The following is a 225,850-nucleotide window of genomic DNA, read 5'->3' as shown; positions in this document are numbered from 1 at the left end:
GGTCTCGGTGCGGCACTTGCCGTCCCGGTCGGTCCAGGTGATCGCGCAGTCGCCGAGGACGAGCCATTCGAGCGCGTCGGGGCCCGAGCGGACGAGGGCGGCGGTGGCGCCGGGGGTGACGGGGTTGGCGAGGTCGCAGGTGGGGGCGTGCCGGGCGTTCACCGCGTCGATGGCGGCGGCGAGGACGTCGGCGAGCGGGCGGGCGGGGCCCGCCATCTGGACGGCGACGGCCTCGGCGAGCGCGGCGGTGTACCAGGGGACGTCGTGGACGCAGCCGTCGTCGGGGTAGCGGGTGATGCCGTCCAGCACGAGCGCCCAGGTGTCGGCGACGAGGAGCAGGTCCTCGTTCGGCGCCGCCGAACCCGGGCGCGACTCGGCTCCGGCCACGATCATGGCCGCCAGCCTATCGGGCCGTCCGCCACACCGAGACGAGAGCCGCGAGCCCGGCGAGGACCGGCAGGAGGCCGAGGAGGCCGTAGCCGAGCGGCACGATCTGGTCGTAGTTCTCGCCGCCCGTGCCGAGGAGCGTCAGCGAGGTCACAAGCCCGAGTGTGAAGAGGACGGTCGCGGTGACCCGCGGGGCGCCGCGGCGGGCCCGCAGGAGCGCGATGAGCCAGCCGACCGCGCCGAGGACGCCCAGGCCCACGAGGGACCAGGTGATGGCGTTCCGGTCGAGCGCGACGTCCCCGGCGCTCCAGTCGGGGTAGGCCGTCCGGACGTGGGCGGTGATCGTGTCGAGGGTGGCGAGGTCGAGCAGGGGCAGGGCGGCGAGGGCGAGCTGGAGCGCGAGGCCGATCCAGAGCGCTTGGCGCACTTGGCCCATGCGCGGGTCGGCAGTGCGGATTGCGGTGGTGTTCGCGGTGGTCATGGTTCCTCCCGGAGGCTCGATTCTTACAATGTAAGTTTTCTGCGGGCAATGCTAGACTTACAACGTAAGAATCGTCAACGCGATGGGGGCCACATGGGCGCGAAGCGGACTCGGGGGCAGCGCGCGGGCCTGAGCCGCGAGCGGGTGCTGGAGGCCGCGCTCGGCCTGGTCGAGCGGGACGGCCTGGGCGCCTTGACGATGCGCAGGCTCGCCGCGGAACTGGGCATCGAGGCGATGTCGGTCTACCACTACGTGCCGAACAAGGACGCCCTGCTCGACGGGCTCGTGGAGCGGGTCGTGGAGCGCGCCGTCGAGGCCCTGCCCGCGGGCGCGACCTGGCAGGAGACGCTGCGGGAGTACGCGATGGCGTTGCGGCGCACGCTGCTCGCGCACCCCGAGGTGGTGCCGCTCCTGGCGGTCCGCCCGGCACTGACGGCGCGGACGATGGCGACGGTCGAGGCGACCTTGGACACGTTGCGGGAGGCGGGCTTCTCCCCCGCCCGGGGCCTGCGGATGATCCACGCGATCACGGGCCTGGCGATCGGCGAGGCCGCCGTCAACGCGGGCGCGGGTTCAGACCCGCTGGGGCCGAACGCGGTCGACGCCGGGTCGTTCCCGCTGCTCGCCGCGGCCGTGCAGGAGGGCGCCGCGGACTTGAACGGGCGCTTCGACTTCGCACTGTCGGCGCTCCTCAGCGGCTTCGCGGGCGCCGCGGAGGGGTGAACAGACAGCGCTCTCCCGTGAATCCGCGATGACGTTCCCGTAACCGGGTCGTGTGCGAATGATCGCCCTCGTTGACTTCAGGGCCCGCCGGTCCCATACTTCCGAAAAGACTGCATAATATTGGCCTGCCAACCTTTCCGGTCCCGCCCGCGCCCGGAGCACGGCGCGACGGGCCCGGACTGAGAGAACGCTCTCCGCCCCGGCCCCGTCCGGGTGGCAATCGATCAGTATGGTGGACAACTGTAATCAAATACTCGGTATTCATGCCCTTTCGGACCTGCACAGATCGGTGGCCCCATGGCTGAGAGAACCCTCGATACTGAAGCGCTCCAGGAGTACAAGGACTTGATCCAGGAGCAGCTCGACCACCTCGACGACATCATCCCGCGGCTCAAGAAGGGCCAGGTCCTCGGCCGGCTCCCCGCCTTCGGCCAGCTCGACGCCTCGGCGACCGCCCGCACCAACTACGAGACCTTCCACTCCACCACTTGGGAGAACCTCCAGAACCTGCGCGTCTCCCTGAGCGGCATGATGGAGACCCTCCAGGACTCCGTGGACCTGTCGGACGAGAGCGACGACGCCGTCGTGGCCGACATGAACAACTACGAGAACGAGCTCTAGCGTGCCGTCGCGACGGACGCGCGGCGCGGCCGCCGCCATCGCCGCCCTCGCCCTCGCCGGGTGCTCAGCCACCGGCACGGGCGACACCACAGAAGCAGAGCAGCCGAGCGGGTCGTACGCCGTCATGGGCGACTGGCTCGGATGCGAGGTCTTCGGCGACTTCGCCGACCTCCAGGCGCAACTGGGCGTCACCGCCGTCGACGGCGAACTCCAGAGCGACGCCATCGGGGAGGGCGTCGACGCCGAGGCCGCCGGGTGCGCCGGCCTGTTCGACCTCGCCACGTTCGAGGACGTCCAGGGCACGTTCGAGTACTCCTCGACCGGCGACGCCGCCATCCGCGGCGGACTCGCCCCCTGGAACGACGAGGCCGAGGCCACGGCGAACTTCGCCGACCGGGTCGCCCAGCGCCGCGAGAACCTCGCCGGGATCACCTACACCGGCGAGACCGAGGGCGAGCTCGCCGGGGAGTGGGACGAGAGCCTCGCCATCACCGCCGAGACCGAGAACCGGACCTACCTGGACGTGTACGGGCGCAAGGGCGACTGGGTCGTCTACCTGTCCGTGGACTACCTGCACGACCCGGGCGCGGGCGCCTACGAGTCGGCGCCCGAGTTCTACCCGGACTCCAGCGCCGAGGCGATGGCCGTGTACCCCTTCACCACCGAATCGCTCGTCGCCTGGGTCACCGGCGAGCACCTCACCCAGATACAGACCGAGATCCTCCAGCGAGCCGAGAGCGAGGCGGGCCGATGACCGGAGCAGCCGACATCGAGAAGGAAGACTACGGGGACATCGAGGAGGGCCAGTCGGGCTCGCAGTTCACCACTGCGCAGAACAGCCTGCTGGTCAAGCCCTCCTGCGAGACCGGCGACTGCACGTGCAAAGTGGAGGAGCCCGCCGAGGCGGCCTGGGTCAAGCTGATGTCGGCGGTGCCGCAGGCGTCCCAGATCAACAACCTCCGCGCGGCCCGCGAGGGGACCATGATGCTCCCCGAGGGCCAGACGATCCAGAGCATGGTGAAGTCCCTCCGGCCCCAGCCCGAGGCCGACTACGCGCTCGACACCATCCGCGACGCCTGGAAGGACTTCTTCGAGGACTTCCGCACCGTCGGCCCCAAGCTGGAGCAGGGCCTCACCACCCTGTCCTCGGGCTGGAAGGGCGAGGACTTCGACGCGTTCGAGGAGCAGGTCGAGACCGTCCTCAAGAACTGCAAGACCATCGGGAACGACATCGGCGGCGAGGACGGCGCCGACGGCGTCGTCAAGGTGCTCGACACCAAGCAGTCGGAAATCTTCGACCAGCAGGGCGGCACCGCGTGCGTCTACCCCGCGCCGAAGTTCTACATGGAGGGCACCAGCTGCGGCTCCCACCGCATCCACATCCGCCCCCCGTTCTTCCGCAACTGCGAGATCCGCGCGAACGACGAGACCAAGGCGGCCCTGGAGCTGGCCGGGTTCGACCCGCAGATCGTGGACGAGGTCAGCGAAGGCCGCCAGCAGACGTACGACATGTGGAACGAGTACGTCACCTCCAACCCCGACTACGAGGAGGGCGGGCTCAAGGGCCAGGCCCTCGCCGAGTCCAAAGCGGACGAGTACTCGTCGCAGCGGCTCGACTCGCTGGGCACCCAGGGCGCCAGCCAGCTCGACGAGGAGGCCGCGCGCGTCAACGAGGAGGTGACCGAGCGGCACAGCAACGTCGAGGCCCAGGTCACCGAGATCGAACCGGACTCCAAGGCCGGTGAGCCGACCACGTTCAACGAGGGCCCGGACACCGACTTCCCCGGCCCCGAGGGCCTGGACGACGGCGGCGGCCCGGGCGGGATGCCCGACGTCGACACCTCCGGCCTCAACGGCCAGACCGGCCCGACCGACCTCACCAAGCTCACCGACACGCCCGGCGGGCCCGGGAGCGGCAACGGGCTCAACGGGAACGGCCTGGACGCGAACGGCAACCCGATCAACGGCTCCGGGAACCCGCCCGGCGGCTACAACGGCAGCACCAGCGACCTCCAGGGCATCAACGACGACAACCCGTTCGACTCCAGCCAGGACCCCGACAACCTCGGGAGCTACGGCGGCACGGGCGCCCCTCCCGGCGGCATCAGCGGCGGCAGCGGCCTCGACGGCACGGGCGGCAACGGGTCCTACAGCCCGCCGCCCGGCATCGACCCCGACGACGTCACCGGCGGTCTCGCCGGGGGCGGCAGCGGCGGCATCGGCTCCCCGCCCGGGGGCATCGGGAGCACCGGCGGCCTCACCGGCGGCAACCCCGGCGGCGGCCTGGGCGGCGGGTACGGCGGCGGCGGGAGCAACCTGGTGCCCACCAGCCTGCGCCCGCCCACGGGCAAGCCCGGCGGCAGCAACCTGAACCGGCCCGGGACGACGGGCACCACCAAGCCGGGCAAGATCCCCGGCTACACCTCGATCCGCAACTCCGGCCCCGGCGCGAACAAGCCCGGCGGCGGGCTCGGCGGCACCAAGCCGGGCTCCCTCGGCGGCGGCTCGGGCCTCAAGGGCGGCGGCGGCCTCGGCGGCTCCTCCGGCGGCTCGGGCCTGCGCGGCGGCGGTGTCGGCGGCACGGGCGCGGGCGGCTCCGGTCTGCGGGGCGGCATGGGCGCCGGCGCCGCGGGCGCGGCCGGTGCGGCCGGCGGCAAGGGCGCCGGTGCGGCGGGCGCCCACGGCGGCATGATGGGCGGCGGCGGCCCCAGCGGCCGCGGGCCCGGCGACGACCAGGACCACGAGATGAAGTACTGGCTCGCCGAGGAAGAGGACACGTGGGGCGGCGGCCCGGAGGACGAGGACGACGACCCCTTCGCGTAGCACCCGCGCATTAGCAGGCCGGGTCCCGGAACCGCCACCGTGCAGGCGGCCCCGGGACCCGGTCTTTATTTCTGCCCATCGCTCCCATGGGGACCGACGGGAGCGACGTATTGACAAGCGTAATTTGCCGGGATTAGAATCACCACTTAGGTATAGCGCTAAACCTATCTCTCCCAGCCACTTCATACCTCCAAACTCCCTAAGAGATCGACGCTTGTCGATCCACTGAGTGGTGCCCGGAAAGCGCCCGAAATGGATCGGGAACGCGCCTCCCCCGAACAAGGAGTCATCATGAAACTCACGCGCCTCGCCATCGCGGCGGCGACTGCGGTCGTCGCCGTGACGGCAGCGCTCGTCCCCGCCGCGGCCGTGCAGGCCGCCGGCGGCGACAACCTGGCGGCGGGAAGGACGATGACCGCCAGCAGCCAGACGCAGGGCTACACGGCCGCCAACGCCGCCGACGGCAACCAGGGCACCTACTGGGAGAGCGCCAACGGCGCCTTCCCGCAGTGGATCCAGGTGGACCTGGGCTCCGCCGCCGACGTGACCGAGGTGGTCCTCGACCTGCCCTCGCTCCCGTCATGGCAGACCCGGACCCAGACGATCGAAGTGCGCGGCAGCGCCGACGGGTCGGGCTTCACCACCCTCGCCGCCGCGCAGGGGTACACGTTCGATCCCGGCAGCGGCAACACGGTGAGCATCGACCTCGACGCCGCCGACGTGCGGTACGTCAGGCTCGTGGTCACCGCCAACACCGGCTGGCCCGCCGCGCAGATCAGCGAGTTCGAGGTGTACGGCCAGTCCGGCGCCCCCTCGCAGACCGGCGAACTGGCGGTCCACAAGCCGATCACCGCCTCCTCCACAGTGCACACCTTCGCGGCGGCCAACGCCAACGACGGGGACGTGACCACGTACTGGGAGGGCGCGAACGGGGTCTACCCGAGCACGCTCACCGTCTCGCTCGGGATCAACGCCGAGCTCGACCGCGTCGTGGTGAAGCTCAACCCCGATCCGGTGTGGGGTGCGAGGACGCAGACGTTCTCGGTGCTCGCACGCGACGCCGCGGGCGGTGACTTCACACAGGTCAAGGCGTCGGCGGCGTACGCGTTCGATCCGGCCTCGGGCAACACGGTCAGCGTCCCCGTCTCGGGCACGTACGGCGAGATCCGGTTGCAGTTCACCGGGAACACGGGCGCCCCGAACGGGCAGGTCGCCGAGTTCCAGGTGTTCGGCGAGGCCGCGCCCGCCGCGGACCTGGCCGTCACCTCCATGTCGTGGAGCCCGGCCGCGCCGAGCGAGACCGACGCGGTGACCCTCTCGGCCCGCGTCGAGAACACCGGCGAGGTGTCCTCCCCCGCGAGCGCCGTGGACCTGACCGTGGACGGCGAGGTCGTCGGCAGTGCGGCGGTCGCGAGCCTCGCGGCGGGTGCGGGCCAGACGGTGAGCATTCCGATCGGCTCGCTGACCGCGGGCGACCACGAGGTGGGCGCCGCGGCGGACCCGAACGGGACCGTGGTGGAGAGCGACGAGGCGAACAACGAGTACACGCACGCGAACCCGTTGGCGGTCAGCGCCATCGCGACGTCGGACCTGGTGGCCTCCGCGGTCACGTGGACGCCGAGCAGTCCGTCCGCGGGCGACACCGTCGACTTCGGCGTGGTGATCCAGAACCAGGGCAGCCTGGCTTCGGCGAGCGGCGCGCACGGCGTCACGCTGAAGCTCATTAACAGCGACACGGGCGCGGTCGTGCGGACCTTCACGGGCTCGCACGGCGGCGTCATCGCGGCGGGCGCGAGCACCGGGTCGATCGACCTGGGCTCGTGGACCGCGGTGGACGGCCAGTACACCGTCGAGGTCGTGGTGGCCGTGGACGGCAACGAGCATGAAGTGAAGCAGGGCAATAACACCACGAGCCGGACTCTGTCCGTCGGGCGCGGCGCGGACATGCCGTACACACTGGACGAGGCCGAGCACGCGACCCCGGGCGGGGGCGCGCAGATCCTCAGCCCCAACCGGAAGATCGGCGACCTCGCGGGCGAGGCGAGCGGCCGCCAGGCCGTGGTCCTCGACGGGACCGGCGAGTACGTCCAGTTCACCACCACCACGGACACGAACACGCTGGTGACGCGGTTCGCGATCCCCGACGCCGCGGGCGGCGGGGGCATCGACTCGACGCTGAACCTGTACGTGAACGGCCAGTTTGTGCAGCCGGTCGAACTGACCTCCAAGTACGCGTGGCTGTACGGGGCCGAGGCGAGCCCGAACAACTCGCCGAGCTCCGGTCCGGCCAGGCACATCTACGACGAGGCCAACGTGCTGCTCGACGACCTCATCCCGGCCGGGTCCACGATCCGGTTGCAGAAGGACGCGGCGAACACCGCGGCCTACTACGCGATCGACTTCATCAGCCTCGAAGAGGTGGCGCCGCAGGGGAACCCGGACCCGGCCCGGTACGTCGAGCCCTCCGGTTTCACGCACCAGGCCGTCCAGAACGCGCTCGACCAGGTGCGCATGGACACCACCGGGAGCCTCGACGGCGTGTACCTGCCCGCGGGCGACTACGCGACCGCGCAGAAGTTCCAGGTGTACGGCAAGGCCGTCGAAGTGATCGGCGCCGGGCCCTGGTACACGCGCTTCTACGCTCCGGAGAACCAGGAGAACACCGATGTGGGCTTCCGCGCCGAGGCCACCGCGAACGGCTCCGTGTTCTCCGGGTTCGCGTACTTCGGGAACTACACCAGCCGCATCGACGGGCCGGGCAAGGTCTTCGACTGGCAGAACGTCTCCGACATGACGATCGACGACACGTGGACCGAGCACCAGGTGTGCATGTTCTGGGGCTCCAACATGGACGGCATCCAGATCACGGACTCCAGGACGCGCAACCTGTTCGCGGACGCGATCAACATGACGAACGGCAGCACCGACAACCTGGTGCAGAACGTCGAGTCCCGGGCCTCGGGCGACGACAGCTTCGCGCTGTTCGCCGCCACGGACTCCGGCGGCGGCCTCCAGTCGGGGAACGTCTACGAGAACCTGACCTCGATCCTGACGTGGCGGGCCGCGGGCCTCGCGGTCTACGGCGGGACCGGGAACACCTTCCGCGACATCCACATCGCCGACACGCTCGTGTACTCGGGGATCACGATCAGCTCGCTGGACTTCGGGTACCCGATGGACGGGTTCGGAGCGAGCCCGACCACGGACTTCGAGAACATCTCGGTGGTCCGCGCGGGCGGCCACTTCTGGGGGCAGCAGACGTTCCCGGGGATCTGGGTGTTCTCGGCGTCCAAGGTGTTCCAGGGCATCCGGGTGAGCGATGTGGACATCGTGGACCCGACGTACTCGGGGATCATGTTCCAGACCAAGTACACCGGCAGCCAGCCGGAGTTCCCGGTCGCGGACACGGTCTTCACCGACGTCTCGGTCACGGGCGCGCAGCTCAGCGGGGACGAGTTCCAGTCCAAGTCCGGCATCGGCATCTGGGTCAACGAGATGCCCGAGCCCGGCCAGGGCCCGGCGGTCGGCGAGGCGGTCTTCAACGGCCTCGAACTGAGCGGGAACCACGAGGACATCAGGAACAACACGACGACGTTCGAGCTGATCATCAACTAGGGGAATGAAAAAGGGCCCCGCCGGGGCGACTCGGCGGGGCCCTTCAGCGTGTCGCTAGGCGCGCGGGCGCTCCACGACCGCGTTGCCGAACGGGGCGAGTTCCAGGGTCTCGCCGCCGGCCTGCACCGTGACCGCCTCCGGGGTGAAGTTGAGCACGAACACGTAGTCCGTGGTCCCGTCGGTGCGGACCTGCGCGGTGACGCCCGCGGGGAGGTCCGCGTCGAGGGCGCGCTCCACACCGGACTCGGCGATGAGGCCGCCGTAGAAGTCCGCAAGGAAGTCGTCCCCGGTGCGGGCGGCGATGAAGTACGCCTTGCCCTCGCCGCGGCGGTTCACCGTCAGGGCCGGGCGGCCCGCGTAGAAGTCGGAGCCGTACGCGCCCAACGTCTCGGCGGTCTCGGCGTGGACCAGCTCGCACAGCTCCACGGCCTCGTAGGACTGGCCGCTCCACTCGATCGCGTTGCGGTCCTCGGGGTACAGGGCGTCGATCTCCTCGGCCCACACGCCGAGCGTCTCGCGGAGCGGGCCGGGGAAGCCGCCGAGGAACGTGCGGTCGTGCTCGTCCACGTAGCCCGTCGCGTACGTGGCGACGAACGTGCCGCCGCGCTGCACGAACGCGTCGATCGCCTCGGGCACGCCCGGGCGCAGCATGTACAGCATCGGGGCGACGAGGACCTTGTAGCGGTCGAGGTATCCGGGCGCGGCGATGAGCGAGGAGTCGATGACGTCGGTGGGGACGCCGCGCTCCCAGAACGCCCGGTAGTGGTCGATCACGGTGCGCTCGTAGGCGGTCCGCTCCTGGAGCATCCCCTTCTGGTCCTCCAGGGCCCAGCGCAGGTGCCAGTCGTAGACCACCGCGACGTCGGCGGGCGTGTCGGTGCCGACCACGCCGTCGAGCGCCGCGAGGCGGGCGCCGACCTCGGCCACGTCCTGGAAGACGCGGGTCTTCTCGGTGCCCTCGTGGTCCACGACGGCGCCGTGGAACTTCTCGGAGCCGCCGCGGCCCTTGCGGAACTGGAAGTACTGCACGGTGTCCGAGCCGTGCGCGACGGCCTGGAGCGACTGGAGCAGGTGGACGCCGGGGCGGTGGAGCTTGGCGACGGGGCGCCAGTTCGTGGCCGACGGCGAGGACTCCATGAGCATGAACGGCTTGCCCTTGAGGCCGCGCGTCAGGTCGTGGAGGAAGGAGGCGCGGGCGCCCTTGGCGGCGTCCTTGTCGGTGCCGGTCCACTCGGGGTAGGAGTCCCAGGAGACGACGTCGAGGACCTGCGCGAGGCGGTAGTAGTCGATGCCCGGGTAGGTGCCCATGAGGTTCGTCGTGCGCGGCACGTCGGGGGTGATGGCCTTCAGCGGGGCGGTCTCGTGGAGGTAGAAGTCCACGAACTGCTCGGTGGTGAACCGCATCCACTCCAGGTTGAGGCCGTGGATGTCCTGCTCGCCGCGCCCGTGCTCGGACGGGGACTCGATGTGCGACCACTGGGTGTAGGTCTTGGCCCAGAAGCCGGTCCACCACGCCTGGTTCAGCTCGTCCAGGGACTCGAAGCGGCCCTGGAGGTAGGTGCGGAAGCGCTCCTGGCACAGGTCGCAGTGGCACTCGCCGCCGTACTCGTTGGAGAGGTGCCACACGCCGAGCGCCGGGTGGTCCTTGTACCGCTCGGCGAGGGCGGTGTTGATCGCGGTGGTCTTCTCGCGGTAGACCGGCGAGGTGAGGCAGTGGTTGTGGCGGCCGCCGTGGAGGTTCTTGCTGCGGTCCCTGTTGACGCGCAGCACCTCGGGGTACTCGTGGCTCATCCAGCCGGGGCGGGCGCCGGTGGGGGTGGCGAGCACGGCGGTGATGTCGTTCTCGGCCATGAGGTCGAGGATCTCGTCGAGCCAGCCGAACTCGTAGCGGCCCTCCTCGGGCTCCAGCGCGGCCCAGGAGAAGATGCCGACGGAGAGGGTGTTGATCCCGGCGAGGCGGGCCAGCCGCATGTCCTCCTTCCAGGTGGTCTCCTTGGTGGGGAGCCACTGATCGGGGTTGTAGTCGCCGCCATGCAGGAGGTGGGGGACGCTCGCGACGATGGGCGCGTGGCGGACGATCGGTCGATTCACGGGTGGGTGCTCCTTGAGCCTGGTCTCTGCTTTACCGGTACAACCTTGCCTGTACAAGCTAGGTCGCGAGCGGCCGGGTGTCAACGCTTTCCCAGGGTCCGGACCGGGCCGGCGTCCCGCGATCGGGACGCCGGCCGGGCGGGTCAGGCGAGGCCGGGGACCGGGGCGTCCGTGAATTCGCCGGGGCGGGCGCCGCGGCGGTTCGGGGGCTCGGTCTCGGCGGCGTCGAGGTGGGCGCGGGCGAGGGTGCGGCCCTCGTCGTCGGCGAGCCAGACGAGGAGGCGGCCGGGGCCCGCGTGGGCCGGGACGGTGAGCCGGACGGCGGTAGAGAGGCGGAACGGCTCGGCCTTGACCGGGTCGGTGGCCGCCTGGGCCTGCGGGACCGCGGTGCCGACGGGGGTCCCGGCGGGGACCCACGCGGCCTGGACCGTGCCGGAGGCGGCGTCGGGGCCGTGGTGCGAGACGTGCACGTCGAGCGCGAACGGCGCGGCGGGCGGCTCGATGTCGGCGCCCGCGGCGAGCGGCAGCAGGTCGAGGACCAGCACGGTGTCGGCGTTGACGTCGGCGGGGACGGCACCGCCCCAGTCCTTGGGCCGCCGGTCGGCGTCGAGGAGGCCCGCGGCCTCGTGCTCGACGTCGGCGAACTCGGTGTACACGTACCCGGCGAACCGGTCGTGGCGGCGCAGCTCCTGGGTCTCCCAGCGCAGGTGCCAGGCCCGTTCAAGGCTGGTGAAGCCCTCGCCGTACTCGCTGTTGACGATCGGCACGCCCGCGCGGGGGAACGAGGAGTCGGCGTACAGGGACTTGTCCACGATGAAGTCGGGGCCGAGGCGGACCGGGAAGTCCTCCTGCTCGCCGGAGGCGAGGCGCGCGACGGCGTCCTTCCACCCGGCGATGCTCGGCTCGTAGTAGTGCCAGTCGAGGAGGTCGGTGCGCACGTGGGACCAGCCGGAGTTCTCCACGATCGGGCGGGTCGCGTCGAGCTCGCGGAGGCGCTCGTAGGCGTGGACGGCGGCCTCGGCACGGGCGGGGCTGCCGGGGATGTCCCAGTCGAGGCCCCACTCCTCGTTGTACAGGCCCCAGATGACGATCGACGGGTGGTTGCCGTCGCGCTCGACCATGGCGGGCAGCTGGGCCTCGAACGCGGCGGCGGCCTCCGGCGAGAAGCGGCTCGGGCAGGCGGGCTCGGCCCACACGAGCATCCCGGTGCGGTCGGCCTCGTGGAGCCACAGGGGCTCCTCGAACTTGAGGTGCTTGCGCACGAGGTTGTAGCCGAGGCCGCGGGCGAGTTCGATGTCGTGCAGGAGCGCGGCGGCGTCGGGGGCGGTGAGGCCGGTGTCGGGCCAGTAGCCCTGGTCGAGGACGCCGCGCATGTAGATCCGCTCGCCGTTGAGGTGCAGTTCCTCGCCGCGGGTCTCGAAGTGGCGCAGGCCGGTGGTGGCGGTGACGTGGTCGGCCGCGTCCCCTTCACCCGTGCGGACCTCGACGCGGTACAGGTGCGGGTCGGCGGGGCTCCAGAGGCGGGGCTCGCGGATCTCGATGCGGCCCTTGGCGACGCCGTCGGCGTCGGCGGTCAGGTGGACCGTCTCGCCGTCGGCGCTGGCGGTAACCGCGGCTCCGGCGGGGGCGTCGCCCGCGAGGACGGCGGTGACGTCGATGCCGGTGAGGCTGTCGCCGCGCAGGACCACGGAGGCGGCGTTGGTGCGGCCGCGGGCTTCGAGCCACACGGTCTGCCAGATGCCGGAGGTGGGCGTGAACGAGACGCCGTCGTAGTCGTCGCGCGGGAGGGACCGCTGCTTACCGTGGGCGATGGCGCGCTTGTCCGCGGGCGCCTCGACGTCCACTTCGAGGAGGGCCGGGACGCCGGGAGCGAGGGCGTCGGTGACGTCGAACTCGAAGGACTCGTAGCCGCCGGTGTGCTCCCCGACCACCGTGCCGTCCAGGCGCACGACCGCGCGGTGGTGGACGGCCCCGAAGCTGAGCACGACCCGCGACCCGGCCCACTCGGCGGGGGCGGTGACGGTGCGGCGGTAGGTCCCGCGTTCGAGCCAGGTCCGCCGCACCCCCGAGGCACGGCTCTCCCACGCGAACGGGACCGTGATCGGGCCTTCGTAGCCGTCGGCGGCGAAGTCCCAGGCGCCGTTGAGGTTCTGCCAGCGCGCGGAGCGGTCCCGGTCGGGGCGGGGGTACTCCGGGCGCGGCGTCTCGGGTGGGAGGGTCATGCGTCAGCCTTTCACGCTGCCGGCGAGGATGCCGTTGATGAAGTGCCGCTGGAGCAGGATGAACAGCACCAGCAGCGGGACGAGTGCGACGGAACTCGCCGCGAGCAGTTCGCCTGTGACCGTGGCGTAGTCGGCGCCGATGCGGTTGCCGGTGATGTTCTGCGCGAGGGTGGAGAGCACGACCTGGAGGGTCGCCATGCGCTCGGAGCTCGCGGCCACCACGGGCCAGACGAAGTCGTTGTAGATGTTCATGACGGTGAGGACCGCGAGTCCGGCGAGGCCGGGGCGGATGACGGGGACGACGACGCGCCAGAAGATGGCGAACTCGCCGCAGCCGTCGACGCGGGCGGCGTCCAGGAGCTCGTCGGGGACGGCGCTGATGACCTGCCGCATCCAGAAGATCGCGAAGGCGTCGACCGCGCCGGGGAGGATGAGCGCCTGGTAGGTGTTCACCCAGCCGAGCTCCTTCATCTCCAGCAGCAGCGGGATGATGAGGACGATCGTGGGGAGCATGAGCGTGATGAGGACGGCGCCGAAGACGAGGTTCTTGCCGATCCACTGGTACTTCGCGAACGCGAAGGCCGCGAGCGGGGCGAGGAGCATCGTGGCCGCGCCCTTGAAGAGCAGCACGACGGCGGTGTTGACGAAGCCCTGCCCGATGGGGACGTCCTGGAACATCGCGGTGTAGTTGTCGAAGTTGAACGTGGAGAAGTCGAAGGTCAGCGGGGACCTGACGATGTCGTCGGCGGGTTTGAACGCGGACAGGAGCGCCCAGCCCACGGGGAACAGGAACGCGATGCCGAGGAGCGTCAGGAGCAGGTGCGAGCCGACGTGGGGCCGGGTGCGTTCTGGGTTGGCGGCCATCGTCAGTCCTTCGCTCGCAGCAGGCGGACGAACAGGAGCGACAGCGCCATGACGAGGACGACCAGGAGGAACGAGTTCGCCGCGCCGGTGCCGAGGTCCGCCCGGGTGATGTGGTTGTAGAGGTAGTAGCCCGCGGTGGTGGTGGAGTTGTACGGCCCGCCCTGGGTGACCACGAACGGCTCGGCGAACATCTGGAACACCGCGAGGGTCTGGAGGACCACGGCGAACCCGATGGTGCGCCGCAGGAGCGGCACGGTGATGCTCCACAGCTGGCGGGCCTTCGAGGCGCCGTCGAGGTCGGCGGCCTCGTAGATCGAGGCGTTGATCGACTGGAGGCCCGAGAGCAGGATGATGACGATGAACCCGGTGGTCTTCCACAGGAACAGGAGCGCGAGGGTCGGCTTGGCCCACGCGCTGGTGGTGAGCCAGCCGGTGTCGGGGAGTCCGAAGAGGCCGAGGAACGCGTTGACGGCGCCGTAGCGCTGGTCGAACAGGACCACCCAGATCTGGGCGACGGCCACGAGCGGGGTCACGAACGGGACGATGAAGGCGACCCGGTAGAGGCCGCGGAGCCGCAGCTTCGCGTTGTTGAGCAGGACGGCCACGAGGACGCCGAGGGCCATCTGGACGGGGACGATGAGCAGCCACAGGACCGCGGAGTTCCCGAGGGAGGACCAGAACGCGGGGTTGGTGAGCAGGTACGTGTAGTTGTCCCAGCCGACCCAGGTGGCGGCGCCGGTGCCGCGCCAGTCGGTGAAGGACAGGCGGGCGGTGAAGAACAGCGGGTAGACGCTGAACGCGGCGAAGACCGCGACGAACGGCAGGACGAAGAGGTACGGCGCGAGGCGGCGCCGCAGGCGCGGGCCGCGCCCGGCGCGAGGGGCGCGCCGGGTCGCGGGTGCGGTGGCCGTGCCACTGGGGATCGCCGTCACTGGCGGTCGACCAGGTTCGTCTGGATGTCCTCGCTGGCCTGCGCGAGGACCTCTTGGGGCGTCATGTCGCCGTCGAGCATCCGCTGCACGTCGTTGCCGAGGTAGTCGACGGCGCCGGTCCACCAGGCGGGCGTGGGCGTGCCGCCGGGGATCTGGGCCCCGGCCTCGGTGGCGACGGTCCACAGGTCCTGGCCGCCGAGGGCGGTGATCCCGCTGTAGAGGGGCTTGGCGGGGTCGGCGGCGGGCGTGTAGCTGGGGATGGAGGTGGCGAGGCCCTCGGGGTAGACGTCGCCGGGGCCCCACACGGCGGTGTAGCCGGCCTCGTCGAACATGAGGAACTCGTAGAACAGCCAGGCGAGGTCGGCGTTCTTCCCGTCCTTGGGGAGGACGAAGGAGGAGCCGCCCATGGCGCCGGAGCGGGCGCCGCCCGCGTCCCAGGCGGGGAGCTGGGTGGCGCGCCAGTCCCCCGCGGTCTCGGTGAGGACCTGCTGCGGCGCGAAGGAGAACCAGATGGCCCAGGGGTAGAACACCTGGTTGCCGTTGTCGAGTTCGGCGATGTCGGTGGGCGTCAGGTACTCGGCGCGGGTGCCGAGGCCCTCCTGCCGCACGGTGTCGAGGAACGTGAGGATGCGCTCGAACTCGGGGGTGTCGAGGCGCAGGTTCCCGTCGGCGTCGGCGATGGAGGTGCCGAGCTGGCTCGCGTACATCTCCAACTGGAGCTGGCCGAGGAACGCGGACTGCTCCAGGTGGATCGGGGCGGAGCCGGGGACGGCGGCCTGGTAGTCGCGGGCGGCCTGGAGCAGGTCGTCGTAGGTCGCGATGGCGTCGACGTCGATCCCGGCGGCTTCGAGGGCGGTCGCGTTGTAGAACAGCAGGCCCGGGTCGAGGTCGAAGGGGACGCCGTAGACGCCGCCTCCGACGGTGTTGACGTCGAGCTTCTGCGGGGCGATATCGGCGGCGTAAGGGGCGAGCACGTCGCCGAGGTCCCACAGGTAGTCGGTGAAGCCGCCGACCTTGGCGTCGTCGAGGAAGACGCCGTCGGGCACGTCGGCGCCGGTGATGAGGGTGTTCTGGAGTTTCGCGTCGATGTCGACGGCGACGTGGTTGACCTTGATGTCGGGGTACTTGGCGTTGAAGTCGGCGATGACGCCCTCGAAGACCTCGAAGAGGTCGCCGGAGCGGTCCCAGATGGTGATCTCGCCTTCGGTGCGGTCGGGGGCCTTGAGGAGGTGTGACGCGCCGGCGTCCTCGTCGGAGGCGATGTCGGGTCCGCAGGCGGCGAGGGCGGGGGCCGCGGCGGCGAGCCCGGCGGACGCGAGCAGGGCGCGTCGCCGGAGGAGATGGCGTTGCATGGAACACTCCCTTGTGTGATTTTCCAACGTGTGCAAAACCTAGCACCCCTTTGCCGACGTTGCAAACGGTAGGATGGGCCGTATGCCGGCAACACTTCGCGACGTCGCCGAACTGGCGCAGGTCTCCGTCCGCACCGTGTCCAATGTCGTGAGCGGATACGCCCACGTCAGCGAGCGCATGCGCCAGCGCGTGCTCGCCGCGATAGAGGAGCTCGACTACCGCGCGAACCCCGTCGCGCGCACCCTCCGCACCGGCCGCACGGGGATGCTCGCGCTCGTGGTGCCCGAGATCGACGTACCGTACTTCAGCGAACTGGCCCGGGACGTGATCGACGCGGCCGCGGAGTTCGGGTACCGCGTGATGATCGACCAGACCGGCCACGACCACGAGCGCGAGCGGCGCCTCCTCATGGGCGACGACCGCACGATGCTGTTCGACGGCATCCTCTTCAGCCCGCTCGTGACGAAGTCGGAGCTGCTCGACATGCACCGCTCCGAGCACATGCCCCTGGTGCTGCTCGGCGAGCACGAGTTCGACGGTCGCTTCGACCACGTGGCGATCGACAACGTGCAGGCCGCGCGCGACGCCGTGGCGCACCTGGTCGCGGCCGGGCGGACCCGGATCGCCGCGATCGGGGCGCAGCCGCTGGAGGAGTACTCGACGCCGCTGCTGCGCACCGCCGGATACGAAGCGGCCCTTGAGGAGGCGGGCCTGGAGGCGCGGCCGGGGTACGCGACCCCGGCGCCGCACTACAGCCGCACCGACGGGTACGAGGCGGCGACGGCGCTCATGGCGCTGGACCCGCGGCCCGACGCGATCTTCTGCTTCTCCGACCTCCTCGCGGTGGGCGCGATGCGCGCGGTCTTCGACGCGGGGCTGAGCGTCCCCGAGGACGTGGCCGTCGTGGGGATCGACGACATCGAGGAAGGCCGGTTCGCACGGCCCTCGCTGAGCACGGTCTCCCTGGACACGCCGTTCATCGCGCGGGAGGCGGTGCGGCGCATCGTGGCCCGCATCGACGACCCGTCCGTTGCGGCCGAGGAGGTCGTGGCGCCGCACCGGCTCGTGGTGCGGGAGTCCACGGGTTCGTAAGCGGCACACAGGTGGCGCGGCAGCGCCCGATTTGCCCTCTTGCAACGTAGGCAAATTGCTGGCATGGTGTTTGCAACGTCTGCAAAGATGCGGGCGCACCCACTCCACAGGAGGCAACCCATGACGGTGACTAGACGGCTGGCCGCTCGGGCGCGCCGCTGGGCCGTGCTGCTGGCGGCCGCGGTCCTCGCGGCCGCCGGCGCGCAGGCCCTCGTCGCGACCCCGGCCCAGGCCGCGTATCCGGGCACGGTGCTCTACTCCCCCAACCTGACCACGTACCCGAGCGGCACCGCGGGCTACCCGCGCGCCATCGGCCTCGAACACGACGGCTCCGCCAACGAGACGATGCTCGCGACGTTCGCCAAGGGCGGCCACAACGCCCCCACGAACCTCCCGATCTACCGCTCCACCAACGGCGGCACGAGCTGGACCCAGATCAGCACCATCAACTCGAACACCCCCGGCTGGGACCTGGAGGCGCCCACCCTGTTCGAGGTCCCGCGGAACATCACCGGGCTCAACGCGGGCGACCTGCTCGCCGCGGGCACCGCGTGGGACGTCGGCGACTACACCTCGCAGAAGGTGGAGGTCTTCAAGAGCACCAACGGCGGCACGAGCTGGACGTTCCTCTCGAACTGCACCACCACCTCGGGCGAGCCGAACACGTGGGGCCACGGCATCTGGGAGCCCACGTTCCTGGTGGCGGACAACAACACCCTCGCGTGCTTCATCTCCGACGAGCGGCCTTCCAGCGGCGCCACCAACAACCAGAAGATCGGCCACTACACGTCCACCAACGGGGGTGCGACCTGGAGCTCCGGCATCCAGGACGACGTCGTGTTCCCGGCCGACAACCTGCTGCGCCCGGGCATGCAGACCTTCGCCGAACTGCCCGACGGGCGCTTCGTCATGAGCTACGAGATGTGCCGCGACGCCACGAACGCCGACCACGCGTGCGAGGTCTACATCAAGTACTCCGACGACGGCCTGAACTGGGGCGCGGCGGGCGACCGCGGCACCCTCGTGCAGACCTCCGACGACCGCGAGCTGCTGCACACCCCGTACGTGTCGTGGACGCCCGCGGGCGGACCGAACGGGACGCTGCTCATCTCCGGCCAGCGCGTCGTCGCGGGCCCCACGGGCAACAAGACCGTGCTCGCCGAGTCCGGGACGGTGCTGTTCGCCAACCGGAACCTCGGCGCGGGCGACTGGTTCGAGGCGACGACCCCGGTGACGGTGGACCCGACCGGCGGGTACGCCTCCGGCGTGCCGTCGTGCCCGGGGTACTCGACCCCGGCGATCCCGCGCGAGGACGGCACGAGCTACCTGTACCTCGCGGCGACCTGGCTGGGCCAGAACAACCAGTGCGAGGTGCGGTTCGGGATCGGCACGGTCCCGGGCGCGACGGGCGCGGTCGTGAACCCGCAGACGGGCAAGTGCCTCGACGTGGACACGAACACGGCGGTGAACGGGAACCGGGCGCAGATCTACGCGTGCGGGATCGCCTCGGGCCAGGACTGGTCGCGGTACTCGGACGGGTCGATCCGCTCGTTCGGCAAGTGCCTCGACGTGGACGCGCAGGGCACGGCCAACGGCACGAAGGTGCAGGTGTGGGAGTGCAACGGCTCGGGCGCGCAGGTGTGGACGCCGCAGGCGAACGGGTCGCTGCTGAACCCGCAGTCGGGCCGGTGCCTGGACATCTCGGCGGGCGGCACCGCCGACGGGACCAAGCTCCAGATCTACGACTGCAACGGGCTCTGGACGCAGGTGTGGACGCTGCCCGCGTAAGGGGCGCATGAGTACAGGGGCCGGGGCCGCGGACGCGCGGTCCCGGCCCCCTTTGTAGGGTCGGCCGCATGGACGTGTTCGAGGAGCGGCGGGGCCTGCTGAAGGCGGTCGCCTACCGCGTCCTCGGCACGGTCACCGACGCCGAGGACATCGTGCAGGAGGCGTGGCTGCGCTGGAACGGCGTGGACGCGGCGGCCGTGGACGACCCGGAGGCGTACCTCGTCACCGTCACGACGCGGCTGGCGATCGACCGGCTCCGCAGCGCCAAGGCCAAGCGCGAGTCCTATGTGGGGCCGTGGCTGCCCGAGCCGGCGCCCGCGGAGGGCGACGCCTCGGACCGGTTGGCGCTCGGCGACACCGTGTCGTCGGCGATGCTGCTGGTCCTGGAGGCGCTCTCGCCGCTGGAGCGGGCCGTGTTCGTGCTGCGGGAGGCGTTCGGGTACTCGCACGCCGAGATCGCGCGCATCGTGGACCGCAGCGAGGCGTCGGTGCGGCAGACCGCGATGCGGGCCCGCGAGCACGTGGAGTCCAAGCGCCGCAGGTACGACACCGACGAGGCGACCCGGCGGCGCGCGACCGCGTCGTTCATGGAGGCGTGCGCGGGCGGGGACCTCGCGGCGCTCCTGGGCGCGCTCGCACCCGACGTGGTGCTCGTGTGCGACGGCGGCGGCCTGGCCCCGGCGCCGCGGCGGGCGCTCACCGGCATGGAGCTGGTGGCGAACGCGCTCATCTCGTTCACGCGGCGGATGCCCGAGGACCCGAGCATCGCGTTCGAGGAGGTCAACGGCGGCCCGGCGGTCGTGGTGCGCTCCGGCGGCGTCGCGGCGGCGGTCGTCATGCTGTACCTGGTGGACGGCGCGATCGAGGAGATCCACCTCGTCAGCAACCCCGAGAAGCTCGGCGCACTGTGAAGTAGGTCACTGCACCTCACGTCCGGGCCGCGGCGCCCGTCCTTGGGGCATGAACGACATCCTCATCATCGGCGCCGGGTACACCGGCATGATGGCGGCCGTCGGCGTCGCCCGCCGCACCAAGGCCGCCCGCGTCACCATCCTCAACCCGGTCGAGCGCTTCAACGAGCGCCTGCGCCAGCACCAGGCCGCCGCGGGCCGCGAGCTCGCCGACTTCCGCATCCCCGTCCTGGTCGAGCCCGCGGGCGTCCGGTTCGTCAAGGGCCGGGCCGCCGCGATCGACACCGACGGCCGCCGGGTCGTCCTGGACGACGGCCGGGAACTCCCCTACGACACGCTCGTCTACGCGCTCGGGTCGAGCACGCCCGCCGTCCCGAACGCCTTCACCATCGACGACCCGAAGCTCGCACTCGCGCTGCGCGACAACTCGACCGGCACGTTCACCGTCGCCGGGGCCGGCCTCACCGGCATCGAGGCGGCCACCGAGGCGGCCGAGGCCCACCCGGACCTGCACGTGCGGCTCCTCAGCCGTGGCGAGCCCGGCGCGATGATGGGCGCCAAGGCCCGCGCGCACCTCGCGGCCGCGCTCGACCGCCTCGGCATCGAGGTCCGCACCGGCGTCACCGTGGCCCGGGTCCACCCGGACGCGGTGGAACTCGAAGGCGGCGAACTGCTCCCCAGCGACGTCACGCTGTGGACCACCGGCGTCCGCACCGCCCCGCTCGCGGCGGAGGCCGGGATCGAGACCGACGCGCACGGCCGCGTCGTGGTCGACGCGACCCTCCGCTCCGTCTCGCACCCGGAGGTCTACGCGATCGGCGACGCCGCCGCGATCCGCCAGGCGTACGGGGTCATCCACGGCACCTGCCAGAGCGGCATCCCCTCGGGCGCCCACACCGCCGAATCCATCGTCCGCCAGCTGAAGGGCAAGGAGCCCAAGCCGTTCCGCTTCGGCTACATCCACCAGCCGGTCTCCCTCGGACGCAAGGACGCCGTCGTCCAGTTCACCCACCCCGACGACACCCCGAGCCGCTGGTACCTCAAGGGCCGCGCGGCCGTGGCCTACAAGGAGGCCGTGAGCAGCAGCCCCGTCAAGTTCTACCGCTCCTCGACGGCGATCCCGGCCGCCATGACGGGCCGCACCGGGGGCCGGAAGAACCGCATTTGACGGCACCAGGTCGGGCCGCGCTATGATTGGTCGAACGTCCAAGACGATCGACCAAGGAGAGACATCATGGCGGGCCCGACCAACGCCGAGCGCGGCACGGCCGCGCGCACGAAGCTCCTCGCCGCGGCCGGGGAGCTCATCGGCGAGATCGGCTGGAACGCCGTGAGCACCCGCGTCCTCGCCGAACGGGCGGACATGCGGCCCGGCCTCGTCCACTACCACTTCGAGTCGCTCCAGGCCCTCTTGCGCCAGGCCGCCCTGGAGGCCATGGAAGGGATGCTCGCGGGCACCGCCGAACTCCTTACGGCGACCGACGACCCGGCCGACGCCGTCGACGCGATGCTCGCCGAGCTCGACCGCTACACCGGGGCCGACCCGGCCTCGCTCCTGTTCATCGAGGCGTACCTCGCCGCCACCCGCGACCCCGTCCTGCACGAGCGGATGCAGGCGCTCGTACACCGGTTCCGCGGCGGCGTCGCCGCCGCGCTCGCCCGCACGGGCCACCCGGCGCCCGAAGCCGCCGCCGTCCTCGTCATGGCCGTCTTCGACGGCTTCCTCCTCCACAAGGGCCTCGACCCGGCGCTCTCGGCCGCGTCCATCGCGCCGCTGCTGCGCCGGGTCACCGACACACCTGGAGCACCCGCATGAAAGCGCTGATCTGCGGCGCCGGCATCGCCGGACTCGCCCTCGCCAACCGCCTCCACCACCACGGCTGGGAGGTCCTCCTCGTCGACAACGCGCCCGGCCCCCGCAGCCAGGGCTACATGATCGACTTCTTCGGCCCCGGCTTCGAGGCCGTCACCGCCATGGGCCTCGAACCGGCACTGCGCCGCGCCGCCAGCCCCGTGGACGAGTTCCAGTACATCGACGGACACGGCCGCACCACCGTCAGCGTCGACTACCGCCTGTTCGCCCGGGCCCTCGGCGGCCGGATCGCCAGCGTCATGCGGCCCGCCCTCGAACGGATGCTCCGCGAATCCCTGCCCGCCGGACTCGACATCCGGTACGGCACCACGGTCGACGCGATCGACGACGACAAGGCGCTCCTCTCCGACGGCACCGCCGTGGACGCCGACCTCGTCGTCGGCGCCGACGGCGTCCACTCCCGCGTCCGCTCCCTCGCCTTCGGAGCCGAAGCGGAGTACCTGCGCGACCTCGGGATGCACACCAGCGCCTACGTGTTCACCGACCCGCGGATGCACGAGGAGGTCCGGGGCAGGTTCGTCCTCACCGAGACCCTCAGCCGCCAGATGGGCTTCTACGGCCTCGGCGACGACCGCGTCGCGGTCTTCACCGTCCACCGCACCGGCGACCCGCTGCCCGCCGACCCGCGGGAGGCCGTCCGCCGCGCGTACGCGGGCATGGGCGACCTCGCCGACCGGGCCCTGGCGCAGTGCCCCGAGCCCCGCGAGGTCTACTACGACCAGGTCGCCCAGATCGACCTGCCGCAATGGACCAGCGGCCGGACCGTCCTCATCGGCGACGCCGCCCACACCGTCTCCCTCATCGCCGGGCAAGGGGCCTCGCTCGGCGTCGCGGGCGCGTACCTCCTCGCCGAACGACTCCAGCGGTCGGCGACGCCCGCGGAGGGCGTCGCCGACTACGAGCGGCGGTGGCGGCCGGTCGCGACCGGCGTGCAGGAGTCGGCGCGCGACCGCATCACCGAGTGGTTCCTCCCCACCTCGCAGGCGCGACTCGTCATGCGCCGCTGGGGGTTCAAGGCCCTGAACGTCCCCGGGCTCGACCGCGCCCTGGCCGGACGGGTCTTCCCGAAGTCGCACCGGACCGTGGTCGAACTGAGCGTCTGACTCAGCGCGCGCCGGTCTGCGTCAGGTGCATCCTCGCGTAGCGGCCCGAGGCGTCGAGGAGTTCCGCGTGGGAGCCCTGCTCGGCGATGCGGCCGCGGTCGAGGACCACGATGACGTCGGCCTGGCGGATCGTCGAGAGGCGGTGGGCCACAACCAGGGTGGTGCGGCCGCGCATGAGGCGGCCCAGGGCCTCCTTGACGAGTTCCTCCGCTTCCGGGTCGAGCGCGGAGGTGGCCTCGTCCAGAAGCAGGATGCGCGGGTCGCGCACGAGGGCGCGGGCGATGGCGAGGCGCTGGCGCTGGCCGCCGGAGAGGCGGGCGCCGCGCTCGCCCACGACCGTGTCGAGGCCCTCGGGGAGGTCGCGCACGAACTCCCAGGCGTTGGCGTCCTTGAGGGCCGCGGTGATCCGGACCTCGTCGGCGTCCATGCCGTACCCGACGTTCTCGCGGATCGTGCCCTCGAACAGGACCGACTCCTGCGGCACCACCGAGGTGAAGCGCCGCGCCGTGCGCAGGTCGAGCTCCTGCATGTCGGTGCCGTCCAGGAGGATGCGGCCCGACGTGGGCCGCACGAACCCGAGGACCAGGTTGAGCAGCGTGGACTTGCCCGAGCCGGAGGAGCCGACGAACGCGACCGTGGTGCCCGCCGCGATGTCGAGCGAGACGTCCTGCACCGCTTCGGAGTCGGCGCCCTCGTAGCGGTGCGAGACGCGGTCGAGGACGAGGCGGCCCTCCACGGCGGGGACGGCGCGCTTGCCCTCGTTCTGCTCGATGTCGGGGTCCTGGAGGACCTCGGCGATCGAGCGCACCGACTCCATGCCGCGCGCGCCGATCGGGATGAGCATGAGCAGGTTCGTGAGGCCCTGCGTCAACAGTGCGAAGTACGTGGACAGGAGCACGACCTCGCCGGGCGTGATCGGCAGGAACCCGGTGATCGCGAAGACCGCGGCGAGGCCGAGGCAGCCGACGCCGAGGATCTGCATGGTCACCCAGGAGATCGAGGCGACGTGGCCGTTGAGCATGTCGAGGTGGAGGCCGGCGCGGCGCACGCCGTCGGCGCCGGAGGCGACGCGCGAGACCGCGGTCTGCTCCAGGCCGTGCGCGCGGGTGACGGGGATGAGCGAGGCCATCTCGCCGACGCGCGCGGCGAAGCCCTCCATCTCGCGGCGGAACCGCTCGTTGCGGGCGCGCGAGCGGCGCTTCAGGGCCGCGCGCAGGCCGATCGCGATGGGGACGGTGAGCGCGTAGATCGGCAGGAACTGCGGCACTGCGATGGCGGTCATGGTGATCGCCCCCGCGAGGACCATTATGGACGACAGCAGCGGGTGGGTCATCTGCTGGAGCATCTGCTCGACGTTCTCGACGTCGCGCACGACCTTGTTCTGGACGATCGAGGCGCTCGTGCGCGTGTAGTAGCCGATCGAGAGGCTCTGGAGGCGCGCGGCGAGCCCGTTGCGCAGGTCGGCGCCGGTGTCGCGCACGACGGTCATGAAGTTGCGGGTGTACACGATGTGGTTGGGGTAGTTCTGGACGAGGAGGGCCACGGCGACGGCGAGCCAGCCGAGGACCGCGCCGACCGAACCGCCGGAGGAGACCAGGTCGATGATCGCGGCGGTCACGACCGGGAGGAACCACAGCGGGACCTCCTTGACCGCGAACGCGGCGAACGCCGCGGTCAGCCGCCAGGGGCGGCGGGCGAGGAGGCGGATGACGGAGCGGGCGGGATGGGAGCAGTCGAGCAATACTGCGCCTTGAGCAAGCGCTTTCTTATGCATGGCTCCGATCGTACGGACCTGCCGGGCGACAGGCAATCCCGTAAGCGGGCCGATGCGGAGCGGGGCGGGGCCCGAGCCCCGCCCCGCCTGCGGGTTCCCGTCAGGCGCCCTCGATGTCGATGACGACCTTCACTTCGCCCGACCCGGCGTGGAAGGCGTCCTGGTAGTCCGCGAACGGCACCCGCTTGGTGATGAGGCGCCGGAGCCAGTCGCGGTCGGACTCGGCGAGGACCTCCGCGGCCCGCGCGCAGTGGCCGAGGTTCGCGTTGACCGAGCCCACGACCACGTCGTTCTCCAGGACGATGTCCCGGTTGAGGCTCCCCGCGTCGACGTTCATGCGCCGCCCCGCGGGCGAGACGCCCGTCAGGCAGGTGACGCCGAAGTTCCCCGTGGCGGCCATCGCGTCGAACACGAGCGCCTCGGCGCCGGTGGCCTCCACGACGATGTCGGGGACGACCGCCTCGATCGCCTTCGGGAAGCCCTCGTAGTGGTAGGTCGCGCCCAGCGCCTCCACGAGCTCCGGCTTCGCGCCGTCGGGGGCGCGGTCGAGCACGTGGACGTCGAGCCCGCGCTGCGCCCCGATCATCGCGGCCAGCAGCCCGATCGGCCCGGCGCCGGTGACGAGCACCGACTGCGGGTCGAACCACGAGCGCCCGCCGACCTTGTCGATCTGCTCCCACGCCTTGACGAGCACGCTCATCGGCTCCAGGAGCACCCCGACGTCGGCGAGCGACGGGTCCAGCTTCACGGCGTAGTCGGCCTCCACGGTCCACACCTCGCTGGCGTAGCCGTGGATCTCCTTGATGCCCCGCTCGGTGTAGTTCCCGTTGCGGCAGTTGTCGAACAGGCCGCGCGCGCACGCGCCGCACGGCTCGGGGTCGGGGCGGCGGACCACGCCGACCACGAGGTCCCCGGGTGCGAAGCCGCTGCCCGCGGGGGCCTCGCGGACCCGCCCGAGGGACTCGTGCCCGATGACGAGCCGGTCGGCCCCCGGCGGGGCCCAGCCGTACTCGCCGTCGGCCAGCTCCCGGTCGGTGCCGCACACGCCGAGCGCGACGGCGTCGACGAGCAGCTCCCCTTCGCCGGGCACCGGCTCGTCCATCTCCCCCAGCTCCAGCGACCCCTTGACGCCGGGCTCCACCGTCAACGCGCGCATGCCGCCCACCTCCCCTTCCACCTGCGAAACCACCTCAGTATGGGGTCTCGCGCAGGATCTATCCGGCTTCTCGGGGAAGTGGGCCGCGGGCCCGCCGGGGATCAGCCCTTGACGGCCCCCGCGAGGGCGCCTTGGACGAAGTACCGCTGGAACAGCAGGTACACGAGGAGCACGGGGACGGCGGACATGAAGATGAAGGCGTTCATCGCGCCGTAGTCGGTGCCGTGCTGGGTCGAGAAGCTCTGGACGGCCAGGGGGATCGTCCAGTTGCCCTGGGTGCGCAGCAGGGTGGTCGCCATGGCGTACTCGTTCCAGGTCGCCACGAAGTCGAGGACGAACAGGGCGGCCAGCGCGGGCTTCGCGAGCGGGAGGATCACCTGCCGGAAGACGCGGAAGGTGGAGGCGCCGTCGATGCGGGCGGCCTCTTCGAGCTCGTCGGGGACGCCGCGGAAGAAGCCGTACATGACGAAGATCTGGTACGGGATGCCGAACGCGAGGTAGGGCAGGATCAGGCCCAGCCGGGAGTCGAGCAGGCCGAGGCCGAGCATGGTGCCGAAGAGGGGCCCGAGTCCGATCTGGACGGGGACCATGGAGCCGACCGCGATGACGGCGAGGAGCACGCGGGCGCCGCGGAAGCGGATGCGGGCCAGGGCGAACGCGGCGGCGGTGGCGACGAGGAGGCCGAGCGGGACCTTGACCGCGGCGATGAGGAGGCTGTTCCCGGCGGTGGTCCAGAAGTCGCCGGTGTCGATCGCGCGCGGGTAGTTGGCCCACTCCCAGGTCTCGGGCAGGGCCCACATCGGGGAGGCGTTCAGGTCCGGGAGGCTCTTCACCGAGGTGGCGAACATGAGGTAGAGCGGGAGGAACCACAGGAGCGCGGTGACCGCGAGGGCGGCCCAGAGGCCGATGCCGACGTAGTCGCGGGGCGGGCGCGCGGCGGGGGCGGTCATCGGTCCTCCTTCATGGACCACGCCATGTAGGGGATGACGAGGGCCAGGGTGACGATCAGGAGCACGGTGGCGACGGCGCCGCCCATGCCGAACTCGTGGTTGGTGAACGACTGGGTGTAGGACCACAGGGCGAGGACCTGCGTGGACTGGGCGGGGCCGCCGCCGGTCATGCCGACGACGAGGTCGAAGACTTTGAGGGCGTTGATGATGGCGAGCACGACGACCACGACGGTGGTGGGGCGCAGGCACGGGAGGGTGACGTTGCGGAACCGCTGCCAGGTGTTGGCCCCGTCGATGCGGGCGGCCTCCATGAGCTCGGCGGGCACGGTCTGGAGTCCGGCGAGGAACAGGACCATGCTGAAGCCGACGCCCTGCCAGACGCTGGCGGCGAAGATCGAGCCGAGCGCGAACTCGGGGTCGCCGAGCCAGGACTGGGCCCAGGAGCCGAGGCCGACGGCGTCGAGGGCCTGGTTGACGAAGCCGAGCGTGGGGTTGTAGATCCACCGCCACATGGCGGCGACGGTGATGGACGCGAAGACCGCGGGGATGTAGAAGACGGCGCGCATGAGGTTGCGTCCGGCGATGCGGCGGTTGAGGCCGAGGGCCAGGAGGAGCCCGATGGCGGTGGGCACGAGGAGGGACAGGCCGACCCAGATGACGGAGTTGCGCAGGGCGGTCCAAAAGACGGCGTCCTGTGTGAACAGCCGGACGTAGTTGTCGAGGCCGACCCAGGCGGGCTGCTCGGTGCGGAACCCGGACCACTCGAAGAAGGAGAGCCTGACGGCGTCGGCCATGGGGTAGGCGAGGAACCAGCCGTAGAGGACGAGCGCGGGGACCAGGTACGGCAGGGCGGTGGCGAGGCGGCGGTGCGCGGGGGCGGTGCGGCGCCGGGCGGGGCGCGCGGGGGCGGTGGCCATTGGCAGCTCCTTCGTGGAGGCCCGGGCCCCGGCCCGCACTCGGCGGGCCGGGGCGGGGGTCTCAGCCTTGGGCGTCGCGGAAGGTCTGGAACTCGGCGCCCGCGTCGGCCGGGTCGATGTCGCCGGTGAGCACGGAGTTCTGGATGCGCCAGTACTCGGTGGTGGCGGCGGTGGAGAAGTTCTGGTCGTTGTTGACGTACATGCCGTCGGTGGCGGCGAAGAGGTCGGACCAGGCGGCGTTCAAGGGGTTCGTGTCGTCGACGGGGACGTTCCGGTTGACGGGCATGACGCCCCAGTTGGCGCCCGCGATGGCGAGTCCCGCTTCGGAGGTGATGAAGTCGAGGAACTCGGCGGCCTTGTCGGCGCGCGGGGACATGGCGTTGATGTAGAAGCCCTCGCCGAAGCCGTACATGCGGCCGGTGCCGGTGGGGAACAGGAAGACGCCGACGTCCTCGGGGTCCATGCCGTTGGCGGTGGCCTGCGCGGCGTACCAGGTGCCTTCGAGGGACATGGCGGCCTCGCCGGTGAAGAACAGCTGGGCGGCGTCGTCGGCGCTGATGCCCATGTAGCCGTCGTTGAAGTAGGCGTCGCCCCAGGTCTTGAACTCGGTGAAGGCGGCGGTGACGCAGGGTTCGGCACCCCAGTCGCCGTCGCCGGTGTTCAGCTCGTCGGCGACGGCCGCGCCGCACTCGGTCTCCACGAGGGAGTCGAGGAGGCGCATAGCGTCCCAGTTGACGGTGCCGCCGAACTCGATCGGGGTGATCCCCTGCGCGGCGAGGGCGGCCGCGGCGGCGGTCAGCTCGTCGTAGGTGGTGGGCAGGGCGGTGATCCCGGCCTGCTCGAAGAGGGCCTTGTTGTAGTAGACCGCCTCGCCCTGGACGGTCCAGGGGACGCCGTGGAAGCCGCCGTACTGGGTGACGTTGGAGAGCGCGGCGGGCAGGAACCGGTCCTCCCAGCCGTACTGGCCGTAGTACTCGGTGAGGTCGAGGCTCATCCCGGCGTCCACGAGTTCGCCGCCGAGGCCGGGTCCCTCCCAGTACCAGTAGAGGTCGGGCCCGGAGTCGGTGCCGGCGACCTGGCGCATGGCCTCCTTGTGCTGGTCGACGGCGCGCTGTTCGAGTTCGACGGTGACGCCGGGGTTGGCGTCCTCGAACGCGTCGATGAGGGCGTTCATGGCGTCCGCCTGGTTGGACTCCTGCGTGGACATCCAGAGGGTGAGCGTGTTCGGGTCGTCCTCGGCGCCGCCGGAGCAGCCGGTGGCGACGAGGGCGGTTGCCGCGGCGAGGGCCGCGAGGGATCGAGTGTGCTGCATCGTTGCATCCGTTCTCGACTGGTGGTCGGGGGTGGAGGGGTTCAGTCGCTCGCGCCGGACCAGCGGCTGAACTCGCGGAGTTTCAGGTGGAAGTCCTCGAACATGAGGCGGGTGTCGACCCAGGTGTAGACGCGCAGCGGGCGCGCGCCCGGGACGGCGAGGTAGGTGCCGTCGTCCTGGAGGGACGGCGTGGGGATCGTGGTGTGGCGGCTGGAGGAGGGCGCGGCCTCGAAGAGGGACCGCAGGGCGGTGAGCAGGACCAGGGGCGAGTCGCCGAGCGCGTAGGACTCGCCGGGGGCGGTGCCGCGGTGCTCGGTGACGCCCCGGACCACGGTGGCGAGCTCGTCGTAGAGGTAGCGGCCGAGGGGCCCCGCGGCGGCGACGCGGAGGCGCAGTTCGGCGTCGGAGACGAGGCACTGGCGGTAGACGTCGCGCGGGACCTGCCAGACGTCCAGGTCGGAGTCGTTGAAGACGACCTGCCCGGCGGTGACGTCGATGAGCAGGTTGTACTCGATCGGCATCGCGTTCGGCGGCGGGTCGGCGAGGCCCTCGTGTTCGAGGCCGCCGATCCAGACCACGGTGAGCCGCTCGGCGATCCGGGGTTCGGTGAGGTACGCGGAGGCGAGGTCGGTGAGGCCGCCTCCGGCGAGGTAGAACAGCGGGGTGTCGGTGTCCTCGCGCATGGCCTCGGCGACGATCGCGTCGACGGCGGCCGAGGGCCGCGGGGTGGCGCGGTCGGCGAGGGCCTCATTGGAGCCCTGGTGGATGACCTCGGTGGAGTCGAGTCCCATGCGGGCGAAGACGTCGCGGGCGACGAGCACGGCGTTGGCGGCGGTGCGGCCGCTCGTGTCGAACACGTCGCCGTCGCGCAGGCGGGAGCCGACGACGGCGCGGATCTCGGTGTTGGGCGAGAGGATCTGGTGGACCAGGTGGTACAGGTCGTCGGGGTCGCCCGCGAAGTCGTTGTCCACGATGACCCGGGCGCGCGGTCCGGGGGCGGGCTGGATCGCCTGCCAGGGAACGGAACCGAGCCTCCAGTGCCGCACGTCGTACTCGCGTCCCGCGGCGTCGGGGATCAGGGTCACGGTCGACCTCCTCGTCGGTGTGCTGAGGTCAAGCCCACAACCGGTTGACCAATTGGGTGAACCATAACCCACGAGATAGGTGAACGTAAACCTATACGATGGGACCAATCCCGAACCGCTCATCACGATTGCGCAACAGAGGCAGGTCGAACACGCCCGATGACGAGGCAACCAGGGGCGGCGCGCCGCCCGAGCATGGCCGACGTGGCACGGAAGGTCGGCGTGTCCACGCAGACCGTCTCCCGCTACTTCACCGGCGTCGGCTACGTCGGCGCCGAGACGCGGGCGCTCATCGCCGCCGCGATCGAGGAGCTGGGCTACCGGCCCAACCAGTCCGCGCGGAACCTGCGCGCGCGGCGGTCGAACGCGGTGGGCGTGCTCACCATGGGGCCCTTGAACTACGGCAGCTCAGGCGTGCTGACAGGGCTCAGCGAGGCGGCCCGGAAGGTCGGGTACACGCTCCTGATCGCGCAGCTGGACCTGGACTTCGAAGCGGACGGCTGGCGCGGCGAGGTGCGGCGGGCCCTGGAGCACTTCCTGTCAATCCCCGCAGACGGCATCCTGGTGTCCACCCCCGTGCAGGGCACCGACCAGATCGTGGCCGAACTCGACGCCGGGATACCGGTCCTGACGGTCTCCGAGCGGCCGCACTCACCGGAGGCGTCGGCCACCACGCACTCGTTCGAGGCGGCCAGGACCGCGACCGAGCACTTGATCGCGCTGGGGCACAAGAAGATCCTGCACGCCGCGGGACCGGCGAACCGGAACGAGGCGTTCGAGCGCGAGCGCGGGTATCGGGCCGCGGTGGACGAGGCGGGCCTGCCCGCGCTCGTGGCCGCGGGCGCGCCCGACTGGACCGCGGTCTCGGGGTTCCTCGCGGCGAGCGCCGCGGACCCGCGCGAGTTCACGGCCGTGTTCGCCGCCAACGACGAGATCGCCCTCGGGTTCATGAACGCCATGACCGCGCGGGGACTCCATGCGCCCGAGGACTACTCGATCGTCGGCGTGGACGACATGCCCTCGGCCGCCTACTTCCCGCCCCCGCTGACGACCATGCGCCTGGACTTCCGCGCCGTCGGCGCTGACGCGTTCCGGATGCTCCACGAGCGGATCACCGGCGCCGGGGCGGTCGCGCAGGACGCCATGGAACCCGAACTGATCGTGCGGGACTCGACCGCCGCGCCCTAGTCGATGACGGCCCAGCCGAGCGGGCCGAGGATCAGCCGGAACTCCTCGTCCCCCGCGGCGACGGTGAAGGAGCGCGGGCGGCGGTCCAGGTTCGCGGCCGCGATCCGGACGCGGCCCCCGGCGCGGGAGCCCAAGGCCCACAGGTGCTCGTCCGGGCGCTCGGCCCACAGCAGCTCCCCCGCCGACATCTCGTCCAGTGTCTCCAGGACGGCCGCCACCGGGTGGTCGTCGCCCGCGGCCGAGCGGATGCCGCGCGGGCCCCACTCCTCGAACCACGAGAGGCCCGCGACGCCGGGCACGGCGAGGGCCGCGGCCGCGGCGATCGTCCACGCCGCCAGCGGGTCGTCGCGCTGGCGCGGGTCGGCGGCGCCGGTGAACTCGGCCCCGTAGCCGTCGGCGAGGTCTACCCGGGTCGACATGAGCGGCGCGTCAGCGGTGACGTTGTTGAACCGGGGCCGCAGCGTGACCGGCCCGACGAGGACCATCCGGCCGCCGCTCTCGGCGACCGCCTGGCGGGCGGCCAAGCGCTGCATGGCGACCGATTCGAGGAGCTGCTCGGTGCTGGTGTCGTGGAACAGGGGCGTGGTGGCGAACGCGATCACCTCGGCGGCGTCGGGGATCGCCGCGAGGTTCCGGTTCAGCTCGGTGAAGTGCGCCCGCGAGCCGCCGACGAGCGGCGGGTGCAGCCCGGCGCGGGCGAGGGCCGCTTGGAGGGTGTCGAGGGCGGGCGCGTCCGTGACGTGGGTGTCGGGGTCGAACGCGCCGATGCGCGCGATCGGCAGGGGCGCGAGGAACTCCGCGAAGGCGGTGAGGTTCGCGCCGGACCTGGGGACGACGGCGCGCACGTCCAGCGGGAGCCCCGCGACCGCGGCGCGGTCGAGGGCGGCGGGCCAGTTCGGGGCGCGGAGGTCGACCTCCACGAGGACGGTGCCGCCGAGCGGGGCCACGTCGGGGGCGGGGTCGGTCTCGGAGGAGGGCGCGGTCGCGGCGCCGAGCGAGATCTCCGGGAACAGGCCGCCGGGGACGAGCTCGACGCGCGGCGCGTCCGGGACCGGCGCGGCCGGGCGGTGGGCCTCGGCGGTGACGGTGATCGACTGGCGCACACGGCTTCCCGCGGCGAGCTCGTACGGGAACGGGAGCGCGAGGGGCCGGGAGTAGGTCTTGTAGGAGGCGTCGGTCCAGTTGCGCTGGTCCTCCATCTCGAACACGTCGCCGCCGAACGCGAGGTCCACGGCGAGGCCGTCGTGCTCCCACGCGAGGGCGGCGATGTCGAGGACGGGCTGATGCGGGCTGATCGCGGCCGGGAACCACGTGTCCTCTTCGGACCCGTCGGAGTGCCTGGCGCGCAGGGCGGTCCCGGCCAGGCGCGGCGGGTGGAGCGCGACGAGCCCGGTGCGGTTGGTCAGGAACGGTGCGGACGCTTGCAGGTCGAGGTCGACGACGAGGGCCCTGTCCTGGACTCGGGCGGTGAGGGTCCCGGCGAGCGGGCCCCAGCGCAGGCCGAGGCGCAGCTCCTCGGCGTCGTCCAGGAGCGAGACGTCCCAGGCGGGGGTGTTCCAGTCGCGGTCGCGGGCAATGGCCCGGACGCTGCGGAGCACCGTGCGGCCCTCGAACGCGATGCCGGCGAGTTCGGCGCCGCGATGCTCGATCGACCAGGGGCCGGCGCCCCAGGTCGCGGACTCGGTCCTCCAGGTCGCCATGTCAGATCCCCGTCATGCCGCCGTCGACGGCGAACAGGCTGCCGGTGGCGAACGCGCCCTCGTCGCTGGCGAGGAACACCATGATCCCCTCCACGTCGGCGGGCGTGCCGGGGCGGCCGAGGGGGATGCGGCCGACGATCGCCGCGCGGGACTCGGGGTCGTCGGCGATGGTCGCGGTCAGGCCGGTCTCGGTGTAGGCGGGGACCACGGTGTTGACGCGGATGCCGTTGGCGGCGTAGGCGGCCGCGGTGGTGCGGGTGAGGCCGTGGATGCCGGCCTTGGAGGTGCTGTACGCGGCGAACTCGTTGCCTTCACCGCTGAGCCCGGTCGGGCTGCCGGTGAGGATGATCGAGCCGCCGCCGTATTTCAGCATCGACCTGACGGCGTGCTTGACAGTGAGGAACGTGCCCGTCAGGTTGACGTCGATCGTGCGGCGCCACACGGCCACGTCGAGCTCGGCGACCTGCGCGTCCTGGCCGAACAGCTGCACCGCGGCGTTGGCGACCACCGTGTCGGGAGCCCAGCCGCTCGCGGCGAGGTCTGCGAACGCGGCCGAGACGGCGGCCTCGTCGGCGATGTCCACGGTGACCGCGCGGGCCCGGTCGCCGATGCGCGTCGCCGCCTTCTCGGCGGCTTCGGCGTCGCGGTCGGCGATCACCACGCGGGCGCCTTCGGCCGCGAACCGGGCCGCGACGGCGTACCCGATCCCGTTGGCCGCTCCGGTGATGAGGGCGGTCTTCCCGTCGAGCCTGCTCATGCGCGTTCCTCTCAGCAGCTTCGGGCCGACAGCGGGGGCGTGTACGGCACCACGCTCCACCATACTGACCAACCGGTTGACCGGTTGCGGGGGATCGTAGGCTACAGACCCAGGACCTCGTCCAGGAGCGCGCCGCGGGCGTCCATGTCGGCGAGCGGCAGCGGCTCGGCGAGGTCGGGCGCCAGGTCGGCGACCGCCTCGCGGGCCGCGTCGGTGAAGTGGACGGTCCCGTCCGGGTCGATGCGCTCGACGCCGTCGGCGCGGGCCATCCGCTCGTTGAACGCCACTGCATCCTCAAGGGACGTGCCCGGCGGCAGGTCGAGTTCGACGGCTCCGCTGCTGATCTTGACGGGGTACCCGCCGGGCAGGCCGCCCGGGGAGGGCACCGACCAGCGCAGCACCTTCGAGTCCGGCAGCAGCGCCTCGATCACCGGGAGCGCGACGGCGGCGGTGAGGAAGTTCCAGCGCAGGCCCGCGTCGATCGCGGGCGCCCGGTACGCGAGGGCGTCCTCGCGGCGGCCGTCCTCCCCGAGGTACACGCGGCACCGGTCGTCGGGGCCGGGGTCCTCGGAGGTCATGACGCCGGTGAGCTGCGAGTGGTGGGCGACCACGCGGACCAGCGGCGGCACGCCCCCGCCCGCCTCGGCGCGGAGCGCGGCGCTCGCCCGGCGCTGCATCATCCCGGCGTTCCCGAGGCCCAGCGCGGGCGCGAAGCCGACGCGCTCCAGGACCGGGCCGGTCACGTCGGGGATCGACAGGTTCGCGACCGGCGCGGTCAGGCCGACCTGCTTGGCCGCGCGCATCACGTTGAGCACCACGGGAACCTGGTACGGCAGGCGCAGGGCGAGCCCGGCGGCCACGACCGCGTTCGCGGCGGGATCGGCGCGCTCGGCGAGGCCCCACGGGCTGCGCAGCGAGGCGCACTGGACGACCACGTCGGGCCTGACCCGGTCCAGGAGCGCGGCCACGTCGTCGAGGCGCGTCGCGTCGAGCGGCGCGGCCTCCACGAGGCAGTCGGCGGCGCTGGCGATCACCGCCGCCGCCTGGTGGACGTTGCGTTCGGAGCGGCTGGCGATGACGAGGCGGCGCACGAGGCCGCTCGCGGCGAGGCCCGCGGCGATCCGCTCCCCCATGTCGCCCAACCCGATGACCAGCGCTGTGCTCATGCGGCCGATCCTATGCGACCGCGGGCGGCCGGGCGCGGACTCGGTCGAGCCCGGCCCGGCGGCGTCCAGGGGGGTCTAGCCCCACTGGCCGGGCGTGTAGTTCCCGGCCGGGGTCTGGGTGATGGCGTTCAGGCGGTTGTAGGCGTTGATCGAGGCGATGAGCGAGACCAGGGCGGCGAGCTCGTCGTCGTCGAAGTGCTTGCGCGCGTCGGCCCAGACGTCCTCGGGGACGCCGGCGCCGTCGGCGAGGCGCGTGCCCGCCTCGGTGAGCGCCAGCGCGGCCTTCTCGGCCTCGGTGTAGACCACGGCGTCGCGCCAGGCGCCGACGAGGGCGACGCGGACGGCGGTCTCCCCGGCGTGGACGGCGTCCTTGGTGTGCATGTCGAGGCACACGCCGCAGCCGTTGATCTGGCTGGCGCGGATGGTCACGAGGCCGCCGATGCCCTCGGGCAGGGCGGCTTCGAGCGACCGCGCCGCGGAGGTGAGGTGCTTCGCGAACTTGGCGCCGACGGGGTTCGCGTAGTAGTCGATGCGGGCTTCCATGGTGTGCTCCTTAGGTGTTCGTTGGATTCACTGCCATGACGGATGCGCGCGCGCTGATGTGACCGCTGGTGCCCGGGGTCACATCGGCCCCTGCTCGCCGGGTTCCGGGCGGGCTTGCGCGACCACGTATACGTATATTATGTTTATACGTGGAAACGCACCGACGCATCACCTGGAGACCCCGTGAACGACACCGTCCCCTACGGCATCCCGCTCGACCGCGAGACCCGATACGACCCGCCCGCCGCGCTCATGGCCCTCCACCGGGAGGCCCCGCTGCGGCGCCTGCGCTACCACCCCGACGGCACCCTCGGGTGGATCGTCACCGACCACCGGCTGGGCCGCAAAGTCCTGGCCGACACCCGGTTCAGGTCGCAGCTGCACGCCCCGATCAAGGTCCCGATCCCGATGCCGCAGATCGAGGCGCTCGGCGACTACGAAGGGCCCCTTCCCGTCACGCCCGGAATGTTCATCGAGATGGACGGCGCGGACCACACCCGCCTGCGCCGCAAGCTCACCGGCGTCTTCACCGTCCGCCGCATGCGGCTGCTCGAACCGCGCGTCGCCGAGATCGTGGAGGAGCGCCTCGACGCGCTGGAGGCGGCGGGCGGCGGCGCGGACCTCGTCGCCGAGTTCGCGCTTCCCGTTCCCGCCCTGGTCATCTCGGAGCTCCTCGGCGTGCCCCGCGCCGACCAGGACCGCTTCACCGGCGACGCGGCCACCGTCATGACCATGACCGTCACGGCCGAGGAGAAGGCCGCCGCGAGCGAGCGGATCATGGTGTTCATCGCCGAACTCGCCGCGTCCAAGCGCGCCGAACCGCAGGACGACCTCCTCTCGGACCTCGCCGCCGACCCGGAGCTGTCCGAAGCTGAGGTCGTCGGCATGGCGATGCTCCTGCTCGTCGCCGGGCACGAGACCACCGCGAAGATGATCGGGCTCGGCACGATGGCGCTCCTGGAGAACCGCGGCCAGTGGGACCTCCTGCGCGAGCGGCCCGAGCTCATGGCGAACGGCGTGGAGGAGCTGCTGCGGTACATCGGCGTCATCCACACCGGGATCATCCGCCAGGCCGCGGAGGACTTCGAGTTCGAGGGCGAGCAGATCACGGCCGGCGAGTACATGACCGTCTCGGTCCAGACCGCCAACCGCGACCCCGAGCACTTCGCCGAGCCCGACGTGTTCGACGTCGCCGGGGACGCCAAGGGCCACATGACGTTCGGCCACGGCGTCCACCAGTGCCTCGGCCAGCAGCTCGCCCGCGTCGAGATGCGCATCGCCTTCGAGCGGTTGATCCGGCGCATGCCCGGCCTGCGCCTCGCCGTCCCGGCCGCGCAGGTCCCCCTGCGCACCGACCAGAACTTCTACGGCGTGGCGGAGCTGCCCGTCACCTGGTGAAAACCGGTTGGCGCCACCGGCTCCACGCTTTAACGTGGAGCCGGTGAGCGACTTGACGTACGAGGAGTTCGTCCGCACCGCGACCGCCGACCCCGCGGTCGTCGGCCTGGTGCTCTTCGGGTCCCGCGCCCACGAGGGCACGGTCACCGAGCACTCCGACCACGACCTGTGGGTGGTCACCGCCGACGGCGCCGACTCGGACCTGCTTGCGCTGCAAGGGTTCCGGTCGCCGGTACTGGACCTCGTGGTCGTCCCGCTGAGCGGGTTCCGCGCGGCGGGAATGCCCGGGTACGAGCGGTACGCGCTGGCCCGCGGCCGCGTGGTCCTCGACCGGCTCGACGGCGGGATCGCCGACCTCGTCGCCGCGAAGCAGGTCCTCGGCGAGGAGGCCGCGCACGCGCTGGCCGCCGACCGGCTCGACGGGTACGTCAACCTCATGTTCCGCTCGGTCAAGAGCGACCGCGACGGGCGTCCGCTGGCGTCGCGCCTCGACGGCGCCGAGAGCCTCGGGTACCTGCTCGACCTGCTGTTCGCGATGGACCGGCGGCCGCGTCCGTACAACAAGTACCTGGAATGGGAGCTGGAGCGGTTCCCGCTGCCGGGCTGGGACGGCCCCGCGCTGCTGGCGACCATGGGCGCCATCCTCGCCACGGGTGAGGTCGCGGTGCAGCGCGCGCTGTTCGCGCAGGTGGCCCCGAAGGCGCGGGCCGCCGGGCACGGGCCGGTGCTCGACGAGTGGGGCGACCAGCTCCTGCTCCTCCTCCCCTAACGGCCGCAGGCGGAACCCCTGCGGGGTGGCGTGGAAGCCCGCCTCTTGGAGCGATGCGGCGAGCGCGGAGCCGGGGGCGTAGGCGTCGTTGACGCGTTCGATGTGGAGGGCCCCGGTGCGGCCTTCCCTGACGGCGTCGGCGAGTGCGGCGACGGCGGCGCCCAGGCGCGGGTCGGTCGCCATGTCCTCCGTCGCGGGCCAGGCGATCATGGTCCGGCCGCCGCGTTCGACGTAGAGGGCGAGTTCGCCGCCGACGAGGACCACGAGCGACCCGGCCTTGCGGCCGGGCTTGTGGCCGTCGGCGTCGGGCCAGGGCAGGGCCGCGCCGTAGGCGTTCGCGGGGTCGGCGGCGGCGAGGACCACGGCGGTGCCGTCGTTGCGGTTCGCCATGGCGCGCAGGCGGTCGACGGCGCCCTCCATCGCGAACTGGGCCGCGCCGAGGCCGTCCACGACGTAGCCGCGGCGGGCCCGCCCGGACTCCTCGAAGGCCGACAGGACCCGGTAGACCTTCGCGAACCCGCCTTCGACGCCTTCGGCCGCGACGGCGCCGCGGGTGACGACGCCGTGCCGGTCGAGCAGGGTGTGGGCGAGCGCGTGTGCGCGCACGGTCGGGTCCGCTTCGGGTGCGGGGAGGAGCGACCAGCGTCCGGCGACGGTGGGTCCGCTGACGGGGGCCTGGCGCATGTCGCGCCAGCCGCCGCCGTATCGGGCGCGCGGGGCCGCGCGGCGGGCCCGGTGGGCGGTGGCACCGGCGGTGCGGCCCGAGCCGAGGAGGGCGCGGAGCGGCGCGAGCGTGTCGTTCGAGATGCGGCCGGACCAGGCCAGGTCCCACAGGGCCGCAGTGAGATCCGGGTCGGAGGCTTCAGTGTGCTCGCGGACGCGGTCGGCGAGCTGGCGGTAGAAGAGCCCGTAGCCGCCGTCGAGGGCGTCGAGGACGGCGCGGTGCAGGCCGGAGGGTTCTACTTCGGGCGGCGGGAGGAGGAGCGGGGCGGTCTCGGCCGGGTAGAGGGCGATCCAGCCGTCGTTGCCGGGGAGCGAACCGGTTCCGGCCCAGAGGACTTCGCCGGAGGAGGTGAGCTCGTCGAGCATCGCGGGGCGGTAGTCGGCCACGCGTGAGGGCAGGACCAGGGACTCCAGTGCGGAGGCGGGGACGGCGGCGCCTTGGAGCTGCTCGACGGCGCGGGCGAGGCCGTCGATCCCTTCGAGGCGGTCGTCCTCGGTGGACTTGCCGCCGACGTGCTGCCAGCGCGGCAGGAACTCGGCGAGCGCGGCGGGCGGGACGGGTTCGAGCTCTTTGCGGAGGGCGGCGAGGGAGCGGCGGCGCAGGCGCCGCAGGACGGCGGCGTCGCACCATTCGCGGTGCTCGCCGCCGGGCCGGAACTCGCCTTCCACAAGGGAGAGGTCGCGGAGGGCGCGTTCGGCGACGGCGGGGCCGATGCCGAAGCGGGCGGCGGCGTCGGCGGTGGGGAAGGGGCCGTGGGTGCGGGCGTAGCGGGCGAGGAGGTCGCCGAGGGGGTCGGGCACGGGTTCGGTGAACGCGGCGGGGAGTCCTTCGGGGATCGCGGTGCCGAGGGCGTCGCGGAGGCGGGCGGCGTCTTCGACTGCGGCCCAGTGGGTCTGCCCGGCGATGTCGACGCTGATGGCGCGGCCCGCGGCGGCGAGGGACTCGGCCCAGGCGGGGGCGGCTCCGCGTCCGGCGAGTTCGGCGGTCGTGAGGGGGCCGAGGAGGCGCAGGAGGTCGGCGACGCTCTCGGCGTCGCGGGCGGGGTAGGTGCGCCGCTGGAGTTCGGCCTCGACGTCGGCGAGGACGGCGGGGTCGAGGAGGTCGCGGAGATCGACTTGGCCGAGGAGGTCGGCGAGGAGGCGGGAGTCGAGGGAGAGGGCGGCGGCGCGGCGCTCGGCGAGCGGCGTGTCCCCTTCGTACATGAACTGGGCGACGTAGCCGAAGAGGAGGGAGCGGGCGAACGGGGAGGGGTCGGCGGTGGTGACCTCCACGAGGCGCACGTCCCGGGCCTGGAGGTCGGCCATGAGGTCGGTGAGGCCGGGGACGTCGTAGACGTCCTGCAGGACTTCGCGGACGGCTTCGAGGATGATCGGGAACGTGGGGAACTGCCCGGCGACTTCGAGGAGCTGGGAGGAGCGGAGGCGCTGCTGCCAGAGGGGCTGGCGCTTGCCGGGCTGGCGGTGCGGGAGCAGGAGCGCGCGGGAGGCGGCCTCGCGGAAGCGGGACGCGAAGAGCGAGGAGCCGGAGACGGCGCGGGTGACAGTGTCGCCGATCGCGGCGGGGTCGAAGGCGAGGTCGTCGGCGTGGAGGTCCGGTTCGGTCTCGCCGGTGTCGGGCAGGCGCAGGACGATGCCGTCGTCGTGGTGCATGAGCTGCGGGTCGATGCCGTGGCGGTCGCGGAGGCGCTCGCCGAGGGCGAGGGCCCAGGGGGCGTGGACCTGGGCGCCGAACGGGGAGTGGATCACCACGCGCCAGTCGCCGGTCTCGTCGCGGAAGCGCTCGATGAGGACGGTGCGGTCGTCGGGGACGAGGCCGGTGGCCTCGCGCTGCTCGGCGAGGTAGGCGATGGCGTTGCGGGCGGCGGAGTCGTCGAGTCCGGCGGCGGCGAGGCGGGCGTGCGCGGCGCCGTCGTCCATCGCGGAGAGTTCGCGGACGAACGCGCCGAGGGCGCGGCCGAGTTCGAGGGGGCGGCCGAGGCCGTCGCCGTGCCAGAACGGGAGGCGGCCGGGGACGCCGGGCGCGGGGGTGACCATGACGCGGTCGCGGGTGATCTCCTCGATGCGCCATGAGGAGGTGCCGAGGGTGAAGACGTCGCCGACGCGGGACTCGTAGACCATCTCCTCGTCGAGTTCGCCGACGCGGCCGCCGCCGCGGCCCGTTGCGGCACCGGTCAGGAAGACCCCGAAGAGGCCGCGGTCGGGGATGGTGCCGCCGGAGGTGACGGCGAGGCGCTGGGCGCCGGGGCGGCCGGTGACCGTGCCCGCGGTGCGGTCCCAGACGAGGCGCGGGCGCAGCTCGGCGAAGGCGTCGGAGGGGTAGCGGCCCGCGAGCATGTCGAGCACGGCGTCGAAGGCGGAGTCGGGGAGGGTCGCGAAGGGGGCGGCGCGGCGGACCAGGCCGAGGAGGTCGGCCACGTCCCACTCGTCCATGGCGGCCATGGCGACGAGCTGCTGGGCGAGCACGTCGAGCGGGTTGGCGGGGACGCGGAGCGCCTCGATGGCGCCCGCCTTCATGCGCTCGGCGACGACGGCGGACTGGATGAGGTCGGAGCGGACCTTCGGGAAGAACACGCCGCGCGAGACGGCGCCGACCTGGTGCCCGGCGCGGCCGACGCGCTGGAGCCCGGAGGCGACCGACGGGGGCGCCTCCACCTGGATCACCAGGTCGACGGCGCCCATGTCGATGCCGAGTTCGAGGCTGGAGGTGGCGACGACGGCGGGCAGCCGCCCGGCCTTGAGGTCCCCTTCGACCTCGGCGCGCTGCTCCTTGGAGATCGAGCCGTGGTGGGTGCGCGAGAGGACCGGCGGGGCGCCGGACGCGGCCCCGGAGCCGCCCATGGCGTCGGCCGGGCCGTGCGCCTCGGGGAGCGGGGCGCCGTTGCGGCGCTCGTACTCGATCTCGTTGAGGCGGTTGGAGAGCCGTTCGGCGACGCGGCGGGCGTTCGCGAAGACGATGGTCGAGCGGTGGGCCTCCACGAGGTCCACGATCCGCTCCTCCACGTGCGGCCAGATCGACCCGGCCGAGCGGGCCGCCGACGCGGTGGGCGCCACGGGCGCGTCGCCCAGCGCGGCCATGTCCTCCACGGGGACCACCACCTGGAGGTCCCAGCGCTTCTCAGAGGGCGGCTGCACGACCGCCACGTCGTGGCGCGGCGACAGGAACCGGGCCACCTCGGCGACGGGCCGCACGGTCGCCGAGAGGCCGATGCGGCGCGCGGGCCGGGGCAGGCGGGCGTCGAGGCGCTCCAGCGACAGCGCGAGGTGCGCGCCGCGCTTGGTGCCCGCGACGGCGTGGACCTCGTCGAGGATCACCGTCTCGACGCCCGCGAGCGCGTCCCGGGCGCCCGAGGTGAGCATCAGGAACAGCGACTCGGGCGTGGTGATGAGGATGTCGGGCGGCCGGTTCGCGATCGAGCGGCGCTCGTGCTGCGGGGTGTCGCCGGAGCGGATCGCGGTGCGCACGTCCGGTTCGGGCAGGCCCAGGCGGCGGGCCTCGGCGCGGATGCCGTCGCGGGGCGCGGCGAGGTTGCGCTCCACGTCGACGCCGAGGGCCTTCAGCGGCGAGATGTAGAGGACGCGGCAGCGCTCCTTCGGCTCGGCGGGCACGGGGGCCGTCGCGAGCGCGTCAAGGGCGGAGAGGAACGCGGCGAGGGTCTTGCCCGAGCCGGTGGGCGCGACGACGAGCACGTCCCGGTCCTCCGCGAGGGCCGCCCACGCGCCCTGCTGCGCGGCGGTCGGGGCCCCGAAGGTCTGCGCGAACCAGGAGGCGGTGGCCGGGGAGAACCGCGCGAGGGACGGGTGCGGCGCGGTGTTCGGTTCTCCACGGGACATGCGCTCAATGGTGCCCCGGGGGACCGACACCGGCCCCGGAATCGCGGAGGGAACCGGTCGGCGCGGGCGTCAAGAACGCGTATGGAACGTCAGGGGCGGCGTCAAGAACACGTATGGATTCCCGTGAATGCCCTTCGGGCCGGGCATTCCGCCCCGGGATCGCGCTAGCGTGCGGCACCGGAGAGGAGCTCACGTGACCGCTCAAACCAGCGAGGGCAGGCTGGACCAGGAACCGGCCGGCCCGCCGCTCAGGCATGCCGCGAAGGGCGGCCCCCTGCGCATGGGGCTGTTCCTCGGCGCGCTCGGCGTCGTCTACGGCGACATCGGGACCAGCCCGATCTACGCCCTCCAGACGATCTTCAACCCCGGCGACCCGCACCCGGTCCCGGTGAACACCGAGAACGTGTTCGGGATCGTCTCCCTCATCTTCTGGTCGGTCACGATCATCGTCACGGTCTTCTACGTGGGCCTGGCGATGCGCGCCGACAACGACGGCGAGGGCGGCATCATGGCGCTCATCACCCTTCTGCGCCGCCATGTCGGCGGCCGCGGCCGCAAGGCCGCGTTCACCCTCGCCGCCCTTGGCATCTTCGGCGCGGCCCTGTTCCTCGGCGACTCGATGATCACCCCCGCGATCTCGGTCCTCTCCGCGGTCGAGGGCATCAAGACCGTCTCCACCGGCCTCGAAGCGGTCATCATCCCCGCGACCGCCGTCATCATCGTGCTGCTCTTCGCGCTCCAGAAGCGCGGCACGCACGTCATCGGCCGCTGGTTCGGCCCCATCATGGCCCTCTGGTTCGGCGCCCTCGCGCTCCTCGGCATCGGCGGCATCGCCGGGAACCCCGAGATCCTCCGGGCCCTCTCCCCCACCTACGCGATCGACTTCGTGTTCGGGAACTTCGGCATCGCGTTCTTCGCGCTCGCCGCCGTCATCCTCACCTTCACCGGCGCCGAGGCGCTCTACGCCGACATGGGCCACTTCGGGCGCAAGCCCATCTCCCGCGCCTGGATCGCCGTCGTCTTCCCGTCCGTGATGCTCAACTACATGGGCCAGGGCGCGCTCATCCTGGAGGACTCCGGGAACGTCGCCGGGTCGTTCTTCCTCCTCGCCCCCGAAGCCCTGCGCATCCCGCTCCTGGTCCTCACCACCGTCGCCACCGTGATCGCCGCGCAGGCGGTCATCTCCGGGGCGTTCTCGGTCGCCTCGCAGGCGTCCGAGCTCGGGTACCTGCCGCGGCTGCGCATCGCGCACACCTCCGAGCACCAGTACGGGCAGATCTACGTGCCGTGGATCAACTGGCTGCTCATGGTGTCCGTGCTGGTCCTGGTGTTCGCGTTCCGCACCTCCGAGGCGCTCGCGTTCGCCTACGGCATGGCCGTGATCGGGACGATCACCATCGTCGCCCTGCTGTTCCTGTACGTCGCGCGCATCCGCTGGGGCGCGCCGCGGTGGGCCCTCGCGACCGGCGGCGGCCTGCTCCTCGCGATCTGCCTCGCGTTCCTCGCCGCCAGCTCGACGAAGATCATCCACGGCGCATGGCTGCCGCTGCTCATCGGCCTCGCCGCGTTCACCGTCATGATCACCTGGCAGCGCGGCCGCGAGGTCGTCACGTTCGAGCGCGAGAGCCGCGAAGGCTCGCTCCTGGAGTTCGTGGACCGGCTCCGCGAAGGCGAGCCGAAGGTCGCCCGCGTCCCCGGGACCGCCGTGTTCCTCGACCGCGGCAAGCGCAGCGCGCCGCTCGCCATGCGCTCCAACCTGGAGCAGAACCACGCCCGGCACTCCCAGATCGTGATCCTCTCCGTCCTCACCGAACCCGTCCCGCGGGTCGCCGAGGCCGACCGGCTCACCGTCGACCAGCTCGGCGACGACCGGGACGCGGTCATCCACGTGACGGCCCGCTTCGGCTACATGGAGACCCCGGACGTGCCGCGGGCCCTGGAGGCCATCGACCCCGAGCAGGCCGAGGGGCGGCGCCTCAACCTCGACCGGGCCACGTACTTCCTGTCCACGATCCAGCTCAAGCCCGGCAAGGCCCGCACGATGGCGACCTGGCGCAAGCACCTGTTCATCGCCACCTCCCACATCACCGCCGACGCCGCCGAGCACTTCCGCCTCCCGCGCGAGCGCACGATGATCATCGGCTCGCACATCGAGGTCTAGGAGGCGTACTCCCCCGCGAACGGGATCACCTTGATGACGTCGACCATGACGCCGTCGGGGGCCGCGACGATGAAGTGGCGCTGGCCGAAGTCCTCGGTGCGCAGCGGCAGCAGCTCGGTGAGCCCGGCGTCCTCGACGAGGCGCCGGTGCTCGGCGTCGGCGTCCTCCACCTCGAAGTTGAGGAGGAGGCCGCCCGACAGGGCCTTCCGACGGCCCTCGGGGACCGTGGGGTGGGTCGCGTCGAGGATGGCGAGCTCGTAGTGCGGGGCGTCGGGGCGGCGCAGGCTCACGTACCAGTCGGCGGTGAACACCGCCTCGAAGCCGAAGTGGCGCTTGTAGAAGTCGGCGGTCGCGGCGACGTCCCCGGTGGCGAGCACGGGGTAGAAGCCGGTCAGGGTCGCGGTCATCGGGGTCTCCTCGGATCTGGTTTCACATACCTCGGGTATGTCAACTGCGATGCTAACATACCCCGGGTATGCGAAATGGGGGTCGAGGCGATGGGCAGGGCCGAGCAGCGGGAGGCGACCAGGCGGGCGCTCCTGGAGGAGGGCCGACGCCGGTTCGCGGCCGAGGGGTACCACGCGGTGGTGCTCAACGAGGTCGCGCATGCCGCGGGCGTCACGAAGGGCGCGGCGTACCACCACTTCGGGAGCAAACTCGGGCTGTTCCGGGCCGTCGTGGAGGAGGTCCAGGAGGAGCTGGGAGCGAAGGTCGCGGCAGAAGCCGAGCGGCACGCGGGGCCGTGGGAGCAGCTGCGGGCGGGCTGCCGGGCGTTCCTGGCGGCCGGGACCGACCCGGCGGTGAGCCGCATCCTCCTGGTCGACGCGCCCACGGTCCTCGGCTGGGACGAGTGGCGGGCCATGGACGAGGCGCATTCGGCGCGCCACCTCACGGAGGCGCTCCGGGCGCTCGTCGACGCGGGGCTCATGGCGGACGTGCCGGTCGAGCCCCTCGCGAGGCTCTTGTCGGGGGGCATGAACGAGGCGGCGCTGTGGCTCGCGCGGTCCGGGGACCCGGACGCAGAGGTGCAGGCCGCCCTCGCTTTGGACCTGGTCCTGGGCGGCCTGCGTTCCGGGGCCGCCTGACGGCGGACCCCGGACGTCGTCGTACCCGCTACGCGGGCATCAGCACCGTGTCGATGATGTAGACGGTGGCGTTGGCGGTCTGGACGTTGCCGCAGACCACGGCGGCCTCGCCGTTCACGGTGAAGTCCTCACCAGAGCCCTCGACCGTCAGGCTCTCCCCCTGCAGCGTCGCGTGCTCCCCGGCCAGGTCCTCGGGCGCGAGCCGCCCGGCCACCACGTGGTAGGTCAGGATCGAGGTGAGGGTCTCGGTGTCGGCCAGCACGGCCTGGAGGTCGGCCTCGGGGATCTTCGCGAACGCGTCATTCGTGGGTGCGAACACCGTGATGTCCTCGGCGGTGTTGAGCGTGTCGCCCAGACCCGCCTCGGTCACCGCGGTCACCAGCGTCGACAACACCGGGTTGTTACTCGCCGCGGTCGCGACCGGGTCGTCGGCCATACCGGTGAACGACCCCTCCCCGTCGGCCGGGACCGCGGAGCACGCGGCGCCGAACTCGCCGGAGACGGGCATCTCCTCGGTGGTCTCCTCCTGCACCGACTCCTCACTGGACGTGGCGTCCTCGTTGGAGGAGTCGTCGCCGGAGCCGCACGCGGTGAAGACGAAGGCGCAGCCGGCGGCGGCCAGCACGGCGCCTGCGCGGGTGAGCAGTCGATTGTTCATGGTCTTGCCTCTCTGTCGGTTCGGGGCGCGTCGCGCCCCTCGGTTCATTCGGCGTTCAGGACGATCGAGTGCCATCCGGTGGCCCCGTCCGGGAACGGGGTGACCCGCTCCTCTGTCTGGACGGCGCCGTCGCCGTCGGTCGCGCGGACCTCCAGGGTGCGGCGGCCGGATGCCGCCTCCCAGGTCCACTTCCATTGGCGCCACGTGTCGTCGCCGATCACGGGCGCGAGCTCTGCCTCGCTCCAGGGGCCGTCGTCGACCCGGACCTCGACGCGGGCGACGCCGCGCTGCTGGGCCCAGGCCACCCCGGCGACCGTCACCTGCCCGGCGGCGACCGTCGCGAGCGGCTTGGGGGTGTCGATGCGGGAGAAGGTCTTGATGGGCGCCTGGGCCTTCCAGTCGCGGCGGACCCAGTAGGCGTCGAAGTCCGCGAAGGACGACAGCTCGATCTCGGTGAGCCACTTGGTGGCCGAGACGTAGCCGTACAGGCCGGGCACGATCATGCGCACCGGGAAGCCGTGCTCCAGCGGGAGCGGGCGGCCGTTCATTCCGACTGCGACGAGCGCATCCCGCCCGTCCGTGCACGCCTCCGTGGGGGTGCCCGCGGTCCAGCCGTCGGCCGAGCGCGAGACCACCTGGTCCGCACCGGGTTCGGGCCCCGCTTCGGCGAGGAGGTCCGCGAGGGGCACGCCCAGCCAGCGCGCGTTCCCGGCGAGGTTCCCGCCGACCTCGTTGGAGACGCAGGAGATCGTGATCTCGCGTTCGACCAGGCCGCGGTCGAGGAGGTCCCGGTAGGACAGTTCGAGGGGGTTGGCGACGCGGCCGGTGATGCGGAGCGTGTAGTCCTCGGGGAGGACGCGCGGCAGGACCAGGGCGGTGTCGACGCGGTAGAAGTCGCCGTTGGGCGTGAGGTACGGAGTGAGGCCGTCGATGTCGGCGGCGTCGTCGAGCCCGGCGCCCGCGGGGCCGACGTCGACGGGGGCGGGCAGGTCGATCGCGTTGCGGGCGTCTTCGAGGTCGGAGGTGCCGGTGAGCCGCCAGCCCGCCGCGCCGGCCAGTCCGGCCCCGCCGAGGGCGATGAGGACGCCCCGGCGGTCCACGGCCCGGCCGGGCGCGGCGGGTCCTTCAAGGCGTTCGCGGAGCAGCAGCGCGAGGACGCCCGCGCCGCAGGCGGCGCCCACGAGGGACGGGACCGCCCACGAGGGGGAGGCGGCGGGGCGGGCGAGGGCGGCTGCCGCGCCCGCCCCGCCGAGGAGGGCCAGGACCGCGTACCCGATCCAGGGGCGCCGACGGGCGGCGACGCCCGTGGCGGCGGCGAGCACGGCGAGCGCCGTGCCGATCCCGGCCAGGAGTGCGAGCTTGTCGTACTCGCCGAAGGTGCGGATCGCGAACTCCTTGACGGGTTCGGGGACCGCGTCGACCACGGCGGCGCCGATGGCGGCGACCGGGGCGCTGCCGGGTGCGACGGCGGCGGCCGCGAGCTGCGCGGTCGCGAGGGCGACGGCGGCGCAGGCGGTGCCGGCGAATGCGGCGGCGATGGTCGGTCTCATGCCACTGATTCGGGGGCGACGGGGCCGCGGATGGGTCGGGGGGCCGGAAAATCGGGGATTTTTTTCGCGGCGGGCGCGAAAACGGGCCCGGCCTTCCGGCCGGGCCCGCGTCTGCGGAGGTCAGCCCTGCAAGGGGACGTCCGCGACCATCGGGAGCGTGGGGGTCTGTGAGCCGCCCGCGGGCTCCTCGGTGACGCCGATGATCTCGGCGTCGCCGAGTCCTTCGACGAGCATCGTCGCGGAGCGGTCGCCGGGGTTCATGACGCCCGCGGAGATCTGCCCTTCGGGGTCGACCATCCAGACCTGGTAGGACCGCTCCTCGCCGATCGCGGCGAGCCCGGCGAGGACCACGACGGCCTTGTCGAGCCGCTCGGAGTAGACGACGGTGACGTCGCCGCCGCCGGAGGCCGCTGTCTTGCCGACCTCGGCGTCCCCGGATTCGAGGACTGCGGCGATCTCGTCGGAGCGGGTGGGCGCGGTGTCGCGCATGACGGACCAGGTGACGATGCCGCCGACGACGGCCATGACCGCAGCGAGGGCCCCGGCGACCAGTGCGAGGCGCAGCCGCGGCATCCCGCGGTGGCGCCGCAGTCGCGGTGCGGCCGTGCGGGGTTCGGGCGCGGGCGTCTCGGGGGCCTCCTGGCGGATGCGGGAGGCTTCGGCGAGGACGCGGGCGCGCAGCCGCGGCGGCGGGTCGGCGATCGTGACGTCGGAGAGGCGCCACACGGCCTCGCGGAGTTCGGCGGCCTCCTGGGCGCAGGACTCGCACTCGGTGAGGTGGTGCTCGACCTCGGTGCGCTCGTCGTCGTCGAGGGCGTCGACGGCCCAGGCGCCGATGAGGGTGTGGACGTCGGCGCTCATCGGGCCACCTCCAGGCAGTCGCGCAGTTTGAGCAGGCCGTCCCGGATGCGGGACTTGACCGTGGGCACGGCGGCGCCGAGCAGGGACGCGACCTGCCGGTAGGTGTGGCCGCCGTAGTAGGCGAGGGTGACCGCCTGCCGCTGGAGCTCGGTGAGGGTGGAGAGGCAGCGGCGGACCTGGCGGTGCTCCAGGCGGACCGCGGCGGCCTCGGCGACGGCGTCGTACTCGGGTTCGGGCCGGGCGGCGCGCCGCTCGCGGTCGCCGGACGCCTGCACGGACCGGACCCGGTCGACGGCGCGGCGGTGCGCGATGGTGGAGAGCCAGGCCCCGGCGGAGCCGCGGGCCGGATCGAAGCGGGTGGCGGTGCGCCAGACCTCCACGAGGACCTCCTGGGCGACCTCCTCGGCCTGCGCGGGGTCGCGCAGGACGCGCAGGCACAGGCCGTAGACGCGCGGCGCGGCCTCGTCGTAGAGGCGCGCGAACGCGTCCTCGTCGCCCAGTGCCGTGCCGTGCAGCAGCTGTTCGAGCGCGGGCATCCTCGCCTCCTCCACCACCGTCCGGCGGTCTCCGCCTGTGCTCCAGGCCGATGGATTCCCCCTTGTGGACATCATCACGCTCCGAGGTGTTTGTCAACTCCGATCGCCCGGTATTCGGAGCCGGGGCGCCCCCGGACGGGTCCGGTGGCGGGATTTTTTCCGCGCGGGCGACAATGGCCCGGACGGACTCCTCACCCATCGCATCCGATAGGCCCCCGAATGACCAAACGACAGTTCCCCCGCCCCCACGACATCCTGCCTTTGATACGTTTCAAAAAGCCGGACTTCAACGCGAAGCGGCGGCGCCTGAACGCCGCCCTGACGATCGCGGACCTGCGCCTTATCGCGAAGCGGCGCACCCCGCGGGCCGCGTTCGACTACACCGAGGGCGCCGCCGAGGGCGAGCTGTCGCTCGCGCGGGCCCGCCAGGCGTTCGCCGACGTCGAGTTCCACCCCGCGATCCTGCGCGACGTCTCGAAGCTCGACACCGGCTGGGACGTCCTCGGCAAGCGCTCGGCGCTCCCGTTCGGCATCGCGCCCACCGGGTTCACGCGCATGATGCACACCGAGGGCGAGATCGCCGGGGCCGGCGCAGCGGCGGCCGCGGGCATCCCGTTCGCGCTCTCCACGATGGGGACCACCCCGATCGAGGACGTGGCCGCCGCGGGCGGCCCCGAAGGGCGCCACTGGTTCCAGCTGTACATGTGGAAGGACCGCGACCGGTCCATGGCCCTGGTCGACCGGGCCGCGGCGGCCGGGTTCGACACGCTCCTGGTCACGGTGGACGTGCCGGTGGCCGGGGCCCGGCTGCGCGACAAGCGCAACGGCTTCTCGATCCCGCCCGCGATCACCCCGAAGACGTTCTTCAACATGGCGGTCCGGCCGAACTGGTGGTTCGACATGCTCACCACCGAGCCGCTCTCCTTCGCGTCGCTGAGCCGCTGGTCCGGCACGATCGCGGAACTCCTCGACACCATGTTCGACCCGACGGTGGACTACGAGGACCTCGCCTGGATCAAGGAGCAGTGGCCCGGGAAGCTCGTCGTCAAGGGCGTGCAGACCGTCGCGGACGCGAAGCGCTGCGCCGACCTCGGCGTGGACGCCGTGACGCTCTCCAACCACGGCGGGCGCCAGCTCGACCGCGCCCCGATCCCCTTCCACCTCCTCCCCCAGGTCGTGAAGGAGGTCGGGGACGACATCGAGGTGCACCTGGACACCGGGATCATGTCCGGCGCCGACGTCGTCGCCTCGGTCGCACTGGGCGCGCGGTACACGATGATCGGCCGGGCCTACCTGTACGGGCTCATGGCCGGAGGCCGCGACGGCGTCGACCGCGCCGTCGCGATCCTCCGCGAGGAGGTCGAGCGGACCATGCGCCTGCTCGGCGTGGCCTCGCTCGAACAGCTCGAACCCGGGCACGTCACCCAGTTGCAGCGGCTGGTACCGCGGGCCGCTTGACCATCAGGGACATCACCGCGGCGAGCGCGCACAGCGCTCCCGCGGTGAACCACGCCGGGTCGTAGTCCCCCGTGGCGTCCCGGATGAAGCCCGCGCCCCACGCGATGAGGGCCGCGCCGACCTGGTGCGAGGCGAGGACCCACCCGAAGACGACCGCGCCGTCCTCGCCGAAGTGCTCGCGGCACAACGCGATCGTGGGCGGGACCGTGGCGACCCAGTCGAGGCCGTAGAAGACGATGAAGAACAGCATCGGCGGCTTGACGTCGTCGGCGAACAGGGTCGGGAGCGCGAGCAGCGAGAGGCCGCGGAGCGCGTAGTAGACCGCGAGCAGGCGCCGCGGGTCGAACCGGTCGGTGAGCCAGCCGGAGAAGATCGTGCCGATGAGGTCGACGACGCCGATGACGGCGAGGAGCGACGCGGCGGCCGTCAGGGGCATCCCGTGGTCGTGGGCGGCGGGCACGAAGTGGGCGCCGACGAGGCCGTTCGTGGAGGCGCCGCAGATCGCGAACGTCCCCGCGAGGAGCCAGAACGCGCGGGAGCCGCTGGCCTTCCACAGGCCGCCGAGGGCCCGCTTCGCCGCGCCCTCGGTCGGGGCCGCGGGGGTCGCGTAGTCGGCCCCGGCGCCGAAGGGCTGGAGGCCCACGTCCTCGGGCCGGTCGCGCACCACCAGGAGCACGAGCGGGACCATCGCGAGCGCGGTGGCCGCCACCAGGAGCGAGGCCGCGCGCCAGCCGGGGCCCTCCACGAGGAGCCCGACGAGGGGCAGGAACACGAGTTGCCCGGCGGCGCCCCCGGCGGTGAGGATGCCGGAGACGAGGCCGCGGCGGGCGATGAACCACCGGTTGGTGATCGTGGCGACGAACGCCATCGCCATGGACCCGGTGCCGATCCCGACGATGAAGCCCCAGCACAGGACCAGCTGCCAGGACTCGGTCATGAAGACCGTGGCGCCGCCGCCGAGCGCGATGAGGCCCAGGGCGATCGAGACGACGCGGCGGATGCCGTACCGCTCCTGGAGCGCGGAGGCGAACGGCGAGAACAGGCCGTAGAGCAGGATGTTCACGGAGATGGCGGCGGAGATGGTGCCGTGGGACCAGCCGAACTCGTCGTGGAGCGGCTCGATGAAGACGCTCGGGGTGGCGCGGAAGGCGGCCGCGCCGACGAGGGCCACGAAGCTGACGGCGGCGACCCACCAGGCGCGGTGGACGGTGCGGCGCCTGGTCTGCTCGGGAAGTTGTGGGGCTGCGATGGACATGGATACAGCTTCGCCGAGCGGCGGCGGGGCGGCCAGTGGCCGACAGGCCAACATGTGCGAAGATCGGGCCATGAGCGTTTTTCGGCATCCGGGGCGCCACCGCGTCGCGGTCCTCGTCCGGCACGGCCTCCTCCCCGTCGAGCTGGGCATCCCGCACCGCGTGTTCGGCTCCGCGAAGTCCGGCGGCGAGCACCTGTACGAGGTCGTCACGTGCGCACCGGAACCGGGCGAGATCCGCACCGACGCCGACGTCACCGTGAACGTGAAGCACGGGCCGGAGGCGCTCGCGGAGGCCGACACGGTCGTGGTGCCCTCGGCGCACGAGAGCGACGAGTCGTGGACGGCCGGGCGGCTCCCCGCGGACGTGGCCGCGGCCCTGGAGTGCATCCGGCCCGACGCGCGGATCGCCTCGATCTGCACCGGCTCGTTCGTGCTCGCGGCCGCGGGGCTGCTCGACGGGCGCATGGCGACGACGCATTGGGACGCCTCGGAGCGGTTCCGGCGGCTCTACCCGCGGGTGCGGCTGGAGCCGGAGGTGCTGTACACCGAGGACGGGCGCGTGCTCACTTCGGCGGGCGTGGCCTCCGGGTTCGACCTGTGCCTGCACATGACGCGGCTCGACTTCGGTGTGGCCGTGGCGAACCGGGTCGCGCGGCGCTCGGTGGTGCCGCCGCACCGCGACGGCGGCCAGGCCCAGTACATCGAGCGTCCCGTGCCGGAGGCGGGGTCGGCCGCGACGGGCCGCGCCCGGGAGTGGGCGCTCGCCCGCCTCCACGAGCCGCTGACGCTGCGGCAGCTCGCGCAGTGCGAGGCGATGAGCGTCCGCACGTTCACGCGGCGCTTCCGCGAGGAGGTCGGCACGTCCCCGCAGCGGTGGCTCCTGCACCAGCGCCTGGAGCGGGCACGGCACCTGCTGGAGCGCAGCGACGAGCCGATCGACCGCGTGGCGGCCGGAGCCGGGTTCGGCTCGGCGTCGTCGCTGCGCCTGCACTTCCAGGCGTCCCTGGGGGTCACGCCGAGCGCGTACCGCCGGACCTTCGCGGGCTAGGAGACGACCGCGGTCACCCGGATCTCGACGCGCATCCCGGGCGCGCCCAGCGCCGCGACGCCGAGCTCGGTCCAGATCGGGGCGCGGCCGCCCATGCGCTTGCGGAACTGCTCGGCCATGACGCGGCCGGGGCGCTCGCCGATGTACGCGGGGTCGTCGGGCAGGTGGTAGGAGTTCACGTGGACCACGTCGGCCCACGTGGCGCCCGCCGCGGCGAGGACGCGCTCGACGTTGTCGAAGGCGCGCACGATCTCCGCTTCGAGGTCCTCGGGGAATTCGAGGTCGTCGTTCCAGCCGCCCTGGCCGGAGATCTCGACGCGGTCGCCGATGCGCACGGCCTGGCTGTACCCGAGCATCCCGTGCAGCTTCTCGCCGGCGCCGGGGGTGACGAAGAACTGCGGCTCGCCCATGGTGTTCCCTCCGATTGACTTCATGCTTGAAGTCATCGTAGCACGGTTGACTTCAAGCATGAAGTCACGGCCGCCGGTTAGACTGCGCCCATGGCCGAGACTCCCCGAACCGCCGCGTCCGAGCAGGTCCGCTGGCTCGATCCGGCCGAGAAGGACGCCTGGACCGGGCTCGTCTCGCTCGTCTACCTCCTCCCGCCGCGCCTCGAAGGCCCGCTGCACGCCGAGTGCGGGATCACGCTCTTCGAGTACCTGGTCCTCAGCCACGTCTCCGAGGCCCCGGGGCGGCGCCTGCGCATGAGCGAGCTGGCGTTCCTCGCCAACGGCTCGCTCTCGCGCCTGTCCAACGTGGTCAAGCGCTTCGAGCAGCGCGGCTGGATGGAGCGCTCGCCCGACCCCGAGGACGGCCGCTACACGATCGCCATGCTCACCGAGGCGGGGTACGAGCTCGTGCAGGCCGCCGCGCCGGTCCACGTGCGGGCCGTCCGCGAAGCGGCGCTCGACCGCCTCGACGCGGACGACCACGCCGCGCTCGCCCGGATCGCCGAGAAGCTCCGCGTCCGGCCCGTGGACCTCGCCGGGTCCGACTAGTTGAGGACGTAGGTCCGGATGCTCTGCGCCGGGAGCTGGGACCCGAAGGAGCCGTTGGTCATCGGGACCGCGTTCGAGGCCGCGAGGGTCTGCGTCGAGGTCGTCACCCAGGTCGCGAACGAGCCAGTCCCGCCGCCTTCGAGCGTGAACGGCAGGTACACCGCCGAGGCGTTCTTGTTCACGGCCACCAGGACGATCCGCGAGCCGCTCTTGAACGCGGAGATGTACACGCCCGACTGCGGGTTCGCGGTCGCGGTGATCCGCTGGAAGCCCGGCCGCACCCACTTCGCGTAGTGCGCGAGGTTCGCGCCGCGCTTGCTGATCTGGCCGTCCTCGCGCATCGGGCCGTAGCCGCGGCGGATGTACCACCAGATGTACGCCTGGAAGCGGCCGTTGACGAGCGCGCGGTGCACGTGCTCGCCGACGTCGAGCGCCCCGGGCCACAGGTCGGCCGAGTCGCTGGAGTTCGGGTAGTAGACCTCGGTCATCCACAGCTCCTTCCCGGCCCCCTTCTGCTCGAAGAGCGGGTAGGGGAAGTCGGCGGGCTGCGTGCCGTAGAGGTGGGCGCCGAGGATGTCCGTGTTGGCCAGCGCGGCGGCGTCGTTGAGGATCGGGTCGGACATGTTCTTGCGGTACTGGAAGGACTCGGGGGCGATCACCTTGGTGCTGATGGCGCCGGAGTTCTCCTTGAGGAAGCGCACGATCTCGGCGGGGGTCCAGGCGGTCCACTCGCTGGCGTAGTCGGGCTCGTTCTGGACGGAGACGGCGTAGAGGTTGACGCCGTTGTTGCGCATGTAGACCGTGAAGTTGTTGAGGTGCCGGGCGTAGGCCGCGTACTGGTCGTAGCGCAGGCGCTTGCCGCCGGAGAAGGACTCGGTCATGGACGCGGGCGGGTTCCACGGGGAGGCGATGACCTTGGCGCCGAGAGCGACCGCGCGCTGGGCGGTGGCGAGCTCGCGGCTCCAGTTGGCGCTGTCCTCGTGGACGGGGATGCGGAGGATGGAGAAGCCGAGCTGGCCGGTGCCGTTGCCGAAGGCGGTGTCGCGCTGGGCGGCGGTGAGGTCGCTGATCCACACGGTGTGGTTCATGCCGCCGAAGCCCTGGATGGTCTGCTGCCCGATGGAGGGCTGGACGACCACGGTGGTCTGCGCGGCGGCCGCGTCGGCGATGAAGGGCGCACCGATGATAGGAAGCGCTCCCAGCGCGAGCAGGGAGCGGCGGTCCAGGCGCGGGGCGCGGGCGTCGTCGTCGTCGGGGCGAAGTGCCATCGTTCCTCCAGGAGGTCGGAAGTTCCGGTTGTTCCCGTTCACAATACATCGAAATATTTCGATTCGAAAGCCCGGAAGTCCGCCGAAACTCTCGCCGTCCGGCCCTCAGGCGGTGGTGAGCCCCTCGCGCAGCTCGTCGAGCACGCCCTTGAGGAGCCGCGAGACGTGCATCTGCGAGATCCCGATCTCCGCGCCGATCTGCGCCTGGGTCTTCTCCTCGAAGAACCGCAGCGCCAGGATGCGCCGCTCGCGCTCGGGCAGGGCGCTCACGAGCGGCAGCAGCGCCTCGTGGTCGTCCACGAGCGCGAGCGCGAGGTCCTCGCCGCCGAGCGTCTCGCACAGCGGCGCGCGGCCCGCGTCGCGGTACTCCGGTTCGTCGAGCGAGACCGACCAGTACGCCTGGCGCGCTTCGAGGCCCTCGTCCACCTCGACCTCGGTGACGCCGAGGCGCTCAGCGAGGTCCGCGCCGGTGGCCGGGCGGCCCAACTCCTGGGCGAGGTCGGCGGCGGCCTTGTTGATGGCGAGGCGCAGCTCCTGGAGGCGGCGCGGGACGCGCATCGGCCAGGCCGTGTCGCGGAAGCAGCGGCGCACCTCCCCCATCATCGTGGGCACGGCGTACGACAGGAACTCGCAGCCGAGGGTCGGGTCGAAGCGGTCCACGGCGTGGATGAGGCCGACCGAGGCGACCTGGAGGAGGTCGTCCTTGACGATGCCCTTGCCGGAGAAGCGCTGCGCGATGTGCTCGGCGAGCGGCAGGTGCCCGGTGATCAGCCGCTCGCGGAGCCGGGCGCGGCGCGGGTCGTCCGCGTCCAGTGCCGCCATCTCGGGGAAGAGCGGGGCCAGGTCGCGGTAGTCCGCGCGTCCCGAAGTGTGCTGTCCTGGTGCCATTGCGGGTACCGCCCCCGATCGTGACCCGAGTGTATGACGGTGGGGGTCCTCATGTCCGGGACACGGACCGAATCGCAGGTCAGCGCCGGATCAGGCCCTGCTGCACGGCCGCGGCGACGGCCGCGGTCCGCGAGTCCACGCCGAGCTTCGCGAAGATGTGCACCAGGTGCGTCTTGACGGTCGCCTCGGTGACGAAGAGGCGCTGCGCGATCTGCCGGTTCCCCAGGCCCTCGGCGAGGAGCGCCACGATCTCCGACTCGCGGGCGGTCAGGGCCGGGCGCCCGGACCGGGCCTGGTCCATGACGCGCGCGGCCACCTTCGGCGACAGGGACGACTCCCCGCGGGCGGCCGCGCGGATCGCCGCGAACAGCTCCTCGGGCGGGCAGGCTTTGAGCAGGTACCCGGTGGCGCCCGCCGCGACGGCGCGGCGCACGTCCGCGTCCGACTCGTACGTGGTGAGGACCAGGACCCGCGGCGGTTCGGGGAGCTTCGCGACCTCCTCGGCGACGGCGAACCCGTCGGGCCCGGCGCCGAGCTGGAGGTCCATGAGCACCACGTCGGGCGCGCACCCGCGAATGCCGCGCAGCGCCGCGGCGGCGTCGGCGGCCTCGCCGACCACCTCCATGTCGGGCTCGCCGTCGACCAGCGCGGCCAGGCCCGCCCGGACCACCGGGTGGTCGTCCACCAGGAACAGGCGCATCACGGCTCCTCACCGAGCGGAACGGAGGCGGCGAGCGCGGTGCCCTCGCCGGGACGGGACTCGACCGCGAGCGTCCCGCCGACCCGCGCGAGGCGCTCGCGCATCCCCGGCAGGCCGAACCCGCGCCCAGAGGGGGCGGCGGCGCCGGGGTCGAAGCCGCGGCCGTCATCGCGCACGTCGAGGGCGACGGCCTCGCCGAGGTGCGAGAGCGTCACGACCGCCTCGGACGCGGCCGCATGCTCCACGGTGTTCGCCAGGGCCCCTTGGGCGACGCGCAGCAGCACCGCGGCGGCGGCCTCGCCGGTCCCGGCGGGCTCGCCCTCCTCGCGGAAGACCGTGCGCAGGCCCGAGCGTCGCTCAGTGTCGGCGCACAGCTCGCGGAGCGCCTCGGCGAGGCTGCGGCCTTCGAGCCGCGCGGGCGTGAGGTCGTGGACGAAGCGCCGCGCCTCGGCAAGGTTCTCGTCCGCGACCGCGGCGGCCTGCGCGGCGAGGGTCCGGGACCGGTCGGTGCCCCAGGACCGGTCGGCGGCCTGGAGCAGCATGCTGATGCTGGAGAGGCCCTGCGCGAGCGTGTCGTGGATCTCGCGGGCGAGGCGCCCGCGCTCTTCGAGGGCCCCGGCGCGGAGCTGCGAGGCGGCGAGGGAGTCGCGGGCGGCCAGGAGGTCGTCGATGAGGCGCTGGCGCTGCCGGATCTCGTACTGGAGGGCCCAGAACACGGCGGTGATGATGGCGGCGATGCCGATCGGCGCGAGCACCAGGCTCGGGTCGAAGACCTTCGCGATGCGCAGCTGACCGGCGACGACGGCCGCGGTGAGCAGCACGGCGGCGGTGACGACCCCGGTCGTGGGCAGCAGCCGCAGGCACAGGAAGTACAGGGGGACGGCGCACCACGCGAACGAGGGCGCCAGCAGCACGAGCGCCACGGCCACGCCGATGACGAGGCCGAGCCACACCGGCAGTGCGGGCCCGAGCCGCTGCCACCAGACCACGCCCGCGCCGTAGAGCAGCGCGAGGAGCGCGGCCACTGCGAGCGCGGCGACGGTGAGACGGTCGGCGAGCTCGTGCCGGGCGACGACCCGCGCGGCCGAGGCGGCGAGCAGCAGGAAGAACCCGGCGTGCATCGCGCCGTTCAGCCAGGAGCGCTCCCCCACGGTCCCTCCGTCTCCTCCTTGGGGGCCAGCGTAGGCCCGCTTCCCGCCCGTCCGCGGGCGCTTCGCGTCAAGGGTGCCCGGCGGGTGCGACAGCGGCGTCAACCGAAGGATGGAGACGGGATCGATCCGCCGCTCGATGCGCGTGCGGGGCCGCGGCCGAAGACTTGGCGGAGTGCCGGCGGGACCGCCGGACCAGACCTGAAGGAGCACCAATGCACGCGATCAACCTCCGCAAGCGCCTCGCCGTCGGGGCCGTCGCCGGAATCGCCGTCGTCGGCGGCATCGTGGGCGTCAGCGCCTACGCCGCACCCGGTACCGAGGCCGAGCCGATCGAGGCCGTCGCGGTCGCCGAAGTCCAGGACGAAGGGGTGCGCGGCACCAACGCCCTCACCCACGAGGCGGCCCTCGCGGTCCTCGACGCCGCCCAGGACAAGGCCGCCGAGCTCGACCAGCGCGTCACCGTCGCGATCGTCGACCGCAACGGGAACACGATCGCCATGGTCAAGGGCGACGGCGCGGGCCCGCAGAGCCCCGACTCCGCCGAGGCCAAGGCGTACACGGCCGTCTCGTGGGGCCAGGCCACCAGCGCCCTGACGGAGAACGCCGTCGGCGAGGGCGCCACGGTCGCCGACATCCCCGGGACCCTGTTCCTCGCGGGCGGCGTCCCCGTGGCCTACGACGGCGCCCCGATCGCGGGCATCGGCGTCGGCGGCGCCCCCAGCGGCGACATCGACGAGGAGATCGCCCTCGCGGGCCTCGCGGCGCTCGAAGACCTGGAAGGCTAATGAAGGCGCGCAAGGGGATCGGGCGCAGGCTCGTGCTCGCGGCCGGACTCGGCACGCTGGCCGCCTGCGCGCCGGTCCCCGAACCGCGCGGGCACCGCTCGGCCCGGGAGACCGAGCGGACCGTGCAGCAGGTGCCCGGGAGCGTCGAGGACTGGAGCCGGGAGCTGCTGGAGGCCGCGGGGGCCGGGGACGCCGACGCGGCGGCCCGGCTGCTGGGCCGGGGCGCCGAAGTGGACGTGCGCGACGGGGAGGGCCGCAGCCCGCTCATGCTCGCGGCGCTGGCCGACCACGTGGCGGCGGCGCGGGTGCTCGTGGAGTACGGCGCGGACCCGGACGCGCGGGACGACCTCGGGGACACCCCGTGGGTGACGTGCGGCGTGACCGGGTCGGTCGCGATGATGCACGCGATCCTCGACGCGGGCCCGGACCTGGAGGTCCCGAACCGGCGCGGCGGCAGCCCGCTGCACCCGGCGTCGGAGCGCGGGCACGCCGACTACGTGCGGGAAGTGCTGGCGGCCACCGGGATCGCGGCGTACATCGACCGCGTCAACTACAACGGGTGGACGGCGCTGCTCGAAGCCGTCGCGCTCGGCGACGGCGGGGGGCCGCATCAGGAGATCGCGGCGCTGCTGCTCGACGCGGGCGCGGACGCGTCGATCCGGGACCGCAACGGCCGCACCGCGCTCGACCACGCCCGCGAGCGCGGGTACGGGGTCATCGCGGACCTGCTGGAGAACGTCAGGTGAGGCCGTTGGCCTCGGCGATCGCGAAGATGTCGGCCGGAGTGCCGGACATGATCGCGCGGGCGTGCTCGGTGACGAGCGCGACGGGCCAGTCCCACCAGGCGGCCCGCAGGAGCAGCTCGGTGTCCTCGTCGCTGAAGCGCCTGCGGATCGGCTTGGCGGGGTTGCCGCCCACGATCGTGTAAGGCGCGACGTCCGCGGTGACGACGGCGCCGCTCGCGATGATCGCGCCGTCCCCGACGGTCACACCGGGCATCACGGTGGTGTCGTACCCGAACCAGACGTCGTTGCCGACGGTGGTGTCGCCGCGGCTCTCCACGTTCATGACGATGTCGAGCGTCGACTCGGCCCACTCGCCCCCGAAGATCGCGAACGGGAACGTCGAGACCCCGACCATCGGGTGGTCGGCCCCGGCCATGATGAACCGCGTCCCCGTCGCCAGCGCGCAGTACCTGCCGATCCGCAGCTTCTCCGGCCCGTACGAGTAGAGGACGTTCCGCTCCTCGAACTCGGTGGCCGCGTCCGGGTCGTCGTAGTACGTGTACTCGCCGATCTCGATCTTCTCGGACTCGACGAGCGGCTTCAGGAACACGACGCGCGGCTGCCCGGCCATCGGGTGCAGGACGGTGGGGTCGGGGATCAAGTCGGGTCCTCTCGGTGGGCCCCGGGGGCCGCGGGTGCGGCCCCCGGGATTCAAGCGGTTCCGGCCACGTGGCCGGAGTCGTTAGATGACCTGCCCGGTCTGGGACTGGAAGGAGTCGCCCTGCGGGGTGGTCTCGGTGTAGACGGTGTCGAGGAAGCCGTCGCCGTCGGAGTCGACGAGCGTGGTGTCCGCGACGCCGTCGCCGTCCGAGTCGATCTCGATCTCGTCCACGAGGCCGTCGCCGTCGTAGTCGGTGGCCACGACGTCGGCGTAGCCGTCGCCGTCCGTGTCGGTGACGACCTGGTTGACGTAGCCGTCGCCGTCGGTGTCGTAGGAGACCTGGTCGACCACGCCGTCGCCGTCCGTGTCGGACTCGAAGGTGTCGGCGACGCCGTCGCCGTCGGTGTCGTAGACCGCGGTCTCGAAGGTGCCGTCGCCGTCCATGTCGACGAGGAGCTCGTCGGAGACGCCGTCGCCGTCGTAGTCGACCGCCACGCCGTCGGCCTGGCCGTCGCCGTCGGAGTCGATGTAGGTGACGCCGTCGGCGGTGATGGTGTTGTCGGCGTAGCCGTCGCCGTCCAGGTCGAAGGTCTCCTCGACCGTGACGCCGGGCAGGCCGCCGTAGCTCTCGTCCTCGGTCGTGTACTCGTCCTCGACGCCGGCGTCGGTCTCGTCCGGGGTCACGTCGTACTCGCTCATGGTGCTCATCCTCCGCTTGAATGTGTGCTTGGGTTGCTGAGGACGACTCTACGAGGGCCGGGGGTCCCCAGAATCCCCAGAGTGTGCCAACCGCACCATTGATTCGCCCGGCGGATTCAGGCGGCGGCGCGCGCGAGCCGGAGCTGGCCGATCTCGGCGGCGTTCTTCATCAGCTCGGCGTTGACCCATGCGGCCAGGTGCGCGACCGTGAGTCCGGCGTCGGCGGGCCAGGGGTACGCGGAGGGCGCGTCCAGGTCGGCGTCGGTGAGTCCGTCGAGGACCGCGACCCAGTCGTCGCGGTGGCCGCGGAGCCATTCGACGGCGGCGCCGGGGCCGGGCCACCTGACGTCGGCGCGGTCGACCGTCTCGCGGCCGCGGACGTGCGCGGCGGCGGTGGACCACCACCAGCCGAGGTGCCAGGTGAGCCAGGCGATCGTGGGGACCGGGACGGGGTCGGGCTCGGTGTCGGCCCAGTCGGGCTCCCAGCCGTCGGCGGCCGGATGGAGCGTCCAGGTCAGAGCGGCGGGCTCCCACAGGAAGTCGTCGTCTTCGAGGCGCTCCAGGTGGTACTCGAAGAGGGCCCAGGTGAGCTCGAACTGCCAGCGGAGCAGGCCGGTGCGGTCGGTCGGTGCAGCGTCGGACATCGGCCGATCCTCGCATGCGGCAAGGATTCCCGCAAACCGGAAATCCGGGGCGCCGACTGAGTCGGCGCCCCGGTCCGGGCGGGTCAGGCGGTGCCGGTGACGGTGCCGCCGTTCTCGGTGATCGTGTAGGTCGCGGTCGCGCCGCTGTAGAAGTGGAAGGTCAGGGTGACGGGGCGGCCGTCGGTGACCGCGGCCAGGAACTCAGGGGTCAGGACGAGGGTGCCCGCGGCGTAGTCGGGCCGGAAGTTCGACCAGAACTCCTGGTAGGACGTCCAGGTGGCGGTCCCGGCGTTGGTGCCGTCGTCGTACTTCGCCTCCATGGTGGCGAGCGTGTCGCCCTTGAACTGGGTGGGGATCGCGAAGGACGAGGACGGGCCGGTAGCGCTCGACAGGACCGGCGTATCGGAGGTGACGACCTTGACGCGCCAGGGGACGCCCGCGGAGAAGCGCGCTTCGAGCTGGGCGTTCACGCCGTAGGCGCGGTCCCCGGCGAGGCGGGTGAGCGCGGCGGCGGTGAAGGTGAGGGTGTCGCCGGAGACGGTGTAGTCGGCGCCTTCGGCGAGCTTCGTGGACCCGTGCCACACGCCCTGGAAGTCGAGGCCGTTGCGGTTGAGCGTCAACGACTTCGACACGATGGTGCCGGTGCGCGGGAGGTAGACCGAGTCGAACGAGGCCGTCCCGGACCGGGTGGTCACACCGGACGCGAAGTACTCGTACATGTGCTGGTCGCGCCATTGCAGCGTGCTGCGGTCGAGGAACTGGCCCGCGTCCCACAGCATCGTGGTGACGCCCTTGTCGCGGGCCTGGTACTCGGCGGCCTCGAAGAACTTGAGGAGTTCGCCGCTCTGGTGGACGCCGGGCCGGTTGTGGTCGTAGTTGAGGACGGCCCACTCCCCCATGACGACCGGCACGCCGTCGGCGACGAACGTGTCGTGGACGCGCTGGAACGTGCCGACGAGGTCGGCCTCCACTTCGGCGTTGTAACTGGTGAACCCGGCGATGTTGACGCTGAAGGGCCAGAAGCCGTAGAAGTGGATCGTCGCCGCGACCATCGGGTCGTCCAGGCCGTCGATGGTGGCCTTGAGGGCGTCGAGGCGGGGCTGCTCGGCGTTGGTGACGAGCGTCGGGAGCACCAGGAGCCGGTCGGCGTTGCCGCCGCCGGAGCCGCGCACGATCTCGTGGAAGACGAGGTTGAGCTCCTCGGTGAGGGCGTCGCCCGCGGCGCCTTCGGACCCGGTGAACTGCGGCTCGTTGACGCTCTCGAAGGAGAGTTCCGCGGGGTAGTCCTGGAACCGGTCGGCGATCTGGGTCCACAGTGCCTCGTACTTGGCGAGCACGTTGTCGTGGTCGGTGCCGAGGGCGTTGAGCCACATCCACGAGTCGTGGTGGACGTTGAGGAGCACTTGGAGATCCTCCTCCAGGGCCCAGTCGATGACCTGGGCGACGCGGTCCATGCGGGCGGGGTCCACGGTGTAGGCCGGGCCGGGGCCCATGTACTCGTCCCACGTGACGGGCAGGCGGATCGAGTTGAAGCCCTGGGACTTGACGTGCGCGAGCAGCTCCTGCGTGATGAGCGGGTTGCCCCAGGCGGTCTCGCCGCCGAGCGCGTCGAGGGTGTTGCCGACGTTCCAGCCCGGCTGCATGGCCGCGACCTGGTCCATCGCGGAGGCGCCACCGGTCGGGGGCGGGGTGGTGGTGGGCTCGGCGACGCCGCCGTCGCAGGTGCGGCCGTTGAGCTTGAACGCGGACGGGACCGGGTTGGTCCCGGACCAGGAGCCGTTGAAGCCGAAGGAGACCGAGCCGCCGGTGCCGATGGCGGGGTTGTAGCCCGCGTCCTTGGCCGAGACGTCGTCGCCCGCGGCGGTCACGGTGGCGTTCCACGCCTGGGTGACGCGCTGGCCGGCGCCGAAGGTCCAGGCGAGGGTCCAGCCGTCGACCGGGTCGCCGAGGTTGGTGACGACGGCGTTCGCGGTGAACCCGCCAGGCCACTGGGCGGTGACGCGGTAGTCGACCGTGCAGCCCTGGGCCGCTTGGGCACTGGTGGCGCCGACGATGCCCGCGGCCAGGACCGCGAGCACGGCGGCGGCGACGGCGGTCAGGCGCAGGCGCGCTCTTCTGAGGGATTGCAGGTGCACGTGGTTCTCCTTGCCGGGTAAGGGATCGTGCGGGAGTCTCGAATCGACGATACTAAATATGTCAGTCGAGTGTCAATTAGCGGCTGCGGCGGTGCCCGGCGGCGGCCGTCTAGAATGCGCGGGTGCCCCCTGACGCCGAACGCGCCCTGCGCGCCGACGCCGCGCGCAATGTGAAGCGGCTCTTGGACGCCGCGCGCGCCGTCTTCGCCGAGCAGGGCCCCGACGCGCCCCTGGAGGCCGTCGCCGAGCGCGCCGGGGTCGGCGTGCGGACCCTGTTCCGGCACTTCCCGCACAAGGAGGCGCTGGTCCGCGCGGCCTTGCGGCAGACCGTCACCGAGCGGCTCCCGCCGATCCTGTACCGCACCCCGGACTTCGACCCGCGCGCCGCGATCCAGGTGGTCATGGAGGCCGTGCTCGTGATCGTCGAGCGCGAGCGCAACACCCTTGCGGCCGCGGCGAACCCGGCCGCGCTCACCGCGGAGGTCATCGAGCCCGCGCGGGCCCCGCTCGCCGCCCTCGCCGAGCAGGCCAAGGCCGCCGGGACGATGCGGCCCGACGTCACCGGCGACGACGTGGCCCGCGTCCTCGGCCTGCTCACGAACGTCCTGTGGGTCATGCCCGAAGGGGACGACGGCTGGCGCCGCTACCTGGTGCTCGTGCTCGACGCGTTCGACCCGGGCGGGGCCTCCCCGCTGCCGCCGCCGACCTAGACGATCTCCAGGTTCGCCATCATCCCCATGTCCTCGTGCTCGGCGTTGTGGCAGTGGAAGAGGTACCGGCCCCGGTAGCCGTCGAAGCGGGTGACGATCTCGGCCGACTCCCCCGGGCGCAGCGCGATCGTGTCCTTGAGCCCGGCGTCGTGCGCCAGCGGCGCGCCTCCGCCGCGCGAGAGGACCCGGAAGCCCACGAGGTGCAGGTGGACGGGGTGGTGGACGTCGGCGACGAGCCGCCACACCTCCACGTCGCCGAGGCGGGCCGTGACGTCGGCGCGGGCCGGGTCGAACGGGAGGCCGTCGATGAGCCAGCCGTGCCGCCCGTCGTCCATGCGGCCCGTGCGGAACGCGAGGTCGCGGACCACGGCCGCGTCCGCGCGGTCCCACTCGGGGAGGTCGTCGGCGAGGGTCTCGGGGATCGCGGCCGCAGTGCCCTCGCGGGCGATGCGGAACCGCATGACGTCGGCGGTGCCGCCGGTCCCGAGCCGGTTGCGCAGGCGCACCGCCGAGCCGACCGGGAGGCCGCCGAAGTCCACGAGCAGGTCGTAGCGTTCGGCAGGCGCGATCGGCAGCCGCCCGTGGCGCACGGGCGCGGCCAGGAGGCCCTGGTCGGCGCCGATCTGCACCAGCGGGACCGTGCGGCCGTCGTCGGCGACCGCTTCGAGCTCGTAGTGCCTCGCGTTGGAGGCGTTGAGGACCCGCAGCCGGTAGAGACCGGTGTCCACCTCGTGCTCGGGCCAGGGCGCGCCGTTGACGAGGACCACGTCGCCGAGGACGCCCGCAAGGAAGGACTCGGTGACCCCGTGCTCGCCGGTGAGGCTCGGGTCGACCGAGGGGTAGACGAGCTGGCCGTCCTCGTCGAAGGCCCGGTCGGCGATCATCAGCGGCAGTTCGCGGTCGCCCCTCGGCAGGTCGAGGGCGTCCTCGACGTCGTCGCGCACGAGGTGGATCCCGGCGAGGCCGCGCCAGATCGCGGGAGCGGTGAAGTCCATGCGGTGGTCGTGGTACCAGAGCATCGCGGCGCGCTGGTCGAGCGGGAACCCGTACTCGCGCTGGAGGTTCGACACCGCGGCGCGGTCGTCGGCCATGGAGTGGCCCGCGTGCCCGGTCCAGCCGCCGGGGAGCACCAGGTCGGTCGGGTAGCCGTCGGAGGCGGCGGGGGTGCGGCCGCCGTGGAGGTGGAGCACGGTGGGGACCGGGAGTTCGTTGCGGTGCAGCACCGTCGTGTGGCGCCCGCGCCGCGACTCGATCGTGGGGCCGGGGAAGACGCCGCCGTAGGTCCACAGCCGCGTCGCGAACCCCGGGACGATCTCGGCCTCGGCCTCCTGCTGCACCAGCTCGTACCGGTCGCCGTCCGCAGTGGACGCGACGGGCGCGAGCACGGGCGGGATCGGCAGCGGGACGGTGAACGGCTCGGGCAGCGGCACGGCGCTGTGCAGCCGGTCCCCGGTCTCGGCGGGGCGGCGGGCCCAGGCCGCTGAGAGGGCGATCCCGCCCGCCGCGACGGCGCCGATCCCGGCCCCGATCCCCAGTGCCCGGCGCCGCGAGACCGGCGCGCTCCACTCACCCATCGGCCCGGACCTCCCTGCGGCGCCGGGGAAGCGGACGCCGCCACACCGCCGCGAACATCCCGGCGATCCCGGCGACCAGCGCGACCCCGAGCGGGAAGTGCAGCCACAGCGCGCCTTCCGTGCCCGCGACGTACTGCGCGGTCACCCCGGCCACGAGCGCCAGGGAGGTCCAGAACGGCCACGCCCGGCGCGCCCGGACCCATACGGCGATCGCGGCGCCGAGGTGGACGATCGCGAGGTAGGACACCAGGTCGGCGCCGCGCACGTGCCAGGCGAGCCCGTCGAAGTCGCCGCTCAGGAACACCCCGGCGAACACCGGCTGCGCGAACCCCGCGACCAGGTACGCCGTGGACACGCCCCGCAGGACCCACCCGCTGACGGCGGTCCGCTCCACCGGCGGACCCGGCGGCGCGGGTGCCGCGTGCGGTGCGTCGATCGTCGTTTCTCGTTGCATGGCACCAAGGTTATGACCGCACGGTTAAGTCATCAAAGACCAATATCGCTATGCTGTTATGACCCGAACGGCATGAGGAGCGCCCGTGGACCTGAACACCCTGCGCCAGTTCCTGGCGGTCGCCCGCCTGGAGCACCTCTCGGGCGCCGCCGCCGAACTGCGCGTCGCCCAGCCGTCATTGAGCCGCAGCATCGCCCGGCTGGAAGCCGAACTCGGCGCGCCCCTGTTCGACCGCGCGGGCCGCTTGCAGCTCAACGACACCGGACGCCTCTTCCGCGACCACGTCGAGCGCGCCATCGGCGAACTGGAGGCCGGGCGCCGCGCGGTCGCCGAGTCCCTCAGCGGCGTCGCGGGCAGCGTGCGCCTCGCCTCGGAGACGTTCCTGCCCCTGACCGGACCGCTCACGGCGTTCACCACCGCGCACCCCGACGTCGAGCTCCACCTCCACCAGATGGCGCCCGCCGAGATGGAGCGCGCCCTCCTCGCGCAGGAGGTGGACCTGTGCCTGGCCTCGCAGCCGGTCACGGCCCTGCGCACCGGGTCGGCCGTGGTCGCGGTCGAACCGGTCTGGCTCGCCACCCCGCCGGGCCACCGCTTCGCGGCCGCGGGGCGCGTGTCCGTCGAGGACCTCGCCGACGAGCCGTTCGTCACGACCCGGCCCGGCCAATGGCAGCGCCGCCTCCTCGACCGGCTCTTCGCCGACCGCAACCGCGAGCCGCGGATCGTCTGCGAGACCGACGAGCCCGCCGCCACGTTCGCGCTCGTCAGCGCCGGCATCGGCGTGTGCCTGTTCCCGGACATCGCCCGGACCACCTGGACCATCCCGGACGTCGCCTGGACGGCCATCGACGACCCGCACTGCAACCGGACCCTCAGCCTCCACTGGACCGACGGCGACCGCCTCCCCGCCGCCGCCCGCCTCATGCGGGCGCAGATCCTCGAATGGAACTGGGCCGGAATCTGAGCGCCGGGCCGAGCGGGCCCGCCGCTCCTTGCGGCCGGTCCCCTACGGCCGCAGGTCGACCACCCCCTTGCCGGTGGCGATGTCGAAGGGCACCGACACCTGGTCGTGCGCGATCCGCCACTCCCCCGCCGACTTCACGAGGCAGAAGGTCGCCCGCACCCACATGCCCTCGGTGACCGCGCCGTTCTTCAGCTTCCCGCTGAGCCGCCCGAAGCCGTGTCCGAACGCGACCGTCTCGTCCACGGTGAGCCGCAGGTCCCGCAGCTCGTAGTCCACTTCGGCGAACACGGCGAACACGTTCGCCCAGTTCCTCAGCTTCGCGTCCACCCCGACGTGCTGGAGCGGCGGCTCGACGTCGAAGGACACCACGTCCTCTTCGTACAGCCGCCCGAGCGCGTCGAGGTCCTTGGCGCGCAACCCCTCCACGATCGATCCGATCCGCTCCCGGATCGCCGCCTCTTCCGCCTCGCGCTGCTTGCTCATCGTCCTGTTCCCTTCCTCCGGCCGACTGATCGCCTTCGGAACAATGACGGGACAGCCTCCCCGAATGTGACATCTCCGGACGGAGACCTGGAACACGTCCCCGATCCGGGCAACCCGGCCCGCCCCCGCCCGCCTATGAACATCGCCGGGCCCCGCATCCACCGACGCACCAGGGCACGGCGCCCCCGCACCCGTCATCCGAGAGAGGCCGAATGAAGAGCAAGGAGCAGCAGGAGGCCGAGTTCCGGTCGTTCACGCAGGCTCACCGCGGCACCCTGCGACGGCAGGCGTACCTGCTGTCGGGGGACTGGTTCGAGGCCGACGACATCGTCCAGAAGGCACTCGCCAAGGCGTTCTCCGTGTGGCGGCGCGTGGACCCGGTCGGCGCGCCCGCGTACGTGCGCCGGATCGTCGTCAACACGTACCTGTCCCACCGGCGCCTGGCCTGGGTCAGGCGCGAGCGCACCGACGACGACCTGCCCGACCGGCCCGCGGGCCACCCGCAGGAGGACGTGGACGTGAAGCTCGCGGTCGTCGCGGCGCTCGACCGGCTCCCGGCGCGGCAGCGCGCGACGCTCGTCCTCCGCTACTGGGAGGACCTGTCGGTCGAGGACACCGCCGCGGCCATGGGCTGCACCGCCGGGACCGTGAAGAGCCAGTGCGCCAAGGGACTCGCGAAGATGCGCGGCCTCCTCGCCGAATCCGAACCCGTCAGGGCCTGACCGAAAGGAAGCGCGACCGATGCACCAGCACGACGACCCCGCGACAATGCTCCGGCGGGCACGGCCCGACACGGACGCCGAGGACGCCCCGCTCGACCTCGACGCGGTCTTCAAGGCGGGCTACCGCGCCCGCCGCCGCTCCCGGGCCCTTGTCGGCGGCGGCGCCACCGCCGCGGTCGCGGGCCTGGCCGCCGTCCTCGTCCTCTCCCTGGGCGGCGCCCCCGCCCCCCAGGAGTACCCGGCGGGCGACGGCTTCGACTTCGACCCGGCGACGGCCGGGTACTCCGGCCCGGCCCCCGACGTCTGGGACCAGCGCCAGCCCGCTCTGGACGAGTCCCTCCGCGACGCCTTCGGCGGCCTCGCGGTCGACTCGGGCTTCCTGGACGAGGGCCGGCTCGACTACGACCGGCCCTCCGACGACGAGATCCGCGCCGCGATGGACGAGGGCGCCGGCTACTACTCCGCGCTCAGCGAACTCGGCTACCACGACCTGCCGCTCCAGTTCGGACCCTGGAACGACACCGGCAACTCCGGCCAGGTCTACCTGCGCGGCCTGATCGCCCGCGACGGCGACGAGGAGGCCGAGCAGACCTCCTTCACCGTCAACGCGCTGGCGCCCGGCGGCTGGACCGCCGAGCCCGGGCCGACCGGCGACGTCGCGTTCCCGCAGCACCTCATCTCGGACGAGGCGTCGTGGACCGGCGACGCGCCCGAGTTCACCACCGAGGAGCTGGACGACGGCCGCACGCTGATGACCGCCGACCACGGTTGCGCCCTGGAGGCCGCGGTCGTATACCCAAACGGCTCCGCGCTGCGGTCCTCATGGGACCTCGACTGCGAGGGCCAGGGCCGCGAGATGGCGGTGGAGGACCTGCGGGACGCGATGCTCGCCATGCCGCAGATCGAGTACGACACCAGCGAACTCGTGCCGGTGGACGAACTGCTCGACATCCCCGCGGGCTGGCCCTACGACGAGGCGTGGCCGGGCGCGGCCCGGGACGACATGCAGGCCAGCATGGACGCGATCGCGGAAGTGCTCGACGCCGCGTACCCAGGCGTCGAACTGCGCTCCGCCGACGCGGTCCAGCGCGGCATCATGTCCGGACCGGTCCGCCGCGACTACGACGGCACGTTCGCGCTGCCGCTGGCCGACGACGCGGGCTACGCGGTGACCGCGAACGTCGTGTACACGCTCCCGGGCGGCTGGCTGCCGGGCCTCCCGCCGCCCACGACCGGCTCCGACCCGTACCTCCTCAGCTGCGACGACGGCGACGACAAGGACGACATCTGCGAGGAGACCGAGGTCGACGGCCGCACCGTCGCCACCCGCGTCTTCGACATCGGGGACTCCCACTCCTACTGGGTCGCGGTCTTCGATCCCGACGGCTGGGCGGTCACGTTCTCCACCAACTTCGAGGGCGAGATCGACGGCTACGGCCTGGAGGACGTCATCGAACTCGCGGCGGCCCTGCCCGCGCCCGTCTACGACCCCGCCGAGTACGACCGCTAGGGCGCGGCCCAGCGCAGCAGGCGCACGGTGGTGACCGCGGGGGTCGGGAGGCCGTCGAGGGCCGTGAACTCAAGGTCGAGCCGCGACCCGTCGCGCTCGGCCTTGAGTCCGCCGGGCACGCGGTAGTCGAGGTCGAAGGACTCGTCGCCGCCGTCCCAGCGCTCTTCGGCGACGAGCACGCCGCCGAGGCGCACCGCGACGGCCGCGGGGCCGTCGAGACGGTACCCGATCCGCAGCCCGCGGGCCTGGGCCTCCGGGTCCTTGAGCGTGACGGCCATCGTCGCGGCGGTCGAGCGGGAGCGGCGGCCGTCGGCGCCGGTGTGGACCTGCGTGTCGTCCCCGCGGAAGGCGTGGTCGCTCTCGGGCTGCTGCTCGCCGAACGCGACCTGGTCGACGGTCATGCGGTCGAGCGCGAGGGACCCCAGGTCGGAGGCGGCGAGCTCGGCCCTGCGTTCGGCGGTCCGGGACGGCTCGGCGACGGGCCAGTAGACGGTGTACCTGGCGTCGTGGAGGCCGTTGAACGGCTCCAGTTCCACCGATCCGACCGGGTCGGCGGTGGCGAGCCGGTAGCGGAGCGGCGCAACGGGCTCCAGGACGTCTTCGGCGGGCAGGTCGGCGACGATCGGGACGTCGCCGAGGCCCAGGAGCGGGCCGTGGGCGACGTGGCCCATGCGGGAGTCGTCGGCGAGGAGGCCGTCGAGGTGCCCGGTGCCGTTGCGGGCGGCGAGGAGCACGGGCCCGGCGAAGTACGCCTGCCAGGGCGAGCCGTCGGGCAGGCGCTCGGCCCGGACCGGGGTGAGGAGCCCGAACGCGACCACGTCGCCCTTGCTCCAGGTGCGTTCGATGAGGACGGCGCCCGGTTCGGTCGTCGTGTCGACGGGTTCGCCGTTGACGCGCAGGTCGGCGAGGCCGTCGCTCCAGCCGGGCACGCGCAGGCGGAGGGTGTAGCGGCGCGGCTCGTCCAGGTCGAACCAGACCGTCACGCTCGCACTGGAGGGGAAGCGGGTCTGGACCCGGATGCGGCCGCCGAACTCGGGCGCGTCGAGCTGTGCGGGGAGGTACAGGTTGACCGCCAGCGCGCCGTCGTGCTCGCCGAAGACGAGTTCGCCGTACTTGGCCTGCGCTTCGATGCCGGTGCCGACGCAGCACCACATGCTGGTGTGGGGCTGGGAGTAGACGCGGTAGTGGCGGGGGCGCATGGGGGTGAAGTAGACGAGGCCGCCGTGGCCGGGGTGCTGGGAGGCGAGCTGGTGGTTGTAGGCGGCGCGCTCGGCGAAGTCGAGGTGGGCGGGTTCGAGGCGGGTCTCCGCGAGGCGGCGGGTCAGTTCGAGCATGTTGTAGGTGTTGCAGGTCTCGGGGCCTTCGCGGTCCTCGATCATGGCGGTGAAGTCGTCGGCGGCGTGGAAGTGCTCGCGGACGGAGTTGCCGCCGAGGGCGACGGAGCGGTGCTCCACGACCTGGTGCCAGAAGTGGCGGGCGGCGGCTTCGAGGGCGGGGTCGCCGGTGGCGGCCGCGGTGGCGGCGTACCCGACGGCCTTGGGGATCTGGGTGTTGGCGTGGCGGCCGGTGAGGTCGTCGCGGCCCTGGAGGAGGGGGTCGAGGATCGCGCGGTGGGAGAAGCGGCGGGCCATGGCGGCGTAGTCGGCGCGGCCGGTGAGGGCGGCGAGGTCGGCGTACGCCTCGTTCATGCCGCCGAACTCGGTGTCGAGCATGGCCTCGAACGCGTCGTCGTCCATGGTCTCGGCGATGTCGAGCCACCAGTCGGCGAGGCGCAGGACCACGCTGAGGGCCTGCTCGTGGCCGAGGGCGGCGTGGGCGTCGATGAGGCCCGCGAAGGTCTTGTGCAGGTTGTACCAGGGGACCCAGTGGTCGCTGGAGCCGAGCGTGCGCACGCCGGCGCCGCCGCGGAGGCCCTCGAAGAGCGCGGCGCCGCCGGGGACGCCGCCGACGTAGCCGGTGCCGAGGTGGTCCTGGGCGCGGGCGAGTTCGGTGACCATGCGGTCGAGGCGTTCGCGGGGCTCGGGTTCGCCGGTGGCGGCGGCGAGGAGGGCCAGCGCGGAGAGGTAGTGGCCGCCGATGTGGCCGTCGAGGCCGGAGTCCTCCCAGTTGCCGTAGCCGGGGGCGGCGGGTTCGAGTCCGGCTTCGCGGAGGAAGGGGGCGAGGAGGCGGTCGGGGTCCATGGCGAGGACGTAGGCGAGGTCGGTGTCCAGTGCCCGCTTGAACGGGCCGTCCAGCAGCGTGACTCGGGTGAGCGGGAAGGCGTGCATCGGACCCCTTGGATGTGTACCGGTAAATCTGCGTTGCCAATCTACCCGAGGGGCGCGGCCGGGGCGCACAAGGAAAGGCCCCCGTCCCACCAGACGGAGGCCCAGGTTCTTCAGTGGTTCGCTATTGGGGTCGTTCGATGTGGTCGCCCGCGGTGTCCTGGGTCGCGGCGGTGGCGTGGTCGGCGACGCCCGCGGTCAGGCCGGCGACCGCCAATGCCAGGGCGGCGGCCGCGATGATCCTGCGGCGGTACGGGTGGCGCATCTTGAACGCGTGGTCGGGTCGGTGCTGCATCGGCTCTGAGTTCCCTCGTCGATGGCTGGCCCGGGGGCCGTCCGGTGGGGACGGGGCACGGGCTTCGCGTGATCGGAAATGGTGGGTCCGCGTGGGAGGCGGGGATCGGCCGGGCGGCGCTGGGCGCGCGTCCGGCTATCGCATCAGAGGTCGACAGAGGGCGCTTGCGGCGCCCATCTGGTCGATGGCGCGCCGCCGGGTGAGTCGTACGGCGGTTCGCATGGCTCGACCATACCAGGACCCCCATCGAGGGGGTAGGAGTTCTTGCATGGTGGGACGATTGCGGACATCCCACGCAAAGGGTTCCAGCTGGGGAGACGGGTGACCGGGCGACCCCTGACTTTCGTCAGGGGCAGATCCCGACTTTCTTCCGATGGCAGCAGGTCAGGGCCGCAATAACGTTCACCGGGTACTCGTCCAGAACGGAGCCACCCAAGTGGAACGCAAGGCCCTCAACCTCATCGGAGCCGCGCTCGCGGCCGCCGCGGTCATCGCCGCATCGGCCTCCCCGGCGCACGCCGAGACCGCCCCCGACCCCGAGGCGTACGACGCCTACCTGACCGACCTCGTGGAGGCCACCGGCGTGCCGGGCCTGTCCGCGGTCGTCACCCACGGCGCGGAGACCGTCTTCGCCGCCGGGTACGGCGAGGACTCGAACGGCGACCCGGTCACCGAGCGCACGCCGATGCGCGTCGCCTCGGTGTCGAAGTCCTTCACCGCCATGGCCGTCATGATCCTCGTGGAGGAGGGCGCGATCGAGCTCGACGGCCCGGTGGCCGGGCAGCTCCCCGAGTTCGCGATGGCCGACCCGCGGGCCGGGGAGGTGACGGTCCGCCAGCTCCTCGACCAGACCTCCGGGTTCAGCGACACGAGCATCGACGTCACCGAGCTGGACGACGCGGGCTCCTTGGAGGAGTACGTGTCCCGCCTCGCGGACGACTCGCTCGCGGCCGACCCGGGCACCGACTGGGCGTACTGCAACGCCAACCTGAACGTCGCGGCCCGCCTGGTCGAGGTCGCCTCGGGGCAGTCGTTCGCGGACTTCATGAGCGAGCGGGTCTTCACGCCGCTCGGCATGGAGGACAGCGCGACCCGCGACGAGGACGTCATGCCGGGCCTGGGCTACAACTCGCTGTACGGGTGGTGGATCCCCCGCGAGGAGGCCCCCGGGTTCCTCGATAATTCGGGCAGCGGCGGCATCATCACCAGCGCCGCCGACATGGGGCGGTGGCTCGCCAGCCAGAACGGCGAAGGCGTGCAGCTCGTCAGCGCCGAGGGCCTCGAAACCATGCACACCCCCTCGGCGGTCGAGGACTACGGGATGGGCTGGGGCGTCGAAGCCGACGGGACGCTGAACCACTCGGGGAACCTCATGACCTACAACTCGGTCGAGTGGATCGACCCCGCCACCGGGTACGGCATCGCGGTGATGAGCACCGGCGCCGGCCTCGCCGACGTCACCTGGGGCGCCATGGAGGGCCTGGCCGCGATCACCGAGGGCGGCACGCCCGCAGAGCCCTCGCGCGACGGGCAGGTCTACGAGCTGGTGCTCCTGCTGGCGGCGCTGGCCGCGATCGGACTCGGGGTCCTCGGGGTGGTCCGCTCGCGCCGCTGGGCCGAGAAGCGGGCCGGGCGCAAGGTCTGGCGGACCGCGCTGCGGATGGTCCCGGTGCTGATCCCGGCGGTCGTGTTCGCGGCCTTCCCCGCGGCGGTCTCGTTCATCTCCAACGGCCGCACGATCCCCTGGAACCAGATGTTCTACTTCGCACTGCCGCTCACGCTGACGCTGATGGCGGCGGCCGTGGCAGGGGTCGCGGTCGCGGCCGCCCGGGCGTGGAGGCTCAAGTCGGTAGGCTCGGCGACGTGATCTACGGGGCAGGGCTGGCGCTCATCGCGGCCGCGGCGATGGTGAACGGCGTCGACACGGTGCTGCTGCCGGCCTGGCGGCAGGGGGCGTTCGCGGTGCTGGCCCTGCTCGCGTACCTGTACGGACGGCGGGTGGACTTCCGCTACGGCGCGCACCTGCTGCTGGTCGCCGCGGCGCTGACGGTGCCGGTCATGTTCGCCGACCGCGGCGAGGGCGTCACCATGTTCATGGTCCTGGGCGCGTTCGTGATGCTGCCGTGGTTCGGCGGCCGGTACCGGCGCCAGCAGGTCGAACTGCTCAAGGCCGAGCAGGAGCGGACCGCGCGGCTCGAACGCGAGCAGGACCTCGTGGCCGAGCGGGCGCAGGCCGTGGAGCGGGCCCGGATCGCCGCGGACCTGCACGACTCGGTCGGCCACGACCTGGCGCTCATCGCCCTGCGGGCCGGGGCCCTGGAGCTGGCGCCGGACCTGCCCGAGCGGCACCGGGAGGCCGCGGCCGCGTTGCGCACCAACGCGGTCGAGGCCACCGACCGGCTCCGGCAGTCCCTCGGGATGCTCCGCGAGGAGGCCGCGCCGGTCGCACCGGTCGACGAACCCGTGCGGGAGCTCGTGGCAAGAGCGGCAGAAGCGGGCCTGGAGGTACGGCTCGACGGCGGCGACGAGGTGTTCGGACCGCTCGTGGACCGGGCCGTCTACCGGGTCGTGCAGGAGGCGCTCACCAACGCCGCCAAGCACTCCCCGGGCGCGGCGGTCGCGGTCCTGATCGAACGGGAGGACGGAGCGGTGCTGGTGCGGGTGTTGGACACGGGGGGCGCGGCGGTGCCGCGGCTGGAGCCGGGCGGCTCGGGGCTGGCGGCGCTGGCCGAGCGGGTGCGGCTGCTCGGCGGGTCGTTCAGTGCGGGGCGGCGCGGCGGCGGGTTCGCCGTGGAGGCCCGGATGCCGTTGCAGGGGGAGCGATGATCAGAGTGCTGCTGGCCGACGACGAGGCCGTGATCCGGGCAGGGGTCGCCGCGATCCTGGCGAGCGATCCCGAGGTCGAGGTGGTCGCGGAGGCCGGGGACGGCGCGGAGGCCGTGGAGCTGGTGCGGAAGCACCGGCCCGACGTGGCGGTCCTCGACATCCGGATGCCGCGGCTCGACGGGCTGTCGGCGGCGGTCGAGATCCGCGGCGTCGCACCGGCGACCGCGGTGGTCATGCTGACGACGTTCGACGAGGACGAGTACGTGATGCGCGCGCTCGGGGAGGGCGCGAGCGGGTTCATGCTCAAGGCGGCCGACCCGCGGGAGCTGATCTTCGGGATCAAGGCCGTCGCCGAGGGCGCCGCGTACCTGTCCCCCAGGATCGCCCACCGCGTCATCGCGAAGATGGGCGCGGCCGGGTTCGACCGGCCCACACCGGAGAAGGAGCGGATCGCGGGCCTGACCCCGCGGGAGCGGGAGGTCCTCGGGCTGCTCGGGGAGGGCATGTCCAACTACGAGATCGGCAAGCGGCTCTACATGTCCGAGGGCACCGTCAAAGGCCACATGACGGCGATCTTCACGCGCCTCGGCATCCGCAACCGGGTGCAGGCGGCGGTCCTCGCCTACGAGGCGGGCCTGGTGGCCCGCCCCTGAGGCGAAGTGAGCGGCTAGCGCTGGAGTTCGGCCTCGATGGCCTTGCGGAGCGCCGGGTCGTCGGGGGCGACCGTGGGGGCGAAGCGGGCGGCGACCTCGCCGTTGCGGTCGATGAGGAACTTCTCGAAGTTCCACTGGACCTCCGCGTCGGCGTCGGCCTTGCCCTCGATGACCGGGCGGCGGGCGATGAGCTCGGTGTAGAGCGGGTGGCGGGTCTCGCCCGCGACGCTGATCTTCGCCATGAGCGGGAACGTGACCGCGTACCGGACCGAGCAGAACTCGGCGATCTCCTCGTCGGTGCCGGGCTCCTGGCCCATGAAGTCGTTCGCGGGGAAGCCGAGGACCGTGAAGCCGCGGTCGCGGTACTCCTCGTACGCGGCCTGGAGGCCCTCGTACTGCGGGGTCAGGCCGCACTTCGAGGCGGTGTTCACGATCAGGACCACGTCGCCGAGGTGGTCGTCGAGGACCGCCGCGGTGCCGTCGTTGCGGTTGAAGCCGATCGTGCCCAGGTCCTGTCCCATGGGTCCCCCTCCGTCGTCGCCGTTGCTCCGGCAAACCTACCCGCCGGGCGTCCGGTGCGGGGACGCCCGGCGGGCAAGGGTCGGGCGGGATCAGGTGCGGGCGATGGCGATGCCAGTGTTGCTCCGAGCGCCTGCCTCGTAGAACATGTAGAGGCGGCCGCCCTCTTCGGCGAAGCTCGGCGCGGCCGCGCGGGTGGCCTGCGGTTCCGTGTAGAGGACCCCCAGGTGGTCCTCGCGGTCGAAGCTGGTGCCGACGTACGCGACGCGGATGCGGCCGTCGCCTCCGTGGTAGACGACGTGGCCGCCGCCGTTGCGCCCCCAGTAGTGGGCGCCCGAGAGCTGGCCCTCCTCCCCCGCTCCGGGCGAGATGAGCGGCTCCTGCCTGAACTGCCAGCCCGAGGTCAGCGAGTGCGACCAGCCGATGAAGATCTTCCGGGTCCCGGCCTGGGCGCCCATGAACAGCATGATGTACATGCCGGACTTGGTCGGGTGCGGGAAGACCCGCGCGTACGACGCCTCGGTGACGTTCGACGGGAGCATCGAGGTGTGGAGGACCGTGCCCACGTAGGTGAACGAGCGGCCGTCGGTGGAGGTGGCGACGCGGGTGGTGCGGTTGTCGCCGTGGAAGTACAGGTACATCTTCCCGTCGGCGGCGTTCCAGTACGCGTGCGGGCTGGAGACGTGCGGGACGGAGAAGTGGCCGTTCCAGTTCCGGTCGATGATCGGGTTCGCCGAGTACTCCTTCCAGGGCCCGGCGAGGGAGTCGGCGTAGGCGAGGCAGATGCCGCCCGGGTCGTCGTGGGGCGCGTAGTACATGTACCAGTTGCCCAGCGGGTTGCGGACCTTCCCGGCGACGTTCCGGACCGAGGGGAAGATGATCTCCTTCCGGGCCGGCGCGTAGCTCAGCGTGGACTTGTCCAGCGCCGCACCGAGGCGGGTGAACGTGGGGAAGCCGGGGACGGCGGCCGCGGCGGGGGCGGCGCCGATCGCCGCGGTCGTGCCGAGGGCGGCGGCCCCCAGCAGCAGGCCGCGGCGGCCGAAGGCGGCCCGCGGTTCGGAAGCCATGACGCACTCCTGTCCGGCCCGCGCGGTCGCGCCGCGCTCGGGCGGTGCAGGGGCACCGCGGCGGGCCTTTGGAGGAAGAGTGTCCGTTCCGGGACGAACGGCAGTCAAGATGATAATACGTATTATCATCTTGACGGTCCGAAAATCGGCGGGCAACATGATCACACGCACCTGTGGTTATACGCATTATATGCCCGTCGAGAAAGGCCCCGCCGTGCCCGGACCCCGCCGCCGCGTGACGCAGCGCGACATCGCCCGCCTCTCCGGCGTCAGCCAGGCCACCGTCTCCCTGGTGCTCAACAACCGCCTCGACGGCGGCGTCAGGATCGCCGCCGACACCCGCCAGCGCGTGCTCGACGCGATCCGCGAGACCGGCTACGTGGCCGACCCGATCGCCCGGCGCCTCGCCGACCACTACAACCGGATCATCGGCGTGTTCACGTACGAGCCGGTGTTCCCTTCGGGCGCAAGGGACTTCTTCCACCCGTTCCTGCTGGGCCTGGAGGAGCAGGCCGAGCGGCTCGGCTGCGACCTGCTGCTGCTCACCAGCGCGCCCGTGGACGGGGGCCGGCGCCGCATGTTCGCCGAAGGCAGCCGCATCCGCCTTGCGGACGGGTGCGTGCTGCTGGGCCAGGAGGTGGACCGCGGGGACCTGGAACGGCTCGTCACCGAGGGCATCCCGTTCGTGTCGGTGGGGCGCCGTGACGACGCGGGCGGGCCGGTGCCGTACGTGGGCGCCGACTACCCGGCCGCGACGGCGGCGCTCGTGGAACGCGCGGCCACACTGGGGCACGAGCGGATCGCCTACGTGGGCCGCGGCGAGGGCCCGGAGTCCTATGCGGACCGCCTCCGCGGGTTCCGCGCGGCGGCTGCGAAGGCCGGGGTCGCGTACGGCCGTATTCCCGTGGCCGCCACGGAGAAGCTCGACGCGGCCGTGGCCGAGGGCGTGACCGCGGTGTTCCTCGAAGAGCCCGCGGACATCCCCGCCGTGACCGCGTGGGCCGCCGACCGGGGCCTGGACGTCCCGGGCGACCTGTCCGTGGTGGCGCTCGGCGACCCGACCAGGCCCGTGTCGATCGACCTCGACGTCACCGGTTTCACGATCCCCCGCCGCGAGATGGGCCGCCAGGCCCTCGACGTGTTCCTCGGCCTGCTCGGCAGTGGTGCCGAGGAACGCGCCGAGGCGGACGTGCAGCGGCTGCTCCCGTGCGAACTGCACGACGGCGCGACCCTCGCGCCCGCACCCACCGGAAGGAACCACTCTTGAAGCAGGCGAACGAACTCCAGGCCGACATCCTCGTCGTGGGCGGCGGGCTCGGCGGCGTCGCCGCCGCGCTGGCCGCGCTGCGCGCCGGGCGCCGCGTCGTCCTCACCGAGGAGTACGACTGGATCGGCGGGCAGCTGACGAGCCAGGCCGTGCCGCCCGACGAGTCGTCGTGGGTGGAGCAGTTCGGGGTCACCGCCTCGTACCGGCAACTGCGCGAAGGGATCAGGGAGTACTACCGGCGGCACTACCCGCTCACGGAGGCGGCCCGCGCGAAGCGGGACCTGAATCCGGGCGGCGGGCACGTGAGCCGCCTGTGCCACGAGCCGCGGGTGGCCGTGGCGGTCCTGGAGTCGATGCTCGCGCCGTACCTGGGGTCGGGGGCGCTGCGGCTCCTCCAGCCGTACCGGCCGGTGGCGGCCGATGTGGACGGCGACCGGGTCGAGGCCGTGACGCTGGAGCACCGGGACTCCGGGGCGCGGCTGACAGTGAGCGCGCCGTTCGTGCTGGACGCCACCGAGACCGGGGAGCTGCTGCCGCTCACCGGCACCGAGTACGTGACGGGCTTCGAGTCCGGGAAGGACACCGGGGAGCCGAGCGCGCCCGACGAGGCGCAGCCGGACAACATGCAGGCCGTGTCGGTGTGCTTCGCGGTGGACCACGTCGACGGCGACCACGTGATCGACAAGCCGAAGGACTACGAGTTCTGGCGGGGCTTCCGCACCGACTTCTGGGGCGGGAACCTCCTGGGCTTCCGGGCCCCGAACCCGCGCACGCTCGAACCCGCGGAGCGCACGTTCGAGCCGAACCCGGACGACGACCCGTTGGCCGTGGTCGGGGACCAGCGGCGCGGCGGCGGGGACATGAACCTGTGGACGTTCCGCCGGATCGCCGCCCGCCGGAACTTCGCGCCCGGCGCGTACGACTCGGACATCACGCTCGTGAACTGGCCGATGATCGACTACTTCCTGGCTCCGGTGATCGACAACCCCGACGCCGCAGCGCATCTGGAGCGCGCGAGGGACCTCTCCCGGTCCGTCCTGTACTGGCTCCAGACCGAGGCGCCGCGAGCCGACGGGGGCGCGGGCTGGCCGGGGCTGCGCCTGCGCGGGGACGTGACGGGCTCGGCCGACGGCCTGGCCCAGGCGCCCTACCACCGAGAGTCGCGGCGCATCAGGGCCGAGTACACCGTGGTCGAGCAGGACCTCTCGGCGGCCGTGCGCGGGGACAAGGGCGCGGTGTCCTACGACGACAGCGTGGGGATCGGCATGTACCGCATCGACCTCCATCCCTCCACCGGGGGCGACAACTACATCGACGTCGCCTCCTGCCCGTTCGAGATCCCGCTCGGCGCACTCCTGCCGGTGCGGGTGGACAACCTCCTCCCGGCCGGGAAGAACCTCGGCACGACCCACATCACCAACGGCTGCTACCGGCTGCACCCGGTCGAATGGAACATCGGCGAGGCCGCCGGGGCCCTCGCGGCCTTCAGCTTCGAGCGCGGCCTGCCGCCGCGCGCGGTCGGGAACGACCCGGCGCTGCTCGCCGAGTTCCAGGACCGGCTCACCGCGCAGGGCTTCGAGCTGCGCTGGCCCGACGTCGCCCCTTACTGACCGCCCTCTACCGACAGAACCCCTGATGACAATGCCGTCAACGGAAAGGAAGAACCCCTTATGAAGCACGGACGCCTACTGCTCGCCGCCGCGGCGGCGGCGCCGCTCGTCCTCGCCGCCTGCGGCGGCGGTGGTGACGACGGTCCGGTCACGCTGCGGATGACCACGTGGTCCGCGAGCGAGGACCACCTCGCGATGCTCAACGAGATCGCCGACGCCTACATCGCCGACCACCCTGACGTGGAGGCGATCGAGTTCGACCCGCTCCCGTTCGAGGGGTACACGAGCACGCTGACCACCCAGATCGCCGGGGACAACGCCCCCGACCTGGCGTGGATCCTGGAGAACTCCGCGCCCGACTTCGTCTCCAGCGGCGCCCTCGTGCCGCTGTCCGAGACCCTCTCGGACACCGACGGGTACGAGTACGACGACCTGATCCCCGCGGCGACCGAGCTGTGGCGCCAGGACGACGAGCTGTACGCCTACCCGTTCTCGACCTCGCCGTTCGGGGTGTTCGTCAACAACGACCTCCTCGCCGCGGCCGGGCAGCCGACCGCCGCCGAGCTCATCGCGAGCGGCGAGTGGACCTGGGAGAGGGTCGTGGAGGCCGGCGCGGCCGTCCACGCCACCACCGGGACCGACGGTCTCGTGATCCGCGACTTCGACTACTCCGGCTGGGACAACCTCTCGACGCTGTGGACCGGCTGGGGCGCCCAGGCGTGGAGCGCCGACGGCGCCGACTGCGGCTTCGACGACCCGGAGATGACCCAGGCGCTCACGTTCATGCACGACGCCGTGTTCGAGCAGGAGGCCATGCCCGGACCGGGCACCACCGCGGACTTCTTCGCGGGCGAGGCGGCCATGACGGTCACGCAGATCTCCCGCGCCGGGCTCCTCGCCGAAGCGGAGTTCGGGTGGGACCTCGTGCCGCTCCCGGCCGGGCCCGCGGGCGAGTACTCCGTGATCGGGCAGGGCGGCCTGGGCGTGCTCACCGTCGCCCCGCACCCCGAGGAGGCCGCGGACTTCCTCGCGTACATGACGAACCCGGAGAACTCCGTGAAGCTCGCCCAGTACTTCCCGCCGCCGCGCGAGTCGCAGCTGACCGCCGAGGTCCTCGGCCAGGCCAACCCGCTGCTCACCCCCGAGCAGCTCCAGGCCGTGGTCATCGACCGGATCGACGCCGGCGTCGTCAAGCCCAGCCACACCGGGCAGGCCCAGCTCGACCAGGCCGTGCGGGCCGCGCTCGACCCGCTGTGGACCGCCGACGCGGACGTCGCGGGCGTCCTCGGCGACCTGTGCACCGCCATCGACCCGCTGCTGGCGCAGTGACGGCGGTGAAGACCGACGCGCCGCCCGGCCGGGAGCAGTCCCGGCCGGGCGGGTGGTGGACGGCGCGGCGCCGCGACCACCTCGCCGGGTTCCTGTTCACCGCCCCGCAGCTGGCCGGGACGCTCGTGTTCGTGCTGCTGCCGCTGGGCCTGATGTTCTGGTACAGCCTCCACGACTGGAACGTCCTCGCCGGGGGCTTCACGTGGACCGGCGGCGAGAACTACGAGCGCCTCGCGCAGGACCCGGCCCTGCCCGGCGTCCTCGGCGCGACCGCGGCGTTCTCGATCGGCCTGGTCGCGCTCAACCTCAGCCTCGCGCTGGTGCTCGCGATCCTGCTCAACCAGAAGCTCGGCGGCACGGTCGTCTTCCGCACGATCTTCTTCTCCCCCGTCGCGGTCACCCTGGTGGCGTGGACGATCGTGTGGCGGTTCCTGCTCCAGGACGACGGCGGCGTCAACGGCCTCCTGTCCGTGCTCGGCGCCGACGGCCCGAACTGGCTGCGCGGCGAGACCACCGCGATGGCCTCGGTGATCGTGGTGCAGGTGCTGAAGAACGTGGGGCTCAACATGGTCCTGTTCCTCGCCGCGCTCCAGGGCGTGCCGAAGGAGCTGTACGAGGCGTCCACGATCGACGGCGCGGGCGCGTGGACCCGGTTCCGGCGCATCACGATGCCGATGATCAGCCCCACGATCCTGCTCACCTCGATCATCACCGTCGTCGGCTCGCTCCAGGTGTTCGCCCAGATCGACGTGCTCACCAGCGGCGGGCCCGGCACCTCCACGACGGTGCTCGTCTACTACCTGTACCAGAACGCCTTCCAGTTCCACGACTTCGGCTACGGCGCGACCCTCTCGGTCCTGCTGTTCGCGATCGTCCTGGTGCTCACCGTGATCCAGTGGCAGATGCGCAGGAAGTGGGTCGTCCATGAGGACTGAACGACTGCGGACCGGGCCCTCGCGGCGCGCGAAGCTCGCGCTCTACGGGCTGCTGTGCGTGCTGGCCGTCCCGTTCGTGTTCCCCACGTGGTGGATGGTCACGTCGAGCCTCAAGTCCGCCAACGAGATCTTCGCGTTCCCGCCGACGCTCCTGCCCGCGGACCCGAGCCTCTCGGCGTACGCCCGCGTCTTCGAGTTCGCGCCGTTCGCCGCCCAGTACTGGAACAGCATGTACATCGCGGCCGTGGTCACCGTCGGGACGCTCGCGGTGTCCTCGCTCGCCGGGTACGCGTTCGCGCGCATCAAGTTCCCCGGGCACAACCTGCTGTTCCTGGTCGTCCTCGTGGGCCTGCTCATCCCCAGCGAGGTCACCATCGTGCCGCTGTTCCAGATGTTCAACGGGCTCGGCATGGTCGACACGCACTGGCCGCTGATCCTGGTGCCGGTCTTCGGCGCGCCGAGCGTCCTCGCGACGCTCATCATGCGGCAGTTCTTCATCGCGCTCCCCGCCGAGCTAGAAGAGGCCGGGCGCATGGACGGCCTCGGGCGGCTCGGCCTGTACTGGAGGATCGCGCTGCCGCTGTCGCGGCCCGCGCTGGGCGCCGTCGCGATCTTCTCGTTCCTGCACAGCTGGAACCTGTACCTGGAGCCGGTCGTGTTCCTGTCCAGCCCGGAGAAGTTCACGATCCCCCAGGCGCTCACGCAGTTCACCGATGCGTACGGCGGTCCCATGTGGGACGTGCAGCTCTCGGCCGCGACGCTCTCGGCGCTGCCGGTGCTCATCGTCTTCGTCGTGGCCCAGCGCCAGTTCGTCGAGGGCCTCGCCCACACCGGCCTCAAAGGATGAAGCGGTGCCCCGGCCGAAGCCGGGGCACCGCCCCTATGTCACCCCGCAAGGGCGCGTACTAGATACCGTGCTCGTTGCGGAAGTCCTCTACGGCGCCCTGCGCCTGGTCCTGCGCGTCCTGGGCGGTGTCCCCCGCGCCCTGGACGGCCTCGCCCGCCTGGTCGGCGGCGCCGCCGACGTACTCCTCGTACGCGGCACCGGCCTCGCCGGTCGCGTCGCCCGCCATCTCCCCGGCCTGCCCTTTGGCCTCTTCGACCGCGCCGGTCACCATGTCCTTCAGCTCGTTGAACTTGTCCAGCAAGCCCATAGACCTACCCCCTTTTCGCGTCGGTACGTCCCACTATAGGGGGACGCGCGGCGGATACAAAGTTCCCGGAACCGCGGCAAGGGAAACCGTGCTAGGAAGGGACATGCCTCAGCACCGGTCCTACGACGCCGTCATCGTCGGCGGCGGCCACAACGGCCTCGTCTCCGCGGCCTACCTCGCCCGCGCCGGAAAGCGCGTCCTCGTCCTGGAACGCCTGGGCCGCACCGGAGGAGCCGCGATCTCCGCCCCCGCGTTCCCCGGCGTCGACGCGCGGCTCTCGCGCTACTCCTACCTGGTGAGCCTCCTGCCCCGCAAGATCGTCGACGACCTCGGCCTGCGGTTCCAGGTCCGCAAGCGGCACGTCTCCTCCTACACGCCCGCCGAGCGCGGCGGCCAGGACACCGGGCTACTCGTCACCCGGGACGCCGCCCGCAACCGCGACTCCTTCAAGCACCTCACCGGCTCCGACGCCGAATACGAGGCGTGGCAGGCGTTCTACGCCGACGCGTCCAAAGTGGCCGAGCGGGTGTTCCCGACGCTCACCGAGCCGCTCGTCACCGAAGCCGAACTGCGCCAGCGCATCGGCGACGACCGGATCTGGCGCATGTTCTTCGAGGCGCCGCTCGGGGAGACCGTGCAGGACGCGTTCCGCGACGACCTCGTGCGCGGCGTCGTCCTCACCGACGGCCTCATCGGCACGTTCACCTCCGCGTGGGCGCAGGACCTCAGGCAGAACCGCACGTTCCTGTACCACGTCATCGGCGGCGGCACCGGCGACTGGGACGTGCCCGTCGGCGGCATGGGCGCGCTCACCGACGAACTCGCCGCGGCCGCGCGGGCCGCGGGCGCCGAGATCCTCACCGGGCACGAGGCCACGTCGATCGCGACCGACGGCGCCCGCGCCGAAGTCGCGTTCACGAACACGGCGGGGCCCGGGACGGTGGAGGCGCGGCACGTGCTCGTCAACGCCTCCCCTGAGGCGCTGGCCGCGCTCCTCGGCGACCCGGCGCCCGAGCCCGCCGAAGGCGCCCAGTTGAAGGTGAACATGCTGCTCAAGCGGCTGCCGCGGCTGCGGGACGCGGGCACCGACCCGCGCGAAGCGTTCGCGGGCACGTTCCATGTCGCCGAGTCCTTCGACGAGCTGGAGGCGGCGTACGTGGAGGCCGCGGCCGGACGGCTCCCGTCGCGCCCGCCCTCCGAGATCTACTGCCACTCGCTCTCGGACCCGTCGATCCTCGGCGCGGACCTGATGCGGCAGGGCTACCAGACGCTGACGCTGTTCGGCCTGCACGCGCCCGCGCGCCTGTTCCGCGGCGACAACCGGGCGGCGAAGGCGGCACTCTTGGAGGCCACCGTCGCGCAGCTCGACCGGTACCTGGCCGAGCCGCTCGCCGACTGCCTTGCCGAGGACGCCAACGGCGACCCGTGCATCGAGGCGAAGACCCCCGTCGACCTGGAGCACGATCTGCGGCTCCCCGGCGGGAACATCTTCCACCGTGACCTGTCCTGGCCATACCTCACCGGTGCCGAGCAGGGGAAGTGGGGCGTCGAGACCGCGCACGCGAACGTCCTCCTCTGCGGGGCCGGGGCCGTGCGCGGCGGCGGGGTCAGCGGCATCCCCGGGCACAATGCGGCCATGGCCGTCCTCGGGTTGTAGGACCGGCCTTCGGGTGGCGGGTGGTCGGGGTTCGAGCGGGCGGCGACAAGGGGTGGGTAGCGGGGCGGGGTGGGCGAGTTGCTTTGGGGCGGTGGGTGGTTGGGGGCGAATGCGAGTGGTTTGCCATCGTGTGGGTGATGACGATGACCCTGGGGCGGGGGAGAATTGTGGTACGCACAGGGACAGGGAATTTGTACAGGTGTCGGGCGGTGTAAGCAGACTGAGCCAAGCCTCTGGCCGACCGGCAGACCATACCGATTCCGAGGCGCGCAGGCCCCGAACGCCAGGGCCATCACATGCAGACCTCATCCCCGAGTGCCATCGGGACCCGCAGCAGTCAACCGCCCCTGAAGAAGGGGAGATGGTGATCGGGTGGGGGACCTTCGGAAGGGATCACCTCGACCGGAGGCAGTGCTCCTTACGAGGCACACGACCGGAACACCACCGCGACCGATCAGGCCGATACACACGCCACCACCCCAGCGCGGGCAGCGACGCCATTCACCGGGCATTGGAAGACCCGGCCCGGCGACGCCATCCGCACACGGGGCACCGGCAAGGCCACAAGCGCCACCATGCACCACTGCCTCGCGCAGATTGGCGTCGACCACGCCGAGTACCGGGCGCGGGCATCCTCGATCGGCAAGAACCTGATAAGGAGGGCGAGTTGACCTCGGCGAGGACCACGGCGAGGGCCCAGATCACGAAGACGTTGAACGCGATGATGAGCAGGGCCCACAGCGGGTAGTACGGCAGGAAGAAGAACTGGTTCAGGGCCGAGACCGCCGCGAGGCCGATGCCCACGCCGTACGCCCATGAGCGGCCCGCGAGCACGAAGATGCCGGTGAGGGCCACGAGCACGCCAAGGATGAGGTGGATCCAGCCCCAGCCGGTGGTGTCGATCGCGAACGTGTAGTCCTTGACGCCGACGAAGAGGTCGTCGCGCGCGATGGCGGCGATGCCCTCGAAGACCTGGAACAGGCCCACGGTGATCATGAGTGCGCCGGCGGCCACCGCGCCCGCGGTCGCCCAGGCGAGCCTGCCTTCGTCGTCGGCCATGGCCGTCTCCTCACCCCAGCGGCCGTGCGCGCGGCAGGCCGTCCCTTTTCGCTCCTGTCTACTCCAGACAGGTGCCCGCCTGGGGCAGAATGCGCGAATCGGTCTCGGGAAAGGGGGGACGGGACCGCCCGGGGGTGTGCCGGGCGGCCCCGTCTGCTCACCGCCGCCGGCCCGGGATCTCCAGGTCGACGTCGATGTAGCGGGGGCGGTACAGGTGGGCGTCGGCGTAGAGGTCGTCGCCCTCGAAGCTGTTCACGTTGTAGGTGATGAGCAGCGTGTCGCGGTCGCCGAGCTGCGGGTGGGCCTTCGCGTTGTAGGTGAAGACGTTCCCGCCGGTCTCGGGGGTGGAGTAGAGGACGGTCTTGCCGGTGTAGGGGCCCGCGAGGTCGTCGGCGCGGTACATGACGACGTCGGCGCTGAGCGGCTGCGTCGCGTCGCCGGTGACGAGCGTGAACTTGCCCTGGTAGCGGGTCACGCTGAACTCGTTGGAGACGCCTTCGAGGATGCGGGAGGACCCGGTCGGGTCGGCGGTCCAGGCGCCGTCGGCGTAGTACTCCCAGGGCGCGGTGGTGAGGTCGCCGGAGGGGACGCGGGCGAGGTGGGCGAACTTCTGCGCCTGGTTGTCCTCGACGCCGAACACGTAGGTGTAGTCGCCGTCCTCGTAGATCGCCGAGCCCCAGTTGACGTCGGACTCGGGGAGGTCGGTGATCGAGGTGAGGCTCATGTCGTCGGTGTCGAAGCTGGCGACGGCGTTGCCCGCGAACGCGAAGTCGAACACGCCGGTGCCGGTCTTCACGAATTCGAGGAGCATCACCTGGAGGGTGTCGCCCTCCACGGTGCCGTCGCCGAACCAGTACCAGTTCTGCATCTCGTCGCCGCCGGGGACCTTGACGAGGGACTCGGGGGCGGCCGCGGTGCCGCCGGTGACCGTGGTGAGGTTCCCGCCGTCGTCCACGATGATCGAGTTGTGGAGGAACGGCGAGTCGAGCGGCCTGCTGAGGTCGTCGTTCACCTCGCCCATGAACGTGTCGGAGTACAGCCACGCGGTGGAGCCGTCGGGCAGCGGAACGCTGTAGGCGGAGTCGGCGCCGGTCCAGCGCCCGGCGGTGTCGCCGTAGGTCTCGAAGCGCTCGGTGAGCTCCTCGTTGACGCTGGCGGAAATGGTCGGCGCGCAGGCGGTCGCGGCCTGTGCGGCGGTCGGGACCGCGGCCACGGCGAGTCCGGTGAGGACCGCGGCGGCGACGGTGGTCGGACGGTTGGTCATGTACTGCTCCTTTGCAGTTCGGGGGTGAACTCGGCGAGCACGCGGTCGGCGAAGCGCTCGCCGATGAGGCGCTGGACGTCGGGTCCGGGGTGGAGGTTGTCGGGGAGGGGCGTCGCGGCGGCGTCCCCGGCGCCGTAGAGGGACAGGCCGTCGAGGTAGTGGAGGCGGTGGTCGTCGTCCTGGCGGCGGTCCACGATGGCGTGGAGTTCGGCGCGGATCGCTTGGAGGGACAGGTGTCCGGTGAGCACGTCGGCCGCGGTGCCTCCGGCGATCGACCACTCCTCTTCCCGGTCGGGGTCCTGGATCGTCGGTCCCGCGCTGGCTTCGACGGGCTCGCACCAGATCGGGGAGACCAGGACGACCGGGGTCGCGGGGTGGCCCTCGCGGATCGTGTCGAGGAAGCCGTCCACGGCGGGCCGGAAGGCGCGCATGCGCATCACGTCGCCGTTGACGAGGTTGATGCCGATCTTCAGGGTGATGAGGTCGGCGGGGGTGTCGCGAATGGTCCTGGCGGTGAACGGGTCGAGCATCGCGTTGCCGCTGAACGCCAGGTTGGTGAGGTGGACGCCCGCGCGGAGCGCGGCGACCGCGGGCCAGGTGCCGGTGGTCGTGTCGGCCCGGTAGCCGTGGCTGATCGAGGAGCCGTGGTGGACCCAGCGGAGCCCCGAGACCGGTCGGGCCGCGACGGGAGCGTCGGCGCGGAGTTCCAGGAGCTCGACGGCGTCGTGGTAGGGCAGCCAGAGTTCCAGGTCGCGTTCGGTCCCGGTGCCGAGGCCGCTGAAGCCCACGGTGGCATCGGGGCCGGGGACGATCTCGCCGTCGGGCCGCTCGAAGGTGAAGACGAAGCGGGACCCGGCGACCGCGGTCGCCGTGGCGATGACGGCACCGTGCTCGGTGAGCTCGTAGGCGCTCGGCGGGAACGGGGTGTTCGCGTCGGCGGCGATGCGGCGGGCCTGCACGTCGAGTTCGATGACGTCGGCGGCGGTGCGGAGGGCGAGGCGCACGCCCGTGCTCTCCGCGCTCGTCTGGACCATGAACCGGTCGGGGATCTGGCGGCGGGCCCAGTGCGGGAGGCGGTGCGGGAGGAGGCCGCGGCCGGTCTCCTCCAGCTCCACCGCGCCGCGCACCATCGCCGGGGTGATGGTGATGCGCTGCAACGTCATACGTCGATGACCGTGCCGTCGGCGCGCACGTCCACGAGGCGGTCGCCCAGGCGCAGGCCGCGCAGGACCGCGTCCGGGTCGAGGTCGGCGATGCACGCCTTCGCGGTGTCGAGGTCGCCGGAGCCGACCACGGGGTCCACGCCGAAGAACGACTCGATCACCAGGGCCACGTACGATCCGGCCGAGGAGCAGGCCCAGTCGATGATGTACGGCAGCTGCGGCGGGGCCTTGCGGGCGCCGCAGTTGACCGCGGGCATGGCCTCCTCGGTGAAGTGCGCCTGGCCGGGAGGGCCCTGGTTCGCGGAGCGCGCGAGCCCGGGGATCCAGTCGATCGCGGCCTGCGGTTCGCCCAGGGCCACCAGGGCGCGGGCCGCGTCGGCGGGCCACGCCGGGTAGGCGCCGTTCCACTGGTGGTCGGGACGGGGGCTGAAGCTCGCGTCGGGGTCCCAAGGGGACAGTGAGCGGAGCCAGACCCCGGTGCGCAGCTCGCGCTCGAAGAACTCGGTCATCTCGGTGCGGACCTTGTCGTCCAGGTCGCCCGCGATGGTGGTACCCACGATCGAGAAGTCGTAGACGTGGCGCACCGGCACGCGGGTGCCGTCGGGCTGGCGGGCCGCGAAGTGGCCGCTGCCGGGGACGTAGAGGTCGGCGACCTCCCCCACGAGCGCGTCCGCTTCGGCGCGGAGGGCCGCGGCGCCGTCGGCATCGCCTCGGGCCGTGAGGATCTCGGCGAGGGTGCGGAGGTTCCAGACGTTGGCGGCGTTCAGGCTCGCGACCTCGTGGGTGTAGGAGCTGACGCATTCGAGGAGGTTGTCGATCTCGCCGTAGTCGGCCAGCGGCGAGGAGCCGCGCAGGCCCTGCCAGGCGTGGGCCCAGTCGTCCAGGTGCTCGGCGACCGTGCGGCCGCCGGGTGCGGCGTCCAGGAGCGCGGTGTCGCCGGTGAAGCGGAGGTAGTCGTGGACCAGGCGGGTCATCGCGTAGTCGTTGACGGAGTACCAGCGCCCGACGGGCCCGCCGGTGAGCGAGGAGGTCCCGAAGTGGGTGTGGATGTCGGAGGCGATCCAGTGCTCGACCTGGCGGCGCATGACCGCGGGGTCCAGGAGCGCGTGGGTGATCGAGGAGAGGGAGTAGTCCCAGATGAACGTGGTGGTGGCCCAGTAGTTGGGCATGAGGGTGTCGTAGCTGCGGCCCAGGACGTTGTCCTTGAAGTCGCGGCGGAACCAGATCGTGCCGAGCGCGCCCCACCAGTAGAGGCGCCGCAGCGGCTCGGAGGTGGTCTCCAGGACCGGGAGGTGCCCGGAGAACTCGTCGTTGCCGGGGGTGAAGGCCGCGGCGAGCTGGTGGTCCCAGTACGCCTCGGCGTCGTCGACCGCGCCGGGGACGTCGGCGGCGATGCGCGCGAACGCCTCGGCCGCTTCGGCTTCGGTGGCGCCGACGGTGTGGACGTACCCGAAGCGGGCGGTCTCGCCGGGGGCGATGTCGAGGCGGACGGTGATCTCGCCGCCGCGCTCGATGCCGCCGATGCCGACCTCGTGCTCCCCCGCGGCGGGGGCGATCCCGGAGAGGCGGACCTCGGCGTCGGTGTCGACGCCCTGGACGCTCCAGGCGGTGCCCGCGCCGTTGCGGAACACCAGGCGGGAGGGCCCGGCGGCGGCGCGGTTGCGCTCCTCGGGGGCGACGGCGTCGAGCCACGCCTCCTCGGAGCGGGCGGCGCCCGCGGCGAGGGAGAGCGTGAGGTCGACCGTGCGGGGCGCGTCCCCGGTGTTCACGGCCCGCACGTCGATCGCGATCCCGGTCTCCCCCGGGGCGCAGACGGTGACGGTGGCGAGGTCCAGGCCCGGGAGGGACACCGAGCGGCGGACCCGGTCGGGGCGCCACTCGTGGGTGACGGGGGCGCCGTAGGACTCGACCAGGCGCCCGTCCACGAAGGACGCCGCGGTCCTGGTGAGGCCCTGGGACACCGGCGGGAACGTCACCGCGGAGACCGCGGTGAGGTCGTGGTCGACGCGGACGGTGCCGAGGAGGTTCGTCAGGCCGCTGGGCGCGATCATGTCGTCGTAGTGGTGCGTCACCGGGTCGGCGGCGAGGTCGTCCACTGTGGGTATGTGGCGCATGGAGGCTCCTAGTACTGCCCGAGGGCGAGGCCGCGGGCGAAGAACTTCTGCGTGAAGAGGAACAGGACCACCGTGGGCAGCGAGACGAGCAGGCCGCCCGCGAGCACCGTGGACATCTGGGCGCCGCCGTACGTGCTCTGCATGCCGGCCAGGCTGGTCACGATGGGCCGCACCGTGTCCGACTGGCTGAGGACGAGGCCCAGCAGGAAGTCGTTCCAGATGAACGTGGCCTGGAGGATGAAGATCGCCACCAGGGCGCTCGACGCCATCGGCAGGTAGACGCGGGCGAAGATCCGCCAGGTCGAGGCGCCGTCGATGACCGCGGCCTCGAACACGTTGTGCGCGATGCCGCTGAAGAAGTTGCGCATCACGAACGCCGAGAACGGGACCGAGATGGCCGTGTAGACCGCGATCATGCCCATCTGCGTGTCGAACAGGCCGGTCCGCGAGTACGCGTCGAACAGCGGCAGCAGGATCATCTGGAGGGGGAACACGGTGCCGCCGAAGATCGCGACGAACCACGCGAACCCGTGCTTGAGGCGCAGCGCGACGATCGCGAACCCGGCGGCGGCGCCGACGAGCACCGCGACCGCGGGCGAGACGACCGCGTACAGGAGGGTGCTCGCGGCGGACTCGGCGAGCCCGGAGAGCCGCATGGCCTCGGCGATGTTCCCGAACAGGGAGAAGTCGGTGGGCACCCACGAGTCCTTGGTCGTGAACGTCTCCGGGGACTTCGCGGCGTTCACCAGCAGCAGGTACACCGGGAGCAGCCAGAACAGGCCGAGGACGGCGAGGACTGAAGTGCGGATGACTCTGGACATGTCAGACCCCGTGCTTGCTGGACAGCTGCTGGCGCAGGTAGAGGATGGACGCGGCGAGCGTGACCACGGTGAGGAACACGGCGATGGCCGAGCCCAGGCCGTAGTCGCTGTTCACGAAGGTCTCCTTGTACATCGTGAGCGCGAGCGTCTCCGAGTCGCGGCCCGGACCGCCCTTCGTCATGCCCTCCACGATGTCGAAGGTCTTCAGCGAGGCGACGATCGACAGGCCGACGACGACCGCGGTCAGCGGCCGCAGCATCGGCCACAGGATGGACCGGAACAGCCGCATCCCGTTCGCGCCGTCCATGCGCGCCGCTTCGAGGGGCTCGCGCGGGATCGACTGGAGGCCGATCGTGAACAGGAGGGCGTTCACGCCGACGCCCTGCCACGCGGTCGCGAGGATCATCACGACCGTGTTGAGCGGGGCGTCGACGAGCCAGCGCGGCGTGTCGGCGATCCCGAAGGCGCCGAGCGCCTGGTCGAGGGCGCCGCCGCCGGACAGGATGAACGACCAGATGACGCCGACGCCGATCCCGGACAGGGCGTACGGGATGAGGAACGGCAGGCGCAGCCAGGTGCCGCCCTTGAGGTTCCAGGTCAGCAGGGCGACCCCCAGCCCGATGCCCACCGGGACGAGGAGCGTCCCGCCGACCCACAGCAGCGTGTTGAGCACGGAGCCGATGAATCCGGGGTCGTCGAACATCTCGACGTAGTTGGCGAAGCCGATCCACTCGGGGTCGCCCAGGCCGTTGTACTCGTTGAGGCTGAGGAACGTGGTCCACAGCAGCGGCAGGTACAGGAGCACCGCCACCACGAGCACGCCCGGCGCGATGAACCCGAGGGCCGACCAGCGGTACTGGTCGCGCTGCCGCAGGGCCTGCGGGCTGAGGGTCTTGTCAGTCATTCCGGTGCTATCCCTGGTCTGCCCAGTAGTCGTCGGCCTCCGCCTGGATGGCCTCCAGGTACGGGAGCGGGTCGGACGGGTTGGCGATGAAGGCCCCGAACTGCTCCAGCGCGACGGTGAGGATCGGCGTGGGCGTGGCCTCGTAGTAGCGGTCGTAGAGTTCGTAGCCGTCGCCGGAGACGGTGGTGCCGAGCTCTTCGAGCATCGGGTCGGCGACGGTGGCCTGCGGGTTGAACGCGACGTCGCCGCGGGCGGTGCTCCAGGCGGTCTGCGCCTCGGGCGACATCCACCACTCGGAGTAGGTGAGGCCGAGGGTCTTCTGCGCGGAGTTCTCTGCGACGCAGAGCGGGCCGGACTCGACGGCGACGGGGGTCTTCTCCAGGCCGCCGTTCACCGCGGGGATCACGAACATGTCGTAGTCCTCGCCGGAGACCATGCCGGCGCCGTCGAGGGAGCCGTTGAAGAAGGACCCGAAGTTGATCATGGCGAAGTCGCCCTGCTTGAGGCCGACGGCCGGGTCGACGGTGGAGCCGGCGTCGGAGAACCAGCCCGCCTCCTCCTGGTCGAGCCAGGTGTTCATGATGTCGACGATCTCGGGGTCGGTGTACTTGACCTCGCCGGTGGCGAGCCCGTTGTACAGTTCGGGGTCGGTGCCGGCGACGAGCTGCTGGAACCACTGGAACGTGAAGAGCGTGCTGGTCTGATAGTACGGGGTGATGCCCGCGTCCGAGAGCTGCGACGCGATGGCGTCGAGCTCGGCCCAGGTGGTGGGCTCTTCGAGCCCCTGCTCCTCGAAGACGTTCTTGTTGTAGTACATGACCCAGTAGGCGATGTTCATCGGGACGCAGTACTGCTCGCCGTCGAAGGTGTACGAGTCGCGCAGGTCCTCGGAGACCCAGCCCTCGTCGACGGCCTTGGTCCAGATGTCGGTGGTCTGGGCGATGAGGCCCTCGTCCACGAGCTCGGTGAGCGAGGGGCCGGTCTGCCAGGTGAACAGGCCGGGGCTCTTGTCGGTGCGGAACGACTGCTTGATGAACGCGTCGTACTGGTCGGCGTCGGAGTACCCGGTGGTGTTCAGGGTGATGTCGGCGCCGGACTCGCTGGTGGTGTTCAGCTCGTCGAAGTCGGGCTCCCATGCGGCCTTGTTGGTGTAGAAGTCGAGGGTGCCGGTGGTGGCGCCGTCGTCGTCCGCACCGCCGCCGCAGGAGGCGAGCACGAGGCTCGCCGCGGCGGCGGCCGCGATGGTGAGGGGGATCTTCCTTGATCTCATTGGGAACTCCTTTGTTCTTCTCAGGGGAGGGGCGCGTCAGCCGTTGCCGACGCTCGTGCCGCGGACGGATGCCTTGACCGTGCCGAACTTCCCGCTCTGGGAGCGTCCGGTGCGGCGGATGACGTAGGGGCCCACGGCGGCCGGGACGATGAAAGTCTCGGCGTAGTGGACGGTGTAGGGCGCGAACGCCCCGGTGGGCGAGGCGACTTCGACTTCGTCGCCTTCGACGAGGTTGAGGACGTTGACGGTGCCCTCGGTGTCGTGGTGGACCTCGTCGGTGAACCAGTGGCGGCGGACCTCGATGAACTCCAGTTCGTGGAGGCCGGTGCGCTCCTCGGTGAGGCCGTCGGCCTCGGTGAGGGTCTCGACGCGGTTGACGAGGTGCTCGCCGGTCCACGCGCCGTCGCGTTCCCAGGCGAGGTTCCGCTCGCCGTGGTCGATGTGGACGGGGCGGGGGATGCCGTCGAGGCCGACGCGGCCCCAGTCCCAGAGCTTGAACGTGAAGATGAACGGGGTCGCGGAGATCTCCAGGACCATCGAGTTCGCGCCGGAGGAGTGGATGGTGCCGGCGGGGATGAGGAAGTGGTCGTGCTTCTTCGCGGGGAAGGCGTTGACGTACTTCTCGGCCTCGAACGGGCGCTCGCCCGTCTCGGCGTCGCGGAGGTCCTTGAGCATGGCCTCCTTGTCGACGCCGTCCTTGGTGCCGAGGTAGACGACGGCGTCGTCCCCGGCGTCGAGCATGTAGTACGACTCGTCCTGCGTGTAGTGCATCCCGAAGGTCTGCTGGATGTAGTCGGTGAGGGGGTGGACCTGGAGGGAGAGGTTGCCGCCGCCCATGGTGTCGAGGAAGTCGAAGCGGATGGGGAACTCGGCGCCGAAGCGCGCGTAGGTCCGCTCCCCCAGGAGGGCCTTCGGCTGGGTGAACACGAGGTCCAGGGACGGGATCTCCACGACGGCGCCGTCGGCGTCTTCGAGGAGCAGGGAGTTCTCCTCGGGCACGCAGTCGAAGCACCAGGCGTAGTTCGGCTGGGACGGGTCGAGGTCGAGCTTCTCCTTCATCCACTGGCCGCCCCACACGCCGGGGTCGAAGAAGGGGACGACGCGGAAGGGCCGCTGTGCGGCGCCCGCGATGGCGGCGCGGAACGCGTCGCCGGTGACCATCCCGGCGGGGCGGGGCTCGCTGTGGGCGGCGCCGATCGCGTTGGCGTCCAGGACGAAGTCGACGCGGTCGAACATGGTGCGCTTGTGGCGGTCGGCGGCGCGCCATTCGACGAAGAAGCCGCGCTTGTACTTGCGGAGGCGGTCCTCGCCGGGGTTGCCCGCGCGCCAGTTGGTGGCGCCTTCGCGCTGGCGCAGCTGGATCTCCCAGCGGGCCATGTCGGCGAGGACGAGCGCGTAGGGGGCGCCGGTGCGGCGGGCGACGAGGTCGGCGCCCCAGCCGAGGAGGACCACGGGCCGGTCGTCGCCGTCGGCTTCGACGGCGAGCTTGTCGAGCCGCTCGGCGTCGTAGAAGGCGCTCACGTTGGCGTGGGAGAGGACGCCGAAGACGCGGTCGTCGGTGAGGTTGTCGGCGATGCGCGCGTCGATGAGTTCGATCGGGAGCGCGGCGGCGTCCTCGACGTCGACGACGGCCCAGTCCGGGAGGGCCGCGGCGATGGCGTCCTTGAGGAGCGGGAGGTCCGCGCCGGGGTACGCGTCCACGACGAGCAGCGGGGCGCGCCCGGCGGCGCGCTCGGTCGCGACCTCGGCGGCGGCCTCCCAGGCGCGGGCGCCGGTGAGGACCCGGGCGTCGGCGGGCAGCGGCACCGTGGGCTGCTTGTCGTAGCCTCCGACGGTCTCGGAGGTTCTGGCGGTTGGCACGAGCGCTCCTTCAGGAATGGGTTGCGGCGGCGAGGACGGAGAGTCCGCGCAGCACCGAGAGATCGGGACGGTCGGGGACGGTGAAGCGGGGCCGGTGCGAGGAGGTCCAGAGGTGCTCGCGGACGTAGGACGCGACGGGGGCCGCGACGGCGTCGCCGGCGCGCATGACGCCGCCGGAGAGGATCACGACGTCGGGGTCGTAGGCGTGGCACAGGGACACGGCGGTGGCGCCCCAGGCGCGGATCGCGCGGTCGCGGACGGCGGCGGCCGCGGTGTCGCCGGAGGCGGCGGCCGCGAACATCTCGCGGACGTCGGTGACGGCGTCGCCGCGGGCGGCGAGGTCGCGGCGGATGGCCCAGGCCCCGGCGACGGACTCGGCGCAGCCGACGTTGCCGCAGTTGCAGAGCCCGGCGTCGAGGTCGACGGTGAGGTGGCCGCCGAGGATGCCCGCGTGGTCGTGGGCGCCGCGCAGGAGCACGCCGTCCATGATCGCGGCGGTGCCGATGCCGGTGCCGAGGGTCATGAGGACGGCGTCCCGTGCCCCGGCGGCGGAGCCGGTGGCGGTCTCGCCGACGAGCGCGGCCCTGGCGTCGTTCTCGACGACCGCGGGGAGGCCGAAGGACTCGCGGGCCCAGGCGACGAGGTCGAGCCCGTCGAGCCGCGGGTGCTTGTCGTGCGCTTTGACCATGCGGCCGGCGGCGCGGTCCACCACTCCGGGGACCGCGATGCCGACCGCCTCCGGGGAGAGCCCGTGGACGAGGTCCCGCGCGGCGGCCGCGGCCGCTTCGAGGTCCCCGTCGCCGACGGGGACGACGGCGGTGCGGACGGCGGCACCGCGGTCGACGGCGCCGAGCTTGATCTCGGAACCGCCGAAGTCGATGCAGAGCTCCATCGCCCGTGCCTCCTCGTCAGCTGAAGTCAGGGGGCCTTACGACGGCCCCGCGGTTGGTAACGTTACCAACATAGCGCGGCGATGTGCAACCCGGGCGCATGCGGCGGGTGTGGCGTCAGGGAAATTCGATCGAGACCGGGAGTTCCACGGTTCTCGGGCCGTCCTCGGCGGTGCCGTCGAGGCGGGAGAACAGCAGCGTGGCGGCCTCGCGGCCGAGCAGGCGCGCGTCGTGGTCGATCACTGTCACGGGCACGGGCATGAGCTCGGAGAGCTCGAAGTCGTCGAAGCTGACGACGGCCGGGTGGAGCGGCTCGCCGTCGCGGATGCGGCGGCCGATCTCGCGGATCGCGCCGATCGTGTTCCGGTTGTTGGCGCTGAAGACCGCCGTGGGCGGGTCGGCGACGTCGAACATGGCCTTCGCGGCGCGGGTCGCCGCGGCCACGTCCTGCTGGTCGCGAAAGACGATCTTCGGGTCGATCGGCACGCCGTGCTCCAGCATCGCCCGCTCGTAGCCGCGGTAGCGGCGCTCGCCGGTGAACACCGAGCTGCGGTTCCCCAGGAACCCGATGCGGGTGTGCCCGGCGTCCAGGAGCGACCTCGTGCCGCGGAAGGCGCCGCCCACGTCGTCCAGGAGGACCGTGTCCACGTCCAGGCCCGGGACGCGGCGGGAGGCGAGTACCAGCGGCACGTCCCCGAGTCGCTCGGGCCGCAGGTGCGCGGCGTCGCCGCTGGTGGGGACCAGGATGAGGCCGTCGACCTGGCGGCCGATGAAGTCCGAGACGAGCTGGCGCTCGCGCGCGTCGTCCTCGCCGGTGTTCCCGAGGAGGATGCGCCGCCCGTGCTCGGCCGCGACCTCCTCGACGCCCAGCGCGAAGTTGCCGTAGTAGGGGTTCGCGAGGTTGGTGATGGCGACGCCGACGAGCCCGCTCGGCTGCCCAGGGCGCAGGCTCCGGGCGTTCTCGTTGCGGTAGTAGCCGAGCTCCTTGACGGCCGCCATGACGCGCTCCTGCACGTCGGGCCGCACGTTCCGGCCCCCGGCGAGGGTGCGCGAGACGGTCATCGGACTCACTCCGGCGCGGCTCGCGACCTCTTTGATGGTCGGCTGCCGCGCCCCTCGAAACGTCGACATGCCCGCCCTTCCCACGCGTAGTGCGCCAATCCTATGCGAACCGCGCCCGGGGCGGCGGCCCCATCGAAGGGGGCTACCTCACCGCGGCCGGGACCGGCCTCGGACGGGCCCCGGAGATGCGAGTACTTTTTCCGATGGCTGTAAATACTCCGAGAGAAGGACCCGCCCATGAGCCGCTTCGCGATCGGCGAGCACGACTTCCTGCTCGACGGCGAGCCCCGCCGCGTGCTCTCGGGCGCGGTCCACTACTTCCGCGTCCACCCCGACCACTGGACGGACCGCATCCGCAAGGCCCGCCTCATGGGCCTGAACACCGTCGAGACCTACGTGCCGTGGAACCTCCACGCCGTCGAGCCCGGCTCCTGGACCGAGGAGGGCCGCCTCGACCTGCGCCGCTTCCTCGAAGCGGTCGCCGCCGAGGGCATGCACGCGATCGTGCGCCCCGGCCCCTACATCTGCGCCGAGTTCGACAACGGCGGCCTCCCCGCATGGCTGTTCGCCGACCCGGAGGTGGGCGTGCGCCGCGGCGAGCCGAAGTTCCTCGCCGCGATCGAGGAGTACCTGCGGCGCGTGTGCGCGATCGTCGCCCCGCTCCAGGTCGACGCGGGCGGGCCCGTGATCCTCATGCAGGTCGAGAACGAGTACGGCGCCTACGGCGACGACACCGCATACCTGGAGACCCTCACGGGCATGTTCCGCGCCAACGGGATCACCGTCCCGCTGACCACCGTGGACCAGCCCGAGCCGTGGATGCTCAAGCGCGGGTCGCTCCCGGGCCTGCACATGACCGCGTCCTTCGGGTCCCGCTCGGACGAGCGCCTCGACACCCTCCGCGAGCACCAGCCGACCGGCCCGCTCATGTCCTCGGAGTACTGGGACGGCTGGTTCGACTCCTGGGGCACCCACCACCACACCACGAAGGCCGCCGACGCGGCCGCCGACCTCGACGTGCTCCTGGGCCGCGGCGCCTCGGTCAACCTCTACATGTTCCACGGCGGCACCAACTTCGGGCTCACCTCCGGCGCCAACGACAAGGGCACCTACATGCCCATCACCACCTCGTACGACTACGACGCGCCCCTGGACGAGGCGGGCCGCCCCACCGCCAAGTACTGGGCGTTCCGCGAGGTCATCGGCCGCTACACCGAACTGCCCGACGAGGTCCCGGCCGAGCCCGCGCCCGCCCCGACCGGCGAGGCCCCGCTCCTCGTCGGCGCCCCGGTCCTGTCCGCGTTCGAGGCGCTCGACGCCGTCGAGTCCACTGAGGTGCCCTCGTTCGCGCAGGCCCGCCACGACGCGGCGTTCCTGCTGCACGAGAAGCGGTTCGCGGCCGACGCGGGCGTCCTCGTGATCGGCGAGGTCCGCGACCGCGTCCACGTCGTGGTCGACGGCGTCACCGTGGGCGTGCTCTCCCGGGAGCTGCACCAGCGGGCGCTGGCGGTCCCGGCGGTGCGCGAGTCGCTGCGGCTGCTGGTGGAGAACCAGGGCCGCGTCAACTACGGGCCGCGCCTCGGCGAGGACAAGGGCCTCATCGGGGGCGTGAGCCTCGGCGGGAAGCCGCTGTCGGACTGGACGACCCGCGCGATCGGCGAGGCGGACCTGCTGGCGCTCAGCGCGGGCGCGGGCGAGAGCGCCCCGGCCGTCCCGGGCCTGCGGTACGCGCGCGCCGAGTTCGATGCGGAGGACGCGTCGGACCGGTTCCTCGACACCTCGGCGCTCGGCAAGGGCATCGCCTGGATCAACGGGTTCTGCCTGGGCCGCTACTGGTCCCGCGGCCCGCAGCGGACCCTGTACGTGCCCGGCCCGGTGCTGCGGCAGGGCCGCAACGAGGCGGTGCTCCTCGAACTCGACGGCGCCCCGGAGGCGGTGCTGCGCTTCGCCGCGGCGCCGGAACTGGGCCCGCTGGAGTTCTAGCGGCCGTACCGCTCCTCCATCCAGGCGACGGCGAACGGCACGATCCCGGCCGCGTCCACGAGGACGGTCTCGGCCGAGCCGACCGTGCCGCGGGACCCGGCGCCCGTGGCGAGGTAGTCCTCCACGATGGACCCGAAGTAGTCCTCGGGCGGCCCGGTCACGACCGGGTCGCCCGTGTCGTACTCCTCGACCGTGCGCCACTCGGTGCCGTACGGGGTCGCGAACGGGTACTCGATCCTGATGCGGCGCTTGCCGGGCAGGTCCGCGAGGTGCTCGGCGTGGTGCAGGAGCGTCATCGTGTCGAGCGGCGCCCCGACCATGAGGACCCTCCCGCCCGCGGCGACGAGCCGCGCCAGCGGCGAGCCCTCGCCGTACCCGTAGTCGAGCGGGTGGTCCGCGGTGAACTCCTCCGCGCGGGCGCCGAGCGCCGCGACCGCGGCCCCGGGGTTCCCGCTGCGGCGCACGCCTTTCCGTGTCCCGACCGTGGCGGCGAGGAGCCCGATGTAGCGCGCGGAGCGCGCGGTCGCCGGGTCGTAGGGCGGCACGTGGTCGCGGTACTCGTCGAGGACCCGGCCGTCCTCGTCCCAGATCTCCAGCCCCGGTTCCCAGTCCTGGTAGGACAGAAGCGTCCCCTGCGGGCCGACGGCGTCGAGGACGGCGTCCACGAGCGCGTCGGGGCCGCCGAGGACGGTGCCCACCTTCTTGAAGGCCGCGTGGACCATCACGGTGTCGCCGTCGGCGAGCCCGAGCGTGCGGAGGTCGGCGGCGAGGCCGGTGCGGGTGTGGACCTGTGCGCTCATCCCCCGATTCTCACCGATCCGCGCCTCCGGCCGGGAGGGGTCCCGGGACGATCCGGATATTTTCCTCCAGGCGGGCCGATCGGCCCGACCCTCGCATCCACCCCGAAAGGCACACAGTGGAGTTCAAGAGGAAGCACCTGGTCCGGGCGGGAGCCGGAGTCGCCGCGGGCCTCGGCGCCGTCGCCCTCGTCTGGGGCGGCATCGCCGCCGGTGCCGAGGAGCCGTCCGACGACGGCTTCGAGGCGAAGGTCATCGGCGGCGAACCCGCCGCCGAGGGCCAGTACCCGTGGCTCGTGGCCCTCGGCCACGCCGGTGAGGGCACCCCCTTCGACCGGCAGTTCTGCGGCGGCTCGGTCATCGCCGACACCGTCGTCATCACCGCGGCCCACTGCGTCGAGGACGCCGCGGCCGAGGACCTCGCGGTCTTCTCCGGCTCGGTCGACCTGGAGTCGGACGACCTCGTGGAGACCGCGGTCGAGGACGTCCACATCGCGCACGACTACGACTCCCCCGTCGAGTCGGCCAACGACTGGGCGCTGCTGCTCCTGGACGAGCCGCTCGACGTGGACGCGATCGACCTCGCCGTCGACCCGACCGAGTACGACGCGCTGGAGACCGCCGGATGGGGCGAGACCGGCTCGGGCTACCCGACCGTCGCCCGCTGGGTGGAGGTCCCGTTCGTCGACGACGACGCCTGCGCCGACGCGTACGGCGACTCCTTCGACGCGCAGACGATGCTCTGCGCGGGCGACCTGGAGAACGGCGGCGTCGACTCCTGCCAGGGCGACTCCGGCGGCCCGATCATGGCCGACGAGGACGGCGAGCTGATCCTCGCCGGCATCGTCAGCTGGGGCGCGGGCTGCGCCGAACCGGGCAGCCCCGGCGTGTACGCCGAGGTGGCGGACTTCAACGGCGCCATCGACGACGTCCTTGAGGACTGGGACGTCGAGTAGCGACCACCGGACCCGGCCGGGGCGCCCCCGGCCGGGTCCGGCCCGCGGCCGGGGCGGATAGGGTCGGGGCGTGATCGTCTGGCTCTCCTCGTACCCGCGGTCGGGGAACACGTTCTTCCGCATTGCGCTGCAACGGCTCTACGGGGTCCCGACCTACGTCGTGTACGACGTGGACGGGGTGGCGGCGCAGATCGGGCCCGAGCTGATGGACGCGCGGGAGCGACCGGCCTCGTTCGCGGCGATGCGGGCCTCGCCGGAGGTCCACGTGGTCAAGACGCACCGCCAGCGCGGGGACGCGGTGATCGCCGCGGAGGACCGGGCGATCTGCCTGGTGCGCGACGGGCGCGACAGCACGGTGTCGTGGGCGCGGTTGAACACGAGGGACGGCGGGGACTTCGCGGCCGAGGCCCGGACGATGATCCTGCGCCGGAGCGGCGGCACGGGCGGGTGGGGGCAGAACGTCCTGTCGTGGCGGCGGTCCGAGGCGCCAGCGCCGGTGTGGGTGCGGTTCGAGGAGCTGATCGCGGACCCGGTGGCGGTGGTGCGCGAGGCGGTCGGCGAGGCGGTCCCGGAGCTGGAGCCGGTTCCGGACGCGCAGGTCCCGTCGTTCGCGGAGCTGCAAGCGCACGACGCGTCGTTCTTCCGGGCGGGCGCCACCGGGATGCACCGGGCCGAGCTCCCGCCGGACCTGCACGAGCTGTTCTGGGCGCAGCCCGACAACGCCGCGGCCATGGCCGGGCTGGGGTACGGGCGGTAGTCCGGGGGCGCCGACGGGTCGGCGCCCCCGGTTCAGAGGTTGATCAGGGTCCGGCTGGCCCTGTCGGTGTCGTGCAGCGGCCGCAGTGCGAGGCGCACCAGGGCCACGGCGTTGTCGTCGCCCGCGATGCGGTTGGAGCTGAGCTCCCCGCAGGACAGGCACTGGTGGACGATCATCCACTCGCCGTCGGGCCGGGTGAAGACCGCGACGGCCTCCATGCGGCCCTTGCACTCCGAGGCGCGGTCGCCGGGGATGCGGCGGTCGACGTGGAGGCTGGCGAGGCACTGCGGGCAGTGGTTGCGGTGCGCGGTCCCGGGCGCGTGGAGCGAGACGTCGAGGCGGCAGCCCACGCAGCGGAAGTCGTTCGCACGGTGGCCGCCGGCCCCGTGGAGGACGTCCTTGCGGCGCTGGCCGCGGCGGTCGTCGTGGCCGCGCGGTCGGGTTCGTCGAGGCATTCCGGCCACCCCCTACAGACTGCCGAGCGCTTCGAGCGGGAACGGCGGCTGCGCGAGCGGCCGCACGGCCATGCGCATGAGGATGAGCTGGTTGTCGTCGGCGCACACCGGGTTCGACGTGAGCTCGTCGCAGCGCACGCACCGGTGGATGAGCATCCAGTCGCCGGTGCGGAGGACCGCGATGGCGATGGGGCTCATTCTGCCCTCGCACTCGCTGGGGCCGCCTTCGACGTGGTCGGAGACGTGCTGCGAGTGCAGGCAGGACGGGCAGTGGTTGCGGAGGGCGCCGTCGCTGGTCGACTTGGTGGCGGTCAGGCCGCACCAAGCGCAGGTGAACGTGTGGATCTTGAGCGTGTTGGCGGTGTTGGACACCCGGAGCTCCTTGCTGGGAAGAACTTCAATGGCAGCAAGAGCAGGCCGAGCGGCCTCGGTGGCTTAGAAGCGGAGCAGCGAGGCGCTCGGCTCGGTGGGGGTCATAGACACATTCCCTCTAGGGCGCGATGCCCGGTCGTCGGTCCGCCGACTGCGGACCCGACCACGGTATGGACCGCGGCCGGGCCCTGTCAACGCGATTTTTCAGGACGTGACGCGGAACGTGGCGTCGGCCTGCGCGGTGGCGGTGGTGATCTGATCGATCCGCAGCAGGTAGTTGTAGTGGCGGAGGTAGCGGTCCGGGAAGTTGTAGGACTGGAACGAGGCGGCGGTGGCGTCGGCGAGGCCCGCGGTGCGGCGGAAGGTCGCGTCGGCGGCGAACTGCGCGGTCCCGTCGTTCGGGGCCAGGACCAGGTCGTACGCGCTGTGCCGCAGGTAGTAGCCGGGGTAGTTCACCGACTCGAAGGAGACGGTGCCGGTCCCGGCGAGGCCGGTGACGAGGCGGAACTGGCCGTCCTGGGCCGGGGAGACCGAGGCGTCGATGCGGACGTCGAAGTCGGCGTGCCGCACGTACCTGGTCGGGAAGTTGTAGGACTGGAGCCGGTTGTAGGCGCCGACGGTCTCGCCGGAGGGCACGGGCAGCACGGTGCTCACCGAGACGGGGGTGCCGAGGTTCGGCGTCCCATCGGCGTTCCAGGAGAACTCCTGGATGCGGGTGGTGCGGGTGCCGCCGCAGCCTTGGGACGCGGAGGTGTTGGCGTGGTAGACGATCCAGTTCTCCGTGCCGTCGGGCGAGGTGAAGAACCCGTTGTGGCCGGGCCCGTAGACGCCGTTGGCGTCGCTGCGCTGGAACACGGGCTGGGACTTCTTGGTCCAGGCCGTAGTACTGAGCGGGTTGGTGCCGGTGAGTTCGAGGAGGCCCAGTTTGTAGTCGGGGCCCTGGCAGGCGCTCGCGGAGTAGACGACGAACGTGCGGCCGTTGCGCTGCAACGCGACCGGGCCCTCGTTCATCGGCGTCCCCTGCACCTCCCAGCTCAGTTGGGGCGTCGAGATCACCGTCCTCTGTGCGGAGAGCGTCCAGGGGCTGGTCATGGCCGCGATGTAGATGCTCGGGTCGTTGCCGGTCCACTGGCCGGGGACGCCGGACCACAGGAAGTACCGCTGGGAGCCGATGGTGACGACGCTGCCGTCGATCCCCCACCAGTTCTGGGCGCCGAAGATCATTCCTTTGTAGGTGTAGGGCCCCATGGGGTCGGTGCCGGCGCTCTCGGCGACGTGGACGCGCTGGTCCTCGATGCCCCCGGCGCCCGCGGAGTAGTAGATGTACCAGCGGGGCCCGTTGGGGCCGTCGATGAGGTGGAACTCGGGGGCCCACACGTTCTTGTCGCGCCCGGCCGGGAAGTCGTTGTAGACCGGCACGGCGGCGGCGTGCTTGAGGCCCTCGATCGTGGCGGCCCGGCGCATGGTGATCGGGCCGTTCCACGGGGTCGTCATGAGGTAGTAGTTGCCCTGGTAGTAGGTCATCCAGGGGTCGGGTCCGGAGCTGTTGAGCGGGTTGGTGAAGGTCGCGGTCTGGGCCTGCGCGGCGGGGACGGCGACGGTGAGGGAGGCGAGGAGGGCGAGCAGGGTGAGGAGGAGCGCCGGGAGGCGCCGCGCGCGGGTCATGGCGGGCCTCCTAGTAGGTCACTTGGAAGGTGGCGTCCTGGCGGTCGGCGGCGGCGGAGCCCGAGGAGAGCGGGTCGATGCGCAGCACGTACCCGGAGTGGCGCAGGTACCGGTCGGGGAAGTTGTGGGACCGGAACGAGGCCCACGTCGAGTCGGCGAGCCCGGCGGTGCGGTGGAAGGTGGCGTCCTGGTTGAACAAGGCGGTGCCGTCGCTCGCGGCGAGCTGGATCGCGTAGTTGACGTGGCGGAGGTAGCGGCCGGGGAAGTTCACCGACTCGAAGGAGACGCCCGCGGCGTCGGCGAGGCCGGGGACGAGGCGCCACTGCTGGTCGGCGGGCGGCTCCATCGGGAACGGGTCGATGCGCCCGACGTTGCTCGCGTGGCGCACGTAGCGGTCGGGGAAGTTGTAGGACTTGAGGCGGTTCCAGTTCGGTGCGCCCCAGCGGGTCAGGAGGGCGGTGCGCTCGGCGGCGGTGATCGGGACGATCCCGGCGTGCTTGGAGCTCATGGGGGCCGTGAAGGTGCGCTGGTTGATCGCGGTCCAGGCGTTCCCGGCGATGTTCGCGGACTGCCAGGCGTAGAACACGGCGTTGGCGGGCGAGAAGGAGTCGCCCCACAGCCAGAAGGTGCTCCCGGTGTTGGCGGCCACCAGGATCGGGGCCTCGATGGCGGAGCCCTGGCGGAGTCCGCCGGTGAGGGTCGTGTACGAGTTCGGTGCGCCCGTGGTGGACCGGGAGACGTAGAGGTTGCCGTTGGCGAGGTTCTTGTACGCGAGGTAGAACGCGCCGCCGTGGCGCAGGACGTCGCCGTCGAGGACGTTGAAGCCGGGGTCGAAGTAGACCTGCGCGGCGCCCATGTTCACGAAGTCGGTGGTGTAGTTAACCATGAAGACGTCGCGGGTGCCGTTGTTCGCGGAGTAGACGACGCCGTACTGGCCGCGCGCGGGGTCCCAGAACGCGGTGGGCGCCCACGAGTGGGTGGCGAGGTCGTGGAGCTTGACGCGCCGGTAGCCGGTGAAGCTGCGCAGGTCCGCGGAGTCCCACACGTGGATGTACTGGTTGTTGAGGTTGAACACGCGGCCTTTGAGGTCGGTGGCGAGGACGGTGAAGGTGCCGTCCTGCTTGCGGAGGATGAACGGGTCGCGCAGGCCCTGCATCCCGGCGGTGGGGACGGCGACGGGCTGGTTCTGGTTGAGCGGCGTCCAGTTGAGGCCGTCGGTGCTGACGGCGAGGTGGAGGGCGTAGGAGTCGTCGGTCGAGTTCGGCGACTCCTTGAAGTAGGCCATCGCGTAGGCGCCGTAGGTCTGCGCGTGCGCCGCCGAGGCGGGGAGCGCGGCGGTGACGGCTGCTGCGAGTCCTGCGGTGAGGACGGTCCGGCGAGCGGTCATGTGAGGGTCCCTTCCGAGACGTGAGGAGTGGGGGTCCGCGCCCGGGGTTGCACGAGATCCCCTGTGAGCGATCACATCGCACTCGTATGGTACCGGTAACAAATTGAGGGAGTCAAGTCCGTCGATATATTCGACGTCCTTGACTCCCCCTCGCCGGCGGTGGGGCCGGCGGCTTTGCTACTTAACCTTCGCGGATGCGGTCCCGGATCCAGGCGCCCGCCTCCTTGAGGTTCCCCGAGTCCCCGGTGAAGGGGCCGCCGGGGCAGGTGCCGGGCTCGAACGCGGCGCCGGAGCGCTCGTCGTCGGAGTAGTTCCAGTTGACCCAGCTGATCCCCTTGTCCGCCATGAGGTCCAGGTAGCGCTGGGTCATGGCGAAGTCGTTCGGGCCGTCCCCGGTGTACTCCTGGGTGCCGAACTCGGTGACGAACACCGGGATCTCGTCGGCCGCGCCCGCGAGCCCGTCGAGGTAGTAGTCGTCGTGCGAGGCCGCGTAGAAGTGGAACGTGTACATGACGTTCTCGGCGTCCACCTGGTCGTCGATGACGTCCTGCGGGCCGCCGTCGCCCGAGAGTCCCAGGGAGGACCAGTCGGGGGTGCCGAGGAGGATCACGGCGTCGTCGTCGTACTGGCGGATCACCGGGACGATCGACTCGTGGTAGGACTTGATCTCGGACCACGCGACCCCGTTGGGCTCGTTGGCGACCTCGTAGAAGATGTTGTCCTGGTCGCCGTGCTCCTGCGCGATCTCGGCGAAGAACGTCTCGGCGCGCTCCAGGTTGTAGTTCGGGTCGCCGGGGTCGAGCATGTGCCAGTCGACGATGACGTACTGCCCGCGGGCGGTGACCTCGTCGATCAGCTCGTGCATGCGGGCGGTGAAGCCCTCGGGGTCGGTCTCGTACCCGTCCTCCTGGATGTACATGGAGAGGCGCACGATGTCGGCCTCCCAGTCGTACGCGAGCGCGTCCAGGGACGCGTCGTTGAGGCACTGCGAGTACCACTGGAGGCCGTGGGTGCTCATGCCGCGCAGCTGGACCGGGTTCCCGGACGCGTCGCAGAGGGTCGTGCCGCACACGGACAGCTGCCCGTGCTCGGCGGCCGGTCCGGCGACCGCCTCGGTGCCTTCGACCGCGTCAGTGCCGGGGTCGGCGGACCCGTCGTGGTCGTCGCCGAGGGCCGCGCTGACGCCAAGCGGGGTGATGACCGCGACGGCGGCGAGGGCCGCGAGCAGGCCGAGCAGCCGTTTGCGGCGGGGTGGGAGCGCCATGGACTCCTCCTCAATAGTTAGGCAGTATTACTATCTATTGATCACCTTACGAGGGCCGCGAATTCGAGTCAATAGATTGACTTCGACCAATATTGTCGGATTCGCGGCCCCGGTTCGCTTCGCCCCGGTTCAGGCCGACCGGTGGAGCTTCGGCACGTCCGCCAGGAGCGACCGCGTGTACGCGTGCTCGGGCTCGGCCACGATCCGCTCGGCCGGGCCCGACTCCACGATACGGCCGCGGTGCATCACCGCGATCCGGTCCGCGAGGTAGTACGCCTGCCCCAGGTCGTGGGTCACGAACAGCACCGTCATCCCCCGCTCGTCCCGCAGGTCGGCGAGGAGGTTGAGCACCGTGACGCGCACCGATGCGTCCAGCATGGACGTCGCCTCGTCGGCGATGAGCAGCCGCGGCTGGAGCATCAGCGCCCGCGCCAGCATGACGCGCTGGCGCTGGCCGCCCGAGAGCTCGTGCGGGCGCTTCGCGAGCGTCTCCGCGGCGTCGAGGCCCACGGAGGCGAGGGACGCCTCCATGAGGGCGCGCCCGTCGGTGCCGGGGGGCAGGAGCTGCAACGCGGTCGCGAGCGTCGCCTCCACGCGCCGGTACTGGTGGAACGCCGCGAACGGGTCCTGGAACACCGCCTGCACCTCGCGCCAGTAGTCGCGGCGGTCGGCGCCGCGCACCTCGGTCACGTCCCGGCCGTCGAAGCGGATGCGGCCCGCGCTGGGGTCCATGAGCCGCAGCAGGAGCCGCCCGAGCGTGCTCTTCCCGGACCCGCTCTGGCCCACCAGGGCCGTGACCTCGCCGCGGGCGAGCGTCAGGTCCACGCCGTCGACGGCCCGCACCTCGTCCTTGCCGCGCCCGAAGACCTTCACCAGGCCCTCGGTGCGCAGCAGCTCCTCATCGGGCATGTGCCGCCTCCTCCGTGTCGACGCTGCGCCAGCAGGAGTCGTCCCGCGGCCCGGTCACCAGCCGCGGCGGGCGTTCCACCGCGCACTTGTCCATCGCGTGCTCGCAGCGGGGCTCGAACGGGCACCCCGCGATCGGGGCCCGCAGGTCCGGCGGCGAACCGGGGATGCCCGCGAGGCGCCGGCCCCGCGTCCCCGGCTCGGGCACCAGCACCGACGCGAGCAGCGCCTGCGAGTACGGGTGGCGCGGGGACCCGACGAGGTCCCGCGCGGGGGCCTCCTCGACCACGCGGCCCGCGTACATGACCGCGATCCGGTCGGCCAGCTCCGACAGGAGCGCCACGTCGTGGGTGATGAACACGATGCCCTCGACCAGGCCGTCGGACACCAGGCGGCGCAGCAGGTCCACCAGGAGCCGCTGCGAGGACACGTCGAGCGCCGAGGACGGCTCGTCGGCGACCAGGAGCCGCGGGTTCCGCAGCGTCGCCAGCGCGGTGACGACGCGCTGGCGCATCCCGCCGGAGAGCTGGTGCGGGTAGGCGCGCAGCACGCGGGGCGGCAGTTCGAGGGCTTCGAGGCGGGCGGCGGTGCGCCGCAGGGATTCCGCGCGTTTGATGCGCTTGTCCCCCGCGGCGAGGATGTCGTGGGCCATGGCGCCGACGCGGCGGGTCGGGTTGAGGGCGTTGAGGGCGCCTTGCGGGAGGAGGGCGACGGTGCCGCCGCGCAGGGGCCTGTGGGAGGCGGGGTCGGTGAGGTCGACGTCCTTCCCGCCGATGGCGAGGGTGCCGGAGGTGACGCGCAGGGACGGGCCGGGGTTGAGGGAGAGCACGGAGGCCATCGTGGACTTGCCGCACCCGGATTCGCCGACGACGCCGAGGATCTGGCCGCTCTGGACGTCGAGGCCGACGTCGTCGAGGGCGTGGAACTTCGCGTCCCCGGCGGCGTAGTGGGCGGTCAGGCCGGTGAGTCTGGCGAGGGTCATCGGGCCGCCTTTCCGTCCCGCAGCCGCGGGTTGAAGACCGTGTCGAGGCTCGACTGGACGAGCAGGAGGGAGAAGGTGATCGCGGTGATGAACACGGTGGGGGTGAGGAAGACCCACCACTGGCCGCCGCGGATGGACTCCCAGGCGATGGCCCAGTGGAGCATGACGCCGAGGGAGGCGGTGCCGGCGGGGCCGAGGCCGAGGAGGCTCAGGGCCGCTTCGGCGAGGATCGCGCCGTAGAGCTGGATGACGAAGGCCATGACGATGTAGGACATCATGTACGGCAGGAGTTCGACGGCGATGATCCGCCAGGTGCGGGAGCCGGAGAGGCGGGCGATGTCGACGTGCTCGCGCTGCCTGAGGCTGGCGATCTGGGAGCGGACGGCGCGGGCGGTCCAGGGCCAGGAGACCGCGCCGATGCAGACGCCCATGACGGTGACCGAGCGGGTGTCGAGGCTGATGGAGAGCAGCAGGAGCACGATGATCGCGGGGACGGTGATCATGATGTTGGTGAGCCCCATGAGGATCTCGTCGACGAGGCCGCCGCGGTAGCCCGCGAGGGTGCCGATGAGGACGCCGAGGACGGTTCCGGCGATCCCCGCGAGGAGTCCGATGTAGAGGGACGTGCGGATGCCGTGGACGAGCTGGATGCCCACGGACCGGCCGAGGTGGTCGGTGCCGAGGAGGAAGTCGGCGCCGGGCGGCTGGAACGAGGGGCCGAGGAGGTCGCCGGGCGCGGCCGGGGCGACGAGGGGTCCGATGACCCCGGCGGCGCCGATGAGGAGGAACACCGCGGCGGCGGCGTGGAAGCGCGGCGGGAGTGTCTTGAGCGCCTTCACCGTTCGCCCCTTTCAGCGGCGCGGATGCGCGGGTCGATGAGGCCGTAGAGGACGTCGACGAGGAAGTTCGCGACGAGCACGACGATGAGGACGAGGAGGGTCACGGCCTGGATGACGGGGTAGTCCTTGTTGAGGATCGCCTCGTACAGGAGCGTCCCGATGCCCGGGTAGGAGAAGACGATCTCGGTGAGGAGCGCGCCGCCGACGAGGGTGCCGATGGCGAGCGCGAGGCCGGTGATCTGCGGGAGCATGCCGTTGCGGAAGATGTAGCCGATGATCTTGCGGTCGGCGAGGCCGAAGCTCTCGGCGAACCGCACGTAGTCGGCGTCCACTTCGTACACGGCCATGGAGCGCATGCCGATGGCCTGCCCGCCGATGAACACCAGCAGGAGGGACAGGAACGGCAGGAACCAGTGCGAGACCGCGTCCACGGCGAACAGGCCGGTCCACTCGGGCTGGAGGCCGAAGGACCAGCCGCCGCCGGTGGGGAACAGTGGGAGCGCCACGGCGAGGCCGTAGAGGAGCAGCACCGCGAGGCAGTAGTAGGGCGCGGCGGTGAGGAACAGGCTGGAGAGGTAGACGCTCTTGTCGAAGCCGCCGCGGCGGTAGGCGGCGACGGCGCCGACGAGGTTCCCGATGAGCCAGCCGAGGAGGACGGCGGGGAGCTGGAGCGCGATGGTCCAGGGCAGGGCGTCGGCGACCATCGAGGCGACGTCGGCCGGGTAGCGGCTGAAGGACGTCCCGAAGTCCCCTTGGAGGGTCTTCCCGATGTACGTGAGGAATTGGGTCCACAGGTTCTGGTCGAGGCCGAACTCGGCGATGTACGTCTCGTAGACGCGCTGCTTGGTCTCCGAGGACGCGTGGCCGCGGAGGGCCTGGCCGATGAGCGTGTCGACGGGGTTGCCGGGGAGCAGGCGCGGCAGGAAGAAGTTGAGCGCCAGCGCCGCGGCGAAGGCCGCGGCGTACCAGCCCAGCTTGGTGAGGATGTGGCGGAGGAGGGTCATGTCCTAGGACTCGGCGGGCTTGATCTTGGAGAGGATCTGGATGCCGGTCATGCCCTGCATGGGCGCGCAGTACGGGTCGTCCTTGGTGGGGAAGCCGGTCCAGTTCTTCTCGCTGAACTGGTAGAACTCCAAGGGGCGGTACATGAGCGGGATGGCGGGGGCCTCGGCGCGGATGATGTCGTCGAGCTGCGTGTAGGCGGCGGTGGCGCCCGCGGCGTCGGCGGCGGTGGCGGCCTCGTCGAGGAGCGCGGGGACGGCGTCGTGGTGGAAGCGCCCGAAGTTCCAGAAGGCCATCTCGCCGACGGGCGGGACCTCGCGGTCGTCGATGAGGTCGCGGATGCGCGACCAGGGGCTGGAGGGGGCGACGTCGGAGACGTACCACAGGACCATGTCGAAGGCGCCGTTGCCGAGGTTGTCGTTGACCTCGGTGAAGTCACTGAACTCGGTGACGACGTCGATCCCGGCGGCGGTGGCGGTGGTGGCGACGATGTCGAGGGCGGCGTTCCAGTCGGTCCAGCCCTGGGGGGTGGCGGCCTTGAACGGGCCGAGGCGGGTGCCGTCGGGGAGGACGTAGACGCCGTCGTCGCCCTTGGCGGCGCCGACCTCCTCTTCGAGGATGCGGGCGGTCTCGGCGGGGTCGTAGGACCAGCCCGCGGCGGCGGCCTCGGCGTTGAAGTGGACGCTCTCGGCGCCTTCGGGGAGGATGACGCTGGCCTGCGCGGGGTCGCTCATCCCGGCCATGGCGGACTCGGCGATCTTGGCGTAGTCGATGGCGTGGGCGAGCGCGCGGCGCACGCGGGCGTCGGCGAGGGGCCCGGTCGTGGTGTTGATGATGAGCATCGGGATGGAGCCGGGCAGGTGGTAGGGGGCGTCGGGTTGCCAGGTCTTGACGGGCAGGCCGCGGTCCTCCCAGAGCTCGTTGACGCGGGGCAGGAAGTAGGCGGAGAGGTCGATGTCGCCGTTCTGGAACGAGAGGTTCGCGGCGTCGTTGCCCTCGTAGATGGCGTGGACGACCTTCTGCGGGACGGGCTTGCCGTGGATCTCGTTGCCCCAGTAGTCGGGGTGGAGCTTGAGGGTGACGTCCTGGTGGGAGTAGGAGTCGAGGGTGTAGGGGCCGGAGCCGACGGGCTCGGTGTTGGGGTGCTCGGTGAGCTCGGCGTCGGGGACCTCGGCCCACACGTGCGCGGGGAGGATGTACGTGAAGCAGAGCAGGTCCATGAGCCGAAGGCGCTGGGGGCGTTCGGCGTTGAGGGTGAAGACGACGGTGCGGTCGTCGGGGGCGTCGATCGCGTCGACGTAGGTCCAGACGTCGCCGTAGGCGATGCCCTCGTTGCGGTCGGCGAGGCTGAAGGTGGCGACGACGTCGGCGCTGGTGAGCGGCTTGCCGTCGTGCCAGGTGGTGCCTTCCTGGAGGGTGACGGTGCCGACGCCCTCGGCCCACTCGATGCCGGAGGCGAGGAGGGGCTCGGACTCGCCGGTGAGGAGGTTGAAGTTGAAGAGGGTCTCGTAGAGGTGGACGGCGTAGTTGCCGACGGGCCACGAGGCGGTCCAGCCGAGGGGGTTGAAGTTGGTGGGGGCGCCGTCCTGGAGCCCGGCGGTGTAGAGGGTGGTGGCGCGGGCCTCGCCGCCGCCGGTCCCGGTGCAGGCGGCCAGGGCCGCGGCCGCGCTGAGGGCGGCGGAGGTCTGGAGGACGGTGCGGCGGCTCGGGCGGCCGGGGCGGTGCGTCATGGTGGTGTCCCTTGCTCGGGGTGACGGTGAGGAGTCTGGGGGGTTCGCGGAGCTTAATAGTTAGATAAGATTACTAACTTATAAGCGCCGATAGTATACTCAGCGGGCCCCGGGGTCAACATCGACGCGAAGAAAACTCCCGCAGCCCGGCCCACCAGCGAAGAAGGACGCCCATGCGAACGAACACGGACCCGCCCGTCCCCTCCGGCTCCTCCCACCTGCTGCGCACCATCAACGAGCGCGCCGCGCTCTACCACCTGCTGGAGAACGACACGCTCACCCGCGTCGAACTGCGCAAGCTCACCGGCCTCGCCAAGCCCACCGCGTCCCAGGTGATGCTGCGGCTCGCCGAGTCCGGGCTCGCCGTCACGCAGGGGCGCACCACCGCCAAGCAGGTCGGGCCCCGGGCCGAGGTCTACTCCGTGAACGCCGACCACGCCTTCGCCGCGGCCGTGACCCTCCACGAGCCCGACGGCGTCACCGTCGCCGTCCGCGACCTCAAAGGGCGCGAACGGGCCTCGTCCACCCGCCGCTTCGACTTCACCGCGGTCCCCCTCGACACCGCCGTCCAGCACATGCTCCGCCACACCGCCGACGACGCCGGCATCCCCATCGAGCGCGTCGCCGTCGTCCACCTCGCCGTCCCCGGCGCCTACGACGCCGTCACCGACACCATCGGCTACGCCGACATCCCCGGCGCCCCCGACGTGCGGCTCGGCGCCTCCCTGGAGTCCTTCATGGACTGCCCCGTGACGATCCACAACGACGTCAACGCCGCCACCGTCGCCGAGCGCCGCAACCCCGCCGTCTCCGGCGGCCTCGTCCTGCTGTGGCTGGGCCGCGAGGGCATCGGCACCGGCATCGACCTGGTCCACGGCCTCGTCGTCGGCGCCCGCGGCGCGGCGGGGGAACTCGGGTACGTGCCCGTGTTCCCCGACCGGGCCGGCCCCGACGACCCGACCTACCAGGACTGGATCGGCGCACCCGCCGTCCTCGCCCTGGGCGGGGAGCACGGGGTCGCGGGGGGCGAGGCCGTCGCCGTCATGACCGCGGCCGTCAAGCAAGGGGCGCAGGCGTTCATGGATGCCTACGCCGCCCGCGTCGCGGGCGCCCTGCACCTGCTCACGTGCCTGTTCGACCCGCCGAGCCTGGTCCTCGGCGGCGAGATCGCCCGGGCGGGCGGCGAGACCTTCATCGAGGCCGTGCGGCGCGCGAACGCGGCGCTGGCCGAGCGCATCCTGCCGTCGGCGGTGTACGGCGACGCCGTCGCGATCGGGGTCCTGGACCTGGCGTACGCCGACCTGAAGGGCCGCGTGCTCGACGCGGCCCTCCCGGACGGTCAGTAGAGGACGCGCAGCGGCTTCATCGCGGTGATCTCGGCGGCGAGCCTACGGTGGGCCGCGGTGTCGACCTCCCCGGTGAGCGCGTCGAGCGCGGTCCACGCGGCGCCGAGCACGGGCGGGCGGTCGACCCCGGTGTAGGCCGCGAGCGGGAACTCCGCTTCGAGGAGCGGGGTCAGGTGCCGTTGCAGCGCTTGGGGAGCGGCCCCGAGGATGCCGCCGCCGCCCACGATCGTGAACGGCGCCCCGCCGAGCCCGAGCCGTCGGACGCCGACGCGGACCATCGCCCCGATCTCCGCAGCCTGGCGCTCCACGATGGACTCGGCTTGCGCGTCCCCGGCGTCGGCGGCCGCGAACAGGCGCGGCACCAGCCCGTGGACCAGGTCCCGGGAGAGGTGCCCCAGGTGCAGCCCGACCGCGGCGTCCTCGACCGTCCCGGTCCCGAAGTGCTCGCACACCGCGGCGCACAGCATCGTGGCCGGCCCGCGGCCGTCCTCGGCGCGGGCGGCGTGGAAGAGCACGGCGTCGCCGAGGTCCTCGCCCCCGCCCCAGTCGCCGGTGGTCGGCCCGAGCGCTGGGAACCGCGACCACTCGCCGGACGCGTTGCGGCCCACGCTGTTCATCCCCGCCCCGCAGATCACGGCCACGGCGTTCCGGTCGCCCGTGCCGGCCCGCAGCAGCGCGAACACGTCGTTGTCGATCGCCGTCGCCTCGGCCCACCCGCGCGAGCGCGCGTCGGCGTTCAGCCGCTCGACCTCCACCGGGAGGTCAACGCCCGCAAGGAGGGCGTCGACCCGCGCGAGCGGCACCTCGCTCCCCCACCGGGCCTCGGCCCGGACGGTGTCGATGAGCTTGCCCAGCAGGTCGACCGCCTCGCGGTACCCGAGCCGGTGCGGCGAGGAGGTGCCGGTGCGCACGTAGGCGTGGACGCGGCCGTCGACGGTCGCGGCCACCACGTCGGTCTTGGAGTTGCCGCCGTCCACCGCGATGAAGGCGCCGGGTGCGTTCAGGCCCAAGGGAGGTGGTCCCGCCCGCTGGCGATGAGCCGGGAGGTGAGGCCCTCCGCGAGGTCGTGCTGGCCCACGAGCGGGTGGGCGAGCAGCGCCTCGTAGACGCGGCGCTCGCCGCCGTGGACGGCGGCCTGCACGCCGAGCTCCTCGTACGCGGAGACCGCCGAGACGAGGCCGCGCTGCCGGGCCCCGAGTGGGGCCACGTCCACGGGCGTGATCTCGGCGCCGACGCGGGCCGACACCTCGATCACGGCCTCGTCGGGGAGGAACGGCAGGAAGCCGCGGTTGCGGACGTTCACGGCGTGAACGTCGCCGTCCTGGGCGAGGAGCGAGCGCATGAGCGCCACGGCGGCCTCGGAGTAGTAGGCGCCGCCGCGCTGCGAGAGCAGGTCGGGCTTGCGGTCGAGGGTGTCGTCCTCGTAGACCTTCCACAGCTCGGACTCGATGCGGGCGACCTCCTGGCCGCGCGAGGGCGCGGCGCGCAGGTGGGCGACCTCCTGGTCGTGGGCGTAGAAGTAGCGCAGGTAGTAGGAGGGCACGCGGCCGTCGGCGAAGACGGCGGCGGGGAGGTCGACCTCCTCGGCCACGGTCTCGCGGTGCGCCGCGAGGAGGTCGGGGAGCACGTCGCGGCCGTCGATCCGGACGCCGGTCTCCCAGGTCAGGTGGTTGAGGCCGACGTGGTCGAGGACGACCTCCCCGGGGTCGCGGCCGAGGAGCCCGGCGAAGCGGCGCTGGAAGCCGATGGCGACGTTGCACAGGCCGATCGCGCGGTGGCCCGCGTCGAGGAGCGCCCGGGTGACCATGCCGACCGGGTTGGTGAAGTCGACGATCCACGCGTCGGGCGCGGCGAGTTCGCGCACGCGGTGGGCGATCCGGAGGGCCACGGGGATGGTGCGCAGGGCCTTCGCGAGGCCGCCCGCGCCGGTGGTCTCCTGGCCGACGCAACCGCATTCGAGCGGGAACGCCTCGTCGGCGATCCGCGCCTGCTGGCCGCCGACGCGCAGCTGGAGCAGCACGAGCGCGGCCCCTTCGACGCCGCGGTCGAGGTCGGCGGTCCACTCGACGCGCGCGTCGGACCCGTGCCGGCGCATGATGCGCCGCACCAGGGGGCCGATGACCTCCAGCTTGTCCACGGCCGGGTCCACCAGCACCACTTCGTCGATGCCGAGCGCGGCGGCGTTGGCGCCGAAGCCTTCGGCGAGCTCGGGGGTGTAGGTGGATCCGCCACCGACCACGGCGATCTTCATCAAGGTCCTCTCGATCAGCGACGGACCGGAGGGATGGCCGTCATAAATAGTCAGGTTAACTAACTAACTGATCGATGTCAACGCGCGAATCGGCGCAGGGCCCCTCGGAGGGCCGGGAACCTCGATGCCGATATAACCTCCTTCGACTCCCGGAGGCGGGCGCGCCTGCAACCGTATTTCGTGACCGCCTCAGCGCCAGCGGATCGCCCGGGGCGCGTCCGGGCCGTCCAGCTCCCCCGCGGCGCGTTCGGCGGCCGCGCCGACGGCGAGGAACGCGTGGGCGAGCATCGCCAGGGTGACGTGCCGGTACCACCCCTCCCACCTGCGGACCTGGTAGTGGTCGAGCCCGCATTCGGCCTTCGCGGCCAGGAGGCAGGCGGCCATGGCGTCGCGGGCCGACGCGGTGCGCACGATGTCCTCGCGCCGCACCGCGTCGGCGTGGAAGCACAGGAAGTACACGAGCTCGGCGGGCCGCTCGGCCGAGCGGCGCACGAGCAGGGTCCTGACGAACCCGGGCGGGAGGTCCTCGGTGCCGGGCAGGGTCGCCCAGGCCCAGTCGTACTCGCCCGCAGCGCAACTGCCCGGACGCGGCGGCACCCGGCGCCAGGCCGAGGCCGGGGCGGCGCGAGCGAGGACGTCCACGCGATCGGACTCGCGGAGCGTCTGCGTCAGCGGCACCTCCACCACGTACGGGAGGCGGCGCGAGGTGAGGAACGACAGGAACGCGGTGTCGCGCCCGTAGGTGGCGTCCGCGGCGACCCATCCGGCGGCGACCCCGGCGGCGACCGCGCGCCCGATCATGGCCTCGGCGAGGCGCGGCTTCGCAAGGGCCCCAGCGGCGATGCGCGTCGCGGGGACCCCGGCGGCGGTACAGCGCTCCGGGTCCTCGATCCACACGGGAGGCAGGTACAGCTCGCGGTCGATCAGGGCCGAGCCCCGCTCGCCGACGTAGGCGAGGAAGACGCCAACCTGGCAGTTCTCGGTCCGCCCGGTGGCGTGCAGGTACTGCCGCTGCACGCCGGCGGAGGCGCGGCCGCGCTTGGGGAAGCCGGTCTCGTCCACGACCAGCGCGCCGCCGGGGCCCGCGAGGTTGGCGGCGGCGTAGGCGCGCACCGCGTCGCGCAGCAGGTCCGCGGACCACACGGCGCGGCTCAGGAAGTGCTGCACGCGGACCGGTGTTGGGTCGCCCGCGGCCGCGGCGAGCTGCCAGCCGGCCTTGCGCTCCAGGGGCGCGAGGAGGCCGACGAGGTAGGACCTGGCCCGGCGCCGGAGCTCCACTCTGCCGAACAGTCCCGCCATCGTAGAGAAAACCTCGTCCAACCGTGAGCGCCAGCTCGTGATCTCTTGGGGTGCAACGTTTTCGATCATCACTTGAGATTGTAGAAAGTCACGAAGTGCGGCTATCGCCCCGCTTTCGCCCTGAATCCGGCGAGCAGGCCCGCGGCGGTCCCCGGACCGCCGATCCTGATGTCAACGCGATCGATCGACATGTTCGGTCGACGCCCGACAAGGAGGATCACCATGCCCACATACCGTGTCTACCTGGGGTATCCGGACCAGCCCGTCGCCGAGTACGCGTGGCTGGGGACCGTCGTCGCCAGCAATGAGGACGAGGCGTACGGGTACGCCTACCGGAGCTGGATCGCCGAGGACCCGCAACCGACGCCGCCGGCGCCCACCGCGTGCAAGAGGGCCATCAGGCGGATCGGCACCAACGCCGTCCTCGCCGCCGCCTCCGGCTCGACCGGCGCCCAGCAGGCGTTCTCGGACGAGCTCGACGCCAAGGTCGCCCAGTTCCTGGGGACGAAGCTCGACGGCAAGTTCGCCACCGTGACGTACCCCGCGGGGTTCAACTACGGCATCACCTACGGCGCCAACGCGTACTACAACGCGGCGACGCTCGGCGACCTCGACTCGCTCCTGGCCGCCGATGACGGCGGCCAGCTCACGCTCGGGAACGGCAGCTTCGCGGGCCTGTACCGCCAGATCCTGGGGGCGACGGTCTACGGCTTCTCCAAGGCCGACCAGAACCTCATGCAGAGCCAGGACAACGCCGCCACGGCGCAGATCGCCGCGATCCTGACCGAGTTCCAGAACGCCGGCGGCAAGTTCACCAACCCGCCGCCGTTCGGCGGGAAGCTCCAGGACGTCTTCGACCAGCTGCTCGCGCGGTACAAGTCCCTGGAGAACCTGCCGTCCTCGCTCAGCTCGCTGCACAACGCGATCGCGAAGTACAAGGAGGTCGCCGCGGGCGCGGTCCAGATGCACAACAACTACTACGAGGCGACCGCGAGGCTCAACGCCGCGCGCGCCGCGGTCCTCGCGCCGTCGCAGGCGAACGGCGGCGAGGAGGTCGACGACGGGAAGTACTTCGTCGGGTACAGCCCCGACAAGCTCCCGAGCGCCAACCAGCTCATCGGATCGCTGGCCACCGACGCGAACGCCGTGTCGGTCCAGATGACCCTGTCGAACTTCACGTCGAAGTCGACCGACCTCAGCCTCTCGGGCAAGGTCGGGTTCTCGATCCCGATCATGGACGTCGCGAGCTTCGACTTCGGCGGCTCGGCCTCCTACGACCTCTCGACGTACACGTCGAGCTCGTCGCACATCGAGATCGACCTCCAGTACAAGGGTGTCACCATCGTCGGCGCCGCGCCGACCCTGCTCGCGCAGGACGGCTCCACCGGCTGGTGGGACGCGCAGATGCTCGGCGAGATCGCGACCAAGACCGGCAAGGACGCCACCGGGTACCAGTTGCAGGGCAGCGAGTTCGACGTGGACTCCCTGTTCGGCCCCGGCAAGGCGCTCTCGCGCCTGAAGACCTTCGTGGTCTCGCGCCAGCCGGAGATGTCGATGACCTTCAAGGGCGGCAACGCCTCCAAGGTCACCAGCGACATGAAGGTCGGCGCGAAGGCGTCGGTGGACCTGTTCGGGCTCTTCCCGATCGGCTCGGCCTCCGCGAACTACGCCGTGAGCACCGTGGACACCAGCTCCAGCGACGGCTCGGTGAAGGTCACCTTCGGCGCGCCCGAGCCCAGCGGCACGATCCCGCTGGAGCAGCAGGTCGCGTACGTGATGGGCGGCGTGCCGTCCTACCCGCCGATCGCGGGCTAGCGCGGCGCGGGGTGCAGTCGGCCGCATCCCCGTGAGCGGGAAGGAGAACGGGGCCGCCTCTGCGGAGGCGGCCCCGTTCGGCGCTACAGCGCGTGCTTGAGGGTGAGCCAGCCGCCGTCGACGGGGAGGTCGGTGCCGGTGATGTAGCTGGCCTCGGCGGACGCGAGGTAGGCGACGGCGGTGGCGACCTCGTCGGCGCGGCCCACGCGGCCGACGAGGGTGGCGTCCCCGGCGAGGACGATGTCCTCCTCGGAGGTGTCGGCCCAGTGGGTGGTGCGGATCGGGCCGGGCGAGACCGAGTTGAACCTGACGTGCGGGGCGTACTCCACGGCGAGCTGCCTGACGAGGGCGTTGAGCCCGCCTTTCGCCGCGGCGTAGGCGGTGTAGCCCGGGAGCGACCGGTGGGCGTGGACCGAGGAGACCGCCACGACCGCGCCGCGGGCCTCCTTCAGCGGCCCGATGAAGGCTTTCACGCCGAGGTAGGCGGCCTTGAGGGTGACGTCGTGGGTCAGGTCCCAGTCCGGTTCGGACAGCTCGTGGGGCGCGCCGTTGACGCTTGCGAAGGCGTTCGAGACGAGGGCGTCGAGGCGGCCGTGGGCGCCGATCACCTTGTCGTGCAGCGCGGCCCAGTCGGCCGCGGAGGAGGCGTCGGCGCGGTGGAAGCGGACGTCCCCGGCGCTCTCGCGGGCGATCCGCTCCCCCGCCTCCTCGTCCACGTCGGCGACGTACACCGTCCCGCCCTCGGCCGCGAGGCGCGCCGCGCAGGCCGCCCCGATCCCCTTCGCTCCACCGGTGATGACGGCGACTCTGCCTTCGTATCGATTCATCGGCATACGGTAGCGTCCGAATCCACTGGGCCGTAACCCGATGCGACCGGACCGTCGCTATCCGGGCACGACCAGGTGCAGGCGCCGGTCGGCGAGGCCGATGGTGATCTGCTGGCCCCACGTCGCGGTCAGGTGGTCGGACTCGACGCCGTCGGCGAAGACCACGAGGCGCTCGCTCTCGCACACGAGCCGCAGCTCCTCCCCCGTGCCGAGGACGCCCGCGGTCAGGGCGGTCCCGGTGGCGGGCGAGGGCCACGCCTCCCTGACGAACCAGGACAGCGACGGCGCCTCCGGTCCCGGCAGGACCTCGCGCCGGTCCCGTTCGGCCGCAACCGAAGCGGTCCAGCCCGTGGCGCCCGTGCCGGTCCCGACGAGGACGCCCGAGGACGACTGGCGCTCGCCGCGGCCGGCCGCGTCCACGAGCCGGTAGCGCGCGGACTGGTGGGCGGCGTGCCCCGCGTAGACCTCGTTGAGCCCGGCCAGCTCCTGGCCGTCGTCCAGGCGCGCGGCGACCATCGTGAGGCTCCGCGCGCCCGCGGTCCCGGCGGCGACCGCCCTGAGCGCCTTGGCGACCGACGCGGCCCGGAAGCACACGAGGACGCCGCGGTTGCGGCCCGGCTCGGGGTCCACGCCGATCACCGGCTGACCGGACAGGTACTTCGCGACGTTCGCGACGAGGCCGTCCTGGCCGACGGCGACCACGATGTCCTCGGGCGCGAACAGGAACCGCGGCAGGTCGCCGCGGTCGACGCGGCCCCGGCGCCAGTCGGCCGGGACCGCCGCGTCCACCGCGGTGAGCGCGGCTTCGAGGGCCTCGTGGCGGGCGGTGGCCTCCTGGAGGTCGCGGCCCCGCTGGCGCAGGAAGTGGTCGGCGGCGGCGCGGGTGCCGTGGCGGGCCAGGAGCTCGTCGAGTTCGCTGCGGCGGCTGACGACGACCACGCGCGGCGCGAGCGTGGCGCTCACCGCTGGCCGTCCGCAAGCCGGGCGAGCGTGCCGGTGAGCAGGTCCGGGGTGACGGTGAGCTGGCCGATCGCGGGGAGCTGCCCAGCGAGGTCGCGCATGGCGAGCGCGTGGAGGACCCCGGTGGGCAGGTCGCGGTAGATCGCCATGCGGGCGGCCTCGGCGTCGGCTTCGGCGGCGCCGACCTCGCGGACCCGGTCGGCCTGGGCGGTGGCGAGGGTGCGGGCCTTTTCTGCCTCGCCTTGGGCCGCGGCGAGTTCGGAGGCGGCGGTGAGTTCGGCGCGGCGCCTGTCGTTGGCGCCCTTCTGCTCCACGAGCTGCTGCTCGCGGCGGGCCAGCTCGATCTTGTTCTGGAGCTCGTTCTCGGCGATGGCGCGCTCCTGCTCGACGGCGAGGGCGCGGCGGGCGTACGTGGCCTTGTCCGCGTCCTGCTGCACCGCTTCGCGGGTGGGGGTCTGGAGCGAGCGCTCCATCTCCGGTTCGGGCCGGATCGCCACGACGCGGGCGCTGACGACCGCGACGCCGACGTCCCCGAGCCGCGGGTCGTCCGAGAGCGCGGCGGCGACGGCCTCGCGGACCTCGGTGATGGCGACGGTGAGCGCGTCGGCGAGGGGCACGCGGGCGAGGAGGTCGAGGGCGGGCTGCTGGGCGAGTTCGGTGAGGAGGGTCGCGACCTGGTCGAGGGGGCGGGCGCGGGCCTGGCCGCCGTAGGGGTCGACGGAGAAGTCGAGGCGGGCGGCGGCCAGCGCGGGGTCGGCGACGCGGTAGGTGACGGTGGCCTGGACGGTGACGTCGGCGAAGTCGGCGGTGCGGGCGTGGAACATGAGGGGCAGTTCGCGGTCGTCCACGGGGACTTCGGAGAGGACGGCGGTGAGGGGCCGGTACCAGAACGACTGGCCGGTGCCCTCTTTGACGTCGCGGCCGCGCTTCTGGAAGCGGACCCAGACGGTGGGGGTGCCGCGCAGGTGGCGCAGGAACAGGCGGTTGGTGACATCGGCCATGGGGTGGGCCTCCTTTTCTCGTCATCATGACGATAAACCGCGTGCTAGGTTATCGTCAAGGTGGTGAGAATGACGTATCCGGTGTTCGCGGTCACGGTCGATCTGGTGGTGCTCACGGTCAGGGAGGGCGGTCTGCACGTGCTGCTGGTGCGGCGCGGGATCGAGCCGTACCTCGACGCGTGGGCGCTGCCCGGCGGGTTCGTGCTCGAAGACGAGGACCTGCCGACCGCCGCGCGGCGGGAGCTGGCGGAGGAGACGGGCCTGGCGGGCGCGGGCGGGCATCTGGAGCAGCTCGCGAGTTACGGTGCGCCTGATCGCGATCCGCGCGGCCGGGTGGTGACGGTGGCGTACCTGGCGCTGCTGCCGGACCTGCCGGTGCCGACGGCGGGCACGGACGCGGCGGAGGCGGAGTGGCGGCCGGTCGGGAAGCTCGGGCTGGCGTTCGACCACGACCGCATCCTGGCGGACGGCGTCGAGCGGGCGCGCTCCAAACTGGAGTACACGCCGCTGGCGGCGGCGTTCTGCCCGCCGGAGTTCACGATCGCGGCGCTGCGGCAGGTCTACGAGGCGGTCTGGGGCGAGTCCCTGGACCCCCGCAACTTCCACCGCAAGGCGACCTCGACCCCCGGCTTCGTCTCCCCCACCGGCGGTTCCACCGAGGGCGGCACGGGCCGCCCCGCCCGCCTCTACCGGCGCGGCGACGCGGCCCTGCTCAACCCCCCGCTCCTGCGCCGCCGCCCCGGGGACTGAGGGCTAGGCGTCGGTGAGCTGGCGCATCATCGTGAGGCCGTCGGAGCAGATCCACTCCTCGGCGAGCATGCCGTCCTCGATGCGGTAGATCTCGATGCTGGTGTACTCGATGCCGCGGCCGGTGGGCTCCATGCCGAGGAACTCGCCGCCGTGGGTCCCGGTGAACGTCAGGCGCACGGTGACCTTGTCGTCCGCGGCGAAGATGTCCTCGATGGACGCCTGGATGCCGGGGAAGGCCGCGTGCATCATCGTGAAGTTCCGGGCCCACGCCTCGTGGCCGCGCTCCTGGTGGGGCATGCCGGCGATGTTGACGGCGAAGTCCTCGGTGAGGAACGCGATGGTCGCATCGAGGTCGGATTCGTTGAAGGCCGCGAACGCGCTGCGGACGAGCGCGATGTTGGCGTCGTGGTCGGTCGTCATGGTCACTCCTTGTGCTGCGGTGCGGCGGCGAGGATCGCCGCCTTGAGTCGGTCGATCACTTGGTCGAGGTCGAGTCCGAGGCGGTCCAGGTCGGCGTCGGGGAAGCCGCCGAAGAGCTGGGCCGCGAGTTCGCCCTGCCCCTGTTCGAGGGCGCGGGCGGTGGCGGCGCCGCGGTCGGTGAGGGTCACGAGGGTCGCGCGCCGGTCGGCGGGGTGCGGTTCGCGGGTGACGAATCCGGTGGCGGCCAGGGCGTCGACGAGTCCGGTGACGTTCCGCGCGGAGACGCCGAGCGCCTCGGCGAGCCGCCGCTGCGTGGACGGGCCCTCCTCGTGGACGAGCCACAGGAGGTGGGTGCGGGACTGCGTGAGGCCCTCGCGGGTGAACATCTGCTCCATGTCCGCGTTCAGGACGACGGCGAGTTCGAGGACCCGGCCCAGCATCGCGGCTTCCCGCGTCTCGCGTTGCGTCATGATCATGAATATACATCATAGTGAAGTACATTCACTACTTAAGGCGGGCGGGCGGCGGGACCGGCCGGGATACGATGCGGCGACTATGGGAGGAACCGTGTCGAAACCCCGCTTCTGGAGGCGCGTCGCGCCCGCGCTCGGCCTGTTCGTGCTGGCGCCGTTCGTCGGAGAGCTGCTGCTCGGGAACCTGGCGATCGCCGAGTTCGGCCTCGCGCTCCTGCTCGCGCCGCTGTACGGCGGCGGGGCGCTCCTGATCCGCGAGACCGCGCGGCGGGCCGGGCGGGGGTGGCCGACGATGGTGCTGCTGGCGGCGGCGTACGCGCTGATCGAGGAGGGCCCGGTCGACCAGCTGCTGTGGAACGACGCGTACGCGGGATACGACCTGCTGCACGGCGACTCGTTCCTCCCCGGGATCGGCATGAACGTCGAGCTGACGGTGACGATCCTGGCGCTCCACACGGTCTGGAGCGTCTGCGTGCCGATCGCGATCGTGGAGGCGTTCGTGCCGGACCGGCGCACGGAGCCGTGGCTGCGCGTCCCCGGTCTCGCGGTGACCGCGCTGGTCTACCTCGGCGGCGTCAACCTCGTGTTCTGGGGGACGCTCGCGGAGGAGGACTTCATGGCCTCGCCGCTCCAGTTCGCCTCGATGGGGGTCGTCATCCTGGCGCTGGTCGTGCTGGCGTTCCGGGTCGGCCGCGAACCGCGCCCGCCGCTGCCGGGCCGGGCCCCGTCGCCGTGGATCGCGGGCGCCGCCGCGCTCGTCGGCACCAGCGCGTTCTGGGGGCCGGCGAACCTGGTCACAGCTGCCTGGTACGAGTGGGTGAACGTCGCCGTCTGGTGCGTCGTCGCCGCGGTCGGCACCGTCCTGGTCCTCCGCTGGTCCCGCATGGACGGCTGGAGCCCGGTCCACGTCTTCGCTCTCGCCGCGGGCGCCACCCTGACCTATGCGTGGACGGCGTTCCCTGTACAGCCCGAAACGCCCGGGTCCGCGACACTGGACCTCGTCGGGAACGCGGTGTTCGCCCTCATCGCGGTCCTGGTCCTCATCGGCGCAGGGCGCGCCGTCGGCAGACACCCAGGAGGCCCCGTTGCTCTCGATCACTGAAGTCCGCGATCATCTCAAGGACGACCTGGACCGCCTCGCGCGCGAGCACGACGTGCCCGGCGCCGCGGTGGCCGTGGCGATCGGGGGCGAGACTGCGGAAGCGGTGACCGGGGTCGTGAACCGGCGCACCGGGATCGCGGTGACGCCGGAGGCGGTGTTCCAGATCCAGTCCGTGACGAAGGTGTGGACCGCGACGCTCGTCATGCAGCTCGTCGACGAGGGCCTGGTGGGTCTGGAAGACCGGGCGCAGGCGCACCTCCCCCGGTTCCGGACCGCCGACCCGGACGCGAGCGCGCGGATCACCGTCGAGCACCTGCTCACGCACACCGGCGGGTTCGAGGGCGACCTGTGGGCGGCGACCACCGAGGGCGACGACGCGCTGGAGCGGCTGGTCGAGGACGAGGTGCCGCGGCTGCCGCAGTACCGGGAGCCGGGCGCGGGGTACTCGTACTGCAGCGCGGGGATGGCGGTGCTCGGGAGGCTCGTGGAGGTCGTGCGGGACCTGACGTTCGCGGAGGCGCTGCGGCGGTACCTCGCGGTGCCCCTCGGGGTGGAGGAGCTGGCGTTCGGGCCGGACGACGCGCTCGGGTTCAACACGGCGATCGGCCATGCGCCGCAGGGCGACAAGGGCTGGTGGCCGCTGGCGGTGTGGGCGAGCATGCCCGCGTCGAACCCGGCGGCGGGGAACCGGCTCGCGATGTCGGCGCGGGGCCTGCTGGCCCTCGGCCGGATGCACGCGGAGGACGGCGGGGACGTGCTGTCCGCGGCGTCGGCGCTGGCGATGCGCACCGGGCGCGTTCCGGTCCCGGCGAGCCCGGTGGTGCCGAAGCGGGTGGGGCTGGGCTGGGAGGTCTTCGGCGGCGGCGCGGTCGCGGGCCACGGCGGCGGCGCGATCGGGTGCGACGCGGTGCTGTACGCGGTGCCAGGTCAGCGGACGGCGGTGGCGCTGCTCGCCAACGGCGGCAACGCGAAGGCGCTCATCCGGGGCCTCGTGCACCCGCTCGTGGAGCGGGCCTCGGGGGTGGCCCTGTCGGGTCCGGACCTGGAGCCGGTCGCCGCGGGGACGCGGCCGGACCGGTGCGCCGGGGTGTACGCGAGCGGGACGCAGCGGATCACCGTGTCGGCCGGGGACGGCGGGCTCGGCGTGGTCGGCGAGTCGGTCGGGGACGCCGCGCGCATGTTCGAGCGGGTCGGGCTGCCGGTGGAGCCGATGTCACTGCGGCTGAACGAGGTCGGGCCGGGGCTGTTCCACGGCGCGGGCGCCGGGTACGTCGAGTTCGTCGGCGCCGGGGAGGGTCCGGCGCGGTTCCTGCGGATCGGCGGGCGGCTGGTCCCGCGGGACGCGGTGCCCGCTTCGCAGCGGACACCGCTCGGGGGCTAGCTGATCTGGTAGGAGCCGGCGCGGTTGCTCCAGCCGATGGTGTCGAGGTTGGCGAGGTTGTCGATCCAGGTGGAGGAGGCGCCGGAGAGGGTGACCGTGTCCCAGAGCTTGATGTCGCAGGAGCGGTAGGTGTGGACGGAGCTGGCGCGGTTGTTCCACCCGGCCGCGTCGAGGTAGTCGACGCTGAACTCGACGGGCGAGTACGCGGCGGAGCAGGTGTAGCTGCCGTCGCCGACGAAGGAGCGGGTGCCGCCCGCGGGGTCGTAGTTGGTGCGGTCGTACAGGGTGATGAGGGTGACCGACTGGATGCCGACCTCGTCGGAGGCGGCGGCGTCCGCGGCGAGGGCGGCCGACTGGGTGGCGGCGCAGGTGGTCTCTTCGGTCACGAGGTTGACGACGCAGTGGTCGGCGACCGGAGCGGCGTAGGCCGCGGAGGGCGCGAGGGCGAAGAGTCCGGCCACGGCGAGGAGCACCGCGAGCAGGGTGCGCTTGCGAGGTGCGGTTGCGCGGTGGTGGTGTGAGTGGTTGCTCATGCGAACAGCGTACTGATTGTGGACGGTTCGTCAAGAGGTGAACGATTCGAGCAGTTCGCGCGTGGGAGGCTCGGCGCCCCGGCGGGTGCAGGTGATCGCGGAGGCGGCCACGGCGGCGTCGAGGACGGTTTCGAGCTCCGCGGAGCCCATGCGGCGCAACGCCTTGCGGTCGCCGAGGAGTCCGAGGGCGTCGAGCCGCCACAGCATCCCCGAGGTGAACGCGTCCCCGGCGCCGACCGTGTCGACCACGGTGATCGGGCGGGCCGGGCAGCGGCCTTCGGTGGTGGCGGTGACCGCGAAGGCGCCGTCGCCGCCGAGGGTCGCCACGACCATCGCGGGGCCGAGGCCGCGCCACCGCTTCACCACGTCCGCCGGGGACGTGCCGGGGTAGAGCCAGGCCAGGTCCTCGTCGCTGGCCTTGACGACGTCGGCGAGGGCCACGAGGCGCTCGATCCGCTCCCGGGCCGCGTCGGGCGGGCCCATGAGGGACGGCCGGACGTTCGGGTCGAAGCTGACGACGGCGTCGGTGGAGGCGAGGAGGGCCTCGACGGCGGCGGCGCCCGGTTCGAGGGCGGCGGCGAGGGAGCCGGTGTGGAGGCAGGTCGTGCCCGGCGGGAGCGCGAGCGGACGCACCGGGGCCCAGCCGATGTCGAACTCGTAGCGGGCCGCGCCGTGCGCGTCGAGGACCGCGGTGGCGGTGCTCGTCGGGGCGTCGCTCAGGGACCGGACGACGACGCCCACGGACTCCAGGTGGCCGCGGACCACCGCGCCGCGCGGGTCGGGGCCGAGCTGGGTGAGCAGGGTCGTGGGCAGGCCCAGGCGCGCGGTGCCGAGCGCGACGTTGGCGGGCGAGCCGCCCGGATGCTCGGCGGGCGGGGCCGCCGAGTCCGGGGTGCGCACCAGGTCCATCAGGGCTTCGCCGACGACGGTCAACACTGGCTTCCTCCTTGGGTTCTCGCGGTCCGCACCGGAGATTGACTCCGAATGTGAGTTATGCTACTTTCAAATCTCCGTTGACAACGTTGTCGCCAACGTTGTCATCGATTATCGCAGACGACCGCGAAGGATCGACATGGCGCGAACGGACGAGCCGTCCGACCGGAGGGCACCGACGATCAAGGACGTCGCCGTGCTCGCGGAGGTGGGCATCAAGACCGTCTCGCGCGTCCTCAACGACGAGCCGGGGGTGCGCCCCGAGACCAAGGACCGCATCCTCCAAGCCGTCGCCTCGCTCGGCTACCGCCGCAACGAGATCGCCTCCAGCATCCGCCGCCGCGACCGCCGCACCGCCTCGATCGGGCTCATCGTCGAGGACCTCGCGAACCCCTTCGCCGCCGGCGTCACCCGCGCCATCCAGGACTTCGCCGCCGAGCGCTCGCACCTGGTCCTGGTCGGCTCCAGCGACGGCGACCCCGCCCGGGAGCGCACGCTCGTGCAGGAGTTCGGCTCGCGCCTGGTCGACGGCCTCATCATCGTCCCCTCCGGCGCCGACCAGTCCTACCTCGACTACGAACGGGCGCACGGCGTCCCGGTCGTGTTCGTAGACCGGCCCGGGAAGCGGTTCAAAGCCGACGCGGTCGTCTCCGAGAACGCCGAGGGCACCGCCGAGGCCGTGCGGCACCTCGCCGCGCGCGGCCACGAGCGGATCGCGTTCCTCGGCGACCGGCAGTCGGTGTACACCGCCGCGCAGCGCCTCGCGGGCTTCAAGTCCGCGATGGAGGCCCTGCACGGCGCGGCCGACAAGCGCTACATCCGCACCGGCCTGCGCGACTCGCGCCAGGCCCACGACGCCGCCGTGGAGGTGTTCGGGCTCGACCCGGCCCCGACCGCCCTCGTGTGCGGCAACAACCTCGCCACCATCGGCGCCGTCCACGCCCTGCAAGCACTCGGCGTCCGCGACCGCATCGCCTGCATCGCGTTCGACGACATCGAACTGGCCGACCTGCTGCGCCCCGCGCTCACCGTGATCGCGCAGGACACCGCCGCGCTGGGCGCCGGCGCCGCCCGCCTGCTCTTCGACCGGCTCGACGAGCCGGGCGCCCCGTTCCGCCGGACCACCGTCCCGGTCCGCCTCGTGCCGAGGGAATCCGGGGAGATCCCCGCCTCGGCCTAACCGCATATGCCCTTCCCACATCGAGGACGAGGAGGTCCCCCGATGCAACCCTCAGTACGCACCCGATACGCCGTCGCCGCCGGACTCGCGACGGTCATGGCCGCCAGCGCCTGCTCCGGCGCGGGAGGCGGCGGCGACGATGCGAAGACCATCACCATCGCCACGGTCGCCAACCCCCAGATGCAGGACATCGAGCAGCTGTCGTCGGTCTTCGAGGAGGAGACCGGCATCGACGTGCAGTTCGTGATCCTCCCCGAGAACGAGCTGCGCGACAAGGTCACGCAGGACATCGCCACCGAGTCGGGCCAGTACGACATCGTCACGATCGGCACGTACGAGACGCCGATCTGGGCCGAGAACGGCTGGCTCACCCCGCTGGACGACTACGCATCCGACCCGGACTACGACGTGGACGACCTGCTCGGCCCGATCCGCGAAGCGGTGACCTATGAGGACGGCCTGTACGCGGTGCCGTTCTACGGCGAGTCGTCGTTCCTGATGTACCGCAAGGACCTGTTCGAGGCCAAGGGCCTCACGATGCCCGCGAATCCGACGTGGACGGAGGTCGCCGACCTCGCCGCGCAGCTGGACGACCCGGAGAACGACGTGGCCGGGATCTGCCTGCGGGGCCTGGCCGGATGGGGCGAGAACCTGGCGCCACTGAACACGATCATCCACACGTTCGGGGGCCGCTGGTACGACGAGGACTGGAACGCGCAGCTGACGAGTCCCGAGACCGCCGCGGCCGTGCAATTCTACGTGGACCTCGTGCGGGACTACGGCGAGGACGGGGCGGCGAACGCCGGGTTCTCGGAGTGCCTGACGGCGACCAGCCAGGGCAACGCGGCGATGTGGTTCGACGCGACCGTGGGCGCGTCGGTCCTGGAGGACCCGGAGTCCTCCGACGCGGCCGGGCTCATGGGGTACGCGCCCGCGCCGGTCATGGAGACCGAGCACTCGGGGTGGCTGTGGGCGTGGAACCTCGCGCTCCCGGAGACCTCGCAGAACAAGGACGCGGCCTGGGAGTTCATGTCCTGGGCGACGTCGAAGGAGTACATCGGGCTGGTCGGCGAGGAGCTGGGCTGGACCCGCGTCCCGCCGGGGAGCCGCGCGTCCACGTACGAGATCCCGGAGTACCAGGAGGCGGCCGCGGCCTACGCGCAGCCCACGCTGGACCAGATCGCGAACGTGAACGTGACGAAGCCCGGCCTGTACGAGCAGAACTGGGCGGGCGTCCAGTACATCACCATCCCGGAGTTCCAGGACCTCGGGACCAGGGTCGGCCAGGAGGTCTCGGCGGCGATCGCCGGGAACCAGACGGTCGAGGAAGCCCTGGACAAGGCCCAGCAGTACGCGGAGGAGACCGCGCAAACCGGTGGCTACCAGGGCGGTTGAGAGCGATGACCGCCGTCGAGACCCCGGCCCCGGCGCGCAGGCGCCGCGGGCCGGGCCCGCACAAGCCCACCGCAGGCGAGCGCTGGGGCCGCCGCGGACCGCTGCTGCCCGCGCTGCTGCTGGTCCTGGTCCTCACGCAGCTGCCGATGCTGGTGACCGTCTACTACAGCCTCCAGTCCCGGAACCTGCTGCGCCCCGGCGAGACCGGGTTCGCCGGGCTCGGCAACTACGCGGCCGTCATCGGCGACGCGCACTTCAGGGGCGCCGTGGTCAACACGGTGGTCCTGACGGCGAGCGTGGTGCTGCTGGCGATGGCCCTGGGGACCGCGCTCGCGGTGCTCCTGGACCAGAGGTTCCTGGGCCGCAACGTGGTCCGGACGCTCCTGATCACGCCGTTCCTGGTGATGCCCGCCGCGGCGGCGCTGATCTGGAAGCACGCGATGTTCAACCCGCTGTTCGGGGTGCTCAACTGGGTCCTGTCGCCCTTCGGGGTCGAGCGGATCGACTGGGTCTCCGAGCACCCGATGTTCTCGCTGATCCTCATGCTGACGTGGCAGTGGACGCCGTTCATGATGCTCATCGTGCTCGCGGGGCTCCAGAGCCAGGACCCGGAGATCCTGGAGGCGGCGAGAGTGGACGGTGCGAACGCGCTCCAGACGTTCCGCCGCATCACCTTCCCGCATCTGCGCCGCTTCATCGAGCTGGGGCTGCTGCTGGGGTCGATCTTCATCGTGAACACGTTCGACCCGATCTACCTCATCACGCAGGGCGGGCCGGGTCAGGCCACCACGAACCTGCCGTACTTCATCTACCAGGTGACCTTCCGCGCCTTCGAGGTCGGCGAGGCGGCCGCGGCCGGCGTCGTGGTCGTGTTCTGCACGATCCTCATCGCCTCCTTCGCGCTGCGGGTCATCTCCGGCCTGTTCCGAGAGGAGCGCTGAGATGTCCGCGAAGCGATCCCGCCGCAGAGGGAGCGTCCTGGTCGGGGTGCTGGCCTGGGCCGCGGCCCTGGTGTTCTTCTTCCCGGTGCTGTGGATGTTCGTCTCGGGCTTCAAGCAGGAGGCGCAGGCGAGCACCGACCCGCCAACGTTCCTGTTCACGCCCACACTGGACCAGTTCGAGGCGATCCTCGGACGCGACTTCACCCCGTACCTGCTGAACTCGCTCATGGCGTCGATCGGGTCGACGCTGCTGGTGCTCGCCCTGGCGACGCCCGCGGCGTACGCGCTGTCGCTGCGGCCGGTCCCCGGCTGGCGCGACTCGCTGTTCTTCTTCATCTCGACCAGGTTCATGCCGCCGGCGGCGATCATCCTGCCGCTGTACATCATCGCGAGCAACTCGGGCGTGCTCGACAACGTCACGATGCTGGCGCTGGTGTACACGGCGATGAACCTGCCGATCGCGGTGTGGATGATCCGCTCGTTCCTGCTGGAGCTGCCGACGGCGGTCCTGGAGGCCGCGAAGATCGACGGCGCGGGGTTCTTCACGGAGGTGCGGCGGATCATCCTCCCGATGATCGCGCCGGGCCTGGCCGCGACCGCGCTGATCTGCTTCATCTTCGCGTGGAACGAGTTCTTCTTCGCCGTGAGCCTCACCTCGACCCGGGCGGCCACCGTGCCGGTGTTCCTGACCGGGTTCATCACCAGCGAGGGCCTGTTCCTCGCCCGTCTGTCCGCCGCCGCGACCATGGCCGCGCTGCCGGTGATCCTCGCAGGGTGGATCGCGCAGAAGTGGCTGGTCCGCGGCCTCACCATGGGAGCCGTGAAGTAATGCGCGCCGTCGTCATCGAGAAGCCCGGAACTATCAACACGACCACTGTGGAGGACCCGGCGCCGGGCCCGCGGGACGTGGTGCTGGAGGTGTCGGGCGTCGGCATCTGCGGCACCGACCTCCATGTGCTGGACGGGGACCTGGAGGGCTCGGAGTACCCGATCGTCCCCGGGCACGAGTTCGCGGGGACCGTCGTCGCCAAGGGTCCGGCGGTCGCCGGGCTCGATGTGGGCGACCGGGTCGCCGTGGACCCCAACCTGTTCTGCGGGGAGTGCCACTACTGCCGGATCGGGCGCGGGAACCTCTGCGAGCGGTACAACGCCATGGGGGTCATCAGGACCGCCGGGGCGACCGCGGAGTTCTGCGCGGTCCCGGAGGGCAACTGCTACCCGATCCCCGAGGGCGTCGCACTGGAGCACGCGCCGCTCATCGAGCCGCTGTCGTGCGCCGTCCACGGCTTCGACCTGCTGCCCGGACGGGTCGGGGAGCACTACCTCGTGTACGGCGCGGGCACCATGGGCCTCATGATGGCCCAGCTCGCGCGGTTCGCGGGCGCGGCGAGCGTGGAGGTCGTCGACATCAACGCCGACCGCCTCGGCGTCGCAGAGCAGCTCGCCGCCGACCGCACCGCCACGTCGGCCGACGACCTCGACCGGCCCGAGGGGTGGGAGGTCGTCATCGACTGCACCGGAGCGGTCCCCGCGATCGAGGACGGCCTCACCCGGGTCCGCAAGGGAGGGACGTTCCAGGTCTTCGGGGTCGCCCCCGAGCAGGCCATGGCCTCGTTCTCGCCGTTCCGGGTCTACAAGGACGAGATCACGATCGTCGGCTCCATGGCCGTGCTGCACAGCTTCGGCCGGGCCGTGGAGCTCATGGCGCGCAGGGTGATCGACCCCGAGGTGATGATCTCGCACTCCTTCGGCCTCGACGGGTACGCCGACGCGGTCGAGCAGTTCCGGCGCGGAGAGGGCCGCAAGCTCCAGATCCGCCCCGGCACCTGAGCCGGTGGACAACGCGGCCCCGTATCGGCAGAATCGGTACGGGGCCGCGACGGTGCGGCCGCCGGAACAGAGGAGCCGCCATGTCACTCGCCCGCGTCCACAACTTCGCGGTGTCCCTCGACGGGTTCGGCACCGGTGAGGGCATCAGCCGCGACGCCTTCTTCGGACACGCCGGGGAGCGCCTGCACGAGTGGATGTTCGCGACCGCCTGGGCAGGGGAGGGCGGCGGCGGAGGCGTCGACGACGCGTTCGTGCGCCGCCACGACGAGGGGTTCGGGGCCGAGATCATGGGGGCCGGGAAGTTCGGGTTCCCCGGGTGGCACGAGGACCCGGATTGGCAGGGCGCGTGGGGGCCGAACCCGCCGTTCCACTCCCCCGTGTTCGTCCTGACCCACCACGTGCGGCCCCCGATCGAGATGGAGGGCGGCACCACGTTCCACTTCACCGACGCCTCCCCCGCCGAGGCGCTCGCCATGGCGAAGGACGCCGCAGGCGGCGCGGACGTGCGGATCGGAGGCGGGGCAACCATGATCCGCGACTTCCTCGCCGCCGGGCTCATCGACTACATGCACGTCGCGGTCGTCCCGATCGTGCTCGGCCGGGGCGTGCGCCTGTGGGACGGGCTCGAAGCGCTGGAGCGGGACTTCCGGATCGAGGCGACGTCGAGCCCGTCGAACGTCACGCACCTGACGTTCACGCGCGCGTAGCCGGGGCCGACACCGCGGCCGTCGCGAACTCCTCGACCGCGTCCACGACCGCCTCGAAGCGCGGGGAGTGGAACAGGTCGAAGCCGTGGTGCGCGCCGGGGAGCTCCGCGTAGGCGACGCGGCCGGTGACCGCGCGGAGGTCCGCGGCGAAGCGGCGCACGTCCGCGACGTGGACGAGCGTGTCGTGGTCGCCGTGGACGACCAGGAACGGCGGGGCGTCCGCGTGGGCGCGGTCCAGCGGGGCCGAGCCGACTTCGCCGCCGAAGTAGCGGCCCCAGTAGCCGTTCAGGCCCACGACCGCGGCGACGGTGGTGTCCACGTCCTCGAAGCCGGGCTGGAACTGCGGGTCGTTCGGGGTGAGCGCCGCCAGCGCGGACATGTGGGCGCCCGCGGAGGACCCGGAGAGGACGATGCGGTCGGGGTCGGCGCCCCAGGCGGGGCCGTGCTCGCGGACCCAGGCGATGACGCGCTTGACGTCGGTGACGTGGTCCTCGTAGCCCGCGTCGGGGCGGAGCCGGTAGTTCGCGCTGATGCAGATCCAGCCGTCGGCGGCGAGGCGGTGGAGGAGCGGGCGGGACTGGGTGTTCTTGCGGCCCATCTCGTAGTGGCCGCCGTGGAAGTGGACGAGGACGGGGGCGCCGGCCGGGTGCGAGCGGTGCCGGTAGAGGTCCATGAGGTTGCGCTTCCCGGCGGGGCCGTAGGAGAGGTTCGCGGTGCGCTCGACGTCGCGGGGGCGGATCGCGAAGGGGCTCAGCAGGCGGGCGAGGGAGGTGCGGCGCGGGGTGTAGGCGGCGCCGAGGGCCTTGCGGAGGGCGTGCGGGGTGCGGAAGCCGCGCCAGGCGGTGAGGGCGACGCAGGCCCCGGCGACGACGGCGGCCGCGATGGCGACCGGATTCGCGAGGTCGCCTTGGGAGGCCGCGAGGGCGGTGTCGGCGGTGAAGAACGCGATCATGAGGAGCGGGAGCTCGTTGACGGCCAGGCAGATGAAGTACCAGACCGTGCCGAGGCGCTCGGGCAGGTGTGGGACGGGGATCGCAGGGAGGGTGAGGACGGCGAGCCCGATCAGGTAGCCCCAGGGGACGCTCATCGGCGCACCAGCCCGGTGACGGCGACCGCGCCGACGGCGAGGTGCATGCACAGGAGGCTGACGACGGCCGCTGCACTGGCGGCGCCGAGCGGGCCGAGGAGCGAGAGGGCGAGGAAGACGACGGCGGTGACCGTCCAGATGCGGGTGCCGCGGGCGGTGGCGCGTTCGAGGATCGCGAGGAGGCCCCATCCGGCGAGGCTCGCGACGAGGGCCGCGGCGGCGACGAGGCCCGGACCGACGTGGAGGTCCGTGTCCCCTTGCGGGACGGTCAGGTCGACTCCGGCGAGGGGGACGGCGACGGCCCAGACGAGGAGGGCGGCGGCTGCGGCGGCGATGACGACGAGGAGTCGGCGGGCGTTGCTGTTCATGCCGTGAAGTCTCGCCCGGCGGGGGCGGCGGGCGCCTCGGTCCGGGGGCCGCGGGGGTCCCTGCGGAGGGACGGGGCGCCTCCTACTTTCGTAGGTGACGGCCCGGCCGCGGGGGTGGCTAGCATGTGCCGGTGATCTATCGCCGTGCTCCGCGCCCTGTCGAGATCGTGTCCATGACCGCCGGGGTGGGGGCGCTGACCGCGCTGTCGCTGCTGGCGCAGCCCTCGCTCGGGCCCCTGGAGTACACGGTCGCGGTGCTCGCGTGGGCGTCGGCGGTCGTGCAGCTGTGGCGGCCGGTGACCGGGGCGCTCACGGCCACAGTGCTCGCGGTGCTGTCGCCGATGGCGACGACCGCGGCGACCGTGGGGGCGCTCCAGGTGGCGTGGCGGACCCGGTTCCGCACGGCGGTGGCGGTGTCGCTCGCGGGGATCGCGGCCCACCTGCTCCAGTGGGTGTGGCACCCCAACGCGGCCTTGGGCTTCGACTGGTGGGCGCTGCTGGTCGCGGCGGTGTACGGGGCGCTGCTGGGCTGGGGGACGCTGGCGCGCTCGCACCGGGACCTGGTGATCTCGCTGCGCGAGCGGGCCCGGCGCGCCGAGGCCGAGCAGGGGCGGAGGGTCGCCGAGGCGCGGGCCGCGGAGCGGCGGGGCCTGGCGCGGGAGATGCACGACGTGCTCGCGAACCGCCTGTCACTGGTGGCGACGCACGCGGGCGCGCTGGAGTTCCGGCCCGACGCGCCGCCGGAGAAGATCGCGCTCGCCGCGGGAGTGGTGCGCGACGGCGTGCACCAGGCTTTGGAGGAGCTGCGGGAGGTCATCGGGCTACTGCGCGAGGACGAGGGCGTCTCGGGGGTGCAGCCGACGCTGGAGGCATTGGACGGGCTGCTCGCGGACGCGCGGGCGGCCGGACAGGTCGTGGAGGTGGCCGACCGCCTCGGCGGCGCGGTGCCCCCGGACTCGGTGGGGCGCACGGCGTTCCGGGTGGTCCAGGAGGGGCTGACGAACGCGCGCAAGCACGCCGCCGGACTGCCTGTGGACGTGTCGCTGGAGGGCGCGCCGGGCGGCGATCTGGTGATCGCGGTCGTCAACCCGCTCCCGGAGGAAGGGACCGGCTCGGCCGTGCCGGGGAGCGGCCTGGGCCTGGTCGGGCTGACCGAGCGGGTGCGGCTCGCGGGCGGCGCGCTCGACCACGAGGCGAGCGGCGGGAGGTTCGAGCTGCGGGCCCGGCTACCATGGCCGACGTGATCCGCGTGCTCCTCGTCGACGACGACGCCCTGGTCCGGGCCGGGCTGTCCATGATGCTCGACGGCGTCGGGGACATCCGCGTGGTCGGCGAGGCGGGCGACGGGCGCGAGGCGCTCACCGCGTTCGAGGCCCACTCCCCCGACGTGGTCCTCATGGACCTCCAGATGCCGCACGTGGACGGCATCGAGGCCACGCGGCGGCTGCGCGGGCGGCCGAACCCGCCCGAGGTGGTCGTGCTGACCACGTTCGACACCGACGAGAACATCCTCCACGCGCTGCGCGCGGGCGCCAGCGGGTACCTCCTCAAGGACACCCCGCCGGCCCGGATCGCCGAGGCCGTCGCGAAAGTCGCGGCCGGGGAGCCGATCCTGTCGCCGCGGATCACCCGGCGGCTCATGGAGCGCACGCTCACCCAGGCGGGCACGTACGAGCGGGCCCGCGAGAAGCTCGCGGCGCTGACGCCCCGCGAGCACGATGTGGCCGTGGGGATCGGGTACGGCGAGTCGAACGCGGAGATCGCCGGGAACCTCGACATGAGCGTCACGACGGTGAAGTCGCACGTCTCCAGCATCCTCACCAAGCTCGGCCTGGACAACCGGACGCAGATCGCGCTCCTCGCGCACGACGCCGACCTGGTCTGAGCCCCACCCGGACCGGATCGTCCAAAAGGGTGAGCAGGCATCGTCTGAACGGCTGATTTCACCGCTTCGAGCGGTACTGGAGTCCACCTGTACCGGATCTGTCCCTTGTGCCCTCCGGAGCGTGCGGAAACTGAGGAACCGGTGGTGGCCCGCCTGGCATATCGTCCAATGAGGGGCCCGCCCGTTCACTCGCCGTCGAGTGAAGCCCCTGGTCAAGGAGACGCCATGGACAACCCCCTCCTCAGCCTGGACCCCGAGGACGCGATGCGGCGCGTCGAGGACTGGAAGGCGCGGGCCGACGCCATGGCGCAGCACGCGCTCGCCGCGAGCGAGCGGCTCCAGGCGCTCACCGCGACCGCCTCCGACGACAACGGGACCGTCACGATCACCGTGGACGCCGACGGCATGATGACGAAGATCGAACTGTCGCACCGGGTCCAGAAGCAGTCCGCGCACTTCACCGAGGACGCCGTCATGGAGGTCTACCGGGCCGCGCAGGCGAAGCTCGCCGAGGCCGCCAAGGAGGTCGTCGCCGACAGCGTCGGGTCCGGGTCCGCCACCGGGAAGGCCCTCATGGCCGGGTACGAGCGGCGCCTCGAACGCCTCGACGACTCCGGGGAGCGGTGACCATGGGCGAGTTGAAGGTGCAGGTCGACGAGCTGCACACCCACGCGGTCCACCTGCGCGGCATCCACGAGCGGTTCCAGGCCGTGCAGGACGCGAGCGCGCACATCTCCGGCGGCGAGGACGCGTACGGCGCGCTGTGCTCGTTCTTCCCGGCGATCCTCAAGGAGCGCCACGACGCGCAGGAGGAGCTGGTCCGCGAGATCGCCTTCAACATCACGTCCCTCGCGGGCGCGGTGTCCGACAGCGCCGACGACTACGAGGAGGCGGACAAGCAGAACTCCAGCTCGTTCAAGGCGATCAACAGCTCGACCGCGGGGCCGGTGGCGCCGTGACCGAGTCGAACCCGCTCATCGCCACCAAGGCCGACATCGACCCGACGCAGCAGCGGAGCGTCCTCACCGGGATGTCGGTCGCCGAGGACTTCCACGACCTCACCGTCCAGATCCTCAGCGGCCAGTGGGTCGCCGCGGGGCTGACGCTCACCAGCGGGGCGCTGAACCTGGCGTCGTTCGCGATCGACCCGTTCGGGAGCCTCGCGTCCATGGGCGTCGAGTGGGCCATGGAGCAGATCCAGCCGCTGAAGGAGGCGCTCGACGCGGTCACCGGCGACCCCGAGACGATCGAGACGCACGCGATCACCTGGGACAACATGGCGCAGGAGCTCGCCTCGATCGGCGACGCCCTCAAGTCCAGCGCCGAAGCGGACATCACCGGCTGGCACGATACGGCCGCCGAGGCGTACCGGGCGATGGTCGCCGAGAACATCGACGTCCTCTACGGCGCCAGCGGGACCGCCGAGGCCATGGGGGCGGCCACGCGGGGCGCGGGCGCTCTGGTGCAGACCGTGCGGGAGCTGGTGCGCGGCTTCATCGCCGACTGCATCGGGCGGCTGTGCATGTGGATCGCCGAGGAGGTCTTCACGCTCGGCCTCGCGACGCCCGTGGTCATGGCGCAGGCGACCGCCGCGATCGTCAAGTGGGTCGCCCGGGTCTTCGGGTGGCTGACGCTCCTGGTGACCAGCCTGATGAACCTCCGCGCACTCATCGACGGGTAGGCCCGACATGCGACGACTGCTGCTCCTCACCCTCCTCCTCGCGCTGGGGCTGCACAAGCGGCCCCGCGCGCCGCACGTGAACACCCCGCACGGCGCCAACGGGAAGCGCCCCAAAGGCGGCGACGCCGACGTGGACGCCCGGCGGCGCAAGGGGTCGGGGACCGACGCCGACCCCGCACGGCGCAGCCGCCACGCCACGGGCGCCACGGTCCGCGCGAGGCAGACGAGCCTGAAGAAAGTGGCGACCGGGTCCACGGCGCGGCCCAAGGCGCCGGGCGCCCCGAAGGGCCCCGACCGGCTCCCGGCCGGCCGGACCCGCAAGGACGCCAAGGGGAAGGACATCACCCTCGACCCGGACCGCGTGAAGAAGGCCCCGACTTACACGCGCGGGTTCAACGAGGACATGCCCGCGCCCGTGTACGACCCGAAGACGAAGAAGTGGACCGTCACCCTCCGCATGCACGAGGGCTGGGACCGCTCGGACTTCGAGGCGAAGGCCAACCACCTCAAGAACCTCGGCGACGAGGGGAAGCTCGTCAAGACCCCCGACACCGGCGACCTGCGCTCGGACCAGACCGACGCGTGGCGCGCGGCCAAGGAGCGGGAGGCGTTCGCCGAGGCCACCGACCAGGCCGACCTCGACCGGCGGCTCGCCGAACTCGACGGCCAGCAGGTCGACCACGCGCAGGACCTCCAGCTCGGCGGCAAGGACGGCCCGGACAACATGTGGGGGATCGACTCGGCCACCAACCACGGCATGGGCGGGCAGCTCCGCGGCCAGCTCCGGCAGGTCCCCGACGGCGCGCAGATCCAGATCAACGTCGTCCACGACAAGTACAGTCCGAAGCGGTGAGCGGGGAGGTCCGATGGGTCATCTGGAGTCGATGCGCGCGAAGGTCGAAGGGCTGCGCGGGAGCGGCGCCCCCGCGGCGCTGACACGGCGCTGGGAGGACGACGCGGGGCGCCACAACGCGCCGCCGCTGAGACTCGGCGAGCCCGTCGCGCTCGCGGGCGCGTACCCGGGGGGCCTCGCGGACCTGTACCTGGCGGCGGGCCCGGCCCGGTTCGGGGAGATCCTGTTCCTGCCCGAGTCCGCGTTCGGCCCGATGGACGCGATCGACGCCGACGGGGAGCCGATCGACGACCGCAGGCGCCTGCGGATCGGCGACGTCGGCGAGGACGCGGTCCTCCTCGACCTGGACTCCGGGGCCGTGATCGTCTACTGGTTCAACTACTTCGAGCGCGACTGGGACACCGGGGTGCTCGTCGAGTGCGCCTCCGTCGCCGAGTTCGCCGACACCGTGGCGATGGGCCCGGGGTACACCGGGCTCCACGGCCCCAAGGAGCGGCAGCGCACCGCGTGGTGGGACGAGGACCCGTGGTTCGCGTACCTGCGCGAGACCGGCCTCGCCGGGGAGTAGCGGGATGCGCGACCAGCAGGAGTACGTGCGGGCCTGGGGCCCGGACAACGTGGTCCGGTTCCCGCGGAGCCGGTGGATGCGCGAGTTCGCCGCGCCCGCCGCGTCCTATCCGGACACCGACCTGATCCCGGTGAACATGTCCGCGGTGTTCACCTCCTACCTGACGGGCCGGTACGGGCTCTACGAGGACATGGACCTCAAGCGCGGCTCGGGCGGCACCGTGCAGGTGGTCGTCGTCGGCGCGGTCCCCGCCGACCCCGAGTCGACGCTGTTCTGCTTCGACACGGCGACCGGCCGGATCGTCAAGCTCGCCGTCCGGAACGGCACCCTCGAACTCGTGAACGCGAGCTTCAAGTCCCTCAGCGAGTTCCTGTTCCGGTTCGCGCAGTTCGTGGACGAGGACACCGGCCGGGCGGGCCGGGCCCGCCGCGCCGCGGTCCTGCGCAGCAAGCTCGCGCGCATCGACCCCGACGCGTTCGCCGACCCCGGCTCGTGGTGGTCGGCGACGTTCACGCAGCTGGAGTACCGCACCCGCTGAGCCGGTTCGGGGCGGCGGGGCCGGGCGGTGGGACCGGGCAGTGGGAAAAGCGCTCGGGGACCGCCGGGCGCCTGGAGTAGGCTTCCGACGGCCTCGCCGTCGCCTCACGGCAGGGCCTCTGTTCCCCCATGCCCGCGGCACGGTCGTGCCGCCCCCGCGAACGAGGTGCCGCCCATGTCAGGTCCGTCCACGTCGGCCTTCGGCGACCGGAGGTCGGCGGCGGCGCTCGTCGCGCTCGCCGTCGCCGCGTTCTGCTACGTCACCGCCGAGACCGCGCCCGTCGGGCTCCTCGGCGAGATGGCCGCGGACCTCGACGTGTCGCTGTCGCAGATCGGGCTGCTCGTCACCGGCTACAGCGTCACCGTCGCGATCGTGACGCTCCCGCTCGTGAAGCTGGTGGCGAAGGTGCCGCGGCGCCCGCTCCTGCTCGCCCTCATGGCCGTCATGGTCCTCGCAACCGCCGCCTCGGCCGCCGCGACCCAGTACGAGCTGCTGTTCGCGGCCCGCATCGCGACCGCGCTCAGCCAGGCCGTGTTCTGGGGGATCGTGGGCCCCGTGGCCGCCGGGATGTTCCCCGTCCACGTGCGCGGCCGCGTCCTCGCCGTCGTCTACACCGGCGGCTCCATCGGCCCGATGCTCGGCGTGCCCGCCGCGACCTGGCTCGGCCAGCGCGCCGGATGGCAGGCCGCGTTCCTCGCGCTCGCGGCCATGGGCCTCATCGCGCTCGGCACCCTGTTCGCGGCGCTCCCGGCGCGGCCGACCCGCAACGAGCACGCCGGTCGCGGCACGGTCCCCGACGCGCGGCGGTTCGCGCTGGTCCTGGTGACCACGGTGCTGTCGGTGGCCGGGTTCTTCGCGGTCTACACGTACACGTCGGAGGTGATCACCGCGGTCGCGGGCATGTCGGCGGCGATGCTCGGGCCGCTGCTGCTGGTGCGCGGCGTCGCGGACTTCGGGGGGATCGCCGCGGGCGGCATCCTCTCGGACCGGTCGCAGCGGCTCGCCGTGGTGCTGCCGCTGGTGCTGCTGACGGCGGTCTTCGCGGCGATGTGGCTGTTCGGGGCGAACGCGTGGGTCACCGGCGGCGCGATCGTCCTGACGGGCCTGTCGATGGGCATGTTCAGCCCGGCGCTCCAGAACCGGGTCATGGAGTTCGCGCCGGGGAGCACGGACACGGCGTCGGCGGCGAACTCGGTGGCGTTCAACGTCGGGATCGCGCTCGGGTCCTCGCTCGGGGGCCTGACGCTCGTCCACGGCGGCGCCGGGTCGATCGCGCTCACGGGCGCGGTGTTCGCCGCGGCGGCGGTGGTGACGGGCCTGGTCACGACCGAGCCCGCGCGGGCGAGGGCGGCGGCCGCGGCCTGAGGCGCTTTCGGCGAGAGCGCTCCGCGCGCGCCCCGTTCCGGCGATGATCGACCCAGATCGCTCGCGGAACGGAGGCGGTGATGGAGCGGCTGCCGCAGATGCTCACGCTGCGCAAGACCGTCGGTCTGGCGTGGCTGCGCGCGCTGCCGCTCGTCCTGGTCATCGTCATGGTCCCCGTGGAGCTGGCGACCTCCTCGGTGCACCTGTGGACGTTGATCGCGGCGCTGCCGCCGCTCGCGGCCCTGGTCAACGGGCCGCGGACGACGGTGGTCGTCGCGGTGACCGCGCTCCTAGCGTGCGCGGCGCTGAACTGGTCGCGCATCAGCGGCGGCGTCGCGGACGGGTACTCGGAGATGGTGCCGGTGGTGCTCATCGGGGCGACGAGCGTGGTCATCGCGGTGTTGCGCGACCGGGTCATCGCGAGCCTCATCAACGTGAACGCGGTGTCGGAGGCGGCGCAGCGGGCGCTCCTGCCTGACCTGCCGCGGCGGATCGGGCGGCTCGAATGCGCGGCGCGGTACCGGGCCGCGGCCGCGGACAGCCGCCTCGGCGGTGACTTCTTCGACCTGCTGGACACGCAGTGGGGCGTGCGGGCGGTCCTCGGGGACGTGTCGGGGCACGGGCTGGGCGCGGTCGCGACGATGGCGGCGCTGCTCGGGTCGTTCCGCGAGGGAGCCCTGGACGACGTGGACCTGAACGCGCTGAGCGTGCGCATGGAGCGGCGGATGCTCATGTGCAACGAGCGGCGCGGCGGGTGGACCGAGGAGTTCGCGACGGCGCTGCTCATGGCGTTCGCGCGGGACGGGTGCACCGTGGAGGTCCGCAGCTTCGGGCACCACCCGCCGCTGCTGGTCCGGGGGAACGAGGTGGAGGCGCTGTCGCTGACCCCGGCGCCGCCGCTGGGCCTGGTCGGCGAGATGAACGTGGCCGCCCGGTCGGTGGGCCGGGCCCTGCACCCCGGGGACCTGCTGGTGGCGTTCACCGACGGCGTGGTGGAGGCCCGCGACCGCGCGGGCGGCATGTACCCGTTCGAGGAGCGGCTGCGCGACCGGGCCGGGGCCGAGCCGTTCGCGAACGCCGCGGCGGTGGTGGAGTTCCTGTTCGCGGACCTGGAGACGCACGGGTTCCGGTTGACCGACGACACGGCGGTCCTGGTGGTCGGCGTCCGCCGGGAGCCGTAGCGGGGTGTCGGCGGGCCACACGGGTCGGGGCGGAATTGTGGGGGCGTTCGACATGGCCCCGGCGCCGCCGCGTCCATAGCATTTACCGGCATGAATACCGTAACACCCGTTGGGGACGGCCCGGCCGCGGGCGCGAGTTCGGTCTTGAGTGGACGGACGGCGCTGGTGACCGGGGCCGGGTCCGGGATCGGGCGGGCCTGCGCGGCCGCGCTCGCCGCGGCCGGGGCGATGGTCCATGCAGTGGACCGGGACGCCGGGGCCGTGCGCGCCGTCGCCGAGGAGATCGGGGCAACGGCGCACGTCGCGGACCTGGCCGACGCGGCCGCGGTCGCCGCGCTGCCGCACGGCGTCGACGTCCTGGTCAACAACGCCGGGTTCCAGCACGTGGCCCCCCTCGCGGAGTTCCCGCTCGACCGGTTCGCGCTCATGCAGCGCGTCATGGTGGCCGCGCCGCTCCAGCTCATGCAGCAGTGCCTGCCGCACATGCAGCGGCAGCGCTGGGGGCGGATCGTCAACGTCTCCAGCGTCCACGGCCTGCGCGCCAGCGCGAACAAGGCCGGGTACGTCGCGGCCAAGCACGCCCTGGAGGGCCTGAGCAAGGTGGCCGCGATCGAGGGCGCCTCGTACGGGATCACCAGCAACTGCGTCAACCCCGGCTACGTGCGCACCCCGCTGGTGGAGCGCCAGCTCGACGACCTCGCGGCCGCGGGCAGTGAAGACCCGCTCGCGACCGTGCTCCTCGACCGGACCCCGCTGAAGCGGCTGCTGGAGCCCGGGGAGGTCGCGGCCGCCGTGCTGTGGCTGTGCGGCCCCGGCTCGGGCTTCGCCACCGGGTCCTCCCTCACGCTCGACGGCGGCTGGACCGCCAACTAGCCCTTCATGTGTCCCCTCTAGAGAACAGGCACCGCCCATGACCGACCCAGCCCTCACCGCGGCGCCGACGGAGCGCCGCAGCGGCATCGGCCGCATCGTCACCGCCAGCCTCGTCGGCACGACCGTCGAGTGGTACGACTTCTTCCTGTACGGCTCCGCCGCCGCGCTGGTGTTCAACACCGCGTTCTTCCCCACCCACGACCCGCTGACCGGGACGCTCATCGCGTTCGCCAGCTACGCCATCGGGTTCCTCGCCCGGCCGCTCGGCGGCCTCGTCTTCGGCCACTACGGCGACCGATTGGGCCGCAAGAAGCTCCTCGTGCTCAGCCTGCTGCTCATGGGCGGCGCGACGTTCGCGATGGGCCTGCTGCCCGTGTACGCGCAGATCGGCGTCGCCGCGCCGGTCCTCCTGACGCTGCTGCGCCTGGTCCAGGGCTTCGCTCTCGGCGGCGAGTGGGGCGGGGCGGTGCTCATCGTCTCCGAGCACGGCGGTGCGAGGCACCGCGGGTTCTGGGCGTCGTGGCCGCAGGCCGGGGCGCCCGGCGGGAACCTGCTCGCCACGGGCGTGCTCGCGCTCCTGGCGGTCGTCCAGTCCGAGGAGGCGTTCCTCGACTGGGGCTGGCGCGTCCCGTTCCTGCTCTCGGGGGTCCTGGTCGTCATCGGCCTGTGGATCCGCATCTCCGTGACGGAGTCGCCGGTGTTCCTCCAGGCGCAGGCCGAGCGGGCCGCGAGCGGCGTGAAGGAGAAGCCGCCGATCGTGGAGGTGTTCCGCACGGGCTGGCGCGAGGTGCTCGGCGCGATCGGGCTGCGCTTCGGCGAGAACGTCTCGTACTACATCCTCACCGCGTTCGTGCTCGTCTACGTGACGGTGCACCTGGAGCTGTCGCGGAGCCTCGCACTGAACGCGGTGCTCATCGCCTCGGCGATCCACTTCGTGACGATCCCCTTGTGGGGCGCGCTGTCCGACCGGATCGGGCGGCGGGCCGTGACGCTCGTCGGCGCGGCCGGGATGGCGGTGTGGGCGTTCGCGTTCTTCGGGCTGGTCGACTCCGGCGAGTTCGGGACGGTGACGCTGTCGGTGACGGTGGGCCTGCTGTTCCACGGCGCGATGTACGGCCCGCAGGCGGCGTTCGTGTCGGAGCTGTTCGACACGAAGGTCCGGTACTCGGGGGCGGCGATCGGGTCGCAGCTCGCGTCGATCGTGGCCGGGGCGCTGGCGCCGATCATCGCGGTGAAGCTGCTGAGCGAGTACGGCTCGTCGGTGCCGGTGTCGGCGTACCTGTGCGCGGCGGCGGTGGTCACGGCGATCACGGCCGCGGTGGTGCGCGAGACGCGGGGACGCGATCTGACCAGCGGCATCAGGGACTAGGCTTCCTGCGTCCCCTGACCTGAGAGAGGCTCCCGTGTCCGAAGGCGTCGACCCCGCGGCGGCCGCGCTGCTGCGGCTGATCGGGCTGATCGCGGCGGACGCCTCGGACGACGAGCTCGCGGCGCCGGCCCGGGACCTGAAGCGGTCCCGGGCCGGCGCCGAGGCCGTCGCCGCCGTCGAGGAGGCCACGGAGTCGGTGCGGCGCATCCGCGGGACGCTGGCGCAGCGGCGCCGCCGGGAGGCCGAGCTGGCGGCCCTGTTCGACACGGCCGGGGACCTCGCGGCGCTGCGGAACCTCGACTCGGTGCTCCGCGCGATCGTCCACCGGGCCCGGACCCTGCTGGGCGCGGACCTGTCGTACATCGCGCTGCGCGACCCGGACGCGGGCGACACGTACATGCGGGTCACCGACGGGTCGGTGTCCGCGAAGTTCCAGCAGCTGCGCCTGGGCATGGGCGAGGGCCTCGGGGGCCTGGTCGCGGAGACCGCGCTGCCGTACGCGAGCACCGACTACCGGGTGGACTCGCGGTTCAACCACACCGACCGGATCGACACGGCCGTGACCGAGGAGGGCGTCCACGGGATCGTGGGCGTCCCGATGCGCGTGGGCGAGCAGGTCATCGGGGTGCTGTTCGCCGCGGACCGGGCGCCGCGCGGGTTCGCGCCCGACGACGTGGCGATGCTCGTGTCGCTGGCGAACCATGCGGCCGTGGCGATCGAGAGCGTCCGGCAGCTGGAGGAGGCCCGGCAGGCGCTGCGCGAGCGGAGCCGCGCCGCGGAGACCTCGGCGCGGCTGAACGGGGCGCTGCGGCGGGCCGCAGACGCGCACGACCGGCTGACGGGCCTGGTGCTCTCCGGCGGCGACGTCGCGGACCTGGCGTCGCAGACCGCGGAGCTGTTCGCGGGCCCGATCGGGATCTACGACGCGGAGGGCACGGAGCTGGCGCGGGCCGGGGACGGCGCGGTGCGGTTCGTGGCCGAGGGCGTGGACGGCTCGCAGGCGTCGCGGAGCGCGGTCCTCGCGGAGGGCCTGTGGGTGTGCGCGGTCATGGCGGGCCCGGAACCCTTGGGCTCCATCGTGCTCGGCGGCCGGGCGGACCTCGCGGAGGCGGACCGGCAGCTGTTCGAGCGGGCCTCGCTGGTGACGGCGCTGCTGCTGCTCCTGCGCCGGTCGGTGGCGGACGCGGAGGACCTGGTGCGGGGCGAGCTGCTCGACGACCTGCTCACGGACGCGGGACGGCGCCGCAGCGGCGGGTCGAGCCTGGGACTGCGGGCCGGGAAGCTCGGGATCGACCTGGGCCGCCCGCACGCGGTGTTCGTCCTCGACGGCCCCGTGCAGCCGCGCCTCGCGTTGGAGGCGAAGCGGTTCGCGCGCGCCGAGGGCGGGCTCGCCGGGGGCCGGGACGGGCGCCCGGTTCTGCTGCTGCCCGCCGACGACCCCGGCGGGCGCGCCGCGAAGCTCGCCGCCGGGTTCGCGCGGACCGCGGGCCAGCGCGTGACCGTGGGCGCCTCCGGCCGCGTCGCGGACCTGGAGCGGCTCCCGGAGGCGTACGCCGAGGCCGTGCGGTGCACCGAGGCGATGCTGACGCTGGACCGGCGCGGCGAGGGCGCGTGCATGGAGCAGCTCGGGTTCATCGGGGTGCTCCTGGGCGAGGCCGGCACCGGCGCGTTCGTGGAGCGGACGCTCGGTCCGCTCCTGGACTACGACCGCAGGCGCGGCACCGACCTCGTGGGGACCCTGGAGGCGTACTACGCCGCTGGCGGGCACCTCGCGAAGACCAAGGCGGCGTTGAACGTCCACGTCAACACCGTGTCGCAGCGGCTCGACCGGATCGCGGCGGTCCTGGGCCGGGACTGGAACTCCCCCGCGCGGTCGCTGGAAGTGCAGCTGGCGCTCCGGGTCCACCGGCTCTCCGGGTCGGGCTGACCTACCTGGCGCGCAGCACGACCGCGTCGCCCTGACCGCCGCCGCCGCAGAGCCCCGCGGCGCCCACGGCGCCGCTGGGGAGCTGGCGCGAGAGGGTCTGCACGAGGCGGGCGCCGGAGGCGCCGAGCGGGTGGCCGAGGGCGATGGCGCCGCCGTCGCGGTTGACGCGCTCGGGGTCGACCCCCAGTTCGCCCGCGGACGCGAGGGCCACGGCGGCGAACGCCTCGTTGATCTCCACGGCCTCGAAGTCGGCCACGGCGACCCCGGCCTGCGCGGCGGCGGTCTGGATGGCATGGGAGGGCTGGAGGAGCAGCGAGTTGTCGGGGCCCGCGACGGTGGCGTACGCGAGGATCTCGGACTCCCAGTCGAGGCCGAGGCGCTCGGCGTTGGAGCGGGTGGTGAGGACGAGCGCGACGGCGCCGTCGTTCATCGGCGAGGAGTTCCCGGCGGTCAGCGACCCGTCGGGGGTGAACGCGGGGCGCAGCCCGGCGAGGCCGTCGAGGGTCGTCTGCGGGCGCGGGCCCTCGTCGGCGTCGACAATCGCCTTCCCGGTGTCGACAGGGGCGATCTCGGCGGCGCGGGCGTCGGTCCCCTTGGCGGCCTTCTGCTGCGAGGAGAGCGCGAACGCGTCCTGGTCGGCGCGGGCCAGGCCGAGGCGCTGGGCGTGGCGCTCGGTGGACTCGCCCATGGAGACGCCGTCGTAGGCGTCGGTGAGGCCGTCGAACGCGGCGTGGTCGAGCATCGTGACGTCCCCGTACTTGAAGCCGCGGCGCGAACCGGGCAGCAGGTGCGGGGCGCGGGTCATGGACTCCATGCCCCCGGCGACGACGAACTCGCATGCGCCCGTGCGCAGGAGGGCGTCGGCGAGGCCGACGGCGGTCATGCCGGAGAGGCAGACCTTGTTGACCGAGAGGCTCGGCACGTGCATGGGGACGCCCGCGGCGACGGCGGCCTGGCGGGCGGGGTTCTGGCCGCACCCGGCGGGGAGCACGTGCCCGAGGATCACCTGCCCGATGCGGGCGGGGTCGACGCCGGAGCGTTCGAGGGCGGCGCGGATCGCGGTGCCGGCCAGCGCGGTGGCGGGGACGTCGGCGAGGCTCCCGCCGAAGCGCCCGATCGGGGTGCGTGCGGCGGCGAGGATGACGGTGGATTCGTGGTGGATACCCATGGGCCGATCCTAGGGGTCAGGGGCCGCCGGGTCCATGGTTCCGGTCCCCATGAGGCCCGGTGCCGGTGTGTGGCGGGCCCCCACTGCGGCGCGGGCCCGTGTCGGGGAGACTGGCACAGGCCGAGACGAAGGAGGACGGTGTGACCGGCGAGGTGCTCTGGCGGCCCGGTGCGGGCGGGACCCGCATCGAGGCGTTCGGGAAGTGGCTGTCCGGGCGGGCGGGGACCGACCTGACCGCGTACGGCGACCTGTGGCGGTGCTCGGTGGAGCGGCCGGGCCTGTTCTGGGGCGGGGTGTGGGAGCACTTCGGGCTCGGCGGGCCGGTCGCGGAGGACCGGGTGCTGCCGTCGGCGGCGATGCCGGGCGCGGTGTGGTTCCCCGATGAGCGGCTGAACTACGCGAAGGCGGTGCTGGCGGCGCCGGGCATGGACGCGGGCGACACCGCGGTCCTGGCGTACTCGGACACGCGCGGGCCGGTCGAGTGGACGCTGACCGAGCTGCGGGAGGCGGTCGCGCGGCTGCGCGCGGGCCTGCTCGCGGCCGGGATCGGGCGCGGGGACCGGGTCGCGGCGTGGATGCCGAACGTGCCCGAGACGTACGCGCTCATGCTCGCGGCGGCGTCGATCGGCGCGGTGTTCTCCTCGTGCGCGCCCGAGTTCGGGGCGCGGGCGGTCGTGGACCGGCTCAAGCAGGTCGAACCCGCGATCCTGTTCGTCACCGACGGGTACCGCTACGGCGCCAAGACGATCCGGCGGGACCAGGAGGTCGCGCAGGTCGTCGCGGAGTTGAAGCCCGAGCGGCTCGTGACGTTCTCCTATCTGGACGACGGGTTCACCGTCGGCGAGCGGTGGGAGGACTTCGGGGCCGACGGGGAACTCGCGTTCGAGCCGGTGCCGTTCTCGCATCCTCTCTACATCCTGTACTCCTCGGGGACGACGGGCCTGCCGAAGGCGATCGTCCACGGCCACGGCGGGATCGCGCTCGAACACGCGAAGATGCACGGCCTGCACCACGACCTCGGCCCCGGCGACCGGTTCTTCTGGTACTCCACGACCGGGTGGATGATGTGGAACTACCTGGCATCGGCGCCGGTCGTGGGCGCCTCGGTGGTCCTGTTCGACGGCGCGCCGGACCCGGAGGGCCTGTGGCGCCTCGCCGAGGAGTCCGGGGCGACCTACTTCGGGACGAGCGCGCCGTTCCTCATGGCCTGCCGCGACCGCGGCATCGTGCCGAAGGACGTCGCGGACCTCAAGCGGCTCAAGGGCATCGGCTCCACGGGAGCCCCGCTCCCGGCGGTCGGCTTCGACTACGTGTACGAGTCGGTCTCCGCGACGGCCCAGCTCCAGTCCCTCTCCGGCGGCACCGACCTGTGCACCGGATTCGTCGGCGGCGCACCGAACGTGCCCGTGTGGCGCGGCGAGCTGTCGTGCCGGTGCCTCGGCGCCGACGTGCAGTCGTACGCGCCCGACGGGACCCCTGGGATCGGCCGGGAGGGCGAGCTGGTGATCACCTCGCCGATGCCGTCGATGCCCGTGGGGCTGTGGGGGGACCGCGAGAACGAGCGGTACCGCGACACCTACTTCGACCGGTACCCGGGCGTGTGGCGCCACGGCGACTGGATCACGATCACCGACCGCGGCTCGGCCGTCATCTCCGGGCGGTCCGACGCGACGCTCAACCGCGGCGGCGTGCGCATGGGCACCGCCGAGTTCTACTCCGTCGTGGAGGCCGTCCCGGGCGTCACCGACTCCCTCGTGGTCCACCTGGACGAAGAGGACCGGCTGCTCGTGTTCGTCGAGGCGAGCGTGGAGGTGGACGCGGACCTCAAGCGCGCCATCGCGACCGCGATCCGCACCGAGCTGTCCCCGCGGCACCTGCCCGACGAGGTGATCGCCGTCCCGAAGATCCCGCGGACCGTGACCGGCAAGAAGATCGAGGTCCCCGTCAAGCGCATCCTGCAAGGCGTGCCGGTCGACCAGGCCGTCGCACCCGGTGCGCTGGCCGATCCGACTGCGCTGCAAGCGTTCCTGCCGCACGTCTGAGCGCCGCCGCGTTCGAGCGACCGGCCGCCGAGAATGTCGGCCGGTCGCTTTAGGCTGCACGGCATGACGAATCCCCCCAGCGAAGACCGGCTCGTGCTGCCCCCGAAGTGGCAGCGCCACGTGATGCCGCGGCGCGGCCGGGACGAAGCGGCGCCCGTACCGCTCGACCCCGATGCACCCCAGGACATCCAGAAGCGCATCGCCGACAACTGGGCGCACATCGAGCAGGGCGCCGACGGGAACGAGAACTACACCGGTGCGATCCGCGAGCACCTCAAAGGACGGTTCGACCCGGCCGGCGCGGCCGCGCTCATGCACCTCCTGGACGCCAACGGGAAGCAGACCGTCCCGCCCGCCGAGCGGCTCCGGCACCTCGACGCGTGGGTCGCCGCGCACGGCCTCGGCTTCGCCGCCGCGGCCGTCCTCGAATCCGCGCTGGTCTACAACGGCTCCTACGCCCAGGACGACCGGTCGGTCTTCGACGGGCACTTGCGGACCTACCTCCGCTGGGACGAGCCGAAGGGCTGGAGGAACGCCGAGCCCGCGGCCCACCGCATCCGGGCGATGCTCGCCGCCGCGAGCGAGGAGGAGTACCGGGTCGCCGTCGACACGGTGGCGCAGTTCCGGACCGACCCGGCGCGCCTCGTCGGCGCGGCCCTCCTCATGCCGACCGAGGCCGCCTGGGTCGAGGCGGCCGTCCCCGAGATGACCGGGTACTTCGAGCACCGCCGCGCCGACGACTGGATGGCCTGGCACATCGCCGCCGACCCCCGCGACTACCACCTCACGCAGCGCCGCGGCCTCACCCACGCCGACGAGCGCAACCTCGCCCCGCTCCTCGCAGGGCTCGGCGCCGACGCGCTCCCGGCCCTCGTCGGGCAGCTCGACGGCTGGTTCGAACGCCTCTCGAAACCCGCGCGCGCGGCCCTGATGACCGCCATCGGCCTCCTGCCCGACGACACCGCGACCCGGCGGCTCATCGACCGGATCGACCGCCCCGGGGCGCTCCCCGTCGCGATGGCGACCGCCGAGCGGTTCCCGCACAGGACGCTCCGGGCCGTCGCCGCGAGCGCCGCCGACGCCGACCCCGAACGGCTCCGGCTCCTCGGCGGCCTCGCCGGGTCGTCCGAAGCGATGCGGTCCGCAATGGATGATGCGGCGCCGGAGGTCCGCGACGCCGTCGCCGCGCTCCTCAACGCTGGCGACCGGGCGCCCGAGGCGACCGCCGACATGCTGCCGCCGCTGCTGGTGTCGCCGCCGTGGAAGGCCAAGCGCCCCAAGCCCGTCGTCGTGGCGGGCCTGGAACCGGAGTCCGCGACGGCCGTCGTGTGGGCCGACGAGGAGGAGCGGCACCGCTGGGCGACCCTCCGCGAAGAGGACCGCGGCGGCATGGACGAGCAGGAGGAGCAGCGGCTCCTCGCCCGCCTTGAGAAGAACGGCAGGCTCGACCGGCCGATCCTGTTCCTCGCCTGGGCGCGGATCGAAGCCGCAGAAACCCTGCTCGACCGCTGGGACGGCCGGGCGACCGACGTCTACCCCGACGAACTCCAGCGGGTGCTCGCCCGCTTCGGCACCCGCGTCGCCGACCGGCTCGTGCCGCTCGTCAAGGGCCGCGGCGCCGTCGCCGAGGCGCTCGTGCCGATCCGCAGCCTGGAGGCCGCACGCCTCGCCGCCGAGTGGATCACCAAGTCGAAGTCGCTGGCGCCCGTCGCGAAGCAGTGGTTCACGCGCCACGCCGAGGCCGCCCCGCACCTGCTCGTCCCCGACGCGCTCGGCGGCGACCGGCCCGCGCGCAAGGCCGCCACCGCGGCCCTCCGGTACCTCATCGCCGAGTACGGCGCCGAACCCGTGGCGACCGCGGCGAAAACGTACGGCGAGGCCGCGTCCGCCGCGATCGGCGCGCTCATCGGGACCGACCCGCTCGACCCCCTCGACACGACGATCCCCAAGCAGGCCCCTTGGGCCGCACCGGCGCTCCTCCCCCAGGTGCTCCTCAAGGGACGGGAGGCGGCCCTGCCCGACGAGTCGGTCGCGCACCTGCTCACCGTGCTCGCCCTGGACTCCCCCGAGATCCCGTACGCCGGGGTCCGCGTCGCCGCCGAGACCTGCGACGCCGAGTCGCTCACCGCGTTCTCGTGGGCCGTGTTCGAGCTGTGGACGGCCGCCGGGTCGCCCGCGAAGGACTCGTGGGCGTTCTCGCAGCTCGCGCACTTCGCCGACGACGACACCGTGGCCCGGCTCGAAACGCTCGTCCGGCGCTGGCCCGGCCAGGGCCAGCACAAGCGGGCCGTCGACGGCCTGGAGCGCCTGGGCGCCATCGGGACCGAGACCTCCCTGCGGGCGCTCCACTCGATCTCCCTCAAAGTGGGCTTCCGGCCGCTGAAGAAGGAGGCGGGACGCCAGATCGACCTCGTCGCCGCGCGACTCGGCCTCAGCCCCGAGCAGCTCGCCGACCGGCTCGTGCCGGACTTCGGGCTGGACGGCGACCTCGTCCTCGACTACGGGCCGCGATGGTTCGCCGTGGGCTTCGACGAGCGCCTGGTGCCGTTCGCAATCGACGCGCAGGGCAAGCGCCTGGCACGGCTCCCCAAGCCCCGCAAGGGAGACGACCCGGCGAAGGCCGAAACGGCGTACCAGCGGTTCACGCAGTTGAAGAAGGACGTGAAGAAGGTCGCCGAGCAGCAGGTGCGGCGGCTGGAGCGGGCCATGGCCGCGCAGCGGACGTGGACCGTGCCGCAGTTCCAGGAGTACTTCGTCGGCCATCCCCTGCTGCGCCACCTCGCGCGGCGGCTGGTGTGGGAGGCCGTCGCCGGGGACGCGGCGCTGGCGTTCCGGATCGCCGAGGACGAGACCTTCGCGGACGTCGACGACGAGACCGCGGCCCTGCCCGGGGACGCCGCGGTGCGGATCGCGCACCCGGCGGCCCTCGACCGGCTCGCGGACTGGACCCGGGCGTTCGCCGACTACGAAGTGCTGCAACCGTTCGAGCAGCTCGGCCGCCCGGTCCTGGCCTTCACCGAGGAGGAGCTGCGCACGGGCCGCCTGGAGCGGTTCGCGGGCAGGTCGATCAGCGTCGGGCGCGTGTTCGCGCTGACGAAGACCGGGTGGCTCACCGGCCCCGCGAACAACCTGTGGGTCGAGCCGGGCGTCCACCTGCCGCTGCCCGGCGGCGGGTACGTCGTACTGGTCCTGGACAAGGGCTTCGACGCCTACCTCGGGACCGTGGACGCCGACCAGCCCGACCAGGCGGTCCGCGCGGTGTACCTGTCGTCCGCAGCGGACTACGACGCGGCGGCGGAGCGGCGGGGGTTCCCGACCGCGATCGACGCCGTGACGGCCTCGGAGTTGCTGCGGACGCTCGACCGGTACACGGTCGAGCGCTAGGTCAGGGTCGCGGTGACGATGCGGCCCGGCCGGTCGTCGGCCCGGGCGACGACCTCGCCGTCCGGGCCCCACACGGCCGACCCGCCGGAGGCGTCGGGGTAGTCGCTGCCGGGGCCCGCGAAGCAGGCCATGGCGACCCACACGCTGTACTCGGCGGCGAGCTTCGGGATGTGGGCGTCGCGCCGGAGCGCGCCCTCCGCGTCGTGGAGGTTGCCGCCGACGTACGCGTCGATGCCGAGCGCGGCCGTGGCCTCGATGTGCGCGGCGATCGCGAAGTCGCGGCAGATGGACAGGCCGAGGCGCCAGCCGTCCACGTCCAGGACCGCGGGCGCGGACCCGGCGACGAACCGGTCGGTCTCGTCGCCGCCGGGGAACATCTTGCGGTACAGGAGCTCCGGGCCGCCCGCGTCGAAGCGGACCATCGTGATGTGCTCCTCGCCGTCCTCGGCGAGCGGCGCTCCGACGAGCGCGATCGACCCGGTCTCGGCGCACGCCTGAGTGATCGCGTCGAGCGCCGGGTCCTCAAGGGACACTGTGGGGGCGGCCATCGCGTAGGACGAGAGGGACAGCTCGGGGAAGACCACGACGCGCGCACCGGCCGCGCGGATCGCCTCGGCGTGGGCTGCGGCGTTGCCCGCGACGTCGCCGGGGCGCAGGTCGGGCTGGGCGAGCGCGATGGTCAGGGGCGGGCGGGAGGTGGAGTCCATACCGCCGACTGTAGCCCGATCCGTCAGGATTGAAGGTCCACCTGCCGGGCCTGGTCCCACACGTGGTGCCAGCCGGGGGCGAGTTCGGCGGCGCGCTCGATGGCGAGGACCAGGGAGCCCTCCCGGGCGATCCCCTTGCCCGCGATGTCGAAGGCCGTGCCGTGGTCGACGGACACGCGGACCACGGGGAGCCCGACGGTGATGTTCACGCCGTCGTCGCCGTAGACGGCCTTGAACGGGGCGTGGCCCTGGTCGTGGTAGCAGGCGATGACGAGGTTCCACTTGCCGCGCACGGCCTGCGGGATGAGGGCATCGGCGGCGATGGGGCCGTGGGCGTCGATGCCGCGGGCCTGCGCGCGGGCGACGGCGGGCGCGAGGACGTCGGCGTCCTCGTCGCCGAAGAGGCGGTTCTCCCCCGCGTGCGGGTTGAGCCCGGCGAGGCCGATGCGCGGGTGCTCGCGGCCGAGGGCCTTGCCGAACGCGGCGGCGAGCGCGATGACGTTGTCGGTGCGCTGCGGCGTGATGCCCTCGATCGCCTGGCGCAGCGAGACGTGCGTGGTGAGGTGGAACAGGTAGAGGTCGCCCGCGCCGAGGACGAGCGAGAAGTTCCGCACGTCGAACTCGTGGGCGAGGAGCTCGGTGTGGCCGGGGAACGGGTGGCCGCCGAGGTGCATGGCGGCCTTGTTGAGCGGCGGCGTCACGATGCCGTCCACTTTGCCCTCCTTGGCGAGGTCGCAGGCGCGCACGACGAACCGGTACGCGCCGTCCCCGGCTTCGGCGGAGAGCTCGCCGAGGGGGATGTCGCCGAGGGAGGGCCCGGTCTGGACGAGTTCGATGAGCCCCGGGTCGTTGGTGGCGTCCGCGGGGTCGGCGATGACGGCGACCTTGTCGGGGTCGAGGCCCGCGAGGCGGGCGCCGCGGCGCATCGCGTCGGCGTCGCCGACGACGACTGGGGCGCACCGTCCCCGCAGCTCCGGGTGTTCGAGGAGCGCGCGGGCGATGATCTCGGGGCCGATGCCGGCGACGTCGCCCTGGGTGACGGCGAGGCGGGGAATGTCCATGGTGTCGTGGTCTCCTGTGGGTCAGTGTGCGGGCTGGATGAGGTCGGTGAGCAGGCCGGGCGGGCCGAAGCCGCCCGCTTTCGTCCAGACGTCGAGGCCGGGCAGGCGCAGGAGGGGGACGCCGGGGGCGATGCGCCCGGCGACGAGGGCGCGCGGCGCGCCGAGCGCGGCGAGGGCCGCTGCGGCGCCGTCGCCGCCGACGAGGCCCACCGTCTTCGGCTGGGTCGCTTGGACGGCGCGGGCGGCGGCGGTGCCGAGGCGGTGCGCGAGGTGCTGCGCGCCTTGGGGATCGCGGACGGCGCTGGTGGAGGCGATCGCGGGCCGCGGGAGGGCGCGGATCGCGGCTTCGAGCTCGGCGTCGGTGGCGTTCGGGACGTCGAGCACGGTGTGTGCGATGCCGTGCCGCACCGCGTGCGCGGTCTGGGCGCGGGTGGCCGGGTTGAGGGAGGAGACCACGACGAGGTCGGTCGGCACGGGCGGGACGGTCACGTCGTGCGGGGTCGGGTGCCAGACGCGGGCGAGCGCGCGGGCGAGTCCGGCGGAGCCGACCGCGAGGACCGGTTGGCGCCGTTCGAGGATCGCGATGGAGGCGGCGATCCGGTCGAGGTCCTCGTCCACTTCGGCGTCGAGGACGACGATGCCGGCGGCGCCGGGCACGAGCCGGTCCACGGCGCGCGCACCGGGGACGAGGACCGTGAGGTCGCCGGTGGCCAGGGGCGTGACGGGGTCGGTCCCGGCGGGGCCCGCGGCGGCGTCGGCGCCGTCCACGAGGAGGTGCTCGGCGGCGACCGTGCGGCCCACGGCGGGGAACGCCGGGCACAGGACGGTGAGCGGGTCCCCCAGGGCCGCACGGGCTCCGGCGATCTGGTCGGCGATCGTGCCGCGACCGGTGCTGTCGATCTTGAGGTAGACGCGGTCGGCCCCGGCGGCCAGCGCGGTGCGGACGGCGCGCTCGGTGGCGTCCCGGGCGTCGGGTGCGGCGCGGGAGTCGGTGGACAGGGCCGCGGCGGTGTGGGCGCCCTCGGGCGGGGTCCAGGCCCCGGCGAGTTCCAGGTGGGCGGTCCAGCCGGTCTCGGCGAAGGCCAGCGCGGCGTCGGCGGCGCCGGTGGCGTCGTCGGCGACCACGGCGACCGAGGTCCCGGAGGTGTGCTGCACGGGCGTCACGCCTTCGCCGCGGCGAGGTGGGCGCGGGCGGCGGCTTCGAGGTGGGTGAGGTCGGAGGCGATGGTGACCATGCGGAATCCGGCGTCGAGGCGGCGCTTGGCGGTGGCGCCGTCGAGGGTGTGGATCGCGGGGACGATCCCGGCGGCGTCGGCGGCGGCGCGGGTGCGTTCGATCGCGGCTTCGAGGTCGACGGTGTGGTCGGGGTCGGCGGGGTAGGCGCCGCCGACGGCGAGCATGAGGTCGGAGGGTCCGATGTAGAGGCCGTCGAGCCCTTCGGTGGCGGCGATGGCCTCGACGTTGGCGAGTCCTTCGGCGGTCTCGATCATGGCGAGGACGAGGACCTGGCGGTCGGCGTCGGCGGGGCGGGGGCCGACGCGGAGCGCGGACCGCATGGGGCCGTAGGAGCGGCGGCCGGAGTAGCGGGCGGCGCGGACGGCGGCGGCCGCGTCCTCGGGGGTGTCGACGAGGGGGACGATGACGCCGAGGGCGCCCGCGTCGAGGGCCTGGCCGATGCAGACGGGGTCGTTGGCGGCGACGCGGACGATCCCGGCGGCGGTGTGGGCGGCGTCGACGGCCATGAGGTTGCGCAGGACCCCGTCGTAGCCCATGAGGCCGTGCTGGGCGTCGATGCCGATGTAGTCGTAGCCGGTGGTGGCGACGCGTTCGGTGGCGATCGGGGCGTCGAGGACGGTCCAGTAGCCGACGGCGGTGCCGCCGCCTCGGAGGGTCTCGGTGATGTCGTTGTGGTGCATGGTGTCTCCTCAGCGGTTGTAGGCGGGCATGGGGCCGCGCAGGGCGCGGCCGACCTCGTCGCAGGCGGCGAGCGCGTCGGCGGGCAGGGGGCCTCGGGCGAGGGCGGCGAGGTTGGCGGCGATCTGGTGCGGGGCGGAGCCGCCGACAAGGACGGCGTCGGTGACGGGGCGGCCGAGGAGCCAGCGGAGGGAGAGCTCCACGAGGGGGACGCCGGTGTCGGCGGCGATGCGGCCGAGGGCGTCGATGGCGGTGAACAGCTGCTCGTTCCAGTACCGGTCGGTGTACATGGCGGCGAGGCGGGAGGTGCCGAAGCGGCCCGCTTCGGGGCGTTCGGCGTAGCGGTGGCGGCCGGTGAGGAGGCCGCCGCCGAGGGGGTTGTAGACCATGGTGGCGAGGCCGGTGGACTGCGCGAACTCAGCGTACTCGGTGTCGAGGCCGCGGGCGACGAGGTTGTAGAGCTGCTGGGCGACGACGGGTCTGGCGATGCCGAGCCGGTCCGCGGTGGCCTGGATCTGCGCGATCTGCCAGGCGGCGAAGTTGGAGACGCCGTAGGCGCCGATGGTGCCGTCGGCGAGGAGTTCGCCGATCGCGGTGAGGGTCGCCTCGATGGGGGTGTCGCGGTCGGGCTGGTGGAGGTAGAAGAGGTCGACGCGGTCGCGGCCGAGGCGCTTGAGGCTGCCGTGGAGGCAGTCGCGGAGCGCGGCGGGCGAGAGCGGGGGGCGGTCCCCGGCGTCGGGGTGGGGCATCCCGGCCTTGGTGGCGATGAGGAACCGGTCGTCGGTGAGGAGGCGGCCGAGCATCCGCTCGGTCTCGCCTCCGGCGTAGGCGTTCGCGGTGTCGACCATGCGGACCCCGGCCGCTGCGGCGAGCGCGAGGGTCTCGGCCGCGGCGGCCTCGTCCACGGTGTCGCCGAACGTCATCGAGCCGAGGACGGCGGTGCCGTACTGGGTCGTCATGCGGTGGTCCCTTCCTTGGGGGGCACGGGGTTGCGGGGGGCCTCGCCGTTCAGGACGCGCACGACGTCCTCGGCGACGGCCATGCCCATGGCGCGGTTGGCGAGGTCGGTCTGGGCCCCGATGTGCGGGGTGAGGATGAGGTTCGGGGCGGTCAGCAGCGGACTGTCGGTGGGGAGGGGTTCACTTGCGGTGGCGTCGAGGGCGGCGCCGCGGAGGTGTCCGGAGAGGAGGAGTTCGGCGAGGGCGGTCTCGTCGACGAGGTCGCCGCGGGCGGCGTTGACGACGATCGCGCCCTCGCGCAGGGAGGCGAGCGCGGCGCGGTCGAGGATCGGCCCGCCGCCGCCGGGCAGGTGGAGCGAGACGATGTCGGCGGCGGCGAGCGCGTCGGCGAGGGTCGCCGGGCGCACGTCGGGGCCGAAGTCGGCCACGTACGGGTCGTAGGCGACCACGTTGAGCCCGAAGGCGAGGGCGCGGGCGGCGACGGCGCGGCCGATGCGCCCGTAGCCGAGGACCGCGAGGGTCTTGCCCGCGAGTTCCAGGCCGGGGAAGCGGCGCCATTCCCCGGCACGGCAGGATGCGTCCGCTTCGGGGAGGCGCCGGGCGGTCGCGAGGATGAGCGCGAGCGTCAGGTCGGCGACGCCGCCGGAGTTGGCGCCGGGGGCGTTGACGACCGTGATGCCTTGGGCCGCTGCGGCTTCGACGTCGATGTTGTCGGTGCCGGTCCCGTGCTTGGCGATCACCTTGAGCGTCGGCGAGGCCAGCGCGGGCCCGCGCACGTCGTCGAGTCCGGCGATGAGGGCGTCGCAGCCCTCGGCCTCGCCGGCGAGCGCGTGGGCGTCGAGCGGGTGGGCCGCGGCGGGGCGGACGGCCTCGATCCCGGCCTCCGACAGGACGGTCCACGGGTCGGGCGACTGCGCGCCGAAGCTCGGGGTGGTGACCAGTACTCGCATGGGTTCCCTCTCAGCCGATCGTGAATCCGAAGATGGTGGCGACCGTGTAGCTCCCGAGCAGGGCGATGGCGATGCTCGACACGGTCAGCATGACGGTCCAGACGGGGCTGCGGCGGTAGCGCCGGTCCACTTGGCGGCGCAGGACCCACACGGCGATGACGACGGCGATGAGGAACAGGCCGGAGGCGACGCCGCCGATCATGACCATGACGACCGGTGACTGGACGATGAGGAAGCTGGCGGCCCAGATGACGGGGTAGCCGACGGCGAGGACGCGGATGATGCGCTCGCGCGCCCGCACGTCGGTCCAGTCGAAGAACCCGAGGATGCCGAGGGTGTTGGTCCACAGGCGGGGCACGGACGCGGTGGAGGCGACGAACGTGGACCAGAGGACGAAGAACGCGCCGATGAGGAACAGCCACTGGGCCCAGGACCCGAGGATGTCGGTGTACATGCGCGAGAGGGTCGAGATCATCTCGTTGCCCTGCGGGACCAGGTTCTGCGGGTGGAGGACCGCGGCGCCGATGACGTAGAACGACAGCGTGCAGACCGTGCAGGTGAGCCAGGAGACGAGGGCGTCGAGGCGCATGACCTTGATCCAGCCCTCGGCGCGCTGCGCGCGCTCCTCGGTGCCGTCGTCGGGTCCGGTCCAGCGGCCGTAGCCCTTTTCGAGGACCCAGTACGTGTAGGTGGTCATCTCGTCGGCGCCGACGCCGGTGAGGCCGAACATGGCGACGGCGAAGCCGACCGCGGCGACGGGGAGGGCGAACGAGAGGCCGTCGAGGAGGTCGCCCGCGGTGTACGAGAACGGGGTGAGCGGCAGGCCGAGCGCGAGGGCCACGGTGATGAGGGTGAAGACGATGACGGAGACGACGGAGAGGCGCTCGATCATCGAGTACTTGCCGGTGACCAGGAGGATCACGGTGGCGACGAGGGTGATGCCGGTCCAGAACACGAGCGACGCGAAGCTCAGCGGGTCGCCGAGGACGGGGAACATGACCGAGAGGCAGGCGGCGGCGCCGCCGATGATGCCGCCGCGTTGCAGGACCTTCGCGAAGTCCATGACGATCCACAGCAGGGTGACCCAGGAGCCGCGGCTCGTGCGGGGTTTCACCTCGGCGTAGCCCTGGAGGGCGGTCTTGCCGGTGAGGATCGACCAGGTGGCGAGCTCGACCTGGACCCACACCTTGATGGCGGTGGAGACGATGACGAGCCAGAAGAGGACGAAGCCGGCCTGGGAGCCGAGGGCGGTGGTGGTGATGAGCTCGCCGGATCCGACGACCGCGGCGGAGAGGATCAGGCCGGGCCCGAGGTAGCGGAAGCGGCCGCGGAGGGTGCGCGGGGGTTCCTGGACGTTCCCGGGTTCGAGGGCGTAGGGGTCGAACGGCTTGGGCGGGGTGGCGGTTCGGGATGCCAATGCAGTCTCCTTTGACGCGGGCGAGGGGCCGGGGTGCTCCCGGTGCGCAACACCATACGCCTACTTGCGCAGATCGCGCAAGCCAGGTGCGCACATCGCGCAATCAGGGGTCGGTCAGGTGGGTAGGATGCACGCATGGACAAGCCTCTGTCGGCCGCGCGGCGGCGCGAGCTGATCGTCGAACGCGCCTCCCGGACGGGCCTGGCCTCCGTCGAGGACCTGGCCGGGCAGTTCGACATCTCCCCCTCCACGATCCGACGCGACCTCGCCCGGCTCCACGCCGACGGGCGGCTCGCGCGCACCTACGGCGGCGCGATCCCCGCTGTGGCGCATCCGGAGTCGTCGCTGCGCGAACGCCTCCAGGAGTCCACTGCGGAGAAGACCGCGATCAGCGACCGGGCCGCCGCGCTCGTCGGCGACGGCGAGGTCGTGCTCCTCGACGGCGGCTCCACGGTCCTCCAGCTCGCGTACGCCGTCCACGACCGGAGCCCGCTCACCGTGGTCACGGCGGCGCTCCACATCATGCAGGCCCTCGCCTCCGCGCCGGGCGTCGTGGTCGAGTGCCTCGGCGGGCGGCTGCGCGAGATGAGCGACTCGATGGTCGGCCCGATCGCCGAGGCGGCCCTGGAGCGGATGACCTTCGACCGGGTCTTCCTCGGCGCCGACGGCGTCGACGCGGCCCGCGGCATCTGCGAGGCCGACCGCGAGCAGGCCCGCCTCAAGGAGCTCATGGTCCGCTCCAGCGAGGAGGTCGTGGTCCTCGCCGACGCCACGAAGCTCGGCACCGCGCCCTTCCACGCCTGGACGCGCCTCGGAGCGGACTGGACCCTCATCACCGACGCCACCGCGACCGCAGACCAGCTCGCCCCCTTCGAGGAGCGGGGCGTGCGGGTGATCGTCGCGGACTAGCGGGGCGTCAGGCGGCCGCCGCCGCGACGGTCACCGTGTCGGAGAGGCGGTCGCGGGAGCGCATGAGGTCCTCGGGCCGGTCGGTGTAGCCGTCGAGGTCCGCGATGCCGTGGGTCTGGTCGAAGACCGTGACGTCGCCGAGGTCGCCGTGGAGCGTCAGGGTGAAGCCCTCGGCGGGGACGTTGTAGAACCAGATGACGGCCGGGGCGCCGGGCTCGGAGGGCGCGGCGATCGGGACCTCCGCGGTGGTGCCGTCGGGCAGGGTCGCCTCGGCGCGGTCGGCACTGCCGGAGACGGTGAGCCACATGGTGTCCGCGCCGCGGGGCGAGGCCACCCGGAGGACCGCGGTGTCGGCGGTGCGGGTCTCGTAGACGGCGGTCGGGGGCTCGACCTCGATCGGCTCGGCGGGGCCGAAGCCGTTGACCGCGGCGGTCTCGGTGTAGCCCGCGGGCAGACCGGAGCCGTCGAGGCCGTCCTCCGTGACGTACCCGGCGGTCCACTCGGACCGGTCGAGGTCCGTCGAGACCCACGCGGCCGCACCGGTGTCCGAGTTGAGCACATAGGACAGGTACGCCTGGCGCGGGTGCTCGGGGCCGAAGCGGTCCACGGCGAGCCCCGTTCCGACGAGGGCCAGCGCGACGAGCGCGGCGGCGGCCGGGACGTAGCGGATGCGGAAGCGGCACATCGTGAGCAGCGGCAGCACGGGCGCGGCGAAGAGGACGATGAGGACCGCGGGGACGGCGGCGAGCTCCATGCCGAACGCTTCGAGGAGGTTCGAGGTCCAGCTCAGCTGGACCGCGGCGGGGACGAGGAGCAGCGCGAAGAGCGCGTAGCCGACGAGGCGGGCGCGGCGCGGGCGCGGTTCGAGGAGCATCGCGGCGAGGACGCCGACGGCCGCGAGCGCGGGGATCGCGAACACGAACGACAGGCCGGGGACCGCGACGGCGGTGAGGGTGGCGAGGACGGCGAGCCAGGCGAGGGGCGCGAGCGCGGCGGCGGCCCCGCCGAGGCGGCGGCGCGCGGCCGCGTACCAGGCGGTGAGGGCCGCGACGCCGAACGCCAGGATCGCGAGGTAGTAGAAGGTGCGGTTGAACAGGAGGCCGTACTGGTCGGCGTAGCCGGGGCGCAGGGCCTGGAGGGCGGGCCAGAGGGCGACCGCGGCGGCGCCGGAGACGGCGATGGGGAGGAGGAAGGTGCCGAACGCGATCGCGAAGCGGGGCAGGCTGAGTGCGCGCCGGATGCGGGCGAGGGCGACGGCGGCGGCCGCGGCGGCGAGGCCGAGGAGCGCGATCGGCAGGTTCCAGACCTCGCCGTAGTGGACGAACAGGCCGAGGAAGCCGAAGAACGTCTGGTCGCGGTCGGTCTCCAGGTCGGCGAGGTCCATGCCCGCGAGGGCGCGGGCGGTGCCGAGGAGGTTCTCGCCGTGGTGCTGGAGGCTGGCGGGGTCGAGGTGGTCGGTGTCGTCGTGCGGGGTGTGGTACCAGGAGGCGCCGCCGATGAACGCGGCGTTGAGTCCGATGTAGCCGGCCTCGTGGAAGCGGGTGAAGTCGGTGTCGTTGGGGAGCTGGCGGTACGCCTCGATCGCGGAGGAGTCGCCGTGGGGGCTGGGGGCGTGCTCGGCGAAGACCTCGATGAGGCCCGCGTTCTCGGTGGAGGTCTCGAACATGAGCGAGGGCCCGGAGACGCCGCGGGCTTCGAGGTTGAAGACGACCGTGGGGGTCTCGCCCGCGGGGTGGCTGCGGGCGTAGGCCTCCGCGCCGAACAGGCCCATCTCCTCGCCGTCGGTGATGAGGACGACGACGTCGTTGCGGTGCGGCCCTTCAAGGCTCAGGGCGCGGGCGGACTCGACGATCGCGGCGACCCCGGAGGCGGCGTCGGCGGCGCCGGGCCCGGAGGGCACGGAGTCGTAGTGGGAGGTGAGGAGGACCGTGCCGGTGGGGTCGGTGCCGGGGAGGGTGGCGACGATGTTGTCGACCACGCCGAAGCGCACGCGGGCGTCGCCCTCGCCGGAGTCGCGGGCGAGCTCGGTCTGGATCTCGACGTCGAAGCCGAGGGATTCGAGGTCGGCGGCGAGGAGGTCGCGCACGCGGTCGTGCTCGGCGGTGCCCATCGGGTGGGGCTCGACGGCCATGGCCTCGACGGTGGCCCAGGCGCGGTCGGCGCTGAACTCGTCGGCGGGGGCGTCCGCGGCGGCCGGGGCGGGCGGCGTCTCGTCGATCGCCCAGTTGGCGATCCCGATGAGCGCCAAGGCGGTCAGGACGGCGAGGGCGGCCCAGGGCCGCGGGGGCAGGTGCAGGACGGGGCCGCGCATGTTCGGTCCTCTCAGAGTGGGCGCCCTCACTCTACTGCCGGGTAACGGGCCGTGGCGCTACCGGAGCCGGTCGAGGAGGTCGGTGAGCGCCGCGGTGAGGGCGGCGCTGTTCGCGGCGTCGAACCAGGCGGTGCGGATGCGCTCGTTGGAGCCGCCGGGGGTCTCGTGGTCGGCGGCGAGGCGGTCGAGGGACCGGTCCGGGTCGGCGAGGGAGCGGCCGAGGTTGCGGAAGAGGCCGCGCACGTACCGCTCGGCGTCGGCGGCCGGGACGCCTTGGGCCGCGGCCCATCCGGTGAGGGCCGCGAGGTAGGCGTAGTGGGTGGAGAGGGTCCCGGTGAGCGCGGAGTAGACGCCGAACTCGGCCTCGTCGGCGGTGGGCTGGACGCCGCCGAGCCGGTCGAAGAGGGCGTCGGCGACCGGGTGGGCGGGGTGGGTGACGGTGATGGAGGCGCGCTCGCGCACGGCGGGCAGGGGGATGGCGCGGACGAGGTCGGCGCCGGTGCCGAGTTCGCGGCGCAGCTCGGCGAGGGACACGCCCGCCATGACGCTGACGACCGTCTGGGAGTCGCGGAAGCGCAGCCCGGCGAGGGCCTCGCGGCGGTCGGGGACGCGGACGGCGAGGACCACGGTGTCGGCGCCGTCGACCACGGCCTGGTTGTCGGCGCAGACCTCGGCCTGCTCGAAACGGTCGGCGAGGGCCTTCGCGGCGTTTGCTCCCCGTGGGGAGAGGAGGACCCGGACGGGTTCGCCGCCGGGCGCGCACAGGCCCTCGGCGATGGCCCGGCCGATCTCGCCGACGCCGACGATGCCGATGCGCTGCATGGGTCCTCCTCAGGGTGGGTCCGTCGGGCAGAACGGTACCCGCACGCCCTTGCGGGCGTGCGGGTACCGGAAGGCGGGCGGGTCAGGACCGGAGGGCGCCGCGGACGGCGTCCGCGAGGTCCGGGGCGGCCTCGGCGCCCGCGTCGGCGATGCCGACGCCGTAGCGGAACCGCACCGTGTCCCCGGCGGCGACGGTGTACTCCTCGCTGAAGAACGGCGCCGGGTTCAGGGCCGCGAACTCCTCGCTGCGGGCGAACCACTGCGGCGGGTGCATCGGGTTCTCGGTGTGGTCGACCATGAGCACCAGCGAGGCCGCGTCGTCCTCGTCGTGGCGTCCGGCGAAGGCCATCCACTCGTGGCGGCCGCCGCGCATCTCGCTGCCGGGCCCGGAGGCCGTCGCGGTGACCAGGGTGCCGTCGGTGAACGAGCGGGGGCCGCGCCAGAACAGGCCGCCGTACCCGGCGTTCTCGCGGCCCCGGGTGGTCGGGGAGCCGATGGCGATGTCGCGGCCGGAGACGTTCGCCATCGCGGTGTCGAAGGTCAGCGCCCACGCCTCGGGCGAGAGGAGGCTCGCGGTGATGGTGCGCCGCTCGGTGAACCAGCGCTCGCCGCCCTGGGTGATCCATTCGAGGTCGTGGGAGAAGGACACGCGGTCCTTGTCGGCCTCGATCGCGGCGATCTCCTTGTGCGCCTGGGTGCCGTTGTTGTCGAGCTGCACGTAGTGCTGACCGTGGACGTACGTCGGCCCGCCCCAGAAGTTCTCGTCCTGCACCACCGGCAGCGACCAGGCGATGCCCTTGTGCCACACGTGGTCCCAGGGCCGGAACAGCGACGCCGGGCGGCCCGAGCGGGTGAACAGCGGGCTCAGGTACGGCTTCGGGGACTCCAGGAGCGGCGTGTCGGGGCGGTAGACGTAGCGCAGCAGCGCGGTGTCACCGTCGTGGACGGTGAGGGCGGTGCCGATGTCGTGGCGGGCTTCGAGGCCGGTCATGCGGTGGTCTCCTTGCGGGTCTGGGCCCACGGGACGGCGCCGCCGTCCATGCCGCGGGCGAACGGGTGGTCGCCGGTGATCTCGCCGGCCGCGACGGGCCGGCCGAGGAACGCCGAGGCGTAGGTGGCGGCGGCGAATTCGAGGGTCCGGCGCGCGTCCGCGAGGGACACGCCCGGTTCGGTTCCGGCGTCGAAGGCGTCGAGGATGGCCGCGATCTGGAGCACGTGGCCGCTCGGCGGGGCACCGGAGTCGGCGGTCCACAGGTCCGCGAGGTGCTCGTGGCCGCGCGCGGGCGTGAACCGCCAGTCGTCGTCGCCGTAGCCGTACAGGTGCTCCACCTCGACGGTGGCGAGCTCGAAGTCGAAGCGCAGCCGCGAGGTCTCGCGGGGCGAGACCACCGAGTTGACGACGGTGGCGAGCGTGCCGTCCGCGAAGCGCGCCAAGGCCATCGACACGTCCTCGGTGTCGGTGGGCCGCGAGAGCCGCCCGGCGGCGGCGCGGACCTCGGCCCACGGGCCGAGCACCGACAGGAGCAGGTCGTACTGGTGGATGCCGTGGCCCATGGTCGGGCCGCCGCCCTCGGCGTCCCAGGTGCCGCGCCACGGGACGGCGAAGTAGTCGTCGTCGCGGTACCAGAGCGTCTCGCAGACCGCGACGAGCGGGCGGCCCAGCGCGCCGGAGCGCAGGAGCCTGCGCAGGCGCACGGCCGCGGCGCCGTAGCGGTGCTGGAACACGGTGAGCACCGGGACGCCGGTCTCGGCCTGGACCGCCAGCATGTCATCCATCTCGGACAGGCTGAGGGCGGTGGGCTTCTCGACGAGGACCGGGACGCCCGCGCGCATCGCCGCGATCGACAGCGGCGCATGGGTCTTCGGCGGGGTGCAGACGTGGACGAGGTCGATCCGCTCGTTCGCGAACAGCTCCTCGGCGCTGGAGTAGACGTTCGGGACCTCGTACTTGCGGGCGAAGTCCGCGGCGCGGTCGGCGTCGAGCTCGGCCACGGCGACCAGCTCGACGCGGTCGCCGAGCTCGGCTATGGACTGGGCGTGCCGGTGGGCGATCCCGCCGGTGCCGACGATCGCGGCGCGGTAGGTGGGGTCTGGCATTCGGTCTCCTGTTGCGGGTGTTGTCATCTCGTGGCGTCGATCTCGCCTTGGAGCTCGGTGATGAACGCCTTCGCGGCGTCCTCCGGCTTCGTCTCTCCGAAGTAGACTTCCTGGCCGATGCGGGTGATGAGCGGGTTGACGGAACTGCCGCCGTTGGGGGTCACCCGGATCGGGCTGCCGGTGACGACGGCGTCGAGGTAGTCCACGGCCATCCGCTCGCTCTCCTCCAGCTGCGGCGTCAGGTATTCGAGGATCTCGGTGTTCGCCGGGACGCCCCGCTCGGTGCCGAGGGCGTCGGCGGCGGCGCGGCTGTTGACGAGGAAGTCCACGAGCAGCGAGGCTTCGGCGGGGTGCTCGGACCCGGCCGAGACCGCCCAGTACATCGCCGGTTTGACGAAGTTCGCGGGCGTGCCGTTCTGCGGCAGCTGGAGCAGGCGCATGTCGGCGCCGGAGCCGCTGCGCAGGGCCGTGATCTGGGTGTTGTGGATGAGCCCGAACCCGGTCTTGCCGGTGGCGAGGCGCCCGCCCTCGACGCCCGCGCCGGTGTCCTCGACCATCTGCTGCGCGCTGTCGGCCGCGCCGGAGGCGATGAGGCCCGCGTAGTACTCCCACTGCTCCACGAGCAGGTCCGGGTCGAGCGACACGTCCCCGTTCTCGGCGAACAGCTCGTTGCCGTTCTGCCTGGCCCAGTAGCGGGTCGAGCCCACGTCCACGCCGCCGGTGATCGAGGTCCCGGTGATCTCGCCGCCGCCGCGCTGCGCGAGCTCCAGGGTGATCTCGGCGTAGTCGTCCCAGGTCCAGACGGTGTCGTCGGGCAGGTCCATGCCGTACTGCGCGAACAGGTCCGCGTTCACGGCGAACGCGAGCACGCCCGAGCCGATCGGCAGCGCGAACTGCGCGCCCTCGACCTGCCCGGTCACCAGGAGGTCCGGCTCGATCTTCGACAGGTCGAGGAACTCCTTCGCCTCGTTCAGGTCCCAGAGGGCGCCGCGGTCCGAATAGGAGTTGAAGTACTGCTCGTCCATCTGCACGACGTCGGCGGCGTCGTTCGCCGCGAACGTCGTCGCCAGGCCGTCCCAGTACGCGCCGAACTCCTTGTACTCCCCGCGCACGGTGATCCGCGGGTACTCCTGCTGGAAGGCCGCGATGGCCTCGTTCGTCTGCTGGGCCCGCAGGTCCGAACCCCACCAGGAGAGCCGCAGCTCCACCGGTTCGTCGGAGAGGACCATCTCCCCGCCGCCGCCGATGCCGCACCCGGCGAGCAGCGGCGTGGAGGCGGCGCCGAGGAGCCCGGCCTTGCCGAGGGCGCGGCGGGTCAGTCGCGGTCGCATCGGTGAGTTCCTTTCTCGTCGCATCACTTGCCTCCGGTGGTGGCGATGCCGCGCAGGAGGTAGCGCTGCCCGAACAGGAACACCAGGAACACCGGCAGGAGCGAGACGACGCTCATCGCGAACGTCGCGCCCCAGTTGGTGCCCGCCTGCTGGTCCACGAAGGCGCGCAGCGCCAGCGGCACGGTGTGCATGTCGGGGTCGATCAGGTAGATGAGCTGGGAGAAGAAGTCGTTCCACGTCCAGATGAACGTGAAGATCGCGGTCGTCGCCAGCGCGGGCACCATGAGCGGCAGCACGATCCGCAGGTAGATGCGGGGGTGCCCGGCGCCGTCGATGCGGGCGGCCTCGTCGAGTTCGCGCGGGATGCCGCGGATGAACTGGACCATGAGGAACACGAAGAACGCGTCGGTGGCGAGGAACTTCGGGACGATGAGCGGCAGGAACGTGTTGACCCAGCCGAACTCGGAGAACAGCACGTACTGCGGGACGATGATGACGTGGACCGGCAGCATGATCGTCAGGAGCATGACGGCGAACCACCAGCGGCGGCCGGTGAACTCCAGGCGCGCGAACGCGTAGGCGGCCATGGAGCAGGCGATGAGGTTGCCGATGATCGCGCCGAGGACGACGATCCCGGAGTTGACCATGAAGTAGCCGAAGGGGTGCTCGAAGGCGTTCCATCCGGCCTCGTAGTTCCCGGTCTCCAGGTCGGTGAGGACGAGGCCGGGACTGCGGAAGATCTCCGCGTTGGGGCGCAGGGAGCTGACGACCATCCACAGGACGGGGTACAGCATGATCCCGGCGAGGACGATGAGCGCGAGGTGCTTGGCGAGCTTGCGGAGTGTGTCAGTCATCGTAGTGCACCCAGTACTTCGAGGCCCAGAAGTTGATGGCGGTGAACGCGCCGATGATGACCAGCAGCAGCCAGGCCAGCGCGGAGGCGTAGCCCATGTCGAAGTTGCCGAAGCCGCGCTGGTACAGGTACAGCGAGAAGAACAATGTGGAGTCGGTGGGCCCGCCGGTGCCTCCGGAGACGATGAACGCCTGGGTGAAGGACTGGAAGGCGTGGATGATCTGGAGGACCAGGTTGAAGAAGACGATCGGGGTGAGCAGCGGCAGGGTCACTGAAGTGAAGCGCCGCAGGGGGCTCGCGCCGTCGACGGCGGCGGCCTCGTAGTACATGACGGGGATCTGGCGGAGCCCGGCGAGGAAGATGACCATGGGCGAGCCGAAGGTCCACACGTTCAGGGTGATGAGCGTGGACAGGGCGGTCTCCGGGTCGGAGATCCACCCGCGGCCCTCGATGCCGAGGAGGCCGAGGCCCTCGTTGAAGAGCCCTTCGGTGCCGAAGACGGTGCGCCAGAGGACGGCGATGGCGACGCTGGCGCCGAGGAGCGAGGGCAGGTAGAAGACCGAGCGGTAGAACGCGAGGCCGCGGATGCCGCGGTCGAGGAGGAGCGCGAGGCCGAGGGCCAGGGCGAGCTGGATCGGGACCGAGACGAGCACGTACGTGAACGTGACGGCGAGGGAGCTGTGGAGCCGCTCGTCGGTGAGCATGCGCTCGAAGTTCGCGGTGCCGGTGAACTCGGGCGGCTGGAGCAGGTTGTACTTCGTGAAGCTCAGGTAGAGCGAGGCGACCATGGGCCCGAGGGTGACGGCGAAGAGGCCGAGGAACCACGGGAGCAGGAACCAGAACGCGGCTTTGTTCTGCGGCTTGGACTTGGGTTTGGCGCCCCGGAGGCCGCGCAGTTCGGCGGCGGCGGTCATGGGGCGGCCCCGGGGTGCGGGGGTGGCTGGACCGGCATCGACACTCCTTCGGATCGACGTTTAGTGATCGTTCACTACGGGGGTTTCGCCGAATCTAGTGAACGTTCACTCCGATGTCAATACGCGGCTTGCATCCCGGTACGGGTTTTCAGTGCGGGCGGGCCACTGCGGTGGACTCGCGCCAGATGACCTGGTTGAGCGGCAGGGTGGGCGGGTCGAGTTCGATCCCGGAGAGGGCCTTGACCAGGCGGATCATGGCGCGGCGACCGAGCCCGGCGAGGTCGATGTGCACCGTGGTGAGCGAGGGCGGCATGTAGCGGGCGACTTCGAGGTCGTCCCAGCCGGTGACGCTGAGGTCGCGCGGCACTTCGAGCCCGCGGTTCTTGGCCCCGCGCACGACGCCCGCGGCGATCCCGTCGCTGGCGGCGACGACGGCGGTGGGCAGGCGGCCCGCGGGCAGCGCGCGCATCGCCTCGACCCCGGACTCGGCGCTGTAGTCGCCGTCGAAGACGCCCACGGATTCGAGCCCGAACCGCTCGACGGCGTCGAGGTAGGCGGCCCGGCGGGCCCGGGCCGACGCGTACTCGGCGTCCCCCGCGACGTGGTAGAGCCGCCGGTGGCCCAGGGCCGCAAGCCCTTCGACGAGTTCGTAGACGGGCGCGGCGTCCGAGAGCTCCCCGAGGCTGCGCATCCGGTCGTCGAAGTCGGCGGAGACGACGACGGCCGCGTCGGCGGGCAGGCTCGCCTCCACGGACGGCAGGATCGGGGCCAGTGCCAGGATGCCCTCGACCTGCCCGGAGTACGCGAGTTCGAGCAGCCGGTCCGACCGCTCCTCGGCGCCGCCCTCCAGGGCGACGACCTCGACGGTGAAGCCCGCCTCGTGCGCGGCGCCCGCGGCGCCGGCGAGGATGCGGGCCGGGTGGTGGTTGATCATGTTCGGCAGGAGCACGGCGATCCGCCCGGTGTGCTTGGTGCGCATGGACCTCGCCAGCAGGTTCGGCCGGTAGTCCAGCTCCCGCACCGCCGCGTCGATCCGCTCCAGCGTGGCGGGCTTGAGGCCCTCCCTGGAGCGCAGGTACCGCGACACGGTCTGGTGCGACACGCCCGCGAGCTGCGCGACCTCCCTGAGTGTCGGCCGCCTCCGGCCGGTGGAACGCTCGGTCATCCGATCAGTATCCCTTCTCGATCGAAGGCCCATCTTGACACAAGGATGAACGTTCACTAAGTTGGCCGTCGTGACACACCGAGGCACCACCGCGCCGGGCGGCGTCCCGCGCCCCGAGTACCCCCGTCCTTCGATGGTCCGCCCCGACTGGCTCAACCTCAACGGCCGCTGGCAGTTCGAGGTCGACCGGGCGGACACGGGCCTCGAACGGGGCCTGCGGGACCGGGAGCTCGCGGGGGCGATCACCGTCCCGTTCGCCCCGGAGTCGCGGCTGTCCGGTGTGGAGGACACCGACTTCCTGCACGCCGTGTGGTACCGGCGCGAGCTGGCCGTCCCCGGCGACTGGGCCGGGCGGCGCGTGCTCCTGCACTTCGGCGCGGTGGACCACGACGCCACCGTGTGGGTCGACGGCTGCGAGGTCGGTCGCCACCGCGGCGGGTTCACCCCGTTCACCGTGGACCTCGGGCACCTGAGCGGCACCGCGACGGTGGTCGTGCGGGCGCGCGACAGCCGCCACGAGCCGCAGGCCCGCGGCAAGCAGTCCACGCGGTACGGCAACTACGAGTGCCTGTACACGCGGACCACCGGGATCTGGCAGACCGTCTGGGCCGAACCGGTGCCGGACGTGTCGCTGGCGCGCCCGCGGATCACCCCGGACGTGGCCGGGTCGGCGTTCCACCTGGAGCAGCCGCTGCGAAGGCACGCGGGCGGACTCGCCGGATGGACGCTGACGGCCAGGGTGGGCGACGCGGACGGCGTGGTCGCGGAGCGGACCGTCAGGGCCGACCTCGACCTGTCCCCGCGGCTGGTCCTCCCCCTCCCCGCGGACCGGGTCCGGTTGTGGGACACCGAGGACCCGCACCTGTACGACGTCGCGATCGAGCTGCGCGACGCCGCGGGCCGGGTCGTGGACGCCGTCGGCTCCTACGCGGGGCTGCGTTCAGTGGCCCTCGACGGGAAGGCCGTCCTCATCAACGGCCGCCCGGTGTTCCAGCGGCTCGTGCTCGACCAGGGCTACTACCCCGACGGGCTCATGACCGCGCCAAGCGACGCGGCGCTGCTGAAGGACGTCGAACTGTCCATCGCGGCCGGTTTCAACGGGGCCCGCCTGCACCAGAAGGTGTTCGAGGAGCGGTTCCTGTACCACGCCGACCGCCTCGGCTACCTGTGCTGGGGCGAGTTCGGCGACTGGGGCGCCGTCGAGGAGGGCACCCGCGACCGCGGCGAGTACCAGGCCCAGACGCCCGGCTTCGTCGCCCAGTGGCTCGAAGCGCTCGAACGCGACTACTCGCACCCGTCGGTCGTCGGCTGGTGCGGCCTGAACGAGACCCACCAGCCGCTCACCGACCGCGGCCAGGTCCTCGACGACGCCACCCGCGCGATGTTCCTGGCCGCCAAGGCCATGGACACCACGCGGCCCGTGCTCGACGCCTCCGGGTACTCCCACCGCGTCCTCGAATCGGACGTGTGGGACTCCCACAACTACACGCAGGACCCGGCGCAGTTCGCCGCCGAGATGGCGGGCCTCAAAGAGGACCGGCCCCACACGAACACCGCGCACGGCAGCGAAGAGGAGGTCTCGGTCCCCTACTCCGGGCAGCCGTGGTTCTGCTCCGAGTTCGGCGGGATCTGGTGGCGCCCCGACGCGGTCGCGAGCACCTCGTTCGAGGAGCGCGGCGGCGAGTCCTCCTGGGGCTACGGCGAGGCGCCGCGCTCCGAAGAGGAGTTCCACCACCGCTTCGAGGGGCTCACGGGCGTGCTGCTCGGCGACCCGCTGATGTTCGGGTACTGCTACACGCAGCTGACCGACGTGTTCCAGGAGCAGAACGGCGTCTACTCGTTCGACCGCTCCGAGAAGCTCGACGTCGCCCGCGTGCGCGCGGCCCAGCGGCGCCCCGCCGCCGTCGAGCGGGACGCCGGATAGGTCAGCCGTCGGCGGAGACGTCGCCGCCTTCGCCGCACTGGGTGTGGATGCCGCTGCTGTCGGTCAGGCAGACCTCCAGCTCGACCTCCTGGCCCGGCTTGACGTTCGGGAACGGGTCCCAGACGAGGACGTCGCCCCAGGCGCCGTCGTCGTAGACGCGCACCCCCTGCGAGTCGCCGTCGAGCCACGCCTCGACGCGCACGTCGTAGCCGTCGGCCCAGGTGTCGTCGATCTCGATGTAGTCGTCGTTCATGCCGTGCCCGGGCTTGCCCGGGCCGTAGTCGACGAATGTCGCGTACCCGTTGTCGTTCAACGTGGTCACGGTGAAGCTGTCGTCCACCCGGCGCGTGTCGGGCTCGTCCCCCGGCCCTTCGGCCGCGGCGGCCGGCGCCGCCAGCGCCGTCGCCGCGACCGCCGCGAACCCCGCGGCCAGCACCGCTTTCGCCTGCCGTTGCATAGACCCTCCTTCGGTCGTCCTCCGACCCACCTTGGGGGCTCGGGACGCCGCGTTGGGGAATACGCGAAAGGGCGTCATGTCGTATGTCCGACTGCCCTAGGCTGCGCTACTCCACCGGCTGGAGGACCGACGTGAAGACGACGGTGTCCGCGGGGAAGTGCTCGGCGGCGTACGCCTCCATCTCGGGGGTGACCAGCAGCGCGTCCACGAGGGCGACGCCGTTGGCCTCGTCGGGGCCGCCCGCGAAGACCGTGGTCGGGAACTCGGCGGTCATCTCGTCGGCGATGGCGGTGAGCTCGCTCGCGGCGAGCGCTTCGGCGGGCTCGCCGAACTCGGGGGCCGCGGGCTGGTAGTCGGCGGGGTCGACCTCGCTGAGGGGCAGCGGGTCGTCGGTGAGCGCGAACTGCTTGCCGTCGAAGGTTCCTTGCACGACGTACGTGCCCCAGCGGACCCCTTCGGCCTCCTGGTGCTCGACGGCGTCCCACTCCCAGCCGGTGACCGGCAGGCCCTCGCACTGGGGCGGGTAGGACTCGGCGACGAACGCGCAGAGCCCGGCGCTGTCGCGCTCCGTGGGCTGGAGGACGGTGATGGAGCCCTGGTAGACGAGCGGGTCCGAAGCGGTGTCGGCGTCACCCGCACCGGTGGTGTCGGCGGCGCCCTGGCCGCAGGCGGCGAGCGCGAAGACGGCTGCGAGCGGGGCGATCCGTTTCATATGTCCGTTCATAACCGGTATGACGCCGTGCGGGCGCACGCGGTTCCCTTGGTGCTGATCCTTTAGGATGCGACGGCCGACAACCTCGTCCGGCAACGAGACGCATAGCAGCACATGCACAGTCTGGAGTGTTGAGTCCCCTTGAACGACAACCCCGCACAACCGCAGTACTACCCGACCGGCCCGCAGCCGACCCCGCAGGGCGGCCTGCTCCCCACCGGCCCCGACAAGCCGACCCCGGTGGGCCTCGCGCTCGCGGGCGCGGGCCTGCTGCTCCTCGCGGTCGGGTCGCTGATCCCGCAGATCTCCCTCGGCGGCGCCGACGCCGACGACATCGGCGGGTTCGGCCTGGAGACGGCGGGCGTGAGCCTGCCCGGCCTGTCCCCCGCGCTGATCCTGGTCGTCCTCGTCGGCTGGGCCGCCGCGGGCGTCAAGCCCGGCCTCCAGTGGGCGGTCCGCCTCGGCGGCATCGGCCTCGCGGCCCTCACCGCCGCGGCGGCGCTCCACCCGGTGATCGAGCTGAACGGCGTGTTCCGCAGCGACGCTTGGGAGGACGCCGACGTGTCCGCGAACGCGGGCGGCGGCATCTGGCTGTTCATCCTCGCCGCCGTGCTCCTGGCCGTCAGCATCTTCCTCATGCGCTGGGCGCCGACCCCGGCCGCCCCGCAGTACCCCCAGCAGCAGCCCTACCAGCAGGTCCCGCCGCAGCAGCCGGTCCAGCCGCAGCCCACGCAGCAGCAGCCCCAGCAGCCGCAGCAGGGCAACGGCTGGCCGGGGATGCCGCAGCAGTAGGTCAGAGGAACGCCTTCAGGCGGGCCGCGATGCCTTGGGCGTCGAGGCCGTGGAGGTGCTCGTGGTCGGCGGCCGTGCCGTAGCGGCGCAGCTCGGCGCGGCCGACGCCCACGGAGAGCAGCCGGAGGGGCCGGTCGGCGAGGGCTTCGGAGGCGACCGCCGCCGAGGTGCCTTCGAGGTAGGGCTCCACGAGGACGACCGTGTTCCCGGTGCGGGACGCGAGGTCGCGCAGGCCCGCGGTGTCGAGCGGGCGCGGCGTGTTCGTGTAGGCGACCGTGACGTCGAGGCCCTCGGTGGCGGCGAGGGTGTTGTCGAGCAGCGGGCCCACCGCGATCACGGTGGCCCGGGAGCCTTCGCGGAGGACGACCAGGTCGCCGTCGGCGCCCGCGTGCGCGGCCGCGTTGTGGCGCAGTGAGAGTCGAACGTAGGCGCCTTCGGTGGAGTCGACCGCGCTGTCGAGCAGCGCGGGGACCTCGTCGGCGTGGCCGGGGACGAACACGCGCCAGCCCGGGAGGGTGTCGAAGAGGGCCACGTCGCGGGGGCTGAAGTGCGTGAAGCTGCCTTCGGCCCAGTCGTAGGAGGCGCCGACGCTGACGAGGACGCCGCTGGTGCCCTGGTGTCCGAAGTCGAGCTTCACCTGCTCGAAGGCGCGTTCGACGAGGAACGGCGCGTACGTGTGGGCCATGGGGCGCAGGCCCGCGAGGGCGAGGCCCCCGGCGGTGCCGACGAGGAGCTGCTCGCGGATGCCGACGTTGACGACGCGGCCGGGGTGCTTCGCGGCGGCCTCGGTGAAGTAGTCGTCGGAGATGTCGGCGAGGACGAGGGCCAGGAACGGGTTGACGTCGAGCAGCGCGCTCGTGTGCTCGGTCCAGGCTTCGCGCATGGTCTTGGGCTCGGTGGTCATGGCGGTGCTCCTCGTTAGCGGCGGGTGACGGCGACGGTGGCGCGCGGGCCGTCGGGGTGGGGCTCGGTCAGGGACGCGTGCAGGGCGTCGTGGTCGGTCGAGTCGACGGTGGACGCGGCCCAGCCGTTGACGCTGAAGCGGGACGCGACGCCGCCGGGCCAGCCGTGGGACGCGGAGTCGTTGTCGGCGACGATCACGTGGAGGTTCGCCAGGCCCGTGGCGCCCGCGTAGGCGATGGCCTCGTGGTTGGAGCCCTCGTCCAGCTCGGCGTCGCCGACCAGCACGTACACCTGGGAGTCGTACCCCTTGGCGCGCAACCCGAGTGCGAGGCCCACGCCGAGCGGCAGGCCGTGCCCGAGGGACCCGGCGGAGATCTCCGCGCCGGGCACGAGGGTCCGGTCCGGGTGCGAGCCGAGGCGCGAGTCCACGTCGGCGATCGAGTCGAGCCAGGTCTCCGGGAAGAACCCCTTCGCGGCGAGCACCGCGTAGAAGGCGCTGGGGCCGTGGCCCTTCGACAGGAGGAACCGGTCGCGGGCCGGGTGGTCGGGCCGCTGCGGGTCGATGCGCAGGACCCGGTCGTAGAGGACCCAGATCGGGTCGAGGGTGTAGGTCTTGACGACCGGGTAGCGGACGTCGGAGACGGAGCGTCGCGCAAGTGCCAGGGCGTCCTCGTATGTGGCGTTCATAGCGGACATCATGTAACTTCAAGTCGACTTGAAGTAAAGGGTTCGGTGAGCGGGGACACATGACGGAGCACGATCCGCACGCGGTGCTGACGATCGGCGACTTCGCCGCGCGCGCCGGGGTGGCGACCTCGGCGGTGCGGTACTACGAGTCGCTGGGCCTGGTGGCCTCGGTGCGCACCGGCGGCAACCAGCGGCGCTACCGGCGGGCCGAGCTGCGGCGCGTCGCGTTCGTGCGGGCCGCGCAGTCCATCGGCCTGTCGCTGGACGAGGTCAAGGAGGCGCTCGACCGCCTCCCCGGCAAGCGCGTCCCCGACCGGGCCGACTGGCTTCGGCTCTCCGCGGAGTGGCGGCAGCGCCTGGACGACGAGATCGCGCGGCTGAAGGACCTGCAAGAGGACCTGGACGGCTGCGTCGGATGCGGGTGCCTGTCGCTGGAGAAGTGCGCGGTCTACAACCTCGGCGACAAGCTCGCCGCCGACGGCCCCGGCCCGCAGCGCGGGTTCAAGACCTCCTGAGTCACGCCAGCCGGGACTCCGCCAGGTCGAGGTGCCAGGCGACCGCCTCGGGCCCGGCGGTGCGGATCGCGCGGTCGAGGTGGTGGAGCAGCCACTGGGCCCAGTAGCGGCGCAGGGTGTCCGGGGCGATCCGCTCCGCGAGGATCGCGTCCAGGCGGTGCGCCGCCGCGGTCTCGACCGGGTCGGCGCCGGGCGACTGCACGAACCACTCGCGGTCGAAGCGGGTCTGCACGAGCGCGAAGTGCCGGTCGCCGCGGAAGGCGCCCAGGTTCCAGTCGACGACGCCCGTGGCGGTCCCGGCGGCGTCGAACAGGACGTTCGCGCCGGACAGGTCGGTGTGGACGAGGTCGGTCCCGGCCGGTTCCGCTTGCGCGCGTTCGGTGGCGCGGTTGACGAGGTCGAGGACGCGGCGCCCGCGCGGGCCGTGGTCGGCGAGGGTCCGGTGCCGCGGGTCGGGGTCGCGGCGGCGGGTCAGCGGCGGCGCGGGGACCTCGGGCCGGTCCGCGAGGGCGCCGGCGAAGCGGTCGTTGACCGCGACGATCGCCTCCATCCGGGCGGGGCTGAGCGGCCGCGGCGGCGCGCTCGGCAGGCGCTCCTGCACGAAGCACACGCCGTCGTCCAGCTCCGCGACCAGGTCGTGCCGCGGCACCGGGAGGCCCCGGTCCCGCACGTGCGCAAGGGTTTCCGCGGTCCGGCGCGCCTCGGCCGCGGTCCCGAGGAAGCGGGTGACGACGGCCGGTCGCCCGTCGGGCCACTCGGCGTAGATCGCGCCGCCGAGCTTCCCGAACTCGGCGCGCCCGGTCACCGTCAGCCCCGCGCCCGTGCGCCGGTTGATCTCCTCGACGACCTCGCGGTCCTCCACTGCGTTCACCCCGACCACCTTAGGCGGCTACCGGGCGGGCATCGCGGTCCGCGTCAGCTCCTCGGAGACGCGCCAGACCCGTTGGGCCTCTTCGGCACTGCGCAGCGGCGCATACAGGCGCTGGAGCGAGGGCGGGCCGCCGAGGTGGCCGGGGCCGCTCGGGCCGTAGAGGACGCCGGGCTCGCCGGTCGCGGCGAGGAGCGCGGGGAGCTTCGCGGTCTCGACGGTGCCGAGGAGGATGCCGCGGGCCGAGAGGAAGCGGATGAGGCGGACCCCGGCGGTGTCGCGGTCGCGGCCGAGTTCGGGGCGGGCGGCGAGGAGGCTCGTGGGGGCGACACCCGGGTGCGACAGGTTGCTGCTGATCCCCCAGTCTTCGGCGCGGCTGCGGCGGTCGAGTTCGAGGCCGAAGAGGCCGAACGCGATCTTCGACTGGCTGTAGGCGCGGCCGCCGTGGTAGCCGCGGTCCCAGTTCAGGTCGTCCCAGTTGATGCGGCCGCGGCGGGCGGCGACGCTGACCTGGGAGGTGACGCGGGCGCGCCCGGCGCGCAGCAGCGGGAGCAGGCGGGCGACGAGCGCGAAGTGCCCGAGGTGGTTGGTGCCGAACTGGAGCTCGAAGCCGTCGGCGGTGGTCTGCCGGTCGGGCGGGGTCATGACCCCGGCGTTGTTGACGAGCAGGTGGATCGGGCGGCCGTCGGCCAGGAGCGCGTCGGCGAGGGCCTCGACGGACGCGAGCGAGGACAGGTCGAGGTCCTGGAGTTCGACGCGGGCGCCGGGGACGTTCGCGCGGATGCGCTCGGCGGCGGCGTCCCCCTTGCGGCGGTTGCGCACGGGCATGACGACCTCGGCGCCCGCGGCGGCGAGGCGTTCGGCGATGCCGAGGCCCATGCCGTCGCTGGCGCCGGTGACGACGGCGCGCCGGCCGGTCAGGTCGGGGATCGTGATGTCGATGTGTCGTGCCATGGCGGTGCTCCTCGTGTCGGCGGTTCAGGAGACCACGATCCGCGGCGCCGCGCGGCTTATCCAGGGCCCGCCGATCCGAGGCTGCGGGGAGCGCGCCTGCGGAAGGGGGGATCGGCGGGCCGTGGCTCGGGCCCGCCGCGGGCGGTATACAGGAGCGGACGCAGGGAGGCCGTTTTGATCGACCGCACCGGACTGGCCGGGTTCCTCCGGTCGCGCCGCGAGGCGCTGCAACCGGAGGACGTGGGGCTGCCGAGGGGCGCGCGGCGCCGCACCGCGGGCCTGCGCCGCGAGGAGGTCGCGGCGCTGTGCCACATGTCCGTGGACTACTACTCGCGGCTCGAACGCGAGCGCGGCCCGCAGCCGTCGGAGCAGATGCTCGCCTCGATCGCGCAGGGCCTGCACCTGGCGCGCGTCGAACGCGACCACCTGTTCCGCCTCGCAGGGCACCGTCCGCCCGTCGCGGGGGTGGCGGGCGAGCACATCAGCCCCGGGCTGCTGCGCGTCCTCGACCGGCTCGGGGACACGCCCGCGGAGATCGTCACGGAGCTGGGCGAGACGCTGCGGCAGACGGCGCTCGGCGTGGCGCTGACCGGGGACTCGACGCGGTTCACCGGGCCCGAGCGGAGCCTGGGGTTCCGGTGGTTCACGGTCCCGGCCGTGCGGGAGCGGTACGCGCCGCAGGAGCACGCGTTCCTCGGCCGCATGTACGCCTCGGGGCTGCGGGAGATCGTCGCGCTGCGCGGCCCGGGATCGCGGGCCGCGCAGCTCGCCGACCTCCTGCTGGTGCGCAGCGGGGAGTTCCGGCGCCTGTGGGAGGCACATGAGGTGGGTCTGCGACCGAACGAGGTCAAGCACTTCGTCCACCCCGAGGCCGGCGGGATGGAGCTGCACTGCCAGCGCCTGGTCGACCCCGACTGCCTGCACTCGCTCATGGTGTACACGGCCGTGCCGGGCACCGAGAGCCACGAGCGGCTGCGGCTGCTCGCGGCGGTCGCGCCGCCGGTGTGATCAGACTTTGCGGGTGACCATCGCGTCCCATTCGCGGTCGGGCAGGGACCGGTTGAGGTCGAGGAGCTGCCCGGCGAGGTGGCCCACGGCGTAGCGGGTCTCGGGCTCGTCGGCTTCGATCGCCTCGCGGATGGCGACGGCGACGACCTCGGGGTCGGAGCCCTCGTCGAGGCCGGTCTCGGCGGCCTTCGCCATGGCCTCGGCGCGGTCGGCGTAGGGGCCGGCGCCGGAGTAGTGGCGCAGCTGGGCCGAGGTGGAGTCCTCGAAGGGGGTGCGGATGATGCCGGGCTGGACGACGACCACGTCGATCCCGAAGGGCGCCACCTCCATCCGCAGCGTGTCGGAGAACCCTTCGAGGGCGTGCTTGGACGCGTAGTACCAGGCGCCGAGCGGGAGGGCGATCTCCCCGCCGATGGAGGAGACGTTGACGATGCGCCCGAAGCCGTGCTCGCGCATGGAGGGGAGCACGAGCTGGACGAGGCGGGCCGGGGCGAGGACGTTCAGCTCGAACTGGTCGCGGGCGAGGCCGAGCGGGACCTCCTCGACGGAGCCGTGGAGCACGGACCCGGCGTTGTTGACGAGGACGTCGATGCGGCCTTCGGCGTCGAGGACGGTGGCGACGGCGCGTTCGAGGTCGCCGCCGATGCGCGCGTCCATGCGGATCGCGTGTCCCCCGGCGGCGACGATCGGCTCCATGTTGGGGACGCGGCGGGCGGCGCCGTAGACGGTGTGCCCGGCCGCGGCCAGGTCGAGGGCGGCGGCGAGGCCGATGCCGGAGGACGCGCCGGTGATGAGGCAGACCCTGGGTTCCATGTTCAATCCTTCCAGTCGACGGGCAGTTCGTGGACGCCGTATACGACCATGTCGGTGCGCAGCGGCACCTGCTCGGGCGGCACGGCGAGGCGCAGGTCCGGGAAGCGCGAGAAGAGCGCGGACAGGACCACTTCGAGTTCGACGCGGGCGAGCTGCTGGCCGAGGCACTGGTGGATGCCGTGGCCGAAGCCGACGTGCCCGTTCGCGTTGCGGCGCAGGTCGAGCCGGTCGGGGTCGGGGAACTTCGCCGGGTCGTGGTTGGCGGCGGGGATGGAGACGGTGACGGCCTCCCCGGCCTTGACGGTCTCGCCGTGGAGTTCGACGTCTTCGAGGGCGGTGCGCACGAGGACGGGGACGACGCTGAGGTAGCGCATGAGCTCTTCGACGGCGCCGGTGACGGACCCGGGCTCGGCGCGCAGGAGCGCGAGCTGGTCGGGGTTGACGAGGAGCGCGAACGCGCCCATGCCGATCATGTTGGAGGTCGTGTCGAGCCCGGCCCCGAGGAGCAGGAACGCGATCATGACGAGCTCCTGGTCGGTGAGGTCGGTGTGGACCAGGTCCGAGAGGAGGTCGTCGGTGGGGTCCTCGCGTTTGCGGGCGACGAGGCCGGTGAGGTACGCGAAGAGGACGGCGCTGGTGGCCTGGAGTTCGTCCCTGGTGGCGCCCAGGCGGAACAGCGGCGCGGACTGCTCCTCGAACTCGGCGCGCTCGTGCTGCGGGACGCCGAGGAGTTCGCCGATCATCTGCGCGGGCACGGGGAACGCGAGGGCGGCGACGAGGTCGACGGGACCGTCCTGCTCGGCCATGGCGTCGAGACGCTCTTCGGTGAAGGCGCGCACGCGGTCGGAGAGCAGGCGCATGCGCCGGGTGGTGAACTTCCCGGCGAGGAGGCGCCGGTAGCGGGTGTGGTCGGGCGGGTCGAGCGAGATGAGCGCGCCGGGCGGGGCCGGGTCGGTGGAGCCGTTGAGGCCCTCGATGGGGATGTGCCGCAGGTCGGTGCGGGAGCTGAAGCGCCGGTCGGCGAGCACGTCCCGGACGACGGCGTGCCCGGTCGCGAGCCAGCCCTCGTGGCCGTCCGGGTAGCGCATGCGGCTCAGCGGCGGCAGCGCTCCGAGCGCGGGCGGCGGGTCGAACGGCCGGTCGGCGGCGCGTTCGGCTGGCAGTGACGGGATCATCGTGGGCTCCTTCCGCGGGTGTCCTTGTCCCGGTTCGGATCGTATGCTCGGGTTTCCGGATCGCACTACCATTGGTTCGGAGAAGACCAGTTCAGAGGGGCGAGGTCGGTGCAATGACCTTGCGACTCGATGCATCGGAAGGGGCGGCGCGGTGCCGGGAGGACGGCTGGGGTTCGAGGACCGGCGGCGGATCGCCGCGGGGCTCGCGCGGGGGTCGAGCTGCGCGCAGATCGCGCGGGAGCTGGGGCGGCCGGGGTCGACGGTGAGCCGGGAGGTGGCCCGGAACGGGGGCCCGCGGCGGTACCGGGCGAACCTCGCGCAGCAGGCGTCGCAGTGGCGGGCGCGGCGGCGCGAACCGCATCCGGTGCAAAGGGAGTCGCGGGACGGGCCGCTGGACCGGCGGGAGTTCGAGGAGCGGTTCGCGCAGGTGATGACCGAGACGGGGCTGCCTCCGATGACGGCCCGCGTGATGGCGTGCCTGTACACCGTGGACGCGGACGGGATCGGCGCGGCGGCGTTGGCCGAGCGGCTCGGCGTCAGCCCCGCTTCGGTCTCGAAGTCGGTGTCCTGGCTGGTGGACCGGGGCATGGTCGCCCGCGAGCGGGACGGGCGGCGCCAGCGCTACCGCATCCACGAGCAGTCGTCCTATTTCGCGTGGCGCCGCAGCATCGAGGGGATCGCGCGATGGGCGGACCTCGCGGCCCAGGGCGCGGAGCTGTACGGCGAGGGCCCGGCCGCGGCGCGGCTGCGGGCCTCCGTGGAGTTCTACCGGTTCCTCGGGCGGGACATGGCGCAGTCCGCGGAGCACTGGCGGCAGGTGCTCGGGGTGCCCGAGGCGGGGTTACCAGCCGGTGTGGGCGACGATCTCAGCGGCGATGTCGGTGACGGTGCGGTCGTCGGTGGGGACGCGGCGGACCCACGCGGGGGCGTGCGCCTCGAGGTAAGCGGCGGCGCGGGCGCTGCGCTCGACGTGCGCGTCGTAGGCGCCGCCGATCTCGCGGCCCCGCAGGCGTTCGGCGACCGTGGCGGCCTCGGCGGTGAGGAGCACGCCGATGGGCTTCACGCTGCCGCCCATGGCTTCGGTGAGCATCTGCGACTCGGTGACGGCGACGGTGTTGCAGTAGACGAGGCGGCGGCAGCCGAGCGCGGCGTAGTTGCCCCACACCGCGGCGAGGTTCCGCGCGGTGATCGCGCTGCGGTGCGGGTCGTCCGCGGGGGCGGGGTGGATCTGGTCGAGGAAGTCCCCTTCGATGAACGCGTGGGCGGACTCGCGCTCCTGGAGCAGCGCGGAGACCTCCCAGGCGACGGTGCTCTTCCCGGCGCCGGAGCGGCCGCCGATGAGGAGCAGTTCCGAAAGGTTCGCGGTCGGCGTTGTCATGCAGCGATTGTGGCAGGACCACCGGCGGTGGTCCCGTCGTTTTATGGTGGAGCCCTGCCCAAGTGAAGGAGCCCGCAATGGAAGTCGTCGTGATCCTCGTCCTCGTGGCGCTGGCCGTCCTGCTGTTCGTCTCGATCGCGAACCGCGGGAAGCCCCGCCGCTCGGGTTCCTACTCGTACTCCGACTCCTCCGGGTCGAGCTGGAGCAGCTCCTCGGACTCCGGCGGCGGCTACTCCGACTGCGGCCCCAGCGACTCCGGAGGCGGGGGCGGGGACTCCGGCGGCGGCGGTGGCTGCGACTAGACGAGCTCAGAGAACGGCGGCGCCCCTCGCAAGCGAGGGGCGCCGCGGCGTGTCAGCGGGTCGCGGCGACCGGTTCGCGGTCCTCCTCTGCCGCAACGGGGTCGCGGAAGCGGAAGAGGCGGCTGGGCCACCACATCCAGCGGCCCGTGTCGAGGGTCAATGCGGTGACCAGGACCGAGCGGACCACGAGCGTGTCGAGCAGGACGCCGAACGCGACCGCGAAGCCCAGTTCGGCGGCGAACGTCAGGGGCAGCGACCCCATCGCCGCGAACGTCCCGGCCAGGACCAGGCCCGCCGAGGTGATGACCCCGCCGGTGGCGGACAGGCCCTCCAGCGCGGCCCGCTTCGTCCCCAGGGTCGGGGCGAGTTCGCGGACCCGCGCGACCAGGAAGATGTTGTAGTCCACGCCCAGGGCCACCAGGAACACGAAGACCAGCAGCGGGAACGAGGCTTCGGCGCCCGCGAACCCGAAGACGTGCTCGAAGACGAGGGCGCTGACGCCCAGGGCCGCACCGAAGGACAGCACCACCGTCGCGATGAGCAGCAGCGGGGCCACCAGCGCCCGCAGCAGCAGCGCGAGGATCAGGAACACCGTGGCGAGGACGATCGGGATGATGACCAGCGAGTCCCGTTCGGCCGCGTCCTGGGTGTCGAGGAGCACCGCGGTGCTCCCGCCGACCAGGGCGTCGCCGCCGACCGCCTCGCGGGCGCGTTCGACCGCGGCCAGGGCCGCGTCGCCCGTGGGGGCGTCCTCCAGTTCGGCGAGGATCAGGGCCTCCGAGCCCTTGACGACGGGATCGGCGACGGCCGCGAGGCCGTCCACTCCGGAGAGTTCGGCACTGACGGCGGCGGCGTCGGCGGCGCCGGTGAGCACCAGCACCGGGTCGCCGGCCCCGGCCGGGAAGTGCGCGGCGAGGACCGCCTCGCCGGTGACCGACTGCGGCTCGCTCGTGAACTGGTCCTGCGCGGCGAGGCCGTCGGCCTTGAGGCCGGTCAGGCCGATCGCCATGGCGCCCAAGATGAGCGCGGTGCCGATCCACACGGTGCGGGGGCGCTTCGCGACCGCCGCCCCGATGCGGGTCCACACGCCGGGCTTCGCGGCGGCGGCCGTCCCGTACTTCGGGCGGGCGGGCCAGAAGATCCACCGGCCGCACGCGACCAGCAGCGCGGGCATGAGCGTGGTCATCGCGAGGAGGCCCACGACGATCCCGATCGCGCAGGCCGGGCCCATCCCCTGCGTCGACTTCAGGGCCGCGAACATGAGGAGCATCAGGCTGACGGCCACCGTGGCGGCGCTGGCGACCAGCGCGGGGCTGGAGCGGTGCAGGGCCTCGGCCATCGCCTCGTGCCGGTCCTCGTGGCGGCGCAGCTCTTCGCGGTAGCGGGAGATGAGGAGCAGCGCGTAGTCGGTGGCGGCGCCGAACACCAGGACGGTGAGGATGAAGCTGGTCTGGTTGTTGACGACGAGTCCGGCGTGCTTGGCGAGCAGGTAGATCACGGCCTCGGCGCCGACGAGCGCGCCGCCCGCGGTGAGCAGCGGCAGGATCGGGAGGACCGGGCTGCGGTAGGTGAGCAGGAGGATCGCGACCACGACGAGCGCGGTGATCGCGGTGAGGGCGCCGGAGCCGCTGAACGCCTTGATCGAGTCGGAGGCGTTCCCGGCCGGGCCGGTGACGTAGAAGTCGAGGCCCTCGGGGCCGTCCGCGGCGGCGTCGGTCATGTCGTCGACGATCGCGCCGAGGCCGTCCCAGCCCTCCTTGCCCTTGTGGACGGGGACCACGATCTGGATGGCGTCGCCGTCCTCGGAGGCGAAGGGCCCCTGGGGTTCGCCTTCGACGCCGTCGAGGAGCGCGAACGCCGCGGCGTCGGCTTCGGCTTTCGCGAGGTCGGCGTCCGTGACGCCGCCCTCGCGTTCGTAGACGACGATCGCGGGCACGGTGTCGGCGGGCAGGAAGTCGGCGGCGCGCTCGGCGACCTCGGTCGACTCGGCGTCGGCGGGCAGCCAGGCCGAGTTGTCGTTGTCCTCGACCTCGCCGAGCCGCCCGGCGAGCATCCCGGCGGGCACGAGCAGGGCGATCCACACGGCGATCACCAGCCACTTGGCGCGCCTCCCGGCCGGGAGGGTCATGAGTTTCCGTAGCATGCGGAGTCCTTTCGGGTGTCTGCCCGACCGACGACGCACCGCCTCGGAACGTGAGGGATGCTGACGCAGCTCACATTCCGGGGGTCCGCATCGTCGTACCGGGGTGAGAGAAGGTGGAGCCGTGGACGGAACCGAGGGCCTCGCGGAGGTCATGAGCGAGCGGCGGCAGCTGCTGAACCTGGCGTACCGGCTGCTCGGCTCGCTCGCCGACGCCGAGGACGCCGTGCAGGAGACCTATGCGCGCTGGTACGCGATGCCGCGCGAGCGACAGGACGAGATCGCGTCGGTGGGCGCGTGGCTGACGACCGTGGCGAGCCGCGTCTGCCTGGACCAGTTGGGTTCGGCGCGGGCGCGGCGCGAGCGGTACGTGGGCGAGTGGATTCCGGAGCCGGTGCCCGACGCCCGCGAGTGGGCGGCGGTGCCCGCGCCCGTGGACCCGGCCGACCGGGTGACGCTCGACGAGTCCGTGTCGATGGCGTTCCTGGTGGTCCTCGACGCGATGACCCCGGCCGAGCGGGTCGCGTTCGTCCTCCACGACGTGTTCCGGTACCCGTTCGCGGAGGTCGCCCGGATCGTGGGCCGCTCCCCCGAGGCGTGCCGCCAGCTCGCGTCCTCGGCGCGGCGGCGCATCCGCGCCGAGCGGAGACCGGCCGCGCCCGCCCGCGCGGACCTGGTGCGGGACTTCAAGACCGCGTGGGAGGCGCGCGACATGGCGGCGCTCGTGGACCTCCTCGACCCGAACGCGTCGATGACGGCCGACGGCGGCGGGCTCGTGGGCGCGGCCCTCCACCCGATCACCGGGCCGGAGGCGATCGCCCGGTACGTGCTCGACCTGGCGCGGTGGGCCCCGGGCATGGAGCTCCTGGAGCGGGCCGTCAACGGCCAGCCGGGCCTGGTGGCCCGCCGCGACGGGATGACGGCGGCGGTCGCCGCCTTCGACATGGCCGCCTTCAAGGAGGGCGCGGACCGGATCGCCCGCATCTGGGTGGTCCGCAACCCCGAGAAGCTGCGCCGCTGGCGCGGGTAGGCGGACCCGCTGCGGGCCGCTCTAGCGGCGGGTCGGGAGGGGGCCCACGTGGTGGCCGTCGGCGTAGAGGCGGCGGGTGCGGGCGACGTCGATGCTGCCGCGCTTGAGGTTCCCGTCGGCGTAGCCGCCGCCGACGAGGATGGCGATGAGCAGCAGCGGGAGGAGAAGCGTGCGCACGAGCATGGCCCACGGGCCCTTCGCGCCGATGCGGCCGCCGTCCTTGAGGCGCACCAGGCGGGTGCCGGTGACGAGCGCGCCGATCGCGCGGCCGTTCGTGTAGAAGAGGCCGTAGACGAGGGGCACGACGACGGGGAGCGCGAATATCAGGCCGGCGGCGAGGTTCTTATCCACCATGGACGTCGGTGAGACCACGACGATCCCGACGCCGATGAGGACGAGGTACACGACGAAGTCGACGAGCCAGGCGAAGCACATCGCCCAGCCGCCGGCCTCGACGTAGCGCGTGCCGTCGGCGAAGGCTTTGATCTTCTCTGCTGCCATGGTGGGGAACCTTATCGATCGGTGGCGGGGCGGGGTGCGGCCCCCGCGGGGGACGGGGGCCGCGAGGGGCGGGTCAGCCCTGCGGGACGTCGTCCACCGCGATGTCGAAGTTGAACTCCTGGCCCTCGATGCTCGTGACGGTGATGGTCACCTGGTACTCGGCGCCGTCGGCGGTGTCGATGAGCGAGCAGTAGGTCTGGCGGTCGACGTAGATCATGATGTTCACCTCGCCGCAGTCGATCTCGGGCCGGTAGCCGAGCTGGGCCTCCAGGGCGTCCTCGGAGGCCGCGGCGAGGCGCGACGCCTCGATCGCGAGGCTCTGCGAGTCGTCGGCGGGCGGCGCGGAGGACTCCTCCTGCGACGGCTGCGCCTCCGCCGAGGACGACTCCGCGGTCGCCGGGTCCTCGCTGGGCTCCTCGGAGGAGCCGAGCGTGACCGAGCACGCGGCGAGGCCGAGGAGCAGGAGGGCGGCGGGGACGGCGGCGAGTGTTCGGCTGGGCACGGCGGGCCTTTCGTCGGCTTGACGGGCGCGGGTCGCCCGAGGTCGCGCCAATTCTGACCCGGGGACGGGCCCGTTGCGAGGCGGAAGACCGGCGGGAAACCGGCGGGACCGGCCCCGGGACTTGACGGTTCCCGGCCCTCGGGACTCAGCCGGGTTTGACGAGCGTGTACCAGACCTCGGGGCGCCCGACGCTCCCGTAGTGCGGGTGGCGCTGCGCGAGGCCGTTGTCCGCCAGGTACTCCAGGTACCGGCGGGCGGTCACGCGGGCGATCCCGACCGCGGTCGCGATGGCCGCCGCGGACAGGCCCTCCGCGGCGCCGCCGAGCGCCTCGTTGATCGCGCCGAGCGTGGTCCCGCTGAGCCCCTTGGGAAGCGGCCCGGGGCCGGAGGTCCGCAGCTCGCCGAGCATCCGGTCCACGTCGGTCTGGCCGCCGACCTCGCCGGGCCGGGCCACCTGCGCGCGCCACGCCGCGTAGTTCTCCAGCTTGCCCTTCAGGGTGGCGAACGCGAACGGCTTGAGCAGGTACTGCATGACGCCGGAGGAGACCGCGGCCCGCACCTCCGAGAGGTCCCGCGCCGAGGTCACGGCGATCACGTCGACCGGGGAGGCGGCCGCGCGCAGGGCGTTGCAGACCGCGAGGCCGTGCGTGTCGGGCAGGTAGAAGTCGAGCAGCACCAGGTCCACCGCGTGCTTGGAGCAGAAGCGGAGGGCGTCGCCGCCCGAGTGGACCACCCCGGCCACGGTGAACCCGGCGACGCGCTCGACGTACTGCCGGTGGGCGTCGGCGGCCACCGGGTCGTCCTCGACGACGAGTACGCGGATCATCGGACAGACGATAGCGGCACGCGGACGGTGAACACCGCGCCCTCGTCGTTCGCGACCCCGATCGCGCCGTGCAGGCGCCGCACGGCCTGCCCGACCAGCGCCAGGCCCAGGCCCCGCCCCGTCTCGCCCTTCGTGGACCAGCCGCGCCGGAAGATGTCCGCCTCGTCCGCGACGCCCGCGCCGGAGTCGGCGACGCGCACGAACAGCTCCCCCTCGTCGGTCCGGATCGTCACGGCCACCCGCGGCGCGCGTTCCGCAGCGCCCTCGACGGCCGCGTCCAGGGCGTTGTCGATGAGGTTCCCGAGGATCGTGATGAGGTCGCGGGCGTCCACTTCGCCGTCCGTCTCCTGCATGGCGGTGTCCGCGGTCAGCTCCAGGTCCACGCCGCGCTCGCTGGCCTCGCTGAGCTTCCCGAGGAGCAGCGCCGCGAGCACCGGCTCCGAGACCGCGCCCACGACCCGGTCGGTGAGCTGCTGCGCGACCTCCAGCTCCGCGGTCGCCAGCGCCACGGCCCGGTCGAGGCGGCCGAGCTCGATGAGGGAGATGACGGCGTGGAGGCGGTTGGCGGACTCGTGGGCCTGGGAGCGGAGGGACTCGGCGAAGCCGCGGACGGTGTCGAGCTCGCCGGTGAGGTTCTGGAGCTCGGTGTGGTCGCGGAGGGTCACGGCGTTGCCCATGTGGCGGTCGCCGGAGCGGACGGGCACGGTGTTGACGAGCAGGAGCCGCGAGTCGGTGAGGTGGAGCTCGTCGCTGCGCGGTTCGGGCGAGGTGAAGGTGGCGGCGAGGTCGTCGGCGAGGCCGAGGTCGGCGACGGGGATGCCGCGGGGGCTGTCGGGGAGGCCGAGGAGGTCGCGGGCGGCGCTGTTGCACAGGGCGATGCGGCCGTCGCGTCCGACGAGGACGAGTCCTTCGCGGACCGAGTGGAGGATCGCCTGGTAGTACTCGAACATGTCGCGCAGTTCGCCGGGGGCGACGCCGCGGGTCTGGCGGGAGAGGCGGGCACTGACGAGGGAGCTGCCGGTGACGCCGACGGCGAGGACCCCGACGGCGACGGCGGCGAGCGGGAGGAGCCGCTCGTTGAGTTCGGCGGTGATGGCCTCGACGGTGATGCCGACGGCCACGAGGGCGACCACCTCGTGGTCGTCGTCGAAGACGGGGACGACGGCGCGCACGGAGGGGCCGAGGGTGCCGGTGTAGGTCTCGGTGAAGGGGCGTCCTTCAAGGGCCGCTTCGGTGTTGCCGATGAAGTGGCGGCCGATCTGGGAGGGGTCGGGGTGGGTGAAGCGGACGCCGTCGCGGTCCATGATCGTGATGAAGTCGACGGCGGTGTCGGCGCGCACGCGCTCGGTGAACGGCTGGAGGTCGCGGCTGGGGAGCGAGGTGGCGAGGGCGTCGGTGACGGCGGGCGAGTCGGCGACGGTGGAGGCGACGGCGAGGACCTTCTCGCGGGCGTTGGCGTCCACGGCCCGGTGCGCGTCGGCGAAGGCGAGGGCGGTGCCCGCGCCGACGAGGACGGCCACGAGCACGAGTTGCAGCACGAGGAGCTGCCGGGCCAGGGTCCACCTTTTGGTCACGAACAATGAGAGCACACGCGGTTAACGCGACCGAAATGAACAGAATGGTGACTTGCTTCACAAGTGCCCGGATACTTCGGATGTCAACCCCCATCCCCTGTTGAGGAGCCGAAGATGTCTTCCCCGCCGCAGCCCCCGAAGCGCCGCGACCGCACCCACTTCCTGTACCTCGCCGTCATCGTCGCCGTGGTCCTCGGCATCGTCGTCGGCTTCGCGTTCCCCGAGTTCGCCAAGCAGCTCAAGCCGCTGGGCACCGGGTTCGTGGCCCTCATCAAGATGATGATCGTCCCGATCATCTTCTGCACGATCGTGCTCGGGATCGGCTCGGTCGCCAAGGCCGCGAAGGTCGGCAAGGTCGGGCTCATCGCCCTCGGCTACTTCCTGCTGATGTCGACGTTCGCGCTGGCGATCGGCCTGGTCGTGGGCAACCTGCTGCACCCGGGCGAGGGCATGCACCTCGACCCGACCGCGGCGGCCACGGCGCAGGAGCAGGCGTCGGAGGCGGGCAGCCACGGCACCGTGGACTTCCTGCTGGGGATCATCCCCGAGAGCATGGCGTCGGCGTTCACGTCCGGCTCGGTGCTCCAGGCGCTGCTGGTGGCGCTGCTGGCCGGGTTCGCGCTCCAGAAGATGGGGCCGGCGGGCGAGCCGCTGCTGCGCGGCATCGGGCACCTCCAGAAGCTCGTGTTCCGCATCCTCGCCATGATCATGTGGGTCGCGCCCGTGGGCGCGTTCGGCGCGATCGCGGCCGTGGTCGGCGAGACCGGATGGGCCGCACTGAAGGGCCTCGCGGTCATCATGCTCGGGTTCTACGCGACCTGCCTGCTGTTCGTGGTGTGCGTGCTCGGGACCGTGCTGTGGCTGGCGGCCCGGGTGAACCTGTTCCAGCTGCTGCGGTACCTGGGCCGGGAGTTCCTGCTCATCGTGTCCACGTCCTCGTCGGAGTCGGCGCTGCCGCGGCTCATCGCGAAGATGGAGCACCTCGGGGTGAGCAAGCCGGTCGTGGGCATCACGGTCCCGACCGGGTACTCGTTCAACCTGGACGGCACCGCGATCTACCTGACGATGGCCACGCTGTTCATCGCCACCGCGCAGGGCGACTCGCTGAGCCTCGGCGAGCAGATCTCCCTGCTGGTCTTCATGATCATCGCCTCGAAGGGCGCGGCGGGCGTCTCCGGCGCCGGGATCGCGACCCTCGCGGGCGGGCTCCAGTCGCACCGCCCGGAGCTGGTGGACGGCGTCGGGTTCATCCTCGGCATCGACCGGTTCATGTCGGAGGCGCGGGCGCTCACCAACTTCGCGGGCAACGCCGTCGCGACGGTGCTCATCGGCACGTGGACGAAGGAGTTCGACCGCGAGCAGGCGGGCCGGGTGTTCGCGGGCCGCGACCCGTTCAACGAGGCGACGCTCATCGACGACCACGCGGCTCCGGAGATCCCGGAGCAGCCCAAGGACAAGCGGCTCGAAACCGTGTAGTCCCCCAGATCACGAACGGGCCGCTCCCTTTGCCGGATGTGCGGCCCGTTCGTCTGTCACCAGGACGAGTAGAGGCGGTGCTGCGCGGCGGTCGCCGCCTCGGCGACGTCGGCGGCGAGGCCGTGGCGGCCGTCGTCGCCGAACAGGGCCGTGCGCATGAAGACGAGGTCGCGCATCCGCCCGTAGCGGTCCACTGTGGCGCGACTGAGACCGCTCGCGGAGTACGCCTCCTGGCGGAAGCGGTCGCCGCCGCCCTTGCCGGAGCCGATGCGCGGGAACGCGTCGTGGCGGCCGACCTCGGCGGCGCGGGCCCACCGCTGCTTCTCGGCCTCGACCCAGGCGCGGATGAGGCACGCGGCGATCACCCTGCCGCCCAGGCGTTCCACGCCGCGGTGGAGGGCGAGGTCCTGGAGCGTGCCGTCGAGGGCCACGGTCACCGAGGCGGCCTGGTCGGCGTCGGTGCCGGTGAACTCCGGGTCGTCGGCAGGCGAGCCGGAGCCCGCGCCCACGAGCGTGCGGGACGCGGCCTCCACGACCCGCTCGGCGCGGGACCTGAAGCCCGGGTGGAGCTTCGCGATCTCGCGGATGACGAGGTGCTGCGCGGTGAGGACCTGGCGGGGCTCCATGCCCCGGCCGGTCTCGGCGGTGGCGCGCAGGACGCGCTTGACGCCGCCGCTGTAGTGCGGGTGGCGGGCCTCGACGCGCTCGATGAACTCCTCCAGCGCGTCCCCTTCGGCGGGGCCGCCGAAGTGGTGGGCGACCGCGGTCGCGTACACGCGGCGCACGGTGTCGCCGTAGGCGAGGCGCTCCCGCTCGTCCAGGTCCCGGTAGGCGATGCGGGCGTCGCGGCTGCCGGTCTGGATGTAGGCGGCGAGCGCCCCGGGTCCGGGCACGGGTCGGGGCATGGGCGTCCTTCTGAGCGGGTCGCCGGACGGCGACGGGGTGCGGGGGCTGCCGGGTGCTCGGTCCTGCCAAGGCGCGCAAGCGCGCTCATCGTATAGCGCCCCCGCCAGGCCCGGGGAGCCCCCGGCCGTCAGGCGGCCGCGGCGAGCGCGTCCCGCACGGCGGCAATGGCCGCCTCGGCGCCGAGCTCGGGCGCGAGGGCCTCGTACGCGGCGACGAGCGCGACGGTCATGCGCAGGTCGTCCCGGGCGGGCCCGTCGGGGACGCGGCCCTGCTCCGCCGCCGCGAGCCGGCGGGCGCGGACCCTGATCCAGTCGAGGAGCGTGTCGGGGTCGGGGAGGTCGCGGAGCGCGCCCGCGAGGCGGTCGTAGAACGCGTCGAGCAAGACGGCCGGGTCTTGGTCGGGGACGGTGTGGTCGGTGGTGGACATGCGTCGGTCCTCTCGGCTGCGGCCCGAGGGCGCGCACCGCCGAGGAGCCCGCGTGCGGGCCCGCCGGCGGTGCCCGCGAACGGGCACGCCAGCGCGCTCCACCGACCATCCGGGCGCTGACGATCCTGTTGTGATCTGTCCCTTCGATTGTCGCACCGCGGGATCAGACCGCGAGCGGGCGCTCCACCGCGAGTCGGTCGTGCTCGACGAGCCAGCGGACGGCCTCCAGGATCGCGGCGTCGGGCTCGTACGCGGGCGCGTAGCCGAGGAGGGTGCGGGCCTTCTCGATGGAGAGGACGTGGTTGCGGGACAGGTGCTCCCAGCTCGCGTCGGCGTGCTCGGCGGTGGTGCCCGCGCGGAACTCGTCCCAGGTCACGGACTCCAGGTCGGCCTCCTGGCCGAACCAGGACGCGGCGGCCCCGGCGAGGCCGCGCACGTTCATCGCGGAGGGGGCGACCATGTGGAAGTCCTCGCCGGACGCGGACTCGGGGCGCTCGATGGCGTTCGCGAAGCCCTGGGCGACGTCGTCGGCGTGGACGTGGTGCATGTGCTCGGCGCCGATCCCGGGGATGCGCAGCGTGTGCCCGGCCGAGAGGGTGCGCCACACGGCGGGGTCGAGGTTGCCGAGCGGGCCGATCGGGTGCCAGCCGGGGCCGACGATGTGCCCGGGGTGGAGGGTGGTGGTGGCGAGGCCGCCGGACTCGGTCTCGGCCTTGAGCATCCGCGCGATGGCGTCCTTCCGGGTCCCGTACTCGCCGAACGGGGGCGTGCCCTCGCCTTCGCGGATCGGGGACCGGCGGCTCACGCCGTAGCGCCACACGGTGCCGCAATGGAGGAGGTGCCCGGTGGCGCCGCGGAGGCGCTCGACCAGGGCCGTCGCGGAGTCGAGCGTGAAGCACACGAGGTCCACGACCGCGTCGGGCCGGAGGGCGGCGACGGTGTCGCCGAAGACGCCGTCGGCGTCCTGCCGCTCGCGGTCGGCGGTGACCTGCTCGACCTGCGCCCACTCGGGCGACTCCGAGTACGCGGCGCGCTGGCCGCGGCTGATGTTGACGACCTCGTGGCCCGCGCGCACCAGCCGCGGGACCAGGTACGTGCCGATGTGCCCGCTGCCGCCGACGACGACGATCTTCATGGTGTCCTCCCCTTCGGGCCCGGCCGGGCCCGGAGGCTCCGATGCTAACCGCGCGCGGTCCCCGCGGCCACGGGACCGGGTTTGCCGGTCCGGCAACAAAACTTGCCAGCGCGGGGTCCGGTGGTGGACCGTGGCGGGAGCGAACGGAAGGGGAACGCGATGGACGCGGGAGTCTGGGACGAGCGGTACGCGAGCCGCGAGCGGTTGTTCAGCGGGAGGCCGAACCCCGTGCTCGTCATGGAGGCCGGGGGCCTCGCGCCGGGCCAGGCGCTCGACGTCGGCTGCGGCGAGGGCGCCGACGCGGTCTGGCTCGCCGAGCAGGGCTGGCGGGTCACCGCCATCGACCTCTCCCGCGTCGCGCTGGAGCGCGCCGCCGCGGCCGGGGCCCACGTCGCCGACCGCATCGCCTGGTCCCGCGGCGACCTCGCGGCCACTCCCCCGCCGGCCGCCTCGTTCGACCTGGTCACGGCCCAGTACTTCCCGATCCTCCGGACCAGCGGCCCCGAGGCCGTCACGGGCCTCCTCGACGCCGTCGCCCCCGGCGGGACGCTCCTCGTCGTCGGCCACGCCCGCCCCGCGGACGGCCACCGGCCCGGCGGGTTCGACTTCGACGAGTACGTCCACCCCGCCGACGTCGCCCGCCGCCTCGGCCCCGAATGGCGCGTCGAGGCCGACGAGACCCGCCCCCGCACCACCCCGCCCCCGGAGGGCTCCCACCACACCCACGACACGGTCCTCCGCGCCCGCCGCAGCCCCGCCTGACGGGTGCGCGGGGCGGATGAGCGAGGATCACTGGGTCCGGACCGTCCGACCCGAAGGAGTGCCATGGTCCCCACCTGGCGGTTGCGCGCGCGGTTCGCGGTGGCGCTGGCCGAGATGTACGGGAGCGAGGTCCCGGCGTACCACACGCTGGTCGACGTGTGCCGGGAGGTGAACGACGAGGCCGCGCGGGCGCGGGGCGCCGAGGGCGAGCGGCTCGGGAGCATCGAGCGGGTCACCGCGGAGCGGCACGGCGCGATCCGGGTCGGGTCGCCGCGGGAGCTGTCGCAGGTCGCGCGGGTGTTCGGGGCGTTCGGGATGGAGCCGGTGGGCTTCTACGACCTGCGGGACGCGTCCAGGAGCTCGGTGCCGGTGGTGTCGACGGCGTTCCGGCCGGTCGCGGCGGACGAGTTGGCGCGCAACCCGTTCCGGGTGTTCACGTCGATGCTCGTCACCGACGACCGGCGGTTCTTCGACGCCGCCACGCAAGGGAGGCTGGAGCGGTTCATCGGATCGCGGGAGCTGTTCGGCCCCGAGCTGCTGGCGCTCGCCGACCAGGCGCGAGGCGAGGGCCTGGAGGAGGCGGACGCCGCGCGGCTGCTCGCGCTCGCCACGGACGCGTTCCGGCTCACCGCCGAGCCGATCGACCGCGACTGGTACGACGCGCTCGAACGGATCTCCGCGGTCGCCGCCGACGTCGGCGGCGTGCCCGCCACCCACATCAACCACCTCACGCCGCGCGTCCTCGACATCGACGACCTCTACGCGCGCATGCGGGCCCGCGGGATCACCATGATCGACGAGATCCAGGGCCCGCCCGCGTGGGAGGGCCCCGACGTGCTGCTGCGGCAGACCTCGTTCCGGGCCCTGGACGAGGAGCGGGTGTTCCGCCGCGCCGACGGGAGCATCGAGCGCGGGTCGCTGCGGGTCCGGTTCGGCGAGGTCGAGCAGCGCGGGATCGCGCTGACCCGCAAGGGAAGGGACCTGTACGACCGGATGGTCGCAGAGGTGGACGAACGGCGCCGCGAGGGCGTCAGCCGCACCGACACCGCCCGCGAGGTGTGGCGCGAGCACCTGCCGTCCACTGAGGAAGGACTCGCGCGAGAGGGCCTGGGGTACTTCACGTACCGGGCCGCGGGACCGGCGGGACCTGACACGACCCTGAGCGGGCTCGTCGCCTCCGGGGCGCTCGTGCGCGAACCCGTCGTCTACGAGGACTTCCTGCCGCGCTCGGCGGCCGGGATCTTCCAGTCGAACCTCTCCGACGAGGGCACGCGCGACGACGCGCAGGCCGCCGTCGACTACGACCTCGAACGGCTCGCGGCCCTCGCGGAAGCGCACATCCACGACCCGTTCGATCTTTATGCGGCCCAACAGGACCGTTCCATCCGCGCCGCCGAGGCACAGCTCGGCGTCCGCATCAGCGCCGACTCGTGACCAGGAGCAGGACATGACGAACCCGACCGCGTCCCCGACCGCCGCCCCGCCCGCGCCGGGAGTGATCCCCGAGCGCGTCCGCAAGGCGCTCGAGAACCTCGGGGCCGAGGCCCCGACCGGGACGCACGAAATCCGCACCCCGGTGACCGGCGAGGTGCTGGCGAGCACCGCGGCCCACACCCGGGCCGAGGTGGACGAAGCGGTGACCGCCGCGAAGGACGCGTTCCTGACGTGGCGCGACGTGCCCGCCCCCGTGCGCGGCAACCTGGTCAAGCGCTGGGGCCAGCTCCTCACCGAGCACAAGGCGGACCTGGCCGCGCTCGTCACCGCCGAGGTCGGCAAGACCGAGTCGGAGGCGCTCGGCGAGGTCCAGGAGATGATCGACATCTGCGACCTCGCCGTGGGCCAGTCCCGCCAGCTGTTCGGCAAGACCCTCCCGTCCGAGCGCCCCGGGCACCGGCTCGCCGAGACCTGGCACCCGCTCGGCGTCGTCGCGGTCATCTCGGCGTTCAACTTCCCCGTCGCCGTGTACGCGTGGAACGCCGCGCTCGCGCTGGTCTGCGGCAACGCGGTCGTATGGAAGCCCGCCGAGGCGACATACCTGTCCGCGATCGGCGCGGACGCGCTGCTCGCGCAGGCCGTCAAGGACGTCGGCGCGCCGGAGGGCGTGCACCGGCTGGTCCTCGCCGACCGCGAGGTGAGTGAGTCCCTCGTGGACGACGAGCGCGTGGCGCTGGTGTCGGCCACCGGGTCGGTGCGGATGGGCCGCGAGGTCGCGCCGCGCGTGGCCGCCCGGTTCGGCCGCGTCCTGCTGGAGCTGGGCGGCAACAACGCCGCGATCGTCGCGCCCTCGGCGGACCTCGACCTCGCGCTGCGCGGCATCGTGTTCGCGGCGGCCGGGACGGCCGGGCAGCGGTGCACCACGCTGCGGCGCCTCATCGTCCACTCGTCGGTCGCCGACGAGCTGGTGGAGCGGATCGCCGCCGCGTACGGCACGCTCGCGATCGGCGACCCAGGCGCGGACGGGACGCTGGTCGGCCCGCTCATCAATGAAGGCAGCTTCGCGGCGCAGCAGCGGGCACTGGAGCGGGCGAAAGCCGAAGGCGGGCAAGTGGTCGCGGGCGGGGAGCGGGTCCTCGCGGACGAGGCGCCCGACGCGTACTACGTGCGGCCCGCGGTGGTCCGGATGCCGGACCAGGACGGGATCGTGCAGGAGGAGACGTTCGCGCCGATCCTCTACGTGCTGACCTATGAGGACCTGGACGAGGCGATCGCGATGCACAACGGCGTGCCCCAAGGGCTCTCGTCGGCGATCTTCACGCAGGACCAGGGCGAGGCGGAGCGGTTCCTGTCCGCGGGCGGCTCGGACTGCGGCATCGCGAACGTCAACATCGGGACCTCCGGGGCCGAGATCGGCGGCGCGTTCGGCGGCGAGAAGGAGACCGGCGGCGGGCGCGAGTCCGGCACGGACTCCTGGCAGGCGTACATGCGCCGGGCCACGAACACCGTCAACTACTCCGGTGAGTTGCCGCTCGCGCAGGGCGTGAAGTTCCTCTGAAACACAGCGCGGGGCGGGGGTCCTCCCCCGCCCCGCGTGCTCCCTACTCGTAGAAGCGCACGTAGTCGAACTCGGCGGTCAGGCCCTCACCGGCCATCGACACCAGTCCGATCTGCGGGTCGGCGCCCTCCGGCAGGTGCCAGACGCCTCCCCAGGTGTAGTTCACGCCGTCGCGGCTCGTGGCCGCCTGGAACAGGTGCTCGCCGGTGTCCGGGTCGACGGTGTGGCGCAGGCGCAGCCACATGTCGTCCGCGGCGGTCCCGACCTGCATCTCCGGCCACGGGTTCCGGTCGCGGCCGATCCACAGGAGCACCTGCCCGGCCGGGCCGTTCTTCACGGGCGCCAGGTGGATCGAGCTCGACGGGCTCTGGAACGCCACGAGGCCCGCTTGCGGCCGCTGCGACTCGTCCGTCGCCGGGTCCTCGGAGATCGGCAGGTGGAGCTTCGCCTCCACCGTGTAGGTCCCTTCAGGAGCGTCGTGCAGGAGCGCGGACGCCATGGCGCCCTTGCCGCTCAGGTCCGCGTCCTGGGTGGGCCACACGTACGAGCCGTCCTCGGCCTGCCCGTCGGGGGCGCCGAACCAGTCCCAGCCGGCCAGGTCGGCGTCGTCGAACTCCTCGCTGAAGAGCAGGTCGCCGACCTCCGGGTCCGCGACCCGCTCGGTGACGGGCACGTAGAGCGCGGTCGCACCGAGGTTGTCGACCTCCGCGGAGCCGCGCGCCGAGGCCGCGCCGCCGGGGGTCCAGTCGGGGACGTCCACGTCGAGTTCGGCCAGCGGCATCCCGAGCAGCGAGGCGCTGAGCTCGACGTGCGCGGCGCCCGACTCGACGACGGCGGTCAGCGAGTGCCAGGCGGAGAGGTCGAGGCCCTCATAGGCTTGGGACGCAACGCGTTCCACGATCCGGCCGTGGCGCTTCACCTCCACGGTGAGCAGTCCCGAGCCGTCGACCCAGGCGACGGCGTTGTTGCGGGAGTCCTGATAGCCCAGCACGAGACCCGCGCGGCCGCGGTCGTCGGTGACCCGCACGTCCGACTCCAGGCGGACGTCCCCGGTGGGCCCGTCCTCGGGGAGCAGGAACGAGGGCGTCGGCGAGTGCGCGGTGCTGTAGGCGAAGCCGCCGGAGAGGTCGTCATCGTCCGTGGTCCACCGGCCGGGACCGGCGGCGGTGAAGCCGTTGACGCCGTCCTCAAAGCGGCTGCCCGCGTCCCAGGCGCCGACCGGCGCGGTCTGCGGGCCGTCGCTCGACCAGGCCCCGGCGTTCACCGTGGGCCAGCCGTCGATCCAGTCCAGGCGGTCCATCAAGGTGGGGCGCCCGCCCCAGGTGAGGTCCTCCTCGAAGCGGTCGAAGCCGTTCACGAGGATCCACTCCTGGCCCGAGTGGTCCACGACGTTCGCCGAGTGCCCGGAGGCGACCCAGCGGTTCCCGTTGGGCGAGTTCACGATCGTCCCGCCCGGGTAGAGCCCGGTGAGGCTGTCGCCGTCGCGGTCGGTGAACGGGCCCAGCGGGCTGTCGGAGCGGCCCACGAAGACCGGGTAGCCGCCCTTCTCGCGCTCGCAGCAGCCGAGGCCGGAGTAGAAGAGGTAGTAGAAGCCGTCGCGCTTGACGACGTAGGGCGCCTCCCCTTGGCGGCTGCCCACGACCTGCACCGAGTCGCCCACGGGCGCAGTACCTTCGGCGTTCAGCTCGACGGCGCGCACACCGGCGTCCTTGAACGAGCCGTAGTAGAGGTACTTGGCGCCGTCGTCGTCCACGAACAGGGCCGGGTCGATCTGGTTGGCGCCGTCGTCCTCTTCGATGACGGGGTGGCCGATGTCGGTCCACGGCCCGGCCGGGGTCGGCGCGGTCGCGAGCCCGATCTGGTTGCGGGGCCCGCCGCCGCCCGCGGCCGCATAGTAGAGGTAGTAGAGCCCGTCGATGTAGCGCACGTCGGGGGCCCAGTAGTAGGTCTTCTCGAAGTCGCGCCACTGGGGGTGGTTGTCGCGGCCGAAGACCTCGCCCACGTACTCCCAGTCCACCAGGTCGAGCGAGCGCATGATCGGCATGAAGTACTGGTCGTCCCAGGGGCCGCCGCGGTTGTCCTTGCGCAGGCTCGTCTGGGTCGCGTACGCGTACCAGTAGCCGTCTTTGCCCTGGATGATCGACGGGTCCGAGAACGCGTCGGCCAGGTCGTCCATGATGTGGTTCTCGTAGGTGCCGGGCGCGTCGCCGGGGTCGGCCGCGACCGGCGGCCCGACGGCGAGCAGGCCGAGGACGGCCGTGACCGCGACGGCCAGTGTGGATCTTCGCATTGGGGGGTGCCTCTCTTTCAGCGGGTTCACTGGGGCAGGACGGCGAGCGCGGCGATGCGCCACATCTTGTTGAGCCCGCTGCCGGTGAAGGCGAGGGACGCAGTGCGACCGCCGGGGCCGCCGTCGAGGTCGAAGGAGAACCAGGTCATCGCCCGCGAGGGCAGCGTGGCCGGGCCGGAGCGGCCCAGTTCGGCGCCGCCTTCGGAGACGACCGTGATCGCGGAGTCGGTGAGCGGGTCGCCGGTGAGGATCCAGACCCGGTGCGGCCCTGCGGGGATCGCGAGGTCGAGGGTCCGTTCGCTGGTGGCGACGACGAGGTCGCGGCGCAGCAGGTCGGTGTTGCGGCGGTCGCGGGCGTCGGGCCGCGCGCCGTTCCAGCCGTAGCCGCGGTCGGCGTCCCAGTCGCTCTCGGGCGTGAGGGCCGCGTAGCCGGGGACCACGGACTCGGCGTCGGGCCCGGCGTCGAGCGCGAGCGCGGCGCTGGCAGGGTCGGGGGCGGCGACGACCTCCACGAGTCGCCCGGTTTCGAGCTCGGCGCCGTCGGCGCGGACGGTGAGCGGGAGCCGCTTGATCGCCGGTACCGGCCCGGCGGTGACCGGGACGGCGATGTCCTGTTCGGACCCGGCCGGGACGGTGACTTGGACCGGTTCACTGGTCCAGCCGTCGGGGACGGTGACTTCGACCGTGACCTCCGCGTCGGCGTCGCCGCTGTTGGCAACGACCGCAACCACGTCGTAGGTGCCGCCGGTCCACCAGACCGGTTCGGCGGTGGCGGCGTGGACGCGCACGAGCGGGAGCGGGGCGTCCGGGTCGGGGATCACGAGCGCGGCGAGCTTCCACCAGTCGTCGATGCCGGTGAGCACCAGGTCGACGGTGCCGCCTTCGAGCTCGACGTCGACCCAGGCGAACGTGCCCGAGGGGAGGTCGGGCGTGGTCGTCTCGGTCCCGTTCACGCTGATCGTGAACGGGCGGCAGCGCGCGCCGCGGTCGCCGATGAGGAGCTGGGCGGTGTGCGTTCCGGCCGGGACGGCGAGGCGGAGCGTGCAGGCGCTCGCGTGGCCCACGAGGTCGGCGGTGAGCGGTTCGAGGACGTTCCGGTCGCGCCCGTTCGGGGTCGGGCCGGAGGCCCAGCCGAAGCCTTGGGCCTCTGACCATTTCGTCGCGGGCGTGAGGCGCCGGTAGCCGGGCTGCACGGGCGAGCCGTCGGTCCCGGCGTCGAGTGCGAGGTGGCAGCGCTGTCCGGCGGGGGCGACGAGGAAGCGGAGGCCGCGGCCCCCGAGCACGGTCCCTTCGGGTGCGATCGACACGTCGACCGGGCCTTCCCAGCCGTTCAGGGGCGGTTCGACCGGGAGGACCGCGGTGGCGGTCTCGCCCGAACCGACGTTCAGAGTGGCCGCGCCCCAGTCGCCTTCGGCGGGGACGAGGCGGGCGGTCAGCTCGCGGGCCTCCGCGTCGGCGTTGGTGACCTCGACGGCGACGCGGTTGCCCCAGCCGCCGGTGAGGACCCGTTCGCCGGGGACGGCGACCTGGGTCCAGGACCGGTCCTCGTCGAGCACGCGGCCGAGGTCGAAGAAGAACGCCACGATCGCGTCGCGCCAGGTCGTGGCGTGGCCGATCTGCGCGGTGAACGCGTCGGCGATCTGCGCGTGGCGGTCGGGGTCGACGCTCCCGGCGAGCCCGGCCCAGGCGTCGGCGAACCCGCGCACCCGTTCCACGCCGTGGAAGTGGGTGTCGTAGATGTGCTGGATGACGGTGGCGCCGGACTTGAGCCGGTGGTCGTAGGGCACCCAGTGCATGAACAGGAGCAGTTCGTCGGGGACGGTGTCGAGGTCTTCGTAGACCTCGGCCCAGGCGTCGGGGTAGAGGCCGGTGAAGCCGCTGCCGGTGGCCTCGGTCCGGTCGAAGCCGGTGCCCGCGCCGGTGCTGTGGTGTGACTGGGTGACGGTGCCGACCGGGTCGGGGTCGAAGTGCGCGCCGCCGGGATTGCTCAAGTAGCCCATGCCGAGCGGCGCGGTGTAGTCCTCATAGGTGCGCCACGAGTCGAGCAGGACGCCCGCGACGACGGCGGTGTCGTCGGCGTCGAGGCCGAAGGTCATGCGGATCCACTCGGCGGCGAGGTCGCCCGGGTCGGCGCCGGTGGACCAGCACAGCCGCCCGAACGCGTAGCTGTTCGCGGCGCCGAGGTGGTAGCCGGTCCAGTTCTCAGGGTCGTCGGAGGTACCGGCCCCGAAGTTGGAGACGCCCGCGAGTCCGGCGCGATCGGCGGATACGACCTCGGCCACGGTGGGGCCGGTTCCGGGCCCGCCCGTGGGGAAGTCGAGGACCTCGCGCCACATCGGAGCGAGGTAGACCGCGTGCCCGGCCTGGCCGGTGTACTCCTGGGTGATCTGGAGTTCCGCCATCTGGTTCGTGCGCTTGAGGGTCCCGAACAGGGGGTGGACGGGTTCGCGGACCTGGAAGTCGATGGGGCCGTTCTTGGTCTGCACGATCACGTTGTCGTCGAACTGCCCGTCGAGCGGCGCGAACACGCGGTGCTGGTACTCGGCCCAGTCGCCGAAGTCCTCGTGGACGAAGGACCGCCACACGATGAGGCCGTCGTGCGGGGCCACGGCGCGGGCGAGCATGTTGGCGCCGTCGGCGTGGGTGCGGCCGTAGTCGAGCGGGCCGGGGCGGCCCTCGGAGTTGGCCTTGACGAGGAACCCGCCGAGTGCGGGGATCGCCTCCTTGACCTCGGTGATCTTGTCGCGCCACCACTCCTGGACGCGCGGGTCCTCGGGGTCGGCGGTGGTGATCGGGTCCGGGTCGTCCGCGGTGAGGACGATCGGGCTGGCGTAGTTGAGGGACAGCCACGGGCTGATCCCCCAGGTCGCGAGCATCGCGCCCAGCGGGGCGAGCTTCGCGAGCATCGGCGCGTCGATGAACGCCGCGTCGGCGTTGACGTTGTTGAGGACGGCGGCGTTGATGCCGGTCGAGGCGGTGAGGCGCGCATAGTCCGTCATCCGCTCGGAGACTTCGGGGAGCGCGCCCCAGTCGAATATGGAGCGTCCGGCGTAGCCGCGCTCGATCGAGCCGTCGAGGTTGTCCCAGTGGTTCAGCATCCGCAGGCGCGTGTCGGGGGCCTCGGTGGCGGCGAGGTCCGCGGGCGCGGTGCCGTTCTGGAGCGAGCGGATCAGGTGGAACACGCCGTAGAGGACGCCCGCGGGGGCGTTCGCGGCCACGACGACGCGCTTGACGCGGTGGCCTGAGCGCTGGACGCGGATCGCGAAGCCCTCGGTGCCGAGGGCGTCGGGGTCCTCGATCCGCAGGTGCGGTGAGGCGTCGACCGTGCCGATGACGAGCGTGCCGTACGCCCCGGGCCGGCCGCTCTCGGGCGCGGTCCCGGTGAGGCCGGTGAGGGCGCGGCGGACCTCGGTCTCGGCGTTGGCGATCAGCGGGTCGTCGCCGAAGGCGGCGACGCGTCTGAAAGCGGCGCGGTACTGGGCGAGGAGGTCGGGGTCGGCGGGTTGCCGGTAGCGGAGCCAGAGCGGGCCGTCCGCGAATTCGGGTTCCTGTGCCTGTGCGGCCCATGGCGAGACGGCGGTGGCGAACGCGAGGGCGCCCGCGGTGAGGGTGCCGGTCCGCAGCAGCCCGCGGCGCGACAGCCGACCGGGCCCGTGTGGTGACGTCATTGTCAACTCCCGTTGAGGGTGCGTGCTGAGATGTCGGGGATCGGTCGGCTGTCGGTGGGTCAGGCGAGGGCGCGCCGCCGCGCCGCGATGAGCGCGACGGCGAGCATCCCCGGGGCGATGACGATGAGCGGCAGGAACATCCAGGCCACGACAGCGGCGACGCCGAGTCCGATGAGGACGTAGGCGGTGCCGACCGGGTCGGCGGTGGTGAGCGCGGCGGCCTCGCGGAGGAGGTCGCGCCAGTCCGCGGACGGCTCCCACAGGGACGCCGCCCGCACCGCGACCACCGCGATGACCAGTGCGAAGACCGCGCTGACCACCGCGAGCGGCGTGCCGCCGGGCACGAGGCCCTGCACGCCGAGCGCCACGTTCAGTCCGAGGAGGGCCACCGCCAGCGCCGTCACGACGCTTGCGGCCCAGCCGGTCCGGAAGGCAAGCCACGCGGCGCGCAGCAGGTCGCCGAGGCCGTCGCTGTGGTCGGACGCGTGGCGGTCGAGGTGCCTGGTGCCCGCGGCGACGGCCGGCAGGGCAGTCACCAGCGGGAGCGACAGCGCGGTGACCACGAGTCCGACGACGATCATCTCGCCGAACAGGCCGAGGGCCCCGCCGCCGAAGCGCACCAGGTGCTCGGCCGCCCGGCGGGGCGGCTCCTCCGGAGCGGTCTGCGCGCTCATCCCTTGAGCCCCTGGGTCGCGACGCCGCCCACGAGCTGGCGCTGGAAGGCGAAGAAGAACAGGAGCACCGGGAGGAGCGCCAGGATCGCCATCGCCATCTGCGCGCCGTAGTCGGAGGTCGAGGTCTGGTCCACGTAGAGCCGCAAGGCGAGCGGCATCGTGTACATGCCGGGTTCCTTGAGGTACAGCAGCGGCCCGAAGAAGTCGTTCCACGACCAGATGAACGCGAAGATCGCGGAGGTGACGAGCGCGGGCTTCATGAGCGGCAGGATGATCGAGAAGAAGATCCGCGGGTGGCCGGCGCCGTCGATGACGGCGGCCTCGTCGAGTTCGCGCGGCAGGCCGCGGATGAACTGGATCATCAGGAACACGAAGAACGCGTCGGTGGCGAGGAACTTGCCGAGGAGCAGGGGCCAGTACGTGTTGATCATGCCGAGGTTGTTGAACACGATGTACTGCGGGATGATCACGACGTGGAACGGCAGGAGCATCGTGGCGATCATGCACACGAAGAAGACGTTCCGGCCGCGGAACTTCACGCGGGCGAACCCGTAGGCCGCGAGCGAGCACGACACCAAGATGCCGACGACCGACCCGACGGCGAGGATCAGCGAGTTGAGGACGAAGGTCCAGAACGAGATCCCGCCGATGCCCTCCAGGGCCTTCGCGTAGTTCTGGAGGCCGCCGCCGGTGGGCAGGAGGCTCACCTCGCCGATGATCTCGCTGCTGGGCTTGAAGGAGCTCATGAGCATCCACACCGCGGGGTAGAGGATGACCACGAGCACGGCGAGTGCGAAGGCGTGGAACAGGATCGACCCGCGGGTGCGGCGTGCGTTCTTGGTTCGGCTCATCGGTCGTCTCCCGAGTAGTGCACCCACGACTTCGAGCTGCGGAACAGCAGGAGGCTGATGAGCCCGACCACGACCACCAGGACCCAGGCCATCGCGGACGCGTACCCCATCTGGAAGTCGCGGAAGCCGCGGAAGTAGAGGTACAGCGTGTAGAACAGCGTCGACTGGGCGGGGCCGCCCGAGCCGTTGGAGATGATGAACGCGGAGTTGAAGATCTGGAACGCGTGGATCGTCTCCAGCAGCAGGTTGAAGAACAGCACCGGGGACAGGAGCGGGATGGTGATGTTCCAGAACCGGCGCACGGGTCCGGCGCCGTCCACTTCGGCGGCCTCGTACATCTCCGTGGGGACCTGCTTGAGGCCCGCGAGGAAGATGACCATCGGGGCGCCGAACTGCCACACGGTGAGCAGGATGAGCATCGGGAGCGTGCGGCCGGGGTCGCCGACCCAGCCGCCCGCTGACGCGTCGGGGCCGCCGAAGACGGACCCGATCTGCGCCACGATGCCCTCGTCGATGAACATGGCCTTCCAGACGATCGCGATCGACACGCTGCCGCCGATGAGCGAGGGCAGGTAGTAGGCCGAGCGGTAGAAGCCCTGGCCGCGCCGGGAGTTGTGCAGGAGCATGGCGACTCCCAGCGCGGCGGCGAGCTTGATCGGGGTCCCGAAGACGACGTACAGGGCGGTGACCTTGGCGGCCTGGTGGAAGTTGGAGTCCGTCAGGAGCCGCTGGTAGTTCTCGAACCCGATGAACTGGGGTGCGGTGAAGAGGTTGTAGTCGGTGAACGAGAGGTACAGGGACGCGATCATCGGTCCGGCGGTGAGGCCGAGGAACCCGATGAGCCACGGTGAGAGGAACGCGTATCCGGCGCGGGTCGAGCGGTTCCGGGCGCGTGGGCGCACGGTCGTCATCCGAGGAGCATGTCCATTTCGGAGAACAGTTCCTCCGCCAGCTGGTCGGTGTCGATGTCGCCGTAGAGGAGCTGCTCGTGGAGCTCGCCCCACTTGGCCTCGATGGAGCCGTAGCCGGAGGGCAGGAGCGGGTAGCTCTCGGTGATCTCGCCCGCGACGGCGTCGAGGTAGCCGAAGTCGACGGAGTCGGAGGTGGACTGCTCGACGGCGGCGCGGCCCTCCTCGGTGGGGGGCGCGCCGAGGGAGGCGCCGAAGATGGCCTTGACCTCGGGCGAGTTCGCGAGGAAGTCGACGAGGACGGCGGAGGCGTCGGGCTGGTCGGAGTTGGCGGCCACGGACAGGAGCATGCTCGGGTGGTCGGCGAGCACGTGCTGGCCGTTCTCGGTGGGGGCCTGGATCATCCCGATGTTGTCGGTGCCGATGTCGCTCATGGCCTGGGCGACGGTGGTGGAGAAGTTGAACCAGAGGGCGGCCTCGCCGCCGAGGAACCCGCCGAGCGGGTCGAGGGCGACGGTGCGCTCGATCGGGTAGAAGTCGCCGTCGTCACGCAGGTCGGCGACGGAGTCGAGGTAGTCCACGACGTCCTGCTCGTCGAACGCGGGGCCGCCGTCCTCGGTGAAGACGGGCTCGCCCTCCTGCATGCGGGAGTAGATGAAGCCGGGGAAGCCGCCGGTGTAGTCGGAGGCGCCGTAGATCGCGGGGTCGTGCGAGGCGCCGGCCTGGTTGACCTGGAGGACGTAGGCTTCGAGGTCGTCGAGGGTCATGTCGTCGGTCGGGTAGGGGAGGCCGAGCTCGTCGAGCAGGTCCTTGTTGTACATCATGGACCAGGCGTTGTAGCCCATGGGGACGCCCACGAGCTGGTCGTTGACGGTGCCGGACTGGAGCAGGGTGTCGGCGTACCCGCTGGTGTCGAGCAGGCCGCCCTGGTAGTCGCCGAGGTCGAGGAACAGGCCCTTGTCGGCGTACTCGCCGAGGTAGCCCGCGTCCATCATGAGGACGTCGGGGAGGGCCTGGCCGGCGGCCTCGGTGTTGCGGGCGGTCCAGTAGTCGCCCCAGGCGTTGAAGTTGCGCACGACCTCGACGTTGGGGTACTCCTCGTTGAAGAGGTCGAGGGCCTGGTTCATCCAGTCGGCCCGCTCTTCATTGCCCCACCAGGTGAAGGTGATCTCGGCTTCGGTGTCGGCGGCGAACGAGGTGGCGGCCTCGTGGGTGCCGCCGTTCGAGCACGCGGTGAGCCCGAGCGCCGCTGCGGCGCCGAGGGCCGCGACCGTCTTCATTCTTGACATGGATCCTCCTCATTGGCTGGACGGACATTGTCCTGCCGGGGTAGTTCAGCGTTGAACTAAGGCGGATCCAGTTCAACGCTGAACTATTTGGCGAACGCTATCACACGCCCCTTGCGCGGGGCAACGGCCGGTTGCGGGCCGCTACTTCCGGCCGTCGTCGCCGAGCACGAGCGCGCGCAGGCGCTCCATCGGCAGCTTCGGCTCCCGCTCGGCGGTCAGCAGGCCGTTGACCTCCTGGAGCGTGTCGGTCAGCTGCGTCCAGCACCAGCCCGCGAGCCCGGCCCGGCGGCCGCGGTGGCCGATCGAGGCGCCCTGGACGGCCCGGAGGATGTCGCCGACCCGGCGGTCGTAGTCGTCGGCGCTGGCGGCCTCGGAGTAGCCCCACGCGTCGTCGGCCTCGGGCCCGGTGGCCCACTTGACGCCGCCGAACTCGGTGAGCATGACCGGCTCGCCGCGGTCCACGGTGCCGCGCAGGCGGATGCGCCGCCCCGCGGGGCCGGTGCCGTCGAGGTAGGCGCGCAGGTCCGCCTCGGGCACGTCGTACCGCTCGGCGAGCACGCCGCCGTCGGACTCGTAGTCGTGGACGGTCCACAGGTCGGAGGTGCCCAGTTCCCAGCCGTCGTTCGAGATGACCGGGCGGGTCGGGTCGAGGGCCTTCGTCAGGTGGTAGAGCGCCTCGGCGAACGCGCGCTGGTCCTCGCGGGAGGCGATGTGCTGGACGCCCCAGGACTCGTTGAGCGGCACCCAGGTCACGATCGACGGGTGCGAGGCGTCGCGGCGCACCGCCTCGGTCCACTCGGCGACCGTGCGGGCCGCGGCCTCGTCGGAGAAGCTGTAGGCCGCGGGCATCTCGCCCCAGACCAGGAGCCCGAGCCGGTCGGCGTGGTACAGGAAGCGCGGGTCCTCGACCTTCTGGTGGACGCGCACGGAGTTGAAGCCCATCTCGGCGATCAGCTCCGCCTCGCGGCGCAGGTCGGACTCGGTGGCGGCGAGGTGCGTCTCGGGCCAGTAGCCCTGGCTCAGTACGGAGCGCAGCACGACCGGGCGGTCGTTGAGCAGGAACCGGCCGTCGGCGACGCCCACGGAGCGGAGCCCGAGGTAGCCCGCGACGACGTCCTCCCCCACGCCCACCCAGGCGTCGAGGAGCACCGGCGAGCCGGGCCGCCACAGCAGCCGCTCGTAGTTCTGCCCGTTGTCCTGCCCGGCGAGCGGCACGGTCACCGTGACCTGCGTGCCCGCGGCGCGGGCCTGCGCCTCGCCGAGCACGGCGCCCTCGTGGGCGATCCGCACGGTCACGTCCGCGTCGGCGCGGCGGTTCAGGGTCACCTGCGCGGTGGCGGTGCCGCGGGTGAGGTCGGAGGTCCAGCGGACGTCCGTGACGTGCAGGGCCGCAACGGATTCGAGCCATACGGGCTGCCAGATGCCGGTGGTGCGGTGGTACCAGATGGCGTGCGGGTCCTCGTGCCAGTCCTGCTTGCCGCGGGGCTGGGCGGTGTCGTGCGGGTCGTCCTCGGCGCGCACCACCAGGACGTGCGGTCCCGCGCCGAGGTGGTCGGTGAGGTCCAGGGCGAACGGCGTGTGGCCGCCCTGGTGGGCGCCGACCAGGCGGCCGTCGAGCCACACGCTCGCGCGGTAGTCGACGGCGCCGAAGTGGACGATCAGGCGCCGTCCCGGCCCGTGCCCGACCGCGCCGAGGTCGGCGGCGGCGAGCTCGCGGCGGTACCAGACCACCGGGTGGAACCCGGTCTCGCTGATCCCGGACGCCGCCGACTCGGGCGGGAACGGGACCGTGATCGACCGCGTCAGGGCCCGGCCGTCGCACCACCCCTCGGCGAGGCCGCGGTCCCCGTCGTCGTGGGCGAAGCCCCACTCCCCGCTCAGGTCGAGGAACGACTCCCGGAGCATCTGCGGGCGCGGCCGCGCGACCTCCTGGCGGCTCGCCCGGATGCCGTGCACCGGCGACTGGCTGTTCATATTCGCGACTCCCTCATCGGTCTAATTCAACGTTGAATGTACCAGCCGGGCCGCTATCATCGACTGAGCGATTTCGCGCCCCGCCCTCACAGAGAGAGTCCTATGGCCCAACCCCGTGTCACCCTCGCCGACATCGCCGCGCGCGTGGGCGTCAGCCCCAAGACCGTCTCGAACGTCGTCAACAACACCGGCTGGGTGGGGGCCGAGGTCCGCGAGAAGGTCCTGGTCGCGATCGAGGAGCTGGGCTACCGCCCGAACCTCGCCGCCCGCCAGCTCCGCCGCGGCTCCAGCGGGGTCCTCGCGCTCGCGCTGCCGACGCTCGCCGAACCGTACTTCGCCGAGCTGGCCTCGGTCTTCGTCGACGTCGCCCGCGACCGCAACCTCACGGTCCTCGTCTCGCAGACCGGCGGCTCGCGCGAACGCGAGCTGGAGGCGCTCGACGGCACCGGCCTGCCCGCCATCGACGGCCTCATCCTCAGCCCCCTCGGCCTCGACGCCGCCGACGTGGAGCACCGCCGCCGGGACGTCTCGCTCGTCCTCGTCGGCGAGCACGGCGAGCGCGTCGCGGGCGAGCGGGAGCACCACGTCGGCATCGACAACGTGGCCGCCGCGGCCGCAGCCACCGCAGAGCTGATCGCCCAGGGCTGCAACAGGATCGCCACGATCGGCGTCCAGGACGAGGGCCCCACGGAGACCTCCCGCGACCGCTTCGACGGCTACGCGCTGGCCCTCCGCAGGGCCGGGATCGAACTCGACGACTCGCTGACGGGGCACGTGCAGGAGTTCAACCGCGCCGAGGGGGCGCTCGCCGCCCAGCGGCTCATCGACGCCGGGTCCGTGTTCGACGGTCTCCTGTGCTTCAACGACTCGCTCGCGCTCGGGGCGCTGTACACGCTCGGGGTGCGGGGCCTGGCCGTCCCGGAGCGGGTGCGGGTCATGGGCTTCGACGACATCGCCGACGGCCGCTACTCGATCCCCGCGTTCTCCACTGTGGCCCCGGGCCGCGAGGCCCTCGCGAACCGCGTGCTCGACATCATCGCCTCGCCCGACAAGATCGACCCGGGGCACCACGAGGTGCCGTTCTCCCTGGTGATCCGCTAGTCCGCGGTGCGCACGCGGGCGGCGTAGAGGACAAGGACGACCGCCATCACGGCGAGGCCCACGAGGCCGACCGTGCGGAACCCTGCCGTGAAGGACTCGCTGACGCGTTGCAGCAGTTCGGGGTTGTGCACCGCGTCCCGGAAGCCGTCCACCCAGGACCCGGAGTCCTCGCCCATCCGGGACCGGTAGACGACGGTGCCGATGCTGCCGAGCACCACCAGGCCCGTCGCGATCCCGATCTCGTTGGCGGTCTGCACGAACGACGCCGCCGAACCGGCCCGCTCCTGCGGGGCCCGCGAGATGACGTCGTTCATCAGGAACGGGAACGCCGCCCCGATCCCGGCCGTGGCGAAGACGCTCCCGGCGACCACCGCGGCGATCCCGGCCGGGCCGCTCGTGGCGGTCGCGTAGCAGGCGAACCCGGCGGTCATCACCGCGAGGCTGATCATGACGACCTTGGCGGGCGCCATCCGCTGCCCGAGCCACGGCCCGAGGTTCGAGGCGCACATCATCGCCACGGTGGAGGGCAGCAGCCACAGGGCCGCGTAGAGGGGCGAGAGCCCTTGCACGTCCTGCAGGTAGAACGCCCAGAACAGCGAGGTCCCGCCCATGAGCAGGGCCGTCAGGAACAGCACCCACATGACGCGGGCGACGCCGGGCCGGCGCAGCAGCGCCAGGTCCACGAGCGGGTCGTCAAGGGCGCGCTGGCGGCGCACGAACACCCAGCCGAGACCCAGGCCGGCGGCGGCCGCGGCCCCGGCCGTCCACGACCATCCGCCGTTGACGAGCAGCTTCAGGGCGGCCACGACCAGCAGGATCGAGGCGAGGCACAGTGCGGCGCTGAGCAGGTCGATCCGCCCGGCGGACTCGGCCCGGTACTCCGGCAGCAGCCGCGGCGCCGCGAGGAGCGTCACGAGCATGACGGGCACGCCCAGCAGGAACACCGAGCCCCACCACCACTGCGCCATCATCAGGCCACCGATGAGCGGCGCCGCGGCCATGCCCGTCAGGAAGCACGTCATGTACGCGCCCATGGCCCGCACGGCCTGCTTCGGGTCCGGGAACAACCGGCCGATCAGGGCCATCGACGCGGGCATGATCGCCGCGCCCGCCACGCCCATCACGGCCCGCATCGCGATGATCATCCACGGCTCCACCGCGAACGCGGCCAGCGCCGACGCCAGCGCGAACACCGCCGAGCACCACACGATGAGCCGCCGCCTGCCGATCCGGTCCCCGATCGCGCCCATCGTGATCATGGTGCCGCCGACCATGAAGCCGTAGATGTCGTTCATCCACAGCAGCTCGGTCGGGGTCGGCCGCAGGTCCGCGGCCATCTGCGGCAGCGCCACGCTGAGCACGCTGATGTCGATCGCGATGAGCATGGAGGGCAGCGCCAGCAGCACGAGGGCGAGGCGGGGGTTCAGGGTCCGCGTCGCCGGAGGGCTCGGTTCGGTGGTGGTCATGGGCGGGTCTCCCGGTTCGGGGCGCCGGGGCGGCGCCGCTACCGGTAAGACGAGGCGGCGGCCCCGGATTCACCGCGGGGCCGATCGGGGGCCGGTGTCGGTCCCGGAGTTTAGGATGCGGGAGGGACCGCGGGCGCGGCGACGCGGGCACCGCCGTCAAGCACGCCGCAGGAGGCCGGATCATGGCGAGCACACTCACGGTGGACCTGTTCGTGTCGGTGGACGGCTGGGCCGGGAGCGACGGGCTGCCCGGCTACTTCGGGTACTACGGGCCGGAGCTGGGGGCCTGGATCGACGCGGAGTCCGCGAAGCCGCAGCGGGTCGTCATGGGGCGGCGCACGTACGAGGCGTTCGCGGCGCTCCCGGCCGCGGCCTGGGGCGACACGTACGAGCCGACGATGGCGCTGGACAAGACGGTCTTCTCGACCACGCTCACCGAGGTGCCGTGGCCGAACACGCGGATCGAGACCGACCTGGCGTCGGGGATCGCGGCGATGAAGGCGGGCGACGGGGACCCGATCCGCACGTGGGGCAGCCTGTCCCTCGCGGACCAGCTGCTCGCGGCGGGGCTCGTGGACCGGGTCCGCATCCTCACGTTCCCGCTGTTCGCGGGGGACGCGGGGCGGGACTCGACGTTCTCCGCCGCAGCCGCCGCGGACCTGGAGCTGGCGGACCACCGGGTGCTCGACGGCCGGATCGTGCTCACCGAGTACCGGCCCACGGGGAAGGACATCCCGAGGGCCTGAAACGGGCGATGAATTCCGGCGGCGGGGCCAGTCTGGACTGGTACGCGACCCATCGACCGCAAGGAGTTCCACATGACCGCCGAGTACACCTTCGACGTCTTCACCAGCCTCGACGGCTTCGGCGCCGCCACCGGCGGCGACTGGGGCGGGTACTGGGGCAAGCAGGGCCCCGAGTTCCTGGCCCACCGCCTCGACCAGTACTCCCGGGACCAGCGGATGGTCTTCGGGGGCAACACGTTCCGCAGCTTCCAGTCGATGCTGGCCGCAGCCGGCGACGAGTCGGAGGTCCGCGACCCGTGGGTGACGCGGATGATCACGACCCCTGCCACGGTCGTGTCCGACACGCTGGAGGAGCCGCTCGACTGGCACGACGCGACCCTCGTGCGCGGCGACGCCGTGGACGTGGTCGGGCGCCTCAAGGAGCGGTCGGAGGTGCCGCTGCGCTCGCACGGGTGCCTCGCGCTCAACCGGGCGCTCATGGCCGCGGGCCTGGTGGACCGGGTCCAGATCACGCTGTTCCCGGTCATCACCGGCCGGAACGGGTCGGCCCCGATCTTCGCGGGCGCCGAGGACTTCGACCTCGAACTCATCGAGACCAGCACCTACGACGGCCGCATCCAGGAGTTCATCTACCGGCCGTCACTCCACAAGTGAACTTTGCGGCGCGGCGAGGGAGCGGCGGGCAGCGAACGTGATCGTCCACTGCACCGCCATCCCGGCCGCGCCCACCGCGATCGCGGTCCGCGGCGACGCGAGCTCGCCGATGAGCGCCGCGGCCGACGCCCCGAGCGCGACCGCGCCCATGAACGCGAAGCGGAACGCGGCGTTCATGCGGCCCAGGAGCGCGTCGGGGGTGAGCTGCTGACGCAGGCTCATGCCCACCACGTTCGCGACGCCGACGGAGGCGCCGACGAGGGCCCAGGCGGCGCCCGCGGCCCAGGTCCACATGCCGATCCCGGTGAGCGGGAGGCACAGCGCAGGCAGTGCTGCAAGGGCGCCGATCATCCACAGTGAGCGTCCGGTGCCGAGCCGGGCGCGGAGGCGCCGCGCCGCGGCTGCCCCTGCGAGGCTCCCCGCGCCGCCGACCGCGAGCATGACGCCGAGTCCGGCCGGGGACAGTCCCGCGTCGAGCCACACCAGCGGCAGCATCGTCAGGAACAGCTGGATCGCGCAGTTGTTCGCGGCCCCGGAGAGGGCGAGCGCCCGCAGGGCCGGGTGCCGCCACACGTGCCGGGCGCCCTCAGTGAGGTCCGTGGCCCCGAGGCGGGTGCGGGCCGGGGCGGGCTCGTCGCCGATGCGGCGCACGAACAGCGCCGACCAGGCGTACCCGATCGCGTTGCCCAGCACGGCGAGCGGGGCGCCGACGAGCGCGACCGCGAACCCGGCGACCCCGCGGCCGCCGATCGTCAGGGCCGAGTCGAGGGCGACGAGCCGCCCGTTCGCGCCGGTGAGCTTGTCGCGGTCGACGATCGCGGGCAGGAGCGACTGCTGCGCGATCTCGAACACCGTGGTCCCGAGCCCGGCGAGGAACACCGCGGCGAACAGCTGCCAGATCGTGAGCGCGTCCAGCCACCAGGCGACCGGGACGCTGAGCAGCAGTGCCGCGCGGGCGAGGTCGGCGGCGACCATCAAGCGGCGCTTGCGGACCCGGTCGACCCACGCGCCAGCGGGCAGTCCGAACAGGAGGTCTGCGGCGACCGCCAGCGCGGCGAGCGCGCCGACCTCCGCGGCGCTGGCGCCGAGGACTTCGATGGCGACGAACGGGACGGCCACATAGGACAAGTGGGCGCCGAGTTTGGCGGCCGCGGCGGCGGTGAAGAGGTTGCGGAGGTCGGGGTTGGCGCTCAGGCGGTCGGAGCGGCGGGCGGGTGCGGGCGGTGCGGTGGTCATCGAACGAGCGTCCGGCGGCACGGGCGGGTCCGGCAATGGATTCGGCCGGGGCTAAATTCGCGGGGTGATCGAGTTGCGTCTGGGCGTCGCGGACCTGGCGAACCTGCGGTTCGCGCTGTCGCCGCTGTGGGAGGTGACCGCGAGCATCCGCGTGCTCAAGGCGCCCGCGGAGCACCAGCTGCACCGGCGGTGGGTCCGCAGTGCGGCGGAGCGGTTGCGGGGCATGGACCTGCGGCTGCTGTTCGACCTGGTGCCGGTGCCGACCGACGGGCTCCCGGCGTTCCTGGCGCCGCCTCCGGCGACGTCGATGCCGGACCTGGCGACGGAGCTGGCGGCGATGCGGCGCCTGGACCCGGAGCGGTTCCGGTCGGGGCTGGACATGCTCCCGGCGACGCCCGCGATCGAGGCGTTCGGCGCGGACCTGGACGCGGGCGCGGAGCGGCTCGCGGGGATGGTCGAGCGGTACTGGGAGGCCGCGCTCGCGCCGTGGTGGCCGCGGATCAGGACGCTGTGCGAGCGGGACCTGCTGCACCGGTCGCGGCTGCTGGCCGAGGGCGGGGCGCAGCGGCTGTTCGCGGACCTGGCGGCGCCGGTCTCGTGGGACCGGGAGGGCGTGCTGCGGATCGACTCCCCGTTCTCGGTGTCGGAGTCTCTGGACGGCCGGGGGCTGCTGCTGGTGCCGACGGTGTTCGGCGGGGACCGGATCTTCTCGCTGACGGCCGCGCCGTGGCAGCCCACGGTCCGGTACCCGCCGCGGGGCCTGGGCCTGCTGTGGCAGGCGGCCGCCCCGCAGGCCGCGGGGGCTCTGGCGGGGGTCGTCGGGCCGACGCGCGCGGGCCTGCTCGCGGCCCTGGGCGAGCCCGCGTCCACGACCGACCTCGCGGACCGGTGCGGCCTGAGCATGGGCGGGGTCTCGCAGCAGCTGGGGCTGCTCCACGCGGCGGGCCTGGTGACGCGCCACCGGGTGGGGCGGCGGGTCCTGTACGCGCGCACGATGGCCGCGGAGGCGCTGCTGCACGCGGGCGGGGAGCGTTTACCGAGGTCCGGGGGCGGGTATTGAGCGGGCATGGCACGGGGGAACGAGTCATGACCGGGTTCCGGGACCCGATGCTCGCCACGCCCACCGAGCGCCGGTTCTCCGGCCCCGACTGGGTGTTCGAGCGCAAGCTCGACGGGATGCGGGCCGTCGCGGGCCGCGACGGGGGCGCGCCGCGACTGTGGTCGCGCACGGGTCGGCCGATCGAGGCCGGGTTCCCGGAACTCGTCGCGGCGCTCGCGGACCTCGGCGGGCCGCGGTTCACCGCGGACGGCGAGATCGTGGCCTTCGACGGTGCGCAGACGAGCTTCGCGCGGCTCCAGTCCCGGATCCACCTGACCGATCCGGCCCGGATCGCCGCGACGGGGGTGCGCGTCCACTACTACCTGTTCGACCTCCTGTCGATCGAGGGCGAGGACGTCACGCACCTGCCGCTGCGCGACCGCAAGCGGCTCCTGCGGGCCGCCTTCACGTTCCGGGACCCGCTGCGGTACTCCGTGCACCGCAATTCGGACGGCGAAGCGTTCTTCGCGGAGGCGTGCGGGCGCGGATGGGAGGGCGTCATCGCGAAGCGCGCCGCCTCGCGCTACCACGGCGGCCGGTCGAAGAACTGGCTCAAGCTCAAGTGCGTGCGCGGCCAGGAGTTCGTCGTCGGCGGGTTCACCGACCCGCAGGGCGCGCGCACCGGCTTCGGGGCGCTCCTCATCGGCTACCACGACGGGCGCGGCCCGCTGCGCTACGCGGGGAAGGTGGGCACCGGGTACGACGACGCCACCTTGCGGGACCTGCGTGCACGCATGGACGCGCTCGCCGAGGCGAAGAGCCCGTTCAAGGACCCGGTCCGCGAGCGCGCGCACTGGGTGCGGCCCGAGCTGGTCGTCCAGGTCGCGTTCACGGAATGGACGGCCGACGGGATGCTCCGCCACCCGCGGTTCCAGGGCGAACGCACGGACAAGGCGGCCCGGGACGTGGTCAGGGAGGCCGCCTGATGGCCCGGCCGGAGTACACGGAGGCCGGGGGCCGGCGTTTCAAAGTGCCCCACCCGGACAAGGAGATGTACCCCGGCGAGGGAATCACCGCGGCCGACGTGCTCGACCACTACCGAACGGTGGCGCCGATGATGCTCCCCCACCTCGCGGGGCGGCCGCTGACGCTGCTGCGCCACCCCGACGGGATCGGCGCGGAGGGGTTCTTCCAGCGGCACGCGATGGACTACTTCCCCGAGTGGGTCCGCACGGTGACGCTCCCGAAGCGCGACGGCACGCCCGCGAAGTCGGTCGTGTGCGACGACGAGGCGACCCTCGTCTACCTGGCGGCGCACAGTGCGATCGAGTTCCACATCCGGCCTTCCACGGTGGAGGCCATCGACTTCCCGGACCGGCTGGTGGTCGACATCGACCCGCCCGGCGACGGGACCGACGGCGCCCCGGCGGCGGCGCTGCGGGACGTGGCGCGGCGGGTCCGCGACCTCCTCGCCGAGCTCGGATTCACGCCGTTCCTCCAGACCACCGGCGGGCGCGGCTTCCACGTCGTGGCGCCACTGGACCGGAGTGAGGACTTCCGGTTCGTCCGCGACCTCGCGGGCGACCTCGCCGCGCACCTCGCCCGCGCCGACCCGGACCTGCTCACCGTCCAGCACCGCATCGAGAAGCGCGCGGGCCGGATCTTCCTCGACGTCAACCGCAACGGCCGGGCCCAGACCTTCGCGGCCCCGTACACGCTGCGGGCCAGGCCCGGCGCGGGCGTGGCCGTGCCCCTCGACTGGAGCGAACTCGGCCGCGCCGTCCCCGGCGGCCACACCATCCGCACGATCCGGAGGCGCTTGGCGCGCAAGGCGGACCCGTGGGCGGACATGGACGACCACGCGGCCCCGGCGGGGCCCGCTCGCGAGCGGCTGGACGAGATGATCGGCCCGCGGCGGGCCGCGAGGAGCGCGGCCAAGCGCAGGCGCCTCACCCGGTGAGTCAGGCGCTCTTGCGGGCGGCGGTCTTCTTCACGGTCTTCTTGGCGGGGGCCTTGCGGACGGCCTTCTTGGCGGTCTTCTTCGCCGCCTTCTTGGCCGTGGCCTTTTTGGCCGCCTTCTTCGCGGGCCGCTGCTGCTTCTGGTCCACGGACTTCTGCAGCGCGTCCATGAGGTCGATGACCTTCGCCTTCGGCCGCTCCCGCTTCGACTTCGGGGCGGTGCGGCCGTCGTGCTTCGCCTCGATGAGGTCGGCGAGGGCCTCCTGGTAGGCGTCGGTGTAGCCCTCGGGGTGGAAATCGGCGGCCATGGCGTCGATGAGCGTCCCGGCCATCGCCAGCTCCTGCTCGCGCACGTCCCCGTCGAGGTCGGCGGTCTGCGGCTTGCGGATCTCGTCGGGCCACAGCATCGTGTGCATGACCAGGGCCTCGCCGCGGGGGCGCAGCGCGGCCAGGCTCTCGCGGCGGCGCAGCGTCACCTTCACGACCGCGATGCGGCCCTGCGCGACGAGGGCCTCGCGCAGGAGGGCGTACGGGCGGGCGCCCGTCTTGTCCGGTTCGAGGTAGTAACTCTTGTCGTAGTAGATCGGGTCGATCTGCTCGCCGGGCACGAACTCCAGGACCTCGATGATCTTCGAGGTGCTCACGGGGAGGTCCTTCAGGTCGTCATCGTCGAGGAGGACCACCTCGTCGTCAGGGGTCTCGAAGCCCTTGACGATCTCGTCGGGGTCCACCGGCTCGTCGTCGATCTCGCAGACCTTCAAGTACCTGATCCGGCCCTCGTCGGCCGCGTGGTACTGGTGAAGGCCCAGGTCGTGGCTGCCGGTGGCCGCGGTGACCTTGATCGGGATGCTGACCAGCCCGAACGCTATCGCCCCGCTCCAGATCGCCATGGCCTCAGGATGACACCGATGCGGGAGCGGCAGGAGTGAAACCTGAGAGTTCCTACGTTATTCGTCCTAAGCTCAGCAGGTGGACCTGCCCGCACCGATGCTGCCCGTCCCCGGACCGCCGCCCACGCGGGGCGGCTGGTCCTACGAGCGCGAGCACGGCGGCGTCCGCGTCGTCGCGGGCGCCCGGGACGGGCGCTGGCGGATGCTCACCCGCTACGGCACCGACCTCGCCGACCGCTTCCCCGAACTCGGCGGCATCGCCGACCTCCGCGGCACCGCCCTCGACGGCGAGCTCGTCCTCTCCCCCACCGCCGCCCGCCGCCTCTACACCGACCCGGCCGAGGCGGCCCGCCTCGCCCACGCCTACCCCGCCGCGGTCGTCGTCTTCGACGTCCTCGCCCTCAACAGCGTCGACGTCCGCCACGAGCCGTACATCTACCGCCGCATCGTCCTCGACAGCCTCGGCCTCGGCGGCGACAACTGGTGCACCCGCCCCTGGACCAGCGACCCGCCCGCCGACCCGCAGGGCACCCTCGCCAAACGCCTCGACAGCCCCTACCTAAGCGGCCGCTCCCAGAACTGGCGCCGCCTCCACCCTGCACGTCGAGATGCCGGGCATCGCCGAGCCGAGCCACCACGCGACTCCGATGAAAGTCGTCTTCGACCAGTGTGGTGACACTCCCCGAGGGCGCCTTGAACACCGCGTACCCGAGCGACTCGACCGGCATCCGAATCCACGCGGCCACGACGAACGTCAAGGCGTACCCGTGGGTCACGACTACCTGGTGCGCGAAGGGCCGCTCGACGATCTCGCCGACCACCTCGTAGATCCGAGCCGCCAGCACCGAGGGCGGTCGCGATCGCCTGCGCGGCAGCGAGACCGCGGGGCGTCAGGTCCGAGTCGTGCCACCCGCCCACGACGCGTTCGACGTGGTGCGTCGCCTCGGGATGGGTGACGATGTGGAGTGTTCGCATGTCAGAGGGAGCGGGGGCGGGGGATGCGGTCTATCTTCGGGTTCATGGCCTTCCACTTGGGATAGCCCTTGAGGTACTGGCCGGTCTTGTACTCCAGGTGGGGGACGGCTTCGAGGGGGACGTCGGTGACGTTGGCAGCCCAGGTGACGAAGTCGGGCATGAGGTCGCGGACGGCGCGGACGACGGGGTCGTGGGGCTGGTACTTGCCGGGGAGGTAGCGCTCCAGGAAGACGTAGGAGCTGACGGGGCTGACGGAGAAGCCGTTGAAGCCGTGGAACCAGCACATCTCGTCGATGGCCTTCATGTGCGGCTCGTCGAGCTTGCGGTCGCCGGTGATGAGGTACATCAGGAACGCGCCGTTGCGCAGGGCCTGCTCGTCGTCGGTCGGCGGGATCATCTCGGACGTGTCGATCTCCAGCTGCGGGAGCATCCGCATGCGCGCCTTCCACAGCGCGCGGATCGACACGAAGGTGAAGTCGAGCTTCGTCGAGTCGCCGCCCACGCAGAAGATGTCCCAGTCCTTCAGGGACCTGAAGGTGCCCTTGAAGACCGCCTCGGGCTCGCACGGGCGCGGCGGGTACAGCCGGTCGTGGAAGATCGAGTTCCGCTCGGTGTGCGGGCGCAGCAGCTCGCCGATGTCGGGATGGTGGCCGCAGGTCGAGACCATGTCGAAGTGGTAGTCGGAGTAGTCGACGGTGTACGAGAGCGCGAAGTCGCCGCTGGGCGCGCGGAACGACATGAAGAACGTGCGGCAGTCGCCGTAGACGTCGCCGGACTCCCAGCACGCGTCGAGCACCAGCTCCTCGCCGTACCAGCTCGGGGCCGGGACGCCGAGGCGCCCAAGGCGTTCCAGGCCCTTGACTGCGGCGCGGCGGCCGCCCGGGGAGTCGGCGAGGTCCGCGAGCGTCGCGAGGCTCGCGGCGGCGTAGGCGTCGGCGCGGTTGACGAAGTACTGCACGGCGACCATCTGGAGCTCGGGCACCGAGACGCCCTGCACCTCGGGGATGGTCGAGTGGAGCCACATGCTGCCGAGGAACGCGGAGATGTTGGCCTCGTTCTTGATGCGGTCCTCGGGATCGGGGGTCTCGTCGGCCGGCAGGCCGTCGAGGATCCCCATCCACTTCTCGCGGTCCGTCTCGTCCAGCGGCATCGGGTGTCCCCTTCCGGAAGTCCAGGAGTCGAGTATGCCCTCCGACACGGAGCGTACTCAACCTCCACTCCGTGCCGAAAGCGCCTTTCGGGGAGAACGCGCGGAAGCCATGGCCCCCTTGCCTACCGCTCGGTCGGTAGGTTAGCCTACCGAACGGAAGGTAGGCAATTCCCGGAAGGACACGCCATGCACACCACCCCTGTCGACGGCACCGCGGACCCGCGGTTCACGGCCGTCCGCGAGCGCTTCGAGCAGAACTTCACCGAACGGGACGAGGTCGGCGCCGCCGTCGCGGTCTTCCTCAACGGCCGCAACGTGGTCGACCTCTGGGGCGGCACCGCCGACCCCGCGACCGGCGCCGCCTGGACGGCCGACACCCTCGCCCCGATCGCCTCGACCACCAAGGCCATGGCCTCGATCGCGGTCCTGCACCTGGTCGAGGAAGGGCGCCTGGACCTGGACCGGTCCGTCGCCGAGCACTGGCCCGCGTTCGGCGCCAACGGGAAAGACGCGATCACCCTCCGGCAGGTGCTCTCGCACCGCTCCGGCGTCGTCTCGCTCGAACACGCGCCCGTGACGTTCGAGGGCCTCGTGGAGGGCGGACCGGTCTTCGACGCCATCGCCTCCGCGACTCCCCAGTGGACGCCGGGCACGGCGCACGGGTACCACGGCGTCACGTTCGGGCACTTGCTGAGCGCGGTCGTCAGGGAGGTCACCGGGAGCACAATCGGGGCGTACTTCGCCGAGGCCGTCGCCCGGCCGCTGGGCCTCGACTGCTTCATCGGGCTCCCCGAGGCGGAACTCCCCCGCCTCGCAAAGCTCGTGGTGCCGAACAACGTCGAGGAGGTCATGCTCGGCATCGGCGTGCCCGAACTCGCGGGACTCTATGCGGCGCTCGCAGACCCGGGCACCCTGACGTTCCGCGCGATGTACGGCAGCCTCCAGATCGGCTGGGAGTCCGCCGACGACCCCAGGTACTCCCTTGTGGAAGCACCGTCGACCGACGGGACGGCGAACGCCCGCGGCCTCGCGAAGCTGTTCGCCGCCACCATCGGCGAGGTCGAGGGCGTCCGCCTGTTCGGCCCCGCGCTCGCCGAGCAGGCCGGGACGGTCTACGCGAGCGGCCGCGACGAGGTGCTCAACATCCGCACCGACTGGGGCCTGGGCTTCATGGTCCCCGGCGGGCCGATGGTCCCGGCGTCGATCCCCGCCGGGAGCTTCGGCCACGGCGGCGCCACCGGCTCGTTCGCGTTCGCCGACCCGGCCAACGGGATCGCGTTCGGGTACACGCCCAACCGCGGATCGGAACTGCTGGAAGGGAACGACCTGCGCGTCAACGACCTGGTCGACGCCGTCTACGAGTCGCTGAAGCCCTAGGGCCCCCGAGGGCGGGCGCCCGTCCTGAACGAGACGGGCGTCCCGCCGCGGCGGTTCACGCGGGCCGCGCAACGCGGCTACCGTTGTACCCACCGACCTGGGCCGTGTCGGCCCTCGACCCGTGAAAGAGGACTGCCCCGTGGCGAGTACCGCAGAGATCAAGGCTCAGATCCAGTCCGCGATCGAGCAGGCGAACGAGGCGATCGGCCAGATCGGCGCGGCCCAGACGCAGATCGAGACCTCGATCGGCACCGGCAGCGCCGCCACCCAGGACACCTCCAGCGCCCTCCCCGGCGAGGCCCTCGGCCAGTGGCAGCAGGCCAAGGAGCAGCTCGAAGAGGCCGTCACCCTGGTCCTCGCCGCCAACCAGTCCTTCGAGCAGTACGCCAACACCATCTGACGCACGACAAACGCGGCCGGGAGCACAGTGCTCCCGGCCGCGTTTGTCGATTTGTCGACACGCTGAGGGACTGCGCGACTCGGGTCATTTCGGTACGATTGGCAGGCAGCCGTCCCCCCTCAGCTCCCTGGAGCCGCCCGTGTCGCTGCTGAGCAACCTCATCGCCGAACTGTCCGCGCTCGTCGAGCGCAGCCGCGAGTCCCGCGCGAACTTGAAAGGCGCCGCCGACCAGCTCGGACGCGTCTACGAGAAGACCCGGGCCACCACCGTCGGATCTGCCAGCGAGCAGGTCACCGAAGGGCTCGGGCAGCTTCACGGCGGCATCGGGAAGATCGAGGAGGCGCAGCGCCTCCTCAGCGCCGGAGACGGGAAGTGGCATTCCTACCTGGCAGTCATCGCCAGCACTTCGGGCGGGGGTGCCGTTCCGAGTCCTAGAGCGCGACCGCCGTTATCGGACTCCGGGAACGGGGCGCCGATCCGCAAACCGACCCACGGCGAGATCCGGCCGCCTATGCCGCGACGGCACCGACTCGCCCGGATCGATCGCGGGTCCCGGATCAAAGCCGATAACACAGTTATTCTGCCTGGCGTCGACGTCGAAGGCGACCTCGACGCGATCCGTACGGGCAAGGCGTTTTGGAATGGCAAGACGGGGCAGTACGAGCTCAACGGCCGCATCTGGGGCGTACACGGCAATGGAACTGTGTTCCCCGTGTCTGGTACCGGATTCGAGCAGCTCACCCGGGAACAGTTCAAGGCGCTCAAAGCACTCGTCACCGCCGGTAAGCCAGTAGGGGTGTGGCCTAGGAGCCGTATGGCGGACCGAAACCTCTCCGAGTCCGATTGGGATCGCGCTGCCGAGATCTACCGACTTCATCCACGCCACAACCGAGGAGCTCCGTGAGCCCATGGACTACCTGATCAACTTCGCCTCATCCGCGTCCCCCGCGCGGGTGAAAGAGGCGGTCCTCGCCCAGTGGCCGCTCACTCCTGCCGCCGTGTTCGCCGGAACCATAAGCGAGTTCGACGAATATGAAGGACCGAAGCTTATCGTGCTGATCCAGTCGGGTCTGCGCCCGGGGTCCGACTTCGACACGGAGTTGGACGCCGGCCAGGTCCTCGCCGATCTCCTCGGCGGGTTGAGCGAGCTACATGTGACCACGTTGCTGTGCAAGGCGATCGGCACACGGGCCCTCATCCCCGACGGCGGCCGCTCCTACCTGACGTGGATGCTCGTGACCGAGGACGGGTGGCACGGCCGGGTCATCCTCCGCGACGACATGGAGGACGACGAGATGATCATCGACTATGCGCTCCAACCAGTGCCGTGCGCGCCGGAGATCCCCGTGCAGGCACCGGCGCCCTGGCAGCGCGGCTGGTACGACGACGGCGTGATCCCCACCGCCGGGTACCTAGACATCGACTGAGCCCCTTATGAAAGCGAAAGGCCGAGGGCCCCATGCCTGGTGGCGTGGGGCCCTCGTCTCGCCGTTCCGGGAAAGCCCTGATAACCCGGGGCGGCTGCGGCTCTCATCGGGGTTCCTCAGACAGGGGGCCCGATGCGGCAGAGCCGGGTCGGGTGCGGTCCGCGGTCCCCGGCGGCTTCTTCTTGGGGACCGCGGTGCGCCCGGCGTCTAGCGGAGCTTCGCGACCGCTTCGGTGAGGCGGGCGCCGAAGTCGGCGTCGGCCTTGGCGAAGTTGGCGATGGCCCGTTCGGCGATGTCGTCGCGGGTGACCTTGGCGATGAACCCGGCGAGGTTGGCGATGAGGCGGTCCTGCTCTCCGGCGGTCATGAGGCGGTAGAGGTCCCCGGCCTGGACGAAGTCGTCGTCCTCGGCGTGGCGCGGGGTCTCCCACTCGCCGGTGGGGCCGGAGACCTGGACGGGGGCCCACAGGGGCTGACCGGTCTCGTTCGGGCCGCCGAAGGAGTTCGGCTCGTAGTTCTTCGCACCGGCGTGGCGGCCGTCGTAGCCGAGGCCGTCGCGGTTGCCGTTGCGCGCCGTGGTCGCGTGCGGGCGGTTGACCGGGAGCTGGTCGGCGTTGATGCCGACACGGTAGCGGTGCGCGTCGCCGTAGGCGAACAGGCGGCCCTGGAGCATCTTGTCGGGGCTGGGCCCGATGCCGGGGACGAAGTTCGCGGGGCTGAACGCGGACTGCTCGACCTCCGCGAACACGTTGTCGGGGTTGCGGTTGAGCTCTAGCTTGCCGATGGTGATGCGCGGGTAGTCGGCGTTCGGCCAGACCTTCGTGAGGTCGAACGGGTTGAAGCGGTAGGTCGCGGCGTCGGCGGCGGGCATGATCTGGACCTGGACGGTCCACGACGGGTACTCGCCGCGCTCGATGGCCTCGCGGAGGTCGCGATGGTGGGAGTCGGGGTCCTGCCCGGCGAGGACGGCGGCGTCCTCGGCGGTGAGGTTCTCGATGCCCTGGTCGGTCTTGAAGTGGTACTTCACCCAGAACTGCTCGCCCGCGGCGTTGACCCACTGGTAGGTGTGGGAGCCGAAGCCGTCCATGTGGCGGTAGGACGCGGGGATGCCGCGGTCGCCGAAGAGCCAGGTCACCTGGTGGGTGGACTCGGGCGAGAGGCCCCAGAAGTCCCACACGTTGTCGGCCTCCTGGGAGCCGGTGTACGGGTCGCGCTTCTGGGTGTGGATGAAGTCGGGGAACTTGATCGCGTCGCGGATGAAGAAGA

Annotated in this window: 202 protein-coding genes and 3 pseudogenes (2 of these 205 cut by a window edge); 85 read left to right on the top strand and 120 right to left on the bottom strand. The window is 72.4% G+C overall.

Annotated elements, in window-relative coordinates:
- On the bottom strand, positions 1–393 hold the beginning of the coding sequence (locus AB0A65_RS19645) for a protein phosphatase 2C domain-containing protein (protein WP_359953040.1). Its footprint begins 393 nt before the window's first position; the window shows 393 of its 786 coding nt (coding positions 1–393); the start codon lies at positions 391–393; its stop codon lies off the left edge, out of view.
- Between the two features lie 10 nt (positions 394–403).
- Positions 404–868: a hypothetical protein gene (locus tag AB0A65_RS19640; RefSeq protein ID WP_359953038.1), complete on the bottom strand. Its 465-nt coding sequence runs from the start codon at positions 866–868 to the stop codon at positions 404–406.
- A gap of 93 nt (positions 869–961) precedes the next feature.
- Between AB0A65_RS19640 and AB0A65_RS19635 the strand changes: the two genes are divergently transcribed.
- The 5 genes from AB0A65_RS19635 (at position 962) to AB0A65_RS19615 (ending at position 8,650) form a co-directional block, all read left to right on the top strand.
- Complete coding sequence (locus AB0A65_RS19635; protein ID WP_359953037.1) at positions 962–1,591, top strand: TetR/AcrR family transcriptional regulator C-terminal domain-containing protein; 630 nt, start codon at positions 962–964, stop codon at positions 1,589–1,591.
- Positions 1,592–1,888: 297 nt separating this feature from the next.
- A complete protein-coding gene (locus AB0A65_RS19630) occupies positions 1,889–2,212 on the top strand; it encodes a hypothetical protein (RefSeq protein ID WP_359953036.1) in 324 nt (107 codons plus the stop codon).
- 1 nt (position 2,213) lies between these two features.
- Complete coding sequence (locus AB0A65_RS19625; RefSeq protein ID WP_359953035.1) at positions 2,214–2,966, top strand: hypothetical protein; 753 nt, start codon at positions 2,214–2,216, stop codon at positions 2,964–2,966.
- Positions 2,963–5,035: a hypothetical protein gene (locus tag AB0A65_RS19620; protein WP_359953033.1), complete on the top strand. Its 2,073-nt coding sequence runs from the start codon at positions 2,963–2,965 to the stop codon at positions 5,033–5,035. The genes AB0A65_RS19625 and AB0A65_RS19620 overlap by 4 nt, the downstream gene beginning before the upstream one ends.
- 291 nt (positions 5,036–5,326) lie before the next feature.
- Complete coding sequence (locus tag AB0A65_RS19615; protein WP_359953031.1) at positions 5,327–8,650, top strand: discoidin domain-containing protein; 3,324 nt, start codon at positions 5,327–5,329, stop codon at positions 8,648–8,650.
- 54 nt (positions 8,651–8,704) lie between these two features.
- Here the strand turns inward: AB0A65_RS19615 and AB0A65_RS19610 are convergent, their stop codons facing one another.
- The 5 genes from AB0A65_RS19610 to AB0A65_RS19590 form a co-directional block, all read right to left on the bottom strand.
- Entirely contained in the window at positions 8,705–10,741 is a 2,037-nt protein-coding gene (locus AB0A65_RS19610) for a beta-galactosidase (protein ID WP_359953029.1), read from the bottom strand.
- 143 nt (positions 10,742–10,884) lie between these two features.
- Positions 10,885–12,963, bottom strand: coding sequence for a glycoside hydrolase family 2 TIM barrel-domain containing protein (locus AB0A65_RS19605; RefSeq protein WP_359953028.1), 2,079 nt, complete (start codon positions 12,961–12,963; stop codon positions 10,885–10,887).
- Between the two features lie 3 nt (positions 12,964–12,966).
- Positions 12,967–13,827, bottom strand: a complete 861-nt coding sequence (locus tag AB0A65_RS19600) for a carbohydrate ABC transporter permease (protein ID WP_359953026.1) — start codon at positions 13,825–13,827, stop codon at positions 12,967–12,969.
- Positions 13,828–13,829: 2 nt separating this feature from the next.
- A complete protein-coding gene (locus tag AB0A65_RS19595) occupies positions 13,830–14,759 on the bottom strand; it encodes a sugar ABC transporter permease (RefSeq protein ID WP_359953024.1) in 930 nt (309 codons plus the stop codon).
- Positions 14,756–16,111, bottom strand: a complete 1,356-nt coding sequence (locus AB0A65_RS19590; RefSeq protein WP_359953022.1) for an extracellular solute-binding protein — start codon at positions 16,109–16,111, stop codon at positions 14,756–14,758. Before AB0A65_RS19590 ends, AB0A65_RS19595 begins: the two co-directional genes overlap by 4 nt.
- An 82-nt stretch (positions 16,112–16,193) precedes the next feature.
- Here AB0A65_RS19590 and AB0A65_RS19585 point away from each other — a divergent pair, with 82 nt between their 5' ends.
- The 6 genes from AB0A65_RS19585 to AB0A65_RS19560 all read left to right on the top strand — a co-directional run bounded on the left by AB0A65_RS19585 (position 16,194) and on the right by AB0A65_RS19560 (position 22,879).
- Entirely contained in the window at positions 16,194–17,204 is a 1,011-nt protein-coding gene (locus AB0A65_RS19585; protein WP_359953020.1) for a LacI family DNA-binding transcriptional regulator, read from the top strand.
- A gap of 120 nt (positions 17,205–17,324) precedes the next feature.
- Positions 17,325–18,992 (top strand): ricin-type beta-trefoil lectin domain protein, encoded by a 1,668-nt coding sequence (locus AB0A65_RS19580; protein WP_359953019.1) that lies wholly within the window; start codon positions 17,325–17,327, stop codon positions 18,990–18,992.
- A gap of 68 nt (positions 18,993–19,060) precedes the next feature.
- Entirely contained in the window at positions 19,061–19,903 is an 843-nt protein-coding gene (locus tag AB0A65_RS19575) for an RNA polymerase sigma-70 factor (RefSeq protein ID WP_359953018.1), read from the top strand.
- Positions 19,904–19,952: 49 nt separating this feature from the next.
- Positions 19,953–21,071 carry an FAD-dependent oxidoreductase gene (locus AB0A65_RS19570; RefSeq protein ID WP_359953016.1) on the top strand — a complete coding sequence of 373 codons (1,119 nt, stop codon included), beginning with the start codon at positions 19,953–19,955 and terminating at the stop codon, positions 21,069–21,071.
- Positions 21,072–21,137: 66 nt separating this feature from the next.
- Positions 21,138–21,719, top strand: a complete 582-nt coding sequence (locus AB0A65_RS19565) for a TetR/AcrR family transcriptional regulator (RefSeq protein WP_359953015.1) — start codon at positions 21,138–21,140, stop codon at positions 21,717–21,719.
- Positions 21,716–22,879: an FAD-dependent monooxygenase gene (locus AB0A65_RS19560; protein WP_359953013.1), complete on the top strand. Its 1,164-nt coding sequence runs from the start codon at positions 21,716–21,718 to the stop codon at positions 22,877–22,879. Before AB0A65_RS19565 ends, AB0A65_RS19560 begins: the two co-directional genes overlap by 4 nt.
- Before the next feature lies 1 nt (position 22,880).
- On the opposite strand, the gene AB0A65_RS19555 is transcribed toward AB0A65_RS19560, so the two are convergent.
- The 6 genes from AB0A65_RS19555 to AB0A65_RS19530 form a co-directional block, all read right to left on the bottom strand.
- The gene (locus AB0A65_RS19555) at positions 22,881–24,653 is read right to left on the bottom strand and encodes an ABC transporter ATP-binding protein (RefSeq protein WP_359953011.1); all 1,773 of its coding nucleotides are present in this window, start codon (positions 24,651–24,653) and stop codon (positions 22,881–22,883) included.
- A 100-nt stretch (positions 24,654–24,753) separates the two neighbouring features.
- The gene (locus AB0A65_RS19550) at positions 24,754–25,809 is read right to left on the bottom strand and encodes a glucose 1-dehydrogenase (protein WP_359953009.1); all 1,056 of its coding nucleotides are present in this window, start codon (positions 25,807–25,809) and stop codon (positions 24,754–24,756) included.
- Positions 25,810–25,910: 101 nt separating this feature from the next.
- On the bottom strand, positions 25,911–26,759 hold the full coding sequence (locus AB0A65_RS19545; RefSeq protein WP_359953007.1) for a carbohydrate ABC transporter permease: 849 nt from the start codon (positions 26,757–26,759) through the stop codon (positions 25,911–25,913).
- The gene (locus AB0A65_RS19540) at positions 26,756–27,676 is read right to left on the bottom strand and encodes a sugar ABC transporter permease (protein WP_359953005.1); all 921 of its coding nucleotides are present in this window, start codon (positions 27,674–27,676) and stop codon (positions 26,756–26,758) included. Before AB0A65_RS19540 ends, AB0A65_RS19545 begins: the two co-directional genes overlap by 4 nt.
- Positions 27,677–27,737: 61 nt before the next feature.
- The gene (locus AB0A65_RS19535) at positions 27,738–28,988 is read right to left on the bottom strand and encodes an extracellular solute-binding protein (protein ID WP_359953004.1); all 1,251 of its coding nucleotides are present in this window, start codon (positions 28,986–28,988) and stop codon (positions 27,738–27,740) included.
- Positions 28,989–29,029: 41 nt separating this feature from the next.
- On the bottom strand, positions 29,030–30,073 hold the full coding sequence (locus tag AB0A65_RS19530; protein ID WP_359953002.1) for a nucleoside hydrolase: 1,044 nt from the start codon (positions 30,071–30,073) through the stop codon (positions 29,030–29,032).
- Positions 30,074–30,277: 204 nt separating this feature from the next.
- Here AB0A65_RS19530 and AB0A65_RS19525 point away from each other — a divergent pair, with 204 nt between their 5' ends.
- Positions 30,278–31,261, top strand: coding sequence for a LacI family DNA-binding transcriptional regulator (locus AB0A65_RS19525; RefSeq protein WP_359953000.1), 984 nt, complete (start codon positions 30,278–30,280; stop codon positions 31,259–31,261).
- On the opposite strand, the gene AB0A65_RS19520 is transcribed toward AB0A65_RS19525, so the two are convergent.
- The 4 genes from AB0A65_RS19520 to AB0A65_RS19505 all read right to left on the bottom strand — a co-directional run bounded on the left by AB0A65_RS19520 (position 31,258) and on the right by AB0A65_RS19505 (position 35,427).
- Positions 31,258–32,961, bottom strand: coding sequence for a hypothetical protein (locus tag AB0A65_RS19520; protein ID WP_359952998.1), 1,704 nt, complete (start codon positions 32,959–32,961; stop codon positions 31,258–31,260). The genes AB0A65_RS19525 and AB0A65_RS19520 overlap by 4 nt on opposite strands.
- A 1-nt stretch (position 32,962) precedes the next feature.
- On the bottom strand, positions 32,963–33,718 hold the full coding sequence (locus AB0A65_RS19515; protein ID WP_359952996.1) for an SDR family NAD(P)-dependent oxidoreductase: 756 nt from the start codon (positions 33,716–33,718) through the stop codon (positions 32,963–32,965).
- 101 nt (positions 33,719–33,819) lie between these two features.
- The gene (locus AB0A65_RS19510; RefSeq protein ID WP_359952994.1) at positions 33,820–34,884 is read right to left on the bottom strand and encodes a KR domain-containing protein; all 1,065 of its coding nucleotides are present in this window, start codon (positions 34,882–34,884) and stop codon (positions 33,820–33,822) included.
- Positions 34,885–34,959: 75 nt separating this feature from the next.
- Entirely contained in the window at positions 34,960–35,427 is a 468-nt protein-coding gene (locus AB0A65_RS19505; RefSeq protein ID WP_359952992.1) for a carboxymuconolactone decarboxylase family protein, read from the bottom strand.
- A 183-nt stretch (positions 35,428–35,610) separates the two neighbouring features.
- Here AB0A65_RS19505 and AB0A65_RS19500 point away from each other — a divergent pair, with 183 nt between their 5' ends.
- On the top strand, positions 35,611–36,825 hold the full coding sequence (locus tag AB0A65_RS19500; protein WP_359952990.1) for a cytochrome P450: 1,215 nt from the start codon (positions 35,611–35,613) through the stop codon (positions 36,823–36,825).
- A gap of 772 nt (positions 36,826–37,597) precedes the next feature.
- Here the strand turns inward: AB0A65_RS19500 and AB0A65_RS19495 are convergent.
- Positions 37,598–42,148: pseudogene (locus AB0A65_RS19495) on the bottom strand (ATP-dependent helicase); the annotation flags it as partial.
- Between the two features lie 280 nt (positions 42,149–42,428).
- On the opposite strand from AB0A65_RS19495, the gene AB0A65_RS19490 reads away from it, so the two are divergent.
- Complete coding sequence (locus tag AB0A65_RS19490; protein WP_359953055.1) at positions 42,429–44,309, top strand: KUP/HAK/KT family potassium transporter; 1,881 nt, start codon at positions 42,429–42,431, stop codon at positions 44,307–44,309.
- On the opposite strand, the gene AB0A65_RS19485 is transcribed toward AB0A65_RS19490, so the two are convergent.
- Positions 44,306–44,716, bottom strand: a complete 411-nt coding sequence (locus tag AB0A65_RS19485) for a VOC family protein (RefSeq protein WP_359952988.1) — start codon at positions 44,714–44,716, stop codon at positions 44,306–44,308. The two genes, AB0A65_RS19490 and AB0A65_RS19485, sit on opposite strands and share 4 nt — an antisense overlap.
- Before the next feature lie 90 nt (positions 44,717–44,806).
- Between AB0A65_RS19485 and AB0A65_RS19480 the strand changes: the two genes are divergently transcribed.
- The gene (locus tag AB0A65_RS19480; protein ID WP_359952986.1) at positions 44,807–45,394 is read left to right on the top strand and encodes a TetR/AcrR family transcriptional regulator; all 588 of its coding nucleotides are present in this window, start codon (positions 44,807–44,809) and stop codon (positions 45,392–45,394) included.
- Positions 45,395–45,422: 28 nt separating this feature from the next.
- Here AB0A65_RS19480 and AB0A65_RS19475 read toward each other — a convergent pair whose 3' ends face one another.
- The 4 genes from AB0A65_RS19475 to sigK form a co-directional block, all read right to left on the bottom strand.
- Entirely contained in the window at positions 45,423–46,052 is a 630-nt protein-coding gene (locus AB0A65_RS19475; RefSeq protein WP_359952984.1) for a fasciclin domain-containing protein, read from the bottom strand.
- Positions 46,053–46,096: 44 nt separating this feature from the next.
- A complete protein-coding gene (locus tag AB0A65_RS19470; RefSeq protein ID WP_359952982.1) occupies positions 46,097–47,602 on the bottom strand; it encodes a molybdopterin-dependent oxidoreductase in 1,506 nt (501 codons plus the stop codon).
- A gap of 120 nt (positions 47,603–47,722) precedes the next feature.
- On the bottom strand, positions 47,723–48,463 hold the full coding sequence (locus AB0A65_RS19465) for an anti-sigma factor (RefSeq protein ID WP_359952980.1): 741 nt from the start codon (positions 48,461–48,463) through the stop codon (positions 47,723–47,725).
- The gene (gene sigK / locus AB0A65_RS19460) at positions 48,460–49,071 is read right to left on the bottom strand and encodes an ECF RNA polymerase sigma factor SigK (protein WP_359952979.1); all 612 of its coding nucleotides are present in this window, start codon (positions 49,069–49,071) and stop codon (positions 48,460–48,462) included. The genes AB0A65_RS19465 and sigK overlap by 4 nt, the downstream gene beginning before the upstream one ends.
- 147 nt (positions 49,072–49,218) lie before the next feature.
- Between sigK and AB0A65_RS19455 the strand changes: the two genes are divergently transcribed.
- A complete protein-coding gene (locus AB0A65_RS19455) occupies positions 49,219–50,457 on the top strand; it encodes an alpha-hydroxy acid oxidase (protein WP_359952977.1) in 1,239 nt (412 codons plus the stop codon).
- Here AB0A65_RS19455 and AB0A65_RS19450 read toward each other — a convergent pair.
- Complete coding sequence (locus AB0A65_RS19450; RefSeq protein ID WP_359952976.1) at positions 50,420–51,712, bottom strand: MFS transporter; 1,293 nt, start codon at positions 51,710–51,712, stop codon at positions 50,420–50,422. The two genes, AB0A65_RS19455 and AB0A65_RS19450, sit on opposite strands and share 38 nt — an antisense overlap.
- Before the next feature lie 70 nt (positions 51,713–51,782).
- On the opposite strand from AB0A65_RS19450, the gene AB0A65_RS19445 reads away from it, so the two are divergent.
- Positions 51,783–52,760, top strand: a complete 978-nt coding sequence (locus AB0A65_RS19445) for a helix-turn-helix domain-containing protein (RefSeq protein WP_359952975.1) — start codon at positions 51,783–51,785, stop codon at positions 52,758–52,760.
- Here the strand turns inward: AB0A65_RS19445 and AB0A65_RS19440 are convergent.
- Complete coding sequence (locus AB0A65_RS19440; RefSeq protein ID WP_359952973.1) at positions 52,757–53,194, bottom strand: RidA family protein; 438 nt, start codon at positions 53,192–53,194, stop codon at positions 52,757–52,759. The two genes, AB0A65_RS19445 and AB0A65_RS19440, sit on opposite strands and share 4 nt — an antisense overlap.
- Positions 53,195–53,260: 66 nt before the next feature.
- Here AB0A65_RS19440 and AB0A65_RS19435 point away from each other — a divergent pair, with 66 nt between their 5' ends.
- Entirely contained in the window at positions 53,261–53,758 is a 498-nt protein-coding gene (locus AB0A65_RS19435; protein WP_359952971.1) for a MarR family transcriptional regulator, read from the top strand.
- Here the strand turns inward: AB0A65_RS19435 and AB0A65_RS19430 are convergent.
- The 4 genes from AB0A65_RS19430 to AB0A65_RS19415 all read right to left on the bottom strand — a co-directional run bounded on the left by AB0A65_RS19430 (position 53,755) and on the right by AB0A65_RS19415 (position 57,765).
- Positions 53,755–55,026 carry a glucuronoxylanase gene (locus AB0A65_RS19430; RefSeq protein ID WP_359952969.1) on the bottom strand — a complete coding sequence of 424 codons (1,272 nt, stop codon included), beginning with the start codon at positions 55,024–55,026 and terminating at the stop codon, positions 53,755–53,757. The two genes, AB0A65_RS19435 and AB0A65_RS19430, sit on opposite strands and share 4 nt — an antisense overlap.
- Positions 55,027–55,131: 105 nt before the next feature.
- Entirely contained in the window at positions 55,132–55,914 is a 783-nt protein-coding gene (locus AB0A65_RS19425) for a SigB/SigF/SigG family RNA polymerase sigma factor (RefSeq protein ID WP_359952967.1), read from the bottom strand.
- Positions 55,915–55,993: 79 nt separating this feature from the next.
- Positions 55,994–56,614: a response regulator transcription factor gene (locus AB0A65_RS19420; RefSeq protein ID WP_359952965.1), complete on the bottom strand. Its 621-nt coding sequence runs from the start codon at positions 56,612–56,614 to the stop codon at positions 55,994–55,996.
- Entirely contained in the window at positions 56,614–57,765 is a 1,152-nt protein-coding gene (locus AB0A65_RS19415; RefSeq protein WP_359952963.1) for a sensor histidine kinase, read from the bottom strand. Before AB0A65_RS19415 ends, AB0A65_RS19420 begins: the two co-directional genes overlap by 1 nt.
- Before the next feature lie 212 nt (positions 57,766–57,977).
- Between AB0A65_RS19415 and AB0A65_RS19410 the strand changes: the two genes are divergently transcribed.
- Positions 57,978–58,550: a heme-binding protein gene (locus AB0A65_RS19410; RefSeq protein ID WP_359952961.1), complete on the top strand. Its 573-nt coding sequence runs from the start codon at positions 57,978–57,980 to the stop codon at positions 58,548–58,550.
- Positions 58,550–59,296 carry an ankyrin repeat domain-containing protein gene (locus AB0A65_RS19405; RefSeq protein WP_359952959.1) on the top strand — a complete coding sequence of 249 codons (747 nt, stop codon included), beginning with the start codon at positions 58,550–58,552 and terminating at the stop codon, positions 59,294–59,296. Before AB0A65_RS19410 ends, AB0A65_RS19405 begins: the two co-directional genes overlap by 1 nt.
- Here the strand turns inward: AB0A65_RS19405 and AB0A65_RS19400 are convergent.
- From AB0A65_RS19400 to AB0A65_RS19385, 4 genes are all read right to left on the bottom strand, one after another.
- A complete protein-coding gene (locus AB0A65_RS19400) occupies positions 59,289–59,936 on the bottom strand; it encodes a CatB-related O-acetyltransferase (RefSeq protein ID WP_359952957.1) in 648 nt (215 codons plus the stop codon). The genes AB0A65_RS19405 and AB0A65_RS19400 overlap by 8 nt on opposite strands.
- 81 nt (positions 59,937–60,017) lie before the next feature.
- A complete protein-coding gene (locus tag AB0A65_RS19395; RefSeq protein ID WP_359952955.1) occupies positions 60,018–60,635 on the bottom strand; it encodes a hypothetical protein in 618 nt (205 codons plus the stop codon).
- Between the two features lie 116 nt (positions 60,636–60,751).
- Positions 60,752–61,279, bottom strand: a complete 528-nt coding sequence (locus AB0A65_RS19390) for a DinB family protein (protein WP_359952953.1) — start codon at positions 61,277–61,279, stop codon at positions 60,752–60,754.
- Positions 61,280–61,362: 83 nt separating this feature from the next.
- On the bottom strand, positions 61,363–63,414 hold the full coding sequence (locus AB0A65_RS19385) for a cellulase family glycosylhydrolase (protein ID WP_359952951.1): 2,052 nt from the start codon (positions 63,412–63,414) through the stop codon (positions 61,363–61,365).
- 122 nt (positions 63,415–63,536) lie between these two features.
- Here AB0A65_RS19385 and AB0A65_RS19380 point away from each other — a divergent pair, with 122 nt between their 5' ends.
- Complete coding sequence (locus AB0A65_RS19380) at positions 63,537–64,124, top strand: helix-turn-helix domain-containing protein (protein WP_359952950.1); 588 nt, start codon at positions 63,537–63,539, stop codon at positions 64,122–64,124.
- Here AB0A65_RS19380 and AB0A65_RS19375 read toward each other — a convergent pair.
- Positions 64,121–65,698 (bottom strand): multicopper oxidase domain-containing protein, encoded by a 1,578-nt coding sequence (locus AB0A65_RS19375; protein WP_359952948.1) that lies wholly within the window; start codon positions 65,696–65,698, stop codon positions 64,121–64,123. The genes AB0A65_RS19380 and AB0A65_RS19375 overlap by 4 nt on opposite strands.
- A complete protein-coding gene (locus AB0A65_RS19370) occupies positions 65,691–66,152 on the bottom strand; it encodes a hypothetical protein (RefSeq protein ID WP_359952946.1) in 462 nt (153 codons plus the stop codon). Before AB0A65_RS19370 ends, AB0A65_RS19375 begins: the two co-directional genes overlap by 8 nt.
- An 85-nt stretch (positions 66,153–66,237) precedes the next feature.
- Here AB0A65_RS19370 and AB0A65_RS19365 point away from each other — a divergent pair, with 85 nt between their 5' ends.
- Entirely contained in the window at positions 66,238–67,116 is an 879-nt protein-coding gene (locus AB0A65_RS19365) for a LysR substrate-binding domain-containing protein (RefSeq protein WP_359952945.1), read from the top strand.
- Between the two features lie 42 nt (positions 67,117–67,158).
- Here AB0A65_RS19365 and AB0A65_RS19360 read toward each other — a convergent pair whose 3' ends face one another.
- On the bottom strand, positions 67,159–67,599 hold the full coding sequence (locus AB0A65_RS19360) for a nuclear transport factor 2 family protein (RefSeq protein ID WP_359952943.1): 441 nt from the start codon (positions 67,597–67,599) through the stop codon (positions 67,159–67,161).
- A gap of 212 nt (positions 67,600–67,811) precedes the next feature.
- Between AB0A65_RS19360 and AB0A65_RS19355 the strand changes: the two genes are divergently transcribed.
- Both AB0A65_RS19355 and AB0A65_RS19350 read left to right on the top strand, forming a co-directional pair.
- Positions 67,812–68,321, top strand: coding sequence for a SigE family RNA polymerase sigma factor (locus tag AB0A65_RS19355; protein ID WP_359952941.1), 510 nt, complete (start codon positions 67,812–67,814; stop codon positions 68,319–68,321).
- Between the two features lie 19 nt (positions 68,322–68,340).
- Positions 68,341–69,831, top strand: a complete 1,491-nt coding sequence (locus AB0A65_RS19350; protein ID WP_359952940.1) for a hypothetical protein — start codon at positions 68,341–68,343, stop codon at positions 69,829–69,831.
- On the opposite strand, the gene AB0A65_RS19345 is transcribed toward AB0A65_RS19350, so the two are convergent.
- A complete protein-coding gene (locus AB0A65_RS19345; RefSeq protein ID WP_359952938.1) occupies positions 69,828–72,098 on the bottom strand; it encodes a beta-L-arabinofuranosidase domain-containing protein in 2,271 nt (756 codons plus the stop codon). The genes AB0A65_RS19350 and AB0A65_RS19345 overlap by 4 nt on opposite strands.
- A 121-nt stretch (positions 72,099–72,219) precedes the next feature.
- The gene (locus AB0A65_RS19340) at positions 72,220–72,390 is read right to left on the bottom strand and encodes a hypothetical protein (RefSeq protein WP_359952937.1); all 171 of its coding nucleotides are present in this window, start codon (positions 72,388–72,390) and stop codon (positions 72,220–72,222) included.
- A gap of 436 nt (positions 72,391–72,826) precedes the next feature.
- Between AB0A65_RS19340 and AB0A65_RS19335 the strand changes: the two genes are divergently transcribed.
- Genes AB0A65_RS19335 through AB0A65_RS19325 form a run of 3 tightly spaced genes read left to right on the top strand, consistent with a single transcriptional unit; the run spans position 72,827 to position 75,869 of the window.
- Positions 72,827–74,257: a serine hydrolase domain-containing protein gene (locus AB0A65_RS19335; protein WP_359952935.1), complete on the top strand. Its 1,431-nt coding sequence runs from the start codon at positions 72,827–72,829 to the stop codon at positions 74,255–74,257.
- Positions 74,254–75,216 (top strand): histidine kinase, encoded by a 963-nt coding sequence (locus AB0A65_RS19330; RefSeq protein ID WP_359952933.1) that lies wholly within the window; start codon positions 74,254–74,256, stop codon positions 75,214–75,216. The genes AB0A65_RS19335 and AB0A65_RS19330 overlap by 4 nt, the downstream gene beginning before the upstream one ends.
- Complete coding sequence (locus AB0A65_RS19325; protein ID WP_359952931.1) at positions 75,213–75,869, top strand: response regulator transcription factor; 657 nt, start codon at positions 75,213–75,215, stop codon at positions 75,867–75,869. The genes AB0A65_RS19330 and AB0A65_RS19325 overlap by 4 nt, the downstream gene beginning before the upstream one ends.
- 14 nt (positions 75,870–75,883) lie before the next feature.
- Here the strand turns inward: AB0A65_RS19325 and AB0A65_RS19320 are convergent, their stop codons facing one another.
- Entirely contained in the window at positions 75,884–76,390 is a 507-nt protein-coding gene (locus AB0A65_RS19320) for a glutathione peroxidase (protein ID WP_359952930.1), read from the bottom strand.
- Between the two features lie 90 nt (positions 76,391–76,480).
- The gene (locus AB0A65_RS19315; protein WP_359952928.1) at positions 76,481–77,455 is read right to left on the bottom strand and encodes a hypothetical protein; all 975 of its coding nucleotides are present in this window, start codon (positions 77,453–77,455) and stop codon (positions 76,481–76,483) included.
- 190 nt (positions 77,456–77,645) lie between these two features.
- Here AB0A65_RS19315 and AB0A65_RS19310 point away from each other — a divergent pair, with 190 nt between their 5' ends.
- From AB0A65_RS19310 to AB0A65_RS19290, 5 genes are read left to right on the top strand one after another with little or no spacing between them, the layout of a single operon-like run.
- Positions 77,646–78,722: a LacI family DNA-binding transcriptional regulator gene (locus AB0A65_RS19310; protein WP_359952926.1), complete on the top strand. Its 1,077-nt coding sequence runs from the start codon at positions 77,646–77,648 to the stop codon at positions 78,720–78,722.
- Positions 78,719–80,332 carry an FAD-dependent oxidoreductase gene (locus AB0A65_RS19305; protein WP_359952924.1) on the top strand — a complete coding sequence of 538 codons (1,614 nt, stop codon included), beginning with the start codon at positions 78,719–78,721 and terminating at the stop codon, positions 80,330–80,332. Before AB0A65_RS19310 ends, AB0A65_RS19305 begins: the two co-directional genes overlap by 4 nt.
- Positions 80,333–80,392: 60 nt before the next feature.
- Positions 80,393–81,661 (top strand): sugar ABC transporter substrate-binding protein, encoded by a 1,269-nt coding sequence (locus tag AB0A65_RS19300; protein ID WP_359952922.1) that lies wholly within the window; start codon positions 80,393–80,395, stop codon positions 81,659–81,661.
- Positions 81,658–82,596 (top strand): sugar ABC transporter permease, encoded by a 939-nt coding sequence (locus AB0A65_RS19295; RefSeq protein WP_359952920.1) that lies wholly within the window; start codon positions 81,658–81,660, stop codon positions 82,594–82,596. Before AB0A65_RS19300 ends, AB0A65_RS19295 begins: the two co-directional genes overlap by 4 nt.
- Complete coding sequence (locus AB0A65_RS19290; protein WP_359952918.1) at positions 82,586–83,443, top strand: carbohydrate ABC transporter permease; 858 nt, start codon at positions 82,586–82,588, stop codon at positions 83,441–83,443. Before AB0A65_RS19295 ends, AB0A65_RS19290 begins: the two co-directional genes overlap by 11 nt.
- A gap of 58 nt (positions 83,444–83,501) precedes the next feature.
- Here AB0A65_RS19290 and AB0A65_RS19285 read toward each other — a convergent pair whose 3' ends face one another.
- Positions 83,502–83,750 carry a hypothetical protein gene (locus tag AB0A65_RS19285; protein ID WP_359952916.1) on the bottom strand — a complete coding sequence of 83 codons (249 nt, stop codon included), beginning with the start codon at positions 83,748–83,750 and terminating at the stop codon, positions 83,502–83,504.
- A gap of 103 nt (positions 83,751–83,853) precedes the next feature.
- Here AB0A65_RS19285 and AB0A65_RS19280 point away from each other — a divergent pair, with 103 nt between their 5' ends.
- On the top strand, positions 83,854–85,407 hold the full coding sequence (locus AB0A65_RS19280; RefSeq protein ID WP_359952914.1) for an NAD(P)/FAD-dependent oxidoreductase: 1,554 nt from the start codon (positions 83,854–83,856) through the stop codon (positions 85,405–85,407).
- Between the two features lie 501 nt (positions 85,408–85,908).
- Here the strand turns inward: AB0A65_RS19280 and AB0A65_RS19275 are convergent.
- The 10 genes from AB0A65_RS19275 to AB0A65_RS19230 all read right to left on the bottom strand — a co-directional run bounded on the left by AB0A65_RS19275 (position 85,909) and on the right by AB0A65_RS19230 (position 97,883).
- Positions 85,909–86,466, bottom strand: a complete 558-nt coding sequence (locus AB0A65_RS19275; RefSeq protein WP_359952912.1) for a hypothetical protein — start codon at positions 86,464–86,466, stop codon at positions 85,909–85,911.
- Positions 86,467–86,623: 157 nt separating this feature from the next.
- Positions 86,624–87,730: a DUF4185 domain-containing protein gene (locus AB0A65_RS19270; RefSeq protein ID WP_359952910.1), complete on the bottom strand. Its 1,107-nt coding sequence runs from the start codon at positions 87,728–87,730 to the stop codon at positions 86,624–86,626.
- Positions 87,727–88,893, bottom strand: coding sequence for a GDSL-type esterase/lipase family protein (locus AB0A65_RS19265; protein ID WP_359952908.1), 1,167 nt, complete (start codon positions 88,891–88,893; stop codon positions 87,727–87,729). The genes AB0A65_RS19270 and AB0A65_RS19265 overlap by 4 nt, the downstream gene beginning before the upstream one ends.
- Complete coding sequence (locus AB0A65_RS19260) at positions 88,890–91,007, bottom strand: hypothetical protein (RefSeq protein ID WP_359952906.1); 2,118 nt, start codon at positions 91,005–91,007, stop codon at positions 88,890–88,892. Before AB0A65_RS19260 ends, AB0A65_RS19265 begins: the two co-directional genes overlap by 4 nt.
- A gap of 8 nt (positions 91,008–91,015) precedes the next feature.
- Positions 91,016–91,828, bottom strand: a complete 813-nt coding sequence (locus AB0A65_RS19255; RefSeq protein ID WP_359952904.1) for a carbohydrate ABC transporter permease — start codon at positions 91,826–91,828, stop codon at positions 91,016–91,018.
- Position 91,829: 1 nt separating this feature from the next.
- On the bottom strand, positions 91,830–92,732 hold the full coding sequence (locus AB0A65_RS19250; protein ID WP_359952902.1) for a sugar ABC transporter permease: 903 nt from the start codon (positions 92,730–92,732) through the stop codon (positions 91,830–91,832).
- A gap of 7 nt (positions 92,733–92,739) precedes the next feature.
- A complete protein-coding gene (locus AB0A65_RS19245; protein WP_359952900.1) occupies positions 92,740–94,002 on the bottom strand; it encodes an extracellular solute-binding protein in 1,263 nt (420 codons plus the stop codon).
- Between the two features lie 36 nt (positions 94,003–94,038).
- The gene (locus AB0A65_RS19240) at positions 94,039–95,862 is read right to left on the bottom strand and encodes a class I mannose-6-phosphate isomerase (RefSeq protein WP_359952898.1); all 1,824 of its coding nucleotides are present in this window, start codon (positions 95,860–95,862) and stop codon (positions 94,039–94,041) included.
- Between the two features lie 10 nt (positions 95,863–95,872).
- The gene (locus AB0A65_RS19235) at positions 95,873–96,754 is read right to left on the bottom strand and encodes an ROK family protein (protein WP_359952896.1); all 882 of its coding nucleotides are present in this window, start codon (positions 96,752–96,754) and stop codon (positions 95,873–95,875) included.
- A 115-nt stretch (positions 96,755–96,869) separates the two neighbouring features.
- Positions 96,870–97,883 carry a LacI family DNA-binding transcriptional regulator gene (locus AB0A65_RS19230; protein ID WP_359952894.1) on the bottom strand — a complete coding sequence of 338 codons (1,014 nt, stop codon included), beginning with the start codon at positions 97,881–97,883 and terminating at the stop codon, positions 96,870–96,872.
- Between the two features lie 168 nt (positions 97,884–98,051).
- Between AB0A65_RS19230 and AB0A65_RS19225 the strand changes: the two genes are divergently transcribed.
- On the top strand, positions 98,052–99,797 hold the full coding sequence (locus AB0A65_RS19225; protein WP_359952893.1) for a beta-galactosidase family protein: 1,746 nt from the start codon (positions 98,052–98,054) through the stop codon (positions 99,795–99,797).
- On the opposite strand, the gene aac(3) is transcribed toward AB0A65_RS19225, so the two are convergent.
- A complete protein-coding gene (gene aac(3), locus AB0A65_RS19220) occupies positions 99,794–100,597 on the bottom strand; it encodes an aminoglycoside 3-N-acetyltransferase (RefSeq protein WP_359952892.1) in 804 nt (267 codons plus the stop codon). The genes AB0A65_RS19225 and aac(3) overlap by 4 nt on opposite strands.
- Positions 100,598–100,713: 116 nt before the next feature.
- Between aac(3) and AB0A65_RS19215 the strand changes: the two genes are divergently transcribed.
- Both AB0A65_RS19215 and AB0A65_RS19210 read left to right on the top strand, forming a co-directional pair.
- Positions 100,714–101,550, top strand: a complete 837-nt coding sequence (locus AB0A65_RS19215; RefSeq protein WP_359952890.1) for a serine protease — start codon at positions 100,714–100,716, stop codon at positions 101,548–101,550.
- Positions 101,551–101,620: 70 nt separating this feature from the next.
- The gene (locus tag AB0A65_RS19210; protein ID WP_359952888.1) at positions 101,621–102,307 is read left to right on the top strand and encodes a sulfotransferase domain-containing protein; all 687 of its coding nucleotides are present in this window, start codon (positions 101,621–101,623) and stop codon (positions 102,305–102,307) included.
- A gap of 32 nt (positions 102,308–102,339) precedes the next feature.
- Here the strand turns inward: AB0A65_RS19210 and AB0A65_RS19205 are convergent, their stop codons facing one another.
- The 10 genes from AB0A65_RS19205 to AB0A65_RS19160 form a co-directional block, all read right to left on the bottom strand.
- On the bottom strand, positions 102,340–102,762 hold the full coding sequence (locus AB0A65_RS19205) for an RNHCP domain-containing protein (RefSeq protein WP_359952886.1): 423 nt from the start codon (positions 102,760–102,762) through the stop codon (positions 102,340–102,342).
- Between the two features lie 12 nt (positions 102,763–102,774).
- The gene (locus AB0A65_RS19200; protein WP_359952885.1) at positions 102,775–103,134 is read right to left on the bottom strand and encodes an RNHCP domain-containing protein; all 360 of its coding nucleotides are present in this window, start codon (positions 103,132–103,134) and stop codon (positions 102,775–102,777) included.
- A gap of 204 nt (positions 103,135–103,338) precedes the next feature.
- Positions 103,339–104,799, bottom strand: coding sequence for a family 43 glycosylhydrolase (locus AB0A65_RS19195; protein ID WP_359952883.1), 1,461 nt, complete (start codon positions 104,797–104,799; stop codon positions 103,339–103,341).
- Between the two features lie 10 nt (positions 104,800–104,809).
- A complete protein-coding gene (locus AB0A65_RS19190; RefSeq protein ID WP_359952881.1) occupies positions 104,810–106,186 on the bottom strand; it encodes a glycoside hydrolase family 43 protein in 1,377 nt (458 codons plus the stop codon).
- Between the two features lie 181 nt (positions 106,187–106,367).
- Entirely contained in the window at positions 106,368–107,450 is a 1,083-nt protein-coding gene (locus AB0A65_RS19185; RefSeq protein ID WP_359952880.1) for a glycoside hydrolase family 5 protein, read from the bottom strand.
- Positions 107,451–107,579: 129 nt separating this feature from the next.
- Positions 107,580–108,359: an ABC transporter ATP-binding protein gene (locus tag AB0A65_RS19180; protein ID WP_359952878.1), complete on the bottom strand. Its 780-nt coding sequence runs from the start codon at positions 108,357–108,359 to the stop codon at positions 107,580–107,582.
- Entirely contained in the window at positions 108,349–109,338 is a 990-nt protein-coding gene (locus AB0A65_RS19175; RefSeq protein WP_359952876.1) for an ABC transporter ATP-binding protein, read from the bottom strand. Before AB0A65_RS19175 ends, AB0A65_RS19180 begins: the two co-directional genes overlap by 11 nt.
- Positions 109,335–110,177: an ABC transporter permease gene (locus tag AB0A65_RS19170; protein ID WP_359952874.1), complete on the bottom strand. Its 843-nt coding sequence runs from the start codon at positions 110,175–110,177 to the stop codon at positions 109,335–109,337. Before AB0A65_RS19170 ends, AB0A65_RS19175 begins: the two co-directional genes overlap by 4 nt.
- A complete protein-coding gene (locus AB0A65_RS19165) occupies positions 110,174–111,181 on the bottom strand; it encodes an ABC transporter permease (protein WP_359952872.1) in 1,008 nt (335 codons plus the stop codon). The genes AB0A65_RS19170 and AB0A65_RS19165 overlap by 4 nt, the downstream gene beginning before the upstream one ends.
- A 3-nt stretch (positions 111,182–111,184) precedes the next feature.
- A complete protein-coding gene (locus AB0A65_RS19160) occupies positions 111,185–112,909 on the bottom strand; it encodes an ABC transporter substrate-binding protein (RefSeq protein ID WP_359952870.1) in 1,725 nt (574 codons plus the stop codon).
- A 173-nt stretch (positions 112,910–113,082) separates the two neighbouring features.
- Between AB0A65_RS19160 and AB0A65_RS19155 the strand changes: the two genes are divergently transcribed.
- The gene (locus tag AB0A65_RS19155; RefSeq protein ID WP_359952868.1) at positions 113,083–114,255 is read left to right on the top strand and encodes an ROK family protein; all 1,173 of its coding nucleotides are present in this window, start codon (positions 113,083–113,085) and stop codon (positions 114,253–114,255) included.
- Here AB0A65_RS19155 and AB0A65_RS19150 read toward each other — a convergent pair.
- From AB0A65_RS19150 to AB0A65_RS19140, 3 genes are all read right to left on the bottom strand, one after another.
- Positions 114,249–115,265 (bottom strand): BadF/BadG/BcrA/BcrD ATPase family protein, encoded by a 1,017-nt coding sequence (locus tag AB0A65_RS19150; RefSeq protein WP_359952866.1) that lies wholly within the window; start codon positions 115,263–115,265, stop codon positions 114,249–114,251. The two genes, AB0A65_RS19155 and AB0A65_RS19150, sit on opposite strands and share 7 nt — an antisense overlap.
- Positions 115,256–116,506: a 6-phospho-beta-glucosidase gene (locus AB0A65_RS19145; protein WP_359952864.1), complete on the bottom strand. Its 1,251-nt coding sequence runs from the start codon at positions 116,504–116,506 to the stop codon at positions 115,256–115,258. The genes AB0A65_RS19150 and AB0A65_RS19145 overlap by 10 nt, the downstream gene beginning before the upstream one ends.
- A gap of 189 nt (positions 116,507–116,695) precedes the next feature.
- Positions 116,696–117,805 carry an IS701 family transposase gene (locus tag AB0A65_RS19140; RefSeq protein ID WP_359952862.1) on the bottom strand — a complete coding sequence of 370 codons (1,110 nt, stop codon included), beginning with the start codon at positions 117,803–117,805 and terminating at the stop codon, positions 116,696–116,698.
- Between the two features lie 222 nt (positions 117,806–118,027).
- Between AB0A65_RS19140 and AB0A65_RS19135 the strand changes: the two genes are divergently transcribed.
- Entirely contained in the window at positions 118,028–119,620 is a 1,593-nt protein-coding gene (locus AB0A65_RS19135) for a hypothetical protein (protein WP_359952860.1), read from the top strand.
- 83 nt (positions 119,621–119,703) lie between these two features.
- On the opposite strand, the gene AB0A65_RS19130 is transcribed toward AB0A65_RS19135, so the two are convergent.
- Genes AB0A65_RS19130 through AB0A65_RS19120 form a run of 3 tightly spaced genes read right to left on the bottom strand, consistent with a single transcriptional unit; the run spans position 119,704 to position 122,408 of the window.
- Positions 119,704–120,447, bottom strand: a complete 744-nt coding sequence (locus AB0A65_RS19130; protein WP_359952858.1) for an SDR family oxidoreductase — start codon at positions 120,445–120,447, stop codon at positions 119,704–119,706.
- A 57-nt stretch (positions 120,448–120,504) separates the two neighbouring features.
- Positions 120,505–121,410, bottom strand: coding sequence for a hypothetical protein (locus tag AB0A65_RS19125; RefSeq protein WP_359952856.1), 906 nt, complete (start codon positions 121,408–121,410; stop codon positions 120,505–120,507).
- Complete coding sequence (locus AB0A65_RS19120; RefSeq protein WP_359952854.1) at positions 121,407–122,408, bottom strand: SPFH domain-containing protein; 1,002 nt, start codon at positions 122,406–122,408, stop codon at positions 121,407–121,409. The genes AB0A65_RS19125 and AB0A65_RS19120 overlap by 4 nt, the downstream gene beginning before the upstream one ends.
- 69 nt (positions 122,409–122,477) lie before the next feature.
- Between AB0A65_RS19120 and AB0A65_RS19115 the strand changes: the two genes are divergently transcribed.
- Positions 122,478–123,158 (top strand): NUDIX domain-containing protein, encoded by a 681-nt coding sequence (locus tag AB0A65_RS19115; RefSeq protein ID WP_359952852.1) that lies wholly within the window; start codon positions 122,478–122,480, stop codon positions 123,156–123,158.
- 3 nt (positions 123,159–123,161) lie between these two features.
- On the opposite strand, the gene AB0A65_RS19110 is transcribed toward AB0A65_RS19115, so the two are convergent.
- Both AB0A65_RS19110 and AB0A65_RS19105 read right to left on the bottom strand, forming a co-directional pair.
- Complete coding sequence (locus tag AB0A65_RS19110) at positions 123,162–123,578, bottom strand: ester cyclase (protein WP_359952850.1); 417 nt, start codon at positions 123,576–123,578, stop codon at positions 123,162–123,164.
- Between the two features lie 2 nt (positions 123,579–123,580).
- Positions 123,581–124,048 carry a MarR family transcriptional regulator gene (locus AB0A65_RS19105; RefSeq protein ID WP_359952849.1) on the bottom strand — a complete coding sequence of 156 codons (468 nt, stop codon included), beginning with the start codon at positions 124,046–124,048 and terminating at the stop codon, positions 123,581–123,583.
- Between the two features lie 97 nt (positions 124,049–124,145).
- Between AB0A65_RS19105 and AB0A65_RS19100 the strand changes: the two genes are divergently transcribed.
- The gene (locus tag AB0A65_RS19100; RefSeq protein WP_359952848.1) at positions 124,146–125,153 is read left to right on the top strand and encodes a DUF998 domain-containing protein; all 1,008 of its coding nucleotides are present in this window, start codon (positions 124,146–124,148) and stop codon (positions 125,151–125,153) included.
- The gene (locus AB0A65_RS19095; protein ID WP_359952846.1) at positions 125,137–126,534 is read left to right on the top strand and encodes a serine hydrolase domain-containing protein; all 1,398 of its coding nucleotides are present in this window, start codon (positions 125,137–125,139) and stop codon (positions 126,532–126,534) included. The genes AB0A65_RS19100 and AB0A65_RS19095 overlap by 17 nt, the downstream gene beginning before the upstream one ends.
- Here the strand turns inward: AB0A65_RS19095 and AB0A65_RS19090 are convergent.
- Entirely contained in the window at positions 126,531–127,067 is a 537-nt protein-coding gene (locus tag AB0A65_RS19090) for a hypothetical protein (protein ID WP_359952844.1), read from the bottom strand. The genes AB0A65_RS19095 and AB0A65_RS19090 overlap by 4 nt on opposite strands.
- A 30-nt stretch (positions 127,068–127,097) precedes the next feature.
- Positions 127,098–128,003 carry a carbohydrate kinase gene (locus AB0A65_RS19085; RefSeq protein WP_359952842.1) on the bottom strand — a complete coding sequence of 302 codons (906 nt, stop codon included), beginning with the start codon at positions 128,001–128,003 and terminating at the stop codon, positions 127,098–127,100.
- Between the two features lie 136 nt (positions 128,004–128,139).
- Between AB0A65_RS19085 and AB0A65_RS19080 the strand changes: the two genes are divergently transcribed.
- From AB0A65_RS19080 to AB0A65_RS19055, 6 genes are all read left to right on the top strand, one after another.
- A complete protein-coding gene (locus AB0A65_RS19080; RefSeq protein ID WP_359952840.1) occupies positions 128,140–129,180 on the top strand; it encodes a LacI family DNA-binding transcriptional regulator in 1,041 nt (346 codons plus the stop codon).
- Positions 129,181–129,222: 42 nt separating this feature from the next.
- Complete coding sequence (locus AB0A65_RS19075; RefSeq protein ID WP_359952839.1) at positions 129,223–130,575, top strand: sugar ABC transporter substrate-binding protein; 1,353 nt, start codon at positions 129,223–129,225, stop codon at positions 130,573–130,575.
- A gap of 5 nt (positions 130,576–130,580) precedes the next feature.
- Positions 130,581–131,516 carry a sugar ABC transporter permease gene (locus AB0A65_RS19070; protein WP_359952838.1) on the top strand — a complete coding sequence of 312 codons (936 nt, stop codon included), beginning with the start codon at positions 130,581–130,583 and terminating at the stop codon, positions 131,514–131,516.
- A 1-nt stretch (position 131,517) separates the two neighbouring features.
- The gene (locus AB0A65_RS19065; RefSeq protein ID WP_359952837.1) at positions 131,518–132,345 is read left to right on the top strand and encodes a carbohydrate ABC transporter permease; all 828 of its coding nucleotides are present in this window, start codon (positions 131,518–131,520) and stop codon (positions 132,343–132,345) included.
- Entirely contained in the window at positions 132,345–133,346 is a 1,002-nt protein-coding gene (locus tag AB0A65_RS19060) for a zinc-dependent alcohol dehydrogenase family protein (RefSeq protein WP_359952835.1), read from the top strand. The genes AB0A65_RS19065 and AB0A65_RS19060 overlap by 1 nt, the downstream gene beginning before the upstream one ends.
- Before the next feature lie 80 nt (positions 133,347–133,426).
- The gene (locus AB0A65_RS19055; protein WP_359952833.1) at positions 133,427–134,053 is read left to right on the top strand and encodes a dihydrofolate reductase family protein; all 627 of its coding nucleotides are present in this window, start codon (positions 133,427–133,429) and stop codon (positions 134,051–134,053) included.
- On the opposite strand, the gene AB0A65_RS19050 is transcribed toward AB0A65_RS19055, so the two are convergent.
- Together AB0A65_RS19050 and AB0A65_RS19045 are read right to left on the bottom strand one after the other, a co-directional pair.
- A complete protein-coding gene (locus AB0A65_RS19050; RefSeq protein ID WP_359952831.1) occupies positions 134,040–135,140 on the bottom strand; it encodes an alpha/beta hydrolase in 1,101 nt (366 codons plus the stop codon). The genes AB0A65_RS19055 and AB0A65_RS19050 overlap by 14 nt on opposite strands.
- Positions 135,137–135,508, bottom strand: coding sequence for a DUF6069 family protein (locus AB0A65_RS19045; protein WP_359952830.1), 372 nt, complete (start codon positions 135,506–135,508; stop codon positions 135,137–135,139). The genes AB0A65_RS19050 and AB0A65_RS19045 overlap by 4 nt, the downstream gene beginning before the upstream one ends.
- Positions 135,509–135,639: 131 nt before the next feature.
- On the opposite strand from AB0A65_RS19045, the gene AB0A65_RS19040 reads away from it, so the two are divergent.
- The 13 genes from AB0A65_RS19040 (at position 135,640) to AB0A65_RS18980 (ending at position 147,748) form a co-directional block, all read left to right on the top strand.
- Positions 135,640–136,752 (top strand): histidine kinase, encoded by a 1,113-nt coding sequence (locus AB0A65_RS19040; protein WP_359952828.1) that lies wholly within the window; start codon positions 135,640–135,642, stop codon positions 136,750–136,752.
- The gene (locus AB0A65_RS19035) at positions 136,740–137,393 is read left to right on the top strand and encodes a response regulator transcription factor (protein WP_359952826.1); all 654 of its coding nucleotides are present in this window, start codon (positions 136,740–136,742) and stop codon (positions 137,391–137,393) included. The genes AB0A65_RS19040 and AB0A65_RS19035 overlap by 13 nt, the downstream gene beginning before the upstream one ends.
- Before the next feature lie 225 nt (positions 137,394–137,618).
- Positions 137,619–138,020, top strand: a complete 402-nt coding sequence (locus AB0A65_RS19030; RefSeq protein WP_359952824.1) for a YbaB/EbfC family nucleoid-associated protein — start codon at positions 137,619–137,621, stop codon at positions 138,018–138,020.
- Positions 138,021–138,022: 2 nt separating this feature from the next.
- Entirely contained in the window at positions 138,023–138,352 is a 330-nt protein-coding gene (locus AB0A65_RS19025; protein WP_359952822.1) for a type VII secretion target, read from the top strand.
- Positions 138,349–139,074: a hypothetical protein gene (locus tag AB0A65_RS19020; protein WP_359952820.1), complete on the top strand. Its 726-nt coding sequence runs from the start codon at positions 138,349–138,351 to the stop codon at positions 139,072–139,074. Before AB0A65_RS19025 ends, AB0A65_RS19020 begins: the two co-directional genes overlap by 4 nt.
- A 7-nt stretch (positions 139,075–139,081) precedes the next feature.
- Positions 139,082–139,927 carry a hypothetical protein gene (locus AB0A65_RS19015; protein WP_359952818.1) on the top strand — a complete coding sequence of 282 codons (846 nt, stop codon included), beginning with the start codon at positions 139,082–139,084 and terminating at the stop codon, positions 139,925–139,927.
- 13 nt (positions 139,928–139,940) lie between these two features.
- Positions 139,941–140,495: a hypothetical protein gene (locus AB0A65_RS19010; RefSeq protein ID WP_359952816.1), complete on the top strand. Its 555-nt coding sequence runs from the start codon at positions 139,941–139,943 to the stop codon at positions 140,493–140,495.
- Positions 140,496–140,499: 4 nt separating this feature from the next.
- Complete coding sequence (locus tag AB0A65_RS19005) at positions 140,500–141,033, top strand: SUKH-4 family immunity protein (RefSeq protein ID WP_359952815.1); 534 nt, start codon at positions 140,500–140,502, stop codon at positions 141,031–141,033.
- 174 nt (positions 141,034–141,207) lie between these two features.
- Positions 141,208–142,398, top strand: coding sequence for an MFS transporter (locus AB0A65_RS19000; RefSeq protein ID WP_359952814.1), 1,191 nt, complete (start codon positions 141,208–141,210; stop codon positions 142,396–142,398).
- An 80-nt stretch (positions 142,399–142,478) separates the two neighbouring features.
- Positions 142,479–143,579 carry a PP2C family protein-serine/threonine phosphatase gene (locus tag AB0A65_RS18995; RefSeq protein WP_359952812.1) on the top strand — a complete coding sequence of 367 codons (1,101 nt, stop codon included), beginning with the start codon at positions 142,479–142,481 and terminating at the stop codon, positions 143,577–143,579.
- A 90-nt stretch (positions 143,580–143,669) separates the two neighbouring features.
- Positions 143,670–144,452, top strand: a complete 783-nt coding sequence (locus tag AB0A65_RS18990; protein WP_359952810.1) for an SDR family oxidoreductase — start codon at positions 143,670–143,672, stop codon at positions 144,450–144,452.
- Positions 144,453–144,489: 37 nt separating this feature from the next.
- Positions 144,490–145,821 (top strand): MFS transporter, encoded by a 1,332-nt coding sequence (locus tag AB0A65_RS18985; protein WP_359952808.1) that lies wholly within the window; start codon positions 144,490–144,492, stop codon positions 145,819–145,821.
- A 34-nt stretch (positions 145,822–145,855) separates the two neighbouring features.
- Entirely contained in the window at positions 145,856–147,748 is a 1,893-nt protein-coding gene (locus AB0A65_RS18980; RefSeq protein ID WP_359952806.1) for a GAF domain-containing protein, read from the top strand.
- A 1-nt stretch (position 147,749) separates the two neighbouring features.
- Here the strand turns inward: AB0A65_RS18980 and AB0A65_RS18975 are convergent, their stop codons facing one another.
- Positions 147,750–148,916 carry an acetyl-CoA C-acyltransferase gene (locus AB0A65_RS18975; protein ID WP_359952805.1) on the bottom strand — a complete coding sequence of 389 codons (1,167 nt, stop codon included), beginning with the start codon at positions 148,914–148,916 and terminating at the stop codon, positions 147,750–147,752.
- A gap of 140 nt (positions 148,917–149,056) precedes the next feature.
- On the opposite strand from AB0A65_RS18975, the gene AB0A65_RS18970 reads away from it, so the two are divergent.
- Both AB0A65_RS18970 and AB0A65_RS18965 read left to right on the top strand, forming a co-directional pair.
- Positions 149,057–150,958 (top strand): acetoacetate--CoA ligase, encoded by a 1,902-nt coding sequence (locus AB0A65_RS18970; RefSeq protein ID WP_359952803.1) that lies wholly within the window; start codon positions 149,057–149,059, stop codon positions 150,956–150,958.
- A 63-nt stretch (positions 150,959–151,021) separates the two neighbouring features.
- Entirely contained in the window at positions 151,022–154,342 is a 3,321-nt protein-coding gene (locus AB0A65_RS18965) for a DUF4132 domain-containing protein (protein WP_359952801.1), read from the top strand.
- On the opposite strand, the gene AB0A65_RS18960 is transcribed toward AB0A65_RS18965, so the two are convergent.
- The 7 genes from AB0A65_RS18960 to AB0A65_RS18930 are packed head-to-tail and all read right to left on the bottom strand — an operon-like array spanning position 154,339 to position 161,350.
- Positions 154,339–155,049, bottom strand: a complete 711-nt coding sequence (locus AB0A65_RS18960) for a carbon-nitrogen hydrolase family protein (RefSeq protein WP_359952799.1) — start codon at positions 155,047–155,049, stop codon at positions 154,339–154,341. The genes AB0A65_RS18965 and AB0A65_RS18960 overlap by 4 nt on opposite strands.
- 23 nt (positions 155,050–155,072) lie before the next feature.
- On the bottom strand, positions 155,073–156,110 hold the full coding sequence (pdxA, locus tag AB0A65_RS18955) for a 4-hydroxythreonine-4-phosphate dehydrogenase PdxA (RefSeq protein ID WP_359952798.1): 1,038 nt from the start codon (positions 156,108–156,110) through the stop codon (positions 155,073–155,075).
- 21 nt (positions 156,111–156,131) lie between these two features.
- Positions 156,132–157,265: a four-carbon acid sugar kinase family protein gene (locus AB0A65_RS18950; RefSeq protein ID WP_359952796.1), complete on the bottom strand. Its 1,134-nt coding sequence runs from the start codon at positions 157,263–157,265 to the stop codon at positions 156,132–156,134.
- A gap of 5 nt (positions 157,266–157,270) precedes the next feature.
- On the bottom strand, positions 157,271–158,026 hold the full coding sequence (locus AB0A65_RS18945) for an aldolase/citrate lyase family protein (protein ID WP_359952794.1): 756 nt from the start codon (positions 158,024–158,026) through the stop codon (positions 157,271–157,273).
- 9 nt (positions 158,027–158,035) lie between these two features.
- Entirely contained in the window at positions 158,036–158,983 is a 948-nt protein-coding gene (locus tag AB0A65_RS18940; protein WP_359952793.1) for an aldo/keto reductase, read from the bottom strand.
- Complete coding sequence (locus AB0A65_RS18935) at positions 158,980–159,933, bottom strand: phosphoglycerate dehydrogenase (RefSeq protein ID WP_359952791.1); 954 nt, start codon at positions 159,931–159,933, stop codon at positions 158,980–158,982. The genes AB0A65_RS18940 and AB0A65_RS18935 overlap by 4 nt, the downstream gene beginning before the upstream one ends.
- A gap of 10 nt (positions 159,934–159,943) precedes the next feature.
- The gene (locus AB0A65_RS18930; protein WP_359952789.1) at positions 159,944–161,350 is read right to left on the bottom strand and encodes an Nramp family divalent metal transporter; all 1,407 of its coding nucleotides are present in this window, start codon (positions 161,348–161,350) and stop codon (positions 159,944–159,946) included.
- 135 nt (positions 161,351–161,485) lie between these two features.
- Between AB0A65_RS18930 and AB0A65_RS18925 the strand changes: the two genes are divergently transcribed.
- Entirely contained in the window at positions 161,486–162,259 is a 774-nt protein-coding gene (locus tag AB0A65_RS18925; RefSeq protein WP_359952788.1) for a DeoR/GlpR family DNA-binding transcription regulator, read from the top strand.
- Positions 162,260–162,266: 7 nt separating this feature from the next.
- On the opposite strand, the gene AB0A65_RS18920 is transcribed toward AB0A65_RS18925, so the two are convergent.
- The 8 genes from AB0A65_RS18920 to AB0A65_RS18885 all read right to left on the bottom strand — a co-directional run bounded on the left by AB0A65_RS18920 (position 162,267) and on the right by AB0A65_RS18885 (position 171,752).
- On the bottom strand, positions 162,267–164,570 hold the full coding sequence (locus tag AB0A65_RS18920; protein WP_359952786.1) for a M28 family peptidase: 2,304 nt from the start codon (positions 164,568–164,570) through the stop codon (positions 162,267–162,269).
- A 57-nt stretch (positions 164,571–164,627) separates the two neighbouring features.
- On the bottom strand, positions 164,628–165,392 hold the full coding sequence (locus tag AB0A65_RS18915) for an NAD(P)-binding domain-containing protein (protein WP_359952784.1): 765 nt from the start codon (positions 165,390–165,392) through the stop codon (positions 164,628–164,630).
- Between the two features lie 82 nt (positions 165,393–165,474).
- A complete protein-coding gene (locus tag AB0A65_RS18910; protein ID WP_359952782.1) occupies positions 165,475–166,383 on the bottom strand; it encodes a PmoA family protein in 909 nt (302 codons plus the stop codon).
- Positions 166,380–167,489: a Gfo/Idh/MocA family oxidoreductase gene (locus tag AB0A65_RS18905; RefSeq protein WP_359952780.1), complete on the bottom strand. Its 1,110-nt coding sequence runs from the start codon at positions 167,487–167,489 to the stop codon at positions 166,380–166,382. Before AB0A65_RS18905 ends, AB0A65_RS18910 begins: the two co-directional genes overlap by 4 nt.
- Before the next feature lie 23 nt (positions 167,490–167,512).
- Entirely contained in the window at positions 167,513–168,820 is a 1,308-nt protein-coding gene (locus AB0A65_RS18900; RefSeq protein ID WP_359952778.1) for an extracellular solute-binding protein, read from the bottom strand.
- Positions 168,821–168,843: 23 nt separating this feature from the next.
- A complete protein-coding gene (locus tag AB0A65_RS18895; protein ID WP_359952776.1) occupies positions 168,844–169,674 on the bottom strand; it encodes a carbohydrate ABC transporter permease in 831 nt (276 codons plus the stop codon).
- Entirely contained in the window at positions 169,667–170,587 is a 921-nt protein-coding gene (locus AB0A65_RS18890; RefSeq protein ID WP_359952775.1) for a sugar ABC transporter permease, read from the bottom strand. The genes AB0A65_RS18895 and AB0A65_RS18890 overlap by 8 nt, the downstream gene beginning before the upstream one ends.
- Positions 170,588–170,735: 148 nt before the next feature.
- Positions 170,736–171,752 (bottom strand): LacI family DNA-binding transcriptional regulator, encoded by a 1,017-nt coding sequence (locus AB0A65_RS18885; RefSeq protein ID WP_359952773.1) that lies wholly within the window; start codon positions 171,750–171,752, stop codon positions 170,736–170,738.
- A gap of 133 nt (positions 171,753–171,885) precedes the next feature.
- On the opposite strand from AB0A65_RS18885, the gene AB0A65_RS18880 reads away from it, so the two are divergent.
- On the top strand, positions 171,886–173,676 hold the full coding sequence (locus AB0A65_RS18880; protein WP_359953053.1) for a sugar-binding domain-containing protein: 1,791 nt from the start codon (positions 171,886–171,888) through the stop codon (positions 173,674–173,676).
- Position 173,677: 1 nt separating this feature from the next.
- Here the strand turns inward: AB0A65_RS18880 and AB0A65_RS18875 are convergent, their stop codons facing one another.
- Complete coding sequence (locus tag AB0A65_RS18875) at positions 173,678–174,133, bottom strand: hypothetical protein (RefSeq protein ID WP_359952771.1); 456 nt, start codon at positions 174,131–174,133, stop codon at positions 173,678–173,680.
- Positions 174,134–174,239: 106 nt separating this feature from the next.
- Positions 174,240–174,845 (bottom strand): hypothetical protein, encoded by a 606-nt coding sequence (locus AB0A65_RS18870; RefSeq protein ID WP_359952770.1) that lies wholly within the window; start codon positions 174,843–174,845, stop codon positions 174,240–174,242.
- A 141-nt stretch (positions 174,846–174,986) separates the two neighbouring features.
- Between AB0A65_RS18870 and AB0A65_RS18865 the strand changes: the two genes are divergently transcribed.
- The gene (locus AB0A65_RS18865) at positions 174,987–175,637 is read left to right on the top strand and encodes a hypothetical protein (protein ID WP_359952769.1); all 651 of its coding nucleotides are present in this window, start codon (positions 174,987–174,989) and stop codon (positions 175,635–175,637) included.
- A gap of 1 nt (position 175,638) precedes the next feature.
- On the opposite strand, the gene AB0A65_RS18860 is transcribed toward AB0A65_RS18865, so the two are convergent.
- Complete coding sequence (locus tag AB0A65_RS18860) at positions 175,639–176,541, bottom strand: transketolase C-terminal domain-containing protein (RefSeq protein WP_359952767.1); 903 nt, start codon at positions 176,539–176,541, stop codon at positions 175,639–175,641.
- A 14-nt stretch (positions 176,542–176,555) separates the two neighbouring features.
- Positions 176,556–177,227 (bottom strand): transketolase, encoded by a 672-nt coding sequence (locus AB0A65_RS18855; RefSeq protein WP_359952765.1) that lies wholly within the window; start codon positions 177,225–177,227, stop codon positions 176,556–176,558.
- A gap of 59 nt (positions 177,228–177,286) precedes the next feature.
- On the opposite strand from AB0A65_RS18855, the gene soxR reads away from it, so the two are divergent.
- A complete protein-coding gene (soxR, locus tag AB0A65_RS18850) occupies positions 177,287–177,742 on the top strand; it encodes a redox-sensitive transcriptional activator SoxR (RefSeq protein WP_359952764.1) in 456 nt (151 codons plus the stop codon).
- A gap of 1 nt (position 177,743) precedes the next feature.
- Here the strand turns inward: soxR and AB0A65_RS18845 are convergent, their stop codons facing one another.
- Together AB0A65_RS18845 and AB0A65_RS18840 are read right to left on the bottom strand one after the other, a co-directional pair.
- On the bottom strand, positions 177,744–178,613 hold the full coding sequence (locus AB0A65_RS18845; RefSeq protein WP_359952762.1) for a phosphotransferase: 870 nt from the start codon (positions 178,611–178,613) through the stop codon (positions 177,744–177,746).
- Positions 178,614–178,631: 18 nt separating this feature from the next.
- Positions 178,632–179,564, bottom strand: coding sequence for an SDR family oxidoreductase (locus AB0A65_RS18840; RefSeq protein ID WP_359952760.1), 933 nt, complete (start codon positions 179,562–179,564; stop codon positions 178,632–178,634).
- A 174-nt stretch (positions 179,565–179,738) separates the two neighbouring features.
- Between AB0A65_RS18840 and AB0A65_RS18835 the strand changes: the two genes are divergently transcribed.
- Positions 179,739–180,572, top strand: a complete 834-nt coding sequence (locus tag AB0A65_RS18835) for a helix-turn-helix transcriptional regulator (RefSeq protein ID WP_359952759.1) — start codon at positions 179,739–179,741, stop codon at positions 180,570–180,572.
- Here the strand turns inward: AB0A65_RS18835 and AB0A65_RS18830 are convergent, their stop codons facing one another.
- Entirely contained in the window at positions 180,573–181,385 is an 813-nt protein-coding gene (locus tag AB0A65_RS18830) for an oxidoreductase (RefSeq protein ID WP_359952757.1), read from the bottom strand.
- A 2-nt stretch (positions 181,386–181,387) separates the two neighbouring features.
- Positions 181,388–182,560: a cytochrome P450 gene (locus AB0A65_RS18825; RefSeq protein WP_359952756.1), complete on the bottom strand. Its 1,173-nt coding sequence runs from the start codon at positions 182,558–182,560 to the stop codon at positions 181,388–181,390.
- Here AB0A65_RS18825 and AB0A65_RS18820 point away from each other — a divergent pair.
- Positions 182,472–183,161: pseudogene (locus AB0A65_RS18820) on the top strand (helix-turn-helix domain-containing protein); the annotation flags it as partial. The gene AB0A65_RS18825 and the pseudogene AB0A65_RS18820 sit on opposite strands and share 89 nt — an antisense overlap.
- A gap of 240 nt (positions 183,162–183,401) precedes the next feature.
- On the opposite strand, the gene AB0A65_RS18815 reads toward AB0A65_RS18820, so the two are convergent.
- Complete coding sequence (locus AB0A65_RS18815; RefSeq protein WP_359952754.1) at positions 183,402–183,938, bottom strand: hypothetical protein; 537 nt, start codon at positions 183,936–183,938, stop codon at positions 183,402–183,404.
- 77 nt (positions 183,939–184,015) lie between these two features.
- On the opposite strand from AB0A65_RS18815, the gene AB0A65_RS18810 reads away from it, so the two are divergent.
- Positions 184,016–184,240 carry a hypothetical protein gene (locus tag AB0A65_RS18810; RefSeq protein ID WP_359952752.1) on the top strand — a complete coding sequence of 75 codons (225 nt, stop codon included), beginning with the start codon at positions 184,016–184,018 and terminating at the stop codon, positions 184,238–184,240.
- 52 nt (positions 184,241–184,292) lie between these two features.
- On the opposite strand, the gene AB0A65_RS18805 is transcribed toward AB0A65_RS18810, so the two are convergent.
- Complete coding sequence (locus AB0A65_RS18805) at positions 184,293–186,383, bottom strand: MMPL family transporter (protein ID WP_359952750.1); 2,091 nt, start codon at positions 186,381–186,383, stop codon at positions 184,293–184,295.
- 151 nt (positions 186,384–186,534) lie between these two features.
- Here AB0A65_RS18805 and sigJ point away from each other — a divergent pair, with 151 nt between their 5' ends.
- On the top strand, positions 186,535–187,410 hold the full coding sequence (sigJ, locus tag AB0A65_RS18800) for an RNA polymerase sigma factor SigJ (protein ID WP_359953051.1): 876 nt from the start codon (positions 186,535–186,537) through the stop codon (positions 187,408–187,410).
- 21 nt (positions 187,411–187,431) lie between these two features.
- Here sigJ and AB0A65_RS18795 read toward each other — a convergent pair whose 3' ends face one another.
- From AB0A65_RS18795 to AB0A65_RS18780, 4 genes are all read right to left on the bottom strand, one after another.
- Positions 187,432–187,911 carry a hypothetical protein gene (locus AB0A65_RS18795; protein WP_359952749.1) on the bottom strand — a complete coding sequence of 160 codons (480 nt, stop codon included), beginning with the start codon at positions 187,909–187,911 and terminating at the stop codon, positions 187,432–187,434.
- Positions 187,912–187,984: 73 nt separating this feature from the next.
- The gene (locus AB0A65_RS18790) at positions 187,985–188,413 is read right to left on the bottom strand and encodes a hypothetical protein (protein ID WP_359952747.1); all 429 of its coding nucleotides are present in this window, start codon (positions 188,411–188,413) and stop codon (positions 187,985–187,987) included.
- 145 nt (positions 188,414–188,558) lie between these two features.
- Positions 188,559–189,239, bottom strand: coding sequence for a response regulator (locus AB0A65_RS18785; RefSeq protein ID WP_359952745.1), 681 nt, complete (start codon positions 189,237–189,239; stop codon positions 188,559–188,561).
- Positions 189,236–190,813 carry a sensor histidine kinase gene (locus AB0A65_RS18780; protein WP_359952743.1) on the bottom strand — a complete coding sequence of 526 codons (1,578 nt, stop codon included), beginning with the start codon at positions 190,811–190,813 and terminating at the stop codon, positions 189,236–189,238. Before AB0A65_RS18780 ends, AB0A65_RS18785 begins: the two co-directional genes overlap by 4 nt.
- Positions 190,814–190,927: 114 nt before the next feature.
- Here AB0A65_RS18780 and AB0A65_RS18775 point away from each other — a divergent pair, with 114 nt between their 5' ends.
- Positions 190,928–192,289 carry a cation:dicarboxylase symporter family transporter gene (locus AB0A65_RS18775; protein WP_359952741.1) on the top strand — a complete coding sequence of 454 codons (1,362 nt, stop codon included), beginning with the start codon at positions 190,928–190,930 and terminating at the stop codon, positions 192,287–192,289.
- Between the two features lie 56 nt (positions 192,290–192,345).
- On the opposite strand, the gene AB0A65_RS18770 is transcribed toward AB0A65_RS18775, so the two are convergent.
- The 3 genes from AB0A65_RS18770 to AB0A65_RS18760 all read right to left on the bottom strand — a co-directional run bounded on the left by AB0A65_RS18770 (position 192,346) and on the right by AB0A65_RS18760 (position 194,757).
- Positions 192,346–193,194, bottom strand: coding sequence for a hypothetical protein (locus AB0A65_RS18770; RefSeq protein ID WP_359952739.1), 849 nt, complete (start codon positions 193,192–193,194; stop codon positions 192,346–192,348).
- Between the two features lie 128 nt (positions 193,195–193,322).
- The gene (locus AB0A65_RS18765; protein WP_359952737.1) at positions 193,323–193,622 is read right to left on the bottom strand and encodes a hypothetical protein; all 300 of its coding nucleotides are present in this window, start codon (positions 193,620–193,622) and stop codon (positions 193,323–193,325) included.
- A gap of 163 nt (positions 193,623–193,785) precedes the next feature.
- On the bottom strand, positions 193,786–194,757 hold the full coding sequence (locus tag AB0A65_RS18760) for an NAD(P)-dependent oxidoreductase (protein WP_359952735.1): 972 nt from the start codon (positions 194,755–194,757) through the stop codon (positions 193,786–193,788).
- 159 nt (positions 194,758–194,916) lie between these two features.
- Here AB0A65_RS18760 and AB0A65_RS18755 point away from each other — a divergent pair, with 159 nt between their 5' ends.
- From AB0A65_RS18755 to AB0A65_RS18745, 3 genes are all read left to right on the top strand, one after another.
- A complete protein-coding gene (locus AB0A65_RS18755) occupies positions 194,917–195,519 on the top strand; it encodes a class I SAM-dependent methyltransferase (RefSeq protein ID WP_359952733.1) in 603 nt (200 codons plus the stop codon).
- Positions 195,520–195,582: 63 nt separating this feature from the next.
- Positions 195,583–196,953 (top strand): VOC family protein, encoded by a 1,371-nt coding sequence (locus AB0A65_RS18750; RefSeq protein WP_359952732.1) that lies wholly within the window; start codon positions 195,583–195,585, stop codon positions 196,951–196,953.
- A 13-nt stretch (positions 196,954–196,966) separates the two neighbouring features.
- A complete protein-coding gene (locus tag AB0A65_RS18745; RefSeq protein WP_359952730.1) occupies positions 196,967–198,511 on the top strand; it encodes an aldehyde dehydrogenase family protein in 1,545 nt (514 codons plus the stop codon).
- 43 nt (positions 198,512–198,554) lie between these two features.
- On the opposite strand, the gene AB0A65_RS18740 is transcribed toward AB0A65_RS18745, so the two are convergent.
- The 7 genes from AB0A65_RS18740 to AB0A65_RS18710 form a co-directional block, all read right to left on the bottom strand.
- On the bottom strand, positions 198,555–200,801 hold the full coding sequence (locus AB0A65_RS18740; protein ID WP_359952728.1) for a family 43 glycosylhydrolase: 2,247 nt from the start codon (positions 200,799–200,801) through the stop codon (positions 198,555–198,557).
- A gap of 26 nt (positions 200,802–200,827) precedes the next feature.
- Entirely contained in the window at positions 200,828–204,469 is a 3,642-nt protein-coding gene (locus tag AB0A65_RS18735) for an alpha-glucuronidase family glycosyl hydrolase (protein ID WP_359952726.1), read from the bottom strand.
- Between the two features lie 59 nt (positions 204,470–204,528).
- Positions 204,529–205,143 (bottom strand): hypothetical protein, encoded by a 615-nt coding sequence (locus tag AB0A65_RS18730; RefSeq protein ID WP_359952724.1) that lies wholly within the window; start codon positions 205,141–205,143, stop codon positions 204,529–204,531.
- Complete coding sequence (locus AB0A65_RS18725) at positions 205,140–205,994, bottom strand: carbohydrate ABC transporter permease (RefSeq protein WP_359952723.1); 855 nt, start codon at positions 205,992–205,994, stop codon at positions 205,140–205,142. Before AB0A65_RS18725 ends, AB0A65_RS18730 begins: the two co-directional genes overlap by 4 nt.
- Positions 205,991–206,905, bottom strand: a complete 915-nt coding sequence (locus AB0A65_RS18720; RefSeq protein WP_359952721.1) for a sugar ABC transporter permease — start codon at positions 206,903–206,905, stop codon at positions 205,991–205,993. The genes AB0A65_RS18725 and AB0A65_RS18720 overlap by 4 nt, the downstream gene beginning before the upstream one ends.
- The gene (locus AB0A65_RS18715; protein ID WP_359952719.1) at positions 206,902–208,191 is read right to left on the bottom strand and encodes an extracellular solute-binding protein; all 1,290 of its coding nucleotides are present in this window, start codon (positions 208,189–208,191) and stop codon (positions 206,902–206,904) included. Before AB0A65_RS18715 ends, AB0A65_RS18720 begins: the two co-directional genes overlap by 4 nt.
- A 141-nt stretch (positions 208,192–208,332) precedes the next feature.
- Positions 208,333–210,165, bottom strand: coding sequence for a glycoside hydrolase family 2 TIM barrel-domain containing protein (locus tag AB0A65_RS18710; RefSeq protein ID WP_359952717.1), 1,833 nt, complete (start codon positions 210,163–210,165; stop codon positions 208,333–208,335).
- A gap of 102 nt (positions 210,166–210,267) precedes the next feature.
- Here AB0A65_RS18710 and AB0A65_RS18705 point away from each other — a divergent pair, with 102 nt between their 5' ends.
- Positions 210,268–211,266 carry a LacI family DNA-binding transcriptional regulator gene (locus tag AB0A65_RS18705; protein ID WP_359952715.1) on the top strand — a complete coding sequence of 333 codons (999 nt, stop codon included), beginning with the start codon at positions 210,268–210,270 and terminating at the stop codon, positions 211,264–211,266.
- On the opposite strand, the gene AB0A65_RS18700 is transcribed toward AB0A65_RS18705, so the two are convergent.
- Positions 211,263–212,732, bottom strand: coding sequence for an MFS transporter (locus AB0A65_RS18700; RefSeq protein WP_359952713.1), 1,470 nt, complete (start codon positions 212,730–212,732; stop codon positions 211,263–211,265). The two genes, AB0A65_RS18705 and AB0A65_RS18700, sit on opposite strands and share 4 nt — an antisense overlap.
- Before the next feature lie 182 nt (positions 212,733–212,914).
- Here AB0A65_RS18700 and AB0A65_RS18695 point away from each other — a divergent pair, with 182 nt between their 5' ends.
- Both AB0A65_RS18695 and AB0A65_RS18690 read left to right on the top strand, forming a co-directional pair.
- Positions 212,915–213,478 (top strand): dihydrofolate reductase family protein, encoded by a 564-nt coding sequence (locus tag AB0A65_RS18695; RefSeq protein ID WP_359952711.1) that lies wholly within the window; start codon positions 212,915–212,917, stop codon positions 213,476–213,478.
- 72 nt (positions 213,479–213,550) lie between these two features.
- Positions 213,551–214,132: a dihydrofolate reductase family protein gene (locus AB0A65_RS18690; RefSeq protein WP_359952709.1), complete on the top strand. Its 582-nt coding sequence runs from the start codon at positions 213,551–213,553 to the stop codon at positions 214,130–214,132.
- Here AB0A65_RS18690 and AB0A65_RS18685 read toward each other — a convergent pair.
- Positions 214,118–215,368 (bottom strand): MFS transporter, encoded by a 1,251-nt coding sequence (locus AB0A65_RS18685; protein ID WP_359952707.1) that lies wholly within the window; start codon positions 215,366–215,368, stop codon positions 214,118–214,120. The two genes, AB0A65_RS18690 and AB0A65_RS18685, sit on opposite strands and share 15 nt — an antisense overlap.
- A 64-nt stretch (positions 215,369–215,432) precedes the next feature.
- Here AB0A65_RS18685 and AB0A65_RS18680 point away from each other — a divergent pair, with 64 nt between their 5' ends.
- From AB0A65_RS18680 to ligD (AB0A65_RS18670), 3 genes are read left to right on the top strand one after another with little or no spacing between them, the layout of a single operon-like run.
- Positions 215,433–216,428, top strand: a complete 996-nt coding sequence (locus AB0A65_RS18680; protein ID WP_359952705.1) for a DUF5937 family protein — start codon at positions 215,433–215,435, stop codon at positions 216,426–216,428.
- A gap of 26 nt (positions 216,429–216,454) precedes the next feature.
- On the top strand, positions 216,455–217,393 hold the full coding sequence (ligD, locus tag AB0A65_RS18675; RefSeq protein WP_359952703.1) for a non-homologous end-joining DNA ligase: 939 nt from the start codon (positions 216,455–216,457) through the stop codon (positions 217,391–217,393).
- Positions 217,393–218,367 carry a non-homologous end-joining DNA ligase gene (ligD, locus tag AB0A65_RS18670; RefSeq protein ID WP_359952701.1) on the top strand — a complete coding sequence of 325 codons (975 nt, stop codon included), beginning with the start codon at positions 217,393–217,395 and terminating at the stop codon, positions 218,365–218,367. Before ligD (AB0A65_RS18675) ends, ligD (AB0A65_RS18670) begins: the two co-directional genes overlap by 1 nt.
- 1 nt (position 218,368) lies before the next feature.
- Here the strand turns inward: ligD (AB0A65_RS18670) and AB0A65_RS18665 are convergent, their stop codons facing one another.
- Positions 218,369–219,256, bottom strand: a complete 888-nt coding sequence (locus AB0A65_RS18665; protein ID WP_359952699.1) for a Ku protein — start codon at positions 219,254–219,256, stop codon at positions 218,369–218,371.
- 97 nt (positions 219,257–219,353) lie between these two features.
- Between AB0A65_RS18665 and AB0A65_RS18660 the strand changes: the two genes are divergently transcribed.
- A complete protein-coding gene (locus tag AB0A65_RS18660) occupies positions 219,354–219,932 on the top strand; it encodes a hypothetical protein (RefSeq protein WP_359953049.1) in 579 nt (192 codons plus the stop codon).
- Here the strand turns inward: AB0A65_RS18660 and AB0A65_RS18655 are convergent.
- A pseudogene (locus AB0A65_RS18655) lies at positions 219,877–220,231 on the bottom strand (hypothetical protein); the annotation flags it as partial. The gene AB0A65_RS18660 and the pseudogene AB0A65_RS18655 sit on opposite strands and share 56 nt — an antisense overlap.
- 1 nt (position 220,232) lies before the next feature.
- The gene (locus AB0A65_RS18650; protein ID WP_359952697.1) at positions 220,233–221,381 is read right to left on the bottom strand and encodes a hypothetical protein; all 1,149 of its coding nucleotides are present in this window, start codon (positions 221,379–221,381) and stop codon (positions 220,233–220,235) included.
- Positions 221,382–221,567: 186 nt separating this feature from the next.
- Between AB0A65_RS18650 and AB0A65_RS18645 the strand changes: the two genes are divergently transcribed.
- The 4 genes from AB0A65_RS18645 to AB0A65_RS18630 all read left to right on the top strand — a co-directional run bounded on the left by AB0A65_RS18645 (position 221,568) and on the right by AB0A65_RS18630 (position 224,585).
- Positions 221,568–222,758 (top strand): serine hydrolase domain-containing protein, encoded by a 1,191-nt coding sequence (locus AB0A65_RS18645; protein WP_359952695.1) that lies wholly within the window; start codon positions 221,568–221,570, stop codon positions 222,756–222,758.
- Between the two features lie 139 nt (positions 222,759–222,897).
- The gene (locus tag AB0A65_RS18640; protein WP_359952693.1) at positions 222,898–223,158 is read left to right on the top strand and encodes a hypothetical protein; all 261 of its coding nucleotides are present in this window, start codon (positions 222,898–222,900) and stop codon (positions 223,156–223,158) included.
- A gap of 139 nt (positions 223,159–223,297) precedes the next feature.
- Positions 223,298–224,062: a hypothetical protein gene (locus AB0A65_RS18635; RefSeq protein ID WP_359952691.1), complete on the top strand. Its 765-nt coding sequence runs from the start codon at positions 223,298–223,300 to the stop codon at positions 224,060–224,062.
- A 4-nt stretch (positions 224,063–224,066) separates the two neighbouring features.
- Positions 224,067–224,585, top strand: coding sequence for a hypothetical protein (locus tag AB0A65_RS18630; protein ID WP_359952690.1), 519 nt, complete (start codon positions 224,067–224,069; stop codon positions 224,583–224,585).
- A 207-nt stretch (positions 224,586–224,792) separates the two neighbouring features.
- On the opposite strand, the gene AB0A65_RS18625 is transcribed toward AB0A65_RS18630, so the two are convergent.
- A protein-coding gene (locus tag AB0A65_RS18625) for a catalase (RefSeq protein WP_359952688.1) crosses the window boundary here: on the bottom strand, positions 224,793–225,850 show its 3' portion. 409 nt of this gene lie beyond the right edge of the window; only the last 1,058 of its 1,467 coding nucleotides appear in the window; the start codon falls outside the window, past its right edge; the stop codon is at positions 224,793–224,795.

The organism is Glycomyces sp. NPDC047010 (assembly GCF_040644205.1).
Taxonomy (GTDB): Bacteria; Actinomycetota; Actinomycetes; order Mycobacteriales; family Micromonosporaceae; genus Glycomyces.
The sequence above is the reverse complement of the archived record's forward strand: the minus strand, read 5'-3'. Positions and strand labels throughout refer to the sequence as shown.

Coding starts and splice junctions, on each gene's coding strand:
- AB0A65_RS19640 (WP_359953038.1), bottom strand. CDS start 868: ATGACCACCGCGAACACCACCGCAATCCGCACTGCCGACCCGCGCATG.
- AB0A65_RS19635 (WP_359953037.1), top strand. CDS start 962: ATGGGCGCGAAGCGGACTCGGGGGCAGCGCGCGGGCCTGAGCCGCGAG.
- AB0A65_RS19630 (WP_359953036.1), top strand. CDS start 1,889: ATGGCTGAGAGAACCCTCGATACTGAAGCGCTCCAGGAGTACAAGGAC.
- AB0A65_RS19620 (WP_359953033.1), top strand. CDS start 2,963: ATGACCGGAGCAGCCGACATCGAGAAGGAAGACTACGGGGACATCGAG.
- AB0A65_RS19615 (WP_359953031.1), top strand. CDS start 5,327: ATGAAACTCACGCGCCTCGCCATCGCGGCGGCGACTGCGGTCGTCGCC.
- AB0A65_RS19605 (WP_359953028.1), bottom strand. CDS start 12,963: ATGACCCTCCCACCCGAGACGCCGCGCCCGGAGTACCCCCGCCCCGAC.
- AB0A65_RS19600 (WP_359953026.1), bottom strand. CDS start 13,827: ATGGCCGCCAACCCAGAACGCACCCGGCCCCACGTCGGCTCGCACCTG.
- AB0A65_RS19590 (WP_359953022.1), bottom strand. CDS start 16,111: ATGCAACGCCATCTCCTCCGGCGACGCGCCCTGCTCGCGTCCGCCGGG.
- AB0A65_RS19585 (WP_359953020.1), top strand. CDS start 16,194: ATGCCGGCAACACTTCGCGACGTCGCCGAACTGGCGCAGGTCTCCGTC.
- AB0A65_RS19580 (WP_359953019.1), top strand. CDS start 17,325: ATGACGGTGACTAGACGGCTGGCCGCTCGGGCGCGCCGCTGGGCCGTG.
- AB0A65_RS19575 (WP_359953018.1), top strand. CDS start 19,061: ATGGACGTGTTCGAGGAGCGGCGGGGCCTGCTGAAGGCGGTCGCCTAC.
- AB0A65_RS19570 (WP_359953016.1), top strand. CDS start 19,953: ATGAACGACATCCTCATCATCGGCGCCGGGTACACCGGCATGATGGCG.
- AB0A65_RS19565 (WP_359953015.1), top strand. CDS start 21,138: ATGGCGGGCCCGACCAACGCCGAGCGCGGCACGGCCGCGCGCACGAAG.
- AB0A65_RS19560 (WP_359953013.1), top strand. CDS start 21,716: ATGAAAGCGCTGATCTGCGGCGCCGGCATCGCCGGACTCGCCCTCGCC.
- AB0A65_RS19555 (WP_359953011.1), bottom strand. CDS start 24,653: ATGCATAAGAAAGCGCTTGCTCAAGGCGCAGTATTGCTCGACTGCTCC.
- AB0A65_RS19550 (WP_359953009.1), bottom strand. CDS start 25,809: ATGCGCGCGTTGACGGTGGAGCCCGGCGTCAAGGGGTCGCTGGAGCTG.
- AB0A65_RS19545 (WP_359953007.1), bottom strand. CDS start 26,759: ATGACCGCCCCCGCCGCGCGCCCGCCCCGCGACTACGTCGGCATCGGC.
- AB0A65_RS19540 (WP_359953005.1), bottom strand. CDS start 27,676: ATGGCCACCGCCCCCGCGCGCCCCGCCCGGCGCCGCACCGCCCCCGCG.
- AB0A65_RS19535 (WP_359953004.1), bottom strand. CDS start 28,988: ATGCAGCACACTCGATCCCTCGCGGCCCTCGCCGCGGCAACCGCCCTC.
- AB0A65_RS19520 (WP_359952998.1), bottom strand. CDS start 32,961: ATGGCGACCTGGAGGACCGAGTCCGCGACCTGGGGCGCCGGCCCCTGG.
- AB0A65_RS19515 (WP_359952996.1), bottom strand. CDS start 33,718: ATGAGCAGGCTCGACGGGAAGACCGCCCTCATCACCGGAGCGGCCAAC.
- AB0A65_RS19510 (WP_359952994.1), bottom strand. CDS start 34,884: ATGAGCACAGCGCTGGTCATCGGGTTGGGCGACATGGGGGAGCGGATC.
- AB0A65_RS19505 (WP_359952992.1), bottom strand. CDS start 35,427: ATGGAAGCCCGCATCGACTACTACGCGAACCCCGTCGGCGCCAAGTTC.
- AB0A65_RS19490 (WP_359953055.1), top strand. CDS start 42,429: ATGGGGCTGTTCCTCGGCGCGCTCGGCGTCGTCTACGGCGACATCGGG.
- AB0A65_RS19485 (WP_359952988.1), bottom strand. CDS start 44,716: ATGACCGCGACCCTGACCGGCTTCTACCCCGTGCTCGCCACCGGGGAC.
- AB0A65_RS19480 (WP_359952986.1), top strand. CDS start 44,807: ATGGGCAGGGCCGAGCAGCGGGAGGCGACCAGGCGGGCGCTCCTGGAG.
- AB0A65_RS19475 (WP_359952984.1), bottom strand. CDS start 46,052: ATGAACAATCGACTGCTCACCCGCGCAGGCGCCGTGCTGGCCGCCGCC.
- AB0A65_RS19470 (WP_359952982.1), bottom strand. CDS start 47,602: ATGAGACCGACCATCGCCGCCGCATTCGCCGGCACCGCCTGCGCCGCC.
- AB0A65_RS19465 (WP_359952980.1), bottom strand. CDS start 48,463: ATGAGCGCCGACGTCCACACCCTCATCGGCGCCTGGGCCGTCGACGCC.
- sigK (WP_359952979.1), bottom strand. CDS start 49,071: ATGTCCACAAGGGGGAATCCATCGGCCTGGAGCACAGGCGGAGACCGC.
- AB0A65_RS19455 (WP_359952977.1), top strand. CDS start 49,219: ATGACCAAACGACAGTTCCCCCGCCCCCACGACATCCTGCCTTTGATA.
- AB0A65_RS19450 (WP_359952976.1), bottom strand. CDS start 51,712: ATGTCCATCGCAGCCCCACAACTTCCCGAGCAGACCAGGCGCCGCACC.
- AB0A65_RS19445 (WP_359952975.1), top strand. CDS start 51,783: ATGAGCGTTTTTCGGCATCCGGGGCGCCACCGCGTCGCGGTCCTCGTC.
- AB0A65_RS19440 (WP_359952973.1), bottom strand. CDS start 53,194: ATGAAGTCAATCGGAGGGAACACCATGGGCGAGCCGCAGTTCTTCGTC.
- AB0A65_RS19435 (WP_359952971.1), top strand. CDS start 53,261: ATGGCCGAGACTCCCCGAACCGCCGCGTCCGAGCAGGTCCGCTGGCTC.
- AB0A65_RS19430 (WP_359952969.1), bottom strand. CDS start 55,026: ATGGCACTTCGCCCCGACGACGACGACGCCCGCGCCCCGCGCCTGGAC.
- AB0A65_RS19425 (WP_359952967.1), bottom strand. CDS start 55,914: ATGGCACCAGGACAGCACACTTCGGGACGCGCGGACTACCGCGACCTG.
- AB0A65_RS19420 (WP_359952965.1), bottom strand. CDS start 56,614: ATGCGCCTGTTCCTGGTGGACGACCACCCGGTGGTCCGGGCGGGCCTG.
- AB0A65_RS19410 (WP_359952961.1), top strand. CDS start 57,978: ATGCACGCGATCAACCTCCGCAAGCGCCTCGCCGTCGGGGCCGTCGCC.
- AB0A65_RS19405 (WP_359952959.1), top strand. CDS start 58,550: ATGAAGGCGCGCAAGGGGATCGGGCGCAGGCTCGTGCTCGCGGCCGGA.
- AB0A65_RS19395 (WP_359952955.1), bottom strand. CDS start 60,635: ATGAGCGAGTACGACGTGACCCCGGACGAGACCGACGCCGGCGTCGAG.
- AB0A65_RS19390 (WP_359952953.1), bottom strand. CDS start 61,279: ATGTCCGACGCTGCACCGACCGACCGCACCGGCCTGCTCCGCTGGCAG.
- AB0A65_RS19375 (WP_359952948.1), bottom strand. CDS start 65,698: ATGGGTGAGTGGAGCGCGCCGGTCTCGCGGCGCCGGGCACTGGGGATC.
- AB0A65_RS19370 (WP_359952946.1), bottom strand. CDS start 66,152: ATGCAACGAGAAACGACGATCGACGCACCGCACGCGGCACCCGCGCCG.
- AB0A65_RS19360 (WP_359952943.1), bottom strand. CDS start 67,599: ATGAGCAAGCAGCGCGAGGCGGAAGAGGCGGCGATCCGGGAGCGGATC.
- AB0A65_RS19355 (WP_359952941.1), top strand. CDS start 67,812: ATGAAGAGCAAGGAGCAGCAGGAGGCCGAGTTCCGGTCGTTCACGCAG.
- AB0A65_RS19350 (WP_359952940.1), top strand. CDS start 68,341: ATGCACCAGCACGACGACCCCGCGACAATGCTCCGGCGGGCACGGCCC.
- AB0A65_RS19345 (WP_359952938.1), bottom strand. CDS start 72,098: ATGCACGCCTTCCCGCTCACCCGAGTCACGCTGCTGGACGGCCCGTTC.
- AB0A65_RS19340 (WP_359952937.1), bottom strand. CDS start 72,390: ATGCAGCACCGACCCGACCACGCGTTCAAGATGCGCCACCCGTACCGC.
- AB0A65_RS19325 (WP_359952931.1), top strand. CDS start 75,213: ATGATCAGAGTGCTGCTGGCCGACGACGAGGCCGTGATCCGGGCAGGG.
- AB0A65_RS19320 (WP_359952930.1), bottom strand. CDS start 76,390: ATGGGACAGGACCTGGGCACGATCGGCTTCAACCGCAACGACGGCACC.
- AB0A65_RS19315 (WP_359952928.1), bottom strand. CDS start 77,455: ATGGCTTCCGAACCGCGGGCCGCCTTCGGCCGCCGCGGCCTGCTGCTG.
- AB0A65_RS19310 (WP_359952926.1), top strand. CDS start 77,646: ATGCCCGTCGAGAAAGGCCCCGCCGTGCCCGGACCCCGCCGCCGCGTG.
- AB0A65_RS19300 (WP_359952922.1), top strand. CDS start 80,393: ATGAAGCACGGACGCCTACTGCTCGCCGCCGCGGCGGCGGCGCCGCTC.
- AB0A65_RS19290 (WP_359952918.1), top strand. CDS start 82,586: ATGAGGACTGAACGACTGCGGACCGGGCCCTCGCGGCGCGCGAAGCTC.
- AB0A65_RS19285 (WP_359952916.1), bottom strand. CDS start 83,750: ATGGGCTTGCTGGACAAGTTCAACGAGCTGAAGGACATGGTGACCGGC.
- AB0A65_RS19280 (WP_359952914.1), top strand. CDS start 83,854: ATGCCTCAGCACCGGTCCTACGACGCCGTCATCGTCGGCGGCGGCCAC.
- AB0A65_RS19275 (WP_359952912.1), bottom strand. CDS start 86,466: ATGGCCGACGACGAAGGCAGGCTCGCCTGGGCGACCGCGGGCGCGGTG.
- AB0A65_RS19270 (WP_359952910.1), bottom strand. CDS start 87,730: ATGACCAACCGTCCGACCACCGTCGCCGCCGCGGTCCTCACCGGACTC.
- AB0A65_RS19265 (WP_359952908.1), bottom strand. CDS start 88,893: ATGACGTTGCAGCGCATCACCATCACCCCGGCGATGGTGCGCGGCGCG.
- AB0A65_RS19260 (WP_359952906.1), bottom strand. CDS start 91,007: ATGCGCCACATACCCACAGTGGACGACCTCGCCGCCGACCCGGTGACG.
- AB0A65_RS19255 (WP_359952904.1), bottom strand. CDS start 91,828: ATGTCCAGAGTCATCCGCACTTCAGTCCTCGCCGTCCTCGGCCTGTTC.
- AB0A65_RS19250 (WP_359952902.1), bottom strand. CDS start 92,732: ATGACTGACAAGACCCTCAGCCCGCAGGCCCTGCGGCAGCGCGACCAG.
- AB0A65_RS19245 (WP_359952900.1), bottom strand. CDS start 94,002: ATGAGATCAAGGAAGATCCCCCTCACCATCGCGGCCGCCGCCGCGGCG.
- AB0A65_RS19235 (WP_359952896.1), bottom strand. CDS start 96,754: ATGGAGCTCTGCATCGACTTCGGCGGTTCCGAGATCAAGCTCGGCGCC.
- AB0A65_RS19230 (WP_359952894.1), bottom strand. CDS start 97,883: ATGTCGACGTTTCGAGGGGCGCGGCAGCCGACCATCAAAGAGGTCGCG.
- AB0A65_RS19225 (WP_359952893.1), top strand. CDS start 98,052: ATGAGCCGCTTCGCGATCGGCGAGCACGACTTCCTGCTCGACGGCGAG.
- AB0A65_RS19205 (WP_359952886.1), bottom strand. CDS start 102,762: ATGCCTCGACGAACCCGACCGCGCGGCCACGACGACCGCCGCGGCCAG.
- AB0A65_RS19195 (WP_359952883.1), bottom strand. CDS start 104,799: ATGACCCGCGCGCGGCGCCTCCCGGCGCTCCTCCTCACCCTGCTCGCC.
- AB0A65_RS19190 (WP_359952881.1), bottom strand. CDS start 106,186: ATGACCGCTCGCCGGACCGTCCTCACCGCAGGACTCGCAGCAGCCGTC.
- AB0A65_RS19185 (WP_359952880.1), bottom strand. CDS start 107,450: ATGGCGCTCCCACCCCGCCGCAAACGGCTGCTCGGCCTGCTCGCGGCC.
- AB0A65_RS19180 (WP_359952878.1), bottom strand. CDS start 108,359: ATGCCCGATGAGGAGCTGCTGCGCACCGAGGGCCTGGTGAAGGTCTTC.
- AB0A65_RS19175 (WP_359952876.1), bottom strand. CDS start 109,338: ATGACCCTCGCCAGACTCACCGGCCTGACCGCCCACTACGCCGCCGGG.
- AB0A65_RS19165 (WP_359952872.1), bottom strand. CDS start 111,181: ATGACCCTCCTCCGCCACATCCTCACCAAGCTGGGCTGGTACGCCGCG.
- AB0A65_RS19160 (WP_359952870.1), bottom strand. CDS start 112,909: ATGACGCACCGCCCCGGCCGCCCGAGCCGCCGCACCGTCCTCCAGACC.
- AB0A65_RS19155 (WP_359952868.1), top strand. CDS start 113,083: ATGCGAACGAACACGGACCCGCCCGTCCCCTCCGGCTCCTCCCACCTG.
- AB0A65_RS19145 (WP_359952864.1), bottom strand. CDS start 116,506: ATGAAGATCGCCGTGGTCGGTGGCGGATCCACCTACACCCCCGAGCTC.
- AB0A65_RS19140 (WP_359952862.1), bottom strand. CDS start 117,805: ATGGCGGGACTGTTCGGCAGAGTGGAGCTCCGGCGCCGGGCCAGGTCC.
- AB0A65_RS19135 (WP_359952860.1), top strand. CDS start 118,028: ATGCCCACATACCGTGTCTACCTGGGGTATCCGGACCAGCCCGTCGCC.
- AB0A65_RS19130 (WP_359952858.1), bottom strand. CDS start 120,447: ATGAATCGATACGAAGGCAGAGTCGCCGTCATCACCGGTGGAGCGAAG.
- AB0A65_RS19120 (WP_359952854.1), bottom strand. CDS start 122,408: ATGGCCGATGTCACCAACCGCCTGTTCCTGCGCCACCTGCGCGGCACC.
- AB0A65_RS19115 (WP_359952852.1), top strand. CDS start 122,478: ATGACGTATCCGGTGTTCGCGGTCACGGTCGATCTGGTGGTGCTCACG.
- AB0A65_RS19110 (WP_359952850.1), bottom strand. CDS start 123,578: ATGACGACCGACCACGACGCCAACATCGCGCTCGTCCGCAGCGCGTTC.
- AB0A65_RS19105 (WP_359952849.1), bottom strand. CDS start 124,048: ATGACGCAACGCGAGACGCGGGAAGCCGCGATGCTGGGCCGGGTCCTC.
- AB0A65_RS19090 (WP_359952844.1), bottom strand. CDS start 127,067: ATGAGCAACCACTCACACCACCACCGCGCAACCGCACCTCGCAAGCGC.
- AB0A65_RS19080 (WP_359952840.1), top strand. CDS start 128,140: ATGGCGCGAACGGACGAGCCGTCCGACCGGAGGGCACCGACGATCAAG.
- AB0A65_RS19075 (WP_359952839.1), top strand. CDS start 129,223: ATGCAACCCTCAGTACGCACCCGATACGCCGTCGCCGCCGGACTCGCG.
- AB0A65_RS19070 (WP_359952838.1), top strand. CDS start 130,581: ATGACCGCCGTCGAGACCCCGGCCCCGGCGCGCAGGCGCCGCGGGCCG.
- AB0A65_RS19065 (WP_359952837.1), top strand. CDS start 131,518: ATGTCCGCGAAGCGATCCCGCCGCAGAGGGAGCGTCCTGGTCGGGGTG.
- AB0A65_RS19060 (WP_359952835.1), top strand. CDS start 132,345: ATGCGCGCCGTCGTCATCGAGAAGCCCGGAACTATCAACACGACCACT.
- AB0A65_RS19055 (WP_359952833.1), top strand. CDS start 133,427: ATGTCACTCGCCCGCGTCCACAACTTCGCGGTGTCCCTCGACGGGTTC.
- AB0A65_RS19050 (WP_359952831.1), bottom strand. CDS start 135,140: ATGAGCGTCCCCTGGGGCTACCTGATCGGGCTCGCCGTCCTCACCCTC.
- AB0A65_RS19045 (WP_359952830.1), bottom strand. CDS start 135,508: ATGAACAGCAACGCCCGCCGACTCCTCGTCGTCATCGCCGCCGCAGCC.
- AB0A65_RS19035 (WP_359952826.1), top strand. CDS start 136,740: ATGGCCGACGTGATCCGCGTGCTCCTCGTCGACGACGACGCCCTGGTC.
- AB0A65_RS19030 (WP_359952824.1), top strand. CDS start 137,619: ATGGACAACCCCCTCCTCAGCCTGGACCCCGAGGACGCGATGCGGCGC.
- AB0A65_RS19025 (WP_359952822.1), top strand. CDS start 138,023: ATGGGCGAGTTGAAGGTGCAGGTCGACGAGCTGCACACCCACGCGGTC.
- AB0A65_RS19015 (WP_359952818.1), top strand. CDS start 139,082: ATGCGACGACTGCTGCTCCTCACCCTCCTCCTCGCGCTGGGGCTGCAC.
- AB0A65_RS19010 (WP_359952816.1), top strand. CDS start 139,941: ATGGGTCATCTGGAGTCGATGCGCGCGAAGGTCGAAGGGCTGCGCGGG.
- AB0A65_RS19005 (WP_359952815.1), top strand. CDS start 140,500: ATGCGCGACCAGCAGGAGTACGTGCGGGCCTGGGGCCCGGACAACGTG.
- AB0A65_RS19000 (WP_359952814.1), top strand. CDS start 141,208: ATGTCAGGTCCGTCCACGTCGGCCTTCGGCGACCGGAGGTCGGCGGCG.
- AB0A65_RS18995 (WP_359952812.1), top strand. CDS start 142,479: ATGGAGCGGCTGCCGCAGATGCTCACGCTGCGCAAGACCGTCGGTCTG.
- AB0A65_RS18990 (WP_359952810.1), top strand. CDS start 143,670: ATGAATACCGTAACACCCGTTGGGGACGGCCCGGCCGCGGGCGCGAGT.
- AB0A65_RS18985 (WP_359952808.1), top strand. CDS start 144,490: ATGACCGACCCAGCCCTCACCGCGGCGCCGACGGAGCGCCGCAGCGGC.
- AB0A65_RS18975 (WP_359952805.1), bottom strand. CDS start 148,916: ATGGGTATCCACCACGAATCCACCGTCATCCTCGCCGCCGCACGCACC.
- AB0A65_RS18965 (WP_359952801.1), top strand. CDS start 151,022: ATGACGAATCCCCCCAGCGAAGACCGGCTCGTGCTGCCCCCGAAGTGG.
- AB0A65_RS18960 (WP_359952799.1), bottom strand. CDS start 155,049: ATGGACTCCACCTCCCGCCCGCCCCTGACCATCGCGCTCGCCCAGCCC.
- pdxA (WP_359952798.1), bottom strand. CDS start 156,110: ATGGACATTCCCCGCCTCGCCGTCACCCAGGGCGACGTCGCCGGCATC.
- AB0A65_RS18945 (WP_359952794.1), bottom strand. CDS start 158,026: ATGCACCACAACGACATCACCGAGACCCTCCGAGGCGGCGGCACCGCC.
- AB0A65_RS18940 (WP_359952793.1), bottom strand. CDS start 158,983: ATGACGACCCAGTACGGCACCGCCGTCCTCGGCTCGATGACGTTCGGC.
- AB0A65_RS18935 (WP_359952791.1), bottom strand. CDS start 159,933: ATGCGAGTACTGGTCACCACCCCGAGCTTCGGCGCGCAGTCGCCCGAC.
- AB0A65_RS18925 (WP_359952788.1), top strand. CDS start 161,486: ATGGACAAGCCTCTGTCGGCCGCGCGGCGGCGCGAGCTGATCGTCGAA.
- AB0A65_RS18920 (WP_359952786.1), bottom strand. CDS start 164,570: ATGCGCGGCCCCGTCCTGCACCTGCCCCCGCGGCCCTGGGCCGCCCTC.
- AB0A65_RS18915 (WP_359952784.1), bottom strand. CDS start 165,392: ATGCAGCGCATCGGCATCGTCGGCGTCGGCGAGATCGGCCGGGCCATC.
- AB0A65_RS18910 (WP_359952782.1), bottom strand. CDS start 166,383: ATGACCGGCCTCGAAGCCCGCCACGACATCGGCACCGCCCTCACCGTC.
- AB0A65_RS18905 (WP_359952780.1), bottom strand. CDS start 167,489: ATGCCAGACCCCACCTACCGCGCCGCGATCGTCGGCACCGGCGGGATC.
- AB0A65_RS18900 (WP_359952778.1), bottom strand. CDS start 168,820: ATGCGACCGCGACTGACCCGCCGCGCCCTCGGCAAGGCCGGGCTCCTC.
- AB0A65_RS18895 (WP_359952776.1), bottom strand. CDS start 169,674: ATGACTGACACACTCCGCAAGCTCGCCAAGCACCTCGCGCTCATCGTC.
- AB0A65_RS18890 (WP_359952775.1), bottom strand. CDS start 170,587: ATGACCGCCGCCGCCGAACTGCGCGGCCTCCGGGGCGCCAAACCCAAG.
- AB0A65_RS18885 (WP_359952773.1), bottom strand. CDS start 171,752: ATGACCGAGCGTTCCACCGGCCGGAGGCGGCCGACACTCAGGGAGGTC.
- AB0A65_RS18880 (WP_359953053.1), top strand. CDS start 171,886: ATGGTCCGCCCCGACTGGCTCAACCTCAACGGCCGCTGGCAGTTCGAG.
- AB0A65_RS18875 (WP_359952771.1), bottom strand. CDS start 174,133: ATGCAACGGCAGGCGAAAGCGGTGCTGGCCGCGGGGTTCGCGGCGGTC.
- AB0A65_RS18870 (WP_359952770.1), bottom strand. CDS start 174,845: ATGAAACGGATCGCCCCGCTCGCAGCCGTCTTCGCGCTCGCCGCCTGC.
- AB0A65_RS18860 (WP_359952767.1), bottom strand. CDS start 176,541: ATGACCACCGAGCCCAAGACCATGCGCGAAGCCTGGACCGAGCACACG.
- AB0A65_RS18855 (WP_359952765.1), bottom strand. CDS start 177,227: ATGAACGCCACATACGAGGACGCCCTGGCACTTGCGCGACGCTCCGTC.
- soxR (WP_359952764.1), top strand. CDS start 177,287: ATGACGGAGCACGATCCGCACGCGGTGCTGACGATCGGCGACTTCGCC.
- AB0A65_RS18840 (WP_359952760.1), bottom strand. CDS start 179,564: ATGGCACGACACATCGACATCACGATCCCCGACCTGACCGGCCGGCGC.
- AB0A65_RS18830 (WP_359952757.1), bottom strand. CDS start 181,385: ATGGAACCCAGGGTCTGCCTCATCACCGGCGCGTCCTCCGGCATCGGC.
- AB0A65_RS18825 (WP_359952756.1), bottom strand. CDS start 182,560: ATGATCCCGTCACTGCCAGCCGAACGCGCCGCCGACCGGCCGTTCGAC.
- AB0A65_RS18815 (WP_359952754.1), bottom strand. CDS start 183,938: ATGACAACGCCGACCGCGAACCTTTCGGAACTGCTCCTCATCGGCGGC.
- AB0A65_RS18810 (WP_359952752.1), top strand. CDS start 184,016: ATGGAAGTCGTCGTGATCCTCGTCCTCGTGGCGCTGGCCGTCCTGCTG.
- AB0A65_RS18805 (WP_359952750.1), bottom strand. CDS start 186,383: ATGCTACGGAAACTCATGACCCTCCCGGCCGGGAGGCGCGCCAAGTGG.
- sigJ (WP_359953051.1), top strand. CDS start 186,535: ATGAGCGAGCGGCGGCAGCTGCTGAACCTGGCGTACCGGCTGCTCGGC.
- AB0A65_RS18795 (WP_359952749.1), bottom strand. CDS start 187,911: ATGGCAGCAGAGAAGATCAAAGCCTTCGCCGACGGCACGCGCTACGTC.
- AB0A65_RS18785 (WP_359952745.1), bottom strand. CDS start 189,239: ATGATCCGCGTACTCGTCGTCGAGGACGACCCGGTGGCCGCCGACGCC.
- AB0A65_RS18775 (WP_359952741.1), top strand. CDS start 190,928: ATGTCTTCCCCGCCGCAGCCCCCGAAGCGCCGCGACCGCACCCACTTC.
- AB0A65_RS18770 (WP_359952739.1), bottom strand. CDS start 193,194: ATGCCCCGACCCGTGCCCGGACCCGGGGCGCTCGCCGCCTACATCCAG.
- AB0A65_RS18765 (WP_359952737.1), bottom strand. CDS start 193,622: ATGTCCACCACCGACCACACCGTCCCCGACCAAGACCCGGCCGTCTTG.
- AB0A65_RS18760 (WP_359952735.1), bottom strand. CDS start 194,757: ATGAAGATCGTCGTCGTCGGCGGCAGCGGGCACATCGGCACGTACCTG.
- AB0A65_RS18755 (WP_359952733.1), top strand. CDS start 194,917: ATGGACGCGGGAGTCTGGGACGAGCGGTACGCGAGCCGCGAGCGGTTG.
- AB0A65_RS18750 (WP_359952732.1), top strand. CDS start 195,583: ATGGTCCCCACCTGGCGGTTGCGCGCGCGGTTCGCGGTGGCGCTGGCC.
- AB0A65_RS18745 (WP_359952730.1), top strand. CDS start 196,967: ATGACGAACCCGACCGCGTCCCCGACCGCCGCCCCGCCCGCGCCGGGA.
- AB0A65_RS18740 (WP_359952728.1), bottom strand. CDS start 200,801: ATGCGAAGATCCACACTGGCCGTCGCGGTCACGGCCGTCCTCGGCCTG.
- AB0A65_RS18735 (WP_359952726.1), bottom strand. CDS start 204,469: ATGACGTCACCACACGGGCCCGGTCGGCTGTCGCGCCGCGGGCTGCTG.
- AB0A65_RS18730 (WP_359952724.1), bottom strand. CDS start 205,143: ATGAGCGCGCAGACCGCTCCGGAGGAGCCGCCCCGCCGGGCGGCCGAG.
- AB0A65_RS18725 (WP_359952723.1), bottom strand. CDS start 205,994: ATGAGCCGAACCAAGAACGCACGCCGCACCCGCGGGTCGATCCTGTTC.
- AB0A65_RS18720 (WP_359952721.1), bottom strand. CDS start 206,905: ATGACGACCGTGCGCCCACGCGCCCGGAACCGCTCGACCCGCGCCGGA.
- AB0A65_RS18715 (WP_359952719.1), bottom strand. CDS start 208,191: ATGTCAAGAATGAAGACGGTCGCGGCCCTCGGCGCCGCAGCGGCGCTC.
- AB0A65_RS18710 (WP_359952717.1), bottom strand. CDS start 210,165: ATGAACAGCCAGTCGCCGGTGCACGGCATCCGGGCGAGCCGCCAGGAG.
- AB0A65_RS18705 (WP_359952715.1), top strand. CDS start 210,268: ATGGCCCAACCCCGTGTCACCCTCGCCGACATCGCCGCGCGCGTGGGC.
- AB0A65_RS18700 (WP_359952713.1), bottom strand. CDS start 212,732: ATGACCACCACCGAACCGAGCCCTCCGGCGACGCGGACCCTGAACCCC.
- AB0A65_RS18695 (WP_359952711.1), top strand. CDS start 212,915: ATGGCGAGCACACTCACGGTGGACCTGTTCGTGTCGGTGGACGGCTGG.
- AB0A65_RS18690 (WP_359952709.1), top strand. CDS start 213,551: ATGACCGCCGAGTACACCTTCGACGTCTTCACCAGCCTCGACGGCTTC.
- AB0A65_RS18685 (WP_359952707.1), bottom strand. CDS start 215,368: ATGACCACCGCACCGCCCGCACCCGCCCGCCGCTCCGACCGCCTGAGC.
- ligD (WP_359952703.1), top strand. CDS start 216,455: ATGACCGGGTTCCGGGACCCGATGCTCGCCACGCCCACCGAGCGCCGG.
- ligD (WP_359952701.1), top strand. CDS start 217,393: ATGGCCCGGCCGGAGTACACGGAGGCCGGGGGCCGGCGTTTCAAAGTG.
- AB0A65_RS18665 (WP_359952699.1), bottom strand. CDS start 219,256: ATGGCGATCTGGAGCGGGGCGATAGCGTTCGGGCTGGTCAGCATCCCG.
- AB0A65_RS18660 (WP_359953049.1), top strand. CDS start 219,354: ATGCTGCCCGTCCCCGGACCGCCGCCCACGCGGGGCGGCTGGTCCTAC.
- AB0A65_RS18650 (WP_359952697.1), bottom strand. CDS start 221,381: ATGCCGCTGGACGAGACGGACCGCGAGAAGTGGATGGGGATCCTCGAC.
- AB0A65_RS18645 (WP_359952695.1), top strand. CDS start 221,568: ATGCACACCACCCCTGTCGACGGCACCGCGGACCCGCGGTTCACGGCC.
- AB0A65_RS18630 (WP_359952690.1), top strand. CDS start 224,067: ATGGACTACCTGATCAACTTCGCCTCATCCGCGTCCCCCGCGCGGGTG.